The 230,686-nt window shown below is 49.3% G+C and carries 187 protein-coding genes, 4 tRNA genes, 3 pseudogenes and 2 riboswitches (2 of these 196 only partly in view); of the genes and pseudogenes, 117 read left to right on the forward strand and 77 right to left on the reverse strand.

Features of this window, described 5'->3' with window-relative positions:
• Positions 1–244, forward strand: the end of a protein-coding gene (locus tag H8K29_RS12645; RefSeq protein ID WP_186897879.1) for a TonB family protein. It extends 473 nt beyond the left edge of the window; 244 of the gene's 717 nt are visible here — the last part of the coding sequence; its start codon lies off the left edge, out of view; its stop codon occupies positions 242–244.
• 132 nt (positions 245–376) lie between these two features.
• Here H8K29_RS12645 and H8K29_RS12650 read toward each other — a convergent pair whose 3' ends face one another.
• Together H8K29_RS12650 and H8K29_RS12655 are read right to left on the reverse strand one after the other, a co-directional pair.
• Positions 377–1,942: a DNA/RNA non-specific endonuclease gene (locus H8K29_RS12650; RefSeq protein ID WP_186897880.1), complete on the reverse strand. Its 1,566-nt coding sequence runs from the start codon at positions 1,940–1,942 to the stop codon at positions 377–379.
• Positions 1,943–2,175: 233 nt separating this feature from the next.
• Positions 2,176–3,111 carry a phytanoyl-CoA dioxygenase family protein gene (locus H8K29_RS12655; RefSeq protein ID WP_186897881.1) on the reverse strand — a complete coding sequence of 312 codons (936 nt, stop codon included), beginning with the start codon at positions 3,109–3,111 and terminating at the stop codon, positions 2,176–2,178.
• 299 nt (positions 3,112–3,410) lie between these two features.
• On the opposite strand from H8K29_RS12655, the gene H8K29_RS12660 reads away from it, so the two are divergent.
• The 3 genes from H8K29_RS12660 to H8K29_RS12670 all read left to right on the forward strand — a co-directional run bounded on the left by H8K29_RS12660 (position 3,411) and on the right by H8K29_RS12670 (position 6,229).
• Positions 3,411–4,592, forward strand: a complete 1,182-nt coding sequence (locus H8K29_RS12660; RefSeq protein WP_186897882.1) for a GGDEF domain-containing protein — start codon at positions 3,411–3,413, stop codon at positions 4,590–4,592.
• 140 nt (positions 4,593–4,732) lie between these two features.
• Positions 4,733–5,374 carry a hypothetical protein gene (locus tag H8K29_RS12665; protein ID WP_186897883.1) on the forward strand — a complete coding sequence of 214 codons (642 nt, stop codon included), beginning with the start codon at positions 4,733–4,735 and terminating at the stop codon, positions 5,372–5,374.
• Positions 5,375–5,764: 390 nt separating this feature from the next.
• Positions 5,765–6,229 carry a cache domain-containing protein gene (locus H8K29_RS12670; RefSeq protein WP_255423369.1) on the forward strand — a complete coding sequence of 155 codons (465 nt, stop codon included), beginning with the start codon at positions 5,765–5,767 and terminating at the stop codon, positions 6,227–6,229.
• Positions 6,230–6,368: 139 nt separating this feature from the next.
• Here the strand turns inward: H8K29_RS12670 and H8K29_RS12675 are convergent, their stop codons facing one another.
• Positions 6,369–6,803: a hypothetical protein gene (locus H8K29_RS12675; protein WP_186897884.1), complete on the reverse strand. Its 435-nt coding sequence runs from the start codon at positions 6,801–6,803 to the stop codon at positions 6,369–6,371.
• 193 nt (positions 6,804–6,996) lie between these two features.
• Between H8K29_RS12675 and H8K29_RS12680 the strand changes: the two genes are divergently transcribed.
• Together H8K29_RS12680 and H8K29_RS12685 are read left to right on the forward strand one after the other, a co-directional pair.
• On the forward strand, positions 6,997–9,195 hold the full coding sequence (locus H8K29_RS12680; protein WP_186897885.1) for an OsmC domain/YcaO domain-containing protein: 2,199 nt from the start codon (positions 6,997–6,999) through the stop codon (positions 9,193–9,195).
• A gap of 18 nt (positions 9,196–9,213) precedes the next feature.
• Positions 9,214–9,513: pseudogene (locus H8K29_RS12685) on the forward strand (OsmC domain/YcaO domain-containing protein); the annotation flags it as partial.
• Positions 9,514–9,557: 44 nt separating this feature from the next.
• Here H8K29_RS12685 and H8K29_RS17995 read toward each other — a convergent pair.
• From H8K29_RS17995 to H8K29_RS18215, 3 genes are all read right to left on the reverse strand, one after another.
• Positions 9,558–12,218: a DUF4157 domain-containing protein gene (locus H8K29_RS17995; protein ID WP_186897886.1), complete on the reverse strand. Its 2,661-nt coding sequence runs from the start codon at positions 12,216–12,218 to the stop codon at positions 9,558–9,560.
• A 424-nt stretch (positions 12,219–12,642) separates the two neighbouring features.
• On the reverse strand, positions 12,643–14,256 hold the full coding sequence (locus H8K29_RS12695) for a hypothetical protein (protein WP_186897887.1): 1,614 nt from the start codon (positions 14,254–14,256) through the stop codon (positions 12,643–12,645).
• A gap of 258 nt (positions 14,257–14,514) precedes the next feature.
• On the reverse strand, positions 14,515–14,643 hold the full coding sequence (locus H8K29_RS18215) for a hypothetical protein (protein ID WP_370527187.1): 129 nt from the start codon (positions 14,641–14,643) through the stop codon (positions 14,515–14,517).
• On the opposite strand from H8K29_RS18215, the gene H8K29_RS17775 reads away from it, so the two are divergent.
• Positions 14,632–14,793, forward strand: a complete 162-nt coding sequence (locus H8K29_RS17775) for a hypothetical protein (protein ID WP_200180277.1) — start codon at positions 14,632–14,634, stop codon at positions 14,791–14,793. The genes H8K29_RS18215 and H8K29_RS17775 overlap by 12 nt on opposite strands.
• A gap of 94 nt (positions 14,794–14,887) precedes the next feature.
• Here H8K29_RS17775 and H8K29_RS18000 read toward each other — a convergent pair whose 3' ends face one another.
• The 8 genes from H8K29_RS18000 to H8K29_RS12740 all read right to left on the reverse strand — a co-directional run bounded on the left by H8K29_RS18000 (position 14,888) and on the right by H8K29_RS12740 (position 26,263).
• Positions 14,888–16,288: a DUF4157 domain-containing protein gene (locus H8K29_RS18000; RefSeq protein ID WP_255423370.1), complete on the reverse strand. Its 1,401-nt coding sequence runs from the start codon at positions 16,286–16,288 to the stop codon at positions 14,888–14,890.
• Positions 16,289–16,755: 467 nt separating this feature from the next.
• Positions 16,756–17,292 carry a hypothetical protein gene (locus H8K29_RS12710; RefSeq protein WP_186897888.1) on the reverse strand — a complete coding sequence of 179 codons (537 nt, stop codon included), beginning with the start codon at positions 17,290–17,292 and terminating at the stop codon, positions 16,756–16,758.
• A gap of 512 nt (positions 17,293–17,804) precedes the next feature.
• Positions 17,805–18,473, reverse strand: coding sequence for an MAE_28990/MAE_18760 family HEPN-like nuclease (locus H8K29_RS12715; protein WP_186897889.1), 669 nt, complete (start codon positions 18,471–18,473; stop codon positions 17,805–17,807).
• On the reverse strand, positions 18,470–19,588 hold the full coding sequence (locus tag H8K29_RS12720) for a DUF262 domain-containing protein (RefSeq protein WP_186897890.1): 1,119 nt from the start codon (positions 19,586–19,588) through the stop codon (positions 18,470–18,472). The genes H8K29_RS12715 and H8K29_RS12720 overlap by 4 nt, the downstream gene beginning before the upstream one ends.
• Before the next feature lie 196 nt (positions 19,589–19,784).
• On the reverse strand, positions 19,785–21,542 hold the full coding sequence (locus H8K29_RS12725; RefSeq protein ID WP_186897891.1) for a glutamine--tRNA ligase/YqeY domain fusion protein: 1,758 nt from the start codon (positions 21,540–21,542) through the stop codon (positions 19,785–19,787).
• Between the two features lie 366 nt (positions 21,543–21,908).
• Positions 21,909–23,234 (reverse strand): GGDEF domain-containing protein, encoded by a 1,326-nt coding sequence (locus tag H8K29_RS12730; RefSeq protein ID WP_186897892.1) that lies wholly within the window; start codon positions 23,232–23,234, stop codon positions 21,909–21,911.
• A complete protein-coding gene (locus tag H8K29_RS12735) occupies positions 23,231–24,139 on the reverse strand; it encodes an ABC transporter substrate-binding protein (RefSeq protein ID WP_186897893.1) in 909 nt (302 codons plus the stop codon). Before H8K29_RS12735 ends, H8K29_RS12730 begins: the two co-directional genes overlap by 4 nt.
• Positions 24,140–24,217: 78 nt before the next feature.
• Positions 24,218–26,263 carry a TonB-dependent siderophore receptor gene (locus H8K29_RS12740; protein WP_186897894.1) on the reverse strand — a complete coding sequence of 682 codons (2,046 nt, stop codon included), beginning with the start codon at positions 26,261–26,263 and terminating at the stop codon, positions 24,218–24,220.
• 266 nt (positions 26,264–26,529) lie between these two features.
• Here H8K29_RS12740 and dnaE point away from each other — a divergent pair, with 266 nt between their 5' ends.
• The 6 genes from dnaE (at position 26,530) to H8K29_RS12770 (ending at position 36,189) form a co-directional block, all read left to right on the forward strand.
• Positions 26,530–30,048: a DNA polymerase III subunit alpha gene (dnaE, locus tag H8K29_RS12745; protein WP_186897895.1), complete on the forward strand. Its 3,519-nt coding sequence runs from the start codon at positions 26,530–26,532 to the stop codon at positions 30,046–30,048.
• Positions 30,026–31,411 carry an O-antigen ligase gene (locus H8K29_RS12750; protein ID WP_186897896.1) on the forward strand — a complete coding sequence of 462 codons (1,386 nt, stop codon included), beginning with the start codon at positions 30,026–30,028 and terminating at the stop codon, positions 31,409–31,411. Before dnaE ends, H8K29_RS12750 begins: the two co-directional genes overlap by 23 nt.
• 169 nt (positions 31,412–31,580) lie before the next feature.
• Positions 31,581–33,326 carry a lipid A export permease/ATP-binding protein MsbA gene (gene msbA / locus H8K29_RS12755; RefSeq protein ID WP_186897897.1) on the forward strand — a complete coding sequence of 582 codons (1,746 nt, stop codon included), beginning with the start codon at positions 31,581–31,583 and terminating at the stop codon, positions 33,324–33,326.
• 158 nt (positions 33,327–33,484) lie between these two features.
• On the forward strand, positions 33,485–34,540 hold the full coding sequence (gene waaF, locus H8K29_RS12760; RefSeq protein WP_186897898.1) for a lipopolysaccharide heptosyltransferase II: 1,056 nt from the start codon (positions 33,485–33,487) through the stop codon (positions 34,538–34,540).
• A 25-nt stretch (positions 34,541–34,565) separates the two neighbouring features.
• The gene (locus tag H8K29_RS12765; RefSeq protein WP_186897899.1) at positions 34,566–35,126 is read left to right on the forward strand and encodes a Crp/Fnr family transcriptional regulator; all 561 of its coding nucleotides are present in this window, start codon (positions 34,566–34,568) and stop codon (positions 35,124–35,126) included.
• Between the two features lie 103 nt (positions 35,127–35,229).
• Positions 35,230–36,189, forward strand: coding sequence for a DUF808 domain-containing protein (locus H8K29_RS12770; RefSeq protein ID WP_186897900.1), 960 nt, complete (start codon positions 35,230–35,232; stop codon positions 36,187–36,189).
• Positions 36,190–36,298: 109 nt separating this feature from the next.
• On the opposite strand, the gene H8K29_RS12775 is transcribed toward H8K29_RS12770, so the two are convergent.
• Positions 36,299–38,164 (reverse strand): alpha/beta hydrolase, encoded by a 1,866-nt coding sequence (locus tag H8K29_RS12775; protein ID WP_186897901.1) that lies wholly within the window; start codon positions 38,162–38,164, stop codon positions 36,299–36,301.
• A gap of 187 nt (positions 38,165–38,351) precedes the next feature.
• Here H8K29_RS12775 and H8K29_RS12780 point away from each other — a divergent pair, with 187 nt between their 5' ends.
• From H8K29_RS12780 to H8K29_RS12815, 8 genes are all read left to right on the forward strand, one after another.
• The gene (locus H8K29_RS12780) at positions 38,352–39,683 is read left to right on the forward strand and encodes a TolC family protein (protein WP_186897902.1); all 1,332 of its coding nucleotides are present in this window, start codon (positions 38,352–38,354) and stop codon (positions 39,681–39,683) included.
• A 119-nt stretch (positions 39,684–39,802) separates the two neighbouring features.
• Positions 39,803–40,915 carry an HlyD family secretion protein gene (locus H8K29_RS12785; protein ID WP_186897903.1) on the forward strand — a complete coding sequence of 371 codons (1,113 nt, stop codon included), beginning with the start codon at positions 39,803–39,805 and terminating at the stop codon, positions 40,913–40,915.
• A 2-nt stretch (positions 40,916–40,917) separates the two neighbouring features.
• Positions 40,918–42,942 carry an ATP-binding cassette domain-containing protein gene (locus tag H8K29_RS12790; RefSeq protein ID WP_222611478.1) on the forward strand — a complete coding sequence of 675 codons (2,025 nt, stop codon included), beginning with the start codon at positions 40,918–40,920 and terminating at the stop codon, positions 42,940–42,942.
• Positions 42,939–44,093 carry an ABC transporter permease gene (locus H8K29_RS12795; RefSeq protein ID WP_186885074.1) on the forward strand — a complete coding sequence of 385 codons (1,155 nt, stop codon included), beginning with the start codon at positions 42,939–42,941 and terminating at the stop codon, positions 44,091–44,093. Before H8K29_RS12790 ends, H8K29_RS12795 begins: the two co-directional genes overlap by 4 nt.
• A 17-nt stretch (positions 44,094–44,110) precedes the next feature.
• Entirely contained in the window at positions 44,111–45,268 is a 1,158-nt protein-coding gene (locus tag H8K29_RS12800; RefSeq protein ID WP_186897904.1) for an ABC transporter permease, read from the forward strand.
• A gap of 81 nt (positions 45,269–45,349) precedes the next feature.
• Positions 45,350–46,129: an enoyl-ACP reductase FabI gene (gene fabI / locus H8K29_RS12805; RefSeq protein ID WP_186897905.1), complete on the forward strand. Its 780-nt coding sequence runs from the start codon at positions 45,350–45,352 to the stop codon at positions 46,127–46,129.
• Positions 46,130–46,191: 62 nt separating this feature from the next.
• A complete protein-coding gene (locus H8K29_RS12810; protein ID WP_255423372.1) occupies positions 46,192–47,616 on the forward strand; it encodes a bifunctional enoyl-CoA hydratase/phosphate acetyltransferase in 1,425 nt (474 codons plus the stop codon).
• Positions 47,613–48,821 carry an acetate/propionate family kinase gene (locus tag H8K29_RS12815; protein WP_222611479.1) on the forward strand — a complete coding sequence of 403 codons (1,209 nt, stop codon included), beginning with the start codon at positions 47,613–47,615 and terminating at the stop codon, positions 48,819–48,821. Before H8K29_RS12810 ends, H8K29_RS12815 begins: the two co-directional genes overlap by 4 nt.
• On the opposite strand, the gene H8K29_RS12820 is transcribed toward H8K29_RS12815, so the two are convergent.
• From H8K29_RS12820 to H8K29_RS12860, 9 genes are all read right to left on the reverse strand, one after another.
• Entirely contained in the window at positions 48,807–49,844 is a 1,038-nt protein-coding gene (locus H8K29_RS12820) for an acyltransferase family protein (RefSeq protein ID WP_186897906.1), read from the reverse strand. The genes H8K29_RS12815 and H8K29_RS12820 overlap by 15 nt on opposite strands.
• A gap of 21 nt (positions 49,845–49,865) precedes the next feature.
• Positions 49,866–51,332, reverse strand: a complete 1,467-nt coding sequence (gene rng / locus H8K29_RS12825) for a ribonuclease G (RefSeq protein ID WP_186885078.1) — start codon at positions 51,330–51,332, stop codon at positions 49,866–49,868.
• Between the two features lie 12 nt (positions 51,333–51,344).
• Entirely contained in the window at positions 51,345–51,962 is a 618-nt protein-coding gene (locus tag H8K29_RS12830; RefSeq protein ID WP_186897907.1) for a nucleoside triphosphate pyrophosphatase, read from the reverse strand.
• Positions 51,963–51,980: 18 nt separating this feature from the next.
• On the reverse strand, positions 51,981–52,451 hold the full coding sequence (gene rlmH / locus H8K29_RS12835; protein WP_186897908.1) for a 23S rRNA (pseudouridine(1915)-N(3))-methyltransferase RlmH: 471 nt from the start codon (positions 52,449–52,451) through the stop codon (positions 51,981–51,983).
• A 90-nt stretch (positions 52,452–52,541) separates the two neighbouring features.
• Positions 52,542–53,246, reverse strand: a complete 705-nt coding sequence (gene rsfS / locus H8K29_RS12840; protein WP_186897909.1) for a ribosome silencing factor — start codon at positions 53,244–53,246, stop codon at positions 52,542–52,544.
• Positions 53,236–53,922: a nicotinate-nucleotide adenylyltransferase gene (locus tag H8K29_RS12845; RefSeq protein ID WP_186897910.1), complete on the reverse strand. Its 687-nt coding sequence runs from the start codon at positions 53,920–53,922 to the stop codon at positions 53,236–53,238. Before H8K29_RS12845 ends, rsfS begins: the two co-directional genes overlap by 11 nt.
• Positions 53,913–54,812, reverse strand: a complete 900-nt coding sequence (hemF, locus tag H8K29_RS12850) for an oxygen-dependent coproporphyrinogen oxidase (RefSeq protein WP_186897911.1) — start codon at positions 54,810–54,812, stop codon at positions 53,913–53,915. Before hemF ends, H8K29_RS12845 begins: the two co-directional genes overlap by 10 nt.
• 107 nt (positions 54,813–54,919) lie before the next feature.
• Complete coding sequence (gene purD, locus H8K29_RS12855) at positions 54,920–56,194, reverse strand: phosphoribosylamine--glycine ligase (protein ID WP_186897912.1); 1,275 nt, start codon at positions 56,192–56,194, stop codon at positions 54,920–54,922.
• Position 56,195: 1 nt separating this feature from the next.
• On the reverse strand, positions 56,196–56,921 hold the full coding sequence (locus H8K29_RS12860; RefSeq protein WP_186897913.1) for a YebC/PmpR family DNA-binding transcriptional regulator: 726 nt from the start codon (positions 56,919–56,921) through the stop codon (positions 56,196–56,198).
• Between the two features lie 508 nt (positions 56,922–57,429).
• Here H8K29_RS12860 and H8K29_RS12865 point away from each other — a divergent pair.
• The 4 genes from H8K29_RS12865 to H8K29_RS12880 all read left to right on the forward strand — a co-directional run bounded on the left by H8K29_RS12865 (position 57,430) and on the right by H8K29_RS12880 (position 61,733).
• The gene (locus tag H8K29_RS12865; RefSeq protein WP_186897914.1) at positions 57,430–58,341 is read left to right on the forward strand and encodes a DMT family transporter; all 912 of its coding nucleotides are present in this window, start codon (positions 57,430–57,432) and stop codon (positions 58,339–58,341) included.
• A gap of 8 nt (positions 58,342–58,349) precedes the next feature.
• Complete coding sequence (locus H8K29_RS12870; protein ID WP_186885087.1) at positions 58,350–59,324, forward strand: quinone oxidoreductase; 975 nt, start codon at positions 58,350–58,352, stop codon at positions 59,322–59,324.
• Positions 59,325–59,335: 11 nt separating this feature from the next.
• Positions 59,336–59,473, forward strand: a complete 138-nt coding sequence (locus H8K29_RS12875; RefSeq protein WP_186897915.1) for a hypothetical protein — start codon at positions 59,336–59,338, stop codon at positions 59,471–59,473.
• 82 nt (positions 59,474–59,555) lie between these two features.
• A complete protein-coding gene (locus H8K29_RS12880; RefSeq protein ID WP_186885089.1) occupies positions 59,556–61,733 on the forward strand; it encodes a DUF1631 family protein in 2,178 nt (725 codons plus the stop codon).
• 10 nt (positions 61,734–61,743) lie between these two features.
• On the opposite strand, the gene H8K29_RS12885 is transcribed toward H8K29_RS12880, so the two are convergent.
• Positions 61,744–62,373: a DUF4136 domain-containing protein gene (locus H8K29_RS12885; protein ID WP_186897916.1), complete on the reverse strand. Its 630-nt coding sequence runs from the start codon at positions 62,371–62,373 to the stop codon at positions 61,744–61,746.
• Positions 62,374–62,671: 298 nt separating this feature from the next.
• Here H8K29_RS12885 and pepN point away from each other — a divergent pair, with 298 nt between their 5' ends.
• From pepN to H8K29_RS12935, 10 genes are all read left to right on the forward strand, one after another.
• Complete coding sequence (gene pepN / locus H8K29_RS12890; RefSeq protein ID WP_186897917.1) at positions 62,672–65,350, forward strand: aminopeptidase N; 2,679 nt, start codon at positions 62,672–62,674, stop codon at positions 65,348–65,350.
• A 124-nt stretch (positions 65,351–65,474) separates the two neighbouring features.
• On the forward strand, positions 65,475–66,476 hold the full coding sequence (locus tag H8K29_RS12895) for a class 1 fructose-bisphosphatase (RefSeq protein ID WP_186885092.1): 1,002 nt from the start codon (positions 65,475–65,477) through the stop codon (positions 66,474–66,476).
• Between the two features lie 231 nt (positions 66,477–66,707).
• Complete coding sequence (gene tolA, locus H8K29_RS12900) at positions 66,708–67,682, forward strand: cell envelope integrity protein TolA (protein WP_186897918.1); 975 nt, start codon at positions 66,708–66,710, stop codon at positions 67,680–67,682.
• 66 nt (positions 67,683–67,748) lie between these two features.
• Positions 67,749–68,975 (forward strand): Tol-Pal system beta propeller repeat protein TolB, encoded by a 1,227-nt coding sequence (gene tolB, locus H8K29_RS12905; protein WP_255423383.1) that lies wholly within the window; start codon positions 67,749–67,751, stop codon positions 68,973–68,975.
• A gap of 33 nt (positions 68,976–69,008) precedes the next feature.
• A complete protein-coding gene (gene pal, locus H8K29_RS12910) occupies positions 69,009–69,545 on the forward strand; it encodes a peptidoglycan-associated lipoprotein Pal (RefSeq protein WP_186885095.1) in 537 nt (178 codons plus the stop codon).
• Positions 69,546–69,648: 103 nt separating this feature from the next.
• Positions 69,649–70,422: a tol-pal system protein YbgF gene (gene ybgF, locus H8K29_RS12915; RefSeq protein WP_186885096.1), complete on the forward strand. Its 774-nt coding sequence runs from the start codon at positions 69,649–69,651 to the stop codon at positions 70,420–70,422.
• A 71-nt stretch (positions 70,423–70,493) separates the two neighbouring features.
• A tRNA-Lys gene (locus tag H8K29_RS12920) sits at positions 70,494–70,569 on the forward strand.
• Between the two features lie 54 nt (positions 70,570–70,623).
• Positions 70,624–70,699: transfer RNA gene (locus tag H8K29_RS12925), tRNA-Lys, on the forward strand.
• A 155-nt stretch (positions 70,700–70,854) separates the two neighbouring features.
• Positions 70,855–71,763: an SAM-dependent methyltransferase gene (locus tag H8K29_RS12930; RefSeq protein ID WP_186885097.1), complete on the forward strand. Its 909-nt coding sequence runs from the start codon at positions 70,855–70,857 to the stop codon at positions 71,761–71,763.
• Positions 71,764–71,863: 100 nt separating this feature from the next.
• Positions 71,864–73,321 (forward strand): Ppx/GppA phosphatase family protein, encoded by a 1,458-nt coding sequence (locus tag H8K29_RS12935; protein WP_186897919.1) that lies wholly within the window; start codon positions 71,864–71,866, stop codon positions 73,319–73,321.
• Positions 73,322–73,435: 114 nt separating this feature from the next.
• On the opposite strand, the gene H8K29_RS12940 is transcribed toward H8K29_RS12935, so the two are convergent.
• The 13 genes from H8K29_RS12940 to H8K29_RS13000 form a co-directional block, all read right to left on the reverse strand.
• Positions 73,436–75,181: a methyl-accepting chemotaxis protein gene (locus tag H8K29_RS12940; protein ID WP_186897920.1), complete on the reverse strand. Its 1,746-nt coding sequence runs from the start codon at positions 75,179–75,181 to the stop codon at positions 73,436–73,438.
• 633 nt (positions 75,182–75,814) lie between these two features.
• Complete coding sequence (locus tag H8K29_RS12945) at positions 75,815–77,950, reverse strand: TonB-dependent siderophore receptor (protein WP_186897921.1); 2,136 nt, start codon at positions 77,948–77,950, stop codon at positions 75,815–75,817.
• A 58-nt stretch (positions 77,951–78,008) separates the two neighbouring features.
• Positions 78,009–78,106: riboswitch (TPP riboswitch) on the reverse strand.
• Between the two features lie 127 nt (positions 78,107–78,233).
• Positions 78,234–79,118, reverse strand: coding sequence for an EamA family transporter RarD (gene rarD, locus H8K29_RS12950; RefSeq protein WP_186897922.1), 885 nt, complete (start codon positions 79,116–79,118; stop codon positions 78,234–78,236).
• A 149-nt stretch (positions 79,119–79,267) separates the two neighbouring features.
• Positions 79,268–80,155 carry a cobalamin-binding protein gene (locus H8K29_RS12955; protein WP_255423373.1) on the reverse strand — a complete coding sequence of 296 codons (888 nt, stop codon included), beginning with the start codon at positions 80,153–80,155 and terminating at the stop codon, positions 79,268–79,270.
• Positions 80,155–80,994, reverse strand: coding sequence for a pantoate--beta-alanine ligase (gene panC, locus H8K29_RS12960; protein WP_186897923.1), 840 nt, complete (start codon positions 80,992–80,994; stop codon positions 80,155–80,157). The genes H8K29_RS12955 and panC overlap by 1 nt, the downstream gene beginning before the upstream one ends.
• Before the next feature lie 34 nt (positions 80,995–81,028).
• Positions 81,029–81,805 carry a ScpA family protein gene (locus tag H8K29_RS12965; RefSeq protein ID WP_186885287.1) on the reverse strand — a complete coding sequence of 259 codons (777 nt, stop codon included), beginning with the start codon at positions 81,803–81,805 and terminating at the stop codon, positions 81,029–81,031.
• Between the two features lie 99 nt (positions 81,806–81,904).
• The gene (locus H8K29_RS12970; RefSeq protein WP_186897924.1) at positions 81,905–82,114 is read right to left on the reverse strand and encodes a DUF3460 family protein; all 210 of its coding nucleotides are present in this window, start codon (positions 82,112–82,114) and stop codon (positions 81,905–81,907) included.
• A gap of 147 nt (positions 82,115–82,261) precedes the next feature.
• Positions 82,262–82,843, reverse strand: coding sequence for a TIGR00730 family Rossman fold protein (locus tag H8K29_RS12975; RefSeq protein WP_186897925.1), 582 nt, complete (start codon positions 82,841–82,843; stop codon positions 82,262–82,264).
• The gene (locus H8K29_RS12980) at positions 82,840–83,511 is read right to left on the reverse strand and encodes a TetR/AcrR family transcriptional regulator (protein WP_186885105.1); all 672 of its coding nucleotides are present in this window, start codon (positions 83,509–83,511) and stop codon (positions 82,840–82,842) included. Before H8K29_RS12980 ends, H8K29_RS12975 begins: the two co-directional genes overlap by 4 nt.
• Positions 83,512–83,576: 65 nt before the next feature.
• Positions 83,577–84,089 carry an RDD family protein gene (locus H8K29_RS12985; protein WP_370527188.1) on the reverse strand — a complete coding sequence of 171 codons (513 nt, stop codon included), beginning with the start codon at positions 84,087–84,089 and terminating at the stop codon, positions 83,577–83,579.
• A gap of 3 nt (positions 84,090–84,092) precedes the next feature.
• A complete protein-coding gene (locus H8K29_RS12990) occupies positions 84,093–84,809 on the reverse strand; it encodes a DUF3106 domain-containing protein (RefSeq protein WP_186897926.1) in 717 nt (238 codons plus the stop codon).
• 2 nt (positions 84,810–84,811) lie between these two features.
• Positions 84,812–85,228, reverse strand: coding sequence for a DUF3619 family protein (locus tag H8K29_RS12995; protein WP_186897927.1), 417 nt, complete (start codon positions 85,226–85,228; stop codon positions 84,812–84,814).
• Positions 85,225–85,797, reverse strand: coding sequence for an RNA polymerase sigma factor (locus tag H8K29_RS13000; RefSeq protein WP_186885107.1), 573 nt, complete (start codon positions 85,795–85,797; stop codon positions 85,225–85,227). Before H8K29_RS13000 ends, H8K29_RS12995 begins: the two co-directional genes overlap by 4 nt.
• A 527-nt stretch (positions 85,798–86,324) precedes the next feature.
• Between H8K29_RS13000 and H8K29_RS13005 the strand changes: the two genes are divergently transcribed.
• From H8K29_RS13005 to H8K29_RS13140, 28 genes are all read left to right on the forward strand, one after another.
• A complete protein-coding gene (locus H8K29_RS13005) occupies positions 86,325–88,040 on the forward strand; it encodes an acetolactate synthase 3 catalytic subunit (protein WP_186897928.1) in 1,716 nt (571 codons plus the stop codon).
• Between the two features lies 1 nt (position 88,041).
• On the forward strand, positions 88,042–88,533 hold the full coding sequence (ilvN, locus tag H8K29_RS13010) for an acetolactate synthase small subunit (protein ID WP_186885109.1): 492 nt from the start codon (positions 88,042–88,044) through the stop codon (positions 88,531–88,533).
• 57 nt (positions 88,534–88,590) lie between these two features.
• A complete protein-coding gene (gene ilvC, locus H8K29_RS13015; protein ID WP_186897929.1) occupies positions 88,591–89,607 on the forward strand; it encodes a ketol-acid reductoisomerase in 1,017 nt (338 codons plus the stop codon).
• Between the two features lie 523 nt (positions 89,608–90,130).
• Entirely contained in the window at positions 90,131–90,859 is a 729-nt protein-coding gene (locus H8K29_RS13020) for an SIMPL domain-containing protein (RefSeq protein ID WP_186897930.1), read from the forward strand.
• A 113-nt stretch (positions 90,860–90,972) separates the two neighbouring features.
• Entirely contained in the window at positions 90,973–91,839 is an 867-nt protein-coding gene (gene pssA / locus H8K29_RS13025; protein WP_186897931.1) for a CDP-diacylglycerol--serine O-phosphatidyltransferase, read from the forward strand.
• A 356-nt stretch (positions 91,840–92,195) separates the two neighbouring features.
• Complete coding sequence (locus H8K29_RS13030; protein ID WP_186885113.1) at positions 92,196–93,734, forward strand: 2-isopropylmalate synthase; 1,539 nt, start codon at positions 92,196–92,198, stop codon at positions 93,732–93,734.
• Positions 93,735–93,852: 118 nt separating this feature from the next.
• Entirely contained in the window at positions 93,853–94,122 is a 270-nt protein-coding gene (gene rpsO / locus H8K29_RS13035) for a 30S ribosomal protein S15 (protein ID WP_186885114.1), read from the forward strand.
• A 218-nt stretch (positions 94,123–94,340) separates the two neighbouring features.
• On the forward strand, positions 94,341–96,485 hold the full coding sequence (gene pnp, locus H8K29_RS13040; RefSeq protein ID WP_186897932.1) for a polyribonucleotide nucleotidyltransferase: 2,145 nt from the start codon (positions 94,341–94,343) through the stop codon (positions 96,483–96,485).
• Positions 96,486–96,582: 97 nt separating this feature from the next.
• Positions 96,583–97,563 (forward strand): NAD(P)H-quinone oxidoreductase, encoded by a 981-nt coding sequence (locus tag H8K29_RS13045; protein ID WP_186897933.1) that lies wholly within the window; start codon positions 96,583–96,585, stop codon positions 97,561–97,563.
• Positions 97,564–97,754: 191 nt separating this feature from the next.
• On the forward strand, positions 97,755–98,504 hold the full coding sequence (gene tpiA / locus H8K29_RS13050; protein ID WP_186897934.1) for a triose-phosphate isomerase: 750 nt from the start codon (positions 97,755–97,757) through the stop codon (positions 98,502–98,504).
• Positions 98,505–98,548: 44 nt separating this feature from the next.
• On the forward strand, positions 98,549–98,914 hold the full coding sequence (secG, locus tag H8K29_RS13055; protein WP_186885118.1) for a preprotein translocase subunit SecG: 366 nt from the start codon (positions 98,549–98,551) through the stop codon (positions 98,912–98,914).
• Between the two features lie 85 nt (positions 98,915–98,999).
• A tRNA-Leu gene (locus tag H8K29_RS13060) sits at positions 99,000–99,084 on the forward strand.
• Between the two features lie 110 nt (positions 99,085–99,194).
• A complete protein-coding gene (locus H8K29_RS13065; RefSeq protein ID WP_186885119.1) occupies positions 99,195–99,554 on the forward strand; it encodes an NADH-quinone oxidoreductase subunit A in 360 nt (119 codons plus the stop codon).
• A 6-nt stretch (positions 99,555–99,560) separates the two neighbouring features.
• The gene (locus H8K29_RS13070; RefSeq protein ID WP_186885120.1) at positions 99,561–100,037 is read left to right on the forward strand and encodes an NADH-quinone oxidoreductase subunit B family protein; all 477 of its coding nucleotides are present in this window, start codon (positions 99,561–99,563) and stop codon (positions 100,035–100,037) included.
• A 29-nt stretch (positions 100,038–100,066) separates the two neighbouring features.
• Positions 100,067–100,663, forward strand: coding sequence for an NADH-quinone oxidoreductase subunit C (locus H8K29_RS13075; protein ID WP_186897935.1), 597 nt, complete (start codon positions 100,067–100,069; stop codon positions 100,661–100,663).
• Entirely contained in the window at positions 100,663–101,916 is a 1,254-nt protein-coding gene (locus tag H8K29_RS13080; RefSeq protein WP_186885122.1) for an NADH-quinone oxidoreductase subunit D, read from the forward strand. Before H8K29_RS13075 ends, H8K29_RS13080 begins: the two co-directional genes overlap by 1 nt.
• 34 nt (positions 101,917–101,950) lie before the next feature.
• Positions 101,951–102,439: an NADH-quinone oxidoreductase subunit NuoE gene (nuoE, locus tag H8K29_RS13085; RefSeq protein WP_186897936.1), complete on the forward strand. Its 489-nt coding sequence runs from the start codon at positions 101,951–101,953 to the stop codon at positions 102,437–102,439.
• Positions 102,439–103,734 carry an NADH-quinone oxidoreductase subunit NuoF gene (gene nuoF, locus H8K29_RS13090; RefSeq protein ID WP_186885124.1) on the forward strand — a complete coding sequence of 432 codons (1,296 nt, stop codon included), beginning with the start codon at positions 102,439–102,441 and terminating at the stop codon, positions 103,732–103,734. The genes nuoE and nuoF overlap by 1 nt, the downstream gene beginning before the upstream one ends.
• A gap of 32 nt (positions 103,735–103,766) precedes the next feature.
• A complete protein-coding gene (gene nuoG / locus H8K29_RS13095) occupies positions 103,767–106,073 on the forward strand; it encodes an NADH-quinone oxidoreductase subunit NuoG (RefSeq protein ID WP_186897937.1) in 2,307 nt (768 codons plus the stop codon).
• A complete protein-coding gene (gene nuoH / locus H8K29_RS13100; RefSeq protein WP_186897938.1) occupies positions 106,073–107,143 on the forward strand; it encodes an NADH-quinone oxidoreductase subunit NuoH in 1,071 nt (356 codons plus the stop codon). The genes nuoG and nuoH overlap by 1 nt, the downstream gene beginning before the upstream one ends.
• A 12-nt stretch (positions 107,144–107,155) precedes the next feature.
• Positions 107,156–107,644, forward strand: a complete 489-nt coding sequence (gene nuoI / locus H8K29_RS13105; protein ID WP_186885127.1) for an NADH-quinone oxidoreductase subunit NuoI — start codon at positions 107,156–107,158, stop codon at positions 107,642–107,644.
• 16 nt (positions 107,645–107,660) lie between these two features.
• Complete coding sequence (locus H8K29_RS13110; protein ID WP_186885128.1) at positions 107,661–108,293, forward strand: NADH-quinone oxidoreductase subunit J; 633 nt, start codon at positions 107,661–107,663, stop codon at positions 108,291–108,293.
• Position 108,294: 1 nt separating this feature from the next.
• Positions 108,295–108,603 carry an NADH-quinone oxidoreductase subunit NuoK gene (gene nuoK, locus H8K29_RS13115; RefSeq protein WP_186885129.1) on the forward strand — a complete coding sequence of 103 codons (309 nt, stop codon included), beginning with the start codon at positions 108,295–108,297 and terminating at the stop codon, positions 108,601–108,603.
• Between the two features lie 82 nt (positions 108,604–108,685).
• A complete protein-coding gene (nuoL, locus tag H8K29_RS13120) occupies positions 108,686–110,731 on the forward strand; it encodes an NADH-quinone oxidoreductase subunit L (RefSeq protein ID WP_186897939.1) in 2,046 nt (681 codons plus the stop codon).
• A gap of 26 nt (positions 110,732–110,757) precedes the next feature.
• Complete coding sequence (locus H8K29_RS13125) at positions 110,758–112,251, forward strand: NADH-quinone oxidoreductase subunit M (RefSeq protein WP_186897940.1); 1,494 nt, start codon at positions 110,758–110,760, stop codon at positions 112,249–112,251.
• Between the two features lie 86 nt (positions 112,252–112,337).
• Positions 112,338–113,813, forward strand: coding sequence for an NADH-quinone oxidoreductase subunit NuoN (nuoN, locus tag H8K29_RS13130; RefSeq protein WP_370527189.1), 1,476 nt, complete (start codon positions 112,338–112,340; stop codon positions 113,811–113,813).
• Between the two features lie 12 nt (positions 113,814–113,825).
• Complete coding sequence (locus tag H8K29_RS13135) at positions 113,826–114,137, forward strand: DUF2818 family protein (protein WP_186897941.1); 312 nt, start codon at positions 113,826–113,828, stop codon at positions 114,135–114,137.
• Positions 114,130–114,696 (forward strand): NUDIX hydrolase, encoded by a 567-nt coding sequence (locus H8K29_RS13140; protein WP_186897942.1) that lies wholly within the window; start codon positions 114,130–114,132, stop codon positions 114,694–114,696. Before H8K29_RS13135 ends, H8K29_RS13140 begins: the two co-directional genes overlap by 8 nt.
• A gap of 74 nt (positions 114,697–114,770) precedes the next feature.
• On the opposite strand, the gene H8K29_RS13145 is transcribed toward H8K29_RS13140, so the two are convergent.
• Complete coding sequence (locus H8K29_RS13145) at positions 114,771–115,412, reverse strand: CoA transferase subunit B (RefSeq protein ID WP_186897943.1); 642 nt, start codon at positions 115,410–115,412, stop codon at positions 114,771–114,773.
• Between the two features lie 18 nt (positions 115,413–115,430).
• Positions 115,431–116,132: a CoA transferase subunit A gene (locus H8K29_RS13150; protein ID WP_186885134.1), complete on the reverse strand. Its 702-nt coding sequence runs from the start codon at positions 116,130–116,132 to the stop codon at positions 115,431–115,433.
• A gap of 193 nt (positions 116,133–116,325) precedes the next feature.
• Here H8K29_RS13150 and H8K29_RS13155 point away from each other — a divergent pair, with 193 nt between their 5' ends.
• Positions 116,326–116,877, forward strand: coding sequence for a LuxR C-terminal-related transcriptional regulator (locus H8K29_RS13155; protein ID WP_370527190.1), 552 nt, complete (start codon positions 116,326–116,328; stop codon positions 116,875–116,877).
• Positions 116,878–116,989: 112 nt separating this feature from the next.
• On the opposite strand, the gene H8K29_RS13160 is transcribed toward H8K29_RS13155, so the two are convergent.
• Both H8K29_RS13160 and H8K29_RS13165 read right to left on the reverse strand, forming a co-directional pair.
• The gene (locus H8K29_RS13160; RefSeq protein WP_186897945.1) at positions 116,990–118,693 is read right to left on the reverse strand and encodes a hypothetical protein; all 1,704 of its coding nucleotides are present in this window, start codon (positions 118,691–118,693) and stop codon (positions 116,990–116,992) included.
• 506 nt (positions 118,694–119,199) lie between these two features.
• Complete coding sequence (locus H8K29_RS13165; RefSeq protein WP_186885136.1) at positions 119,200–119,976, reverse strand: SDR family oxidoreductase; 777 nt, start codon at positions 119,974–119,976, stop codon at positions 119,200–119,202.
• A 357-nt stretch (positions 119,977–120,333) separates the two neighbouring features.
• Between H8K29_RS13165 and H8K29_RS13170 the strand changes: the two genes are divergently transcribed.
• Positions 120,334–121,962, forward strand: coding sequence for an electron transfer flavoprotein-ubiquinone oxidoreductase (locus H8K29_RS13170; protein ID WP_186898074.1), 1,629 nt, complete (start codon positions 120,334–120,336; stop codon positions 121,960–121,962).
• 61 nt (positions 121,963–122,023) lie between these two features.
• On the opposite strand, the gene H8K29_RS13175 is transcribed toward H8K29_RS13170, so the two are convergent.
• On the reverse strand, positions 122,024–122,818 hold the full coding sequence (locus tag H8K29_RS13175) for a 3-hydroxybutyrate dehydrogenase (protein WP_186897946.1): 795 nt from the start codon (positions 122,816–122,818) through the stop codon (positions 122,024–122,026).
• A gap of 183 nt (positions 122,819–123,001) precedes the next feature.
• Here H8K29_RS13175 and H8K29_RS13180 point away from each other — a divergent pair, with 183 nt between their 5' ends.
• From H8K29_RS13180 to H8K29_RS13235, 12 genes are all read left to right on the forward strand, one after another.
• Positions 123,002–123,817, forward strand: coding sequence for an alpha/beta fold hydrolase (locus tag H8K29_RS13180; protein WP_186897947.1), 816 nt, complete (start codon positions 123,002–123,004; stop codon positions 123,815–123,817).
• An 8-nt stretch (positions 123,818–123,825) separates the two neighbouring features.
• Complete coding sequence (locus H8K29_RS13185) at positions 123,826–124,176, forward strand: RidA family protein (protein WP_186897948.1); 351 nt, start codon at positions 123,826–123,828, stop codon at positions 124,174–124,176.
• An 8-nt stretch (positions 124,177–124,184) separates the two neighbouring features.
• Positions 124,185–126,419 (forward strand): bifunctional (p)ppGpp synthetase/guanosine-3',5'-bis(diphosphate) 3'-pyrophosphohydrolase, encoded by a 2,235-nt coding sequence (locus H8K29_RS13190; RefSeq protein ID WP_186897949.1) that lies wholly within the window; start codon positions 124,185–124,187, stop codon positions 126,417–126,419.
• Positions 126,420–126,576: 157 nt separating this feature from the next.
• A tRNA-Val gene (locus H8K29_RS13195) sits at positions 126,577–126,653 on the forward strand.
• 215 nt (positions 126,654–126,868) lie between these two features.
• Positions 126,869–128,779 (forward strand): threonine--tRNA ligase, encoded by a 1,911-nt coding sequence (gene thrS / locus H8K29_RS13200; protein ID WP_186897950.1) that lies wholly within the window; start codon positions 126,869–126,871, stop codon positions 128,777–128,779.
• Between the two features lie 71 nt (positions 128,780–128,850).
• Positions 128,851–129,372: a translation initiation factor IF-3 gene (infC, locus tag H8K29_RS13205; RefSeq protein ID WP_186885293.1), complete on the forward strand. Its 522-nt coding sequence runs from the start codon at positions 128,851–128,853 to the stop codon at positions 129,370–129,372.
• 156 nt (positions 129,373–129,528) lie between these two features.
• A complete protein-coding gene (gene rpmI, locus H8K29_RS13210) occupies positions 129,529–129,726 on the forward strand; it encodes a 50S ribosomal protein L35 (protein ID WP_038493025.1) in 198 nt (65 codons plus the stop codon).
• A gap of 29 nt (positions 129,727–129,755) precedes the next feature.
• A complete protein-coding gene (rplT, locus tag H8K29_RS13215; RefSeq protein ID WP_186885142.1) occupies positions 129,756–130,115 on the forward strand; it encodes a 50S ribosomal protein L20 in 360 nt (119 codons plus the stop codon).
• A 126-nt stretch (positions 130,116–130,241) separates the two neighbouring features.
• Positions 130,242–131,258 (forward strand): phenylalanine--tRNA ligase subunit alpha, encoded by a 1,017-nt coding sequence (gene pheS / locus H8K29_RS13220; RefSeq protein WP_186897951.1) that lies wholly within the window; start codon positions 130,242–130,244, stop codon positions 131,256–131,258.
• 48 nt (positions 131,259–131,306) lie between these two features.
• On the forward strand, positions 131,307–133,733 hold the full coding sequence (pheT, locus tag H8K29_RS13225) for a phenylalanine--tRNA ligase subunit beta (RefSeq protein WP_186897952.1): 2,427 nt from the start codon (positions 131,307–131,309) through the stop codon (positions 133,731–133,733).
• A 41-nt stretch (positions 133,734–133,774) separates the two neighbouring features.
• Positions 133,775–134,188, forward strand: coding sequence for an integration host factor subunit alpha (locus H8K29_RS13230; protein WP_186885145.1), 414 nt, complete (start codon positions 133,775–133,777; stop codon positions 134,186–134,188).
• A 9-nt stretch (positions 134,189–134,197) separates the two neighbouring features.
• On the forward strand, positions 134,198–134,572 hold the full coding sequence (locus H8K29_RS13235; RefSeq protein ID WP_186897953.1) for a MerR family transcriptional regulator: 375 nt from the start codon (positions 134,198–134,200) through the stop codon (positions 134,570–134,572).
• A gap of 362 nt (positions 134,573–134,934) precedes the next feature.
• Here H8K29_RS13235 and H8K29_RS18220 read toward each other — a convergent pair.
• Together H8K29_RS18220 and H8K29_RS13245 are read right to left on the reverse strand one after the other, a co-directional pair.
• A pseudogene (locus H8K29_RS18220) lies at positions 134,935–135,285 on the reverse strand (methyl-accepting chemotaxis protein); the annotation flags it as partial.
• A gap of 1,633 nt (positions 135,286–136,918) precedes the next feature.
• On the reverse strand, positions 136,919–137,326 hold the full coding sequence (locus tag H8K29_RS13245) for a helix-turn-helix domain-containing protein (RefSeq protein WP_255422949.1): 408 nt from the start codon (positions 137,324–137,326) through the stop codon (positions 136,919–136,921).
• A gap of 87 nt (positions 137,327–137,413) precedes the next feature.
• On the opposite strand from H8K29_RS13245, the gene H8K29_RS13250 reads away from it, so the two are divergent.
• The gene (locus H8K29_RS13250) at positions 137,414–138,274 is read left to right on the forward strand and encodes an SDR family oxidoreductase (protein ID WP_186897955.1); all 861 of its coding nucleotides are present in this window, start codon (positions 137,414–137,416) and stop codon (positions 138,272–138,274) included.
• 72 nt (positions 138,275–138,346) lie between these two features.
• Here H8K29_RS13250 and H8K29_RS13255 read toward each other — a convergent pair whose 3' ends face one another.
• From H8K29_RS13255 to garD, 6 genes are all read right to left on the reverse strand, one after another.
• Positions 138,347–140,224, reverse strand: coding sequence for a potassium transporter Kup (locus H8K29_RS13255; RefSeq protein WP_186897956.1), 1,878 nt, complete (start codon positions 140,222–140,224; stop codon positions 138,347–138,349).
• Positions 140,225–141,238: 1,014 nt separating this feature from the next.
• Complete coding sequence (locus H8K29_RS13260; protein WP_186897957.1) at positions 141,239–143,065, reverse strand: NACHT domain-containing NTPase; 1,827 nt, start codon at positions 143,063–143,065, stop codon at positions 141,239–141,241.
• 564 nt (positions 143,066–143,629) lie between these two features.
• Positions 143,630–144,316, reverse strand: a complete 687-nt coding sequence (locus H8K29_RS13265) for a response regulator (protein ID WP_186897958.1) — start codon at positions 144,314–144,316, stop codon at positions 143,630–143,632.
• The gene (locus tag H8K29_RS13270) at positions 144,313–145,878 is read right to left on the reverse strand and encodes an ATP-binding protein (protein ID WP_186897959.1); all 1,566 of its coding nucleotides are present in this window, start codon (positions 145,876–145,878) and stop codon (positions 144,313–144,315) included. Before H8K29_RS13270 ends, H8K29_RS13265 begins: the two co-directional genes overlap by 4 nt.
• Positions 145,879–146,000: 122 nt before the next feature.
• Entirely contained in the window at positions 146,001–146,825 is an 825-nt protein-coding gene (locus tag H8K29_RS13275) for an NAD(P)-dependent oxidoreductase (RefSeq protein WP_186897960.1), read from the reverse strand.
• A 145-nt stretch (positions 146,826–146,970) separates the two neighbouring features.
• The gene (gene garD, locus H8K29_RS13280) at positions 146,971–148,524 is read right to left on the reverse strand and encodes a galactarate dehydratase (RefSeq protein ID WP_186897961.1); all 1,554 of its coding nucleotides are present in this window, start codon (positions 148,522–148,524) and stop codon (positions 146,971–146,973) included.
• Between the two features lie 378 nt (positions 148,525–148,902).
• On the opposite strand from garD, the gene H8K29_RS13285 reads away from it, so the two are divergent.
• The 6 genes from H8K29_RS13285 to H8K29_RS13310 all read left to right on the forward strand — a co-directional run bounded on the left by H8K29_RS13285 (position 148,903) and on the right by H8K29_RS13310 (position 159,978).
• The gene (locus H8K29_RS13285) at positions 148,903–149,607 is read left to right on the forward strand and encodes a FadR/GntR family transcriptional regulator (protein WP_186897962.1); all 705 of its coding nucleotides are present in this window, start codon (positions 148,903–148,905) and stop codon (positions 149,605–149,607) included.
• Positions 149,608–149,821: 214 nt separating this feature from the next.
• Positions 149,822–152,512: a TonB-dependent siderophore receptor gene (locus H8K29_RS13290; protein ID WP_186897963.1), complete on the forward strand. Its 2,691-nt coding sequence runs from the start codon at positions 149,822–149,824 to the stop codon at positions 152,510–152,512.
• Between the two features lie 55 nt (positions 152,513–152,567).
• The gene (locus tag H8K29_RS13295) at positions 152,568–154,439 is read left to right on the forward strand and encodes a glycoside hydrolase family 28 protein (protein WP_186897964.1); all 1,872 of its coding nucleotides are present in this window, start codon (positions 152,568–152,570) and stop codon (positions 154,437–154,439) included.
• A gap of 63 nt (positions 154,440–154,502) precedes the next feature.
• Positions 154,503–155,312, forward strand: a complete 810-nt coding sequence (locus H8K29_RS13300) for a rhamnogalacturonan acetylesterase (RefSeq protein WP_255423375.1) — start codon at positions 154,503–154,505, stop codon at positions 155,310–155,312.
• An 8-nt stretch (positions 155,313–155,320) separates the two neighbouring features.
• The gene (locus tag H8K29_RS13305; RefSeq protein WP_255423376.1) at positions 155,321–158,062 is read left to right on the forward strand and encodes a pectinesterase family protein; all 2,742 of its coding nucleotides are present in this window, start codon (positions 155,321–155,323) and stop codon (positions 158,060–158,062) included.
• A 26-nt stretch (positions 158,063–158,088) separates the two neighbouring features.
• A complete protein-coding gene (locus H8K29_RS13310; RefSeq protein WP_186897965.1) occupies positions 158,089–159,978 on the forward strand; it encodes a glycoside hydrolase family 28 protein in 1,890 nt (629 codons plus the stop codon).
• A gap of 83 nt (positions 159,979–160,061) precedes the next feature.
• On the opposite strand, the gene H8K29_RS13315 is transcribed toward H8K29_RS13310, so the two are convergent.
• From H8K29_RS13315 to H8K29_RS13350, 8 genes are all read right to left on the reverse strand, one after another.
• A complete protein-coding gene (locus H8K29_RS13315; RefSeq protein WP_186897966.1) occupies positions 160,062–161,669 on the reverse strand; it encodes a methyl-accepting chemotaxis protein in 1,608 nt (535 codons plus the stop codon).
• Between the two features lie 149 nt (positions 161,670–161,818).
• Positions 161,819–163,966, reverse strand: coding sequence for a glycoside hydrolase family 28 protein (locus H8K29_RS13320; RefSeq protein ID WP_186897967.1), 2,148 nt, complete (start codon positions 163,964–163,966; stop codon positions 161,819–161,821).
• Between the two features lie 24 nt (positions 163,967–163,990).
• Positions 163,991–165,244 carry a porin gene (locus tag H8K29_RS13325; RefSeq protein WP_186897968.1) on the reverse strand — a complete coding sequence of 418 codons (1,254 nt, stop codon included), beginning with the start codon at positions 165,242–165,244 and terminating at the stop codon, positions 163,991–163,993.
• A gap of 425 nt (positions 165,245–165,669) precedes the next feature.
• Positions 165,670–166,563 (reverse strand): SMP-30/gluconolactonase/LRE family protein, encoded by an 894-nt coding sequence (locus tag H8K29_RS13330; RefSeq protein ID WP_186897969.1) that lies wholly within the window; start codon positions 166,561–166,563, stop codon positions 165,670–165,672.
• 15 nt (positions 166,564–166,578) lie between these two features.
• Complete coding sequence (locus tag H8K29_RS13335; RefSeq protein WP_186897970.1) at positions 166,579–167,937, reverse strand: MFS transporter; 1,359 nt, start codon at positions 167,935–167,937, stop codon at positions 166,579–166,581.
• Between the two features lie 103 nt (positions 167,938–168,040).
• The gene (locus tag H8K29_RS13340; protein ID WP_186897971.1) at positions 168,041–169,615 is read right to left on the reverse strand and encodes an aldehyde dehydrogenase (NADP(+)); all 1,575 of its coding nucleotides are present in this window, start codon (positions 169,613–169,615) and stop codon (positions 168,041–168,043) included.
• Positions 169,616–169,702: 87 nt separating this feature from the next.
• Complete coding sequence (kdgD, locus tag H8K29_RS13345; protein ID WP_186885168.1) at positions 169,703–170,614, reverse strand: 5-dehydro-4-deoxyglucarate dehydratase; 912 nt, start codon at positions 170,612–170,614, stop codon at positions 169,703–169,705.
• Between the two features lie 362 nt (positions 170,615–170,976).
• Positions 170,977–171,726, reverse strand: coding sequence for a FadR/GntR family transcriptional regulator (locus H8K29_RS13350; protein WP_186897972.1), 750 nt, complete (start codon positions 171,724–171,726; stop codon positions 170,977–170,979).
• A gap of 129 nt (positions 171,727–171,855) precedes the next feature.
• On the opposite strand from H8K29_RS13350, the gene H8K29_RS13355 reads away from it, so the two are divergent.
• Complete coding sequence (locus H8K29_RS13355; protein ID WP_186897973.1) at positions 171,856–172,701, forward strand: D-hexose-6-phosphate mutarotase; 846 nt, start codon at positions 171,856–171,858, stop codon at positions 172,699–172,701.
• A 141-nt stretch (positions 172,702–172,842) separates the two neighbouring features.
• Here the strand turns inward: H8K29_RS13355 and H8K29_RS13360 are convergent, their stop codons facing one another.
• The 3 genes from H8K29_RS13360 to glyA all read right to left on the reverse strand — a co-directional run bounded on the left by H8K29_RS13360 (position 172,843) and on the right by glyA (position 175,420).
• Complete coding sequence (locus tag H8K29_RS13360) at positions 172,843–173,589, reverse strand: sulfite exporter TauE/SafE family protein (protein WP_222611480.1); 747 nt, start codon at positions 173,587–173,589, stop codon at positions 172,843–172,845.
• A 14-nt stretch (positions 173,590–173,603) separates the two neighbouring features.
• Complete coding sequence (gene nrdR, locus H8K29_RS13365) at positions 173,604–174,077, reverse strand: transcriptional regulator NrdR (protein ID WP_186885172.1); 474 nt, start codon at positions 174,075–174,077, stop codon at positions 173,604–173,606.
• 92 nt (positions 174,078–174,169) lie between these two features.
• A complete protein-coding gene (gene glyA / locus H8K29_RS13370; RefSeq protein WP_186885173.1) occupies positions 174,170–175,420 on the reverse strand; it encodes a serine hydroxymethyltransferase in 1,251 nt (416 codons plus the stop codon).
• A gap of 145 nt (positions 175,421–175,565) precedes the next feature.
• Positions 175,566–175,699: riboswitch (ZMP/ZTP riboswitch) on the reverse strand.
• A gap of 241 nt (positions 175,700–175,940) precedes the next feature.
• Here glyA and H8K29_RS13375 point away from each other — a divergent pair.
• The 14 genes and pseudogenes from H8K29_RS13375 (at position 175,941) to H8K29_RS13435 (ending at position 196,486) form a co-directional block, all read left to right on the forward strand.
• The gene (locus H8K29_RS13375; RefSeq protein WP_186897975.1) at positions 175,941–176,693 is read left to right on the forward strand and encodes an SDR family NAD(P)-dependent oxidoreductase; all 753 of its coding nucleotides are present in this window, start codon (positions 175,941–175,943) and stop codon (positions 176,691–176,693) included.
• A 139-nt stretch (positions 176,694–176,832) separates the two neighbouring features.
• Positions 176,833–177,231 carry a tol-pal system-associated acyl-CoA thioesterase gene (gene ybgC / locus H8K29_RS13380; protein WP_186897976.1) on the forward strand — a complete coding sequence of 133 codons (399 nt, stop codon included), beginning with the start codon at positions 176,833–176,835 and terminating at the stop codon, positions 177,229–177,231.
• Between the two features lie 85 nt (positions 177,232–177,316).
• Complete coding sequence (gene tolQ / locus H8K29_RS13385; protein ID WP_186885175.1) at positions 177,317–178,009, forward strand: protein TolQ; 693 nt, start codon at positions 177,317–177,319, stop codon at positions 178,007–178,009.
• A gap of 16 nt (positions 178,010–178,025) precedes the next feature.
• Positions 178,026–178,469, forward strand: a complete 444-nt coding sequence (locus tag H8K29_RS13390; RefSeq protein WP_186897977.1) for an ExbD/TolR family protein — start codon at positions 178,026–178,028, stop codon at positions 178,467–178,469.
• A gap of 6 nt (positions 178,470–178,475) precedes the next feature.
• On the forward strand, positions 178,476–180,371 hold the full coding sequence (locus tag H8K29_RS13395; protein ID WP_186897978.1) for an autotransporter assembly complex family protein: 1,896 nt from the start codon (positions 178,476–178,478) through the stop codon (positions 180,369–180,371).
• A 1-nt stretch (position 180,372) separates the two neighbouring features.
• Entirely contained in the window at positions 180,373–184,683 is a 4,311-nt protein-coding gene (locus H8K29_RS13400) for a translocation/assembly module TamB domain-containing protein (protein WP_186897979.1), read from the forward strand.
• 352 nt (positions 184,684–185,035) lie between these two features.
• Positions 185,036–186,625 (forward strand): PAS domain-containing methyl-accepting chemotaxis protein, encoded by a 1,590-nt coding sequence (locus H8K29_RS18135; protein WP_186897980.1) that lies wholly within the window; start codon positions 185,036–185,038, stop codon positions 186,623–186,625.
• Positions 186,626–186,758: 133 nt separating this feature from the next.
• Entirely contained in the window at positions 186,759–188,624 is a 1,866-nt protein-coding gene (gene ilvD / locus H8K29_RS13410; protein ID WP_186897981.1) for a dihydroxy-acid dehydratase, read from the forward strand.
• Between the two features lie 780 nt (positions 188,625–189,404).
• Positions 189,405–190,436 (forward strand): transporter, encoded by a 1,032-nt coding sequence (locus tag H8K29_RS13415; RefSeq protein ID WP_186885181.1) that lies wholly within the window; start codon positions 189,405–189,407, stop codon positions 190,434–190,436.
• A gap of 50 nt (positions 190,437–190,486) precedes the next feature.
• Complete coding sequence (locus tag H8K29_RS13420) at positions 190,487–191,110, forward strand: chalcone isomerase family protein (protein ID WP_186897982.1); 624 nt, start codon at positions 190,487–190,489, stop codon at positions 191,108–191,110.
• A gap of 380 nt (positions 191,111–191,490) precedes the next feature.
• A complete protein-coding gene (gene ribA / locus H8K29_RS13425) occupies positions 191,491–192,123 on the forward strand; it encodes a GTP cyclohydrolase II (RefSeq protein ID WP_186885183.1) in 633 nt (210 codons plus the stop codon).
• 907 nt (positions 192,124–193,030) lie between these two features.
• Positions 193,031–193,753: an ABC transporter substrate-binding protein gene (locus H8K29_RS13430; RefSeq protein ID WP_186897983.1), complete on the forward strand. Its 723-nt coding sequence runs from the start codon at positions 193,031–193,033 to the stop codon at positions 193,751–193,753.
• A 709-nt stretch (positions 193,754–194,462) separates the two neighbouring features.
• Positions 194,463–194,699 (forward strand): annotated as a pseudogene (locus tag H8K29_RS18020) (IS3 family transposase); the annotation flags it as partial.
• Between the two features lie 86 nt (positions 194,700–194,785).
• Positions 194,786–196,486, forward strand: coding sequence for a DUF262 domain-containing protein (locus tag H8K29_RS13435; protein ID WP_186897984.1), 1,701 nt, complete (start codon positions 194,786–194,788; stop codon positions 196,484–196,486).
• A 490-nt stretch (positions 196,487–196,976) separates the two neighbouring features.
• Here H8K29_RS13435 and H8K29_RS13440 read toward each other — a convergent pair whose 3' ends face one another.
• A complete protein-coding gene (locus H8K29_RS13440; protein WP_222611481.1) occupies positions 196,977–197,897 on the reverse strand; it encodes a LysR family transcriptional regulator in 921 nt (306 codons plus the stop codon).
• Positions 197,898–197,993: 96 nt separating this feature from the next.
• On the opposite strand from H8K29_RS13440, the gene H8K29_RS13445 reads away from it, so the two are divergent.
• Entirely contained in the window at positions 197,994–198,959 is a 966-nt protein-coding gene (locus H8K29_RS13445; protein ID WP_186897985.1) for an MBL fold metallo-hydrolase, read from the forward strand.
• A gap of 254 nt (positions 198,960–199,213) precedes the next feature.
• On the opposite strand, the gene H8K29_RS13450 is transcribed toward H8K29_RS13445, so the two are convergent.
• Positions 199,214–199,714 (reverse strand): HPP family protein, encoded by a 501-nt coding sequence (locus tag H8K29_RS13450; protein ID WP_186897986.1) that lies wholly within the window; start codon positions 199,712–199,714, stop codon positions 199,214–199,216.
• A gap of 87 nt (positions 199,715–199,801) precedes the next feature.
• Between H8K29_RS13450 and H8K29_RS13455 the strand changes: the two genes are divergently transcribed.
• A complete protein-coding gene (locus tag H8K29_RS13455; protein WP_186897987.1) occupies positions 199,802–200,380 on the forward strand; it encodes a TetR/AcrR family transcriptional regulator in 579 nt (192 codons plus the stop codon).
• 48 nt (positions 200,381–200,428) lie between these two features.
• Here H8K29_RS13455 and H8K29_RS13460 read toward each other — a convergent pair whose 3' ends face one another.
• The 3 genes from H8K29_RS13460 to H8K29_RS13470 all read right to left on the reverse strand — a co-directional run bounded on the left by H8K29_RS13460 (position 200,429) and on the right by H8K29_RS13470 (position 202,764).
• Positions 200,429–200,671, reverse strand: a complete 243-nt coding sequence (locus tag H8K29_RS13460) for a hypothetical protein (protein WP_186897988.1) — start codon at positions 200,669–200,671, stop codon at positions 200,429–200,431.
• 111 nt (positions 200,672–200,782) lie between these two features.
• On the reverse strand, positions 200,783–201,628 hold the full coding sequence (locus H8K29_RS13465) for a hypothetical protein (protein WP_186897989.1): 846 nt from the start codon (positions 201,626–201,628) through the stop codon (positions 200,783–200,785).
• Positions 201,629–201,921: 293 nt separating this feature from the next.
• The gene (locus H8K29_RS13470) at positions 201,922–202,764 is read right to left on the reverse strand and encodes an HDOD domain-containing protein (RefSeq protein WP_186897990.1); all 843 of its coding nucleotides are present in this window, start codon (positions 202,762–202,764) and stop codon (positions 201,922–201,924) included.
• A gap of 336 nt (positions 202,765–203,100) precedes the next feature.
• On the opposite strand from H8K29_RS13470, the gene H8K29_RS13475 reads away from it, so the two are divergent.
• Both H8K29_RS13475 and H8K29_RS13480 read left to right on the forward strand, forming a co-directional pair.
• Positions 203,101–205,284: a TonB-dependent siderophore receptor gene (locus H8K29_RS13475; protein WP_255423378.1), complete on the forward strand. Its 2,184-nt coding sequence runs from the start codon at positions 203,101–203,103 to the stop codon at positions 205,282–205,284.
• Positions 205,285–205,305: 21 nt separating this feature from the next.
• Positions 205,306–206,604: a PepSY domain-containing protein gene (locus tag H8K29_RS13480; protein ID WP_186898079.1), complete on the forward strand. Its 1,299-nt coding sequence runs from the start codon at positions 205,306–205,308 to the stop codon at positions 206,602–206,604.
• A 137-nt stretch (positions 206,605–206,741) separates the two neighbouring features.
• Here H8K29_RS13480 and H8K29_RS13485 read toward each other — a convergent pair whose 3' ends face one another.
• From H8K29_RS13485 to zwf, 3 genes are read right to left on the reverse strand one after another with little or no spacing between them, the layout of a single operon-like run.
• Positions 206,742–207,638, reverse strand: a complete 897-nt coding sequence (locus tag H8K29_RS13485; RefSeq protein WP_186897991.1) for an SIS domain-containing protein — start codon at positions 207,636–207,638, stop codon at positions 206,742–206,744.
• Positions 207,639–207,651: 13 nt separating this feature from the next.
• Positions 207,652–208,332, reverse strand: a complete 681-nt coding sequence (locus tag H8K29_RS13490) for a 6-phosphogluconolactonase (protein ID WP_186897992.1) — start codon at positions 208,330–208,332, stop codon at positions 207,652–207,654.
• Between the two features lie 4 nt (positions 208,333–208,336).
• Positions 208,337–209,797, reverse strand: a complete 1,461-nt coding sequence (gene zwf, locus H8K29_RS13495) for a glucose-6-phosphate dehydrogenase (protein ID WP_186897993.1) — start codon at positions 209,795–209,797, stop codon at positions 208,337–208,339.
• Positions 209,798–210,172: 375 nt separating this feature from the next.
• Here zwf and edd point away from each other — a divergent pair, with 375 nt between their 5' ends.
• From edd to ppc, 4 genes are all read left to right on the forward strand, one after another.
• Positions 210,173–212,023 carry a phosphogluconate dehydratase gene (gene edd / locus H8K29_RS13500; RefSeq protein WP_222611482.1) on the forward strand — a complete coding sequence of 617 codons (1,851 nt, stop codon included), beginning with the start codon at positions 210,173–210,175 and terminating at the stop codon, positions 212,021–212,023.
• A gap of 148 nt (positions 212,024–212,171) precedes the next feature.
• The gene (eda, locus tag H8K29_RS13505) at positions 212,172–212,831 is read left to right on the forward strand and encodes a bifunctional 4-hydroxy-2-oxoglutarate aldolase/2-dehydro-3-deoxy-phosphogluconate aldolase (RefSeq protein WP_186897994.1); all 660 of its coding nucleotides are present in this window, start codon (positions 212,172–212,174) and stop codon (positions 212,829–212,831) included.
• 209 nt (positions 212,832–213,040) lie between these two features.
• Positions 213,041–214,681, forward strand: a complete 1,641-nt coding sequence (gene pgi / locus H8K29_RS13510; protein ID WP_186897995.1) for a glucose-6-phosphate isomerase — start codon at positions 213,041–213,043, stop codon at positions 214,679–214,681.
• Positions 214,682–215,118: 437 nt separating this feature from the next.
• Positions 215,119–217,875 (forward strand): phosphoenolpyruvate carboxylase, encoded by a 2,757-nt coding sequence (gene ppc / locus H8K29_RS13515; protein WP_186897996.1) that lies wholly within the window; start codon positions 215,119–215,121, stop codon positions 217,873–217,875.
• A 92-nt stretch (positions 217,876–217,967) separates the two neighbouring features.
• Here ppc and H8K29_RS13520 read toward each other — a convergent pair whose 3' ends face one another.
• Positions 217,968–219,092, reverse strand: a complete 1,125-nt coding sequence (locus tag H8K29_RS13520) for an ABC transporter substrate-binding protein (protein WP_222611483.1) — start codon at positions 219,090–219,092, stop codon at positions 217,968–217,970.
• A 163-nt stretch (positions 219,093–219,255) separates the two neighbouring features.
• Between H8K29_RS13520 and mobB the strand changes: the two genes are divergently transcribed.
• The 3 genes from mobB (at position 219,256) to H8K29_RS13535 (ending at position 220,640) form a co-directional block, all read left to right on the forward strand.
• Positions 219,256–219,789, forward strand: a complete 534-nt coding sequence (mobB, locus tag H8K29_RS13525; RefSeq protein ID WP_222611484.1) for a molybdopterin-guanine dinucleotide biosynthesis protein B — start codon at positions 219,256–219,258, stop codon at positions 219,787–219,789.
• A gap of 58 nt (positions 219,790–219,847) precedes the next feature.
• Positions 219,848–220,048, forward strand: coding sequence for a YjfB family protein (locus tag H8K29_RS13530; protein WP_186885196.1), 201 nt, complete (start codon positions 219,848–219,850; stop codon positions 220,046–220,048).
• A gap of 154 nt (positions 220,049–220,202) precedes the next feature.
• Positions 220,203–220,640 (forward strand): hemerythrin domain-containing protein, encoded by a 438-nt coding sequence (locus H8K29_RS13535; protein ID WP_186885197.1) that lies wholly within the window; start codon positions 220,203–220,205, stop codon positions 220,638–220,640.
• A 6-nt stretch (positions 220,641–220,646) separates the two neighbouring features.
• On the opposite strand, the gene H8K29_RS13540 is transcribed toward H8K29_RS13535, so the two are convergent.
• Positions 220,647–220,865 (reverse strand): RNA-binding S4 domain-containing protein, encoded by a 219-nt coding sequence (locus H8K29_RS13540; RefSeq protein ID WP_186897998.1) that lies wholly within the window; start codon positions 220,863–220,865, stop codon positions 220,647–220,649.
• A gap of 316 nt (positions 220,866–221,181) precedes the next feature.
• Here H8K29_RS13540 and H8K29_RS13545 point away from each other — a divergent pair, with 316 nt between their 5' ends.
• The 5 genes from H8K29_RS13545 (at position 221,182) to H8K29_RS13565 (ending at position 225,594) form a co-directional block, all read left to right on the forward strand.
• Complete coding sequence (locus H8K29_RS13545) at positions 221,182–221,439, forward strand: DUF2282 domain-containing protein (protein ID WP_186897999.1); 258 nt, start codon at positions 221,182–221,184, stop codon at positions 221,437–221,439.
• 59 nt (positions 221,440–221,498) lie between these two features.
• Positions 221,499–222,356 carry a DUF692 domain-containing protein gene (locus H8K29_RS13550; RefSeq protein WP_186898000.1) on the forward strand — a complete coding sequence of 286 codons (858 nt, stop codon included), beginning with the start codon at positions 221,499–221,501 and terminating at the stop codon, positions 222,354–222,356.
• Complete coding sequence (locus tag H8K29_RS13555) at positions 222,353–223,141, forward strand: DNA-binding domain-containing protein (protein WP_370527193.1); 789 nt, start codon at positions 222,353–222,355, stop codon at positions 223,139–223,141. Before H8K29_RS13550 ends, H8K29_RS13555 begins: the two co-directional genes overlap by 4 nt.
• 240 nt (positions 223,142–223,381) lie before the next feature.
• Complete coding sequence (locus H8K29_RS13560; RefSeq protein WP_186898002.1) at positions 223,382–224,908, forward strand: S9 family peptidase; 1,527 nt, start codon at positions 223,382–223,384, stop codon at positions 224,906–224,908.
• 14 nt (positions 224,909–224,922) lie between these two features.
• Positions 224,923–225,594 carry an OmpW family protein gene (locus tag H8K29_RS13565; RefSeq protein WP_186898003.1) on the forward strand — a complete coding sequence of 224 codons (672 nt, stop codon included), beginning with the start codon at positions 224,923–224,925 and terminating at the stop codon, positions 225,592–225,594.
• A gap of 73 nt (positions 225,595–225,667) precedes the next feature.
• On the opposite strand, the gene H8K29_RS13570 is transcribed toward H8K29_RS13565, so the two are convergent.
• The 3 genes from H8K29_RS13570 to H8K29_RS13580 are packed head-to-tail and all read right to left on the reverse strand — an operon-like array spanning position 225,668 to position 227,860.
• Positions 225,668–226,639 carry a GGDEF domain-containing protein gene (locus H8K29_RS13570; protein ID WP_223827012.1) on the reverse strand — a complete coding sequence of 324 codons (972 nt, stop codon included), beginning with the start codon at positions 226,637–226,639 and terminating at the stop codon, positions 225,668–225,670.
• Between the two features lie 49 nt (positions 226,640–226,688).
• The gene (locus tag H8K29_RS13575) at positions 226,689–227,543 is read right to left on the reverse strand and encodes an HDOD domain-containing protein (RefSeq protein ID WP_186898004.1); all 855 of its coding nucleotides are present in this window, start codon (positions 227,541–227,543) and stop codon (positions 226,689–226,691) included.
• Positions 227,540–227,860, reverse strand: coding sequence for a hypothetical protein (locus tag H8K29_RS13580; RefSeq protein ID WP_186885204.1), 321 nt, complete (start codon positions 227,858–227,860; stop codon positions 227,540–227,542). The genes H8K29_RS13575 and H8K29_RS13580 overlap by 4 nt, the downstream gene beginning before the upstream one ends.
• A 222-nt stretch (positions 227,861–228,082) precedes the next feature.
• On the opposite strand from H8K29_RS13580, the gene H8K29_RS13585 reads away from it, so the two are divergent.
• Positions 228,083–228,730 (forward strand): DUF1345 domain-containing protein, encoded by a 648-nt coding sequence (locus H8K29_RS13585; RefSeq protein WP_186898005.1) that lies wholly within the window; start codon positions 228,083–228,085, stop codon positions 228,728–228,730.
• Positions 228,731–228,738: 8 nt separating this feature from the next.
• On the opposite strand, the gene H8K29_RS13590 is transcribed toward H8K29_RS13585, so the two are convergent.
• Positions 228,739–229,176, reverse strand: coding sequence for a hypothetical protein (locus H8K29_RS13590; protein ID WP_186898006.1), 438 nt, complete (start codon positions 229,174–229,176; stop codon positions 228,739–228,741).
• Positions 229,177–229,376: 200 nt separating this feature from the next.
• Between H8K29_RS13590 and H8K29_RS13595 the strand changes: the two genes are divergently transcribed.
• The gene (locus tag H8K29_RS13595; protein WP_186898007.1) at positions 229,377–230,615 is read left to right on the forward strand and encodes a nucleoside recognition domain-containing protein; all 1,239 of its coding nucleotides are present in this window, start codon (positions 229,377–229,379) and stop codon (positions 230,613–230,615) included.
• A gap of 44 nt (positions 230,616–230,659) precedes the next feature.
• Here H8K29_RS13595 and H8K29_RS13600 read toward each other — a convergent pair whose 3' ends face one another.
• Positions 230,660–230,686, reverse strand: the 3' portion of a protein-coding gene (locus H8K29_RS13600; RefSeq protein WP_186898008.1) for a M14 family metallopeptidase. Its footprint extends 1,737 nt past the window's final position; 27 of the gene's 1,764 nt are visible here — the last part of the coding sequence; its start codon lies off the right edge, out of view; the stop codon is at positions 230,660–230,662.

The following is a 230,686-nucleotide window of genomic DNA, read 5'->3' on the forward strand; positions in this document are numbered from 1 at the left end:
GTCCTCAGACAAATTACGCATCGCCGATGACAGAGATAATAAAAATAACGATGCGGGTATCGTCGTCGGTATTTATACGTCTGAGACAGGAAAAGTGCTGGATGCCAAAGTACAGTGGGGCAGTGACGATGAACAACTCGATCAGGAAAGTCTGCGCATCGCCCGATCTTGTGAATTCATGCCTGCCGAACGCAGCGGCAAGCGTATTCGTAACGCCGGTTCACTGCGCTTCGTTGCGAAGTAGTGCAATTCAGGTGACGCATTTTGAAGATGAGTACGTCCCGCAACCCTTAATGAAAATGCGGCTGCTGGCGCGAAAATGTGCCGGGAGCCGCAGATTTATTAGGGAGGATTATTGACGCGACTCTTTCGATTATCAAAACATCGAGTACCAGTTGAGGTTGACACCATGTTTATCGTCTAACCAACTATCCCATGTGTTGGGTAAAACTGAGTCTCCGCTATAGCCTAATTGAACCTTAAGAATAGGTGGAGAGCCAGTCTTAGCGATGACTGCTTTGACTTCCCTTTCATATTTTCTCCAATCACCCCAGCGATTTTCAATGTAGTCTTGTGGAACCATATTCCCCCAAGTACCAGGTCCGCCCAGGCTCGATGCAATTAAATGACCACCATCGTAGCCAGTTGTTTTGCCTTCTTCTAATCTACCAAGCCAACCAATAGTCGTTTGTATTGAGCTTCTCGGTGCCGCTGTAGACGAGATCGTACGCTCTGCCGAAATCACGCGACTCTGACTATCGGTGATTGCATTCACTCCACCATCAGTTTTATCAATACTCGCAAAATTTGCTCGCTTATTATCTAGCAAATTGTACGCAGCCTTGCCGTCACTGTTGAGATTTGCATAATTTACATATGCAAGTCCAGCACACGTACTCTTTTGCTGCACAACGTCTGTTTTGCGTCGTTGCACGGCTCCTCCTCCATCGATACCGTCAATTTTCCGTTTTATATCGATTAACTCTTTAACATTAAAGCCGAAACTTTTCGCCTCATTATCCAGATGTAGTGTTTTTTCCGAGGCCCCATGTGTAGATCCGTCTTCAGATTTTTTCTGTATTGATAAAGCCTTCGCCCCCATCACATCCGCTTCTGTCTCCAGCCCGATATCATCATTGACCGGTACGCCGCCTTTCATCTGCATCGTTGGTTTGACGCGCCCCTGCGCTTGCTGAACAACATGCCAGGCCTCATGCGGTAAGTGTTGTTCTTGTCCCGGCGCGACGTGAATATCGCTGCCTTGTGCGTAAGCGAGTGCGTTGAGTTGGGCTGGTTGGGATGAGTTGTAATGCACCTTCACATGATCCATGCTCATGCCGGAAAGAGATTCGATACCGGATTTGAGTTGATTCGGCAGACCTGTATTATTGGGCCTGGCGGTGACTTGTTCTTGTCTTTGTACAGTATCGAATTTTCCTTGCAGCAGCTCGTCTTCTTCCACGCGTTGCACAGGCGCGAATTTCCCCTGCAACAGTTCTTCGTCTTCGGTTCTTTGCGTGGTCATCAGCTTGTTTTGCAGGGGCTCGTCTTCTTCCACCCGTTGTGCGGTGCTGAACTTGCCTTGCAGAGGTTCTTCGTCCTCTACCCGCTGTATGGCGGAGAACTTCGCTTGCAACGCTTCTTCGTCTTCGACTCTTTGCAGTGCAGCGGCGCTCGCTGTTGCTTTCATTGCCTTGAGTTGGTTCGCGTGTTCACTTGCCGCCGCCATACGCTGCAAGGCTAGTAATTGAGTAGTTTGCGGACTATCGGCTGCTGTTTCTCGCAGGCGACGTTGTATAGCCGTTTGTGGTCGTGAGTCAGCAAAGCTATTTTGCTTTTCGCTGGCAGATCTCGCAGAGTTTTGCCTGAGTTGGCGAGGGGTATTCCTTGCTTCGGAGTGTGAATTGGCTGTCGCTTGTTGCAATGGCGCTGCTGAACTCATGATCGACCTCGCGTAGTGGAAAAGCTATGCGGAAAATAATCATATTAGCGAAAAAGTTGGCTTAATTGTAAATATTTTCGGCTATTAGCTAATTCGAGCTACATAACACTTCGAACGGATAGTGCATCAAACCATTGCGCCTGAATGTTCCGATTAGCGAGGGCGCATGCTGCAATCGCTCTCCGAAGAACTAAAGGAGTAAAGGAGGGGAAGAAATTAAAAATCACCCAACCTCAGATCCACACGCTGTGTTCCACATGATTCGTCGGAATATAAGTCAGATACTGCACCATGCGCGGGGTTTGACCGTGATTCGGAGTTGCGCAGTGGGGCAGTGCCTGATGCCAGATGATAAAGTCACCCGCATTGCCCGGTACGGCGCGCGTTGTCAGTGTTTCTGCCGCAATGTGCCGGATGTTGTCTTCGGGCTTGAATTGCTTGAGCCAGTCGGCGATCTGGCGATGGAAACCGGGGACGCAATGAAAGGTGCCATCGCTGTCGGCGCAGTCAGTTAAATACAATAATCCCTGGTAGCGTTCCGGTATCGGTTGCGCGATGCTGACATCCCAGTGCAGGGCACTGCCGCGAAAAGAAAAATGGGTCGTTTCCGGTGGGTTGAAACTGACGTGATCGATCGTCTTGTAAATTGCCTCACTACCGTAGAGCTGCGCGTAGGCAGCGCGAATACGTCTTGATGCACGGTTGCTGTTTAATTGCGGATGATTGTATAAGGGCAGCATCAGGCCGTGCTGTATGCATTGTGGCTGATACCAGCTTGACGGGTCTTGCAGCGTCGCTCCCGTATATTGCCAGATGGCGTCGCAACTGGCAGCACATGCCGCGGCGTCTATAACTTTGGGTAAAATCAGGTAACCGTTTTCCTGCCAGAACGCGATTTGTTCAGACGAAAGACGATAGTTGTCATCATCGGTCTCCGGCTCTTGCTCAGCTACCACATACTGTGCGCTGGTACTCGCGATCCAGTCTTGAAATTCTTCCAGAGTCGGGCGTTTTTGTAGCAAAAATCTGAGTGCTGCAGGGTGCGCAATTTGATTGGCATACAAGGCTTGTATCTGTTGTTCCCATTCTATCGATGCGCGTGCACTGGCTTGATAAGCCGGGTCGCAATGACGCTGCCATAGCGTTTTTAAAACAGGCCAGTCTTGCATGGATTTCCTCTATCGTAATTTTTGTGCTGTTTTAACGTAGCTTTCGTATGTCATGGACGGTGCAGAACGTAGTGTAAATCGCTATGGACGACTGTGCAAAAAATGCTGATGGATCAGCAGCTTATTTCAGAAGAGCTACGAAATGATCAATCTGTTGCTCCTGCATCTAAACTGAAGGTATCGGTGCGTAAGCACACCATCTTTCATTATCACGACAATTGCATTAAGGAAATTTCAGAGTGTAATCCACTATAATTGCACGCACGAAAACCCGAGCCTGTTTCCATTATAAAAGCACGATGAAGCCACTTGATATCTACACCTTAGTCTTCATGAATGCATTTATTTGTATCGGCATGAGCGTCATCATGTTTTCGGTGCATCGCACTTTTAAGTCAGAAGTGCAGGGTGTGGGGCATTGGGCATGGGCGCAGTTAATGACTTTGCTGGCGTTGCCCATACTCGCGACGCAAGGAATACTGAGTGAATACGTTGCGATTCCCGGATTTAATGGCGCGATGTTGTGGGGGCAGGGCATGACTCTGATCGGCACCCAATTGTTTTACGGGCAGAAGCCGAGCTGGCGTTTGTTTTTGTTTATCTGGGGTCTTACCATCGCTGGTTTGATGTGGTGGCTGGTAGTGAATCCTGATTTCAGCATGCGCGTGGCGATTTATTCACTGACCACTTTTGTGATGTATTGCGCGCTGATCCGCTTGGTCTGGCGTCATGGTGAGAAACATTTCAGCAGTTATTTTTTCATGGTGCTGTTATTAGTGCACGCTGGTCTGAATTTGTTGCGCGGCAGCGTTGCACTGACGTTGGATGAAACGAGTGTGAATCTGGCGAAGGGCAGCAATCTGGCGACAACCTATCTCGCAACATCGACAATACTGGTGCAGTTGTTAAGCGTCGTTTTCCTGGTGATGGCATCGCGTCGCTTAAAGGCTGTGCTTGAGCAGCGTGCGGTTGAGGATCCTCTGACTGGTGTGCTCAATCGCCGAGGTTGTGGCGCTTACTATGAACGACTGCAATTGCATGCCCGTCAGGCTGATTTTCCGCTGGCGCTGCTGGCGATAGATCTGGATCACTTTAAATGTGTCAATGATCTGCATGGTCATGCAGTAGGGGATCAGGTGCTTGTATTCGTAGTGGGAAAAATCCGTCAGTTGTTACGTGAATGTGATCAGATCGCACGTTTCGGCGGTGAAGAGTTTGTTGTGGTGTTGCCGGGAACAACGGTGGCTGAAGCGCGATTGGTCGCCGCCCGGATTCAGGCATCGCTGAAAAATGCGCATACAGATTTACCGCTCTGTACTCTCAGCGTAGGCATTGCCAGTAATGCCAGCGCAGATGATGATTTTGATCATTTGCTGCAGCGAGCCGATGCTGCTTTATATCGTGCAAAAAATAACGGGCGTGACAGTATCGAAACAGATCATGCAACACAGTCAGGCAGCGAGACACCTGTCGGGCAATAAACCCAGAATGTGCTGTCGCATCTGACGCTATCAGAGTGTGGCGACAAGGACGAAAACGCAAAGCAAAAGCTCAGGGAAGATATGTCTGAAATAGTCATCACTTTTTTGCGTCATACCGAACGAAAACAGAAAGGAAAAAAATGTTTTTACGTGGATTACTGATGTGTCTGGCGTTTTCCTCAAGCGCCAGTGCGCATGTTGTCATGGATGCGCTGAAAGTTGCGGATCAGAGTAAAGTCAGCGCATGGCATTATCGTGTGACATCCAATGAAAATGATAAGCTCAAAAGCGTAGGTGTGTTTGATCCGGCCAAAGAGAAAAAGCAGCAATGGTTGTTGGAGTCATTTGAAGGCAGAACGCCCACAGAAAAAGAAACCAGAAAATTTCTCGAAAAAATGGAAAGTGCCGAGCAGGAAATGCTGAGCGCACAGGTCGATGAGAAATCCTTACAGGCGATAGACGCGGGCAATCATCCCAGACGCTGGCGTTTTCACATGCGTAAAGACGCTGATTTACGAGGAGTGCCTCCTGACAAAATTGCAGGCATTATCACACTCAACGAAAAGGGCGATTTACAAAGAATGGAATACAGTAATACTGAAGCCTTCCGCATCAAGATCATCCTCAAAATGAACCGCATTGTTGCCGTCACTGAATATGAAAAACAGGTAAACGGGGATAATCTGGTGAAGTCCGAAATGGTAGAAACCGATGTCTCGGTGATGGGAAAAGAAATCAGTCTCAAATTACGCACCGATTATCAAATTCTCCGCCATCAATAAGCGTCATTAATAAGCGGCGTCAATAAGCGGTGTCAATAAGCGGCGTCAATAAATGCCATCTCCGGTGTATTACTTTGTTTCGCTGCGCTTACTCATGCGTGAGGTACCGCAAAACACAAACTTACAACCAGGCATTCCGATCTCAGCTTGTCGTTGCGATACCGTTGTTTATATACATCGTACTAAGACACATGTGCGGCAGCGTAGTGCAGGACACGGGTTGCTGCTTACCGCTGTGTATGATTTTACTCAAACCGATTCAACAATTTCTTGCAATAAGAATTTTTCACTGACCCTATACTGGGCAGCAATCCGGCCTGTCATGATCGTGCCCGTCACGACTCGACAGCAGCGGGAGCCAATATGTATACCAAAAATAGGGAGACTGACATGAAAAAAATCGGATTGATGATACTGGCATTTCTGATGACTGTTGCTGTATGCGGCGTGTCTTCAGCAGCAGAGGATCACGGCACTGCTGAACAGGCGACAGCAATGGTAAAAAAAGCGATTGCCCACTTTAAAGCCAATGGCAAAGACAAGGCGCTGGCAGATTTCAACGATCCTTCCAACAAACAATTCCATGACCGCGATCTGTATGTCATTGCATTCGATATGGAAGGAACCATGCTCGCATCGGCGAATACCAAACTGGTCGGAAAACCGCTGATGGATTTTAAAGATGGCGACGGAAAACTGGTGACCAAAGAAATGCTGCAGGTCGCAAAAACGAAGGGCTCAGGCTGGGTCGAATATCGCTGGCCTAATCCCATCACTAAATTGCTGGATCAAAAAACGACGTACATAGAAAAAGTCGACAACTACCTGCTTGGTGTTGGCATTTACAAAAAATAATAAATCGGTGCTTCCTTTCTTCTCCCCGCAATGAGGGGAAAGGAGCTGCATCTCAGATTGCTGTTCTTTTGCGGACCATTAAACCGGAGAGAATCCGGCAGAATGATGCTTGCTCCTGAGTTATCGGGTGATGGCAGCATCAGTAACGGTAGCAATGTGCTTGCTGACTATCACTGCGCATAAACGGCACTGTCTGTAGCTGCGAGGTTTCACGCTGACATTGCCTTATGACTTCGGTGTAAGCTTGGATCGTATTCTCAGCGACGCTTTTTTTGTGCGCATCCGCAATTGCTTTTGCGAGAGACGATTCTTTCATCTTTTTTTCTGGATTGAACCATCGATCATTTTCTCGTACAGCATCGACAATCAAGACATTTCTTAACTGACTCACCCGCGTAAGTAGCGGCGTCCTTGCCGTGATGCTTTCACTATCGTTCGACTGCGCCCGCATTGTTTCAACATCCGCCGCTAACGCTGGTGCTGTCAGGCAGTAACTGAGAAGCAGGCTAAGAATTAACTTCATATTGTGAACTACCTGAACATAGGTTTTAAAGGGATTAATAGCGGTACGCATGCCGAATAAGCTGACCTATTTTACTTGTGAATTTTTCAGCACTGGGAAACCTGTGTGTACATATCGTTTGCTTTCACGCATCAGAGGTGCAAAGCGATTGATACGTACACAGTGCGCACACACCTAAAAGAACGGATAATGGCGCCTGATTTACTTTTAACGCGCTTTTGGCCGCTTTTTTGGAACACTCCTCATGGAAATTAAAGTCAACTTTCTCGATAAGCTTCGCCTTGAAGCCAAGTTCGATGATTTCACGGTGATCGCTGATCAGCCTATTCGTTATAAAGGCGATGGCTCTGCTCCCGGGCCTTTTGATTACTTTCTGGCTTCATCGGCATTGTGCGCGGCGTACTTCGTGAAGTTGTATTGCAATACGCGCGATATTCCTACTGAGAATATCCGTCTGTCGCAAAACAATATTGTTGACCCGGAAAACCGTTACGCGCAAATTTTCAAAATTCAGGTTGAATTGCCCGCCGATATTTCTGAAAAAGACCGTCAGGGTATTCTGCGTTCGATTGAACGTTGCACGGTCAAAAAAGTCGTGCAGGAAGGGCCGCAGTTTGTGATCGAAGAAGTCGAAAGTCTCGATGCCGATGCGCAAGCCTTGCTGACCCTGAATCCAGATGCGGATGCAGCGACCTATATCCTCGGTAAAGACTTACCGTTAGAGCAAACCATCGCGAATATGTCAGGCTTACTCGCGGGTCTGGGCATCAAAATCGAAATCGCTTCGTGGCGCAACATCATTCCGAATGTGTGGTCGTTGCATATACGCGATGCGCATTCGCCGATGTGCTTTACCAATGGCAAAGGCGCGACCAAAGAAAGCGCTTTGGCGTCGGCGCTGGGCGAGTACATTGAGCGCCTGAGTAATAATCATTTTTACGCTGGTTCGTTCTGGGGCGAAGACATCGCCAATGCCGAGTTTGTGCATTACCCGAATGAAAAATGGTTCAAGCCGGGCAAAAAAGACGCGCTGCCAAAAGAGATACTGGATGCATACAGCCTGGCGATTTACAACCCTGATAAAGAACTGCGCGGCTCGCATCTGATCGATACCAATTCCGGCAATACAGAGCGTGGAATTTGTTCGTTGCCATTCGTTCGCCAATCGGATGGTGAGACGGTTTATTTCCCATCGAACCTGATCGAAAACCTGTTCGCCAGCAATGGCATGAGCGCCGGTAATACGCTGGTTGAAGCGCAGGTGCAATGTCTGTCCGAGATTTTTGAACGCGCAGTCAAACGCGAAATTCTCGAAGGTGAAATCGCCTTGCCTGATGTGCCGCAAGACGTGCTGGCAAAGTATCCCGGCATCCTTGCGGGCATACAAGGATTAGAAGAACAAGGCTTTCCGGTGCTGGTCAAAGATGCCTCGCTCGGCGGCCAATATCCTGTGATGTGCGTGACGCTGATGAACCCGCGCACCGGCGGCGTGTTTGCTTCGTTTGGTGCGCATCCAAGTTTAGAAGTCGCGTTGGAACGCAGCTTGACAGAATTACTGCAAGGTCGCAGTTTTGAAGGCCTGAATGATTTGCCGCAACCCACCTTCGTCAGTCAGGCTGTGACTGAGCCGAATAATTTCGTTGAACATTTCATCGATTCCAGCGGCGTTGTGTCATGGCGCTTTTTCAGTGCCAAAGGCGACTACGAATTTGTGGAATGGGATTTCTCTGGTCAAGGTGAAAACTCCAATGCCGACGAAGCTGCAACCTTGTTTGGCATCCTCGCAGACATGGGCAAAGAAGTTTACATGGCGGTGTACGACCAGTTAGGCGCGACGGCTTGCCGCATCCTGGTGCCGGGTTATTCAGAGGTGTATCCAGTCGAAGATCTGATCTGGGATAACACCAACAAAGCCTTATTGTTCCGCAGCGATATTCTGAATTTACATCAGCTCGATGACGATGCACTGGAAGACTTGCTCGATCGTTTAGATAACAACGAGCTCGATGATTACAGCGATATCGCCACCCTGATCGGCATTGAGTTTGATGAAAATACGGTCTGGGGGCAACTCACTGTGCTGGAATTAAAACTGCTGATTCATCTCGCCTTAGAGCAACTCGAAGACGCGCAGGATTTGACGCAAGCCTTCCTGCAATACAACGACAACAGCGTCGAACGCGGCTTGTTTTATCAGGCGCTGAATGTGGTGCTCGAAGTGAGTTTGGACGATGATTTGGAATTAGAAAGTTATGAAACTAATTTCCGCCGCATGTTTGGTAATGAGCGTATGGATGCTGTCATCGGATCGGTTAATGGCAGCGTACGTTTTTACGGCTTAACGCCGACGAGTATGAAACTGGAAGGCCTGGAGCGCCACCAGCGTTTGATTGACAGCTACAAGAAACTACACCACGCACGGACGAAATCTCAACAAGAATAGTATGTGGGACGCATCGGGGATGCCTTCCTGCAATACAACGACAACAGCGTCGAACGCGGCTTGTTTTATCAGGCGCTGAATGTGGTGCTCGAAGTGAGTTTGGACGATGATTTGGAATTAGAAAGTTATGAAACTAATTTCCGCCGCATGTTTGGTAATGAGCGTATGGATGCTGTCATCGGATCGGTTAATGGCAGCGTACGTTTTTACGGCTTAACGCCGACGAGTATGAAACTGGAAGGCCTGGAGCGCCACCAGCGTTTGATTGACAGCTACAAGAAACTACACCACGCACGGACGAAATCTCAACAAGAATAGTATGTGGGACGCATCGGGGATGCTAGCGCGCCTTGATAATGTTGTTATTTTTGACTTCGATTTTTATTGTCAAAATTTTCTTCATAATATTTTTGGAATGTTTTAGATGTTGATGCACCGGTTCTTGGATTGGAAACGGAGAAATATTCTTTTTCTTGAAATACCAAATAGCTTGGACCTAGAAAGAATAGTTTAAAGTTATCGCTCCACGATGTTGTCGCATACTCAACATGAGCCGCAAAATTTTGCCATTGCTTGTAAAGCTTATCTAAGGTGTTGATTGTTTCTATATTTGGCTCAGACTCAGACTCTGACAGTTTTTTTATTTCAAGTGTTACCGCAGCTTTGATAATTTCATAATCCTGAAGTCGATCTATAGCTTCGATATATTTTTTTAAATCATGCATTTCGATGTCGTTACGGTTCATGCTTTCTGTCATTGAAATGCATTTCAAATCTCCAATGTTTTGATTTCTTTTTTTGTCTAAGAATCGCTTCAACTGTTTTTTTAAATTTTCTTTCTCTTCCTCTTTATCGCTATGTACAGTTGGATCAACGAGAAGAGTTTCGTCGCGTTTTACTTTTTTAACTTTTGATTCTGATGATTCAGCTAGCTTGCGCTTCTTCGAATCATCAGAATCACTCTTTGTTTTTTGAGCGCTAGTATTCTTTTTCTTATAATTTGTTCCTGAAGAATTGGACGCGCCAGAATTTTCGGACTTAACGCTCTTGATTGCTCGCTCCCAAAACTCAGACCATTCGTTGTAAAGTTGATTGTTTTCCAGTCGATCAAGATTTATTTTGCACTTTTCGTATTTACTCTGAATATTGGCTAATTCTATTCCATTGAATTTCTCTTTTAGTTTTTCAAACTCTTTTTCGTAATCTATTTCGGTAGGTAATTTGCCTTTCGAACTCTCAGCGGTAGCATAGTTCGTAGCAGAACCGAATGTACCGCTCGTGAGTACCGTATCTGTATCTTCAAAAGTGGAAATATGCTCTTGTACCATGTGGTAGCTGACTTCTTGAATATCGGCGGCATTTAGCTCTTCAGCGTCCAACGATACATCCTTAGAATCCGAAATTTTAAAATTCAAATGAAAGTTTGCGTTCGAATATTCTTTGTCGTTGTTATTACTCTCTGACATCGATTTTTTAAATGGATCTTCATCAACATACTGCAAGTATGTTTTTCCTTCATCTTCGTTATTTCCAGGATTCTTTTTTTGGGTCGGCGCAGCAAATTTAGCTTTTCTATTAACTGACGCCTTGGCTTTCCAATGACTTGGAATTCTGGTTGGTATCTGAACAGCCGCAGGCATGGACGTTTTAAGCCCGGAGTTTCTTACAAATTTTCGGTCAATTAAGGTTTGTGTGTTGACTTGATAATTTTCCAGTTTATAAAAAAGCTCTACTTCATAATTAATGAACCCGCCGCTCTCGATATTAGCGCCGCGTACCATTTGCTCAATAGTGTGATTATATGAAGGGCTATTATTTTTTTCATCTTGCGGAGCAATATTCCATGCCTTATCAGCCACCCCCCCGCCGATAATCTGATTGCCGATTAGATGTCCCCCCACAAATTTAGCAACTGTAGTTTTTGCTCCCCGGATTTTCCATTCATCGCCACCGAGATGACCTATTTTTGTCTCTATTGGGTCATTTTTTCTTTCACTTCCCTTGCTATTAATTACAGCCTCTACTTTTTTGGGTCTGTCAAAATTCATTTCCTTAACTGACAACGAATTCTGAATGAAATTATCTTTGTATGCCTTTAATAAAACCTCCCTTGGCGTAGGTAAATTTGCCTCATAATCGACAGTAGTGAACTTATTTGTTCCATCGGTGCGATCACCATCTTTCAGCGACTTTGGCGGATAAGCCTCTGTAGTTTCAGTCCCGCCTTCGTATGAAAAGCCCCTTCTTTGAATGGTTAAAGGTACGACGGAATTTGATGGAAATTTAGATTTAACTTGCAGCAGATCAGTATTTTTGGGGAGTGAATGCATCGCTATCTCTCCCATCACATCTGCCTCAGCCTCCAACCCCACATCATCATTTACCGGCACCCCAGCCTTCATCTGCATCGTCGGTTGCACTCGCCCCTGCGCTTGCTGCACGACGTGCCAGGCTTCGTGTGGCAAATGCTGCTCCTGTCCCGGACCCACATGAATCTCGCTACCCTGCGCATAGGCATGGGCGTTCAATTGCGCTGGTTGTGAAGAGTTATAGTGCACTTTCACATGATCCATGCTCATGCCGGAAAGCGATTCAATGCCTGATTTAAGATGGTCGGGCAGCCCGGTGTTGTTTTGCTTAGGCGCGTCAGCTGCGTCTGCCGTGGCTTCACGCTGGAGGGGTTCTCCCGCCGATTTGACTTGCAGCGGCTCATCATCTTCTTCTTGCCGTTGCACGGCAGGCGCTTTCATCATTGCGCCCATGGTTTTGAGCTGCGTGGCACGCGTGCTGTTTTGTGCCATCTGCTGAAAGGCTTGGAGTTGGCGATTTTGTGGGCTGTTGTTGGCAGCGTTTTGCAGTTGGCGTTGTGTGGTGGCTTGCGGGCGCTGGTCTGTAAATTCACTTTGAATAGTAGTATCGCTTTGCTGACGTTGCGTTGCCAATTGACTGCTTGGTTGGTTACTGCGTTGCGCAGTTGGTGTTGCGTCAGTTTTCACGTGCTGCATCGGTGCTGCTGAACTCATGAATCGTCTCGTTTACAGGAAATGCCATCAGAAGAAGAGATCATTTTAATGGCAAAATCGACCGCTTTTCTTGATGACGTGAAAATTTAATAACGTCTGAAAATGCAAAGAAAGAAGACGATTGAAAGGTCCCGGCTAAGTGATGAGTGAACAGGGCAAGTGAGATCACAAATCGCAGCATCCGGAAAAGATATCCCCAATAAAAATGAGCCTCGTGGCACGAAAACACGCCACAAGCCACATAGGTATTGTCCATTCTGTTATCGCAAATGTGCTCATAACAAAAATGCACATGCACCAAATCCGTCAGTACGGAGCTGGCGATTCCGTCGAGCTTGTGTGTGGTGCAAGACACTGCAGTGAGGCAATTCTGATTTCGAATGCCGCCTGTACCACCCGAAGGCGGTAGGACGATTCTAAGGGATCAGAGGTCTTCATTCATCGGTAGCGGATTCAATCCCCCCATCGGCACAGCTTCCTTGGCGGCTTCTTGCTCGGGTGGTTGGGCGTTGTCGCCCTCGCTCTTGGCTGCATCGATAGGCGTCATCGCACGCAAGAAATTGTCCGGTATCGAGCCGGGGAAAGTGATTTCGTTTTCGTTTTTCCGGTAATTTGTGAAGTTAAGCGTGCCGTTGCGCAAACCATCCCACACATCAATCCCGCCAGCCTCCAACATGGCAGTCAGCGGTGCCACATACACCAGTACTCGTCCGACTATCCCGGCGGTATTCTTGACGTCATCCGTCGCCAATTTTCCCATACCGTATTTGACCGCTTCTTTTGCATTTTTAGATGTTGAAATAAACGGAATAGATTTAAACGAAATATTTTGATATCCGCCTTTTGACCCTTCACCCATTTCTTCCTCAAAAATTTTCTGGCTGTCGATATATCGCGACAATGCCGCATTGTATTGGTTGCCGTAAGTGTGCCCACCTTGGGTGAAAGACTTTTTCAACATCTCCAGTCCAGACGTCAAGGTGGTTTCCAAGGGCACATTGCCTTGGCCGTGAGCATGGGCGATTTGCCCCGGAAGGCCTTCGCGACTTTGCTTGGCTTTTTTGCCCGGCTTGGAGCTGTCGGTTCGCGTAAAGTCGGTGTTGGATTTCCAGCCTTCCATGGTTTCCATTACGGCTTTGTTTGCCGCTTCTAATAGTTCCGGGGTAATTTTCCCACCCTTCGCAGTCGTGGTCGCTAGTTCCCAAGATGCGCTGGAATAACTACCTTCGGCTTTGACATCTTTGAAAGAACGCGCATTTTCCTGATCTACGGTATGGCCGCGTTTGGCGTTCCAATCGGTAGTGAAATGCAGCCCTCTATATACTGCTACCGCACCCGGCGGCGCTTCGAACAATTCACCGAAAACGCGGAATAATTGACCCAAATCGGAGCTTAATTGATGTTGCGCCAGCCGAATTGCCCGTGCGCGCTCGTTCCCGTCCTCTATCGCCGAAGCATCCTGTAAGGCGTTATATTTATTCCAAGCCAAATCCAGCAGACGATCCATGCCGTTTTTTAAAGCCACGTCCTTCACTTTCTTTGCGGCGGACTGCCATTTACGCAAACGAGTTACGACCGGCATCGGGTTGCTGGCAATCATGATCAAACGCATCCCGCCGACTGACGCTACCCACAACGTATGCTGCTCACCGCGAGCTTCGAATTGCTCGCCTTGTCGCTTACCGATGCCATCGGCAATATTGTCATCTTTTTTTTCAGAAGTGCTGTTAAGCGGCTCGTCTTCTTCCACCCGTTGCACTGCCGGCGCATTCATCATCGTGCTCATGGCTTTGAGCTGTGTGGAACGCGCGCTGTTTTGTGCCATCTGTTGAAAGGTGTTGAGCTGATGGCTTTGAGTGCTGTTGTTGGCGGTGTCTTGTAGCTGGCGCTGTGCGGTGGCTTGCGGGCGAAGGTCAGACAATTCGCTTTGAGCAGCACTCGAATTTCTTTGCTGGTGTTGCGTTGCCAATTGGCTGCTGCGTTGCGCAGGTTGTGCTGCCTCGGTTTTCGCTTGCTGCATCGTTGCGGCTGAACTCATGACTCGCCTCGCGTGTGGGAAATGCCATCAGAGAAGAAGTAACTATACTAGCGATAAAACTTAAATAAATGCAAAGAATATTAAAAGGGTAAATATCGCATGATGCGATTGGCATAGAGCAGTTAGGAATTTGCGCGTTGAAACCGTAAAATCATCTGGCAAATAGCGCTGATTGATTTGCGTATGCTAGTGGAGTTTTTAGTAATTCGGAAGAAGTAAATCACTTTCTTTGTCGACCAAAATGGCTTTGTAGCGCCCTCAAAAAACACGTAAGACTCTGCTGTGCATGCGATTAAATTGTCGGATACATACGCCATTGAGTTGCCGCATTCCCGCCTGCAGATTCGCGTCCGGTGTTTTAATCAGAAGGTGATAATGATTGCCCATCAGGCAGTAAGCATGACAAAGCCAAAGAAATTCTTCTATGCAGCTTGTCAGAAAATTAAGAAACCACTACTTATCCTCATCATCAAGATAAATCGCACCCCGCGCATTACCGCCCAAGGTGAGGTGATAAATAGCTCCGGGGAAGCTTAAGCGTAATGGTTTGGAGTTGGGGAATGGTTTAGTTTAGAAATGTGTTATGTCAAGACTTGACCCTTTTTCCTTTTGTTTGTGTTTTTTTGGGAAATTAAGGGACTACGATTTTGGTGCCACCACCTAACTCCACTTGCTCATTATCCACTAGCGTTTCAGTACCTGCTATTACGGTGCATTTTATTATTGCGTCTTTATAAGGTAGCTCTTCTCCTGATTTATTTTTTGTAAGATCCATTGTTTGATCATAGGGAGTCCAGACATCTGCTTCATAGGACATGTTTTCAGGCGCTTTTCCACCGTTGTTCTTGAACAGATTGTGCACTTTGTTTTCAATTGATTTATGGTGGCCGTTTAAGCTAGGTGTCCCTGGTACCAAATTTCCATCCAGTGCATTTGCTGAACCACCCCAGTTTGCATTTACCACATGTAGACCTGTTGCATTGTTACCGTTACTTTGGTTCTTGAGCAGCCCCACCCAACCATGGTTATGCACAGTATGCGAACCTATCGAGTTTGGATCCATAATTTCGCCCTTCTTCCAAGAGACTTTAGCACCGGTGCTTTCGATCCATTTGTGGGTACCTTTTGGGTGTTTTAAAGTTATTTCTGCCGGAGTAGGGTCATAACTATATTTTTGTATTAGCACATTGCTTTCCCCCTTCGCTGGGTTAAGAGCTTTATTCTGTGCATTTACGTCTATTGAAGAACTATTTTTAGGCTCTTTTTGCTGGATGGGTTGCGATGGCGACGAGGTCAGTTCTGACATTTCAACATTCCCCTCCTTCCTCATCTGCACAGCCCCCAACCCCAAGGCCTTCGCCCCCATCACATCCGCCTCGGCCTCTAACCCCGCGTCATCGTTTACCGGCACTCCGACTTTCATCTGCATCGTCGGCTGCACGCGCCCCTGCGCCTGCTGCACCACATGCCAAGCCTCGTGCGGCAGATGCTGTTCCTGCCCCGGTGCTACATGAATCTCACTGCCTTGCGCGTAGGCATGGGCATTCAATTGGGCGGGTTGTGCGGAATTGTAGTGGACCTTGACGTGATCCATGCTCATGCCGGACATTGATTCAATACCGGATTTGAGATTGTCGGGTAGGCCGGTGTTATTTGGTTGAGGCGCTTCGGCAGCATCTGCTGCTTCACGCTGGGCTGTTTCTCCCGCCGATTTGGCTTGCAGCGGCTCATCGTCTTCTTCCACCCGTTGCACAGCAGGCGCATTCATCATTGTGCTCATGGCTTTGAGCTGTGTGGCGCGAGCGCTGTTTTGCGCCATCTGTTGAAAGGTGTTGAGCTGATGGCTTTGCGGGCTGTTGTTGGCGGTGTCTTGTAGCTGGCGCTGTGCGGTGGCTTGCGGGCGAAGGTCAGACAATTCGCTTTGAGCAGCACTCGAATTTCTTTGCTGGTGTTGCGTTGCCAATTGGCTGCTGCGTTGCGCAGGTTGTGCTGCCTCGGTTTTCGCTTGCTGCATCGTTGCGGATGAACTCATGACTCGCCTCGCGTAAGGGAAATGCCATCAGAAGGAGTGTCTATTCTAAAGGCAAAACCAATGGACTTATATCTGATTTAGTGAAAATTTAACAATGTCAAAAAATAAAATAAGAAACGTGCGCAGAGGAGGGTGGTTTTCCCCATGAATTAAAAGAGGACGACAACGCTAAGATTGAGATTGCTAACCTGCATCAAGAGATACCCGCAAAAAATAAGGCTTGCAGACTAAAAACACGCCACAAGCCGCATAGATATTGGGGGGCGTACCGGGCACGTCAAAATCGAAGAATGAATTAGTAAAAATTGAAGATGCCCGGCAAAGTGGTATCCGCAGCGCATCCTGCGAAGGTCGCTTATTAACCCTCGATTGGGAATGCAAGTGCCGGTCCAATGTGTGCGATTGGATGGAACGATAGCGCTTTGGTGACGATCAGCCCTGATATTTCAAGGCTCAGATAGCCGCACTCATTTTCGTTGCCGCATATTGAGCACGCACGCAATTCTCGGGCGGTTGTATCGTTGCAAAATCACAGGGTAGAGATTCAGTAAGATATTTAAACCAAACAGCCACATTGATTTCATCAAACCAAATCGCATCGCGACAACAATGTTAAAGGCCAGCACGATAAAGAAAATAATGAAGTGACCGAGTTCTGATTTCTTAGTCTGATGGTACAAGACCACTAGAGCCGAGGCGTTTTTTTCGACAGGCGTCGATTTTCTGATGACCTTTTCCCATCCAATTAACACCAGCATTTTTCTGAAAAAATTGATGTCAAGATATTCGTAAATTTTCCCTCTTCGTTCCCAGGTTTTTTCATCAAAGTAAGACGATTGAAGCGGGCTCTTCATTATCTCGATAAGAGCGGAAACCCAGATCATTAACAGAAAATTCAGAGCCCATGCAAATGCAAAACTATCCAGACGTATGAAATAAGCCAGCGCCAAAGTAGAGACGATTGCCGCGAGGCTGATAGAAATGAATGCCAAAAATTTTTTCATTGCATGTCGTCGCCGAAGTTTTAAAAATAGCTTTCCGCGCCTTACCGCTGGCGCAAGAAGTCATTTGTTGAACATGATGATGCATCTGCACAGCGAAAGATAATGCCGTATTTCAGTTTGAATATCCACCGGCAGATGAATGAAAACGCGCGGCTTGAAATTACCAAAACGCCGATGATGCATTGTGTATGGTGCCACCTGCGGCAGGTATACACGCTACGCTTGCTGTGATAACGATCCCCCAATAAAAATGCGGCTTGCAGGCCGAAAACACGCCACAAGCCGCATAAATATTAGGTGGTTTTTACGATGAACACCAATGGTGAAAAAAGAACGGCTTAAAAAATGACGATATCCGGTGAAACGGTGTGCATTGCGCATCCTACGGTGATACGCACGCTACGCTTGCTTGAAAGAAGATTTGAACGATAAATCGTTAAGGTAATTTACAGCGCGGGTTGCACCCGCCCTACATGGCTTATTTCCGCGTGGGCACAACAACCGTGCCCATCCTAAATGGCCTTGATCTTATACGCTTCGTCTCTAGCAGCTTGAAGTATTTGTTCGCAAATTTGATCCATCATCTCAATTATGAATTCGAATAAATCAGACACATCTTGAGGTTCTATGTCAATGTATTGTCCATGTGCGATGGCGTTGCGCTTATCTACTAATTTTGTATTAATGAGTTTAGCTTTTAGTTCGTATGGGTGCCAAGATAATCCAATTGATTCGAAAATTTCTTGAAAAACATAAAACCATAAATTATCTCTAGTATTGATTATGTTTTTGTAGGGTAGAAAACTACGTGTCGCCCCTTTTTCCAGCATGAATTTAATAAACTCCCTATCTGCTGCCGGGCCAGAAAGTGATTTTTCAATTGTGTGTTTTCTTGCTGCCATCGCTAAGAAAACAGGTAATAGTGAATTATGTGGCAATCCTTGGTAAGAAACAAATTGCAAGTAGAAGCTAGTCGTCTTTTTTACAAAGCCTTCCCAATGTGCATATATCATTGTTACGCAAGGTCTCAATAACGCAAGCGAATCCTCATTCACCCGTCCGCGAGATATGGGATTTGGAAGTAATTTTTTTTTGAGTGTACTGATTTCCCTAATTCTCCAAACTCGTTCCTCTGATAGCGCTTCTTGAAGATCAGTAACCGTTCTGAATTGCTTGCTCATTTCTTAAAATGAATCTTTCCGAGTGCGATCAATCTTGGTATGCGAATCTTAGCATTTGAACCCGATCCCATATTGTTCAAAAAATCCGGAAGTTCCCATAACGATTCAATTTTTTCTTTAATGAGTTCAATATCTTTTGAATTACTCAAGTCGTAGTCGGATAAGTTGCTACCTAATCCAATTGTGATCGGTTCAAATGCAGAATCCAAGAATCTTCCAGTATGTTTCTGTCCTTGAAATCGTCGGAAGCTTGACTCTCCCAAAGCGGCATTCAGTAAATCGAAAAGCTTTTTAAAATTTTCAAATTCGGTATTGTTAGCTATATTCGCAACATTAAAAAGATCTTGAACGCAATCGTTTAAGAAATCTGTAACGTCTCTTCCTTGAAGTTCATATCTCATTAGACCTAGATATTTGAGCGCTAATTCCATGTCATAGCGCTCATCTAATGCTCGATCAGTTAATGGGATACAGTTTTGAAATGATTCTAGCTTTGATAGACTTTCTAACCAAACTAACCACTCTTCTCTCAACATAACAAGTACACAATTCCTTACTTCTTGAGGAGAGAGAAATGTTCCACCAGTATTTAGCCTTTCGAACACTTCGAATTTCGCATTTACGTCAGATTCTTTCTGAATAATCTCGACTTTAATTTTTGAGCGTTTGAAATCTAGCTGCAACGATCGCGGAATCGCACTATCGACAGTCGGCTCGTCTTCCCATTCGACGTCTTGGAAACTAGGGAGCAGTTTGGTTGCCTTCAATTTGAGTTTCGGCATTATGATGGCTTTGCCATCGGAGGTAAGTTGATTTTCGTCTCTTAATTTTCCAACAAATTCAAGAATCGTTGATATTCTTTGAAGACCATCCACTAGCTCCCAAACACCATCTTCCCGTTGATAGACAAAAATTGCTGGGGTTGGGATTCCAAGAAATATTGATTCTATTAATCTGGATTTTTGAAAATCTGTCCATCTGAAGTAACGTTGGAATTTTGGATTAATGATAATTTCTCTATTTTCGTATAGATTTATAATTTCGCCGATGGACATAGGATATCCGTCAGTTTTAAATTCTTTTACGCGCTCTTTTAATTCGTCAATAAGTTTCATTATCTATCTCTTCAATTTCGGTTGCAACAGCACAAATTTAATGCTTCGGATTAGATTTTAGTTACATCAAAAAAAGCGATTTTCGTTTCTTGGGGCCTTATATTTACTCTGAATAATATTCAATTGATGACTACTAATAATATCTAATTTTGTGGAAAAAAATGAATCCGAAAGACCTATGGAATCAATTATTAAACTACTTCCCCCACGAATCCTTCAAAGTAGTCACCCGATTAAACACCGGTTTCCCCACGACAGAATCCACCCTATCCGCAACAAAATAGCCGTGACGTTCAAACTGCAAACGCGTATCGGGCGTCACGTCTTTCATGCCGGGTTCTACATAGGCTTTGACGATTTCTAATGCGTTGGGATTGAGCAGTGCCATGAAATCTTTGCCACCTGCATCTGGGTTGGCATCGGTGAAGAGGCGGTCGTACAGGCGCACTTCGGCTTCTAAGGCGTCGGCGGCGTTGACCCAGTGGATGTTGCCTTTGACTTTGTAATTCGCGCTGCCTTCGGTGCCGGATTTGCTGTCGGCGAAGTAGTTGCAATGTACGGCAATCACATTACCGTTGTCATCTTTATCGCAACCGGTGCATTCAACGACGTAGCCATAACGCAGGCGCACTTTGTTGCCGGGGAACAGGCGGAAGTAACCTTTGACGGGTTCTTCCATGAAGTCTTCCTGTTCTATCCACAGTTCTTTGCCGATGGTGAACTCGCGGTTGCCGCGTTCCGGGTGGTGCGGGTGAACGGGTGCTGTACAGGCGACGTTCTCGCTCATTTCTCCCACCATAGGGAAATTGTCGATGATCAGTTTCAACGGGCGCAGCACGGCGGTGGCGCGTGGTGCTTTCGGGTCGAGGTCTTCACGCAGACAGCCTTCGAGTGTGCTGTAATCGATCCAGCCATCAGAGCGGGTGACGCCTATGCGTTCGCAGAAAAGCTGGATGGATTCTGGTGTGTAGCCACGGCGACGGATGCCGACGATGGTGGGCATGCGCGGGTCGTCCCAACCGCTGACGATGTTTTGTTCTACCAGTTGACGCAGTTTGCGTTTGCTGGTGACGACGTAGGTTAAGTTCAGGCGCGCAAATTCGTATTGGCGTGGCACGGGTTGTTTGAAGAAACCGCCTTCGGCTGCGCGGGCGATGATCCAGTCGTAGAACGGGCGGTGATCCTGAAATTCCAAAGTACAAATCGAGTGCGTGATGTTTTCTATCGCGTCTTCGAGCGGATGGGCGTAGTCGTACATCGGGTAGATGCACCATTTGTCGCCGGTATTGTGATGATGTGCGTGACGAATGCGGTAGATCGCCGGGTCGCGCATATTCATGTTGGGTGACGCCATGTCGATTTTGGCGCGCAGGATGTGGGCGCCATCAGCAAATTCACCAGCTTTCATGCGGCGGAATAAATCCAACGATTCGCTGGCCGTGCGATCGCGGAAAGGCGAGTTCACGCCAGGCCGAGAGAAATCACCACGATTGGCCGCCATGTCTTCAGGGCTTTGGCTATCGACGTAGGCATGACCGGCATTGATCAGATATTCGGCAATCGCGTAGAAAGTGTCGAAATAATTGCTGGCGTAATACAGGTGATTGCCGCCGCCGTTTTGTGCTGAGGCTTGCCAGTCGAACCCCAACCATTTGACGCTGTCCATGATGGTGTCGACGTATTCCTGATCTTCTTTCTCAGGGTTGGTGTCGTCGAAGCGCAGATGGCATACGCCGTTGTAATCGCGGGCTAAGCCGAAGTTGAGGCAGATCGATTTGGCGTGGCCGATGTGCAGATAGCCATTCGGCTCTGGCGGGAAGCGGGTGATAACTGTTGGCATGCCATCACGCTTGTATGTGCCTGCGGCATTGTCGTTATCGATAATGGCGCGTAAAAAATTGGAAACGGGTGCGGCGGTTTCTGCTGCTGCCTTATTTTTGTTGTCGTTGCTCATAAATTAAACCGATAAAAAATAGATGTTTGAAACGAGACTGAGTCGCTGGTTCGTTATGCGGCAGGCAGATGGCAGGCAGGTCTCTGGCAAATTGCTTTGCGCAGGTGGTGTGCAAGGGACGCCCAACCTGATCTGTGCTCGTGAGCGAACGTGCGCTTCAGTGCTTCCATAATGGGATGACAAGCATTTTACCGTAGCGCAGCACAGAAAGCGCATTTGTTTGGCGGCTGTTTGTTGTGCGGATGCTGGCGCTTGGCGTGAGCGTCATTGTCTGGCGTACCACGCATAAAAGACTGATGCAGGATGGATGCTGAAACTGAGCAGAGCCGGGTGGCGTTGTACCCGCCCGGAGGCAACACTGACGCATCAGTCTTTTTTGTATTCGACGCGGTTTCTGCCATTGTGTTTGGCCATATACAGCGCGTTATCTGCGCGCCGTATCATTTCTGAGATATTGTCGGGATGATGGTGGGCGGCGACACCAAAACTGGCAGTGCGTTTGCCTATGGTTTCGAATTCGTAGGCTTCTATTGCGGCCCGCAGTTCTTCAGCAACAGCAATTGCGTCTTCGGCGGTAGTTTCGCGGAAGATGACGATGAATTCTTCGCCGCCCCAGCGGCCCACGGCATCACTACTGCGCACGTTTTTTTGCAGAATTTTACCGATGCTGATCAGCACCTGATCGCCGACCTGATGGCCGTAGGTATCGTTGACTGACTTGAATTTATCGACATCAATAATGGTCAGCGCAAAATCGCTGCCGTAACGCTGGCTGCGCAGATGTTCTTCATCAAGGATGGTTTCTAGCTTGAAGCGGTTGTATAAACCCGTCAGGCGGTCGGTATTGGATAGATATTCGAGATCCTGATTTTTCAGTTCAAGCTGGCGGGTACGTTCGCCGACCAGTTTTTCCAGATTGGTATTGACCTCGAGCATTTCATCGTGGCTGCGCTGAATTTCAGACGCCATTTTATTAAAGCCATCTTCGAGTTCCTGAATCTCCCCGCCGGAATTGGCGAGGATGCGGGTGCTGAATTCGCCTTGTGCCATGCGGTGCACGCCGTCGATCAGGCGTGACAGCGGGCGTGTCAGATCATTACTCATGCGCAGCGCCAGTACGGATGCAAAAGCGGTGCCTATGATGCCGATCAGCAGGCTGACAATCGCAAACAGGTTTTTACTGCGCTGGCTGGATGCGGTACTGAGTTCCAGATAAACGTAGCCCAGCAACTTGGCTTTTTCTGCCCTTTCTTTGGTTGTGCTGTCGAATAAATCAAATGCATCACCTTCGGTATTGCCCTGATAAATCGGGGCACCAAAAATCAGACTGCCTTTGCCTTTGGAGATGCGGCCTTCCATGGCGGCACGCTGGTGGTCGGCGGTGAGTACATCGGGTTTGCCGCTGATGGCAAGGATGTGTCTTTCAGTATCAGTAATAATCACCGCTTGCGAATCATCTTCTTTCATGATCGCTTGCGCCATCGATTGTAAGACTTCGCGATTGCCGGAGAACACGCCGTATTCGCAAGCAGGGGCGAGATGACGTGTGATCAGGGCGCCGCGTGCTTTGAGCGCACCATCAATTTCAGTAATACCGACCACAACGACCAACACCGTCAGTAAGATCATGATGGCCCATACCGGCACCAGGGCGATAAACAGTATGCGTTTTGATAGCTGCCAGTTTTTCATTGTGCCAGCTCCGACGTCAGCCTGAGATGGCGTTGGATTTCAATGTCGGAATCGATGCTGAGACCCAGCGAGCGAGCCACTTGCGGATTCGTATTTACTGAAAAATAGCGTGGATATTGTGGCGCAGGCAGGCTGCTGGCCGAGGATAGATTGCTGATGATTTCTGCAACCTGCTGGCTGATCTGGGCAGGAGTGCTATACACGGCGGCCAGTGCACCGGCCTTGACATAGGAGGCGGAAAAGCCGAATAAAGGTACTTGCTGCCGGTAGCTGGTCAATAAAATGCTGGAAATATTATTACGGTTATAGATCTGTGCATCTGGCACGGCCAGTATCACATTGCTGTTGCTTAATAGCCTGCGCAGTGCGTTCAGCAATTCTGCATCGTCGGTGACGGATTCGATATTCACTGCCAGATCGACTTCTTTTGCTGCACTTTGCAGGGCGGAAATGTAGTCGCTCGACTCTCTGCCCAGCAGAATGCCGACTTTGGATCGGGGCGGCATGGTAGCGCGTATCAGCCGTAATTGCCTGCTCCATGACTGATCCATATATACCGCTGAAAACCGGCGCTGATCCTGGCTGCGGTTGTATTGCTTTGCTGTTTTGATGAAGGTTGCCCGTGGTACCAGTACGTTCAGTACGGGATTGGTGGCAGGCTTTTGCGCCATCGCCACCATGGCGGGCGTGCCAACGGCGATCACCAGCTGGTTGGCGGTGGCACGGCTGAACTCATCATTTGCCATATTTTTCAGCGAGAGCAGCCTGACTGAGGTTTTATTTGATGCCTGCAAAAGGCTGTTGAGGTGATTTGCAAATTCTTCGTATGCGCTACCTTCATCACTCAGGACGATAGTGATGTTATCCAGCGTGTACGCCGACGCAGTGATGCCTGAGAACAGCATGAGTGCCCACCCGAGTAGGCAGGCGTAGCACTTGCGGCGCAAATCCCTGCTGATCAGTCGGCGTAAGCGTCCCATGATTTAAAAGTCGACCTTTAGTTTCATTCTGGTTAAGCGGCCAGGAAATTCGTTGTCGTGGCGATATTCAAAGTAATGTGCGTTCGCAATGTTCTGTACGATCAATGCAAGCTCGGCCTGATTGCCTGCCATTTTGAATTGGTAGGCCAGACGCCCATCAAAACGGCGATTGCCATCGACGTAATAACCACGATTCATGACGGGATTGAAATCGGTCGCATTGAATTTTGTTTTCGCTACCTGATAGGCGACCAGGCTGCCTTGCCATTGCTCATTAAATTTATGGCTGATTAACAGGCTGTGGCTGTATTTGGGTAATGAGTCGCTATAAATCACGCCGTTGACGTTGTCACTTTTGACGGTGCCTCCTGATAATCCATAAATAATACGGGTCGCGTCACCCAGCGGTGCTTTGACTTGCAATTCATAGCCACGCATTAATGCGCGACCGGCATTCAGGTCGCCGCTTATCGCAGATTTTTCTTTGCGGACATCGATCAGCTCATTGTAGTCGTCATAAAAAATGCGGAAATCGACATCGGCTTTGGCGATTTTTCCCATGTAGCCAATTTCGGTTGATTTGACGCGTTCCGTTTGCAGTGGTGGCAAGCTGGGGTACATATCGGCACCGCGCCAGTAGCCCTCATAGATCTTTTCATATACGGAAGGAGAGCGGGTGGCACGTGAATGACTGATTCTGAATGTGTGATCGGGAGAGACATGCCAGTTAAGTGCAATCCTTGGCGTGACGTCGCTGCCGGTGTAGGTATTGTGTTCTGCCATCGCCCCGGCATTCAACACCAGATCAGGACGGACTCGCCATTCCAGATTACCGAATAATCTTTGCAGATGGTAAGGAAAATCGCCGTAAAGGTACTGGTTATCACCGACTCCCAGATAATACGGTGCATAGGTATTGTCGTAGCGCACGCTGCCGCCCCAGACCAGACGGGTATTTTTAAACGGTGAAAAGGTGTGTTGCGCTTCCAGATCAAAACGGCTGAATCTCGCATCGCCATCACTGATGCCATCGGAATCGATCAACCTCGCATTGACTCTTTCCTGAGTATGAAACGCTTTCACCGAAAACTCGCCGCCTGATTCAAGCGCACGGCGCCAGTAGAGCATTTCAAAATGATTTTCAGCCCGGCGCGTGACTGCGGCGACGTTGTCATATTCGCCGACTTCGCGCGGGCCGCCATTGTAGCCAAACTGAAATTCCAGCGTGTCGCTGGCGTTGATCTGGTAATCTGTGCGCAGATTGAAAATCTGCATCGTCTTGTTATCGTATTTGTTCAGTGTCCAGAATTTATCCTGCGAGGTCGGATGCTGGATCAATGCATTTTCCCCATCATCTTTGCGTATGCTTGCCGTCATACGGTAGCTGAGATCACCACTTTTTGCACCATAACGGAATACGCCTTCTGAGCGGCTGTTGCCGTATGAAAATGAGACCGATGCACCGCGGGATTCTGCCGCATGCAGGGTGATGATATTGATGACGCCGAGATAAGAATTTGCGCCATAGCTGGCTGAATCCGGGCCGCGTATCACTTCTATGCGTTCAATATCTGCCAGTACTATCGGCAAATCGCTCCAGTTAACGCCACCAAACAAGCCTGAGTAGACCGAGCGGCCATCAATCAGTACTTGCATGCGATCAGATGTCGTCGTTGTCACCATGCCGTGATAGGCAACGGTACTGTCTGCAGAAAAATAAGGATCAGCATGGTATGCCACGTACATGCCGGGAACCAGCCGGAAGATTTCGGACAGATCCCAGGCACCGGAATCTTTGATCATTTGCTTATCAATGACGGTGACCGCCGCAGGTGCTTCGTTGATGGGTTGAGACAAGCGTGACGCGGACAAAACGACGGGAATATCATCCAGAAAAAGAGATTCGCCTCTTTCCGCCGATTCTTCTACAAATCCGGCTTGCGCGTTCAGGTAAGGAGCAAATAGCAATACTGCAAATAAACGTCTGTATTTGCGGCTTGATACGCGACGCGAAAATACAGCATCTGGCATGCTAAAAACGGTTGGCAAAATAGGCTCCGGAAGGCGTCAATACTTGATTTGAGCTTAACACAGCACTTACGTGCCGCTGTCGTACCAATGCAACTTTGCGGGTAATCTGCCGGTGTTTTTTCGTAAAACTCAGCGACGGTCTTTCTTGCGGGAAAAATTCTTTGCTTCTTCTACAAAAAAAATGTCTGATCGGATATGGTTTCGTCATAAACATATGCATTCTGATACTTATTTGTCGTGCGTAAAGTTGATGTGCAGAACTGGGCTCGCGGTAGAATAGCGGGATGACTACAGAATTAACACTTTCTCCAGAAGCGAACGCTCAAGCAACATCCGCTGCGCCGTCCGATCCAAAATTTGTCCATTTACGTATCCACTCTGAATATTCGATTGTGGATGGTTTGGTGCGTATTGATGACGTGATTAAGGCCGCAGCCAAAGACATGCAGCCAGCAATGGCGATTACCGATCTGGCAAACTTATTTGCCATGGTTAAATTTTATAAGGCGGCCCGGGGCAAAGGGATTAAACCGATTGCCGGCTGTGATGCCTGGATTACCAATGAAACCGACCGTGAAAAACCATCACGTTTGATGTTGCTGGTCAAAAATCGCAAGGGTTATTTGCAACTTTGTGAATTGTTAGCGCAAGCCTGGCTGACGAATCAATACAAAGGCAGAGCGGAGATACGCTTTGAGTGGTTGCAGAAATTGTATGAGCAGGGTGAAGGCGGTGGGCTGATCGCCTTATCCGGTGCGCATTTTGGCGATGTTGGCGTGGCGATTGATAATGGCAATCTGGCATTGGCAGAAGAGCATGCGCGCCGTTGGGAAAGTATTTTCCCTGACCATTTCTATATCGAAATTCAACGTGCAGGCCAAGCCAACATGGAAAATCATGTGCGGCACGCGGTGGCGCTGGCAAAGAAATTACGTCTGCCGGTCGTGGCGACGCATCCGGTGCAGTTCCTGAGCAAAGACGACTACATGGCGCACGAAGCGCGGGTCTGTATCTCGGAAGGTGACATGCTGGCCAACGGTAAGCGTGTGCGTCGCTTCAACGACCAGCAATGCTTTAAGACGCAAGCAGAAATGCAGGCGCTGTTTGCCGATATGCCGGCGGTTTTGCAAAATTCCGTAGAAATTGCCAAACGCTGCAATCTGACGCTGGAACTCGGTAAACCTAAGTTGCCAGATTTTCCTACCCCTGATGGTATGGATATCAATGAGTTTCTGGTCCATGAGGCGAAGCGCGGGCTGGAATTCCGTCTGCAGCATCTGTTTCCGAACGAAGAGAAACGAGAGAAAGAGCGCGCCCGATATGAAGCGCGTTTGAAGTTTGAAACCGACACCATTATCAAGATGGGTTTTCCGGGTTACTTCCTGATTGTTGCTGACTTTATTCAATGGGCAAAAAATAATGGTGTGCCTGTTGGGCCGGGTCGTGGTTCTGGTGCCGGGTCACTGGTGGCGTATTCACTGCTGATTACCGATCTCGATCCGCTGCAATATAACTTGCTGTTCGAACGTTTCTTAAATCCTGAGCGGGTATCGATGCCCGACTTTGATATTGACTTCTGTCAGGAAGGCCGTGACCGCGTTATTCAATACGTGAAAGATCGCTACGGCAAGGAAGCGGTATCGCAGATCGCCACCTTCGGAACGATGGCGGCCAAAGGCGCAATTCGCGACGTCGGTCGTGTGCTGGATTTCGGCTATATGTTTTGTGATGGCGTCTCGAAACTGATTCCATTCAAACCGGGTAAGCAGGTCACGATTGCTGAGGCGATCATCGAAGAACCTTTGCTGGCAGAGCGTCAGGAAAACGAAGAGGAAGTCAAAACTCTGCTTGATCTGGCGCAGCAAGTCGAAGGCATTACCCGCAATATTGGTATGCATGCCGGTGGCGTGTTGATTGCGCCGGGCAAGCTGACGGATTTCTGCCCGCTCTATACGCAGGGCGGTGATTCCGGCGTGGTCTCGCAATACGATAAAGATGACGTCGAAGCCGTCGGTCTGGTGAAGTTCGACTTTTTGGGTTTGACGACACTCACGATTCTTGATCGTGCCGTACGCTATATCAAAATGCTGGATCCTTCGATGGCAGATTTTGATCTGGCGAAATTGCCATTGGATGACCGGGCGTCGTATGAATTACTGACCAAAGCGAAAACCGTCGCGGTATTCCAGCTTGAAAGCCGCGGCATGCAAGGCATGCTGAAAGATGCGCGCCCCGATCGCTTTGAAGACATTATTGCGCTGGTGGCTTTGTATCGCCCGGGTCCTATGGATCTGATTCCTGACTTCTGTAAGCGTAAGCACGGTGAAAAGTTTGACTATCCCGATCCGCGTACTGAGGGCATTTTGTCGGAAACCTACGGCATCATGGTGTATCAGGAACAGGTGATGCAGATGGCGCAGGTGGTTGGTGGCTACTCGTTGGGCGGTGCGGATTTACTGCGTCGTGCGATGGGTAAAAAGAAAGCCGAAGAGATGGCAGAACATCGCCAGATTTTCCGCGACGGTGCAGCCAAAGACGGCTTACCACAAGAAAAAGCCGACGAGATTTTCGACTTGATGGAAAAATTCGCGGGCTATGGTTTTAATAAATCCCATGCTGCCGCCTATGCGCTGTTGTCGTATCACACCGCGTACCTGAAAGCCCATCACCCGGCCGCGTTTATGGCAGCCAATATGTCGCTCGCGATGGATGATACCGATAAGGTCAAAATCCTGGTCGAAGACGCGATGGATATCTGCAAGCTGAAAATGCTGCCACCGGATATCAATCAATCGGATTACCGTTTTATGCCAGTCGGTGAACCCGGCAAGAAAGCGACGCAAATACGTTACGGCATGGGCGCGGTCAAAGGCTCGGGGCAGAATGCGATAGAAAATATCATGGCGGTGCGCGCCGCCGATGGTCCTTTCAAAGATTTGTTTGATTTCTGTAAACGGGTCGATAAACGTCAGGTCAATCGCCGCACGATAGAGTCGCTGATCCGCGCTGGTGCGATGGATTGCTTGGGGAAAGATCGTGCCGTGTTGTTAGCGACGGTATCACTGGCGATAGAGGCCGCGGATCAGGCAGAGGCTGCGGCAAATCAGGTCAGCCTGTTCGGGGACGATGATGATCTGATTCCACCGCCAGATTACATTGATGTTCCGGTCTGGTCTGATAAGAAACGGCTGACTGAAGAAAAGCTGGCGCTGGGATTTTATTTGTCTGGCCATTTGTTCGATTCGTATGCGCCGGAAGTGCGTCAGTTCATCAAGACGACGTTAGCGAAAGTAGAGCCTTCGCGTGATTTACGCCTGATCTGCGGCATCATTACCGGTGTCCGCACGCAGATGACGCAGCGTGGCAAGTTGCTGATCGTGACGCTGGATGACAGTACGGCCGTGGTCGAAGTCACTGTCTACAGCGAGATCATGGAAGAGTTCAAATCCTTGTTTAAGGAAGATGAATTTCTGGCAGTGCTGGGCAAAGTCTCTGAAGACCGCTTCTCAGGTGGCTTGCGGATTTCGGCAGAAAAAGTCATGGATATCGGTCGGGCAAGGGTGCAGTTTTCTCAGGGCTTACGTCTGACTTTACAAGCCAGCACCGATACCAAAAAACTGCAGGAATTGTTGAAGCCGCATCTGAACGCGGATGGCTGCCCGGTATTGATCAGCTATCAGAATGCGGAGGCGAGTGCCGAATTGTATTTATCTGATCAGTGGCGCGTGAATCCTGACGATAATTTACGTCTGAGTCTGGGCGAATGGTTGTCTCCGAAAAATGTCACGATCGAATACGCCTGATTTCATGCCGACTGATAATCTCCTTACCGCTGCTGCCAGTGTCATTCCAGCAGCACATCTGAGCGTGCCGCTGGAACGACACTGGCGTCAGCGATTGCCTGAGCAGATACTGATGTGTCTGCCGCTGACTCTGTTTTTTCCGGTCGGTGTGATGTATGCCGGTATCTTTTTTTTCTATCTCGCGCTGATCCTGTCGGGACAAGCATCACGCAAACTGGATAACATCCGGCAGAGCCCACTGTTGATGCCGGTGCTGCTGCTGACGGTAGTCAGTGTCGTCATCGCACTGACGCAACAGCGGCCAGCCGAGATGGGAAAAGAGTTCTGGCCCGCGCTGATGCATTATCAGACTTATCTGTTGCTGCTGCCGTTTCTGGCGCTTGATGCGGGAGACTGGCAGCGCAAAGCGATATCGGTTTTTTTTGCCGGTGCCGTGATGGCTTCAACCTTATTCGTTGCGAATTTCTTTCATGTATTGCCGGATAACACGCTGTTCCACAGCTATGTTTTGTATCAGGGTAATAAAGCCATTTTGCTCGGCGTCTTGTTAGCGATCGCGGCGGGCTGGATGCTGCATGAACTGCGTTTGCGACAAAATCATTATCTGTTGCGCATTCTGGCGTTGCTGTACGTGGTGGCGGCCTTGGTGTTGCTGTCAAAGACGCGCACCGCGAGCCTGATGTTTTTCCTGATGGGCGGCCTGATCTTGTTGCGCAATCTACGATGGAATTTACGCAGCCTGTTGTTACCGTTGGTATTGTTACTCACCATCGCAGCGTGCTTGAAATATGTCGCAGACTTGCCGCGTCCGGCGAATTGCGTTGTGAGTCAGGTGCAACTGCCACCGTGGGAGATCGCCAAATTACGCGCCGTTTGCACAATACAACAAGCGAACGATTTTGCGCATGGAAAAAAATCATCAGATGATGACGGCATGCGTGCTGAGATTTACCGGATTACTGCGGGCATGATTGCGGAAAAACCGTGGAGTGGACACGGCATTGCATCGTGGATGCCGAATTACCGCGAGCGCTCACAAGGTTTGAGCAGCAACGGCATGACGACGCCGCATAATGACTACTTGCTGTATGCAACAGAGTTAGGCATGGCGGGCGTTGCGGCCTTGCTGTGGATCTGGTTCAGTCAGTTCAGAATCGCCAGAAGAATGGCGCTCAGTAAAGATAATTCAACGAAAGACAAAGCTATGCTGCTGAGCATGTTAACCTTGGCGATGATGACAGGGGCGATGTTCAATGCGATTTTGCGCGATGCGGTGTTCGGTCTGGCATTCATGATTTTGCTGGCGATTCCACTAGCCGGTTTGCGTCAGAATATGCTCAGAGATAAAGCGAATCAGGCCTGAAGCAAATGGTGGCGGTTGCGTTGTGGCGATAGGCTTGAATGCACAAGTTGTGCAGGAACAGTTTTTATGGGGAATATTTCAGAATGAAAAAGCGATCCCCTATATCTGCTGCGCCTGACAGGTCAAAAATGCCTGAAAACCCGCATAAAATATAAGATATTATAAAAATATGAGTTTGATTAATAAAGAAACGATCACAGTATTTCAGCGGCTATGGATATCGGTACAGGCATATCGCTCGCGGATTTTGCTGGCATTGCTGACGATGCTGGGCACCGCGGCGACCGAGGTCATGTTTCCGAAAGTGCTGGGTTATCTGCTCGATCACGGCTTTAAAGGTGAACAATCGCATCTGGCTTTATGGAAAATTCCGGTCGCGATTATCGGTATTTTTCTGGTGCGCGGCTTGTGTACCTTTACGACCAGCTATCTGATGAGCTGGATTTCCACCAAATTGCTGAACGAATTACGCGCCAAAATTTTTGATCGCATACTGAACGTGCCGGTCAGTTTTTATCAGGCAGAATCCAGTAGCCGCATCATCAACACTATCATGTTTGAAGCGCAGCAGATTGTGGAAATGCTGAAAGTCTCGATGACGACACTGTTCCGCGATTCACTGACGGTGCTGGTGCTGTTGCTGGCTTTATTGTGGCGCAACTGGCAACTGACTATCGTCGCGTTGGTGCTGATACCGGTTATGGCGGTGCTGGTACGCGGCGTCAGCAAGCGCTTGCGTAAGCTGAATCAGAATCAGCTGAGTGTGAATAATGAACTGACGCAAGTGATAGAAGAGGCGACCCGTGCGAATCAGGTGATCCGCATTTTTGGTGGTCAGCAATACGAGCAACAGCGTTTTGAAGATAAAAATGAAAAACTCCGTGGCTATGCGATGCGTACCACGGTGGCGGTGGCTTCCACCACGCCGCTGACGCAGTTAGCAGCTGCTTTTGCTGTCGCTGTGGTGATTATGATCGCGGTGTCGCAGGCAGCTGCAAATCAGACCACAGCCGGTAATTTTGCAGAATTTTTCACCCTGATGCTGCTGTTACTGACGCCACTCAAACGTCTGGCGGATTTGAATGGCCCCATGCAGCGCGGGCTTGCCGCATCTGAATCGGTGTTTGGTCTGATTGATACTCCGCCGGAAACCGACAGTGGTGAAAATCTGATGGCGCGCGCGCAAGGAAAACTGGAATTCGTGGCGACCAGTTTTGCTTATCCCGGACAAGAACAGCGCGCGTTGAACGATATCAACCTCAGCATACAACCAGGCGAAACCATTGCGTTGGTCGGCATGTCGGGCGGTGGCAAGACTTCGCTGGTGAATCTGGTGCCGCGTTTTTATACGCCTGTGAGTGGCGATATTTTGCTGGATGGACGTTCACTGAGCGCAATCTCGCTCACCAGCCTGCGCCAGCAAATAGCGATGGTGAGTCAGAATGTGGTGTTGTTTGATGATACTGTCGCTGCCAATATTGCGTATGGTGATCCGCAGCCCGATCCGGCGCGCATTGCTGCTGCGGTACAGGCGGCACATCTGAATGATGTCGTGCGTGATTTGCCGGATGGCTTGAACACCACTATCGGTGATAACGGCAATCGCTTATCCGGCGGTCAGCGTCAGCGTCTCGCAATTGCCCGGGCAATCTATAAAGATGCGCCTATCCTGATTCTTGATGAAGCGACTTCTGCACTCGACAGCGAATCTGAGCGTGCTGTGCAGGAAGCACTGGATGAACTGATGCAAGGGCGGACGACGCTGGTGATTGCACACCGGCTTTCCACAATTGAGCGCGCGAGCCGGATTGTGGTGCTGGTGGACGGACGGATTGCTGAGACCGGTACGCATACAGAACTGTTGACCAGAGACGGCGTGTATGCAAACCTGTATCGTTTGCAATTTGCAGATTAAACCAGATAACACGGTTGCTGCATCAGCATTCTGAGCGTCTGAAGGTATTTGCGTATTGCTGGCATCAGTTTTGCGTAAACCCGATCAGTACTGTGTACTATGCTGTAGAACTTTTTTAATCCGGATGATGAGCTCTTTTTCATGGAACAAGTAGCACGATGATGCAATCAGTTTCACCACCAACGCCGCGATTACTGGTAATCGCTCCGAACTGGATAGGTGATGCAGTAATGGCGCAGCCATTGTTGCAACTACTCCGGCAGCAATATCCTCAGCATGCAATCGATGTGTTGGCACCGACATGGGTGGCACCGGTTCTGCGGGCGATGACTGAGGTTGACACTATATTGGAAACGCCGTTTAAACATGGCGCATTGCAATTACGTGAGCGATGGCGTTTTGCCCGCTTACTGTGCAGGCGTGGCTATGATGCGGCCTATGTGTTACCAAATACCCTGAAGTTCGCACTGCTGCCCTGGATGGCAGGAATAAAAAAGCGTGTCGGCTATAAAGGAGAAAGTCGTTACGGTCTGATCAATGTGATGCACTTTGACGATAAAGCGCATCCCCGACCTATGGTGACGTTTTATGCAGCACTGGCTTTTTCTCCGTCACCGCAGGCGCCGTTGAACTTGCCAAGGCCAACACTGACAGTCAGTGCTGCTCAACGCGCCGCAGCGTTGCAAAAGGCCGGTTTATCCGATGAAAAGCCTGTGATCTGCTTCGCCCCCGGTGCAGAATTTGGTTCCGCAAAACGATGGCCAGCCAGCCATTTTGCTACGCTGGCGAAATTAGTGCTTGCCAGTTATCCGCAAACGCAAGTCGTGTTATTGGGATCGCCTAAAGATGCATTGGTCTGTGATGAGATCGTGGCAGCTTGTTCACAAGTTCATCACCTGGCAGGTAAAACCTGTCTGGATGATGCGGTGGCGTTGATGTCAACGGCGGTCGCGATGGTGGGCAACGATTCAGGACTTTTACATATCGCCTCGGCGCTGAATCGCCCGGCTCTGGCCATTTATGGGCCGACCGATCCCGATCATGCTCCGCCATTTTCAGATATTGCGCATTCGTTTTCTCTGCGTCTCAAATGCGCCCCCTGCAAGCAGCGCGAATGCCCGTTGGGACATCATGATTGCATGCAAAAATTAAGTCCTGATCTGGTCTGGCCGCATTTACAGTCGATTATGAAGGCGACCTCAGGTCGTGTTTAAGGACTCGGGCGAGATGCAGCAAATCATGGATTTACTCGAACGTGCCGCTGGCAAGCCTTTGCCGGACTGGGACGTGTTACGTTCGTCGTATCAGTTACGTCAGTTCAGCAAAGGTGAAAACATCTTTGGTGCCGGAGAGTGGCAACCGTATGTCTATGTTGTCCGTTCCGGCATTGTGAAACTGACTTATCTCAGCGAAGGCGGCCAGGAGTGGATAAAGTCGTTTATCGGCGAGGCGGACTTTTTTGCCTGCCCGAATGTGTTGCTGGCTGGTTTGCGTACGGATTACTTTGCGACTGCGGTTGAGCAATGCGAGATTGAGCAGGTCGATTATTCGGAAATCAATAAGCTGATCGCGCTGCATCCGGACTGGCAGCGGGCGGTACGTCAGTTACTGGAATGGCATATCGTGCGTAAAGAGCAGCGCGAGCGTGAACTTTTGACGATGGCACCGGAAGAGCGTTATCAGTCGTTTTTAAAAAACTATCCTGCGATTGCATCCCGCATACAGTTGCGCGATGTTGCCCATTATCTGGGGGTGACGCCGGAAGCATTGAGCCGCATCCGTAAGCGTATCCAAACCTGATCGGATGTTGCTGTATGTACGGATTGCCGGCAACAGCATTTATGTGGCACTGATTTCCCGCACTGCCGTGGTTGTTTGAATTAAATTTAAGAGGAAGGGCGTTATGGCCGGAGGAAGTTTACTCGCACTGTTTGATGATATCGCGACGGTGCTGGATGATGTGGCGGCGATGACCAAAATTGCCGCAAAAAAGACTACCGGTGTACTGGGAGACGATCTTGCCCTGAATGCTGAGCAGGTCGCAGGGGTGCGCGCGAATCGTGAATTGCCGGTGGTCTGGGCGGTCGCGCTTGGTTCTATGAAAAATAAAGTGATACTGGTGCCGCTGGCGCTATTGCTGAATGCGCTCGCCCCTTGGGCGGTGACACCTTTGTTAATGCTGGGTGGCGCGTATTTATGTTTTGAGGGATTTGAAAAGCTGGCGCATAAGTATCTGCACAGCGTAGAAGAAGTCAGCAGCGAGCACGAGCAGTTACTGGCGGCCGTCGCCCATGATGACGCAAGCATCATGGCGTTTGAAAAAGAAAAAATCAAAGGTGCTGTGCGCACGGATTTTGTCCTGAGTGCCGAAATCATCATCATTACTCTGGGAACCGTAGCGTCTGCTCCGTTTTCCTCGCAAGTGACCGTATTAGCCATGATTGCAGTGATCATGACGATCGGTGTTTATGGTTTAGTGGCCGCGATAGTGAAACTGGACGATGTTGGTTTATATCTGAAGCGCAGAAATGCAACTGGCATCGTGCGGAGTTTGTTGCAAGTGACTGGAAATGGCTTATTGGCATTTGCGCCACGTCTGATGAAATTTCTGACGGTGATCGGCACTATCGCCATGTTCATGGTTGGCGGCGGCATACTCACGCATGGCATTCATGCGATGCATGATCTGATACAGAATGTCGCGCAAGGCGGAGCCGATCTGCCGCTGGTGGGCGGTGTGATAGCAGCGGTAGCCCCTTCGGTTCTGGATATGCTGTTTGGTATTGTTGCCGGTGCGCTTGTTTTGCTGGTTGTGAATGCAGCGGAAAAGCTCAGGCATCTATTCAGACGTAATGCCGCATAAGCAAGGACGGCTGTACACGAATAATTGTGGGCGTTGATCGAAAAAAAAAGAGGCAGGTTTTACCTGCCTCTTTTTTATCGGAAGTTATCTGACGGCGACTCCGTCGTTTTCAGGTTTCAAAAATATATTGTCCCGGTGCTGCTCCCAGATCCGCATCATTGCGCGGCTGCAGGGCTTTGATTTGCGTTGCCGATGAATGTCTGGCCAGCCATTGCTGCCAGTAAGTCCACCACGAGCCTTGTTCTGTTTTAGCTTCCTTCAGCCAGACATCCGGATCTTCATAGCTGGCGCCATGTCCCTTGCTTGGCATAAACTGATAGCTGCGATGGGCATGACCCGGCTCTGAAACAATGCCCGCATTATGACCGCCCGAGGCAAGTACAAAGTCGATGCTGGTATCCGTCAGCACATGAATTTTGTAAACAGAGCGCCAAGGTGAAACATGGTCTTTCACTGTTCCCACGACAAACATCGGTATTTGTATGTCTTTCAGTGCGACAGCGTGTTGGTGTACTTCGTAATGGCCTTTCGCCAGATCATTATGCAGGAACAGGTGTTTTAAGTATTCGCTGTGCATACGGTAGGGCATACGGGTTGTATCAGCATTCCATGACATCAGATCATTCGGCTTATTGCGCAGCCCTAACTGATAGTCGCGCATAATTTTTGACCAGATCAGATCGCGGGAATTCAGTAACTGGAACGAACCAGCCATTTGTTTGCCATCGAGATAGCCTTGTTTCCACATCAGGGCGTCCAGCATGGCTAACTGGCTTTCATCGATAAATAATCCGAGTTCGCCTGGTTCGCTGAAATCGGTCTGTGCCGCGAGCAAAGTAATGCTGCTGACCATGCTGGCGAATGGTTTTTCGCCATGAATTTTTTGCCCGGCCATCGCGGCAGCCCCGATTGCCAGCAGGGTGCCACCGAGACAGTAACCGACAGCATGCAACGGCTTTTTGCAAATGCTGTGAACTTCTTTTAATGCCGCAAATAAGCCGCTGTCGAGATAATCATCCATGCCGAGATCGCGATCGTCACGACCGGGGTTACGCCAGGAAATCATGAAGACGGTATGACCCTGCTCAACCAGAAAGCGCACCATGGAATTATGTGGTGACAGATCCAGAATGTAATATTTCATGATCCAGGAGGGAACAATGAAAATGGGTTCTGCATAAACCTTTGGCGTTTGCGGAGAATACTGAATCAGTTCAATCAGGTGGTTGCGGAACACGACTTTGCCCGGTGTGACGGCGACGTCCCGTCCCGGTTTGAATGGAGCTTGCTCCTCATCGTCTTCTTTATCTTCATTGGTCGGCAGTCTGACGCCAACGTCTTCCAACCAGTGCGTGAACCCGGACAGGATATTTTTACCGCCGCTCTGCTGCGTTGCTTCCAGAACTTCCGGATTAACCCAGGGAATATTCGACGGCGAGCTCATATCCAATAGCTGTCTGGCCATGAAGTTGACCACATCTTCATGATGCGCCGTGACGCCACGTATACCGGTCGTCGCGGTATTCCAAAAATCCTGTGTTTGCAGAAACGCTTTCGACATTGCGTTAAATGGCCATTGCGTCCAGCCGGTATGGGAAAAGCGTGTGTCCGATGTACTGGCCGGGACGCTGTACTTTATCGCCTCCGCCGTGCTAGTTGCCGGTGCTGCAGCGTTAGGACTGAGCGTTGCTGCACGCATAAACGCGGGCCATTCGGCGGCTTGCTTTTGCAGTAGTCCGACCAGTTCCATTTGCTTGCCCGGCGTGGTCGCCAGATGCATAGCCCAGTCAGCCCACGCCAGATTGACACTGGCAGGCGAAATCCCGCCTGTCAGTTTCGCGATGTGATTTTGCAGCGCCATATCCATAGGATTGACGGGGGCTTCTTCTCCGGTCAGATAACAAATCTGGTCGTGATGTTCCTTATTTGCGGGCAGGGATGTTATCGTATCCTGAAGGGGCTTATTTGTACTCATCTGACTTTCCTTTAGCGGTAGTTCCGATTGTCACAAACTTCAAAAGGGGGTGAATTGATGCGAATCAATTCGATTGTGCAACATTATCAATACACTGCGATGACTAATGTCTGGTGCTAATATGAAAAACTTTGTTTTCAATCTTCATCGACTGCCATTATGCACTTGCCCGCTAAAACAAGGCGGCGTGAAAAAAAACAGTCACCCTCGAAAAATCCTATGGTTACCCGTCAGTTTGTTCTGCCTGCATTTGTTGACTCTGAGTGGCACGGCATATGCCGCAGAATCGCTGGAACAGGCATGGGATATCGCTCTCAAGCGTGATCATGTGCTGGCCTCTGCGCAATACAAAGAGCAGGCAGCGCAACATCAGCTCAGCTCCGCGCAGGCGAATTACTTGCCTAAGCTCGCTGTCGAAGCTGGTTATTTAAGAACAGAGTCGGAGCCTGCGGCCAAGATTAATATTCCTGCTTTGCCGATGCTGAAAGGCGCCAGTCTGCCATTTGCACAGGATTCTGCCTATTTTGGCGGCGTGACGGTGTCCGCACCGCTGTACACCAGCGGGAAAATTTCATCCGGGGTGGCTGCCGCACGGGCGCAGGCCGACGCCAGCGAAGCCCGCACCAAGCTGACCCGTAGCGAGTTAAAACTGGCGATAGCGCAGTCGTATATCGCCGTGCTGCGGGCGGAACACGCGAACGAGGTTGCGAAAAGCCATATCAGCGCGGTGAGTAAGCATGTCAGTGACGTGCAGGAATTGTTCCAGCAAGGTTACGTGGCTAAACATGATTTACTGGCTTCTCAGGTTGCCCTTGCAAATGCGCAGCAACTCGGCTTGCAGGCAGCGAATGCGCTGGAACTGTCGCGTGCCGCGTATAACCGCTGGATGGGGCGCCCATACGATCAGACGGTGGAGTTGGTCGACATTGGTCTGGCAGGCCAGACGCCTGCTGAAAGTGATCTGAATACCTTATTACAGACCGCCAATACCCAGCGTAAAGAATTGCAGGAACTGACGATGCAAAGTACGGCATTGCAAAATCAGGCTGCCAGTGTGCGTGCCGGGCATTTGCCTCAAATCGGCGTCAGTGCAGGCTATAGCAAACTGGAAAATCGCTATCTGGCCGAAGATAAAGCATGGTGGGTTGGCGTTGTGATGAAATGGGAGTTGTTTGATGGCGGGCTGATCCGGAATCAGGCATCACAACTTGCTGTCAATGCACAGGCTGTGCGCGAAGCTGAACTTGATGTCCGGGAAAAGATCGCCTTGCAGGTGCGCCAGTCCTGGTTGTCTCAGCAAGAGGCGAACGCCCGCATGCAGCTGGTTTCAAAAGCAGTCGAACAGGCCGATGAAACCTTACTGCTGGCGCGTGAACGTTATCGCTCCGGCCTTGCGCCGAACAGCGATGTGCTGGATGCAGAAACCCGCCGTTTGCAGGCTTACTCGAACCGGGATAATGCCTTGTACGACAGAGCCTTTGCGCGTCTGCAATTACAACATGCTGCCGGACAGCTTTGATATGGCTACACATCAGTCACCGTTCACTCAGCACCTGATCGCGAGCAGTCGCCGTGCACATCAAGCGTACGCAGGCTTGTTTCTGCCTCGCGTCCCCCTTTATCAATGTGAGAATACAGATGGAAAAAAATCGTAAGTTTATCGGCCCTGCATTGTTGGGCGTTGCCGCCATCGTGATTGGCGTTGGATTTTTTTATTATCTTGCCAGCAGCCGGAAACTACCTGAAGGGCTGATCGCTGCCAGCGGCCGCATTGAAGGTGATCGTATCGTCGCCGCCGCAAAATATCCGGGCCGCATCAGTAAAATATTCGCCAGAGAAGGTGACACCGTGGTGGCTGGTACGGTTGTCGCGCAACTGGAAGACACCAGTTTTCAGGCGAAAGCTGAGCAGGCCAGGCAGGCACTGAATGCGACCGATGCGCAATTGAAAGCAGCACAAGCGAATTTAGATATTGCACAACGGGAAGTGCCGATGGGCGTCAGTGTTGCTGATGCCGGTGTCAGCCAGGCACAGGCGACGCTCGCTAAGGCCAGCGCGGTTGAACAGCAGGCGCGGCGCGATGCACAAAGACACAAAGAATTGTTTGAGCGCGGTGTCATCGAACGTCACCGGTATGAGCAGGCTGATCTCGCATGGCAGGTTGCGCAATCGGATGTGAAAGCTGCACAGGAAGCAGTGAAACGCGCGCAACAAGGCTTATCTCAGGCAGGTCTGGGAAACGATAAAGTCAAAGCCAGACAACAGGAAGTTGAAGCCTTACGGGCGCAACGCGACAGAGCGGCTGCTGCAGTGGCCGAAGCCGATTCTGTGCTTGGCGATCTGGTGATCAAGTCGCCTGCAAGCGGCATCGTATTGACGCGTTTGCGGGAACCGGGCGAGGTGGTTTTGCCGGGTGGCGCAGTCGTTGAAATGGTGAATCTGGATCAGTTGCATTTAAAAGTCTATGTGCCAGAATCAAAAATCGGTCAGTTGCGTCTGGGCTTACCAGTGCGTATCTACACGGATGCACAACCGGATCAGTTTTATGAAGCAACTGTCAGTTATATTTCTTCGCGTGCTGAATTCACCCCGAAAGAAGTGCAGACCACGGATGAGCGCGTGAAACTGGTGTATGCCGTCAAACTGGCGATTGCCAAAAATCCTGATCATAAGCTGATGCCGGGAATTCCAGCCGATGCTGTTATACGCTGGAAAGAGAATATCACCTGGCAAAAGCCACGCTGGAAATGAACTTGTCTGCGGCAATGAAACCTGATCAACAGTCAGACGCGGATAGCGTTGCACCACCGTCTGCATCGTCCGCACCGGTGGTGGATGCGCGCGAGCTGACTAAACGGTATGGCGATACCGTTGCCATGGATGGTATCAGTCTGCAGGTACAGGCAGGCGAAATTTACGGTCTGATAGGGCCGGATGGTGCGGGTAAAAGCAGTTTACTCAAAGCCGTTGCCGGTGTGCTTGCACATGACGGCGGTGACTTACGGGTATTCGGCTGTCTGATCAATTCCGAAAAATCCAGCGAGCAGATCAAAGACCGCATTGGTCTGATGCCGCAAGGGCTGGGACAGAATTTATATGGCGATTTATCGGTAGAAGAAAATATCGATTACTTTGGCGGCTTGCGTCTGCTGAGCCGTGAAGAGCTGCGTACGCGCAAGGAAGCATTGTTACGCAGCACCCGGCTTGAGCGTTTCCGTGACCGTCCGATGAAGAATCTTTCCGGTGGCATGAAACAAAAGCTGGGTCTGGTTTGTACCCTGATACATGAGCCTAAACTGGTCATTCTGGATGAGCCGACGACGGGGGTTGATCCAGTATCCCGACGTGAATTCTGGAGCATACTCTCGCGCTTGCTGAAGGAAAAGGGAATCACCGCGCTGGTATCGACGGCATACATGGATGAGGCCAGCCGTTTTCATCGCGTTTCTTTGATGCATGCCGGAAAAATTCTGGCATCAGGTGAGCCAGAAAAGATCAGGATGCTTGCGCAAGGCTCCATCGTCAGCAGTGTCTGCGCTGATGCTTCGCAACAGGTGGCGGCGGTACATCGTCTGACGCAGACGTTCCCGCAGTTGGAAGTGCTCGGGCAAGACATGCGGATTTTTGTCGACCAGCCAGATCCTGCGTCAGCAAAAGCTGAAGTGGAGTCTTGCCTGCAAGGCATACCGCAGCAGCGGACCGAGGTGCTGGAACCTGAGTTGGAAGACGTTTTCATCGCTTTGCTGAGGAAAAAAGATCTGGCCGGGAAAGACGAAAAAAGCACTACTGCACAACCCGCAGCGCAACGACATCCAGACAATGGCCTGGCAATTGAAGCAGTGAATCTGAGTCGGACTTTTGGTGAATTTAAAGCCGTTGATCAGGTCAGTTTTCAGGTGCCGCAAGGCGAGATATTTGGTTTGCTGGGCGCGAATGGTGCCGGAAAAAGCACCGTCATTAAAATGCTGACGGGAATACTGAGTCAGACCGATGGCAAAGGACGGGTTGCCGGTGCAGACATGCGCACGGCAGGACGCCAGATACGCGAACGCATTGGCTATATGTCGCAGGCATTTTCGCTGTATCTGGATTTGTCGGTGCTGGAAAACATCCGCTTATACGCTGGTATCTATGGCCTGACCCGGCAACAAACAGCCGCGCGCATGGATTGGATACTCGACATGGCTGGTTTGCGCCCGTTTGGTAAAGCTCTGGCCGCCAGTTTGCCCATGGGCTTGCGGCAACGGCTGGCGCTGGGATGCGCACTGATACACCGGCCACAAGTCCTGTTTCTGGATGAACCAACCTCGGGCGTTGATCCTATGGGGCGGCGCGCATTCTGGGATGTGCTGTTCCGCCTCTCGCGGGAAGAGAACGTGACGATACTGGTGACCACGCATTACATGTCGGAAGCCGAACATTGCGATCACCTGGCGCTGATGTATGCCGGTCGTATCGTCGCCGATGCTTCCCCCGATCAGTTAAAAGCCGATGTAGAAAAAGAGGCTGGCAAACTCTATGAAATTCAGACCGGCGATGCGCAGGCGGCTTTGGATCGTTTGCAGGCCGCAGGTTATTCAAGTGCTGCGTTGTTTGGTTCGCGAGTCCATGTGCTGATGCCTGACGATGAACAGGCTTTGCGTCAGATGGCGGATGTGATTGCGGATACAGGAGTGCTGAAAGTGTCACCGAAACGTCTGGCGATGGAAGATGTGTTCGTGCATATCGTGACTCGCCTTGAAGCGGAAGATGCGAAAGCCAGAGGAGAAAAAATATGAATCTGCGCCGTATCCGGGTGGTCGCATTTAAAGAGTGGCGCGAAATCGTTCGTGACCGGCTGTTTTTTGCATTGGCTTTTTTTGTACCGTCTCTGCTGATGCTCTTGTTCGGTTATGGCTTGTCGCTAGATGTGGAAAATATTCCACTGGCGATAGTCGATTACGATCAGTCTGTCACTTCGCGTGACTATGCACATCGTTTTACAGATTCCCGCTATTTCTCATTTCAAGGTTATGCCAGACATGAGAAAGAGGTGGAAAAACTCGTCATCGATAATACCTTGCGGGCGGTGATCGTGATTCCGCCGCAGTTCGGACAAAATCTGAAAGCGGGGCGCTCTGCGGAAGTACAGACCTGGATAGACGGTACGTTTCCGTTCCGCGCTTTGACCACCAAAGGCTATGTGACGGCGATCAACGCGGCGATCAATGTGGAAAATTTATCCGCACATTTTTCTGCAATGACCGGTATCAGTCAGGAAAAAATACGCAGCAGTTTGCAACCGGTCAAACTGGAAACACGTTACCTCTACAATCAGGAAGTCAAAAGCATCTGGTCGGTTGCACCGAAATTAATCATGGTGATTCTGATGCTATCACCGCCATTTCTGACTGCGCTGGGGGTGGTCAGGGAAAAAGAGTCCGGAGCCATCTATAACGTCTATTCCTCGACCTTATCGCGGGGCGAATATCTGATCGGCAAATTGTTGCCGTATGTAGGTATTTCTATCGTCAATGCCTGTGCACTGAGCGGATTTGCGCTGCTGTTATTTGGCGCGCCATTTAAAGGTGATCCCTTGTTCTTCCTTATCTCCACGATACTGTATGTGATCTGCACGACGGGTATTGGTTTGCTGGTATCGGTGATGGTGAATACGCAGGTGGCGGCGATGGTGGGGACTGCTATCGTGACCGTGGTACCAGCGGTGCTGTATTCGGGAATGATTATTCCGATTCCATCGTTATCGGCCATTGCCGCGGTGATTGCACATCTTTTACCCGGTATGTATTACGCTGAAATTACGATAGGCAGTTTTCTGAAAGGCGTTGGTTTTGCCGCTTTGTGGATGGATTTGCTGATACTGACTCTCTATGCAGCAGCCTTATTTACCGCCGGATTTCTGGCGTTTCACAAACGTCCGGATAATTGAGCGATGAGGAAACTGACATGATATTTCTGTTTGACCGGATCTGGTGGAGTCGTTTGCAGGCGATGATCTGGAAAGAGTTATTGCAACTCTTACGTGATCCTGTATTGCTGGTGTTTGTGCTGTATGCATTCTCGGCGGATATTTATAACGCGGCGTCCGGCGTCTCGTTTCAGTTGAATAATGCGGCATTGGTGTTGTTTGATCTTGATCGCAGCGCTGCATCACGCGAACTCGCCGGACGCTTTATGCCCCCTGAGTTTCGCTGGGCAGGTGCGATCGATCATGCAAAGCAAGGGCAGCAGTTGCTTGATGATGGCAAAGCGATGGCTGTGCTGGATATTCCTCCGGGTTTTGGCGCAGCGCTGACGCGCGGCGATAACACTTCTGTGCAATTGCAGATTGATGCGTCGAATTCTGTGCTGGGTTTTTTAGCTGCCGTTGATGCGACCCAGATTGTGGCTCGCTATGGGCTGGAACAGGCGGCAGGCAATCTCGGTTTTAGTTCTGATTTATCTGCGCTGGATGCCCCGGTGATCAACAATAACAGCCGGGTCTGGTTTAATCCGAATCAGAACGACGCCTGGTTTATGGGTATTTCAGAATTACTCAACGTAGTGACCTTATTTTCTATGCTGCTGCCAGCAGCGGCGATGGTCAGGGAAAAAGAACGCGGTACGATAGAGCAATTGCTTGTCTCACCGTTGTCACCTTTGCAGATTATGATTCCTAAAATTGTGGCGATGGTGGCGGTGTTGCTGGGCGGAACAGCATTGGGTTTGTTTGGTATCTTAGTCCCTATCTTTTCTATTCCGGTCAGCGGTAGCCTGCTGTTATTTTTTGCGTTAACTACCTTGTACGTGAGTACACTGGCCGGCATCGGTATCTGGATTGCAACGTTGACGAACAATATGGCGCAGGCCGGTATGATGGTGATCCTGATACTGGCACCGATGATGTTTTTATCCGGCGCCTGGACGCCGCCCGAAGCGATGCCAACGCTGATGCGCTGGGGAATGTATGTGTCACCGCTGTATTACTACATCAATGCCAGTTATGGCATTTTGATGAAAGGTGCAGGCATCAGCATATTGTGGCCTTTGTTTTCGGGCATTCTTGTTATCGGTTGTATCGTCAGCGGCGCGACCATATTACGTTTCAAAAAACAGTTTGGTTAGAACTCATTTCATCAATCGGGGTGAGTTGAGTTCTGAATTGAATCGCAGATTGAAAACTTGTGAATAAGAACAGGAATTAAGATGATAAATACAGGCGGCAGTTTTTCACTGGCAGGAAAGCGGGGCTTGATCATTGGTCTCGCTAATGAGCACAGCATTGCTTATGGCTGCGCGGCGGTGTTAAAAAAAATGGGCGCCTCGCTGGTTGTTTCCTGTGTGAATGAGAAAGCGCAGACTTTTGTTGCGCCTCTGGCGGCAGAGCTTGAGGCGCCCCTGATTGTCTGTAATGTTGAGCAGGACGATGCGCTCGAATCTCTGGTGAATGCGAGCGTCAGCCATCTCGGACAGATCGATTTTCTTATTCATTCCATTGCATGGGCACCGAAAGAAGATTTGCAGGGCAGGGTGATAGATAGTTCTGCTGCCGGGTTTTTGCAGGCTATGAATATTTCCTGTCACTCCTTCGCCCGCTTGGCGCGTTTATGCGAACCGCATTTAAGCCAGAGTGCAAGCCTGATCACGATGAGCTATCTGGGCGCAGATGAAGCCGTCGCACACTACGGGTTGATGGGGCCGGTCAAAGCAGCACTGGAATCTTTGGTGCGATATCTGGCGATGGAAATGGGGCAGCATGGCCACCGTGTCCATGCGATGTCTCCTGGCCCGGTACCAACCCGTGCCGCATCAGGATTACAGGATTTTGACGCACTGATGTCCAAAGCCGTGGCACGTTCCCCGTTGCGGCGCTTGGTGAGTCTGGATGAAATCGGGCAGCTTGCCGCATTTCTCGTCAGTGACGCCTCTTCCGGAATGACGGGGCAGACTTTATATGTCGATGCTGGTTATCATATTGTGAATTAATCTTTTCTTGCATCCTTCTGTTTTTTCCGTTTCCACGTTTTATCTCTTTCTGGAATACCACTATGAATGACCGCATGAATAGCGATACCAATGTACCTGACATGATAGTCAATGTGATCTATGACGAATTACAGATCGGTCAGACTGCCAGTGATATCAAGACTTTGAGTAATGAAGACATACAGGCATTTGCAGCGATTTCGGGCGATGTAAATCCTGCGCATCTCGATCCGGAGTATGCCGGCAAAACTTTATTTCACGGAGTGATTGCACATGGTATGTGGGGCGGGGCGCTGATTTCCAGTGTGCTCGGCACGCAGTTGCCGGGACCCGGTACGATATATCTCGAGCAGGATCTGCATTTTGTAAAACCTGTGCGCATCGGCGATACGCTGACGACGACGGTGACGGTGGTCGCAAAAGATGATGAAAAAAAACGCGTTACGCTGAGTTGTGAAATCGTGAATCAGCATGGCGCGCGAGTGGTGTTCGGGAACGCGCTGGTGATTGCACCTGTTGAGCGGGTCAGTCGCCCGCGTGCGCATTTGCCTACTGTCACCATGTTCGATCTGGGTGCCCGTCAGCAAAAATTATTGGATAGTGTACGCAGTCTGGCCGCAGTGCGTTGTGCGGTGGTTCATCCATGTGATGCTGATTCTCTGGCTGGTGCACTGGATGCGGCGAAACAAGGACTGATCGTGCCTGTGCTGGTGGCACCGTTGGCCAAACTGAATGAAGTCGCCCAACTCGCGCAACTGGATATTTCTGGCATCGAAGTGATTGATGTGCCACATAGCCATGCGGCGGCAGAAAAGGCGGTTGCGATGGCAGCTGCGGGTGAGGTGGAAGCCTTAATGAAAGGCAGCCTGCATACCGATGAATTGATGGGTGCTGTCGTCCATTGCCCTGCATTGCGTACCAAGCGCCGACTTTCTCATGTTTTTCACCTTGATGTTCCCATGTATCACAAGGTGTTGTTACTAACCGATGCTGCCTTGAATATTGCACCTGATCTGCTGGAAAAGGCCGATATTTTACAAAACGTGATTCATCTCGCGCATGCACTGGGAACGGCTGAACCGAAAGTGGCGATCTTATCGGCAGTCGAAACAGTGAATCCGAAAATCGCTTCGACGCTCGACGCGGCAGCCTTGTGCAAAATGGTGGATCGTCGGCAGATTACCGGTGCGATTGTTGATGGGCCACTGGCATTTGATAATGCGATTTCTGCAGAGGCGGCACGGATCAAAGGTATTACGTCTGTGGTCGCTGGTCACGCAGATATTCTGATGGTTCCTGATCTTGAATCCGGGAACATGCTGGCGAAACAATTTGAATATCTTGCCGGAGCATCGACGTGTGGCGTGGTACTCGGTGCGCGGGTGCCAATTGCTCTGACCAGTCGTGCCGATGGACCCGCGGCGCGGGTTGCTTCCGCAGCGCTGGTCAAATTATTGGCGCATGAATACAGAAAAAATACGCCATGAAAATGAGTGCGATTTTATCGGTGAATTCTGGTTCATCAACCATTAAGTTTGCGCTTTACCCTCTGCATGATCGCCAGGTAGACGCCGCCAGTATGTCCGGCATCGTGGAAGGGCTGGAACCCGGTGGACAGCCTTGCATACGTCTGGATGCCGGTGACATCAGGCAGCAGTTTGTTCTGGAAGATCTGGAAGCCGATGCGGATGGAGACTCGTTTGCCGCCGTACTCAAAGCCTTGCGGAAATTAATCGGCCAGCATAGTGCAGGCATACGTATTGCCGGAGTCGCCCACAGGATAGTGCATGGTGGTGCGCGCTATGCCGAGTCAGTGTTGATCGATGATGACACCATGACTTATCTGCGGACGCTGAATACGCTGGCACCGCTGCATCAACCGCACAATCTGGATGGTGTGCTGGCTTTTCAGAAAGCCTATCCCGAAGTGCCGCAGATTGCCTGTTTTGATACTGGTTTTCATGCACAGATGCCTGTGACTGAACGTACGATAGCTTTGCCGCGGATTTTGCGTGACGAGGGCATTTGCCGTTACGGTTTTCACGGGCTGTCTTACCGTTATGTGGCTGGTCGTCTACGGCAGAATTCAGACAAAGCTGACCAACGTGTATTGATGGCGCATCTGGGTAATGGTGCCAGTGTTTGCGCGATGAAAGAGGGACGTAGCATCGCGACGACGATGGGCTTTTCTGCATTAGACGGACTGATGATGGGAACCCGTTGTGGCGCGCTTGATCCCGGTGTCATCCTGCATTTATTGCAGGCAGGATGGAATGCGAAACAACTGGAAAAAACCCTGTACAAGGAATCCGGGCTGTTAGGCGTTTCTGGTATTTCGGCAGATATGCGAATCTTGCGCAGCATCGGACAGGCGCAGGCGCAAGCTGCGATAGACTTATTTACGTATCGCGTCATCCGTGAAGCTGGCGCCTTAACCGCCTGCCTGAACGGCGTCGATGTATTTGCGTTTACTGGAGGTATCGGTGAGCACGATGCGATCTTACGACAACAGGTCGGTGCAGGGCTGGAATATCTTGGTGTCAGGATAGACCAGGATAAAAATATTGCTGCGCGAGGCGATGAAATCTGCGCAATTCATGCGAGTGACAGTCGGGTTGAAATCTGGGTTGTTCCTACGGATGAAGGGCGCATTGCCGCTATGGACGCTTTTGATTTGCTATTTCCGGGCTAAACGCACTTTCAAAGATAAGCCCGCTGGTGGCATGAATAAATAACGTAAGCCGTGCAATCCTGCATTTTTTGACAGCTGATACACGGCCACCGGTATCAGTAATCCTGCCAGGCTGCCGATAATTAAATGTGGGGCGGCGCTTTGTATGTGCAGTAATTTGCTCAACACTATCCTGACGCCGCTGCCGGTCAGGATATGCATCAGATAAATCGGCATTGAGCAGTATCCCAGCATCGCCAGCCATGTCATCCATTGTTGATTCCATTGCGCCAGCAACACCGCTGCGCTGCAGATCAATGCAATTCCTGCGATTGCCAACGCCAGATTCAGCACAGACTTATCTGTATAGACCAGATGCAGTTGGGCATGGAATAAATATTCTAGTCCGGTGAAAATTGCGGCAGCGCATAGTGTTGCTGTGAGTGCCTGCGTTTTCAGTACGTCTTTCCAGCGCAAGGCACTCATTCCCAATACAAAGAAAATCAGATAGCTGCCAATAAAATCCAGAGGAAACGGCAGTTGCACAAACATCTGTAAAAACCAGGCGGCGAGCGCTGTTAGGGGTAATACCCATTCGGGTAAAGATTGACGTTCGCGATACAGCATTGCCATCAAAACGAAAATGGCAAATAACACATACAGAAACCAGAACTGCGCCCGTGGCTGCCAGAACAGTGATAACACTTCGCCAGTCGTTGTTGAAGACGTGGTATATCCGGATAAAAAAACCTCAATAAAACCCTGTAGCAATGACCAGAGAATATAGGGGTACAGCACGCGGTCGACTTTGTCGGCGATTAATCCGGTGCGACCATATTTTTGCAAGGATGGTAAAAAAAACAGTCCTGACAAAAAGAAGAACAAAGGCATGTGAAAGCTGTAAATGACACTGTCAACCAGCTTGAACAGTTCCGCATCGACCTTGATGCCAGCATTGAATATACCGCGACTCACGTGACCGTACACCACTAACAGTATGCCCAGGCCTTTGGCGTAATCAACCCAGTGATCGCGGTTTTGCATGAAATAAAATAAGCAGAAAAATTACATCAGGATGATGTCGTATTGTTCCTGATGGAACACGTTTTCAACCTGCAGTGAAATCGGTTTTCCAATGAAGTCACCGAGCATGGCCAGATGTTGTGATTCTTCTTCAAGGAACATATCGACCACGACCTGCGACGCCATGATGCGGAATTCACGCGGATTAAATTGTTTCGCTTCACGTAATAATTCACGCAAAATTTCGTAGCAAATAGTGCGGGCAGTTTTTACCTGACCTTTACCATTGCAGGCAGGGCAGGTTTCGCACAATACATGCGCCAGTGATTCACGGGTGCGTTTGCGCGTGACTTCAACCAACCCCAGTGCGGAGAAACCAGACACAGACAGTTTGGTGCGGTCACGTGACAATGCCTTGTTTAACTCGGACAGCACGGCAGCTTTGTGTTCTTCATTCTCCATGTCAATGATATCGAGAATAATGATGCCCCCCAGATTACGCAATCTCAGTTGTCTGGCGATTGCGTGCGCTGCTTCCAGGTTAGTTTTGAAGATCGTGTCGTCAAAATTGCGACCAGCGACAAAGCTTCCGGTGTTCACATCAATCGTCGTCATCGCTTCAGTCTGATCGACAATCAGATAGCCGCCAGATTTCAGATCAACACGGCGGCCTAAGGCGCGTTCAATCTCTTCTTCCACGCCATACAAATCAAACAGCGGACGTTCGCCCGTATAGTGTTGCAGCTTGGGTAGTACGGAAGGCATATAATGCCTGCCGAATTCTTGCAGCATCAGATAATTCTCGCGCGAATCGACTTGAATATTTTCTGTTTCTTCATTGACGAAATCGCGTAAGACTCTTTGCGCCAGATTCAGATCCTGATACAGCAAGGTCGTTGGCGGCTTGGTTTTGCCAAGCTGGGTGATCGTAGACCAGGTGCGGCGCAGGTAATCGACGTCAGCTTTCAAATCTTCATCAGATGCATCTTCCGCCATCGTCCTGACAATGAATCCGCCTTTTTCATCTGCCTGTTGCAGACTCTGTACTTTGCTGCGCAATGCTTCGCGCTCTGCTTCATTTTCAATTTTCTGAGAGATGCCGATATGGGTGTCCTGCGGCAGAAACACCAGCATGCGTCCGGCAATCGAGATCTGGGTGGACAGGCGTGCACCTTTCGTTCCTATCGGGTCTTTAATGACCTGAACGATGATGGCCTGGCCGTCAAACAGCAGCTTTTCTATCGGCGTCAGTGGTGCATTCGAACTACCCTCCTGAGGGCGTGCATCCCAGATATCGGCAACGTGTAAAAAAGCCGCCCGCTCCAGACCTATATCAATGAAAGCCGACTGCATGCCAGGTAAGACGCGCACAACTTTGCCGAGATAAATATTGCCGACAAGGCCGCGGGATAGGGTTCTTTCTATGTGCAATTCTTGCACTGCTCCCTGAAAAATCAGAGCAACGCGGGTTTCTTGTGGCGTAATATTAATGAGGAGATTTTCGCTCATGAAGTTCAGAAATTAAGGGATAAAAATTCCAGACTGACGTAACACCTGACAAGTCTCAAATAACGGTAATCCCATGATGCCAGAATAACTGCCATTGATGTGGGAAATAAAACGTGCTGCAGCACCTTGTATACCATAGCCACCAGCTTTATCGTAGGGTTCTGGCGTGTCACAATAAGCCTGAATTTGCTGTGCAGTTAATGCCGCAAAGCTGACTTCCGATACTTGTGTTGCCGCGATAAGTCCATGTTCGTGTTGCACAGCGATACTGGTCAATACTTCGTGGGTGTTTCCTGCCAGCAGCGTGAGCATCGATACCGCTTCGTCGCGGTTGGCCGGTTTTCCAAGTATTTTCTGATTAATCACAACGGTGGTATCTGCTGCCAGCACGGGACGCACCGGCAGTTTGCGCATGTGCATAACCTTCCATGCCATTTCAGCTTTTTCTTTGGTCACACGGCTGACGTAGTCGTGAGGTAACTCTCCGGGGAATACAATTTCTGTCACGTCCGGACCACGCGGCGGTATATCTCGGAGCAGGAGTAATTCATATTCGATACCGACCTGCGTGAGTAACTCGCGGCGGCGCGGACTTTTTGATGCGAGATAGATTTTATTTTCGCGTTGCATTTTTATGATCTACTCAATTTATACGCGGTGATAAGGATGATTTTGCGTGATGGACCAGGCGCGATACAACTGCTCTGCCAACACGACTCTGACCATGCCGTGCGGTAACGTCAGACTTGAAATTCTGATCAGCGTGTCCGCTTTTGCTTTGAATTCTGCATCCAGACCATCTGCACCACCGATGACAAAAACCACGTCCCGCCCATCCTGTTGCCATAGGCTCAGATTCTGTGAAAGGGCGACGCTGGTCCAGTCTTTACCGCGTTCATCTAATGCGATGACGCGCGCATTTTTGGGAATGACGGCTTCGATTTTTGTGCGCTCTAACGCCATGACCGTTTCCGCCGTTTTGCTGCCAGAACGTTCTACGGGCTTGATTTCTTTCAAGTGTATCCGGCATTCAGGTGGCATTCGTTTAGCGTATTCCTGAAAAGCCGTTTCTATCCAGTCTGGCATTTTATGACCAACTGCGGCGATGATGAGTTGCATAATATTTTTTAAAAACTGAAATGAGCTAAAGGTCTGGCGCAAACAAATGGCTGCGCAAGGCAGCCATTTGTCGATTCATAACAGCGCAGATTACTCGACTGTTTTTTTACGTGCCGGACGTTTGGCCGCAGCTTCTTTTGCTGATGCCACTGCTGTTTTTGTTGCTGCGACTTTAATACGGCCACCAGTTGGAACTTTTGGTGCTTTCACTGTGCTGCCATCGGCTGCTTTGCGCGCAGCAGGTTTGCGTGCAGGCTTTGCTTCACCATCCACAGTTTTCGCCGTGCGTGGTTTGCGCGCTGGTTTTTTCTCATCGTCGATCGTGGTCTGAATCGCCATCATGTCGTGCGTTACTTCCAGAGGTGCTGCTTTACCTGCTGTTTTGCGTGTACGTTTTGGTTTTTCTGCATCGACAGTAGTGCTCGCCGATGCTACCGCTTTTGTTGTACGTTTTGCTGCGCCGAGTTTGACAGGTTTGTCGCCCCAGATTTCTTCCAGACGATAGTAAGCGCGGATCGCTGGTTGCATGATGTGCACAACCATGTCTCCCAGATCGACCAGTACCCATTCACCGGTGGTTTCACCTTCGACACTGATGACTGTGCCGCCATTTTCTTTGACTTTATCGCGGACGGATGCGGCCAATGCCTTGGTCTGACGATTCGATGTGCCTGAAGCGACCAGAACACGGTCAAACAGGCTGGTCAGGTGCGTAGTATCAAACAATTGTATGTCTTGTGCTTTCACATCTTCGAGAGCATCAATGACCAGTGTTTGTAATTTTTTAATATCCATTATTTTGATAAATTGAATGTTGTTGTATGTAGTCTAGCACCTTGTGAGTGACTAGCAATCTGATTGTCGGGTTATGCTGTTTTAATTCTTTACGCAGTTGGGTCGCGGATACATCAATGGCCAGACTAGAGTCCAGATAAGTTCCTCCGGCTGCACTGGCACGCATTTCTTCTGGGCTTATCATTCTTTCTTGCCACTCTTTTGTCACTTCAGGGCAGGCGAGGCTGATATCGAATCCGGGACGACTTGCAGCACATAAATGCGCGACGCCGAATAAGTCTTTCCACTGATGCCATGTGTGCAGATTCAACAATTGATCTGCTCCCATGGCAAAACAGATAGAGGCTTGCGCTCCCAGTTTTGTTCGCAGTTCGCGCAGCGTTTCTATGGTGTAACTGGCGACATGGGCTTCCGCGCGTCGTATTTCCTGCTCGTCAATGATCAGCTTGCAGTCTGACCATTCTTCAAAAGCCAGCTTCAGCATACTGACTCTTTGCTCTGATGTAGCCGTCAGAGCGGATTTTTGCCACGGTTGTCCGGCCGGGATAATGCGTAATTCATCCGGTTTAAGTACATCGCACAGATGCTTTGCCAGCGCGATATGACCAGTATGGACAGGATCAAAACTACCACCCAGAACCACGACGCAATAAGGATTTTTACTGCTTAAACCCATTCCCTGTGCACCAGAAAATAATTTGTTAATTGAGCCTCTGCACTGTCAGTTTCCGGAGCCCAGTTGTAGCGCCATTTTACGACAGGAGGCATAGACATCAGAATGGATTCTGTCCGCCCTCCTGATTGCAGACCAAAATGTGTGCCACGATCAAACACGAGATTAAACTCCACATAGCGCCCACGACGATATGCTTGGAAATCCCGCTCCCGCTCACTGTAGGAGAGTTCTTTGCGTTTTTCAAGAATTGGCAGGTAGGCAGGAATGAAAGCGTCACCGACTGCTCTGGTCATCGCAAAACTCTGCGCAAAATCTAATTCGTTGAAATCATCGTAAAAAATGCCGCCGACACCGCGCGCTTCCTTGCGGTGTTTTAAATAGAAATACTCATCACACCATTTTTTGAAGCGCGGATGCAAATCACTGCCAAACGGGCTCAGTGCGTCTTTGCAGGTTTGATGAAAATGGCGTGCATCCTCTTCGAAACCGTAATACGGTGTCAGATCCATACCGCCGCCAAACCACCAGACGGCATCTTTACCTTCAGCATGGGTGGTGAAAAAACGCACATTCATGTGTACTGTCGGTGCGTATGGATTGCGTGGATGTAATACGAGTGAGACACCCATTGCTTCCCATTTTCTGCCTGCCAGTTCTGGGCGGCTGGCTGCTGCTGACGGCGGTAAATTGTTGCCCATGACATGGGAAAAATTTACCCCGCCCCGTTCAAAAACATGACCTTCTTCGATCACGCGGGAAATGCCGCCGCCACCATCAGGGCGTTCCCAACTGTCACTGATAAACTGATGTCCATCGGCAGCCTCAAGCGAGGCAACGATATTCGCTTGCAATGACAGTAAATAATTTTTAACGGCTTGTGTATCGGTCATTATTATGGTGATCAGGGTGATCTTCAAAAAGCAAGACGGGTTGGACATAGTCCAACCCATTTATTTTTGCGCAGAGAATGCTCTCTCGGAAGCACCTATAGTGCTTGTCAGTGCTTGCGGTTTAGCGCGCGCCAGCCGATATCGCGACGGTATTGAGCACCGTCAAAATGAATTTTTTCAACAACATCGTAGGCATGTTTTTGCGCAAGTTTGACTGTGTCGCCAAGGCCGACCACGCACAAAACCCTGCCGCCATTGGTACTGAGTACCTTGTCGTTCAGCACGGTGCCAGCATGAAATGTAACACTGTCAGGCGTTTCTGTTGGAATACCCGTAATTTTGTCACCTTTACGTGGTGCATCGGGGTAACCGGCGGCGGCCATCACGACACCCATCGCTGTGCGTCTGTCCCACTCAAGTTCTACGGTGTCCAGCGTGCCGTTGACCGCATGTTCCATCACACTGACCAGATCGGTTTTCAAGCGCGCCATGATAGGCTGAGTTTCAGGGTCACCCATGCGGCAATTAAATTCCAGTGTCTTCGGTGTGCCGTGCTCATCAATCATCAACCCAGCGTACAGAAAGCCGGTGAATACGATGCCGTCTTTTGCCATGCCCTGTACTGTCGGCACAATGATCTCGCGCATCACGCGGGCATGTAACTGTGGAGTGACAATCGGTGCAGGAGAGTATGCACCCATACCGCCGGTATTCGGGCCTTCATCGTTATCCAGTAAGCGTTTATGATCCTGGCTGGTTGCCAACGGCAAAATATTTTTACCGTCCACCATGACGATGAAACTGGCTTCTTCACCGGCTAAAAATTCTTCAATGACCACGCGTGCGCCTGCGTCTCCGAGCTTGTTGTCGGACAGCATCATGTCAACGGCTGCATGTGCTTCATCCAGGCTCATCGCCACTACTACACCTTTGCCAGCAGCGAGACCATCCGCCTTAATGACGATAGGAGCGCCTTTGGCAGAGATGTAATCGTGCGCTGCCTGAACATCGGAGAAAGTCTGATATTCGGCGGTTGGAATCTGATGACGATGCATAAATGCTTTAGCAAAGTCTTTTGAGCTTTCCAGTTGCGCAGCTTCTTTCGATGGACCAAAAATCTTCAGACCACGGTCGCGGAAAATATTGACGATGCCTGCTGCCAGCGGAACTTCCGGGCCAACGACGGTCAGTTCAATCTGCTCTTGCTGAACAAAATCAGCAAGTGCGGAGGGATCAGTGATGTCGATATTTTTGAGACGAATGTCCGTTGCAGTTCCACCGTTACCAGGGGCAACGAAAATTGTCTGTACCCGCTCAGATTGAGCAAGTTTCCAGGCAAGAGCGTGTTCGCGGCCACCAGAGCCGACAACCAGAATTTTCATATTATTCTTCTACGATGGCGTTGGTATAAACTTCTTGTACGTCGTCCAGATTTTCAAGTGCATCCAGCAGTTTCTGCATTTTGGCCGCATCTTCACCGGTAAAAACTGTTTCTGTCGCAGGTTTCATCGTGACTTCGGCAACTTCCGGTTTGAAACCAGCAGCTTCGAGTGCTGCGCGTATATCTGACAGATCAAATGGCGCGCATAATACTTCGATACCACCTTCTTCATCGGTAACCACATCATCTGCACCTGCCTCAAGCGCGGCTTCCATCAACGCATCTTCATTTGTCCCCGGAGCAAATAACATCTGGCCGCAGTGTTTAAACATGAAAGCAACAGAACCTTCTGTGCCCATGTTACCGCCGTATTTATTGAACGCATGACGTACCTCGGCAACCGTGCGGACGCGGTTGTCGGTCATACAGTCAACGATCAGTGCTGCACCACCTATGCCGTAGCCTTCGTAGCGAACTTCTTCATAGTTGGCGCCTTCCAGAGTCCCTGCACCGCGTTGTATCGCGCGCGTGACATTTTCTTTCGGCATATTGGCATCTGCAGCTTTATCGACTGCAAGGCGCAGACGTGGGTTGGAATCGACGTCTTCTCCGCCCATACGCGCTGCCACGGTAATTTCTTTAATCAGACGCGTCCAGATTTTGCCGCGTTTTGCATCGGTAGCCGCTTTTTTATGCTTGATATTGGCCCATTTACTATGTCCTGCCATGGTCGCTCTTTCCTGAATTGGCAATTGCTGAGCCATCTGGTCAGCGGTTTTGCCTGGCTTAGTTTGATATTGAAGATGCGCATTTTATCATACTGGCATGGTGGAAAATGGCGAAATCAACAGTCCGATAGGCTTATAGACACACTAATCATCCGTCTGAATAATCCTTCAAAGCAGCCCCGTTATGGCAAGAAGTGGTGACGTTGAACCTTGTGTACGCAATGCCTGTTGGCCTGAGGTTTTTCGCCCGTTGTTGTATTGTCGCGGTTTCCGGATATGTCTTCCACATGCGATGCATGACCTCGCTTTTCCGCCATTTTGCTGACGCGTTTGCAAAAAAATGATGCCTACCGCGCATTGCGTTTTTGTCCGGATGTTGCAAGTTGCCTACAATAAACGTGTACTAATTATTTGCGATTGAGGCTATTTCAGTCTGATCTGCAGTAAATGAGGTGTTCTCATTTCTCAGTTTTCCTCTTATTTCGTCAGATGGCCTTACAATTCCGGTATGCATTCACAACAACCGAACTCTCATACGCGGCAGCATTATCTTGGTGGACTCGCCATAGCCATTGCCGGCGCCATTCTGTTTTCAACCAAAGCCATCGTTGCCAAGCTCATATACCGGTATCAGGTTGATGCAGTCACTCTGATTACTTTTCGCATGGCTTTCTCGTTGCCGATATTTGCGGCGATCGCCGTCTGGCAAATGAGGGATTCGTCACCGTTGTCTGTTTCAGACCGGTGGCGCTTGGTTGGGTTGGGATTGGTTGGCTATTACCTTTCCTCATTTTTAGATTTTCTGGGCTTGCAGTACATCACCGCCGGGCTGGAGCGATTGATACTGTTTCTCACCCCTTCATTTGTTCTGCTGATGTCGGCGGTATGGTATCGCCGGAAAGTCTCGATGCTGGAATGGGCGGCTTTGGTTGTCAGTTATTTTGGTATCGTCCTGGTGTTTTTACACGATCTTGAGTTTGGTGGAAAAGACGTCTTGCTGGGCTCGGCGATGGTACTGGGGGCAGCCGTTTCTTATGCTGTTTATCTGATTCAGTCCGGGCAAATGGTGCGTCAACTGGGTTCTTTGCGGCTGGTTTCTTATGCGATGTGCGTATCCAGTGTTGCCTGCATAGGCCAGTTCTTTGCGTTGCGTCCAGCTTCCATGTTACTGCAGCCAGCGCCGGTTTACTTTTTATCGGTCATTAATGCGATATTTTGTACGGTATTGCCCGTGTTTATGACCATGATTGCCGTGCAGCGCATAGGCGCGGCGACTGCCTCACAAGCAGGGATGATAGGTCCGGTCTCCACCTTGTTCCTGGGCGCTTTTTTTCTCGCTGAGCCGATTACCGGCTGGCAGATAGCTGGTACGGTGTTAGTGATGGGCGGGATGTATTTGTTAACCAGAAAAAAAATGTAGGAGCAAATATGGTCAAAGCAATCAGGATGCGCAGTGTAGGTGGTCCCGAAGTAATGGAATATGTGGATGTTGAATTGGGTAAGCCGGGGCCGGGCGAAGTGCTTATCCGGCATAAGGCATGTGGCCTCAACTATATCGATGTTTATTTTCGTACCGGTTTATATCCTCAAGCTCTTCCCGCAGGCTTAGGTATGGAAGCCGCTGGCGTCGTTGAAGCGGTCGGCGATGGTGTGCTTCATGTTGTTGTCGGCGACAGGGTTGCGTATGCAGGCCGGCCTTTAGGAGCATATTCAGAGGCGCGGGTCATGCCGGCTGCACAATTGGTTCGCCTGCCTGACAGTATTTCGTTTGAGACTGCAGCGGCAATGATGTTGCAGGGACTGACGGTGCAGTACCTGTTTCACCGTACCTATCCACTTAAGGGCGGGGAAACCATACTCTTTCATGCCGCCGCGGGGGGAGTGGGCTTGATTGCCTGTCAGTGGGCGCGCGCAATTGGTGTCAATATGATAGGAACCGTAGGGTCAGACGAAAAAGCGGCGCTGGCAAAAGCGCATGGATGCGCTCATGTTATTAATTACAATAAGGAGAACTTTGTCGAACGCGTAAGGGAAATTACGGAAGGCAAAGGTGTCTCTGTCGTTTATGATTCTATCGGCAAGGATACGTTCACCGGCTCTCTGGATTGTCTTGCTCCGCTTGGAATGATGGTCAGTTTTGGCAATGCTTCGGGCCCTGTCCCTGCGTTTTCGCTGAGTGAGCTTGCCTCACGTGGTTCTTTGTTCATTACCCGGCCGAGTTTGATGAATTACACTGCAAACAGAGTTGATCTGGAACAGATGGCGTCACATTTGTTTACGATGGTTGAAAGCGGAAAAGTTAAAATCGACATCCGTCAGCGTTATCCCTTGAGTGAAGTTGCCCGTGCACATCAGGATCTGGAGGCACGCAGAACAACAGGGTCGAGTTTATTGATTCCATAAGGCGATTAACTATGCTTCCGAAAGAAAAAGAAAGACCATCGGCAGATGACGGGCGTCCGAAGTTTGGACGTCTGCTGCTGGTTTTGTTTGCTGCCGTCATGTTGATCGTGCTGATTACGCTGGCGACTGAGGCTTACTACACTAATTAAGTGCACCGGAAAATCTCTTCATGATGAACCGCTTGCTTACCTGAATGACGTTTCGATCTTTTCATACACCGAGTCTCGAATTATGGATACTGTCCCTTTAAACACCGCCAAAGTCAGTGAGTTTTCGAGTTCGAGTCGTTTGCTGATGTTGCAAAGTCTGGTACCTGTTGCCACCAATCTTGTTTCGTCGCAACTAGAGGCATTTACATCGCGATTAACGGATGCCTTGTTTAAAATTTCTGACCAGACATTACAGCCGGAAGAGGCAGCAAACAGTTTTCAGGCTTGTCAGTTACTGAAGCGCAACCAGACCACTTTTTACCGTTTGTTGGCATCGCAGATTTCAACGATGCTGATGAAAGAAGTCGGCGCGATTAATACGCGCAAACGGCTCAAAGACAATCACGATATCAAGGATATTTCTCTCGTCACTTTCGAGGAAATGGAAAATAAAGTTCTGACCAATAATCTGACGAAATCGCTGGAGGTAAACAGCGCAGAAAAATTGGTGGAGCTGAATTGCCGTATCGGCCTGGTGATGAAGCGCACGCCAATTACTGTGTCGCAAAATCCTTTTCGCCCAGAGATCTTTGTCAATGCGGTGTTGCAGGCCTGGATGGAGCTGGAATCAACGACAGTGACGCCGCATCTGATTATACGGATCATGCAACCGGATTTATTTCTGAATTTAAGTTCTGTTTATCAGGGATTGAATGATGCGTTGGCTGAGCGCGGTATCGTCGTCGATACGGATGCCGTGAAGCGGGAAAACAAAAAACGGCATGCCCCGCTGAAGAGTGAGGATCTTGATTCACGCGATCCTTATCTGCAAAATAAATTAAGAAATATTTTCTATCCTCAGGCGTCTAAAGAGCGAAATCAGTCAGGCGGTGTTGGTGCGGTTGCGCAAGATGGTGCGGGTCAGTCAGGCCCCCTTCAGTCATGGTTGCCTGCGGGCGCTGGTGGGGCGGTGGATACGGTAACGATAGATCGTCAGTTCTTTGATTATCTGACTGGGATGCAAAAGCAGATTCAGCAAAACCAGTTGGCGCAGCCGGAAGACCGATCGCACCTGCGTCGTTTAACACAAGAAGCTTCTGCGGGCGAATTAACCCATATTGATCAGAATACGATAGAACTGCTGGCCAGAATCTTTGATTATGTGTTCAGTGACGACAGTATTCCGGAAGAAATTAAAAGCCTGATCGGACAGCTGCAGATACCGACTCTGAAGGTTGCTTTGCTCGATAAAGATTTCTTTTTTAAAGAAAATCACCCTGCGAGAGTATTGATTGATACCCTCGCAAAATCCAGCGTACTGCTGGGGAATGATGCAACCAGTGAAGATCCTTTGTATCAGATGATAGAAGGCATCGTTGATCGGGTTCAGCAGGATTTTGATCAGCAGATCGAGTTGTTTTCTGATGTGGTTGCTGATCTGGAGGCATTTCTTAAAAGTGAAGAGGCGCAGACCGAACAGGCAATTTCGGAGCCGGTAGAACAAGCGCTGAAGCAGGAAAAAATGCGTCTGGCGCGCGAGTTTGCCGAAAATGACGTCGCGATTCGTACCGACACTGGAGAAGTTGCCGGATTTGTTGAAGAATTTTTGCGTAAGCAGTGGATACGGATTCTGACCATTGCACACAATGTAAAAGAAGAAAAGCCAAACGCGCTCGAAAATGCGTTGCGGACGATGGATGATCTGATCTGGAGTCTGAAACCGAAAAATACATCCGAAGAACGCAAAGAGTTGGTCAGTAAGCTTCCTGCAATGCTGACTTTGCTGAACGCCTGGTTGAATGCGATCAAATGGGATGAGCCGGATCGGGTTTTATTTTTTTCCAAATTGGCCGAGCGCCATGCTGCTATTGCCCGGGCTCCTTTAGAGTTGTCACCACGCCGTCAACTGGAAATCGCCGTCAATATTGCGCAACGCGCGAGCGAAAAAAGACTGAATCGTCATTTCGTCGATCAGAATGAACAGGAAGTGGACGAGTGGGGGAAAATGGTCGAGGGATTGGAGCGTGGCGTCTGGTTTGATTTCACGACCACTGCAGGTGTGACTAATCGCTTCAAACTGGCATGGGTGAGTCCGAAACGGACCCGCTATATTTTTACAAACCGTCAGGGACACGATTCGTTTTCTATATCTCGCGAAGAATTGCTGGCGCAGTTGCGGAATGGTGATGCCACGATTGTTTCCGCTGAATCAATCGTGGATCGTGCACTGGTTGAGGCTTTGCGCGATCCACCGAATTAAACTGATACGCTTATTTTTTTAATGGCAGTTCTACAGTTCTTGTGCTGCCATTGATACCCGGAAAACCCTGCAAGGCACTTTCTATCAGATAAGGCATCTGTTCAGAGATTTGCTGATTCAATTGTTCCGTGCTGACTTTAATGTCCGCCAGTTTTTTTCCGCTTTGAAAGTCGCTGATGTTGATTTCCAGTTGATGCAGATAGTAACGCCGGACACTGAAATCAAGATTTCTGCTCATGTAGTACGGGCTGCCGAAATAATACGGCGAGTAAGGCGAAAAGCGATAGCCGCGACTGAAATGCATTTGCCAGAATGGGTCATACATTGCCGGAGCCCATGGCGCAGACACCTGAATTTCACCCAGGCTCGTTCCGTACTGCATGCCGATTTTTAATGCAGGCGTTACTCCCGCGGTGATTTCCTGAAAACCGTGCAAACCTAGTTGTTGTCTGAGTTCCTCTTCATACAATTTGTATTCTGGATTGTTTTCCTGAGACGGCGATCTTTCGACGATATACGATGTCGCTTGTTTATTTCCCGGCCATTCGTGAAACACACTGACCTGGCTGGTGAACGTGCTGGCACACCCTGTCAGCAATGTACTGATGAAGATGATGGTCCAGGATAAGAAACTTTTCATGGCTTTACTCCAAATCTTAAGATAGTTTCATGATAGCGATCATTCAGCATCGTTGCAGAAATTTTTGTATTGATTTGTATATGAAAACGCCGTGCTCAGGCCGTTGATAACGGCAATTCAGATCCGAGGTTTTCAATAAATCGATACGTTCACGACTGGCAATAAGCAGATGTCATTCTGTATTTATTGCACTATCTTTCTCTGGTTTAAGGTGTTGCGCTTTTTGTCTTGGTAAAATGGTGGTCTCACAAAGTTCATAAGACTTTGATTTATACTATTTTCGCGAGATTCCAAGGCCATGCGTAACGATACCGTCATCACTCCTCAAGCCATACTTCGTCAAGACTACGTCGCCCCGGGTTACTGGGTTGATACTGTAGAAATGGGTTTTGATCTGGACCTCAAATCTACCCTGGTCGCTAACCGTATGGTCATGCGCCGCAATCACGCGAGTATGGAAAAAGATCTGGTGCTGTCCGGCGAGTCCCTGAAATTGGTGCAGTTGCGTTTGAACGGCGTGAAGCTGAAGAAAGCTGATTATCAGATTGATGGTGAGACGTTGCGCATTCCAAATGCACCGGATGAGGTGACACTGGAAATCACAACGCAGATACAACCTTCGAAAAATACTTCCCTGTCTGGTTTGTACGCATCCAAAGGAAATCTCATTACACAGTGTGAGGCCGAAGGTTTTCGCAAAATTACCTGGTTCCCTGATCGTCCTGATGTCATGGCGAAATATACGGTCATGCTGCGCGCTGATAAAAAGAAATTCCCGGTATTACTGAGTAATGGCAATCTGATTGATGAAGGCGATCTTGATGACGGACGTCATTTTGCGAAGTGGGAAGATCCGTTTAAAAAACCTTCGTATCTGTTTGCTTTGGTTGCCGGAACTCTGGTTTGTCAGGAAGAAAAATTCAAGCTGAAATCGGGACGCAAAGCATTACTGCAAGTCTGGGTGGAAGAAGGTAACCTCGATAAAACCCAGCATGCCATGGACTCGTTGAAAAAGAGCATACGCTGGGACGAAGAACGTTTCGGGCTGGAACTTGATCTAGACCGCTTCATGATCGTCGCCACTGGTGATTTCAATATGGGCGCGATGGAAAACAAGGGCCTGAATATTTTTAATACAAAATATGTATTAGCGAATTCCAGCATCGCCACCGACATTGATTATGCGGGTATCGAATCCGTGGTGGGACATGAATATTTCCACAACTGGACCGGTAACCGGGTGACTTGCCGCGACTGGTTCCAGTTGTCTTTAAAAGAAGGTCTGACTGTGTTCCGTGATCAGGAATTCTCTGCCGATCTGGTCGGTACGACGACCGGGCGCGCTGTTAAACGTATCGAGGATGTACGTGTGCTGCGGCAGGTGCAGTTCTCCGAAGACGCTGGCCCTATGGCGCATCCGGTACGACCAGATTCCTTTGTTGAGATCAATAATTTTTATACGGTGACGATTTACGAAAAAGGTGCCGAAGTTGTTCGTATGTACTACACCTTGCTCGGGCATGATGGCTTCCGTAAAGGAATGGATCTGTACTTTGAACGCCACGATGGTCAGGCGGTTGAGTGCGATGATTTCCGTGCTGCGATGGCAGATTCCGGCGGGCGTGATCTGACTCAGTTCGAGCGTTGGTACAGTCAGGCCGGTACTCCACGTGTCAGTGTGGTGACTGCTTATGATGCCGAAGCACAGACTTACGATATCAAGCTGACGCAGTCTTGTCCGGCCACTCCGGGTCAGGAAAAAAAATTACCGTTTCATATTCCTGTTGCGATGGGTTTGCTTGACGCAGACGGAAAAGATATTCCCTTGTATTGCGATGACTACCCGGCCCAGGCGGGTGCTACGAATCTGGTCATCGAACTGACTGCGGCATCGCAAACCTTCCGGTTTAATAAAGTCGCCAGCGAGCCTGTGCCATCCTTGTTGCGTAACTTCTCGGCGCCAGTTGTGCTGGATATTGATTACACCGATGAAGAGCTGGGATTGTTGTTGGCGAATGACAGTGATCCATTCAACCGCTGGGAAGCAGGGCAGCGCCTTGCCACCCGCCGTCTGGTTAAATTGACGAAAGCGCTGCAGGCAGGTGAAGAACTCTCGCTCGATGACTGGTTCATCAATGCATTGCGCAACACACTGAATGACGAGTCTCTCGATCCGGCATTCCGTGAGCTCATGCTGACGTTGCCATCCGAAGCGATGATTGCAGAAGCATTTGATGTGGTCGATCCGCAAGCGATACATACCGCTCGTCAGTTTGTCCGTGCGACGATCACCCGCCATTTGAAAGCAGATTTATTGCATGCCTATGAAACCCATCAGACACCGGGTAAATACCGTCCTGATGCTGTATCGATGGCGAAACGTAGTCTTAAAAATTTGTCGCTCTCATATTTACTCGAATGGGCAGATGAAAGCACTTTCGATCTGGGGTATGTGCAATTCAAAGAAGCTGCAAACATGACGGATCGTCTGGCGGCATTGGCTGCGCTGACAAACTTCAATGGTACTGAAAAGCAGAAGAAAAAATCAGAGAAAGCGCTGCGACGCTTCTTCAAAGATTTCAAGAAAGAAGATCTGGTGATCGACAAGTGGTTCATGTTGCAGGCAACAGCACATACAACAGACGTGGAAAAAGTAAGAGAATTAATGCAGCATCCGGCTTTCACCTTAACGAATCCGAATCGCGCGCGCAGTCTGGTATTTAACTTCTGCAACGCAAACCCATCGCAGTTCCACGCAGCAGATGGCAGTGGCTATGCGTTGTGGGCTGAATTGGTGATTGCGCTGAATAAGATTAACCCGCAGGTGGCCGCCCGTCTTGCACGTAGCCTCGACAGATGGAAAAAATATCCGGTTGGTTTGCAAGCACATATGAAAGCAGCTTTGCAAAAAGTGTCGGCGACGAAGAAATTATCCAAGGATGTCGCTGAAGTCGTCAGCAAAGCACTGGCCGCATAAGTTTGTCTTTGGCGTTTGCCGCCACATAGGAAATCTGCGGGTCGCGGGCCAGAAAGCAGCCAGCACCCGCATGTTTGCTTAGCCATTTGATTATTGAATTTGAGTTTTTAACATAAGGAACATCATGAAACGTGTCAGTCTGACCCAGTATCTGGTTGAAGAGCAGCGTCTGAATAATTCTATTCCCGCAGAGTTACGCTTACTGATTGAAGTCGTCGCCCGCGCCTGTAAAACCATCAGTCATGCAGTTGGTAAAGGTGCGCTCGGTGAGGTTTTGGGCAGTGCTGGCAGCGAGAATATTCAGGGCGAAGTACAAAAGAAACTGGATATCCTGTCGAATGAAATTTTGCTCGAAGCAAATGAATGGGGCGGCCATCTGGCCGCAATGGCATCTGAAGAAATGGAAACCATACACCCGATTCCGAATCGTTATCCTATGGGCGAATACATGCTGTTGTTTGATCCGCTTGATGGCTCCAGCAATATCGATGTGAATGTTTCTATCGGGACGATTTTTTCAGTCCTGAAGGCACCGGAAGGAATGGCCGCACCAACCGAACAGGATTTTCTGCAACCGGGCAGCAAGCAGGTTGCGGCCGGATATGCGGTATATGGCCCGCAGACTGTGCTGGTGCTGACAACTGGCAATGGTGTTAATTGCTTCACGCTGGATCGTGAAATGGGTTCCTGGGTGCTGACACAAAGGAATATGCAGATTCCTGCGGATACCAAGGAATTCGCCATTAACACATCGAATTCGCGTCACTGGTACCCGCCAGTCACGCGCTATGTCGATGAAATGTTGGCAGGTGTGACTGGTCCGCGTGAAAAAGATTTCAATATGCGTTGGATTGCTTCTATGGTGACCGATGTGCATCGCATCTTGTGTCGCGGTGGCATTTTCATGTATCCGGCCGATAAACGCGATACCGAGAAGCCAGGTAAGTTGCGCCTGATGTACGAAGCGAATCCTATGTCATTTATCGTTGAACAAGCCGGTGGAGCCTCGACGGATGGTAAACAGCGGATGCTTGACGTTCAGCCGACAGCTTTGCATCAGCGTGTCGCTGTTTTCCTGGGTTCTAAAAACGAAGTTGAACGCGTGACCCGTTATCATCAGGAGTGATGGATTTTATCGGTGAAAATAAGAAAAGCGGAGCGAGATGCTTCGCTTTTTTTATAAGACAGCGTTAAAGAACGACTGTATTTCTTAGTAAATTCCTGAATTTTGCAAAAAATACGGCGAATTTCATTGAGGGGTTTATAATTTCACTATGTGCTGTATCAAATTAATCTTTCGCCACCAAAATTTCGGGCTCATCGGAACTAATCCGTTGCAGGCGAATCATAAAAGGTTATGAATCAAGTTTCTATTTCAGCTTATCCAGGCAACCTTCACCAATCTCAGGCAGGTAACTGGCGTCCGGTCGTTCTGGCGGCGCTCGTCCATGTTTTATTGTTAGGTTTTTTGTGGATCGGTGTGAGTTGGCAAAATAAAGAGTCAACAGCAGTTGAAGCTGAAGTCTGGGACATGACGACGCGCGAAGCCGCACCGGTTGCGGTTGAAATTCCTCCGGCACCACCGCCAGAGCCAGAACCTGTCAAATTAAAAGACATTCCCCCACCGCCTCCTGCTGTAAAGAACGACTTGCCAAAGGAAGATCCTGAGATCGCTTTGCAGCAAGAGAAAAAACGCCTGCTCGCAGAAAAGAAAAAAGCCGAAGAACATCAGCGCGCGTTGGCAGAGGAAAAGCGTCAGGCAGAGCAGGAGTTGCAGGCGAAAAAAGACAAAGAGCGTGAAAAATTACGCGAAAAAGAGCGCGAACAGGAAAAAGAGCGCCAGAAAGAAAAAGACAAAGAAAAAGAAAAAGAGCGCGATAAAGAAAAAGCAGAGAAACAAAAATTAGCGGATCAAAAAGCGCAACAGGCGAAAGACAAAGCCGCCAGCGACAAGCTGTTTAAAGAAAATATGCAACGTTTGTCAGCACAAGCGGGTGTGACCGGTAGCGGTGGAACAGGTACCGCTGCAAAATCAACCGGAAATAACCGGGGTGATCCAAGCTATATGGCAAAAATTGCCGCTAAAGTTCGCTCCAATACCATTTACAGTGGTGTTGATGCAGTTGCTGGTAATCCGACAGTTGAGTATAGAATTGAGCTGATTCCCGATGGCTCTCTGCGCGGCGCGATTAAAAAACTGAAGTCGTCCGGTAATCTGGCGTTTGACGATGCGGTAGCAAAAGGAATAGAAAAATCCGCTCCCTTTCCTAAAGATAAAAATGGTCAGGTGCCCGGAACCCTGGATTTTGCATACAAAATGAAGGAAGAGTGATAGTTAATGATGTCTTTTTTGAAAAAAATTATTGTTCGTGTCGTGCTCGCCTCCGCGACTGGCAGCATGTTGATTGCACCAGCCAGCGCGCAGTTGCGTATTGAAATTGCGGGTGTGGGATCAAGTCAGATTCCGGTGGCGATTGCCGCATTTGCGGATGAGGCTATGACGCCGCAGCAAATCACCAGCATCATTAAAGACGATCTGAATCGCAGCGGTTATTTCAAAATTATCGAGGCTGGCGCGGTCATCACTGAAACCAGTCCGGTTAATTTTGATGAGTGGAAAAAGCGCGGCGCCGAAGCGCTGGTGGTCGGCAGTGTGCAGCGTCTTGCAGATGGTCGTTTTGATGTCCGCTACAAGTTGCTCGATACGATGAAATCGGCTTCCTTATCCGGCTTCTCTGTTGCGGCAACACCTGAAAATACACGCAAAACAGCACATAAGATTGCGGACGATATTTATGAAAAACTGACGGGCGTGCGTGGTGCATTCTCGACACGTATTGCCTACGTGACCAGGGCCGGGCGCGAGTATCGACTTGAAGTTGCTGATGCTGACGGCGAAGGTGTCCGTGTGGCATTGCGTTCCAATGAACCGATTATTTCACCATCGTGGTCGGCGGATGGCACCAAGGTCGCCTACGTGTCGTTTGAAGCGAAAAAACCTGTGATCTGGGTGCAGAATCTGATGACCGGTGAACGTAAGGTGATTGCGAATTACAAAGGCAGCAATTCGGCACCTGCGTGGTCTCCGGATGGCTCAAAGTTAGCAATTGCACTGTCACGTGATGGTTTGACGCAGATTTATTCCGTCAATGCGGACGGGTCTGGTTTGCAACGTCTGACCAGTAGTAGTGGCATTGATACCGAGCCACAGTTTTCAGCCGATGGCCAGTCAATTTACTTCCTGAGTGACCGCAGCGGCGGCCCGCAGATTTATCGTATGAACAGTAACGGTGGAGAAGCCAAGCGCGTGACTTTCAGCGGGAGTTATAATATAACGCCGCGGATCTCACCGGATGGTCGCACTTTAGCTTATATCTCGCGCCGTGACGGTAAGTTTCAGTTGTATGCGCTTGATTTAGTCAGTGGTCAGGAACAAAGACTGTCAGACACAAGTAAAGACGAATCCCCAAGTTTTTCGCCAAATGGTCGCTACATCATGTACGCAACCGAATCTGGGCGACGTGGTGCTTTGGCAGTGGTTTCTGTCGATGGTAAAGTTAAGCAAAAATTGACGGTGCAAGCCGGAGATATTCGGGAGCCCACCTGGGGTCCTTTCATGAAATAAGTTGTAATCACTTTTTTTTAATCAGGAGAGAAAATGCGCTTCACATCCCAATCCAAAACTCTGGCTATGCTGGTTTCCAGCGTTGTTCTGATGACTGCCTGTGCTTCTAAAGTACCACTCGAAGACAAAGCAAAAATCGAAGAAAAACCAGTTGCAACAACTCAGACTCCGGCTGACCCAAATGCTGTTAAAACAGTTGATACTGGTTCTGTCGATCCTTTGAACGATCCAAAAGGTGTATTGGCGAAACGTAGCGTTTATTTCGACTTCGATAGCTATGTCGTTAAAGATGATTACAAATCTGTCGTTGAAGCGCACTCCAAATACCTGAGTACAAACAAAGGCCGTAAGATCCTGATCCAGGGTAATACCGATGAACGTGGCGGCAGCGAATACAATCTGGCTCTGGGCCAGAAACGTGCTGAAGCTGTTCGTAAATCCATGAGTCTGTTGGGTGTTTCTGAAGCGCAAATCGAGGCAGTGTCTTTGGGTAAAGAAAAACCAAAAGCTGAAGGCCACGATGAAGCAGCGTGGGCAGAAAACCGCCGTGCTGATATCGTTTATCAGTAATAGCAGCGTAGTTTAAAAGTGCCCTTGGCGGTCTTTTGAGCTTATTTGACGCCGGATTCCTCACTCAGGATATCCGGCGTCTTTCATTCTATTTTTGATTGCTATGAAATTGACCTCTATTCGTCGTTCTTTTGCCATGGCTGCTCTGTCAGCGGCTTTTTCCACTGCCCTGATCCCTTCGCTGGCATCGGCAGGAATTTTTGATGACGATGAAGCGCGTAAAGCGATTCTGGATTTACGCTCTAAAGTGGATGCAGTAAATCTTCGTCTGGATAATAAACTCGATACCAAAGCGGACAAAGGTACAGCGCTGGATCTGGCTAATGAAAATGAACAGCTGCGTGCTGAGATCGCTAAGTTGCGCGGACAGGTGGAAGTGTTGGCGAATGACATCGCCAATACCCAGCGTCGCCAGCAGGATTTTTATGTTGATCTGGATAATCGCCTGCGTAAAATTGAGCCTAAGCGCCTGACGGTTGACGGCAAAGAGGCAACGGTAGAGCCAAATGAACAGCGCGCTTACGACAATGCGCTCAGTTTATTTAAGGCGGGTGATTATAAAAATTCAGTGACATCGTTCAGCAGTTTTCTGGTGGCGTATCCGCAGTCAGCCTTTGCTGGTTCGGCTCAGTACTGGATGGGCAATTCATACTATGCACAGCGTGATTGTAAGAACACGATTGTGGCTATGCAACAACTGGTGAAAGTGTATCCGGATCACCCCAAGGCGCCTGATGCGTTGTTAAATATTGCTGGTTGCCAGACTGAGATGAAAGATAAAAACGCGGCTAAGAAGACGCTGGAAAGCCTGATTGCGCAATATCCGGAAAGCGAAGCGGCGCATGCAGCGAAGAACCGCATGACATCGGCGAAGTAAGTCTGACAAGGATTTAATCCTGTTCATGCCATTGACAGCGGCCTGAAAACACCATATAATTTCGGTCTTTCGGGTCGTTAGCTCAGCTGGTAGAGCAGCGGACTTTTAATCCGTTGGTCGCAGGTTCGAATCCCGCACGGCCTACCACGAATACAAAAAAGACTTATGTCATGTAAGTCTTTAATTTTTTTAGCAAGTTTTGGGTCGTTAGCTCAGCTGGTAGAGCAGCGGACTTTTAATCCGTTGGTCGCAGGTTCGAATCCCGCACGGCCTACCAAAACAAAAGGACTCAGGTGTATGCCTGAGTCCTTTTTTGTTTTTCCAATCATGACGAGAGAAGCCGTGACCGGCACAATGCAAACTTTTGTATTGTTCTCCCATCGCCTGTGAATTGGAATTATCATTCCTGATTAGCTTAGCGGACAGTCCATCATGAAAAAGCCTGTAGTCAAAAAAAACAAACAAAACAAGTCAGACGGGCAGAGCGGGCAGGATGCGGCAGATCACAATGAAAAGCATGAAATCCGCCCCGGTCAGTCGCTGGAGTTACTCAAAGAGCTGCATATCCTCACGCGCGATGGCAAACTGAATCAGGATAGCCGCCGCAAGCTCAAGCAGGTCTATCACTTATATCAATTCATCGAGCCTTTGCTGGAAACCCTGCAAAAAGACCATGCCGATATCAGCCTCGTCGATCATGGGGCAGGGAAGTCCTATCTCGGCTTTATTCTGTATGACCTCTTCTTTAAAGTCGGACAGTCGCAAAGCAAAGCGCATATCTATGGGATTGAAACCCGCGATGAACTGGTGCAGCGATCGACAGAGCTTGCCCGGCGTCTCGATTTTCCCGGTATGTCTTTCCTGACTTTATCCGTCGCAGAGTCGATTACCTCAGATCAGTTGCCAGACCAGATTGATATCGTCACCGCTTTGCATGCATGCGATACGGCGACGGATGACGCGATACAGTTTGCCTTGAAAAAGAAGGCTAAATTTATGGTGTTAGTACCTTGCTGCCAGGCTGAGGTTGCCGCTGAATTGCGCAAAAATAAAAGCGATGCGGTGCGCAATAATCCTTTATCTGAAATGTGGCGCCATCCCATACATACGCGCGAGTTTGGCAGTCAGATTACCAATGTGTTGCGTTGTCTGCAGTTAGAGGCGCATGGCTACCAGGTTCGCGTCACTGAGCTGGTAGGATGGGAGCATTCGATGAAAAACGAATTGATCATTGCTGAATACAAAGGTCTGCCTGCGAAACGTCCGGCAGAGCGGCTGGCGGAAGTGCTGAAGACGACGGGGCTGGAAACTATGCAGCGACGTTTTTTTGTCACACCGTAAATTTGTCGTCACTTGCAGGTCATAAAAAATGATTAATATCATTTTCACTCTGACGTGCTGTATCTCTCTCTCATGGTATTGATAGTAAAGGATAGAAAACATGCTGGCTGCCGTTGACCTTGGTTCCAACAGTTTTCGTTTGCACATCGCCCGTCATGAAGGTGATGCGATTCGTGTCGTTAAAAGTGCGCGTGAGCCTATCCGTCTGGCGGCCGGGCTCGATGCGGATGGTAATCTGACGCCGCAGGCGATACAAAATGCGGTTGATTGCCTGGCACGCTTCCGTGAAATTCTGAATGCCTATCCGATCGACAGCATCCGTGTTGTGGCGACGAATACGATACGTATCGCTAAAAATTCTGCCGCCATTCTGCCGCGAGCCGAAGCGGCGATTGGTCATCCGATTGACGTGATTTCCGGCGAAGAAGAGGGCCGCCTGATTTATATGGGCGTATCGAATGCGATTCCTGTGCCCGATGAGCGCCGTCTGGTGATGGATATCGGCGGTGGCTCGACGGAAGTGATACTCGGGCGTGGGCACGAGATCATCAAGGTGGAATCGTTCAGCATAGGCACCGTCAAGCATAGCGCCAGTTTTTTTCCGGATGGACGTCTGACGGAAGCGGCTTTTGAAGCGGCTATTCTTTCCGCAAGATCGATGTTTGAAGATGCTGCGCCACCATATCAGCCGCAGCACTGGCGCAAGGCTTATGGCTCATCTGGCACGATGCGGGCGATTGCCGATGCGATCGTCAACAATGGTCTGGGCGATGGCAAACTGACCTTAAAAAGTCTGAATGCACTGAAACAATACTGCATCCGCTGCGGACAACTCAGCGAACTTGAATTGAACGGCATCAAACCCGAGCGCGTCGCCATGGTGATTGGTGGGCTGGCGATTCTGATCGGGCTGATGCTGGAATTTAACATCGAAGTATTGTTGCCGGTTGAAGCTGGTCTGCGCATGGGCGTCATGTGGGACTTGTACTTACGTGCGACCAAACGCGACCGGCGCGAAGTCTCGGTGCAGAAAATTACCCAGCTTTTCCATATCGACATGTCACGTGCAAATCGCGTCGCAGACATGGTGAAATCGATTTATCAGCAACTCAAACCGGCATCTGATACCTATTTGCGCTTGTTGTACTGGAGTGCGATGTTGCATGAAGTAGGTATGGTCGTTTCTCACACTGGTTACCATAAGCATGGCGCCTACATGATAGAAAATGCCGACATGGCGGGATTCACCACCAGCGAGCAAAGGATCATGAGTAAGCTGATCCTCAGTCAGAAAGGTAATTTGCGCAAAATCAGTGAAGGTCTGACTGAAATGGATTTTGCCAAAGCGGTGCTGGCATTGCGTCTGGCCGTGATGCTGATGCATTCACGCGCAGAAATTGACTATGAAGATATTCGTCTCAAAATGAAAAAGAATATCGAACTCGACATGCGTCGCGACTGGGTTTCCCTGCATCCGACGGTGGCTTATTGGTTGCAAAAAGAAACCGAATGCTGGCGTGAGGTTGGCATGGATTTTCTGGTGCGGGCAAATGTCTGAAGTCAGAGAAAACAGATTGATAAAGAAAAGGCTCGCAACATGCGAGCCTTTTTTATGAGCTTTTTTTATCAACCTGCACCAGCTCCTTCGTCACAGCAGTTCGTGCTGATACGTTTAAAATTCTTCCCAGTCTGAGTTTTCTTTCGTTGTTGCTGGTTTTGTTGTGCTCGCACGTTTCGTTGTACTCGCAATTTTTTTCAACGGCTGCGCCTGACGCTGGCTGGCGATCCGTGGCGATGCTTTTACTGGTGTCGTATGTATCGCACGTGTGGTGTGCGACGACGACGCGCTGATCGTTGTTTGTGACGCATCCAGCTTGAACATGCTGACCACGTTCGCCAGATTTCTGGCCTGGTCTTGCATCGCGGCCGAAGCCGCAGCGGCTTGTTCTACCAATGCAGCATTTTGTTGCGTGACCTGATCCATCTGGATGATGGCCTGATTCACTTGTTCTATGCCAGATTGCTGTTCATGGCTGGCCGCTGTGATTTCGCTCATGACATCGGTGATGCGATTGACGCCGGTGACAATTTCCTGCAACGCGAGGCCCGCTTCACCTACTTGTTGTGAACCCAGTCCTACCTTTTCAACCGAATCATCAATCAGTGTTTTGATTTCTTTCGCGGCCGCAGCGGAACGCTGTGCCAGATTGCGGACTTCTGACGCGACGACCGCAAATCCGCGTCCCTGTTCACCGGCGCGCGCGGCTTCCACTGCCGCATTCAGAGCGAGAATATTGGTCTGAAAAGCGATGCCATCAATCACACTGATGATGTCGACAATTTTCTTCGAGGAGCTGTTAATGGCTTCCATCGTATTGACCACCGTTGTGCCCGCCACGGAACCCTTGGCAGCCACGTCGGCGGTGGACAATACCAACTGATTAGCCTGGCGAGCATTTTCCGCATTTTGTTTGACGGTCGATGTCAGCTCTTCCATGGAAGCCGCTGTTTCTTCGAGCGAGCCAGCCTGTTCTTCGGTACGCGCAGATAAATCCAGATTGCCTGAGGCAATTTCACTGGAGGCGGTTGCGATCATATCGGTGCTCTGACGTACCTCGCCAACCACTTTAGCGAGGCTCTGGCGCATGCTCTTCATCGCGAACAGCAGGCTGTCCTGATCGTTTTCACGGGTGTGGACATCAATCGTCAGATCGCCTGCGGCAATGCCTTTAGCGATGTCGGCCGCATATTCAGGTTCGCCACCGATGGCGCGCTCAATATTGCGTGCCACGATCACGATGATCGCACTCAATACGATGCCGATACCTGCCAGCAAAAAGATGGCACTCCACAGATCTTTGATGAAGGCATCCGTCAGGTCGTCAAGGTATAAGCCGGTGATGAAGGTCCAGTCCCACGGCTTGTATGTCAGAAGATAAGCGCCCTTGGGAAATACCTGCTTAGGATCTGCATTGCCCGGTTTGGTCCAGACATACTCGATCCAGCCTTCACCACTCTCTTTGGCGATAGTCGCGATATTCCGATACAGAAACTGGCCGTTGGGATCTTTGAAGTCACTGACATCTTTACCGACAAGTTCTGCTTTGATCGGATGCATCACCACAGTCGGGTGAGAATTGATCACCGTATAGTAGCCATCCTTGCCGTAGCGCATGGCTTTGAGGCGCGCCAGCGCTTGTTTCTGTGCTTCTTCCAGCGGCATCGCGCCAGAACTGACCAGCGCCGCGTACTCTTTCACTGTTGACATACCGACGTCCGTCGCAAATCGCAAGGCGATCTGTCGTTCTTCAAAACGCTGTGCTTTATTCTGCAAAATATTGACGGTGCTGATTCCTAGCAGGCAAAGCCAGCTGATGATGAGTGGTAAATAAAGTTTGCTGCGAAAGCTGAGTTTCATGTCTTTTCCTGCTGATGTTGGGGATGTTTTTCTAAAGGACGTGATGCAAATCCTGCATGTGTACTGTGATGTAAATAGAGCTAAATCAAGCGACTGAGAATGGTGTTCCCGGGATCACTGTTTGCTTCCGGCGGAGAGATCCGGCAACTGCATCCGGTTGGATGGGGACGTGCAGACAAAGATCAGTCAATGGCGATGCTAAAAAACGATGAATGCAAAGAAAACGATAAAATCAATATTATTGGTATGGTAGTATAAAAAAGTTTATCTACGTCAACACTGTGGCAATAAACAACGAACTTTGCTGAGTTCAGATGCGTCGTCTGAGGCTGTCGCGCAGTCGTCGGGGAGCCATCATGCAGAGGGCGGATAAGCTTGTTTTCTCCCCGAATTTTAGAAAAGAGGGGAGTATGTTCAATTTTCGCTTAAATCTCTTTGAATTTATTGGGGATTAGAAAATACTCCCCCCAGTATATTTTTCGTTAAATTGACCTGCTGTCATCAAATAGCAGTCTGACTGACTATCAAGCTGGTAAACAATCCAGCAATAAAAAAACGACGATCGCCGTGGCGTATCGTCGTTTTTTATTGAGATGACGGCGCCGTTTCAGCGCAGATCAGCTTGCCGTGACATCAGAAATCAAACTGTGCAGACAGTTTGTAAATCCTTGAGGCGCCCGGCAGCAAGTAGCCGCCGAGGGATTGCGTGACATCGCGCCAGTAGAATTTATCGAATGCATTGTCGATATTAAAGCGCAAGGTCGTCGCGGTGCCGGCGATGCTGGTCACATAACGTGCGCCCAGATTCACGACCTGATAGCCGGGCACAATCACCGCGTTATCTGGCGAATAGGCTTTATTGCCGGAATACTGCCAGCTCGCATTCAGATTCAGTCCTTTGACTTGCGCAACGGCGTAGTCGGCATAGATGCTGGATTTCAGCTTAGGTACGTTCAACACGCGTTTGCCATCCAGCGCGGCATTTCCCGTGTCTTGCTGTTTCGCTTCGAGTGCGGTGACGCTGGCGCCGAGGTACAGTTGCGGACTCAGCTTGCCCTGCGCTGACAGTTCCAGTCCGGTATGTTGCGCTTCGCCATTCTGTACATAAACGTTGGCGCTGTTGGTATATTCGAGTGGTTTCTGAATGCGGAAAACAGCCGCAGTGATGCTCAGATCGCGGCTCAGATCGCTCTTGATACCGAATTCCAGCTGCTTCGAGCGTGCCGGATTCAGCATGACATTCTGATTGATGGTGCCGAAAGGGGCGATGCCGCCATGTTCCAGCCCTTGCGCGAACGAGCCGTACAAAGACATGGATTGCACAGGTTGATAGACCAGTGCTGCATTCGACACCCAGGCATTGCGGTCATAGCCGGGATTATCGAGTTGGCTGCGCTCGATGTGCAGATGGCGCACGCCGGCGTGCAGTTTCCAGGTATCGCTGAGGCTGATGATGTCTTGCGCAAATACCGACCATTCTTTATCGGTGCGACGTAAGCTGGCTGCCCCCGGCTGATTTGGCGATGGTGCGACGGCAACCGGGTTATACAGATTGCTGGTACCAGCGTAATCGTAAATGTAATCGCCAAAATAATCTTTGCGGCGGGAAGTGGATAAACCTGCTGCAAACGTATGGGCAAATACGAAGGTGTTAAATTTACCGCTGAGCAGCGCCTGGGTGCCGGTCATCGATTTCGACTCATTCAGGCTGCGATAGTCATACACGTCGTAATCGCCATTTGCGCAATAGCCCGGGGCCAGATTGGCAGAACTGCAGCCATACGGAAACGCGGTGTAATCGTCGCGTTTGAATTCATGCTGATTCGCGGCAAAGCTGGCGTTCCAGTCGGCGTTGATTTTGTATTCAAAACGCACGCCCACATTGGTGTTGCGGGTATCGACCGGTTTCGCCCACGGCTGTTGATTCAGCATCATATCGGCGCTGATGTTGCGGGGCAGATCGGTGCCATTCGTGAGCTGGAAGCCCGGCACTGAGAGCTGCGATTTGTGCTGATAATCGAGATCAAGTTGCAGCAAAGCCTGCGACGACAAATGCCAGTCGAACGCGCCGGAAATAAACTGGCGCTCACCATTCGCCCCTTTGACATACGAGCGCAGGCGTTCGCCTGCGGCATTGATGCGATAACCGAACTGACGGTCGGCGCTCATGCCGCCCAGATCGGCACTGCCATACAGCGTGCCGCGTTCTGAAATTTCCGTGGTGATGCTGCGCAGTGCGGATGTCGTCGGGCGCTTGGTCACGTAATTAATGATGCCGCCCGGTGTCGCGAAACCAGACTGAAATCCGGAAATACCTTTGAGGATTTCAACGCGTTCTTTATTTTCCAGCGGAATCGAGGCATCGCCCGGAATCGCAAAACCATCTTTACGATAGCTGCTGGAATTATCCAGCGCAAAACCGCGAATCGAGAATTGCTCGGCATAGCCGATCGCGTTATAGGCGTCATTCACGCTGGCATCGAATTTCATCGCATCGGTGGTCTGGCGTATGCGCAAATCCTGCATTTGCAGCGTCGTCCATGCGGTGACCGAAAACGGTGTCTCGATCAGTGCGGTATCCAGAAAACCGGCGGCTTTGGTGCGTTCGGCTTTGGCATCGCTGAGCCGGTTGCCACTGACGATGACTTCAGGTAAATCTTTTTCAACGGATTGCGCGTGCGCCGCATTCCACGCAAATGCCTGTGCGACAGCAATCGCGATCAACGATAAACGGCGTGGATGAAGATGATGTGCAGATGGGTTTTTCATGTTGTACTCTCGGTTGCGGTGAAGTACAGCGCGGGAGTACACAAAAGGACGTGGCAGAGGCATGAACTTTGCGCTTCCCTTCGCTGGCATTATCCAGATCAGGTATAAGGGACTCTCTCACCCGGAAAAACATTTCCAGGACCCCTAGCGAAGGCACCACTTTAACATGAATCGTTTAGCTCAATAAAAAAAAGCACACCAGGTGTGCTTTTTTGCCTCAAATATACTGGGGGGAGTATCTTAAAACCCCCAGCAAATACGCTGAGATTTGGTGCAAACAGGCTCATACTCCCTGTTTTTTGGCTGCGAAGCTGATCCACATACCTTCCATGGAATACACCAGCAGCGCTGCCCAGATCGCAATGAAGCCGAGCAGTTTATGGTGATCAAACGCTTCGTGAAACACCCAGATGCCGAGTAAGAGTTGCACGCTGGGCGCGATGTATTGCAGTAAACCGAGTGTCGTCATCGGAATCCGGCGGGCACCGGCGGCAAACAGTAACAGCGGTATCGCCGTGATCGGGCCGCTGAGCGCGAGCAATATCTGCATGTGACTGTCTTGTACAAGAAACGCATTTTGCCCATGCACAGTCAGCCACGCCAGATAAGCGAACGCGAATGGAAACAGTAAAATTGTTTCCAGCGACAAGCCTTCCAGTGCGCCCAGTGACGACGTTTTACGTAACAGACCATAAGTGCCGAAGGTGATCGCCAGCGCTAAGGCCACCCATGGCAGATGACCGGTTTGCCAGGTCAGCCAGGCGACACCAAGCGCCGCAAATGCGACGGCCAGCCATTGACCCGGACGCAGCCTTTCCCGCAACACCGCCGAGCCGATCAGAATATTCACCAGCGGTGTAATGAAATAACCCAGACTCGCATCGACGACATGACCATCGTTGACGGCCCAGATATAGATGAACCAGTTGCTGGATAAGAGCAGGGCGCTGAGCGTAAAACCGGCAATCACTTTTGGCTGGCGACGGACAGCGCTCAGCCATGACCATTGCTGACGCCAGGCGAGTACGCCGGCTAAAAACAGCAGCGACCATAACATACGATGGATCAGTATTTCTAAGGAGGGAACGCTTTGCAGTGCTTTGAAATACAGTGGAAACAGACCCCAGACGATGTAAGCGGAGCCTGCCAGGAAGATGCCTTTACGCATGTATCATATCCAGAAAAAAGCCGCACAGCGGCTGAGGCATGAATTATCCTCGTAAAGACAGAATCATGCTTGAGGGGTAACTATTTGTTGCGTTGAATTGTGCGGATAGTGGGCGGATAGTGGTGATGACTTGGAGGCGTAAGCCCGTTTTACTTTTCTCTGGCCGCCGCAATTTGCTTGCAGAGTGCTTCGGTGCCATCGAGTATGCGTGGCCCGGCGCGGTTCAGCCAATCGCCATTCACCGCGTACAGATGATTTTTCTTTGCTGCAGTCAGCACAGAAAATTGCCGCCATTCATTCAGGCTATCGGTGTTGCTGCCACCGGTGATGATCGCATCCGGATTCGCCGCCAGCAAAGCTTCCACTGACACGGTGGGGCTGATTTCTTTCAGTGCACCAAAAACGTTTTTGCCGCCACATAAGCGTATCGCCGCCGAGACCATGTGCGTATCATTCAGCGTCATCAGCGGCTTGCGATTGACTTGATAAAAGACACTGATGGGTTTGTCACGTGCGCTCTGATATTGTTTCTGAAGGTTGGCGAGCCGCAAACGGAATTGCTCTGCGGCCGCTTTACCAGCGGCTGGCGTGTCAGCCAGTATCGCCAGTCGTTCCAGCGAGGTGGCCACCATCTCGTAATCGCGCGGTTCGCTTTCAAAAACGGTGATGTGATTGTCGCGTAATTTGTTAACCAGTGATTTGCCGCTACCTGTGCCCCACACCACTACGAGATCAGGTTTTAAGGACAGCAGTTTTTCCAGATCTAAGGCAAAGACATTACCTACCGAAGGTAAGGCCTTTGCTGCTGCGGGAAAATCGCTGTAATCACTGACGGCAACGATACTTTTTGCCGCGCCAGCTGCAAATAATAATTCGGTCGCATGCGGCGCCAGGCTGATAATTCTTTGTGCTGGCTTGTCGAGTGTAATCGTACGCTGCGCATCATCTTTGACACTGACCGCCGCCACACTGCTGGCGCTGACCAGTAGTGCAGGCAGTATGCAGACGCTGCCAATCAGCATGCGCAGCGATGTCATCAGATTTCCAGATTGTCGATCAGACGGGTATTGCCGAGCTTCGCGGCTGCCAACACCACCAGCGGCGCGCCCTGCGCGATATCGCCAGCAGACGGCGGTTGCAGGTCGGCACGTTTGCGGATCGCAATGTAATCCGGTTTCCAGTGACGATTTGCGAGGCTGGCCATGGCTTTGCGTTCGAGTTCAAACATATCCAGATGACCGCCACGGACTTCTTCTGCAACCTGATTCAATGCCTGATACAGCGCCGGTGCTTCGGCCCGTTCTTCGGCAGACAGATACATATTGCGCGACGATAAGGCAAGGCCGTCTTCGGCACGGAAAGTATCGGCTGCGATGATTTCGGTTGGCAAGGCAAATTGCTTGCTCATATTTCTGACGATCATCAGCTGTTGATAATCTTTCTTACCGAACACGGCAACGCGCGGTTGTACGCAAGAGAATAATTTCAACACCACCGTGGTCACGCCAGTGAAAAAGCCTGGGCGGAATTCACCTTCGAGAATATTGCCGAGATCGTCTGGCGGACGAACGCGGAATTCCTGCGGTTCTGGATACAGGTCTTTTTCTGTCGGCGCGAACAAAATATAGACGCCTTCTTTTTCAAGCTTTTCTACGTCAGCCTGGAAAGTACGCGGATATTTGTCGAAATCTTCGTTCGGTCCGAATTGCAGACGATTAACGAAAATCGAGGCGACCACCGGGTCGCCATGTTTTTTTGCGAGACGCATCAGCGACAGATGGCCTTCGTGCAGATTGCCCATGGTTGGCACAAATGCCGTGCGTAACTGACCGCTCAGATGGTCGCGTAATTCTTCAATGGATGAAATGATTTTCATAATGAATGTGTGATGTTTCGGTTATCAATGATACTCAGACTGGCGAATAGGCGAGTCTGACGTAGATGGGCGCGAAGGCTTCGGCCTGCGTGATTTCTATCAGCGTTTCTTTCGCCAGTTCGAGCAAGGCGACAAAATTCACGACCAGTACCGGCGCGCCACGGGAAGGATCGAATAGTTCGGAGAATTCGACAAATTTAGTCGATTGCAGCTTACGTAAAATACCGGACATGTGTTCGCGTACCGATAATTCTTCGCGGCTGATTTTGTGATGCGCCACCAGTGTTGCCCGCTTCATGATGTCGGCCCAGGCGGCTTGTATATCGGCGATTTCCACGTGCGGCCAGTGCAGTACCGTGTTTTGCTCGACGAACACCTGCGCATGCAAAAAATCACGGCCTAATTGCGGTATCGCATTTAAATCGTAAGCAGCCAGTTTCATTTGCTCATATTCGAGCAGGCGTCGTACTAATTCCGCACGCGGGTCTTCGGCCTCATCTTCGGCATTGCTTTTGGTGGATGGCAGCAACATGCGCGATTTAATCTCGATCAGCATGGCAGCCATCAGCAGATATTCTGCGGCAAGCTCCAGATTATGTTCGCGAATCTGATCGACATACTTCAGATATTGCAAGGTCACTTGCGCCATCGGAATGTCGAGAATATTGAAATTCTGTTTGCGGATCAGATACAGCAATAAATCCAGCGGCCCTTCGAATGCCTCCAGAAAAACTTCCAGCGCATCTGGCGGAATGTATAAATCATTCGGCAGCTTGAACAGTGGCTCGCCGTACAGTCGCGCAAACGCCATGCCGTCAACGACATCGGGCGTGCTATCAACGGCACCGACCAGAGGTAACTCTGACGAGGGAAGTTCAGAAGTAGTCACAAGCAGGGCGCTCTGACAGGATCAGCCTTTGTTTTGGTAAACGTAAGCTTGTTGTGGCACGCGGGATTCCAGATTGTTTTTTTGCGTTTCCAGATCAACTGGAGCTTTGTCCCATAACAGCGCGCGACCGTCACGCTGGCTTTGCTCCAGCTTAGGGTTCGCAGTTTTTAAACTTTTGAGAAAGCCAGTTGCTTCGGATTCGTACAGAGAAAATTGCTTGGAGAATTTCATAGTATTGAAATAAACACGTAAAGAACGGATGAAGCGGCATTTTACTCTGTATTTCCGGGAAAACCGCATTCGTCCAGATATGGATGGAAAAGTATTCGCAGGCACAGACGCTTCCCAGCGACGCGTCTGTGGCAGAGTAATGACAGATTACAAGTCAGGCTTATCTACCCATTTACGTATGTGTACGGGTTGATAGGTTGCGAAGTGCTGTAATAACTCTGCCGGATTGCTACTGGAATAGAGTAGTTCCAAATGCGCTGAGCGCAAGAAACCTTGTTGCTGGGTATTCTTTAAAAATTCCAGCAGACCGTCGTAGAAGCCTTCGACATTCAGTAAGCCTATCGGTTTGTCATGAAAACCCAGTTGTGCCCAGGTCATGACCTCGAATAATTCTTCGAGTGTGCCTATGCCGCCTGGCATAGCGATAAAACCATCGGATAATTCCGCCATCATAGCTTTGCGCTCATGCATATTTTTGACGATATGCAGCTCACTCAGGCCGCGATGACCGACTTCTTTATCCATCAGCGCTTGAGGAATAATGCCGGTGACTCGCCCGCCAAGTCGCATGACTTCATCGGCAATGATGCCCATCAGACCGACGTTGCCGCCGCCATAGACCAAGCCAAGCTGTCGCTTGACCAGATTCGCCGCCAGTTGTCTGGCACCTGCGGCATAGGCGGGCAGGATACCTGCTGCTGAACCGCAATATACGCAGATTGCTTTCATGAGTGATTCATTTTTTGCAGATAATTCTGCGACATTTTTTCAAAAACCTGTTTGGTTTCGCCGCGTAAATAGGGGCTGATCAGCACGATGACCTGATAGCAGCCGCGCGCCAGTGATTCCGACATGGTTTGCAGCTCTGAATATTTACGCGGATTGCGTACATATTCATACGACAGCCAGTAAGTGGCGACGACAACCATGTTGGTTGCGAGGGCATCTATATCCATATCGGTTGCTTCGAATTCACCGTCGGCACGCAAGTCGTGACAGAGATCGGTGGCGACTTTGATTTTATGCGACAGGATTTCTTTGAAGTTGAGTTCCAGCTTACGGTTGCGAGACAGTAAATCACTCAGATCGCGATAGAAAAAGCGATAGCGCCATACCAGTTCAAAAGTCAGATGCAGATAGGTCCAGATATCCTGAATATTTGCTTTTCTACCCTGTGGAAAGGCGAGCTTTTTATTAATTTCCGCCTCAAACTGGGTAAAAATGGAGTTGACGATATCGTCTTTATTGCGGAAATGGTAATACAGATTGCCGGGCGAAATATTCATTTCTTCGGCAATCACCGTTGTTGTGATGTTTGGCTCACCAAATTCATTAAACAAGCGGAGGGAAAGTTCGAGGATGCGTTCCCGGGTGCGGCGAGGAGCTTTGTGTTGCATGTGATTCTTCTCGAAAAATTATTTCATTAGAATAACATCGTTCTGTTCAACAGCAAAACCTCTCGCTACATTGTGGCAATTTTCTCGTTCTCAGAAGAAACGTGAAATAAGCGTGTTTTAGCGAGCTTATCGTGTAAAAATTGACCATGTTCGTCGAGACGTGATGTCATCGCCCAGCCTGCGATGCCGATACCGAGAACGATTACCATCGGCCACTCTTTAAGTCCGAGCTGATAATTGATGGCCATTGCTGGAATAAACCACATCCAGGCAAGGCAATAGCGGACGATCGCCTTCACCAGTGGAAGTTTTTTGCCGTCGGTATCTGCCACGCGGATGCGCCAGGTTTGCATCGCAAGCGTTTGTCCGCTGCGGGTCCAGCAAAACACAAAATAAATACCGATGACGATAAACAGCCAAACCTGCCTTACATGTCGCAAGGTCAGTGCGTGCTTGCTTTGCGTGATGACATCAAACAAAAAACCGGCAACAAAGACGATGCCGAATAAGAGCAAGGCCTCATAGACCATGCAAATTAAACGGCGACGTAAAGTGGGTGTGGCTAAAACGCTGTTCACAGATTATTTCGATACGGCTTGGGATGCAGAACCCGCTGCCGGAGCGATGACAGGTTCACTGACGGCAGGCAGACTGCCGGAAGCTGGCGCAGGTGCGGCCACTAATGCCGCTGCCGATGCTGGCGCCGGTGTTACTGGCGCGATCGGCGTTGCTAACGCTGGTTTTGCCGGTGGTTTAGGTCCCAGCTTAATCGGTGCCAGTATTTGCGGATTTTTCACCAGATCCGGCGATAAATTGGTCACGCTTTTTTTCTTTGCATGCTCCTGCGCGAGACGTTGTTTTTCTTCGGCGCTGAGTTGCTGATATTGCTGCCATTGCGCTGATTTTTGCTCAGGTTTCACCAGCGAGCTTTTCGCGAAATTTTCACGCGCTGCCATGCGTTGTTCCGGCGTGAGCTTAATCCATTCGCGCATTCTTTCTTGCACGCGAACTTGCTCTTCCGGCTTCATTTTTGCATAGCGTGTGACTATTTCCAGCCATTTTTTCTTGCGGCCTTCAGGGAACTTATCCCATTCTCCTGCCAGTGGCGCCAATGCCTGTTTTTGCATGACATTCAGTTCCGACCACAATGGCCTTACCAGTGTGGCAGGTGCTGCAATTGCAGGTGTGGCTGCCGGTTTGGAAGCCGGCACAGCATTAGTGCCGCCCGCCAGCGCAAATGGCAGGCCAGCACTGAAAAGCAGGAAAAATACGTAATGACGTAAATTGGAAAACGCCACGTTTACTCCTCCGCTTTATTCAGATAAGCGGTAAAGCCGGTATCGACATAAGCTGCGGGCGGTAATTCATCAACGAGGACAGCGGCATCAATATCAGCTAATTCGCTGATGTTTTGTTGCTGTTCGTACTCATAAATACCAAACAATCCGGCAACCAGCGCCAGCATAGGGAGCAACAAACTCACTTTGCCAAACCACGAGCCCATGCCTTGAGACGCAAAACCGTTTACCCCCGCGAAGACGTTTTTGATTGCCAGTACGCTGACAGGAGCTTCCTGCTTCTTGCGGGCAAGAGCAAGCTTGCGTGCTTGCGCCAGTCTCTCAAGTGCCGGAGATGGGATATTTTCTGCTGATTCGTTCAGAGCACGTTTTACCTTGTAGGCAAAATCAAGATCCCGCGATTCTTTTGAGTAGTTCATAACTGTATTCCTTTAGCCTTGAGGTTGGCGGCCAGTGCGTGGGTTGCACGAGAGCAATGCGTTTTGACGCTGCCTTCTGAGCAGCCCATTGCTGCGGCTGTCTCTGCGACATCCATGTCTTCCCAGTAACGCATGAGGAACGCTTCCCGTTGACGCGCAGGCAGCTTTTTTATTTCATCATCAATAATATTCAGAACCTGTTCGCGTTCTAACTTATCCGCAGTCGATTCTGCTGCTTCAGTTCCTTCTTCAGCAGCGTAACTTTCTAGCAAGTCAAAGTTATCATCTTCCTGATTATTGCCGGGCGTAATGCTGGAAAACAGGCTGACCCAGGTATTCCGCACTTTCTCACGCCGGAAAAAATCCAGAATGGTGTTTTGCAATATTCTCTGAAACAGCATGGGCAATTCATTTGCCGGCTTGTCGCCATACTTTTCAGAGAGTTTAATCATTGCTTCCTGGACAATGTCCAGCGCTGATTCCTCGTTCCTGACCGTATAGACAGCATGCTTGAAGGCACGCCTTTCCACATTTTCCAGGAAATTCGATAATTCTTTATCAGTAGCCATTGTTGGCGATATTCATATAGTGATGGTGCATTTACTTGTCAATAGTGGCGCTACCCGCTAAAAAGCTGCCTGCTTTTAAAATTGCGCATATCCTAGCAAAAATAGCCTTACGTGTCCCAAGTTTTGTCTTGCGGCGAATTTTCCCGGATCAAATAAGTCATTGATAAAAAGAGAAAAGAATAATTCTGCTTGACCAAAATGCTGCAACGCATTACCGTATGAGTCCACCTCAAAATCTCGGGGTATCAAATACTTGGCTGGAATAACCCACAATGTTATTGCCCGCAAGTGCGCTTTAATGAAGCTGTTTGTTCTGACCCATGCCACAAGCGTGAGAAATTTGTCGTTGTAAAGCCTTAACACTGATTGAACGAGTGCCTTAAGCATTTTCCGGTACCACGCCCAACGGGGGTGTAAAAGAAAATGTCGCGGTACAAAAAGGAATATCAGCTCACCGGATTTACATGTCGGTTTCGCCAGGAAAGAACATCCGATCAATTTCCTATGGACCTTGAAAGGACAACATAATGAGTTCAGAATTTACAGGCGCAGAGATACTGGTCAAGTGTCTTGCCGAAGAAGGTATTGAGCACGTGTTCGGATATCCGGGCGGCGCAGTACTTTATATCTACGATGCAATCTACAAACAAGATAAGTTTCAGCATATCCTCGTTCGTCACGAACAGGCTGCGATTCATGCTGCTGATGCTTACTCCCGTTCTTCCAACAAAGTAGGCGTGGCTCTGGTCACATCCGGGCCTGGCGTTACCAATGCGGTGACCGGTCTGGCAACTGCTTATATGGATTCGATTCCTATGGTGATCATCTCGGGTCAGGTGTCCAGTGCCGTTATCGGCCAGGATGCTTTCCAGGAGTGTGACACGGTAGGTATTACCCGTCCTTGCGTGAAACATAATTTCCTGGTCAAAGATGTCCGGGATCTGGCAGAGACGATCAAAAAAGCATTTTTCATCGCAACAACCGGACGCCCTGGTCCTGTGCTGGTTGATATTCCTAAAGATATCAGCATGCACAAAACCACTTACAGCTATCCGCGTGAAGTTGAGATGCGTTCTTATAAGCCTGTCGATAAAGGACATGCTGGTCAGATTCGTAAAGCGGTTCAGTTGTTGCTGCAGGCAGAGCGCCCGATGATCTACACCGGTGGCGGCGTTATTCTGGCGCACGCTTCTGCTGAATTGAACAAGCTGGTGGATGAGCTGGGATTCCCTTGCACAAACACGCTGATGGGTCTTGGCGCTTATCGTGCCAGTGACGAAAAATTCGTCGGTATGCCCGGTATGCATGGGACGTACGAAGCCAACATGGCGATGCAACACTGCGATGTGCTGATTGCGATCGGTGCGCGTTTCGATGACCGCGTGATTGGCAATCCTAAACATTTTGCGTCGAATTCGCGCAAGATTATTCATATAGACATTGACCCTTCCTCAATATCCAAGCGCGTGAAAGTGGACATTCCTATTGTTGGTAATGTTAAAGACGTATTGCAAGAGATGTTGTCGCAGTTAAGCGCAGTTGAAACCCGTCCTGATCCGAAACCGCTGGCCGCATGGTGGAAACAGATCAACGAGTGGCGCGGCAAGGAATGCCTGAAGTATGCCACTTCGTCTGAACTCATCAAGCCGCAATCGGTGGTTGAAAAAGTGTGGGAAGTAACCAATGGCGATGCCTTTGTGACTTCCGACGTAGGACAACATCAGATGTGGGCGGCGCAATACTACCGTTTCGATAAACCGCGTCGCTGGATTAATTCCGGTGGTCTGGGCACGATGGGCGTTGGCCTGCCATACGCGATGGGCGTGCAGATGGCGAATCCTGATGCGACCGTTGCCTGCATTACCGGCGAAGCCTCGATACAAATGTGTATTCAGGAATTGGCGACTTGCAAGCAATATCACCTGACACCCAAGATCATTCTGCTGAACAACCGCTTCCTCGGCATGGTCAGACAGTGGCAGCAAATTGATTATGGCTCACGCTATTCCGAATCCTACATGGATTCACTGCCGGACTTCACCAAACTGGTGGAAGCTTATGGTCACGTCGGCATGAAAATTGAAAATCCCGCAGACGTTGATGGTGCAGTACGTGAGGCCTTTGCAATGAAAGACAGACTGGTATTCATGAACTTCATTACCGATCAGACCGAAAATGTCTGGCCTATGGTGAAGGCGGGTCAGGGCTTGACTGAAATGCTGCTTGGCTCGGAGGATCTGTGATATGAGACACATTATCTCCATCCTTCTGGAAAATGAAGCCGGTGCATTGTCCCGCGTGGTCGGATTGTTTTCTGCCCGTGGCTACAATATTGAAACGCTGACGGTTGCGCCGACCGAAGACCCGACCTTGTCCCGCATGACCATCGTCACCAGCGGTTCTGACGACATCATCGAACAGATCACGAAACACCTGAATCGTCTGATTGAAGTGGTGAAGGTGGTTGATCTGACCGAAGGCGCGCACATCGAACGCGAGTTGATGCTGATCAAGGTCAGAGCGGTAGGTAAAGAGCGCGAAGAAATGAAGCGTACAGCGGATATTTTCCGCGGCCGCATCATTGACGTGACCGAAAAAACCTACACCATAGAATTGACGGGCAACAAAGGTAAATTGGATGCATTCATTGATTCCATCGACCGTGCGTCAATTCTGGAGACAGTCAGAACGGGTGGCTCAGGTATAGGACGCGGCGAACGCATCCTCAAAGTATAAGCAAGTATTCATCTGCCTCTGGCATATAAAAATCATTCAAATTAAATAGGATAAAAAATGAAAGTTTTCTACGATAAAGATTGTGATCTGTCCCTGATCAAAGGTAAAAACGTTGCCATCATCGGTTATGGTTCACAAGGTCATGCACACGCGCAAAATCTGAACGACTCCGGTTGTAACGTGACGGTCGCTTTGCGTAAAGGCGGCGCATCATGGTCTAAAGCAGAAGGCGCTGGCCTGAAAGTGGCAGAAGTGAATGAAGCGGTGAAAGCTGCTGACGTTATCATGATTTTGCTGCCGGATGAAAATATCGCTCAGGTGTACAACGAAAACGTTGCACCTTATGCTAAGCAAGGCGCGGTACTCGCGTTTGCGCACGGCTTCAATGTGCACTACGGACAAGTGGTGCCACGTGCTGATCTGGACGTCATCATGATCGCCCCGAAAGCACCAGGCCACACAGTACGCGGCACTTATTCGCAAGGTGGCGGCGTGCCACACCTGATCGCTGTCTATCAGGATAAATCCGGTTCTGCCCGTGATATCGCTTTGTCGTATGCAATGGCGAATGGCGGCGGCCGTGCCGGTATCATCGAAACGAACTTCCGCGAAGAAACAGAAACAGATTTGTTCGGTGAACAGGCTGTGTTGTGCGGCGGTGCTGTTGAGCTGATCAAAGCGGGTTTCGAAACTCTGGTCGAAGCTGGTTATGCACCGGAAATGGCGTACTTCGAATGTCTGCATGAATTGAAACTGATCGTTGATCTGATCTATGAAGGCGGTATCGCTAACATGAACTACTCGATCTCTAACAATGCAGAGTACGGTGAATACGTGACAGGCCCACGCGTTGTGACGGAAGACACCAAAAATGCGATGCGCCAATGCCTGAAAGATATTCAGACTGGTGAATACGCGAAGAGCTTCATCCTGGAAAACAAAGCAGGTGCGCCTACCTTGATTTCCCGTCGTCGTCTGACTGCAGAACATCAGATCGAAGAAGTCGGCGCAAAATTGCGTGCGATGATGCCTTGGATCGCTAAAAACAAACTGGTTGATCAATCGAAGAACTAATTCTTCAGATCGCCGGGCATCATCCAGCGTGCGCTGGCAGGCGCATGCAGCTCGAAGTCTAAAAGTCGTCCATTGGGACGACTTTTTTTACGCCTTCAAGTGCACTTGGATTGCGAAAAACAAACTAGTTGATCAATCGAAGAACTAATTCTTCAGATCGTCGGGCGTCATCCTGCGTGCGCTGGAAGGCGCGCGCAGCCCGAAAGCTGAAAGTCGTCCAAACGGGCGATTTTTTTGCCTTCAAATATCCCTTGTTTTACCCGTAAAATTTGAAAAAAAAGGGGAGTATGTTTCATTTTCGCGTATATGTCTTAATGAAATATAGGGGTTTTAAATATACTGGGGGGAGTATATTTAAGGCTTGAAACGGGTTAATTCACAGGCTTAACTCTGAAATTCGATTCCCAGTGAAGTCATTAATTGAATCGTAGATGGGTGTGATCATTGAAAAAGAGGTATCTTTGCAACTTGAATCAAGAAGACTTGTCTGAATCAACAATACCAACATTTCTGGAGAATGATCATGAAAAAACTACTTGGCTTGACTGCTGCTTGTTTGCTGGCATTGCCGGTTGTCGCGCAGACGCTTACCGGCACCGTCATTACGGTCTCAGGATCGGCGGACGTGAAGGCGGACAATGATCAGGCGGTGCTCAATTTTTATATCGAAGAGCAGGACAAAGACAAGACCGCGGCAGCGTCGCGGGTGAATCAGAAAATGAAATCCGGTACTGATCTGATCAGGAAAGAAGACCCGCAGGCAGAGCTGCGGACGCGGTCTTATTATTCTTACCCCATCTATGCTGAAACCCCAGTCAATGCGGCAGGCCAGCCTGTCAAGCGCCAGATCATCGGGTGGCGTTCAGGTCAGTATCTGGAGGTGAAAACCACAAACATTGCGCAGTTGTCGTCCACGGCAGCAGCAGGGCAGAAAGTGTTGGCGCTGAACGGTGTCAATTTTGGTTTATCTGATGCAGCGATTAAAAAATTCGAGGCCGCGCGGGTCGAGGCTGGTTACCACCAGTTTTCTGACAAAGTAAAAATGATTGCATCGACGCTGGGTAAGAAGCCGGATGATATTGTGATCGAGTCTCTTGATTTCGATAACGCCGGCAGTGAATTGCGTCAGTTTGAAGCGGCACCGATGATGCTCAAAGCGGCCAGAGCCGACGCAGCCGCAACGGAACCCAGCTTCGAGCCGGGATTTACTTCATTGAATATAAAAATCACTGGAAAACTGCGACTGAAATAGACCATACACTAGTGCTTGCGGGTTTGCCTGACCGATAAACAGGGTTATACTGCCAGCGCAAAGTGCCAGGTTCCGCCCGACATGTTCGGGCTATTTTATTTCTTTAGATTCACATGCCATCTTTTAATCGACGCAAACCCAAAGGTAACTTCAAACTTTTCCCCAAAGGCGTACGTAAAACGCAGCAAAGAACGGATGCTGACGGTATTGCCTTACCGGTAAAAGCGACGGCGCGCGGACGTGGCATTTATTTGTTGCCGAATGCATTTACGACGGCGGCGCTGTTCTGCGGTTTTTACGCGATCGTCATGGCGATGGATCAGCGTTTTTATCAGGCGGCACTCGCGATTTTTGTTGCGATGGTGCTGGATAGTCTGGATGGTCGGGTGGCCCGTATGACGAATACCCAAAGCGAATTCGGCGCACAGTACGACAGCCTGTCAGACATGATTTCTTTTGGCGCGGCTCCTGCGCTGGTTGTGTATGAATGGTCGCTGCGCGGTATGGATAAACTAGGCTGGCTTGCCGCTTTTGTTTACTGTGCCGGCGCAGCATTACGACTGGCACGCTTTAATACGAATATCAGCATCGTTGATAAACGTTATTTTCAGGGCTTACCTAGCCCGGCGGCGGCGGCGCTGGTCGCTGGTTTCGTGCTGCTGATGGACGATTTACATTTTGTCGGTGGTGATCTGCGCTGGATTGCGTGGAGTATTACCTTGTTTGCCGGATTGACGATGGTGACGAATGTGCCGTTTTACAGCTTCAAAGATGTGAACCTGAAAAAAAGCGTTCCTTTTATTGCGCCTTTGTTAGTGTTACTGGTGTATGTGGTGGTGGTCAGTGATCCGCCTAAAGTGTTATTCGGTTTGTTTGTGTTGTATGGTTTATCTGGTTACGTCGTCTTGTTATGGCGTTGGCGCAAAGGTCGTCCTATCAGCATTATTCAGACTAGCGTGGAAACCCACGACGATAAATAAAATTTTGTTTTAACGCAGAATCGCCACAATGTACAAAATGCATTGTGGCTTTTTTTCTTTTCGGATTAATTAAATTAGAAATAGGCTGCTATAAATTCTTGCACTTTTCTGTGTTCACGCTTATAGTCGAATGCATGAACTTTTCAGTCACATCCCTCACATTAAAAACTTTAGCAGACGCCTCCCGTCTGCTATCGCTATTTGCATTTCTACTAGTGCGGTAACGCGCTAAATCCCCTATACCCACAATTTGTGTAATCTCTTACCCCTGTGTGCGTTGCAAGGGTGGGGCAGAGAATATTCAGCATTTTTATCGATTCATTTTCAATCTCAAACATTCTTTTCAGGAGAAAATCATGGCAGACAAACTCATCATATTTGACACCACTTTGCGCGATGGCGAGCAATCACCGGGCGCGTCGATGACAAAGGATGAAAAGCTGCGTATTGCAAAACAACTGGAACGATTGAAAGTTGATGTCATTGAAGCGGGTTTTGCGGCCGCGTCTCCTGGCGATTTTGAATCGATCAAGGCGATTTCCGCGACGATTAAAGATTCCATCATTTGTTCTTTGTCGCGCGCCAATGATCGCGATATTTCCCGTGCCGCGGAAGCCTTGGCTGCTGCTCAGCGCAAGCGTATTCATACCTTTATTGCGACCTCTCCTTTGCACATGGAGAAGAAATTGCGTATGAGTCCGGATCAGGTGTTGGAGCAAGCGATTCAGGCTGTGCGTTTTGCGCGTAATTTTACGGACGACGTTGAATTTAGCCCGGAAGATGGCAGCCGCTCCGAAATGGATTTCCTGTGTCGCGTAATTGAGGCCGTGATTAAAGAGGGGGCAACCACAATTAATTTTGCCGACACGGTCGGTTATGGTGTGCCTGAGTTGTACGGCAATATGTTGAAGACTTTGCGTGAACGCATTCCGAATTCCGACAAAGCAATCTGGTCGGTGCATTGTCATAACGATCTGGGAATGGCAGTGGCGAATTCACTGGCCGGTGTCATGATCGGTGGCGCGCGTCAGGTGGAATGTACGATTAACGGACTTGGTGAGCGCGCCGGCAATACTGCACTTGAAGAGATCGTGATGGCAGTGCGTACGCGTAAAGATTACTTTAATCTCGATCTGGGTATTGATACGACCCAGATTGTTCCGGCATCTAAACTGGTGTCGCAAATTACTGGCTTTGCAGTGCAGCCAAATAAAGCCGTGGTTGGTGCGAACGCGTTTGCGCATGCCTCCGGCATCCATCAGGACGGTATTCTGAAAGCCCGCGATACCTATGAGATTATGCGCGCCGAAGACGTGGGCTGGAGTGCAAATAAAATTGTTCTCGGTAAGCTCTCTGGCCGGAATGCATTTAAGCAGCGCCTCGAAGAGCTGGGCATTACGCTGGAATCTGAAGCGGAAGTGAATGCGGCGTTTGCCCGTTTCAAAGAGTTAGCAGATCGCAAATCTGAGATTTTTGATGAAGATATTTTGGCGTTGGTTTCAGATGAAGAGCAGGCCAATGACAAAGAGGCGTACCACTTTGTTTCGCTGGCCCAGCATTCTGAAACTGGCGAATCACCAAAAGCAAAAGTGGTGTTTGCTTTTGCCGGTAAAGAAGTGACTTGTGAAGCAAAAGGAAACGGCCCTGTGGACGCGATTGTGAACGCGATTGAATCTGAAGTGAACAGTGGTGCTGAATTGCTGCTGTTTTCAGTCAATGCAATTACGACTGGCACCCAGTCTCAGGGCGAAGTGACGATGCGCTTGCAAAAAGCTGGGCGTATCGTCAATGGTGTCGGTGCTGATCCTGATATCGTCGTGGCGTCTGCGAAGGCTTACTTGTCAGCGCTGAATAAACTCGAGTCAAAGTCAGAAAAGCTGAATCCACAAGTTTGATTCATTGATTATTTGTGTGCTATAGTCTCGGCTCCCGTCATTTTGGCGGGAGTTTATTTCACGATAACGACGGTTTTGTCATCAAACGACTCTTGTTATCGCATGTAAAGGAAAAATTATGTCTATCGAAAAAAGTGCAAAAGCCGCTATCGTAGCGGATAACGCCCGTGGTCAAAACGACACAGGTTCTCCAGAAGTTCAGGTTGCTTTGCTGACAGCCCGTATCAATGATTTGAACGGTCACTTCAAAGCCCACGGTAAAGATCACCATTCCCGTCGCGGTCTGATTATGATGGTTAACCGTCGTAAAAGCCTGTTGTCTTACCTGAAAGGTAAAGACTTGAATCGCTATCGCGCTCTGATCGAAAAACTCGGCTTGCGTAAGTAATTCTTGCTGAATTTAGCAAAAAATTTATAGCAAAAAGCCTGCGTCAGTTGACTGTCGCAGGCTTTTTGTTTATCTGGTGTTTTGGTTTTGTGCAAAATTTTTAGCAAAATTTGTTAGAAATAAGCAAAAAACTGGCAAAAGGCAGTCCTGACGGATTGCACGTGGTGAGGTGAACGACAGCGCCTGAAAATCTGTCGGCAAAATAGAAAGGACACATTGTGTTTAACAAAATTACGAAAACTTTCCAATACGGTCAACATCAGGTGACATTGGAGACCGGTGAAATCGCACGTCAGGCCTCTGGCGCAGTGATGGTCTCGATCGAAGACACTGTTGTGCTGGCAACTGTGGTTGCAAAAAAAGATGCTAAACCTGGTCAGGATTTCTTTCCTCTGACCGTGGATTACATGGAAAAAACTTACGCTGCAGGCCGCATTCCTGGCGGTTTCTTCAAGCGTGAAGGTCGTCCATCAGAAAAAGAAACATTAACTTCACGTTTGATTGATCGCCCGATTCGCCCTTTGTTCCCAGAGGGTTATCTGAATGAAGTTCAGGTGATTGTGCATGTATTGTCCGTCAATCCTGAGATTGATCCGGATATCGCTGCGATGATTGGTGCTTCTGCTGCGATTTCTGTTGCAGGCATTCCTTTCAGTGGCCCTGTTGGTGCCGCGCGCGTTGGTTATATCGACGGTCAGTATGTATTGAATCCAACTGCGACGCAGTTGAAATCCTCCAAACTGGATCTGGTTGTTGCAGGTACTGAACAAGCTGTATTGATGGTGGAATCTGAAGCGCAGCAATTGTCTGAAGAAGTCATGCTGGGTGCGGTTGTGTTTGGTCACGAGCAAATGAAAGCTGTTATTGACGCGATCCACGAATTGGTGCGCGATGGTGGCAAACCTGAAGTGCAATGGGTACCTGCAGCAAAGAATGAGCCGCTGATCGCTGCGGTCACTGCTGTTGCAGAACCTCTGTTGCGTGCTGCATATCAAACCAAAGAAAAGCAAGCCCGTACTGAGCAATTGAAGGCCGCAACGTCTGCAGTTGCTGCTGCGCTGGCTGAACAAGCTGCCGCCAAAGGTGAAGTAGCTCCTGATTCAGCAGACGTCGGCAATATTCTGTTTGATTTGGAAGCGAAAATCGTTCGTTCCCAAATTCTCGAAGGTGAGCCGCGCATTGATGGTCGGGACACTCGCACTGTACGTCCTATCACTATCCGCACTGGTATTTTGCCACGTACGCATGGTACCGCTTTGTTCACCCGTGGTGAAACACAGGCTTTGGTGATTGCAACTTTGGGTACTGCACGTGACGAACAAAAAATCGATGCGTTGATGGGCGAATACTCTGACCGCTTCATGTTGCATTACAACATGCCACCATTTGCTACTGGTGAAACTGGTCGCGTTGGTACACCTAAGCGCCGTGAAATCGGTCATGGTCGTTTAGCTAAGCGTGCATTGCAGGCTGCATTGCCTGATCCGGAAGATTTCAGCTACTCCGTACGTCTGGTTTCTGAAATTACTGAATCCAATGGTTCTTCTTCGATGGCGTCTGTTTGCGGTGGCTGTCTGGCTCTGATGGATGCAGGTGTGCCGATGAAAGCGCATGTTGCAGGTATCGCCATGGGTCTGATCAAAGAAGGTAACAAGTTCGCTGTTCTGACAGATATTCTGGGTGATGAAGATCACCTCGGCGATATGGACTTTAAAGTTGCGGGCACTGCGGAAGGTATCACTGCATTGCAAATGGATATCAAAATCCAGGGCATTACTAAAGAAATTATGCAAGTCGCTTTGGCGCAAGCTAAAGAAGGTCGCGTCCATATTCTAGGCAAAATGCAAGAGGCAGTACCGGTTGGTAATACCGAATTGTCCGATTTTGCGCCACGCCTGATCACGATCAAGATCAATCCTGAGAAAATCCGTGATGTGATCGGTAAAGGTGGTGCGGTGATTCGCGCGCTGACTGAAGAAACAGGTACGCAGATCGATATCAGCGACGAAGGCGTTGTTACTATTGCTTCTGTTGATGCGGCGGCTGGTCAAGAAGCCAAGCGTCGTATTGAAGAGCTGACCGCGGAAGTTGAAGTCGGCAAAATCTACGAAGGTACTGTGTTGAAGTTGCTGGACTTTGGTGCGATTGTGCAAATCATGCCAGGTAAAGATGGTTTGCTGCACATCAGTCAGATCGCCAACGAACGCGTCAATGCAGTTGCTGACTATCTCAAAGAAGGTCAGCAAGTACGCGTCAAAGTGTTGGAAACCGATGACCGTGGTCGCTTCAAGTTGTCCATGAAAGCAGCTGCTGTTGAAGGTGATGCCCAGGCTCCGTCACAAGAGCCGCAGGCAGCCCAGTAATTGTGCTGATTGTCATGAGTTGTTGAAAAAAACGCCCGTTTAAACGGGCGTTTTTTTATTGGCTTACAATGATTTTTTTATTTATTCGGTGAGTTTTATGCGTGCAATTGAAATTACGAAATATGGAGCGCCCGAGGTTTTGCAATTGTGTGAGCGCGAGATTCCGCAAGCGCAGACTGGTGAGGTTTTGATTAAGGTGCATGCTGCAGGCGTGAATCGCCCGGACGTGCTGCAGCGGCTTGGCTACTACCCTGTTCCTCAGGGGGCTTCAGATTTGCCAGGGTTGGAGGTTGCCGGAGAAATTGTTGGTGGAGACTTATTGACGACTGATTTTCAGGAGGGTGATTTCGTCTGCGCGCTGGTGCAGGGTGGTGGATACGCTGAATATTGTGTTGCGCCTGCTGCGCAGTGTCTTCCCGTCCCCAAGGGTTTAAGCATGGTAGAGGCAGCCTCGTTGCCAGAAACTTATTTCACCGTCTGGAGTAATGTCTTTGATCGCGCCAGATTGAGTGCTGGTGAGACTTTACTGGTACAGGGTGGCACATCAGGAATTGGTGTTGCTGCGATTCAGATCGCAAGCGCTCTCGGGCACCGGGTTTTTGCTACGGCGGGAACAGATGAAAAATGCCGTGCTGCTGAGGGATTGGGAGCAGAGCGTGCTATTAACTATAAAACTGAAAAATTTCCCGAGGTTGTCAAATCACTGACTGCTGGTAAGGGGGTGGATGTGATTCTTGATATGGTCGCAGGAAGTTATATTCCAATGGAGATCGATAGTCTCGCAGATGATGGCCGGATTGCGATCATTGCCTTGTTAGGCGGTAATCGCGGAGATGTCGATTTTGGGCAAGTCTTACGTCGGCGACTGACGATAACCGGGTCAACCTTGCGTCCACGTTCTGTTGAGTTTAAGAGGCAGATTTCTTCACAGTTGCAGCAACATGTCTGGCCGTTACTTGAGGCAGGAAAAATCAGGCCGGTTATTCATCAGGTATTCCCTTTGACTCAGGCGGATCAAGCGCACGCTTTGATGGAGGATGGTCGTCACATAGGCAAAATTATGCTGCAGTTGGTGTAATTCTGTCGGGGTTCTTATTTTTCGAGATATCGAAGGCGCAGATCGCAGTGTGTTGAGAAATGGATGGTCCAGATGTGCAGGGCAGGCATGTGTCGGCTTGGGCTGTAGGTCGTGTTTGTTTTGTGCTGCCTTTGTTTGACCGGGTATTGTCAGCGGGATACAATAGACGGTTATTTATATTCTGATCTCTTATGCGACGTACACTAATTGCGGGTAACTGGAAAATGAACGGCAGCTTCGCGGCCAATCGTTCGTTGTTATCTGAAATCGTAGCTGGATTGCCCGTATCTTCGGATTGTGATGTTTTGGTATGTGCGCCAGCGCCGTACCTGACTCAATGTGCTGAGTTGCTGACAGCGAGCCTTGTGAAATGGGGTGCGCAAGATGTTTCTGAGCATGCACAAGGTGCATTTACCGGTGAGGTTGCCGCATCGATGCTGGTTGATTGCGGTTGTCGATATGTGATCGTCGGGCATTCTGAGCGGCGCGCGTATCATGCTGAATCGAATGCGGTTGTCGCAAGAAAAACTTTGCGTGCGTTGTCCGAGAATTTGATTCCTATTGTATGCGTGGGGGAAACCTTGGAGCAGCGTGAAAGCGGTCAGACAGAAGAAGTTGTTGCTGCGCAATTGCAGGCGGTGTTGGATGTTGTTGACGTTGCGCAAATTACTCAGCTTGTTGTCGCTTATGAGCCAGTGTGGGCAATTGGTACCGGTAAAACGGCGACGCCACAAATGGCGCAGGATGTACATGCCTTTTTGCGTCAGCAAATTGCTTTGAAAGATGTTGCCGCAGCTGCTTCGGTGCAAATACTTTATGGTGGTAGTATGAAGCCCGAAAATGCAAAGGACTTACTGGCAATGGCAGATATTGATGGTGGTTTGATCGGTGGTGCTGCGTTGAAGTCCGCTGATTTTCTTGCTATTGCTGCTGCGGCTTGATTGTATTGCTGAAGATTGAAGATTAATTTTTTTAGGTGTTTTGAATGCAAACTTTTTTTACATTGGTAGTGGTCGTTCAGGTTATCTCTGCATTGGCAATTATTGCGCTCGTTTTGCTGCAGCATGGTAAAGGTGCGGATATGGGGGCTTCCTTTGGTTCGGGTGCTTCCGGTAGTCTGTTTGGTGCAACAGGTTCCTCCAATTTCTTGTCGCGCTCCACAGGCATTGCGGCTGCAATATTTTTTGCTGCAACATTGGCCTTGGGTGTTTTTGGTGGTGAGCGTAAGCCAGCTGGCGGTGTGATGGATAATCTGCCAGTGACAAAAGTAGCGCCTGCAGTTGTGCAAACACCCGCACCAGCTTCTGCTGCTGCGGCTTCGTCTGCGCAGCCGAATCAGATTCCAAAATAAATTTATATTTCCCGGCAAAAAAACTTGAATTTCCTCGATTGTGCGTTGAACAATGAGGTCATTCAGGGTAGAATGCTGGGCTTATGCCGACGTGGTGAAATTGGTAGACACGCTATCTTGAGGGGGTAGTGGCGAAAGCTGTACGAGTTCGAGTCTCGTCGTCGGCACCAAAAAACAAATCAGTTTTCTTTTCTGATTTTGTCGAGGAAGTGGCTATTTTTGATGAGGTTCTTCAAAAATAGCTTGCTTCAATATGGCGTTCAAATACAGGTAGCCTAACGTGAACCTCGAAAATTATTTCCCAGTTCTTCTCTTTATTCTGGTTGGTATCGGAGTCGGTGTATTGCCTCAGGTTTTGGGGCGTGTTCTCGGTCCGTATAAGCCGGATTCTCAAAAAACATCAGCATACGAGTGTGGCTTCGAGGCGTTTGAAGATGCGCGTATGAAATTTGATGTGCGATATTATTTGATCGCGATTCTCTTCATTCTCTTTGATCTTGAAACTGCATTTTTCTTCCCGTGGGGCGTTGCTATGCGCGATCTAGGATGGGCTGGTTTCTTGATTATGCTTGGCTTTGTGCTCGAATTTGCTGTCGGGTTTTGGTACATCTGGAAAAAAGGCGCTCTGGATTGGGAGTGATGGAAAATGGCTATTGAAGGTGTGTTGAACGAAGGCTTTGTTACGACAACAGCCGATAAGCTGATTAACTGGACACGTACGGGTTCTATGTGGCCGATGACGTTCGGTCTGGCTTGTTGTGCGGTTGAAATGATGCATGCTGGTGCGTCCCGTTATGATCTGGATCGTTTTGGTGTTGTGTTTCGCCCATCTCCACGTCATTCGGATGTGATGATCGTCGCGGGTACCTTGTGTAATAAGATGGCGCCTGCGTTGCGAAAAGTCTACGATCAGATGGCGGAGCCTCGCTGGGTTATTTCCATGGGTTCTTGCGCTAACGGTGGTGGTTATTATCATTACTCGTACTCCGTTGTGCGCGGCTGTGATCGCATTGTTCCAGTTGATATTTATGTGCCTGGTTGTCCGCCGACGGCAGAAGCATTGCTGTACGGTGTCATTCAGCTGCAAAACAAGATTAAACGTACAAACACTATCGCGCGCTGATCGCGCGATTGCTGAGGCAGCCTTTAACTATGACGATCAAATTAGAAAAACTCGAGCAGGCATTAAAAACAGTCTTGGGTGGGCGTATTCTTGAGCTGAAAAATGCTCTCGGTGAGTTGACGATTGTTGTGTCGGCAGCTGAATATTTGCAGGTGATGCGTGATTTGCGTGATCACTCAGGTACGTGTTTTGAAGAATTGATTGACCTTTGTGGTGTTGATTATTCTACTTACGCTGATGGTGCCTGGGATGGTTCCCGGTATGCAGTCGTAACGCACTTGTTGTCGATCAAAAATAACTGGCGTCTTCGGGTTCGTGTTTTTGCGCCGGATGATGAAATGCCGCTTGTATCTTCTTTGACTGATGTCTGGAATGCTGCTAATTGGTACGAGCGCGAAGCCTTTGATTTGTATGGCATATTGTTTGACGGTCATAACGACTTGCGTCGTATTTTGACTGATTATGGTTTTATTGGTCACCCATTCCGCAAAGATTTCCCTGTGTCTGGTTATGTGGAGATGCGTTACGATGCGGATCAAAAACGCGTTGTCTATCAACCTGTGACTATTGAGCCGCGCGAAAATACCCCGCGTATTATTCGCGAAGAAAATTACGGGATGAAATAATGGCTGAGATTAAGAATTACACACTCAACTTTGGTCCTCAGCATCCTGCTGCGCATGGTGTATTGCGCTTGGTGCTGGAATTGGATGGTGAAGTTATTCAGCGTGCCGATCCTCATATCGGCTTGTTGCATCGTGCAACTGAAAAATTGGCAGAACAAAAAACATTTTTGCAATCTGTTCCGTACATGGATAGGCTCGATTACGTCTCGATGATGGCGAATGAGCATGCCTACGTTATGGCGATTGAGAAGATGCTCGGTTTGGAAGTGCCCCTGCGTGCGCAATACATACGCGTGATGTTCGATGAAATTACTCGTTTGTTGAACCACTTGCTGTGGATAGGCGCACATGCGCTTGACGTCGGTGCAATGGCGGTGATGTTATACGCGTTCCGTGAGCGGGAAGATTTGATGGATTGCTATGAGGCGGTTTCCGGTGCGCGTATGCATGCGGCTTACTATCGTCCTGGTGGTGTCTATCGTGATTTGCCTGACGAAATGCCTAAGCATAAAGCATCTTTGCTGAAGAACGAAAAGTCGATGCGTTTTCTTAATGAAAACCGCCAAGGTTCTTTGCTTGATTTTATCGAGGATTTTACAAATCGCTTCCCGAAATATGTCGATGAGTATGAAACCTTGTTGACGGATAATCGTATCTGGAAGCAGCGTTTGGTCGGTGTCGGTGTTGTATCGCCTGAGCGTGCGAAAGCGATGGGCTTTACCGGTGCGATGTTGCGTGGATCTGGTGTTGAATGGGATCTGCGTAAAAAACAACCATACGAAGTTTATGATTTGCTCGACTTTGATATTGCTGTTGGTGTCAATGGTGATTGTTATGATCGCTATCTTGTTCGCGTAGAAGAGATGCGTCAATCTAACCGCATTATTAAACAATGCGTAGAGTGGCTCAGAAATAATCAGGGGCCTGTGATTTCAGATAATCACAAGGTTACGCCACCACATCGTGTCGACATGAAGTCAAATATGGAAGATTTGATTCATCATTTCAAGTTGTTCACAGAAGGCTTCCATGTTCCTGCTGGCGAGGCTTATGCTGCAGTTGAGCATCCAAAGGGTGAATTTGGTATTTACTTGATGTCCGATGGTGCTAATAAACCGTACCGCTTGAAAATTCGCGCTCCAGGCTTCCCGCACCTGCAAGGTCTGGATGAAATGGCGAAGGGACATATGATTGCCGATGCTGTAACTATTATTGGTACTCAGGACATTGTTTTTGGTGAGATTGACAGATAAAAACGTCATCTGACGTTTATTTGAGGCATTAGCTATGGTGTTATCAGAGCAGGCATTTAAAAAAATTGATCGTGAACTGGCAAAGTTCCCGGCTGACCAGCGCCAGTCCGCTGTGATGGCCGCTTTGGCTATTGCGCAGGATGAAACTGGTTGGATCTCTCCTGAAGTAATGCAGACTTTGGCTGACTATATTGGTATGCCTGCCGTTGCTGTACAGGAAGTGGCTACTTTCTATAATATGTACAACACGAAACCAGTCGGTAAATTCAAAATTACCGTTTGTACTAATTTGCCTTGTGCTTTATCAGGTGGGGAGCGCGCGGCGCACCATCTGAAGCAGAAGCTGGGTATTGATTACAAAGAAACCACTGCCGATGGACAATTCACCTTGGTTGAAGGTGAATGCATGGGGGCATGTGGTGATGCACCTGTCATGTTGGTCAACAATAAACGCATGTGCAGCTTTATGTCGAACGAAAAAATCGACGGACTTGTGAATGAACTGAAAGAGGCGGGTAAATAATGACGAGTCTGCACAATCGCCATATTAAGCCCCTCATTCTCGCGGGTCTGGATGGTAAAAACTGGCACTTACAAGATTACGTGGCTCGTGGTGGCTATGCATCCTTGAAACGTATTCTTTCAGAAAAAATTCCACCTGAGCAGGTTATTGCTGAGCTCAAAGCGTCGTCTTTGCGCGGTCGTGGCGGAGCTGGTTTCCCGACTGGCCTGAAATGGAGTTTCATGCCACGTCAGTTTCCTGGGCAGAAATATCTGGTCTGTAATACCGATGAGGGCGAGCCTGGTACATTTAAAGATCGCGATATCATTCGTTATAACCCGCACGCGCTGATCGAAGGTATGGCCATCGGTGCGTATGCCATGGGTATTACTGTCGGTTATAACTACATCCACGGCGAAATTTTTGCGGACTATGATCGTTTCGAAGAAGCGATTGAAGAGGCGCGCGCAGCCGGGATGCTTGGTAATAATATCGCGGGCTCCGAATTTAGTTTTCAATTGCATGCGTTCCACGGTTACGGTGCCTATATTTGCGGTGAAGAAACGGCATTGTTGGAGTCGCTGGAAGGTAAAAAAGGCCAGCCGCGCTTCAAACCTCCGTTCCCTGCCAGCTTTGGTCTGTACGGAAAGCCGACAACCATCAACAACACTGAAACATTTGCAGCAGTGCCGTTCATTTTTGCCATGGGTGGCGAAAATTATGCCGCTCTTGGTAAGCCAAATAACGGCGGTACAAAGATATTCTCTATTTCAGGTGACGTTGAACGACCTGGTAATTACGAAATTCCATTAGGTACTCCATTTGCTACTTTACTTGAGTTGGCCGGTGGTATGCGTGGTGGAAAAAAAATCAAAGCAGTGATTCCTGGCGGCTCTTCCGCACCGGTGATTGTTGGTGATGTGATGATGAATACGGATCTTGATTACGATTCGATTTCCAAGGCGGGTTCCATGCTTGGATCCGGAGCCGTCATCGTCATGGATGAAACCCGTTGCATGGTCAAATCGTTGGAACGTCTGTCGTATTTTTATTTTGAAGAGTCGTGCGGGCAGTGTACGCCTTGCCGCGAAGGTACAGGCTGGTTGTATCGCCTTGTTCATCGGATTGAAAATGGATTAGGTCGCCCTGAAGATCTGGATATGCTGAATTCCATCGCAGACAATATTCAGGGTAAAACGATTTGTGCGTTAGGTGATGCAGCAGCGATGCCGGTTCGCGCATTCGTAAAAAATTTCCGCACAGAGTTTGAATATCATATCGAGCATAAGCATTGCTTGGTTCCCACTTACCTGTAAGCCAGCTTCGGTTAGCACACTTAGAGTAGACCATGGTTGAAATCGAAATAGACGGCAAAAAAGTCGAAGTCCAAGAAGGCAGTATGGTGATGGACGCTGCCAATAAACTTGGCACGTATATCCCGCATTTTTGTTACCACAAAAAATTATCTATTGCGGCAAATTGCCGCATGTGTCTGGTAGAGGTTGAAAAAGCGCCTAAGCCGCTGCCTGCCTGCGCGACTCCCGTCACGCCTGGCATGATTGTGCGTTCTCACAGTGATAAGGCTGTGAAAGCACAAAAAGCAGTAATGGAATTTCTGTTGATTAACCACCCTCTGGATTGCCCGATTTGTGATCAGGGTGGCGAATGTCAGCTGCAGGATCTGGCGGTTGGTTATGGCGGTACTACTTCTCGCTACGAAGAAGAAAAGCGCGTTGTTTTCCACAAAGATGTCGGTCCGCTGGTGTCGATGGAAGAGATGAGCCGTTGTATTCATTGCACACGCTGTGTTCGCTTTGGTCAGGAAATTGCAGGTGTGATGGAATTGGGTATGCTCAATCGTGGCGAGCATTCCGAAATTACCTCTTTCGTTGGTAAAACTGTCGACTCTGAATTGTCCGGTAACATGATTGATCTGTGCCCTGTGGGCGCATTGACCTCCAAGCCGTTCCGCTATTCTGCACGTACATGGGAATTGTCCCGTCGTAAATCTGTCAGCGCACATGATGGTTTAGGTTCGAATCTGATTGTTCAGGTTAAAAATAACAAAGTAATGCGAGTTGTTCCTTTCGAAAACGAAGAGATCAATGAATGCTGGATTTCAGACAAAGACCGTTTCTCTTACGAAGGCGTGAACAGTGCTGAGCGCCTGACTAAGCCGATGATCAAGCAAGGTGGTCAATGGCAAGAGACAGATTGGCAGACAGCATTAGAATACGTAGCGCATGCTATGCGTAACATTCGTCACGAACACGGCGCTGATTCTGTCGCTGCTGTTGCTGCACCTAATTCGACTCTCGAAGAATTATTCTTGCTTCAGCGGATAATCCGCGGCATCGGTTCAGATAATGTTGATTTCCGCTTGCGCCAGTCTGATTTTTCTCTGAATGGAAGTGTCAAACCTTGGCTGGGTACATCCATTACCAAGTTCGCGCAACTGAAGAACGTTTTTGTCATCGGTTCATTCTTGCGGAAAGACCATCCTTTGTTGGCTGCACGCCTGCGTCAGTCCGTCAAATCTGGTACAAAGCTCAGTGTGCTCAATGCAACTGATGATGATCTGCTGATTAAATTGGCGAATAAGGCAGTCCTCGCACCTTCGTTATGGGCGCAGTTCCTGGCCGAGGTAGCGGTTGCCGTTGCAGTTAAAAAAGAAATTGCTAAACCGGCTGGTCTGGAATCAGTTGACGCTGGGTTGTTGGCTCAAAACATCGCCGCAACACTGTTATCCGGCGACGCAGGCGTATTTTTAGGCAACACCGCGTCATATCATCCTGAAGCGTCTCGTTTGCATGCACTTGCACAATGGATTGCAGAACAAACAAGTGCAGATTTCGGTTATCTGACTGAGGCTGCAAACACGGTTGGTGGTTATCTTGCGAATGCAATTCCTGCCAATAATGCTAAGCCTGTGTTTGCTGAAGGTAAGAAAGCGTATGTTGTGCTTCATGCCGAGCCTGCATTAGATACTGCAAATCCAGCCCGGGCGGAAAAAGCCTTAGCGGAAGCTGACATGGTTGTTGTTATGTCTCCGTTTAAGCACGGCGCTGAATATGCAGACGTTTTATTACCTGTTTCGCCATTTACGGAAACTGCCGGTACATTTGTCAGTTGCGAAGGACGTGTTCAGAGTTTCCATGGCGTTGTTAAACCGCTTGGCGATACACGTCCTGCATGGAAGGTATTGCGTGTTCTGGGGAATTTGTTAGGTCTGGATAATTTCAATTACGAAACATCCGAAGCCATTCGCGATGAAGTTTTAGGTGGTAATGATGTTATCGCGAAACTGAATAACATCGCTGCTTTAAAACCTGCTCTCGAATCTGTATCCGAGGCAGGCTTGGAACGCGTTGCAGATGTTGCTATTTACAGCACAGATGCGATCGTCAGAAGAGCTGAATCTTTACAAAAAACTACAGACGCACGTGCCCCTCAGGCTTGGATCAGTGCTGGATACGCAGAAAAAATCGGTGTCTCCGCGGGAGATATGGTCAAAGTAACTAAAGGCGGATCAATCCTGTTGAATGTCGGTATCGACGGATCTTTGCCTGAAAATGTGGTTCGGGTTGCTACCGGTTCGGTCTTGACTAGTAAACTGGACGGCATGTTCGGTGCTATTAATGTGGAGCGTGCATAATGAATTGGCTGCACACTGTTCAAACTTTTGGTCAGGGCGTATTTGGCTATTTCTGGCCTCTGGTCTGGAATCTGATCAAAATTGTCTGCGTTGTTGCTCCTATCATGGGTTTGGTCGCTTATCTTACTTTGTGGGAACGTAAGATGATAGGCTGGATGCATATTCGCCTTGGCCCTAACCGTGTCGGACCAGCAGGTCTTTTGCAGCCTATCGCTGATGCTGTGAAGTTATTGCTGAAGGAAATTGTTGTTCCTGCAAAAGCAAATAAAGTTCTTTTCATACTCGCACCGATTATGACGATTATGCCTGCGCTGGCGGCATGGTCTGTTATTCCATTCGGTCCTGAAGTTGTGCTCGCGAACGTCAATGCAGGTTTATTGCTGATTATGGCAATCACTTCGGTTGAGGTCTACGGCATTATCATCGCAGGCTGGGCATCTAATTCTAAGTATGCGTTTTTAGGTGCCATGCGTGCTTCTGCGCAGATGATCTCCTATGAAATTGCAATGGGTTTCGTATTAGTCATTGTACTGATGGTTTCAGGAAGCCTGAATTTATCGGATATCGTTAATGCACAAACAAAAGGTTATTTTGCATCGATGGGATTAAATTTCCTGTCATGGAACTGGTTGCCGTTGCTGCCGATGTTCGTTGTTTATGTTATTTCTGGGATTGCAGAAACAAACCGTCATCCATTCGACGTGGTTGAGGGCGAATCTGAGATCGTCGCTGGTCATATGGTCGAATACTCGGGTATGTCTTTCGCTATGTTTTATTTGGCGGAGTACGCGAATATGATCCTGATCTCGACAATGGCATCATTGATGTTCCTGGGTGGTTGGGATGCTCCTTTGAATTCCATCGTATTTAACTGGGTACCGGGTTGGATTTGGCTGGGTCTGAAAACATTTGTTGTGGTTTCCATGTTTATCTGGGCTCGTGCGTCTTTCCCTAGATACCGTTACGATCAGATCATGCGTTTGGGTTGGAAAGTATTTATCCCTTTAACTCTGGTGTATCTGGTGTTTGTCGCTGCATGGATACAAACGTCATGGAATATTTGGAAGTAAGAGGCTGAAAAGATGGAAGCAATCAAAGATTTTTTTGGCAGCCTGATGCTGCGCGAACTGATAAAGGGACTGGCATTGACTGGTCGCTATATGTTCGCCCGCAAAATTACTGTCCAATTCCCGGAAGAGAAAACGCCGCAATCACCACGTTTCCGTGGTTTGCATGCACTGCGTCGTTATCCTAATGGTGAGGAGCGTTGTATCGCCTGTAAATTGTGTGAGGCAGTTTGCCCTGCGATGGCGATTACGATTGAATCGGATCAGCGTGAAGATGGTAGCCGCCGTACGACGCGTTACGACATCGATCTGACCAAATGCATTTTCTGCGGCTTTTGCGAAGAATCCTGTCCCGTTGATTCCATCGTTGAAACGCATGTATTTGAATACCACGGTGAGAAGCGCGGCGATCTTTATTTTACTAAAGAGATGTTATTGGCAGTCGGTGATCGCTACGAACCACAAATTGCAGCTGCACGTGCTGCTGACGCTGCATATCGCTAATTAGAACGGTTTCATTATGGAATTTACTACCGCATTATTTTATGTTTTCGCTGCGATACTTGTGCTTGCTGCGACGCAGGTGATTACCGCTCGTAATCCGGTGCATGCCGCGTTGTTCTTAGTGCTGTCGTTTTTCTCTGCAGCCGCGATTTGGTTATTGTTGAAGGCGGAGTTTCTGGCCATTGTTTTAGTGTTGGTATATGTCGGCGCGGTCATGGTCCTGTTTTTGTTCGTTGTGATGATGCTGGATATCGACATCGATAAATTGCGAGCAGGATTCTGGGGACATCTGCCATTGGCTGCGACTGTTGGTGTCGTGATTGTTCTTGAGATGTCTGCAGTGCTATGGCGCGGGTTCTTACGTCCGGATAATCATGTTCCAGCTGCCGCTGATACGATAGGTAATACAAAAAATCTTGGTATAGAAATTTTTACTCGCTACACATTGGCGTTTGAAATTGCTGCGGCGATTTTATTACTCGCTATTGTTGCAGCCGTTGCGTTGACTTTACGTCGTCGCAAAGACAGTAAATATTTTGATCCGGCAAAAGCTGTCAAAGTGAAGAGTACTGATCGTGTTCGCATCGTTAAAATGAAAGCGGAATCCGAACGTACTTTAACTTCATCGACAGAAAAGCAAGAGGGCTGATATGGCTTTGACACTGACACACTATCTGATACTTGGCGCGATTCTGTTTGCAATTTCTATCGTTGGTATTTTTCTGAATCGGAAAAATATTATTGTTTTGCTCATGGCAATTGAATTGAATTTGCTTGCGGTGAATATGAATTTCATTGCGTTCTCTCATTATCTGGGTGATGCGGCAGGGCAGATTTTTGTATTTTTCATTCTGACAGTTGCTGCTGCAGAATCTGCGATTGGTCTGGCCATTCTCGTTGTCCTGTTCCGTAATCTGGACACGATTAATGTCGAAGATCTGGACGCACTCAAAGGATAATGTTTCATGGGGCGAATCCAGTGTGCTTCTCCCCATCATTCGCTGGCGATTTAAAAAAGTAATAAGCTAAAAAAGGGTCATCATGGCGGGGCAACTTAACCCACAACTACTATTGGCAGTACCTCTGGCTCCATTGGCAGGATCTGCCATCGCCGGTTTACTGGGCACCAAATTTTTTGGTAACGTCGTAGGGCGTAAAGTTTCACACACCGCGACCATACTCGGTGTGCTGGTTGCATTCATTATCTCTTGCATGACGCTTAATGCTTTGATGAATGGCGCACCCGTCTATAACGCTACGTTGTATCAATGGATGCAGGTAGCTGGTTTAAAACTGGAAGTTGGTTTTCTGGTAGATAACCTGACCGCAATGATGATGTGTGTAGTGACCTTTGTATCACTGATGGTGCATATTTACACTGTTGGCTACATGGCTGAAGATGAAGGTTATAACCGCTTTTTCTCATATATCTCGCTGTTCACGTTCTCCATGCTGATGCTCGTAATGAGCAATAACTTCCTGCAATTGTTTTTCGGTTGGGAAGCTGTGGGTCTGGTGTCTTATTTGCTGATTGGTTTCTGGTACACCAAACCGACTGCTATTTACGCCAACATGAAAGCTTTTCTGGTTAACCGTGTGGGTGACTTTGGCTTCATACTTGGTATCGGTTTGTTGCTCGCTTACGCGGGTTCGATGAACTACATGGAAGTCTTCGCGAAAAAAGAAGAGCTGGCCAAACTGATTTTCCCGGGAACTGACTGGATGCTGATTACGGTCGCCTGTATCTGCCTGTTTATCGGGGCTATGGGTAAATCTGCACAGTTTCCGTTGCATGTCTGGTTGCCGGATTCGATGGAAGGTCCAACTCCGATTTCTGCGCTGATTCATGCGGCGACGATGGTTACGGCTGGTATCTTCATGGTATCGCGTATGTCGCCGTTGTTTGAGTTGTCTGATACCGCCTTGTCCTTTATTCTCGTTATTGGTTCGATTACCGCTTTGTTTATGGGTTTCCTTGGGATCATCCAGAACGATATCAAACGCGTTGTTGCTTACTCCACGCTGTCGCAGCTGGGTTATATGACTGTCGCCTTGGGTGCTTCTGCGTACTCGGTTGCCGTGTTTCATCTGATGACACACGCGTTTTTTAAGGCGCTGTTGTTCCTTGCAGCGGGTTCTGTGATCATCGGTATGCACCATGATCAGGACATCCGGAACATGGGTGGACTTCGTAAATACATGCCTATCACCTGGCTCACTTCATTGTTAGGTTCTTTAGCATTAATTGGTACGCCATTCTTCTCTGGTTTTTACTCCAAAGACAGTATTATCGAGGCTGTACAGGCGTCTCACATTGCTGGCTCTGGCTTTGCTCAGTTTGCTGTCTTAGCCGGTGTATTTGTCACAGCGTTTTATTCTTTCCGTATGTACTTCCTGGTGTTCCACGGTAAGGAAAATTTTGGGCATGCCCATGATCACCATGACGCGCACCATGCAGCGGATGATCATGATGAACATCATCACGGATTGGCGCCAGGCCAAAAACCGCATGAGTCTCCGTTCGTCGTCTGGTTTCCGCTGGTGATGTTGGCGATTCCGTCTGTATTGATCGGTTTCATTGCGATTGAACCTATGCTGTTCGGTAGCTTCTTTAAGGACGTTATTTTTGTCAATGAAGCGCATCATGCAATGGAAGAGTTAAAGCATGAATTCCATAGCCCTATCGCCATGGCAAAGCATGCACTGACAACGGCACCGTTCTGGTTAGCATTAGCAGGTGTGGCAACTTCCTATTTCTTCTATATGGTTAAGCCGGCAATACCAGCGGCAATCAAGAAAAATGCAAGTGCCGTCTATACTTTGCTTGATAACAAATACTACATGGACAGATTTAATGAAATCGTTTTTGCAGGTGGCGCACGTTTGCTTGGTCAGGGACTGTGGAATGTTGGCGATAAAGGTTTGATTGATGGACTGGTCGTTAATGGTAGTGCAAAGCTGGTGGGATGGTTCTCAAAGCTTGTTCGCTTATTCCAGAGCGGGTACATCTATCACTATGCTTTTGTAATGATTTTGGGCGTGTTGGCATTCCTCGTGTATTTCATGCCATTCCCTTTTGCTAAATAAGTGACCTCGGCTAAAAAAATATAATCATGATGCAGTCAACTTCCTCCTTACTCAGCCTGGCGATCTGGTGCCCAATCGCATTTGGTATTTTTGTTCTGGCTTTTGGCCGTGATAGCAACCGTGGTTTAGTTCGCGGCGTGTCTCTGCTTGGTTCTTTAACGAGTTTTCTCGTAACCTTGCCATTGATTACAAATTTTGATAATTCAGCGCATGGGATGCAATTTGTTGAGAAATTCTCCTGGATAGAAAAATTCAACATTTTTTACTCACTTGGTATTGACGGTATTTCTCTTTGGCTGGTGCCGCTGACCGCATTTATTACAGTGATTGTCGTTATCGCTGCTTGGGAAGTGGTTGAGAAGCAGGTAGCTCAGTACATGGGCGCTTTCCTGATTCTGTCCGGTCTGATGATTGGTGTTTTCTGCGCTTTGGATGGCATGTTGTTTTATGTGTTCTTTGAAGCGACTTTGATACCGATGTATATCATCGTTGGTATCTGGGGCGGCCCAAACAGGGTTTATGCGGCATTCAAATTTTTCCTGTACACCTTGCTCGGCTCTTTGCTGACTTTAGTTGCCATCATTTATCTTTATATTCAGGCTGGTCATTCGTTTGACATTTTAGTCTGGCACAAACTGCCGCTTCCGATGTCAACACAGATCGCTATTTTCTGCGCATTCCTGATGGCGTTCGCTGTGAAGGTGCCGATGTGGCCAGTGCATACATGGCTGCCTGACGCTCACGTTGAAGCTCCTACCGGTGGTTCTGTTGTTTTGGCCGCGATCATGCTGAAGCTTGGTGCTTACGGGTTCTTGCGCTTCTCTTTACCTATCGCTCCAGACGCTAGTCACTATATGGCTGGTTTCATGATCACTTTGTCTCTGGTTGCTGTGATTTATATTGGTCTGGTCGCGCTTGTGCAGGCTGATATGAAGAAGCTGGTCGCATACTCATCTATTGCGCATATGGGTTTTGTTACACTCGGTTTTTTCATGTTTAACGACATGTCTGTGCAGGGTGCGATTGTGCAAATGATTTCTCATGGTTTTATCTCTGGCGCGATGTTCCTGTGTATCGGCGTTTTGTATGACCGCGTGCATTCACGTCAGATCGTAGACTACGGTGGTGTAGTGAATAAGATGCCTAAATTTGCAGCATTGTTTGTATTGTTCTCGATGGCTAACTGCGGTTTGCCAGCCACTTCGGGCTTTGTCGGTGAGTTCATGGTGATTCTCGGTGCAGTACAGTTTAACTTCTGGATTGGCATGCTCGCGGCAACAGCGTTGATTTTCGGCGCGGCGTATTCTTTGTGGATGGTCAAGCGGGTTGTTTTCGGCAAAATTACGAATGAGCATGTTGCTCATCTGAGTGACATCAATGCACGTGAATTTTTTATGTTGGGCGTTTTGGCGATCGCTGTGATTGTAATGGGATTGTATCCAGCACCTTTTACCGACGCGATGCAAGTTTCCGTGACTGATCTTTTGAAGCATGTGGCAACGTCAAAGTTACCGCTCTGATTGAAGATATAGACAAGTAAGCCCGTTGACAATTTTCGTTGCGCTAATTGTGTGACAGCAGATTAATGCTAGTAGAACTGAATAATATGAACTTCACACCACTTTATCCTGAAATATTTTTGCTGCTGGCAATCTGTACTATTTTGCTGGTTGACATGTTTTTGCCTGATAGCAAACGTAATCTGACTTATGTCATGAGCATACTTGCTTTGTTTGTTTGTGGTGCGCTAACTATCGCGACTTCGAATAGTGACGGGTCAACTTATGTCAGCAATAACATGTTTGTCTCGGATCCGATGTCGACCCTGCTCAAACTGTGTTCTTACCTTGCGGTGGGTATGACTTTCATCTATTCACGTCAATACGTGACAGATCGCGGTATGACGAATGGCAAGTCGGGTGGTGAGTTTTATGTTTTAGCGTTGTTTTCTCTGTTAGGTCAGATGATCATGATTTCAGGGAATAATTTCCTGATTATCTATCTTGGTCTGGAATTGATGTCTTTGTCTTTGTATGCACTGGTTGCTTTGCGCCGTGAACACACTCAGTCAACCGAAGCGTCAATGAAATACTTTATTCTCGGTGCACTGGCATCCGGTTTCATGCTCTACGGTATTTCTATGTTGTACGGCGCCACTGGCTCTTTGGAGTTAGCGGAAGTTGCCAAGGTGGCGAGTTCTCCAACTGCAAATAAAACTATTCTGGTGTTTGGTATTGTATTTCTGGTGGCGGGGCTTGCGTTCAAGTTAGGTGTTGTTCCGTTCCACATGTGGGTACCCGATGTATATCAGGGCGCCCCTACAGCCGTGACATTGCTACTGGGTGGTGCACCGAAATTAGCCGCCTTTGCTATGACATTTAGGTTGCTAGTTGAAGGCCTGTTCTCTCAGGCGGTAGATTGGCAACAAATGTTGGTCGTGCTGGCTGTGCTGTCGATGGCAATCGGTAATCTTACAGCTATCGCCCAGACCAATCTGAAACGTATGCTTGCATACTCGACTATTTCTCATATGGGCTTTTTGCTGTTGGGTCTGTTGTCTGGCGTTGCTCACGGTAATACTGCTCTTGCCGCAGATGCGTACAGTGCCGCGATGTTTTATAGCATCACGTATGTGTTAACCACTTTAGGCACTTTCGGCGTAATTATGTTGTTGGCACGTTCCGGTTTTGAAGCTGAAAATCTGGACGATCTGAAAGGTCTGAACAAACGCTCGCCTTGGTTTGCATTGGTCATGTTGCTGTTGATGTTCTCTCTGGCAGGCATCCCACCGTTGATGGGCTTTTATGCCAAGTTGTCAGTGTTACAGTCGGTAATGGCAACCGGACAAGTATGGTTATCATTAGTGGCCGTGCTGTTCTCCTTGATTGGCGCGTTTTATTATCTTCGCGTTGTTAAATTGATGTACTTTGATGACGCTTCAGACAACGCTTTGATTACTCCTAGTGTTGACGTTCGCGTGGTCTTGAGCCTGAATGGATTGGCCGTTTTAATTCTTGGCGTGGTCCCTGGTGGTTTGATGACTGCATGTTTGAACGCGGTTGTAAAAACTTTAGCGTCGTAAGGTTCATCTCTTTTGACTAGTTTGACTTCCGTCTGGCTGATCGTCGTGTTGGCAGTTATTGCTGCCAACTTGCCATTTTTTAATGAACGCTGTTTCGCAGTTTTTGCGCTACGGCGTTTTTCTTTTATCAAACCATTTTGGTTGCGTTTGCTTGAACTGATCATCTTGTATTTTGTGATTGGTGCTACAGGTGTTTTCCTTGAGAGTTCAAGCGGCAATCGTTTTCCGCAAGGATGGGAATTTTTTGCTATCACCGCTTTTTTATTTCTGGTTTTAGCTTTTCCCGGATTTGTCTTTCGTTACCTGAGGCGGCGTCGTGACTGATCGTTTTTCTGGCGACGCGCACTTGCGTGAAGAAAAAATCAGTAGCGACCTGGTCTACGAGGGTGATTTTCTGCAGGTTCAAAAGGATAGCGTTTCTTTGCCAAATGGCCATGTCGCCACCAGAGAATTCATACGCCATCCGGGGGCTGTCGTCATTATTCCGATATTTGACGATGACAAAGTTCTGCTTGAACATCAATTTCGCTATCCGCTGAATCGTGTTTTTATTGAATTTCCAGCAGGGAAAATTGACGCTGGTGAAGATCCATTGATTTGTGCTCAAAGAGAGTTACGCGAAGAGACCGGTTATACGGCAACAGATTGGCGACATCTCTGCACGATTCATAATGCCATCGCTTATTCCGACGAAAGGTTGGAGATTTACGTTGCCCGTGGTTTAACAGCCGGTCCGGCTTCTTTAGATGACGAAGAGTTTTTAGAGACATTCACCGCCACTTCAACGGAGATGTCAGATTGGGTAAGAGAAGGCAAGATTACTGATGTAAAAACCGTGATAGGTTCATTCTGGCTAGAAAAAATATTTACAGAGAAATGGTAAGTTGAGAACCAGAAGGTAAAATAAAAAAAGGCCGACGTATAAATTACGTCGGCCTTTTCAATTAACTGCGTTGTTTATGCAAATGCGCCGGTATCAATCTTTGCTTCTGTTTTTGCGACAACCTCTTCCACGCTGATGCCATGAGCGAGTTCAATTAACTTAAAGCCGTCTGGAGTGACATCAATCACACCCAGGTCGGTAATGATGCGGTTGACAACGCCAACCCCGGTTAACGGTAGATTGCAGGATTTAAGAAGTTTGTGCGCATTATCTTTCGCAACATGCTCCATCAGCACGACGACACGTCCAACCCCCGCGACCAGATCCATTGCGCCACCCATACCCTTGACCATCTTGCCCGGAATCATCCAGTTAGCGAGATCGCCATTTTCACTGACCTGCATTGCCCCTAAAATGGCAAGATTGATTTTTCCACCACGTATCATTGCGAAAGAATCGGCCGAGCTGAAAATTGAGGAGCCGGGCAGGGTAGTCACCGTCTGTTTTCCTGCATTAATTAAATCCGGGTCAACTTCATCTTCGGTTGGAAAGGGGCCAATCCCCAGCAGCCCATTTTCTGATTGTAGCCAGACTTCCATGCCGGCAGGCACATGGTTCGCCACCAGTGTTGGCAGACCTATTCCGAGATTAACGTAAAATCCGTCTTGCAATTCTAATGCTGCGCGTGCAGCCATTTCATCGCGATTCCATGCCATATTATTTCTCCTGGTATCTTATTTAGTCGGACGCACAGTGCGTTGCTCAATACGTTTTTCGGGTTGCGTATTGACGACGATGCGATGCACGAAAATACCGGGGGTATGAATTTCATCCGGATCGAGATCACCTGTTTCTACCAGCACTTCAACTTCTGCAATAGTGACTTTACCTGCCATAGCCACATTGGGATTGAAATTACGTGCCGTTTTCCGATAGACCAAATTTCCCGCCTTATCTGCTTTCCACGCTTTTACCAGCGAGACATCGGCGACCAGGGCTTTTTCCATGACATATTTTTGGCCATCAAATTCGCGAATTTCCTTACCTTCTGCGACGATAGTACCTACACCTGTTTTCGTGAAAAATGCTGGAATGCCAGCACCACCGGCGCGAAGTTTTTCTGCCAGTGTTCCTTGTGGCGTGAATTCCAATTCCAATTCGCCAGCCAGATACTGACGTTCGAATTCTTTATTTTCACCGACATAGGAAGAAACCATTTTTTTGATCTGACGTGTCGTCAATAATTGGCCCAGCCCAAAACCATCTACGCCGGCATTATTAGAAATGGCAGTCAATTCTTTGACACCAGAGTCACGCAACGCGGCAATCAAAGCTTCAGGTATTCCACATAAACCAAAACCACCGACCGCTATTGTCTGCCCATCTTTGACTACATTAGCCAACGCGGCCTTTGCGTCCGGGTATTCCTTATTCATCGTCGTCTCCTCATAGATATTCAGGAAAATACTTGTTTGTTTTTTTCGCAGCAACACGAATATCGGTTGATAGCGCATTACTTTTTTCAGAATAGGGCTCAGCATAAGATGCTGAGCTATACTCCGCAATACCGTAAAACTACCTGAATAAATTTACCTTATCCATCTGCACAAGAACAGCCATATGATAGAGATGCACACTATTGATTTTGAAGTTATTTTCCAACAAGCACCGATAGGAATGTGTGTCTCTCAAAACCGTATTATTTATGCCTGTAATGACGATCTGGCGCAGATGTTTAACTATAAAAAAAGCGAACTGATCGGACAATCTTTCCAGATACTGTATCCCAGTCCAGATGAGTTTGAGCGAACCGGTGCACGCATTACACCTATCATGAATGCGAAGGGTTCCTATTCTGATGAGCGCATCATGAAGAGGGCGAATCAGGAGTTATTCTGGTGCCATGTAACGGGACGAGGGTTGCGGAAAAATGAGCCGCACGCGGCCGGTATATGGACATTTGAAGACCTGAGTGCAAAGCGCCCAGTGAGTGCCGAACTTACGCCGAGAGAAAGGGAGATCGCTGCCCTGCTTGTCGAGGGTAAGACCAGTAAATTGATCGCCAGACAGATTTCATTAAGTCCAAGAACCGTTGAAATGCACAGAGCGAAGCTGATGAAGAAGTTTTCTGCCGCAACATCGAGCGAACTCGTGCATAAGTTGCTGAGAATTATGCAGTGACTGATGGGCAGATTGCCGTTTACGCATTGCGAATTATTGTAGTTTCGCCTCATTTGTATTGATCAGCGGTTCTGACACCGATTTAACGATTGTACTTCTTAGACGCGCACGGTTACTTTAGGAGTAATGATAACTTTTCTGGATCAACAGCAAACATATTTGCAGGCAAATTGATTGACAGACTGCATGTGATTGTCAACCGGCTTCCATCCTTCAGCCCCAGTTCAGTATCACCTCTCGAATGACACGCTTGAACAGAGGCTTTAACCGCATCGGAATTTACAAATAATGGTAAGCCTTCCGCTTTTACTACCATCATGCCCTCGCGTAGCACTTTGCAGACCGGGCCAGGCGCTATACGGGCAGCCTCTTTATCTCGGTACATACTGATACTGCCGCCACAATCAGCTTGCATCAACTGACCAACGTGGCGATAAGCAATCAATTCAGCAATCGGCGAGTTCCACGTCGACACTGCTTTTAGAATCGAATCGGGTTGTGAGGCATACTCCGTCAGCACATCACTAATTGGTCGGTTTTCTGATATTTTGTTGAGCCATCGAGAACTACACCCGCTGATGTCACCGCATTCAATTGCGGTAGCAAAATCTGTTCGTTCTCCGAGAATGCCCTTTTTGTAGTAGTTTTGAAGCCGGGTTAGTGGTCGCGATTGACTGGCATTCATAGAAAGGCCCATGGCGTAAAAAGTCAGTCCACATTGATAAGGCGTACGCCCAAAGCCATGGTTCTCCATTGACTTCCAACTTCTTCCTTCTGCGGCAATTACGCACGAGTTAATTGATTGCTCTAGTTCTGAGTTGACCATTGAGGCAGTGATCCAACCTCGTTTAAGTAAAGCAACTAAACGCAAAAATTCAGCCCCACCTTCACTAAGAGTAGCTTGCTCATTTTTCCAAACGTCATTATCAAAGCGAGGTTGTGTCATATGCGCCATTTCATGTGTAATGAACCCCTGCAGATATTTTTTTTGCTCAGTACTTACATCGGGCGGAAGCGACAATCGCATCACCGTTTTGTTAGCAACGTCACCCCAAGGAAATGTTGATGGTGATGGAGTTGCTAAGATGTAGGGAAAAGTGAAGGGCAGCTCTGGGAATAGGCCACGAAACAAACGGTCAATATCGGACGTGGTATCCACCAGAAATTGATTGGTTTGCAAGGAGAGGTGGGTATCTACGTGTAAGCGCTTTTGTACATCTGGATTGAACGTTTCTTGAAGAAAAATAACCGGAAATGCAACTCCATTTGTACGGGGTACACTTTCATCGTTACCCGATTGTGGTATACCATCAACAATAACAGTCCCGTCTGCTACCTTAAATTTCCACCGAATCGCGCCACAGGTATCATTAACTGCGTAAGCACTCGTATGAACATAGAACCCTTTTTCAAATGGATATGCCCAAGGATAAACTCTGTCTAAACGACGAGTAGTTGCAGGAATTCGCAACTGCAGATTTGTACACAGATCGTTTTTACGGCGTATGCCGTTATCACTAATCTCTGTGCAGTCATTCCCCGCCGACCAGTCTTTTCGTAAGCTTGCAATCGTAGATGTTTGAAAATCCTTATTCAGAAATGAGAGGGAGCCGCAGGATGCAGGAATGTGGTAACTCGCCTCAAGAAAACCAGGTTCATTCATCGCGAGCGTTACTACAACAGGCTGACGATCTTTTGTATCAGCCGAGGGTGAATGTAAGTTGGGGCGTTCTCGGTCGGTTTGAGCTTCCCCCGCAAGAACAACGTTTGCAATAAGCAATAACAATGTCGCAATCGTCATATATCTTCGTTTCATGGGTACTCACATCCTTCAATTTAATAGGATGATTATCCATGGAAAATGATAGTTAATTCAATAATAAAACTAGCGATAAGTTTGCTTCCTCTATTTCCAGAGTAGTTGGGCTAGCGGGATTTTTAGACTTTGTTCGTTGATATCAACGTGAATTGTGTTTTAACTTTTATTGCTAAACAGTACATGCTTCTGATTCGCAGCCTTCCCTTACAACGGAGCAATACATAGTTAGGGGAGGGAGGCAAACTTCTATTTCGAAAACCAGTAAGGTGTAAGATTCAATTGATAGAAATTAGAGAAGGTTCGTCAAAGACGTTTGTGGCTTTAGAAAATATTTATATTAAATAACAACATTTAATTTATTTTATTTTTACTTTTTTGCAGTGCATAAAGGTAAATTGCATGCCCCGCATGGGTGCGCTGTTGCTGCTACCTACGCGGGGAAGGGTAATTCCGATGCTCGTGTTCAGGATATGAAAGGCATGGTCCGAGAGTAGGTGTAACTACTACTGAACACTCATTCCATCATCTGCCGTTACGATTGCGCCGTTCAGGAAGCGGGATTCTTCTGCTGCCAACAATAACAACAGACCATCAAGGTCTTCTGGTGTGCCGACACGCTTGCGGGGCAGCATTTCTATCAGTTTCTGTCCTTGCTCGGTGTCGAAATATTCCTGATTGATTTCTGTCGAAATATATCCGGGGCAAATGGCGTTGACGTTGATGCCGTATTTACCCCATTCGACTGCCATTGCTTTCGTCATGTGTATGACTGCGGCTTTGCTCATGCAATAGATACCAATTTGTGGCAACACGCGCAGACCCGCGACTGAGGCGATGTTGATAATGCGGTGTTGTTTTCTTTGGTCGCCTTTATATCTGGCGATCATGCGTTTTGCTGTTTCCTGCGCAACAAAGAATGAACCTCGTTGATTGGTGTCCATTACATAGTTGTAATCATCGGGGGTAACGTCGACCAGACGTTGCGTCGTTGATACACCTGAGTTATTGATCAGAATATCGATAGGGCCAGCTTCCGTTTCAGCATGGGCTATCGCTGATTTGATGCTCGCATAGTCTGTCACATCCAGCGCAACGACATGGGCCGCACCACCATCGGCTTCAATTTCTGCGCGTAATTCTTTCAGTCTGTCAACGCGTCGGGAGGCAAGTACCACCTGTGCGCCAGCTTTTGCCAGCACTTTCGCAAAACGAGCACCTAAACCGCTTGATGCACCGGTAATCAGTGCAACTTTTCCTTCAAAATTAATTTCTATTCCCATCAGTATCTCCTGCAAAAATTTGGATAAACTCAGTATTCTGTTTAATGCACTATCATGACATACAGCGTCTTTCTGTGTTACCCAAAATTTAGCACTCCCCGTCTTTTCATTGATAGTTCGGAGAGATTCATCGCTTTAATTGATGCATGCTAAACACTGCTCTGCGATAATTATCTTTCGCCAACACTCAGTACCAGCTTTCCGCAATGGATGTCTTCATCTAATCGGCTGCTTGCGCAATGGCAGATCAACAGCTAACATGCGTTGATTAATTTAGCACGTTCGTTCGAAAAATATTTTAAAGCGATTACAGTCATGACCCAAAACATTCTTGAACAGTACGGTCCCCGCGATGCGATGGAGTACGATGTCGTTATTGTCGGCGGCGGTCCTGCAGGCTTGTCTGCTGCGATCAAACTCAAGCAACTCGCAGTGGAAAAAGGAAATGAAGTTTCCGTATGCGTGCTGGAAAAAGGCGGCGAGCTTGGTGCGCATATTCTTTCCGGGGCGGTAATGGATCCAGAGGCGCTGAGTGAGCTTTTTCCTGACTGGAAAGAGCTTGGCGCCCCTCTGAACACAGAAGTGACTGAAGACCGTTTTTTATTTTTATCTGAAACCAAGGCTTATAAAACACCAAACTGGATGTTGCCTGCCTGTTTCCAAAATCATGGAAACTATGTGATTTCGCTGGCCAACGTCGTGCGTTGGCTTGGGCAGCAGGCTGAAGCATTGGGTGTTGAGATTTTCCCGGGCTTTCCTGCTGCAGAAATCCTGTATAACGACGATGGCTCGGTAAAAGGAGTTGCGACCGGCAATATGGGCGTAAATCGTGAAGGTGAACCAGGTCCGGCATTCCAGCTTGGTATGGAGTTGCATGCAAAATATACTTTGTTTGCTGAAGGTGCGCGTGGACATCTTGGTAAACAACTGATCGCAAAATATGCGCTGGATGCAGGTAAAGACCCTCAGACTTATGGCATCGGTATTAAAGAATTGTGGGAAATTGACCCGGCTAAGCATAAGCCGGGTCTGGTAATTCACACGGCTGGATGGCCGCTGGATAACGCGACTTATGGCGGCTCTTTCCTGTATCACCTGGAAAATAATCAGGTCGCAGTCGGTTATGTGGTCGGGCTTGGATATGAAAATCCATATCTCTCGCCGTACGAAGAATTTCAGCGTTATAAAACGCATCCGGAAATCCGTCAGTTCTTTGAAGGGGGGAAGCGGATTGCGTACGGTGCGCGTGCGATTACAGCGGGTGGCTTACAGTCATTGCCTAAGCTGACTTTCCCAGGCGGTGCATTAATCGGTTGTGATGCCGGTTTCCTGAACGCCAGCCGCATCAAAGGTAGTCACGCTGCGATCAAGACAGGGATGTTAGCTGCAAATGCGGTGTTTGATGCTTTAGGTGAAAATCGCCAATACGATGAAGTGACTGCATACAGCGCAGCTTTTGAAGCATCGTGGTTGCATGAGGAATTGCATAAAGCACGTAATTTCAAACCATCCATGAGTAAAGGCTTGGTACTCGGCACATTAATGGTTGGGATTGATCAGGTCGTTTTTGGTGGCAAAGCACCTTGGACCTTGAGACATACGCATGCCGATCACGAGTGTTTGCGTCCAGCTTCTGAGTTTCAGCCAATCAATTATCCGAAGCCGGATGGCAAGCTGACGTTTGATCGCTTATCTTCTGTATTTATCTCCAACACGAATCATGCAGAAGATCAACCTATCCATCTGACTTTGAAAAATAGTAACGTTCCGGTTGACGTGAATCTGGCGAAATATGCAGGGCCAGAAGCGCGTTACTGCCCAGCAGGAGTCTACGAATTTATGAAGACAGATGATGGTAAGGATCGCTTGCAGATCAATTCACAAAACTGTGTTCATTGTAAGACTTGTGATATTAAAGATCCGACGCAAAACATCGTGTGGGTTACCCCAGAAGGCGGTGGTGGACCTAACTACCCGAATATGTAAAACTGAAAAAGTCGCTGTTAGAAAACAGCGGCTTTTTTTATAAAGAACACTAGCGATAAAGTTATTGTGCTGCCCAGCCGCCATCCATATTCCAGGCGACACCTCTGATCTGACTTCCTGCATCGCTGCAGAAAAACACTGCCAGAGCCCCTAGTTGTTCCGGAGTCACGAACTCTCCTGAAGGCTGCTTTTCCGCGAGCAGCGCTTTTTTTGCCGCTTCATTGCTGATGTTGTCTCGCTCGGCGCGGGCATCAACCTGTTTTTGTACTAATGGCGTCAGTACCCATCCCGGGCAAATCGCGTTACACGTAATTCCCGTTTGCGCGTTTTCGAGCGCCGTTGTTTTTGTCAGCCCGATCAAGCCATGTTTAGCGGCAACATACGCAGACTTCTGTGCTGACGCGACCAACCCGTGCACCGACGCCAGGTTAATGATGCGCCCCCAGTTTTTTTCCTTCATATACGGCAGTGCGAGCCTTGTCGTATGGAAGCAGGAGGTCAGATTAATCGCAATAATGGCATCCCATTTTTCGACCGGAAAATCCTCAATATTGGCAACATATTGAATGCCTGCATTATTCACCAGTATGTCGACACCACCAAATGTTGTGCTGGCAAATGCCATCAAGGCGGTAATCTCGCTGGCTTTACTCATATCGGCATTGTGATAAGCCGTTTTGACGCTGAATTTTTCTTCAGTGGCTTTCTGAATTGCCTGAATCTCATTTGGATCACCAAAGCCGTTAAATACAATGTTTGCGCCCGCGGCAGCTAGCGAATGCGCAATACCCAAGCCGATTCCTGAAGTTGAGCCTGTTACCAGCGCTGTTTTCCCGCGTAAAAAAGATGCTTGCATGTTGACTCCTGACATTAGTTATATAAAAAAGCATGCGTAACAAAGCGAATGTGAATGATTTTAAGCGTAACGATCGGTAAAATGTGAGTTACTAGCAGTAGTAAAAATACTATCTCAGAGGAATGCCTCATGCAGCCAAGGCGCAATACCGTTCAATGCTTGTCTCCATCGGGACTGCATACCATGTCTTACAAAGAGTGGGGGGATCCTGCTAATACCGATGTACTGATCTGCGTGCATGGTGTGACGCGGGTTGCCGACGATTTTGATGCTGTCGCGCTATCCTTGTCTTCGCATTACCGGGTTGTCTGTCCAGATGTTGTCGGTCGCGGCTATTCTGGCCGACTGCGCAATCCCTTGCACTATCAGTTGCCGCAATACGTCAGTGACATGGTGACCTTGCTGGCTCGTTTGCAAGCAACAACTGTCGATTGGCTCGGTACCTCGATGGGCGGGCTGATAGGAATGGGAATTGCTTCGTTGGAAGGTAACCCGATACGTAAGCTGATCTTGAATGATGTGGGGCCTGCGCTGAATCCTGAGGCTTTGTTACGAATCGGCACTTACATTGGTGAGGATTTACAGTTCCGCACTTTCGACGAGGCTGCCGCGTACATTAAGACGATTTCGCTTTCATTTGGTGAGCATACTGAGGCTCAGTGGAGTAAATTGGCACATGATGTCTTGCGCCAGACTTCCGATGGTCATTGGCGCAAGCATTATGATCTGTCATTGGCGGAAGTGTTTAAGGCGACGACGCCTGAAATGATCGCCGCAGGACAGGCGATGCTCTGGGCTGCTTACGATGCGATTCGTTGTGAAACTTTGCTGGTGCGCGGTGCTGAATCTGATTTGCTGACAGCAGATACTGCGCTTGCAATGACGAAGCGCGGCCCATGTGCGCAGTTGATAGAGGTGCCCCACGTCGGGCATGCCCCAACTTTTGTCAGTGAAGAGCAAATTAAACTGGTGCGTAATTTTTTGTTAAATGAAAAATAGAGTGAGTGATGGAAATAAAGAGATTGCACGTTGGTCAGCGCTTATCTGAAGTGGCGATATGTAATGGCATTGTTTATCTGGCGGGGCAGATCCCGGAAGATGTGAGTCAGGGCATTGCTGGCCAGACTAAAGAGGTACTCGGTCATGTCGATCGCCTGTTGTCGGAGGCAGGGAGTGATAAATCTCGGATACTCTCTTGTCAGATTTTTTTGACTGACATCAGTCAAATTGGCGAGATGAATACTGTCTGGGATGCGTGGGTTGCAGAAAATAATTCACCGCCACGCGCGACCGTAGAAGCCCGGCTGGCCAATCCTGATTGGTTGATAGAAATCGTTGTAACAGCAGCGCAAAAATAAAGAATTGTATGGTATCGACATCAGTTGCCGCATCAGAATCACAGTTATTGGAAGGTCTTTCAGAAGCAGAGAAAGATAGACTCATTTCTGCACTCGAATTTGTTACGCCGTTTTATGCGGAAAAAGACGTAATTACCGGACAGAATGCGTTGCAGTTTGTGCGTGGAGTGGCTTCCACACTGGCGATGTTGCGCACTGATATAGACTCACGTATTGCTGCTTTATTGTTCGAATTGCCTGAATTAAGCCCGATCGCGGCCGAGCAAATCGAAGCCCGTTACGGACAAGAGATTGCAGATCTGGTCAGCGGCATCCGGCGCCTGATGAAACTCCGGGAGACCGCGTTAACCCATCATGATGTCGGTCATGGCAAGGATGCGGCCGAGAAAGCTGCAGCGCAGATGGAAACGTTGCGCAAAATGATGCTGGCAATGGCAACCGATATGCGGGTGGTGTTGATCAGGTTGGCGTCACGGGTGACTACTTTGCGCTATTTTGCCGAGTGCAAGCGCGAAGACAGCGCTACACAGCAATATGCCAGCGAGACGATGAACCTGTATGCGCCGTTGGCAAACAGGCTGGGCGTCTGGCAACTGAAGTGGGAGCTTGAGGATTTATCTTTCCGCTTTCTCGAGCCTGCACAATACAAGCGCATAGCCAAAATGCTGGAAGAAAAGCGTGTGGAGCGCGAGAGTTTCGTTGCAACGGCATTGGCACGTTTAACCTCTGAATTGAAAAACGCAGGTATCAAAGGCGAGGTGTCTGGCCGTCCTAAGCACATTTACAGTATCTGGAAAAAGATGAAGGGTAAGTCAGTTAATTTTGACGAACTCTATGATGTGCGCGCGTTCCGGGTCGTTGTTGATGATATTAAGGATTGTTATACTGTACTTGGACTTGTGCACAACGTCTGGGCACCGATTCCTAAAGAATTTGACGATTACATTTCCCGCCCAAAATCGAACGGTTATAAATCTCTGCATACAGTCGTTGTTGTTGAGGATGGCCGGCCACTTGAGGTACAGATCCGGACGAAAGAAATGCACCAGTTCGCGGAATATGGAGTCGCTGCACATTGGCGTTATAAAGAGAGTGGCGGCTCTAACTTCACGGCACAAGAATATGACGAAAAAATTGCCTGGCTGCGACAGTTACTTGCCTGGAAAAGTGAGGTTGCTGACGCGGTTGTTGAGCACGAAGACATACAAAGAGAGTGGGTGGAAAAGCTGAAGTCTGCAAGTCTGGATGAGCGGATTTATGTTCTGACGCCGCAGGCAAGAGTGATCGAATTGCCGCGAGAGGCGACACCGGTTGACTTTGCTTATCAGTTGCATACAGACGTTGGTCATCGTTGTCGCGGTGCCCGAGTCGATGGCGTGATGGTGCCGTTAAACACGCGTCTGCGGAATGGGCAGACCGTTGAAATCATTACGCTGAAGGCAGGATCTGCGCAGTCTGGTCCATCGAGAGACTGGCTGCATTCCGAGTATTCGGTCAGTACCCGTACCCGTAGCAAAATTCGTGCGTGGTTTAATGTTATTGATCAGCAGGAAACCCTGGCATCGGGGCGGGCACTGGTCGAAAAAACGTTGCAGCGTGAAGGTAAGACTGCCGTTAATCTCGAGGAGTTGGCGCGGAAGCTGGGCTTTGCCGCATTGGATGATTTGTTGCTGTCTGTCGGTAAAGAGGAATTCAGTCTCAGACAGATAGAAACAGTGCTCAGGGATAGCCCGGTCGAAATACCTGATGATCTGAATATCACCAATAAGAGTCGCGCATCAAGTGTTACGCAAGGTGCGAAATCTGGCGTACTGGTTGTCGGAACTGATGGATTGATGACGCAGTTGGCCCGTTGTTGTAAGCCCGCACCGCCGGACGATATCGTTGGGTTTGTCACCCGAGGTAAGGGCGTTTCCATTCACCGGCTGACCTGCAAAAACTTCGCAGAAATGCGTAATAAAGCACCCGAACGGGTGATACAGACGACTTGGGGCGAGCACGGTAAGGATACGGTTTATCCTGTCGATATTTTTGTATTGGCACAGGACAGGCAGGGTTTGTTGCGCGATATTTCTGAGGTTTTTTCTAAGGAAAAAATTAATGTGGTTGGCGTAAATACGCAGAGTGCAAAATCACAGGCCCGGATGTCGTTTACTGCTGAAATCGGCGGCACTTCGCAATTACAAAAAGCATTGACGACAATACGTGAAGTGAGTGGAGTGCTTGAGGTTCGGAGGCAATAATGCAAGTGGGGTGGGGCGAATGCGGTTGGCCTCAAAGTGTTGCTGCTGGCGCTGGAATACATACGGGGAAAAATACAAGTACTTGTCCGGTTCTTAGAAAAAGTTCGGTTCAGGGCTAGTAATTGTTCGCGGGTCTCTGCTATACTTCGGTTTCTTTAGACGCGTAGCTCAGCTGGTTAGAGCACTACCTTGACATGGTAGGGGTCGTTGGTTCGAGTCCAATCGTGTCTACCAATGAATTTAAGAAATATAAGTATTTTAGATAAGAGCGAGAAAGGCATCCTGGTTATGACACCGCGAACTACCACGCAAATGGTTTGGGAGCGACTCTAGTCGAGGATCTTTTTCGTCTGTATCAAATTTGAAAAAGCACGGCTAGCCGTGCTTTTTTTTCGTCTTTATTTTCTAATCGCAAATTTCGGCAAACTTCTGCCACTATGGAGAGTGACATGGTCTCAGTAAAACTTCCTGATGGTTCGCAACGTCAATTTGATGCGCCTGTAACCGTGGCGCAAGTTGCTGCCAGTATTGGTGCTGGCCTGGCAAAGGCGGCGCTCGCTGGCAGAGTTGATGGCGTATTGGTGGATACCTCATTCCTGATTGAGCGAGATGCTGAGTTGGCAATTGTGACCGACAAAGATGCGGATGGATTGGATGTGATTCGTCATTCGACAGCGCATTTGCTGGCTTATGCGGTAAAAGAATTATTTCCCGATGCGCAGGTGACAATTGGGCCTGTGATCGAAAACGGGTTTTATTACGACTTTTCTTATAAGCGTCCATTTACTCCTGACGATTTGCTTGCGATAGAAAAGAAAATGACTGAGCTCGCTAAAAAAGATGAGCAAGTTGTCCGCAAGGTGTTGCCGCGAGATGAGGCTGTTGCTTACTTTAAATCGATCGGTGAAGCGTATAAGGCAGAAATCATTGAGTCGATTCCTGTTGATCAGGATGTCTCTCTTTACACCGAGGGTACTTTTACTGATTTGTGTCGCGGTCCGCACGTGCCATCCACTGGCAAGCTAAAAGTCTTTAAATTGATGAAGCTTGCGGGTGCTTACTGGCGTGGTGATTCTAAGAATGAAATGTTGCAGCGTATTTACGGTACTGCGTTTGCTAAAAAAGAAGATCAGGAGCAATACCTGCACATGCTGGAAGAAGCTGAAAAGCGTGATCACCGCAAGCTGGGTAAGTCGCTGGATTTATTCCATTTTCAGGATGAGGCTCCGGGCCTGGTATTTTGGCACGCGAAAGGCTGGACTATCTGGCAGCAAGTAGAGCAATACATGCGCAAGGTTTATCAGGATTGTGGTTACCAGGAAGTGAAAGGTCCGCAGATTCTCGACAGTAGTCTGTGGGGTAAAACCGGGCACTGGGATAACTATAAAGACAATATGTTTATCACAGAGTCGGAAAATCGCTCTTATGCGCTGAAGCCGATGAATTGCCCTGGACATGTGCAGATTTTCAATTCTGGAATGAAGAGTTATCGCGATCTGCCATTGCGGTTCGGTGAATTCGGTCAGTGTCATCGCAACGAGCCGTCCGGTGCTTTACATGGAATTATGCGTGTGCGCGGCTTTACTCAGGATGATGGACATATTTTCTGTACAGAGGCACAAATTCAGGATGAGGTAATTGCTTTTCACCCTCAGGCAATGAAGGTTTATGACGACTTTGGCTTTAAAAATATTGCAATCAAACTCGCCTTGCGGCCAGAAAATCGCATTGGCAGTGACGAAGTCTGGGATACCGCTGAAGAAACGCTGCGCGCTGGCTTGCGCGCTTGTGGCGTGACTGAATGGGAAGAATTGCCGGGTGAGGGCGCATTTTACGGTCCGAAAATCGAATACCACCTGAAAGATAGCTTGGGTCGTCCTTGGCAAGTCGGTACTATGCAGGTCGACTTTTTTATGCCGGGTCGCCTGGGTGCTGAATATGTGGCTGATGATAACAGTCGCAAAGTGCCGGTAATGCTGCATCGCGCTATTGTTGGCTCTATGGAGCGCTTCATCGGAATTTTGATTGAAAACCATGCCGGCGCTTTGCCTTTGTGGTTATCTCCAGTGCAAGTTTCCGTGTTAAATATCTCGGAGTCGCAAGCAGAATACGCAAAATCTGTTGCTGAAATCCTGAAGAAACAAGGGTTTAGAGTTAACACGGATTTGCGTAATGAGAAAATTACCTATAAAATACGCGAGCACTCTATTCAAAAAATGCCTTACATAGTAGTAATAGGTGATAAAGAACGAGATGCAAACACAGTCGCTGTGCGTACGCGTGGCAATCTGGATCTGGGGGTAATGCCTCTTGATGCCTTCATAGCTCGTTTAAAAAACGAAGCAGACACTAAGGTTTAACAGATCAGTCCGCAATCTTGCTGTAAGCGAGATTGGCACGGTAAAGATTTAATTTTTTAAAGGAAACTGCAATAGCTACCGAAAGAACACATCGTATCAACGGGGAAGTTACCGCGCTTGAAGTGCGCTTGTCCGGCGTTGATAATGAACCTCTGGGTATCGTTAAACTGAGTGAGGCATTCCGTTTGGCCGAAGAGGCTAATGTGGATTTGGTGGAAATTGCACCCACTGCCCAGCCTCCTGTTTGTCGTTTGATGGATTACGGCAAGTTTAAATACCAGGAACAGAAAAAAGCTCACGAAGCCAAACTGAAACAAAAAGTCATTTTGGTGAAAGAAGTGAAGTTCCGTCCTGGTACAGATGATGGTGATTACAACATCAAGCTGCGTAATCTGGTCAAGTTTCTGGATGACGGCGATAAAACAAAGATTACTTTGCGTTTTCGTGGTCGTGAAATGGCGCATCAGGAAATCGGTATGCGTGTGCTTGAGCGCCTGAAGCTTGATTTGGAGCCTTACGGCCAGGTAGAGCAGTTTCCAAAAATGGAAGGGCGCCAGATGGTCATGATTCTGGCACCTAAGAAAAAGAAATAAGTATTTTGTAGTACTTGTTTGGTACGGGTATTACGATAGATCTGTTTCGTCAGGAACAGATCACAATAAGTGAGAAGTAGGCATCCAAGAGTAGCGTTTATTGCTGCCACCTACCATCATATAAAACCGGAGCTGTCGTCAACGACAGATAGTGTTATGCCAAAAATGAAAACAAAGAGCTCTGCTAAGAAGCGCTTTCGTGTACGTCCAGGTGGAACAGTAAAGAGTGGTCACGCTTTCAAGCGCCATATCTTGACTAAAAAGACCACAAAGAACAAACGTCAATTACGTGGTACACGTAACATCAATGCGTCCGACGTGACATCAGTCATGCGCATGATGCCTACCGCTTAACCTCATACTCACTATTTTAAGGAGTTATTATGCCTAGAGTAAAACGTGGGGTTACCGCTCGTGCCCGTCATAAGAAAGTTCTGAACCTTGCTAAAGGTTACCGTGGTCGTCGTAGTAAAGTATTCCGTATTGCTAAGCAAGCAGTTATGCGTGCAGGTCAATACGCATACCGCGATCGCCGCAATAAAAAACGCGTATTCCGCGCATTGTGGATCACCCGTATTAACGCAGCAACCCGTCAACACGGTATGACATACAGTGTGTTCATGAACGGCTTGAAAAAAGCCTCTATTGAACTCGACCGTAAAGTACTGGCTGACATGGCTGTGATGGACAAACCAGCGTTTGCTGCGATTGTTAATCAAGTTAAAGCCAACCTGGCTGCGTAATCAAAGTAATTTGTAGTCGTTGCGATGTGTTAAACATCGCTATATCAAGCGGGGCAGAGGTTGAATCCTATGCCCCGTTTTGTTTTCAGCTCATTATTTCAGCTTCACAGTAAGCGGGAACAACGCATGAACCCTTTAGATCAAATCGTCAGCCAGGCATGTGCTGATTTTCTCGCGGCACCGGATGCCGCCGCACTTGAAAATGCTAAGGCATTGTACCTGGGCAAAAGTGGCCAGATTACCGAACAGATGAAGAGTCTGGGGAAATTGTCTCCGGATGAGCGCAAAGTGCAGGGCGCGGTGATTAATGCTGCTAAAGTCAAAATCGAAAATGCTTTAACTGAGCGTCGCGATGCTTTGGCAGACGTGCAATTGCAGACGCGTTTAAATGCCGAAGCGATTGACGTGACACTGCCCGGGCGTGGCCGAGGTATCGGTGGCATTCATCCTGTGATGCGCACCTGGAAGCGCGTTGAAGAAATTTTCCGTTCAATTGGTTTTGACGTCGCTGACGGCCCTGAGATCGAAACCGACTGGACCAATTTTACTGCTTTGAATAGTCCTGAAAATCATCCTGCCCGCTCTATGCAGGACACTTTCTATATTGATGGTAAGGATAGTCAGGGTAAGCAATTGCTGCTGCGTACGCATACCAGCCCTATGCAGGTGCGATATGCGCGCATGAGCAAACCACCAATCAAAATTATTGCACCTGGCCGCACTTATCGTGTTGACAGCGATGCGACACACTCCCCGATGTTCCATCAGGTTGAGGGCTTATGGATTGCCGAAGATATCAGCTTCGCGGATCTGAAAGGTGTCTATCTGAATTTTGTAAAAGCGTTTTTTGAAACAGACGATTTGCAGGTGCGCTTCCGTCCTTCCTATTTCCCATTCACCGAGCCATCAGCTGAAATTGATATCGCTTTCGGTAGCGGGCCTTTAAAAGGTCGCTGGCTGGAAGTATCGGGTTCTGGTCAGGTGCATCCTGCTGTGATCCGGAACATGGGACTCGATCCTGAAAAATACATAGGCTTTGCGTTTGGTTCCGGCCTGGAACGCCTGACTATGCTGCGTTACGGCGTCAACGATCTGCGCTTGTTCTATGAAGGCGATTTGCGCTTCCTGAAGCAATTCAACTAATTTTTTGAGCAATCTGAGCTCAAGCATCTAACAATAGACGGCTGAATTATGCAATTTTCTGAAAACTGGCTCCGCACCATGGTCAATCCGAAGATGACTTCGGATGAGTTGTCTCATCTGTTGACTATGTCAGGTTTGGAAGTCGAAGAAGTGGAGCCTGTTGCTCCTCCTTTCAACAATGTCGTGGTTGCGGAGATTCGTGAAATCGTCAAGCATCCCGATGCTGATCGTTTAAATGTGTGCCAGGTTGATGTCGGCACTGGCACATTGTTGAATATCGTTTGCGGAGCGCCGAACGTCCGCGTTGGCATGCGTGTACCTTGTGCAACGGCTGGCGCGGTTTTGCCTCCGGGGGCTGACGGTAAGCCGTTCGTGATTAAGGTAGGCAAGTTGCGCGGCGTTGAATCGCAAGGCATGTTGTGTTCTGCACGCGAATTGAAATTGTCTGAAGACCATGGCGGCTTGATGGAATTGCCGTCAGACGCGCCAGTGGGCCAGAATTTCCGTGATTACTATGAGTTGAATGATCTGAAGTTTACGATCAAGCTCACACCGAACAAGGCTGACTGCTTATCCGTCTTAGGTGTTGCAAGAGAAGTGTCTGCCCTGACCGGAACGCCTTTGCAGATGCCTGTGACGGATGTCATTGCGCCATCCTTGCAGGAAGTATTGCCGGTGAAAGTTTCCGCGTCTGATCTGTGTGGCCGTTTCTGCGGTCGCGTGATTCGTGGCGTCAATGCGAAAGCACCGACCCCTGACTGGATGAAACAACGCCTTGAGCGCAGCGGACAGCGTCCTATCTCTGCGCTTGTTGATATTTCCAATTATGTGATGCTTGAACTCGGGCGTCCATCCCACGTATTCGATCTCGATAAAATCCATGGCGGACTCAATGTGCGCTGGGGTAAAGCAGGTGAATCACTGAAGCTGCTGAATGGCAATACAGTTGAGGTTGATGAATGGGTTGGCGTGATCGCCGATGAAAAAGAAATCGAGTCTCTTGCCGGCATCATGGGTGGCGATTCAACCGCTGTTTCTCTGGATACGCAAAACATTTATCTCGAAGCTGCTTTCTGGTGGCCGCAGGCAATTCAGGGCAGGGGCCGTCGTTTTAATTTCTCTACCGATGCCGGACATCGCTTTGAGCGTGGCGTCGATTTTGAAAATATCGTCGAACATATCGAACGTATCAGTGCTTTGATCGTTGAGATTTGTGGCGGCCGCGAACAGGTAAAACTGGGTCCGGTTGACGATCAGATTATCAATTTGCCGCAACGTTTTCCGGTGAAATTACGTACCGCACGGGCACAAAAAGTCATCGGCGTGCCGTTGACTGATGAGGTCATCGCCGATATTTTCAAACGTCTGGGATTGCAATTTACGCAGCAGACCGGTGAATTCCTGGTGACGCCACCGTCCTATCGTTTCGATATCGAAATCGAAGAGGATCTGATTGAGGAAGTCGCCCGCGTTTACGGTTTTGAGAATATTCCGGCTTTACCTCCGGTTGCCGCGAATGCCATGCTGATCGCACCGGAAAACCAACGCTCGCTGTTTGATTTGCGTGCGCTGGCCGCTGATATGGATTATCAGGAAGTGGTTAATTACAGCTTCGTAGAGGAAGCTTGGGAAAAAGACTTTGCCGGTAACGATCAGCCTGTGAAGTTATTGAATCCTATCGCCAGTCAGATGAGTGTGATGCGTACCAATCTGATCGGTAGCCTGGTAGCGAATGCCCGCTATAACCTGAATCGTAAAGTCAGCCGTATCCGTGTTTTTGAAATCGGCGCTGTTTATCTGCGTGATTCTTCCGTACAGGACGGTCCGCTGGAAGTCGCGGGTTATCGCCAGCCTAAGCATCTGACTGGACTCGCTTATGGTCCTGTCGTTGAAGAACAATGGGGTGTGGCAACGCGTAACGTTGATTTCTTTGATGTAAAAGCCGATGTCGAGGCTTTGTTTGCACCAAAAGTCTTGCGTTTCATCAAAAATGAACACGTTGCCTTGCATCCGGGTCGCAGTGCCAGTATTGAATGTGATGGCAAGATGGTTGGCTTTATCGGTGAACTGCATCCACGCTTGCAACAAAAATACGATTTACCGCTGGCGCCGGTTGTATTTGAAATCGATACCGCAGCTTTGCAATCGGTCAATGTCCCGGTTTATCAGGAAATATCGAAGTTTCAAGCTGTGAAGCGTGATCTTGCTCTGGTTGTTAAACAGTCAGTTTCCGTACAGGATATGCTCGACGTGTTTAACGCTGAAATAGGCCGGAACGAAGCCTGTAAAATTGTGCAAGCTATTGTTTTGTTTGATGAATATCGTGGTAAGGGCTTGGAAGCAGATGAGAAAAGTCTTGCTTTCCGCTTTAGCTTACAAGATACTCAAGCTACATTGCAAGATGACAAGGTTGAAGCCGCAATGACCGCATTGACTCAGGCCGCAGGCTTGAAGTTTGCTGCCAAGCTGCGCTAAGATGATTGGCTTACGCCCGTATAGACTAGATGAGTTTGATAATGAATGACGTAAATTCCGCTGAATTTCAATCGGTGCTGGATGCCGATTTAAATCGTGCGATGCTGGAGGCCAGGGCGCGTTCTCAAGCGGAAAAAGAGTTACCCACTTTAACTAAAGCTGAGTTAGCCGAGCTGTTGTTTGAGCAGGTCGGCCTCAACAAGCGCGAAGCTAAAGATATGGTGGAAACCTTTTTCGATGAAATTCGTGATGCACTGGAACGCGGCGAAGCGGTGAAGTTGTCTGGCTTCGGTAATTTTCAGTTGAGAGACAAACCACAGCGTCCCGGGCGCAATCCTAAGACAGGCGAAGAAATTGCGATTACTGCCCGTCGTGTTGTCACCTTCCATGCCAGCCAGAAATTGAAGGGTATGGTGGATGACATCAGCGGTCAACCATTGGCTCATGCTGCTTAAAAGATTCTCATGACTGAAATTAAAATCGAAACAGTGACCTTGCCACCGATTCCGGCCAAGCGTTATTTCACGATTGGAGAAGTAAGCGAATTGTGTGGCGTTAAGCCACACGTTTTGCGTTATTGGGAGCAGGAATTTTCGCAACTGAAGCCGGTAAAACGGCGGGGCAACCGTCGTTATTACCAGCATCATGAAGTGCTTCTGATACGTCGTATCCGCGAACTTTTATATGAGCAGGGCTTCACGATCAACGGTGCCCGCAATAAACTCGGCAGTGCCGCTGGGCGTATCCAGGAAACTGACGAAGTGGTGGAAACTCCGGTGGATCTGCACTACATTCGTGATGAGCTACGCTCCATACTGAATCTGCTCACCCCGCAATAAACATCAAGGGCAGAGTGAATGCCCTTGGATGTTTTACTTCCTGATGTTTTACTTCCTTATTATTACCTCTTGATTGTACGCAATCGTACTACGGCAGATTCAGTTTGAGTTTCTGCCGTTTTCAATTCAATTTTCCTTTTCTGTTGTTTCAATCTCAGCAATTGACCTTGTTCTTCATGTTCCATATGAATATCGCTTTGGTAGATTTTAAATACACTGACTGCATCAATCAGCGCTGAGGCCTGATCCTCTAGGCTGGCGGTTGATTTCGCTCCCTCATCTGCGAGGCTGACATTGTGTTGCGTGATTTCATCAATAGCAGCGATTGCTTCATTGACGCTGGAAATACCCATGCTTTGCTCCCGGCTGACATCTGCCACATGCCGGATCAGATCGGTCACTTGAGCGATATTTTCGGCGATTTCCTGCATCGTTTTTCCCGCCGAATCTATCATGTTGTTACCGTGTTGTACTGCTTCGCTTGATGTGTTGATTAAGGACTTGATTTCCTTGGCGGCATTCGCGCTGCGCTGCGCGAGATTTCTGACTTCGCTGGCGACTACTGCAAAGCCACGCCCTTCCTGTCCGGCTCTGGCTGCTTCAACTGCCGCGTTGAGCGCAAGGATATTGGTCTGGAATGCAATGCCATCCATCACACCGATAATTTCCGCAATTTTGCGCGTACCGGATGTGACTGATTGCATCGATACGATGGCCTTATCCATAACCTGCAAGCCTTGTTGCACGTGCTCTGCGGATGTGTTGGCGAGGCTGCTTGCCTGCGCCAGATTGCCCGCATTCTCTTTCACTGTGCTGGTCAGTTCCTCGACGGAGGTTGCTGTTTGTTGCAGAGAGCCAGCCTGCGTTTCAGTACGGTTGGCAAGCTCTGCATTTTCATTATGGATATGATGGGCAATGTTGTTGACGTTTTCAGCGCCAGTACGGATATTTTGCACAAGGTGACTCAAGCCCTGATTCATTTTTGTGACCGCGTTAATCAATTGCGCCAGCTCATCTTGCCCGCTGCGTTCAGGCATCTGAATTAAATCTCCCGATGCCGTTTTTTCGATATTTTCAGTCAGTGTTTTGATGTCTCTCGACAGTGCAAAATAGATTCCGAGCAAAAAATAACTGGCGATCAGTACCAACAACATGAGTGCTGAAAACATTTTGGCTATTTTCTGATTCAGTTGTTGCGCGTGACGCGTCAGGCGCTGATCAATCAGCGTGGATACGGTTTTACTCGCAGCGTTCAGATTTGCCAGCGTTTCATCGCCGGCTTTTAAAAATGCGTTCCCTGAGCTTTGATTGACTGAAGACAGAACTTCATCTTTGGCTCTTTCCAGATATTGTTCCGAGACGCCGATCGCTGCTTTAAGCGAGCGGAATTCAGTTTGATAATCGGGATTGCTTTTTTCCAGCGAATCCACTCTTTGTCGCAACTGCACTAACTCGTATTTCGCCATCAGTTGCAACGAATTGAGCATCACATCTTCGCCACCTTCAAATAAGCCAGTATCGATATATGCTGCGCCACGGGCGGACATCACCGCGATTTTCTCTGCGATGGAAGGAATACCGGTCAGATAGATATTCGCCAGTTCATGAGTGACGAAATCGCTGTCGAGAGCGAGCTTGGAAGCATAAGCACGCTCCTGAATTTGCTGATTCAAGCGCTCTGATAATTTGGTGTATTCGGTAAAACTGACGGCAGACTTTAAGCTCGCTTGTTGACCAATCAGATCTTGCCAGCGTTTTTTTATGTCGTCGTTAACGTCCGGCTTTTTCAGACTCTCATTAATTTGCTTTTGATTTGAGCTGATCGCATCGGCAACTTGTTTATTGCCATTGAGCTGCAGATGCTGCAATGCCCTTTGTTTCCGTATCAGTGTTTCCAGATCCTGATATCCGTGTATCTGCTGTATGGCGAATTGCTTTTCTTTGCTAATCCCGACCTCAGCCCGCATTTCGATGAAGAGCAGCGTCAGAACAATGAAGAGAGGAATAGAAAATGCCGCGGCGATGAACGCGACCTTATGCCCGATGCGAAAACCTTGCGTCAGACGAATGGCGGGAGAGAGGAGTTTGAGCACGATTTTCTTAAAGGAAAAATGCATGGAGGAAACATATTTAACGTGAGAATAGTTCTTAAATATGACTTCGTTATGACCTTAGGGAAGCGTGTTCAGACGCGCCTTGAATTACCCGGCGGACTCACTGCGGAGTGTGAATCGGCACCAGATCAGCGGACAGACGCCGCGCAAATCAAGCGGGGCGGGCACTCAGGCCAGACCCGTTTTGAGTGAAGTGAAAAATGTGATCGGAATGAGCAGCTTGCAGGCTTGCCTATTGCTCACTTTTCTGATTTTGTGCAGCGATAATTTCCGGCAGGTTCAACTCTATCCAATCTGCCAGCGCTTCTACTTTTTTTGCGATTTCGGTGCCGGATTGCGTCAGCGTGTATTCCACATGCGGCGGCACCACAGGATAAGAAATCCGCTCAACGAAGCCATCCGCTTCCAGCCACTGCAAGGTTTGCGCCAGCATTTTTTCACTGATGCCATTGACCTTGCGCCGTAAATCGCTGAAGCGTTGCGTTCCGCTTAACAGCGCCACCAGAAGCAATACGCCCCAACGACTGGTGACGTGTTTAAGAATCTCTCTGGATGGACATTTCTCGGTGAACAGATCGCCGCGCTGCATTCTGTCTGCCAGGCTCGGTGCAAAAGGTATTTCGACCGCTTTCATTTTCATTCTTACTTACCTTTTTGTGCGTACTTACTTTTAGTTAGCTAAGGCGCTATTATGCCTGTTCCTACTCAATTTACAAAGGGATTTACCATGATAGTCGTCACAGGTGCTTCCGGCCAGCTTGGTCGTTTAGTGATAGAAGCCTTATTAAAAAAAATTCCAGCCAGTGAGATCGTCGCGGCGGTACGTAAGCCAGACAGCGTGAATGATTTGGCCGAGCGCGGTGTACAGGTGCGGCAGATCGATTACAGTCGCCCGGAAACGCTTGCTGGCGCTTTCAAAAAGGGTGAAAAATTACTGCTCATCTCCAGCAGTGAAATCGGGCAGCGCGTATCTCAGCATAAAGCCGTGATCGATGCGGCGAAAAACGCCGGTGTTGAACTGATTGCCTATACCAGTATTTTGCATGCAGATTCTTCTCCATTGCCGCTGGCTGCCGAGCACAAAGAAACCGAGCAACTGCTGCAGGCTTCTGGTTTGCCAGTCGTTCTGTTAAGAAATGGCTGGTATACCGAGAACTATCTCGCCAGCGTGCCAGCTGCTTTACAGTACGGTGTCTTGCTGGGAAGTGCCGGAGACGGTCGCATTTCATCTGCTGCCCGCGCCGATTATGCCGAGGCTGCGGCAGTCGTGCTGACCAGTGAAAATCAGGCCGGGCGGATGTATGAGCTGGCAGGTGATGATTCGTATTCTCTGCAAGAGCTGGCGCAAGAAATCGCGCGGCAATCAGCTAAAGCAGTGGCTTATCAGAATTTGCCGGAAAGCGCTTATAAAGATGCCTTGCTGAGTGCGGGTCTGCCTGAAGCTGTGGCAGTGTTGCTGTCCGAATCTGATGTTGGTGCATCGCAAGGCGGGTTGTTTGATGATAGCCATCAATTGAGCAAACTGATCGCACGCCCAACCACGGCATTGCCAGTATTGCTTAAAGCTGCGCTCGCGTCGGCATCCTGAAAATAGGAATGCAGCCAGTCATCATCATGCTCATCGACGGCTGGCTGCATTCTGCTGAAAATACTTTTTGACTTAAATCTGCACCCGGGTACCCAGTTCGATCACGCAATTATTCGGCAGATGGAAATAATCGACGACGCTGAGCGAGTTACGCGACATCAGTGCAAATAAAATTTCCCGCCAGTGCGCCATCCCCGTGCCTTTGGTTGGCACAACGATTTCGCGGCTCAGGAAATACGAAATCTCAAACATATTCAAGGTCAGGCCATGTGCCTTGCATAACTCCAGCGCTTTCGGAATATCCGGCGTATTTTTAAAGCCATAGTTCAGTTTCACTTTCCAGAACCCAGGAGCCAAGGCTTCGACTTGTACCCGTTCTTCAAACGGCACCCACGGCACATCATGAAACTTCACCGTCAAGATGATATTGCGTTCATGCAGCACCTGATTGTGCTTCAGATTATGTAATAAGGCTTGTGGCACCGTATCTGGGTTCGCGACTGCATACACCGCAGTCCGCGATGCGCGCGGCGTGTTGTCACCGGATAAGGCGGTCACGAACGGCAATAACTCAGGGTCACCTTTGCGTATGCTGTCGATCAATAATTCACGACCACGCCGCCAGGTCGCCATCACCAGAAAAATCGCAACGCCCATCGCCAGCGGAAACCATCCACCCTGCAAAAATTTCAGCGAACACGCGACCACCAGCAAAATATCCAGCGTTAAAAATACGCCGGTCGCAGTGACTGCCAACGAGAAAGGCATTTTCCAGCCGTGATGAATCACGAAAAAAGTTAAGATGGTCGTAATCATCATCGTCACCGTCACTGCAATACCGTAGGCAGCCGCCATCGCGGAAGAGCTGCCAAAGCCGACAACGGCGAACAATACGCCAGCGAGCAGCAACCAGTTAACGCCGGGCATATAAATTTGCCCCATCTCTTTGGCTGAGGTGAAATTCACCTGCATGCGCGGCAGCAGCCCCAACTGCACCGCTTGCTTAGTCATCGAATACGCACCGGAAATAACCGCTTGCGAAGCGATGACGGTGGCGATCGTTGCCAGCACCACAGCGGGTATCAGCAGATGCTCAGGGAATAAGCGGAAAAACGGGTTTTCAATCGCCGATGGATCGCGCATCAGCAAGGCACCCTGACCCATATAGTTGATTGCCAGCGCAGGTAACACCATGCCTGTCCAGGCTAATTGGATAGGGCGTTTTCCAAAGTGCCCCATGTCTGCATACAGCGCTTCGGCACCCGTAAACGCGAGCACAATCGCACCGATCACGATAAAAATATGCCAGCCTTGTGAGCTTAAAAAACGAATCGCGTTCAGCGGATTGAGTGCAGCAAGAATCGCTGGCTGCAACATGATTTCACTGATCCCCGCGACGGCTAACACAGCAAACCAGATCACAATCACAGGGCCAAACAATTTGCCGACCACCGCTGTGCCGTAGCGCTGTACGGCGAATAAAGCAATCAGCACGGCAATCGAGATCGGCAAGACATAGGGCTTGAATCCCATTGAGACCACCTCTAATCCCTCGACCGCGCTCAGTACAGAAATCGCCGGAGTGATAATACTGTCGCCATAAAATAAAGACGCACCGAAAACACCGGTCAGCAACAGGATTAAACGTCGCTGCCCCGTATTACCAGCCGCTTTCGCGGCTAATGCGGTGAGCGCCATAATGCCGCCTTCGCCGCGGTTGTCTGCGCGTAAGATCAGCAGAACATACTTCAGCGTCACCACCATCATCAGCCCCCAGAAGATGACCGATACCGCGCCGATCAGATGCGTCGCATCCAAAGGCACGCCCGTCGCGGGACTGAATACCTCTTTCATGGTGTACAAAGGGCTGGTGCCGATATCGCCATAGACCACGCCCAACGCACCGAGCGTTAAGGCAGCCATGCTTTCGCGGCCAGAATGTTGACTCATACAATTCCCGAAATTCAATGAACAGAAATGCACTATGCGGTGGCTGGCATCAGGAAAGCATAAGGAAATAATCAGGAATGAATCAATAACTGCGTCAGGCGTGCGCTTTTCCAACACAACACAACGCAGTGCTAACTTCGCACCGGTACAGCTCTTGGCGAACGCGCGGCGAACGCACACTGCGCGTGATGAAAATGGAGCGCTTATAGCGGAAGAACGCATCCTTCAATAGCGCTTAAATCGTCCCCTTAACGGCAGACGAACAGCCTGAATTCTGCATACTCCCCCCTGTTTTTAATAAAACACCCTTAATCCCTGCAGAAACATTGGGCTTGTAAACATACTCGGGGGAGTATATTTTTAGGGTTTTGAGAGTGTTTGGAGGTGGTTGTTTGGGTACCAGGCACACGGTAGTGAATACTGATATCGGTTAATGTGATTGCTATGAGTAGAAGCTTGTTTTTTTAAGGAGACATATACCGCAGGTCAGAAAGCTGATTTAGCACCCGCAGCCCCCAGATACGGAAAGCGTGACCTGACTGCCGGCTGAGCTTACTTTGGCAGTGCAGGAATAGCCAATGTACTCACAGCCTGGCGTTCCCCAACAGGTCTGAGATACCTTACAACTCAGAAGCGTTCCGCTGGCAGGTGCCGAGAATCTGTATTCAGTTTTATCGCCGACCTGGGGCTCAGAGTTTGTGCCTCCCTTACGGCGGCTCTTCACTCCTACAAGTACCTGGCGCTCGGTTTTTCCGTTTATCTGCATTGCGGCTTCTGTCGGTTCTTGCACCCCATAGATCCAGGCCATAACCGTCGAAGATTGACCGTGGCTGCTGCTAAAGTTGCAGCTGCAGCCCTCGAACTCCTTCTCAACAACTTCGGGCATTCGTTCCACTCTGACCTTACCGTTACGCGACTGCGCCAAGGGTTCGCTCGCGATACATCGGACAGTAATGCAGATGCTGAGGGCGGACAAGACTATGAACTTCATGTGGTTGCGGAACTGGAGCAAGGCTAGCTCTTTCGCTTTCTGTCAAAGATCATGGGTCGGCTATTCAGCTTGTTGGCGTGAACTTCCGCTTCCTTTAGCTTTTCCTTCAGCTTATAGATATGATCTGCCAGACTCCTCTGGCATTTATCGATTCCCCATCGATCCAGAAACTTCGGGAATGCGAATTCTATTTCGTTGTTCAGATGAGCTGAGATTTGCATTTCTTCGGCACGAAGTTCCGATACCTCGGATTCAGTTAGAATTTCTGGTCCGGTGAGGAACGCGGCTGTTGACAGCACGTCGCTAAGTTCTCGTGCATAGAAGTTGTCTGCTTCTTGCCAACTCCCAAATGAGGACCGCTTAAACGTTCCAGCCTTATCCGGCGACGCACGATAAGCGACGTACGTTTTGCTCATCCATGAGGGCATCATGGTCTGTAGTTGTATTCCACTTTTGCACGCGGCAAGTTCTTCAAACAATGAAATCGCTAAACGTAGATTGTTGATCGCGAAATATTTGGAGAATCTGTAGGGATCAATGCTCTGTAGAAAGCCAAGGCATTCCTGCCAGTGAACCCACGACACGGTGGCTTCTTCGTAGAACCGTTTAGCGAATGCATCATCAGAACTTTTTACGAATGCAGCGGCGTGATATTCAGCGATGCTCTTATGAAGGAACGTCGCGTCTCCGACACCTTCCTCTAGCATCAGGCATGCAACCTTGGTTATGTCCTTTCTGAACGCAGATTCCTTGCATGCTGATCCTTCAAGGTAGTCTTGTGCAAGCTCAAAGGCTTCATTGAACTGTGCTGGACTCAGAGTCCGGCTGGTTCCGAGTTGAAGGCTCATGAAACAGAATGCCTCAAAGAGGGCTTGGAGTTTCCTTTCTGAGAGTCCTGAGTGGTGCTCTCTTTCAAAGGCGGCCTTAAGCTTATCGTGGCGAGTAAAGACTGTGTAAAAAAGTCTATCAAAGAACTCGGGGAGGTCGGCTGGAATCTGCTTTTCGGATTGGTAGACAAATACTACCAAGGTTAACATCAGGGGGGTGACAATCAACCCCGCTACTTGACTCGGACTCGACTGAATTGCGTGCACGATATCGACAATTTTGACGGGTTCAAGACCTAGTGCCTGCAGAAATGGAGGGTAGTCTGCTGCATGCAACGGACCGACTTCCAGTACTCGAAAGGAGTTGAGTTTTTGAACCTCGTTGTTTGGTCTTGAAGTTACAATTATCTGAAGTTCCGGGAATTTTTGCGCAAGGTGTTCGAGGTCAAGAGTCGCTTGTCTAACCAGTGGCGTTTCCAATTCATCGAAGCCATCGAGGAGTACTACAATCTTTCCTGATGCAGCCAGATATTCGAACAATGCATCGTCTACATTAACATCATAAGCCGACAATGCTTTGTGAATAGATGCGATTAATGGAGTCGATTTTGTGACTTTTCTCAGCTCAAGAAAGATCGGTAGGCGTCGGTTGTCCTTACGGAGAATTTCTTGGAGTGCCAGATAGCGAAGTAGAATCGATTTTCCTTGGCCAACGATGCCTTGAATGACTATGCAGCCTTCACCAAGATCGGTAATTGACTCTAGGACCGTTGATCTTTCTTCAGCAGAACGAAGCCTACTCGGATAGTAGAAACTTCTGAGTGAAACATTCTTTTCTGGGCTCCATATCGTTCGCACAGAGTCGATGTCGGAAAGTTGTCTAGCAATCTTCTTTGAGAATCCTGTCGCGGTCCAGCGGTCAAGCGACCTTTGGACTGTTCCCTTTGCGCCGTCGTAAATGTCTTTTATTATCGGAGACGCTGCCTTTGCTATCGCTGATAATCCGATTATGGTCGCGCTCATTTTTTCCTTAATTAACAGTAGCTGGGTTGCATCAGCTGCGGAAGTCGTGAAACCTAACTTGGGAGTTAAGGCCGCACCGAAGGCATCGGCTTTGGATGACGTATTAGGCCTCTAAGGTTACAGCCGAGATTTAAGTTTGCAAGATTGCATCTTAACTCAGCGTTAAAAAATTAACCATACGCTTGCTATGCCTTTTTCTATTTATCTAGTCTGGCTATGTTTGGGTATACCGGTTAAAGATAGCGCATATCCAAGCAAAAAAAAGGATCACATCAACGGCATCGCCAAAGCTCGTTTATTCGAATAGCTGCGGGAACGGAAGTGTTACCTGTATTCACGTTTCGCAACTGAAAAAACATGCCTACTGGATACGCATTTGCCTACGCTGGCAACAGACAAAAATCATCCTCAAAACTGCAGGTAAACAGCCTGAATTTTGCATACTCCCCCCTGTTTTTAATAAAACACCCTTAATCCCTTCAGAAACATTGGGCTTGTAGAGATACCCCGGGGAGTATATTTTGAGCATTTTGACGGGGCTAGTGGCAGATGACGATGCTGGCGCTAGATGGCGGCCAGGCGATAGCCGACGCCGGTTTCTGTCAGCAGGTAGCGGGGTTCTGTCGGGTTGTCTTCGATTTTTGCGCGCAGTTGTGCCATGTAGAGTCGCAGGTAATGCGTGTGGTCGATGAATTCTTCGCCCCAGACATCGACCAGCAGCTGGCGGTGTGTGACGACTTTGCCGCTGCTGCGCACCAGGCGTGCAAGTAAGCTGAATTCGGTTTTGGTCAGATGCAGAACCTGGCCGTGGCGTTCGACCAGGCGGGTGCTGAGGTCGATGTGTAAGCCATCCAGCGTGTATTCGGTTGTGGCGGCGGGCACGTTGGTGCCCCGGTGGCGCAAGGCGACCCGGATGCGCGCCAGCATTTCACCGACGCTGAATGGCTTCGTCAGATAATCGTCTGCGCCTGCATCCAGCAGGGCAATTTTTTCGGCTTCCTGGTGTCTGGCTGAAACAATCAGAATCGGCAGATTGCTTTGCTTGCGCACCTGGCGCACCAGGTCGGCTCCGTTACCATCGGGCAGGCCCAGATCGAGCACCATCACATCCGGCAACGCATGTTTTAAGATGGCGCTGGCTTCGCTGATGGAGACGGCGGTTTGCACGGTAAACCCTTCGACAGACAACGATGCCTGTATCAGTGAGCGTATCTCTTTGTCGTCTTCCACCACTAACACGCGGATGCTCATGACAACTCTCCTGCAAGTGCGGGTGGTTGCGCATCCAGCGGTAACTGCAAGCTGAATTCGCTGCCGCCTTCCTGTGGCTGGTTCAGCACCAGATTGCCGCCATGCACAGTTGCGATGGCCTTGCAAACGGCGAGCCCGAGTCCTGAGCCGCGCTGGCTGCTGCGATCGGTGTGATCGCCACGCACATAGGGTTCAAAAATACTGAGTTGTTCGTGTTCCGGTATGCCTTTACCGCTGTCTTTCACCGAGATCCGCATCCACTGCTGATGCTGATCGGCGTTGTGTTCATCAGAACCTTGTGCGCCCTGTATGCTGACGTGCAGTTGTATGTCGCCATCGGTATATTTCAGGGCGTTTTCCAGCAAATTCGCCAGCAGTTGCGAAATCAAAACCGGATCGACTCTGACCAATGGCAGGCCTTTCGGAAGCTGAAGCTGAATGCGTTTGTCTGTGTCATGTTGGCGCACCCGCGCCAGCACGCTGCCGATGATTTCTTCTATGGATTCCCAATCCCGCACCAGCGATTGCGGTGTGTTTTCCAGACGCACAAGTTGCAGGGTGTTTTCTGTCAGCGCCGATAAATATCCGGCTTCTTTGATGATGCTGTCGAGCAGGTGTTCTTGTTCGGCTGTGCTGAGTTTGGCATGCTGAAGTTGCAGCGCGGATGCTGCACCGACCACGACGGCTAATGGTGTACGTAAATCATGCGAGACCGCCGCTAAAAATATGCCCTGTAATTGCTGACGCTCTGTTTCGCGTTGCGCAGCCAGAATGCTGGCGTTCAGGCTTAATCTCAAGAGCGCCTGCGCCAGTATCGTACAAAGCGCTTCGGCATGCTGGCGGCCGCTGCTGTCATTTGCAGCAACGGATTGTATGCATACAGCGCCCAGCATTTGTCCATGCGGATGACTATCTGCTATGGGTAAATACCATGCGTCGAGATCAGACCAGCGATTGGTGCCCGCGCCGATGACGCTGCCTTCTTTCATGCAGCACGCCATGCCATCGCGTATGGTTGCGGGCAGCTCATTGCGGCAATGTAATTTTCCGTTGACGTCGTTCAGACCAAGCAGGTTGACGCCGGAAAAAGAATCGTCGAACGCTTGTTGTCCTAAGCCGTAAATATTGTCAGCGGTATTGCATGCGGCGAGTCGTACCGCCAGATGTTGCAATTGTCGTGCGCGTTGCTCATTCAGATGCGCGATCTCGGTTTCGCGGCGTAGGCCGGATGTCAGGCGATGAATCACCAAGGCCAGTACCAGCATCGTGATCAGTGCAATGAAATGTTCCGATTGATCTATTCTGAACGTCCAACGGGGCGGGACAAAAAAGAAATTCAGCGCGGCCACCGCGGCGAGGGCGCAGGTGACAGAGTAAATCCAGCTTAGACTGTATGCAGCGATAACTACCGCCAGCACATAGATCATAGACTGACTGGTGAGCGAGACATAAGGGTCAATCAGCGCATTGACACCGCTGGCTAATGCCAGCAGTAAAAAGATAGAAAAGCTATCTCTTAACGGGGAGTGCGGTCGCTGCAGGAGCTCAGTGATTTTGTTCATCTGAGCAGCGTACCATAGACGATATTAAGAACGCATCAGGATTTTCTGACTGATTCAATCGCGGAAATGTCAGCGCCAGTTGATCACATCACTGGCGCTGTTATTGCAACTTATGGTTTGTATTATGGTTTGTACTGTGGGCCGCTCAGAATGAAGCCGCCACCCTGATACGTGCTGCCGACATCATCAGCATCCGGATAGCGACCGGTATCCGGGAATAAATGCGCAAATTTGTCTGAGCTGTCTTTTGGTTCATAGCCCAGATGTGATGCCGCGTGATTACTCCACCATTTTTCACGATTGTCGGAGACACCGAATACGATGGTGTAGCCGACGCGTGGAGTGAAGGCTGCGCAACGCAGTAATTCAACTAAATCGTCGTAACTCAGGTAGGTCGTCAGCATGCGGCGATTGGCCGGCGCAGGGAAGGCCGAGCCTATGCGTACGCACACGGTTTCGATGCCAACACGGTCATAGTAATAACGTGACAGACTTTCACCAAAACATTTACTGACGCCGTAAATACCATCTGGACGTGGTGGCATCGTCGCATCAATGAAATCAGTGGTTTTGTAAAAACCGATAGTGTGGTTAGAGCTGGCGAAAATCACGCGGCGTACTTTATGGTGATGCGCCGCTTCGTAAATGTTGTAGGTGCCTTGAATATTGGCACGCATGATGTCTTCAAAACTGGCTTCAACGGAGATGCCGCCGAAATGCAGAATCAGTTCTACATCTTTCACCAGATCCATTACCGCTGCTTTGTCGGCAAGGTCGCATTGCACGACTTCTTCGCCTTCTTGTGCTGCACCAAGATCAGCCAGATCGCTGACACGTAAAATATCCGTCCAGTCTTTCAGTTTTTCACGCAGGATTTTTCCCAGACCGCCAGCGGCGCCGGTCAATAAGATGCGGTGAAAGGGTTTTGCTACAACTTGCTTGTCCATAGTTTCCTCTTTTTTATTTTGTGTAATGAATAGTGTCAGTCAATGATGCGTTTGTGATGCGTTTAATTGACCTGAGCCGCCGCTGTAATTTCTGCTGACAGCGCATTGAAATCGGTCTGTCAGCAGCATAGATTGCGATCAACAATCAGGTGATCGGCGCCGGATTGAACAAGACCAGTGCGTTATGGAGTTTCCAATGTTCAGCCCAGGTTTTTTTACCGCTGGCGACATCGAGCATCATGTGGAAAAGTTCCCAGCCTATGTCTTCTATGGTGGCGTTGCCAGTCGCAATCTTACCGGCATTAATATCCATCAGATCATGCCAGCGTCGCGCCAGATCATCGCGTGTCGCCACTTTAATCACTGGTACCGGTGCCAGACCATAAGGTGTGCCGCGGCCAGTGGTGAAGATATGCAGATTCATTCCGGCTGCGACTTGTAAAGTGCCGCAAATAAAATCGCTGGCAGGCGTTGCTGCGTAAATCAGGCCGCGTTGCTGAAGTTTTTCACCGGGCGATAACACGCCTGAAATTGGCGATGAGCCCGATTTGACGATGGACCCCATGGCTTTTTCAACGATGTTGGAGAGCCCGCCTTTTTTATTTCCCGGCGTCGTGTTGGCGCTGCGGTCTGCACCGCCACGTTTCAGATAATCGTCATACCATTGCATTTCCCTGATCATGGCATTGGCGACTTCCGGGCTCGTGGCGCGTGAAGTGAGTTGATCGATGCCGTCGCGCACTTCTGTCACTTCGGAAAACATCACGCTGGCACCAGCACGGACTAATAAGTCGGTGGCAAAACCGACCGCAGGGTTTGCGGTAACGCCGGAAAAAGCATCGCTGCCACCGCATTGCACGCCAACGACCAGATCAGAAGCAGGGCATACCACGCGCTGACGTTGATTCAGTATCGTCAACTGCGCTTTGGCCTGTTCCATGATGGATTGAATCATCGATTGAAAGCCAATGTGCGCAGCGTCTTGAAGGCAGACAACGGGAGGCTGTGCCTCATTCTTAATCGGGAAACTACCGGCAGGGAAGAGTTTGGCTGGTTGTAGTTTTTCACAACCAAGGCTGACGACCATTGCCTGCCCGCCGAAATTCGGGTTGCGTGCGATATTTCTGATGGTACGAATCGGGATTTCTGCACCCGGCGCATCAATCGCAACACCGCAGCCATAGGTGTGTTCAATCCCAATAACGTCATCGACGTTTGGAAAGTCCGGCAGTAATTCTGCTTTGATGCGTTTGACTGCATGTTCGACCACGCCTGACACGCATTGCACAGTCGTGGTGATGGCGAGGATATTACGCGTTCCTACGCTGCCATCGTCATTCCGGTAGCCCATAAACGTATGGCCTTCAAGCGGCGGCAACGGTGTTGGCGATACGGTCGCAATCGGCAGATTGTCGAGTACGCGGGCATCCGGCATGCGTATCAATGTTTCATTGAGCCACTGACCACGTTTTACATCAGTGTTGGTATAGCCAATCGTCACGTTATAACGCCGGATGGTGCTGCCTTCGGGTAAGTCTGTTAACGCAACTTTATGTCCCTGAGGAACATGATCAACAAGTTCCAGAGCGCAGGGGAACACGGTATGTGCCGGCAGCCCGCCATCATTGACGACGATGGCGACGTTGTCATCGTCGTGCATCTTGATATACAAGGGTTTTTGCTCGGAAGTAAGCTGCATGAAATATCCTTTGCCTGGTTTTGCGTTGGTGTTATTTTTTGACTAGCGCAAAATTTTAAAAAATTGGTCAGGCCAGATGATAACTGGATAGACCGAAATGCGCCGATGTCACAAAATATTTTTATTGGATCAGGTATGCGTAATTTTGTAGATTAGTTGAATTTTTAGAGTTAATTTCATTTAAATTCAATGGTTTATCGCATTTTATCTGGGAGTGCTGCGGCCATTTCGCTATAATCTTTGGTGCCGAATTTGTGGTGAGTATGCCACTATGATAAATTTTTGGCTAGTCCAGATTGATGTTTTGGTCAGACCAAATTAGAATGGCCTGACCGAACAAAAAATGACTGGCTGTTATGTTGATAAGGTCGTCAAAAAATGAATAAAAAAAATAATGTGGGACAAAGCGAGGCAATTTCTCATGAGCCGCGCCTGTATCGCGTCGTGGCAGACAAGATTAAGGGATTGATTGCTGAAGAAGAAATCAAACCTGGTGAGCGTCTTCCATCGGAGCGAGATCTGGCAACAAAGCTCAGCGTATCACGCGCGTCCTTACGTGAAGCACTGATTGCACTTGAACTGAGCGGTACGGTTGAAGTGCGTGGCGGTTCTGGTGTGTATGTCAGTCAGGTTATTGAATCAGAGGCGCATTTGCCTGAAGTCGGTGCCGGGCCATTTGAAGTGTTATCGGCACGGCGCTTGATTGAATCAGAAGTCGCAGCAATTGCGGCACGTGTGGCGACTGATTCGGCGATTGACGACATTTTAAAAGCAGTACTGGAAATGGAAGCGCATCACGCGAATTACGCCAGCAATGAAAGTGCGGACAGGAATTTTCATCTGTCCATCGCCAGAGCAACAGGTAATAGCGCGTTAGTCGGTGCTGTCGAATATTTATGGAATCAACGTGGCCGCTTATGGCACAAATTGAAGGAGCATTTTCAGACAGAAGAATTACGTCATGAAACATTGACGGACCATAGAAATATTCTGGAGGCGATTGCCTCACATGATCCGGCGGCTGCCCGCAAAGCGATGCGGGCGCATCTGGAACGTGTAACCAGAACTTTTTCTCGCGGCTGAAACACTGATAAGGCAAAGACACATTTGCCAGTTTTAGCGGTAGAGACTACCGATTTTTCGACCGGCTGAGACCCCGGTGAGACACTGATATTTTTTGTGTACTCATCTTCGTCGCAGCGGCACGGAGTACGCGAGGTGCTCCAGACAAGTCACTCACCACCAAAACCGGGAGTGACATCGTTGATGAAAAATAGGAGTTTGAGGAGACATTAGAATGAAAAAGAAAGTAACGAGCCGTTCCGCATTTATGCTGAGCAGCGTCAGTATTGCTGTTCTGACGCTGGTCAATCAGGTGCAGGCAGAAGAAATACAAAAGGTAGAAGTCACGGGGTCTTCTATCCGTCGTCTGGCTACCGAGGCATCGTTGCCTGTCACGATGGTGACTGGTGAAGAGCTGGAAAAACGTGGTATGACCACACTTGCCGATCTGATGATGGCATTGCCGGAATCAGCATCGCTGGCACCTTCAAATGCAGGCTCAGGTACAAACATCAATCTGCGCGGTTTGGGTGTTAACCGCACGCTGGTGTTGTTGAATGGACGTCGTCTGGCGAACGAAGCGATTGCCGACGGCTATGCCAATCTGGATGTGATTCCTATGAGTGCGATTGCACGCGTAGAGATATTGCGTGATGGTGCTTCCTCGATTTATGGTTCGGATGCGATCGGTGGCGTAGTTAACTTCATCACCAAACGCACATTTGAAGGTAAAACGATATCTGCGCAATTGGTACAGCCACAAAAAAATGGCGGTGCAGATGAGCAGCGTATCAGCGGAACTGTCGGTTTCGGCAACCTGGCACAAGATGGCTGGAACTGGTATGCCACTGTTGACGCACATCGTCGCAGTCGTCTGGCGGCATCAGATCGCGCCGAATTAAGTACAAATGATATTCTGACGAGTATTGGTCGTGCACCCGCATTGGGTAGTGGCGGTTATTCGATGCCTGCCAACTTCACGACCGCAACAAATAAAAACGCACAAAATCCTTACTACGCTTCAGGTTGCCAATCACCATATTCGATGCAAGGTGCAAAAAATACTTGTATTTTGAACGATGCTGCGTACGGGAGTGCTTTGTACGGCAATGAGCAGGTGACGTTCTACACCAAATTCACAAAACGCTTCAATGAAGATCACACCTTGACGGTGGATTACATGCGCGGACAGGAATACATCCTGGGTACTAAAAATCCAACAACAAGTCTGGCTGCGAATGGTGTGACGGCGCAATTACCGTCAAGCAGTAAATGGTATCCGGGCGGTAGCGGTGGTGTACCTGCAGTTGCTGGTCTGAAGGGCGAGCCTCTGACTGTCACCTGGAGTGTTGCTGATCTGGGGCTGGCAACAACCAAAGATAAACAAGTGAACCAGCGTATCGCCGTGAACGACGAAGGGCGTATCGCCTCATGGGACTACAAACTTGGTTTTGTTTATGGTCACAGTCTGCGTGAAAACTACTATGACTCTGGTTATGTAAGCGGGGCTGATTTACTGAAAGGTATCAGCAACGGCACCCTGAATCCATTCGGTTTACAAGATTCTGCCGGGCTGGCATATCTGAAAAGTATCTCGGTCGATGGTGCCTTGAACCGGCATTCTGTCAGTACATTTACCGGCGTCGATCTGACGGTGTCGCGTGAGTTGTCAAATCTGGCCGGCGGCCCGATGATGCTGGCGCTGGGTACGGACTATCACCGTGATACGACTGAAGATCAAAAGACGGACATCACTAATATTGCAACGTATGCAGGCGCTTCGCCATCGTTTGCGAAATCCAGCCGGAATGTCGCTGCGGCTTACGCTGAGTTAGAAGTACCATTGACCAAAGAACTGAATCTGAACTTTGCTGTACGTGACGACCATTTCAGCGATTTCGGTAATACGATCAACCCTAAAGCCAGCTTCCGTTATCAGCCAACCAAAGAACTGATGTTCCGTGGTTCTGCTAACACGGGTTTCCGTGCACCGACTTTGTTCGACCGCTACGGTTACCGTTTGCCAGGTGCAACGACAAAAACAGCAGCGAAATGGGATGATCCTGTGCAATGTCCGGGCGGCACGCCAGGCGTCGCTGGCACGGGTAAAGCCTTACCTGGTCTGGTTGCTTCCACGGTCTGTAATACGACCTTGCCTAAGCAAACCGGTAGCAACGCTGATTTGCAGCCAGAAAAATCCAAAGGTTATACCTTCGGTCTCGTGGTTGAACCGTTGAAAAATCTGACAGTATCGGCTGATTACTGGCATATAGAAATGACCGACATGCTGGCGAACTTACCAGAACAGGTTTATTTCACGAATCCGCAAAAATACGCTGATCTGTTTGTGCGTAATGCCGATGGTTCACTGGCATTCATCAAAAATGTCACGATGAATCTGGGTGGTCAAAAAGCTTCCGGTATCGACGTTTCACTGGCCTATGCTTTCCCGAAAACATCCGCAGGCAATTTTAAGGTGAAACTTGACGGTACTTATCTGACGCAGTTTGATAATCAGCTGGAAAAAGATAGCCCGTATGTGTCGAATATCGGTCGTTTTGGTGCAGCAAGCAATGGCACCACTTCCAGCATGCCTATCATCACTTTCCGTTGGAAGCACACACTGAGTTTATCCTGGGATCGTGGCGACTGGGCATCACAGTTGACGCAAAACTTCAACACTGGTTATCACGATCAGAACCTGGTGGCACCAGAGTATTTCCGTGATATCGAGTCGTATTCCATCTGGAACTGGACAGTGAATTACCGTGGCTTTAAAAACATGGCAATTTCCGCAGGCATTTCGAATCTTCTGAATGCCCGTCCTCCTGTCACTAATCATAACGCTTACACCTACGGTTATCTGAGCAGCGCCGCGAGCCCTGTTGGCCGTGCTTTAAATGTTCGCTTGTCTTACGACTTCTGATAGTGCTTAGTCCCTGGCCTTGCAGGTCAGGGACATTTTAAAAGATGGAAAAATTATGAGTGTTGTGATTAACGAAAAACGCAGAAGCCTGTTGCAAGCCGCATCCAGTGTCGGACTGTTGATGGGCAGTGGTCTGGCCAGCGAAGCCATCGCTGCGACAACGAAACAAGATCCATGGAAACAGGCGCAGGCGATTATTGATCGCTTTGCCAAGCCTATCCATTTTCGCAAAGAAGATTTTCTGGTCACCAGTTATGGTGCCAAAACCTGTGAAGTAAAACCGGTAGAAGCATGGGTTTCTTTCGTCGAACGCAAAACCTTGCAGACGCCTGTTGCTGAAGCGACCGATTGTTATCCAGCTATTGCCGCTGCGATTGCTGCCTGCCATGCGGCTGGGGGCGGGCGTGTGGTGATTCCGACGGGGAATTGGTACTGTGCCGGACCTATCGTTTTGCTCTCCAATGTGAATGTGCATCTGAATGCTGGTGCACATGTTTATTTCAGTAATAATCCGGCGGATTACGCCAAATACGGTAAGTATGACTGCGGCAAAAACGGCAAGCTCTCCATGACACGCTGGGAAGGCAATGATTGTCTGAATTTCTCGTCTATGGTGTATGCGTACGGTCAGCGAAATATCGCGTTGACGGGTGATGACTGGACGTCGATTCTGGATGGACAGGCCGGTGTTAATTTCACCGACAGTCCGTATTGCTGGTGGTCCTGGAAGGGGCGTGAAAAGCCAAGTTCGGTCGGTGATATTGCCCCTGGCAGTGGCGACTGGATCAAGCATCAGAAAGGCGAGACAGAAGTATCTCTGAATCCGCAGAATCCTGTATCGCTGGCGGAAGTTGCGCCGCATCTGACGGAAGAAAAACGCCTGTTCATTCAGGGCGAGGGTGATAAATGGCGTCGTGACTCGAATTATCTGCGGGCGCTGGCGGAAGCCGGAGTCGCCGCTGATAAACGTGTTTTCGGTTTAGGCCATTTCCTTCGCCCACACATGGTGCAGTTCATTAATTGCAGCAATGTTTTGTTTCAGGGGTATCAGGTAACGAATACGCCATTCTGGCAACATAACCCGGTCGGATGTCGCAATGTTCATGTGAAAAACATTTACGCCAACAGCGTAGGCCCGAACAGCGATGGCTTCGATCCTGAATCCTGTAACTACGTCCTGATCGAAGATTCGACGTTTGATACTGGCGATGATTGCATCGCTGTTGATGCTGGAAAAGGGCCGGATGTGCAATATGGTCCGTCACAAAATATCGTCGTGCAAAACTGCAAGATGCACAGCGGGCATGGCGCGATGACATTTGGCAGCATTATGTCGGCAGGCATTCAGAACGTGTTTGCGCAGAATCTGGTATTTGAAAACAGTCATTGGAAAACTGATCCATTGAATATTGCGATTCGTTTTAAATGCAATATGAGTCGCGGTGGTTTCCTGAAAAATCTGCACATCAGGAATATCAGTATTCCGAATGGTATCCGTACGACACCGGCGTTTTACTCAACCTTGCCCGGCTCAGTAATCCCGACGAAATCGGTGGCAACTTCTGCCGGTGCGGTTATTACCATCGACTGCGGTTACGATCCGATCAACGACAATGTCCGTACACGTCCACCTGTGGTTTCCGATATTCACATTTCTAACGTTAATGTAGGTAACGTTGACACTGGTGCAGGGCAATTCTCCAGCTATCAGGCTATCGTTATTCTGGGGCCTGTACCCAGCGATTACAACGGGCCCGCATCACCTGCACCCAAAATTGTTCCGGTAAAGAATGTCACTATTTCTGACTGTGATCTTGGTAATCCGGTGAATAAAGAGAATCCTATGTATCTCTTTAATGTCAAAGACCTGGTACTGAAAAATGTCCGTGTCGGCGGCACAGTCTACAACAAAACATTGTCTGTCTGACCACTTCCCTGTAGTCAGTTTGGAGCCTCCTCGTGAGGCTCTTTTTTTAAATTGGATGACATCATGAAGACATTACTTCGTGTCGTTTTGCTCGCTTGTTCTGCTCCGCTATGGATGGCCTGTCAGGGGCCGGTGCCAGTCATGAAAGATACCCGCCCACTCGAAATTATTCTTGTCGGCGACTCGACCATGGCACCGAACAGCGGCTATGGCAATGCATTGTGCGAACGTTTTTTGAAAGAAGTAACGTGCCTGAATCTTGCGAAGGGTGGCCGCAGTTCTGGTAGTTACAGGGCAGAAGGTTCCTGGGAGATAGTGATGCAACAATTGCGACGCGACACAGATAAACGCCGCGTGGTGTTGATGCAGTTCGGGCATAACGATCAGCCTGGTAAGCCCGGACGCTCTACCGATCTGGCGACAGAATTTCCGGTTAACCTCGCGCGCTATGTCGACGAGGTCAGAACTGCTGGTGCTGAAATTATTTTGCTGACACCTCTCACGCGCAGAACCTTCAAAGATGGCGTACTGCCAAACGATTTGCGTCCGTGGGCGGAAGCCAGTTTGCGTGTCGCCAGCGAAAAGCAGGTGCCAGCGATAGACCTGAATCAGCAAAGCCACGCGCTGGTTGCCGCGATGGGGCAAAGCGAAGCTGATACGCTGGCAATGGTGTCGCCGCCACCTGAAATCGTCGCGCCGACCAGTGGCAGCACATTGGCAACAGTAGAGCGTCAGGGCACCGCGAAAAGTGCGTTTGACCGTACCCATGTCGGTAAAAAAGGCGCAGCGATTTTTTCTGCGATGGTCGTACAGGCTCTCGTGGCTGTAGATCCTGAAATCGGTAATGGCATGATCAGAGGAAGTTCAAAATGAGATACAACATGAAACAGCGGCAGCCACTATTCAGCATGGTTTCCCGCTACGCCAGTGTGTTGCTGATGATGTCCAGCCTGTTTGCTGCGGATGTCTGCGCGCAGGATAGCAGGCCGGTGAAAGAACCGCTTGCGCCGTCCATCTGTCAATTGTTACCAGCGCAACTGAACATGAACGAGGTTGATGCGCAGACATTGGCAGCACCTGACACGCAGCGCCTGCAGCAAGCGATCAATCAATGCCCATCCGGCAAAGCAGTACGTCTGGTCAGACATAGCGATAAAAATTATTTTCTTACCGGTGCATTGCAGATGAAAGCGGGCGTCTCTCTGGTGATTGATGCTGGTGTGGTGCTGGCTGGATCACGCTTGCCTGCTGATTATGATAAAGGTGAGAAAAGTTGTGGCACAGTCGATCAAAAGGGACGTGGTTGCCGCCCGCTGATCAGCATTACTCAGTCACAGAATGCCGGGCTATTTGGCGATGGCGTGATTGATGGTCAGGGCGGAAAGAAAATTCTTGGCAGTTCCGAGAGTTGGTGGGAAATAGCACGTCGTGCCCAGCGTGAAGACTTGCATCAGAACGTGCCGCGCATGTTGGAAATAACGCAGTCGCGCGAGATGGCATTGCACAGAATATGGTTGAAAAACTCGGCTAATTTTCATGTCACTCTGAATCAGGTGGATGGCTTTACCGCTTGGGGGATACATATTGATACTCCAGCCACTGCCAGAAACACCGATGGTATTGACCCCATTTCTTCCCGCAATATCACGATCACCAAAAGTTACATTCGTACCGGTGACGATAACGTCGCGATTAAGGCGGGCAATCAGGGGGCGACCGAGAACATTACCATCAGTGATAATCACTTTTACTCTGGGCACGGTATGTCCATCGGTAGTGAAACCAACGGCAATATCCGACACGTGCTGGTCGAAAATCTGAGTATTGATGGTGCTACTTCGGGTTTGCGCATTAAGAGTGACGTGTCGCGTGGGGGGCTGGTGCAGGACGTGACTTATAGGGATATCTGCATACAGAACAGTAAAGCACCGCTGGATTTTGACACGCATTACGGTAAGCGTGCATCGGGTGATCTGATACCGGAATATCGTGATATTCATCTCGAACGTGTGCAAGTGCTGACGCCGGGAAAACTGATATTTCATGGCTACGACGCAACAAGACCGCTCAGAATGAGCGCCAATGATTTAATCGTTCCTGAACAAAGTACGATCGTCAGAGAAAACGCACTGTGGTCATCGGCTGTTGTGCAATCGACGCTGAACCAGAATTTTGCGTGGCAGCCGCTGCAATCAGCGACAAAAGACACTGCCTGCGCCTATGCATTTGTGGCTTATCCTTCGCCATCGCCGACAGATAAACGCCCGCAGTTAAATGAAGCACAGGCTGCTCATTTTTCTTATGACGAAGTTCTTGGTTATGCAGGTTTGCCAGGAAAAGAGCAACGTGATGTATGGGACCCTTTGTCTTCGCCGGTTGTTCATGCGCAGCAGATAACACCCGACTATATTGTCAATGCCAGCGAGCCAGCTGACGGTATGCACCGTTTTCAGCGCTTGCAGGATGTGATCAATCAGATCGTGACAGCCGATCTGGCGCATCGCTTACCGGCATCCCGCCGCATCACTGTTCTGGTGGAGCCCGGAGTCTATGATGGACTGGTATATATCCCTGAAACATCCGTCCCCATCAGCGTGATTGGCAGAGACGCTGCCACGACACGTATCCGTGCCAATCTGGATGCCGCAATCAGCGGAGCACAATATCAGGAGCGTTTCGGGGCGCAGTTTGCGCAGGCTCCGGCAGCGATTACTGACATGTTTAACAGCATTCGTATCCGTCCGATTATCGGGACATTTGGTACGGCCGTGCTGTGGGTGAAAAGTCAGGCATTCCAGATGCGTGATATCACCATTGAAAACAGTTATAACAAAACTGGCGCACCGGCACCACAGGCGTGTGAAGGAGCTGATTGCCCCGGAAATGGCGTGTATGGGAAAAGCCTGATGGTGCATCATCAGGCCTTAGCGATGATGACTGATGGTGTCGACAAAGCTCAGTTTGAACAAGTGCGTCTGCTGGGATTGCAGGATACCTTGTATATGCGCGCCGGCAAATCAGGGCAGACCGCTCGTCACTTCTTCTATCATTCTTATATCGAAGGTGACGTTGATTACATTTTTGGTGATGCGACCGCGTATTTTCTTGAGACGGAGATACGCTCATTAGGTCCTCGTACCAGTTCTTACGTCGCGGCACCAAGTACGAATCTGAATTCACGTTACGGATTTGTATTTAACCGCTGCCGCTTTACCCATGATCAGAGCAGCAATGCGATGGCCGGGAAATTTTATCTGGTCCGTCAATGGTTTCATAATCAGCGTTGCACGCCGTACGGCAAAGTACCTATCGACGGCTATCGTTGCGAGGCCGGAACGACAGATCAGTTTGTCAGTCCATCTGGCACGATTACCCGTCAGACGATAGAAACGGTAGGGAAAATGATTGTGCTCAATTCTGTGATCGGTGCTCATATACATCCGCTTACGCCTTGGTCCGACTGGAATAAAAATGGCACCTTGCCGTATCGTCCTGCGCAATTTAACAGCGACGACTTCTGGCGAAATTTATCTGTGAGCACAATCAGCCCTACGGCTTTTGGCTATCAGGCTGCACCTGCACCCATGCAATTTCTGGGCGAATTCAATAATCAATACGAATAATTTGAGACAAAAGAAGGAAGTACGACATGACCTTGAACACATCATCGGAATCCCTTGCTGACCAGAAGTATCAGGGGCGACGCCGCTTACTGAAGCAACTCGCGGCAATCGGTATCGGTAGCAGTATGCCTTGGGCGGCGGCCAGTGCGGCACAGCGACAAACACCAGCCGATCCATGGAAAAGAGCCTCAGAAATTATTACGAAGCTGAGTGTTCCATTCCATTTTCGCGAAGCGGATTATCCCATTACACGATACGGTGCAAAAACATGTGAGCTGCAAAAAGTACAGGCATGGAGTTCGTTTGAGGATCAGGGGGTGTTACAGACTCCAGCGGCATCGTCTTTTGACTGTTATTCAGCAATTCGTAATGCGATAGAAACTTGTCACCGCGAAGGCGGCGGCCGCGTGTTAATTCCTGCTGGTGACTGGTTTTGTGCCGGGCCTATCGTCTTGTTATCGAATGTTAAGGTTCACTTGCAGGCCGGAGCACACGTCTATTTCAGTCATCAGCCCGACGACTATGCGAAATACGGCGACGTTGATTGCGGAAAAAACGGCAAGTTAAGTATTTCCCGCTGGCAGAGCAATGACTGTCTGAACTATTCGCCCATGATCTATGCGATAGGACAAGAAAATATTGCATTGACGGGTGAAGACTGGACTGCGGTATTAGACGGGCAGGGTGGCGTGCCATTTAATGAATTCGGCGATTGCTGGTGGACCTGGAAAGGCAAGCTGAAAACGCTGAATGCAGTTGCACAGAGTTCCGTGCCGAATTATCGCCCCGGTAAGCCATCCGAAAATGCGGTGAATCCACTCAATGCTAAAACTTTAAAAGAAGTAGCGCCGCAGATCAGCCCGGAACTGCAGGCGCTGATACAAGGCAACGACGATAAATGGCGTGCTGACGCCAGCTACCTGCCTGCATTGTCAGAGGCTGGTGTTCCTTTACCTCAGCGCGTATTTGGTAAAGGACATTTTCTGCGTCCGCCAATGATACAGTTTATCGGTTGTCGTAAAGTATTGATGGAGGGGTATGAGGTCAGGAACACGCCATTCTGGCAGCATCATCCGGTGAATTGTCAGCATGTCGTGATTCGCCGCGTTCATGCGAAAAGCCACGGACCTAACAGCGATGGTTTTGATCCGGAGGCATGCGACCATGTTCTGGTGGATGGCTGTACTTTTGATTCCGGTGACGACTGTATTGCGATTAAGGCGGGGAAAAATCTGGATACACAATATGGACCATCGCGCCATATCGTGATTCAGAATTGTACGATGCAGAGTGGCCATGGCGCCGTCACGCTTGGCAGTGAAATGGCGGGCGGCATCGAGCATGTTTATGCGCAGAATTTATTGTTTGAAAACGTACACTGGCAAACCAATCCCTTAAATACAGCGATTCGTCTGAAAACGAATCTGAATAGGGGCGGATATCTGAAGCACTTCTATGTGCGTAATGTCAAGATTCCAAATGGCGTGCAGACTTCGCCATCATTTTATACATCCTTACCGGGCTCACCTATCGCATCGAAGACGGTTGCCACGGCCGCCGGTGCGATAGTCACTTTTGACTGCGATTACACACCCGTCAGCGATAACGTGAGGATACGCCCACCTGTGGTTGAGGATGTGCATATTTCCAATGTCCGGGTGGGGAACGTGAAGACGGCAAAAGGTGAGTATTCCAGTTACCAGTCGATCGTTATTCTGGGGCCGGTTGCCTCCGACTATAACGGTAGTGCACCGATGCCAGAAGTGTTTCCTGTTCGTGATGTGACGATTACTGATTGTGATTTTGGTACGCCAGCAGCGGGCACGCAGGCAATGTATCTGTATAACGTCAAAGGATTGAAGTTGCGTAATGTGAAGATTGGTAAAGAAGTGATCACGCGCGAGTATTCTGCGTAAAAAAAGCACATCTGGTTATTTCCCGGATGCGCTTTTAAGAATGGTAGCGGCATTTGTTTTGCCGCTATTTTTTTGTTGTTGGCTTAACGGCGTATGGCTTTCAAGTTCATCGCTTCCTTTGCCGGGTGTATCGTCTTGATTTTTGAAATCTCAGTGACTTCGTCATCCTTGAGTTTAAACACTCTGACCAGTCCTGCCATATCCGCCGCCTGCAATTGCATACTGTCGGCTGCCGCGGCAGCTTGTTCCACCAGTGCTGCATTTTGTTGTGTCACACTGTCCATCTGACGAATCGCTTCCGTAATTTGTATGATGCCGGTGTGCTGTTCTTCACTGGCCATCGTGATATCGCGCATGATAGAGGCGACTTTTTCGATACCGCCGACAATTTGCGTCATCGAGTTCCCGGCCTCTTGTGCCAGTTGGTTGCCGCTAAGCATATGAGATTGTGAGGCGTCAATCAAACTCTTGATTTCTTTTGCGGCTGAAGCCGAGCGTTGCGCGAGATTTCGTACTTCCGCAGCCACCACGGCAAAGCCACGCCCTTGTTCACCGGCGCGTGCTGCTTCAACCGCTGCATTCAACGCCAGAATATTCGTCTGAAATGAAATGCCGTCAATCAGACTGACAATATCGACGACCGCTTTTGATGATTGATTGATCGCATCCATGGTCGTCAGCATGTCCTTCATGACCGCACCGCCACGATTCGCCAGCATCGTCGCATCGATTGTCAGCTGATTCGCATTTCTGGCATTTTCGGTATTTTTTCTGACCGTGCTTTCCAGCTCATGTATCGTCGCCGATGTTTCTTCCAGTGCGCTGGCCTGTTCTTCCGTGCGGGACGATAAATCGAGATTGCCTGCAGCAATTTCAGAAGATGCGGTGGCAATGTTTTCGGAGCTTTGACGTATGCTGCGTACGGTTGTCGCTAACTGCTCCTGCATGGCGACGATGGCACCAAGCAGGCTGCCAGATTGATTTTTTTCCAGAGCGACGTCGACAGACAGATCATTATTTGCGATCTGACGTGTGATATTGGCAGCATAAGCTGGCTCACCACCAAGGATGGCGCTGATGGAACGGATGATGCGCCAGCCTGAGCCGATCAGAATAATCAGCGCGATCACAAAAATGATCGTTTGTGTGGTCGCTGATTGCCAATAGGTTTGGTTAATATCATCGCTGAAAAAACCGGTTCCTATCCACCAGTTCCATGGCGTGAATTCAACCAGTCCATTTAATTTCGGAGCCAGGCTGCCATCTGGTCGTTGCGATTTCATGCTGACCAGCGCGATATGGGATTTCGCCAGCTCCTCGCGATAAGCGCTTGCATCGGGGCGACCATCCATGGTCTGCCCTTGGGAAATCGTGCCGACTTTCTTAGTGTCAGGATGTACCAGATTCAAGCCATCCGGTTGCCTGACCCAATAATAACTGCTGCCGTAGCGGAGTTGCGTCAGCGCGGCTTTTGCTTGCTTTTGTGCTTCATCTTGCGTCAGTGTGCCATTCAGTTGCAAGCCATGGTAATGCTTGACGAGGTTTTCACCCATTGCCAGCATGGTCTCGATTTGCATTTCTCTGTCATGCATCAGGGCAGAATATAGCGTGCTGAGACTGCTGGCACCGATGGCGGCGATAGCGACAATGGCGGCACCCACCAACATTAATAAACGCGTGGAGATTTTCATATGGGATATCCCTCAAAAAAGTTGGATAGACTGCAAGAATGGCAATGCTGAAAAACGACAAAGGCTGACGCATGCATCGTGTGATGCCGGCGTCAGCCTGATTTATGGCTGCACCGCTTGCCTGCGGGCTGCCTGTTGTTCAATCGGATTTATTTGTCCCATCCCGAACCAAAAATGTTCGACTGGCCGATGGCCGGGAAGTCGACAAAAGCCTTGCTGCAATCGAGCACCAGATCACCGTCAACCGCCCATGTCGCAACACCATTGACTGTGACGCGATTGTCGGTTGATGCCACGATAGGCAGATTCACACCTTTGATCGTGAGTTGCGCATCAGACATCGTCATACGCATTGCAGATGGTGTATCTGCAACGACGTTGTTCATGCTCATCACTAATGGGAAAGCTGGCAGATTAAAGCCACCGGTGTTCGCCTGGAAACCCTGCAGTTTAATTGCGGAGTCACCCAGAATGCGTACATTTTCAAGACGGATGTCATGGAAATTCGGCACCTTAGGACCCGTTGCTGGAAGGCCTTTTGTACTGTAGTAAGTGGTGAACAACAGTGCGTTGTCGGCGTCTTTAATACAGATGTTTTTGTAATTAATATTGCTGACTTCACCGCCGCGCGCGTAATCGGATTTGATGCGCAGACCTTCTTCAGAATGCTGGAAGGAATTGTCGTACACCTCGACATTTTTTACGCCTGCATTGGTTTCACTGCCAATGGAAATACCATGACCCCAGTAAATGTGGTTATGTGCAATGACCGCACCGGATTTACGGTCGCTACGGACATCACGGATACCATCAACCGCTGCCAGATTGCTGCCGGCTGGGCTTGGGTTAGATGATCCTTTGATTGCCACGTCGTCATCACCTGTACTGACATAGTTGTAGACGAAGACGAAGTTTTTCAGATAACCATCAAATGCATGTTTTGCACTGGATGTCGTTGATTTTCCTGTTGTCAATGCGACGATAGTCGGACTGGTTGCTGCACCCGGATCAAAGGCATCTGTATTTTTAACATTGTCTTTGGTATAGGTGTCGCCCGTGTACAAAGGATTGCCGTTACCTGCCGGATTGGCAAATGCTGCCAGTGATGGTGTCTGTACTTTCACGCCCCATACAGTAAAGCCGTCAACGCCACTTGGTACAACGTGGAAGTTCGCGCTGTTATTGAGTGTGATGCGATACAGGGTCAGATTCTTCGCATAGTTGAACACCATCATGCGGAAGTTCGATTGCGAACCTGTACCAGTTGTGCCGTTTTGCACCATATTGCCGAGATACGCCAGATCCCACCATGTCATATTACGGGCTGTGGTTTTCGAATTGACCGTCGTGCCACCGTTGTCACACGCTGTGCCATCCGCCGCTTGTGTACCTTTTGCATAGTTCGCATAGGTATTGGAGCAGCTCATATCGACCTTCATGATCGGATACAGTTTGTCCGTTGTGACGATTTCGGCATAAGCACGGCTATCAATTGAGCCATCACCGACGACGGCAGAGTTGATCAGATTATTACCATTGATCAACGCAAGACAATTGCTGGAGCTACCGGCTTTGCTTGAGCTGACCGCCGTATTGCCGCAGTAAGGGCCTGCCACATTTGGTGCGTAAGCTTTGACGTCGCGTGTTGCATACAGCGTGGCTCCTTTATCGATCCACAATGTCACGCCAGACGGCAATGTCAATGGGCCTGAAATGAAGCCGTTACCCGGGCCTTTACTGTTGACGACCAGTCGTACTGCAAATTTACTGCCGCGATATTGTGGTTTAGCCAGTTCCTCTCCGCTGATACCAGCGATGTTTTTATTGGGAACAGCAGCCGCCGTTTGTTGTGCTACCGCGGCGGCATCAGCCGCAGCAATCGCCGCACCGACTTCTTTGTCCACGGCAGCGCCGCAGGCGTCGAGTGCACTCTGAATCCGCGCCTGGTCGGGATTAGCAACTGCAGGATCAACCGCAACACCAACACCGGTTTTGGATGGATCTGCTTCTGGCGGCAAGGAACCATCAGGACGGCGCACCAGATTATTGCTCGCTTCCAGAGTCGCACAAACCTGGGCATCCGTTGGCAATTGTGGTTCTGCCGGTAAGTCTGGATCAAAGGTCGTCGTGCCTACTTTAAAGACCGCGCCCGGTGTGTAGCTGACTGCGGTTGCTGTGTTATCGCTGCCACCGCCACCACCGCATGCTGTCAGAAGGAGAGCTGAAGTGAGTGCCGATAACAGTGCCGTCGTTTTAAAGATGCGGCCAGATGTTGTTTCTTGATTTAATTTTTTCATTATTTGGTCTCCGGAAGTGATTTATCAGAAGCGCGCTAACAAACCAACACCGATTGCACGTGGGCTGTTGCCTGGTGCAAAGAAGGCAGTACTGGTTCCCAGATTGTTACTGCGCAGTGAAGACTGACCTAAATTAGTGCTGGCTTGAGCGTTATTGTTGATACGCGTCAGATAGATGTATGGCGTCAGGAATTTATTGAGCTTGTAGGTCGCTGCTAAAGACAGTTGTTTGGATTGGAAATCATCCTCAGCAAAACTGTTGATGCCTTTGAGGCCGTTTAATTTTCCGTATCCGAACAGGAACGATGCGTCACCGTAATCTTGCGCCAGCGTCAGAATGACTGCATCTTGCTTCAGCGTTTTGTCGCGGTTGCCAGTGTAGATTGAGCCGACCGATGGATTGATAAATTGAGAGTTGCCAAGGCTGCTGCGTTCATAGCCAAAGCCAACCGTCGTTTTTGTTGGCAGCGTGTAGCTGATGACGGCTTTTGCATAAGATGTGCTGAGTCCTTCCTGTGCATTCAGAATCACACCGTAGCCGCGTTGCAGCATCGTGGAATCGATACCAGTATTGTTCTGACGATCATAAGCAACGCCGATCGCCAGCCCTTCATATTGGTATTTCAGCGCTAAGGAATAACGGCTGCGATCACTGCGGCTGGCGCGTGCTTCATCGAAGCCATACGACGCACCCGCCTGAAAGCCAAACAATTCCGGGGATAAATAATGCGCAGAATTTTTCATACGTGATTCACCACGGCTGAAAATGCTGTCCTGATTACCGGTCAGTTGGGCAGATGTGTTGTTGAACACGTCCACACCATGTACGGTCATACCCATGTTACCGCCCAGTGCGCTGCCGGAGCCAACCAGACTGCGATAAACAGAGTCACTGTTACCGATCACAAAACGACCGAATTTTTCACTTTGTAAGCCAACGAAGGTATTGCGCGATTCGAGTGTGGCGGTTTGTCCGTTATCGTTGGTTCCTGCTTGTTCAAAGTTGTTCAGGCCGCCTTCAATTTGCCAGATACCTTTGATGTCGCTGTTGACTTCAACGTTGCCTGTGAAACCGATGCGCGAGTTGCCATCAGAAATACGACCACGACGCTCGTACGGTGTGGCACCACCTTTGGCTTCAACCGACTCAATTTGTCCGTTGATAAAACCATAAATACTGACGAAGTTATTGATTTCCGTTGCAAATGCAGTAGGCGCGGTGCAGGCAATTGCCAGCGCTGCCGCCAGAGTGTTTCGTGTTAGTACAGCTTTTTGCATCTTGTTCTCCAGGTGATTACGCAAAGTAGGTAAAGTGAATTGATTCGGGTTCGTCAGAACAGATTTGCTGTCTTATTGCGGAAGTGCAGGCGCAGTTGCGCAGCTGATCAGCGGAGGGAAGCCAAGCGTGTTTGAAAATACAACGGACTTTACGGGGGCAATACAGAGATGGATCGAATCTGTATTTCCCGGAAAAAGGAGGGGTGTTGAATTCAGAGTTACGACATCGGACAACTATTTGCAATAAAGATAACTAAATCTGGTGTTCTTGGCTAAACTTTCAAATTTCTAATTAAATGTAGTAAAAAAATAATGTTTTTATGTGAAATAATGTGAGATTCGTTGTATGTTATCGTATCTCATGCTTTTTGGAAACTTTAGTTTTGTATCCGAGGAGCTGAAATATCTGTCAGGTTTGGCGGTAGTTAAAACTGAAAACCTGTTTCAGCAATTCCTTGCGCTCCCGGTTTTAGCAGAATAGTTTTTCCCGCCCACTCATCGTTTTGACCCGGCGTCGGATTGATCGAAGTCACCAGCATCCATTCATAATGCGGACCGCCAAAGCTGCACATCGCCGGTTTTTTCATCGGTAATGCAATCTGTCGATCGACTATGCCTTGCGGTGTGAAACGCAAAATAGCGCCGCCATCGTTGGCGCAAATCCAGTAGCAACCATCGGTGTCGACTGCGGCTCCATCGGGGCGCCCCGGTAACTCTTTCATGTCTGCAAAGAGACGCTGGCGTGAAGGTGTTCCGCTATCCGTATCGTAGTCAAATGCCCAGATGAGCTGACTTTGCGGGTGAGAATCTGACAAATACATTGTTCTGCCATCAGGCGACCATGCCAGGCCATTTTGCGTCAGCAATCCAGCTATGACGGGCGCAGACAAGCCGTCGTCGCTGGTGTAGCGATACAGATTGCCGATATTTCTGGCGGCAGCCATGTCCATCCACATGGTGCCGCTCCAGTAACGTCCCTGACGATCACATCTGCCATCGTTGAAGCGTAATCCCGGTTGCGCTTCCGGCAGCGCGACCAGCCGCGTTTCCACCGCATGTATTTCAGCATTCAGTGATAAACGGAATAACCCGGTTTCCATGCCAGCGATCAGATCACCTTGCGCTGAGAACGCAATATTGGCCACCATTTCTGATGTGTTCCAGTAACGGCTCTGCTGCTTGCTTGTGTCGTATTTCCAGACACGTTTCTGGGGGATATCAACCCAGAACCAGGACTGCTGGCTTTCGCACCAGAGCGGGCTTTCGCCTACCACGCAGGATTCGTTGCCGATAACTTCAAGGTTTGCAAATGCTTGCATGTCAATACTCCGGCGTTACAGGTCAGTGATGTCTTTGTGTGCAGGGACTAAGGCTTTCATCACAGCCCACGCCAGCAGATAGGCGACCGCACAGAATGAAAACATGATGGTGTATCCAGTCTGTATGTGTCCGGCTGCTTTGTAGTAATCAAATAGCCAGCCACCTGATTTTGAAATCAACACACCGCCCAGACCGCCAGCCATGCCGCCGATACCGACCACTGATGCCACGGCTTTTTTCGGGAACATATCAGAAACAGTGGTGAAGATATTTGCTGACCATGCCTGATGCGCAGAAGCACCTATCCCTATCAGTAATACCGGCACCCAGGAGCTGATATAGCCGAATGGTTGCGCCAGCAATACGACCAGCGGAAATACTGCGATCAGCAACATCGCTCGCATCCGGCCTGTGTACGGAGCCATGCCTTGCTTCATGAAATAGCTTGGTAACCAGCCGCCACCGATACTGCCTACCATCGTCATGCTATACAGTACTGCAAGAGGAATGACGATTTCTGTCTTCTGCATTTTGTACTGGACTTCCAGATATTTGGGCAGCCAGAACAGGAAAAACCACCACACGCCATCCGTCATGAATTTACCGAAGACGAATGCCCATGTCTGGCGATAGCTTAACAACTTCAGCCAGGAAGTTTTTTCAGTCGTGACCGCATCACTGACCGGCGCATCATGTTGCTGGATGTAGTCCAGTTCTGCTTTACTGAGTCGCTTTTGTTTCTCAGGTTTGTCATACAGAATCTCCCAGGCAACCATCCATGCAAAGCCGATTGCGCCGATGACGATGAAGGCTGTTTGCCAGCCGAATTTTGCCGCAATCCAGGGTACGGTCAGCGGCGCCAGAATCGCACCGATATTCGCGCCGGAATTAAAAATCCCGGTTGCGAATGAGCGTTCATGTTTGGGGAAATATTCAGCGGTCGCTTTGATTGCAGCGGGAAAATTACCTGCTTCACCGAAGGCGAGAACTGCACGTGACAACATGAAGCCAGCAACCGACACTGGCACGACTGCTAAGCCAAGCGTTGCCAGTAAGTTTGATGTAGCTTCACCGGCGGGAATGGCGTAAGCATGCAATATCGCGCCAATTGACCAGATCGCGATTGCCAGTGTGTAGGCTGCTTTTGTGCCGATTTTATCAATCAGGCGGCCCGCAAAAAGCATGGAAATCGCATAGACGAACTGAAATACAGCGGTGATATTGGCGTAGTCAGTATTTGACCAGCCGAACTCTTTTGATAAATCCGGTGCCAGCAGGCTGAGCACCTGACGATCCAGATAATTCACTGTTGTCGCAAAAAACAGCAGTGCGCAAATAGTCCATCGGTATTTGCCGATTTGATTAGAACTCATCTGAGTGTCTCCTTGTTACTGTATGTCTACGCACATCTGTTTCGTGTGCTTGGTATACCGCAAACTCCCCTTGGCAGCGTTGCAGCCAAGGGGAGCGATCATATTAATTTTTCAGGCTGCCGTCGACCATTCTTGTGAGCTTCCAAGGATTTTCATCACTTAATGCCGGAGGCAAGAGATCAGATGGAATCGCCTGATAGCAGACGGGGCGCAGGAAGCGATCAATTGCCGTGGCACCGACAGACGTACTGCGACTGTTCGATGTTGAAGGGAATGGGCCGCCATGCACCATGGCGTGCGCGACTTCGACACCGGTTGGGAAACCATTAAACAGGATACGGCCGGCTTTCTTTTCCAGACTCGTTAATAATGCACGGGCTGCGACATGATCGTCTGGTGCCGTATGTACGGTTGCAGTTAACTGGCCTTCGAGCTCTTTTGTGACGGCCAGCATTTGCGGTAAATCGTCACACAGCATGATCACAGAAGACGGGCCAAATACTTCTTCCTGCAATGCCGGGGTCTGCAGAAAATCGCTGGCTTCGCACACCGATAACATCGCTTGCGCGGCATTTGGAGTGGCTGCTGGCTGACCTTTGGCTGCGATCTGCACGTTTTTTAATTCAGTAATTTTCGCGCAGCCGCTCTGATATGCACCGTGAATACCGGGTGTCAGCATGGTTGTCGCTGGTTTCCCTTCGAGTGCCAGTTTTGCCGCTGCGATAAATTGTTCTGCTGCCGCTGATTTTTGCATCAGCACCAGCCCAGGGTTAGTGCAGAATTGGCCTGCGCCCATCACCAGTGAATCGACAAACTGACTCGCCAGTGCGCTGGCTTTTTCTTCCAATACAGCAGGTAACAGATACACAGGATTGATGCTGCTCATCTCTGCGTAGACCGGAATAGGTTCTTTGCGTTCGTTGGCTGTTTTCACTAATGCGAGGCCGCCACTACGCGAGCCGGTAAAACCGACCGCCTGAATGACAGGATGTGCAACCAGTTTTTGCCCGACTGCCGCACCCGCGCCAATCAGCATGGAGAACACGCCTTCCGGCATTTGTGAGCTGATCGCTGCTTGCTGGATTGCTGAGCCTACGAGTTCTGATGTGCCCAGATGTGCATTGTGTGCTTTAACGATGACCGGGCAACCGGCAGCCAGTGCTGACGCTGTGTCGCCACCGGCAACGGAGAAGGCTAAAGGAAAATTGCTGGCGCCAAAGACTGCAACCGGACCCAATGCGATTTTCTGCATACGCAGGTCTGGGCGTGGCGGTGTCCGTTCTGGTAATGCCGAGTCCAGCGTTGCTTGCAGGTAGTGACCATCACGCAAAACTTTTGCAAACAGCTTCAACTGATTCACGGTGCGACCACGTTCGCCTTCGAGGCGTGCGACTGGCAGACCAGTTTCGGCATGCGCTCTTTCAATCAGCGTTGAACCCAACGCCAGAATGCCATCGGCGATTGCCTCCAGAAATGCAGCGCGTTGTTCCAGCGATGTCAGGCGATAGGCGTCAAATGCTTGTTCAGCCAATTCGCATGCCCGGTTGACCTCAGCTTCTGAGGCGTAACCGAACAATGGTTCCAATTGTTCGTTGGTAGCTGGGTTGATTGCACGGGTGCCGCCAGATTGGCCCATGATGCGCTGACTTCCTATCAGCATTTGTCCTGAAATTTCCATCTTTATTTCTCCGGTGCAGGTGGTCGTTTACCGCAAACCACCTGAAAACGTTACGTTGACAATACGGGTGATCTTAACGATCGCCGTTTATTGCGCGCCTTGCTTGAGTATCAGTTCGCGCAACATTTCATCTTCGGCGGCCGTCAAGTCAGTCAGTGGTGCGCGGACTGGGCCTGCGCTATGGCCGACCAGACGCGCACCTGCTTTAACGATACTGACTGCATAACCTGATTTACGGTTACGGATATCCAGATAAGGCAGGAAGAATTCGTCGATCAGACGATTGGTTGTCGCGTGATCATCTTTGGCGACAGCATGGTAGAAGTCCATCGCCAGTTTCGGTACAAAGTTAAAGACGGCAGAAGAATACACCGGCACGCCCAATGCTTTATAGGCGGCTGCGTAAACTTCGGCTGTTGGCAAACCGCCCAGATAGGTCAGGCGATCACCAAGACGGCGCCAGATAGAAACCATCAGTTCGATATCGCCGATACCGTCTTTGAAACCAATCAGGTTAGGGCAGCGTGCCGCCAGAATTTCAAGCGAGTTCGCCGTCAAGCGGCAGATGCCACGGTTGTACACCACGACACCGAAGCTGACCGATTTACAAACTTCTTCAATATGCGCAATCAGGCCATCCTGACTGGCTTCAGTCAGGTAATGTGGCAACAACAAAATGCCATCCGCACCCAGACGTTCTGCTTCTTGTGCGTAAGCGATAGCAACGCGGGTAGGGCCGCCGGCACCTGCCAGAATAGGTACTTTGCCACGGCATGTGTCAACCGCGACCTTAATGATGCTGCTGTATTCGGATGAAGTCAGTGAGAAAAATTCGCCAGTACCACCAGCGGCAAATAAAGCACTCGCACCATAAGGGGCCAGCCAGTCCAGACGATCCGCATAGGTTTTTGCGTTGAAGTCGCCATTGGCGTCAAAGTCTGTCAGCGGAAAAGACAGAAGGCCGGAAGAGAGGATTTTTTTCAGTTCTTGTGGGTGCATGATGTCTCCAAAAGTAAGCGTCTGGTGATCGGTTTCACCAGAATCATTAAGGTAAATAAAAGTCTGGAAATTTAAATTCAAAAATACATGTACGACATCGTACAACTGATTTTATGTTGATGCAACACTGAATATTCATAAATTCAATTCAGCTGTTGGTCAGGTGGTTTGTCCGGTGGTTTGTCAGGTGGTTTTTTTGAGGGGGCAGGTGCAGCGCTACGTCAGAGCGCAGAATATCGGAGTTTTATCGTCAGCGTCACTGATTGGACGTGCGCAAAGATACGACCAGCGTAGGTCGGTCACTTTGACCGGCCTTTATTGTTGGTGCATGGCAGACCGGCGGTTTTTGTATGGCGAAGGATTTACTGCTGATCAGTCTCGAACTTCTGTTGCGCGAGGCGCAAACGTTCGCGGCTATTGCTGAGATGAGTGCGCATAGCGGCGCGGGCAGCTTCCGAGTCTTTGCGTAAGATCGCATCGTGTATATCTTCATGCTCGCGATTGACCCGTTCCAGATAGCTGTTGCTGGCTTCATCGCTCAGCGCTGCGGAATCCAGGCGCGCACGGGGAATCAGTGTGCTGCCGAGGTCAGAAAGAATATCGACGAAATAGCGGTTGCCGGTTGCTTGCGCAATCAACTGGTGAAAACGCATATCTGCGTTCACGGATTCTGTATCCCGTTGTACATGTCCCAGAATATCTTTTAATGCCAGACTGAGTTCTGCCATTTGCACGTCGGTACGCCGTAATGCTGCCAGCCATGCCGCTTCGGTTTCAAGGCTGATACGCAACTCCAGAATGTCGAGAACGTCACGCACCGTAACGATGGCTTCTTTATGCAGGCTCAGCGGATTACTTGGCGGTTCCTGAATGAAGGTGCCGATACCATGACGTGTCTGTACTAAGCCTCCGGCCTGTAAGTGGGAAATTGCTTCCCGGACCACAGTGCGGCTGACCTCGTATAATTCCATGATGGCGGATTCGGTCGGTAATTTATCCCCAGGTTTCAAGGCGCCGCTACGAATTTTTTCGGTGATATTTTCTGCCAGACTTTGCGAGAGGCTCTTATGTTTTCTTCTGGTGTTATTGGGAAATAAGGCTGATTTTTCCATCGCAGTATCTATTCGCCGTAGAGATGATTTTGGCGCGATTGTATAGGAAAACGCCTGTTAAATGTTATACGATGTCGTATAAATGGCGACGTTGTAAGTGAATTAATCAAAATTAATCAAAATTAATCGATGATGAACAACAATAAAAAAACAAATGCAGACTGGATAGCGTTGCATACCAAAAATCATGCGCGATGCAATATCCGTGTTCAAGGCGCACATATCGCCTCCTGGTCACCGGCCGGTCGCGATGAACAGTTATTTATGAGTCGTCTTTCTTCCCCAGATCAGAGTCAGCCTTTGCGTGGCGGCATTCCTCTCATCTTTCCTCAGTTTGCTGACTTGGGGCCATTACCCAAGCATGGATTTGCCCGCACGGCAATTTGGCGGCTTGAGGATGTGCAGCAGAACGACGATACGGCAAGCGCGATACTGGTGCTGACGGATACCCCTGAAAGTATGCAGTTTTGGCCGCATTCATTTACTGCGACGATACGCATCACCTTAACCGACCAGGCCTTACAGGTCGATTGGCAAGTGCGGAATGAGGGCGTACAAACAATGTCGTTTCAGGCTGCGTTGCATACCTATTTCCGCGTCGCAGAAGGGCAATTTGCGACGATACTGGGGCTGGCAAATAGCCCCAGTTACAACAAACTTACACAGGAAAAGGCAGCGGCAAACGGAGCGAATCAACTGATTGTGAAAAATGCGATTGACAGTATTTATGCGCAAACACCAGACCATCTGATTTTGCAGACCGGTCTTGGCGAGCTGCAAATTGACAAGCATGGTTTTCCCGATACGGTCGTATGGACTCCCTGGGATGAGGGCGCGCGGCAAATTGCGGATCTCGCAGATGATGAAGGGCGTGCGTTCATCTGTGTGGAGGCAGCTTGTGTAAATGTTCCCATTATTTTATCGCCGCAACAAAACTGGAACGCTAGTATGAAGTTGGAATGCTCAGAAGAATAAGCCTGCGGTGCGGAACCGCATTACTTAGATGACCCGTACCCGAATTGGGACACAGTACACAGCAAAACAATGGTGCAAAGAGATGTCAGACACAGAATGTGGAGCATGCCATTGCTCTCGCGACCTAAACACGGCATAAACTTACGCCATCAATCCATCCCACAATAGTTTGACGCCGGAAAGCCCGAGCGCTGCGGTTGCGAACAGATAAAACGGACGTTCCGGGATGCGCTGTAAAAGACGCATGCCTATCCACACGCCCGCTGGTACCAGCGGCAGCAGTAAGGCGGACATTGTCAGTGTGTCGACGCTGAACAGGCCCAGCGCGATGTAAAACGGCAGTTTCGCCAGGTTGATGACGGAAAAGAAAAAGACCGTGGTCGCGACGAAGGTTTCGCGCGGCTGCCGCCATGACAGCAGATAGATCATCACCGGTGGCCCGCCGGCATGCGCCAGTGTGCTGGTAAAGCCAGCACCAACGCCGCTGAGCCAGCCAAAAATACGTGGTGGACGCTGTTCTGTCGTTGCCTGGCCGCGATGACGTAGTAGCCGGTCGAGGGTGAAACCGACGGCGATCAGTCCTATCAGTCCTTTCACCAGTTGGTCGGACATGACGCCAAAGGCCAGCGTTCCCAGCACGATGCCAACGATGGCGCCCGGTATCAGTACTTTCAGATCACGCCAGTCGGCTTTGCCGCTCCAGGCGCGGATGCCGACCATATCCATCGCGATCAGGATAGGCAGCATCACTGCTGCTGCGTTACGCGGTGAAATCCACAGCGAAAGAAAGGGAACGGCCAGCCCGCCCAATGCACCACCCAGCCCTGATTTAGAAATCCCGGTAATCAGAACCGCAAAGGCGGCAACCAGCCAGCCGGCGGTGTTCATGTGCTCCATGTTGCTTATTTATTTTTTGAAGTTTTGTTGTCGACATTCACTTCTTGTATCGCCTCGGCGAATTCAGAAATGTCTTTAAAGCTTTTGTACACCGAAGCAAAACGGATGTAGGCGATTTTATCGAGACGTTTTAATTCGTGCATGACCAGTTCGCCCAGATGGACGGACATGATTTCCCTTTCGCCGCTGGAGAGCAATTTTTCTTCTATGCGTTGAATGGCGCTGTCGATGGCTTCGGCAGACACGGGGCGTTTGCGCAGCGCGAGCATGAAGCTGGCGCGCAGTTTATTCGATTCATATTCAGTGCGGCTGCCATTTTTCTTGACGATGACAGGCATCACCAGTTCCACCCGCTCATATGTGGTGAAGCGCTTATCGCAATCTGCGCAGCGACGACGACGACGGATAACATTGCCTTCTTCGGAAACACGCGTATCGATGACCTGAGTATCAATATGATGGCAGTAAGGACATTTCATGAATAGAGCCGTAGTGGGTGAGTTTGTCTGTCAGACAGCGACAATTAAAAAAACGCCACTCGGCTGAGTGGCGTTTTGATGACGACCAGAAATTACTTCGCGTACACAGGGAAAGCGCTGGTCAGTTTTTTCACTTCTGCTTTGACGCGTTCTATGGTTGCCGCATCGTTAGGATTATCCAGCACGTCAGCAATCAGATGACCGACTTTAATTGCTTCCGCTTCTTTGAAACCGCGGGTGGTAAATGCCGGGCTGCCCAGACGGATACCGGAAGTGACCATCGGTTTTTGCGGATCGTTAGGGATACCGTTTTTGTTGCAAGTCATGTGTGCGGAACCGAGGATTGCTTCGGCTTCTTTGCCTGTCAGACCTTTAGGACGCAGATCCACCAGCATCACATGAGATTCAGTGTGGCCGGAAACGATGCGCAGACCGCGTTCTGTCAGTGTTTGCGCCAGAGCCGCTGCATTTTTGATGACTTGTTGCTGATATTCTTTGAATTCAGGAGACAGCGCTTCTTTGAATGCGACTGCTTTACCAGCGATCACATGCATCAGCGGGCCGCCCTGAATACCAGGGAAAATCGATGAGTTAATTTTCTTAGCGATCGCTTCGTCATTGCTCAGTATGATACCGCCGCGTGGGCCGCGCAGGCTCTTGTGCGTGGTAGAAGTGACGACGTCAGCAAACGGCACTGGATTCGGATACACGCCCGCAGCGATCAGGCCGGCATAATGCGCCATATCGACCATAAAATACGCGCCGACTTCTTTGGCGATTTTGCCGAAACGTTCAAAATCAATACGCAGTGCAAATGCAGATGCACCAGCGATGATCAGTTTTGGTTTGGTTTCGCGCGCCAGTTTTTCCATCGCATCGTAATCGATGTCTTCCTGTGCGTTCAGGCCGTAAGACACGACATTGAACCATTTGCCTGACATGTTCAGTGGCATACCGTGCGTCAGATGACCACCTTCAGCGAGGCTCATGCCCATGATAGTGTCGCCCGGATTCAACAGCGCAAAAAACACGCCCTGATTCGCTTGCGAGCCTGAGTTTGGCTGTACGTTCGCAAAGTTAGCGCCGAACAATTGTTTCAGACGATCAATCGCCAGTTGTTCGACGACATCGACGTGTTCGCAGCCGCCGTAGTAACGTTTGCCTGGATAGCCTTCGGCATATTTGTTGGTCAGCTGTGAGCCTTGTGCTTCCATTACGGCTGGCGAAGTGTAGTTTTCAGACGCGATCAGCTCAATGTGATCTTCCTGACGCTGGTTTTCTAATTGTATCGTCGCGAACAATTCGGGATCGATATTGGCGAGAGTATGGTTTTTTGCAAACATGGTTTTCCTGACTATCGTGAGAGTGAGTTAAATAAGTGAATTCAACAAGCGCATTAAACTGTTTAAGTAAACGAGATTGGTGATTGACTTCAATGAGGTGTCAGTCTGACGCGGACGAAGAGAGGCAGCCTCACTACTTTTACCATCAGGCTACCCAGGCGCACGGCTGGGATCACGGAACACAGTAACCCCGACATCTCACGCTTCCCGATGGATCTCCATCTTTTGCAGCCGCCCTGATCGGGATCAGCCACAATTTCGCCAGTCACGTGAGACAAAATGGTGCTGAGATTTTACGTGATGCGCTTTGAATGGGCAAGCCACTCATCGGCACATGATAGATATGGTTATTTTGCTAAAAAATAACTGCTTTCGTTTTAGTCGCAGTCTGTCTGTTCTGACCTGCATCGCAAAAGCCCTTAGAATAGATATCTGACAGATATTTGTTTCCGGCTACGACAAACGCGGCAAACACGGCAAACAAGCGCATTTTTCATTCAATGGCATAAAGGATTTCAGCATGATCGTATTAATTACAGGTGCAAGCTCAGGTTTTGGCGAAGAAATGGCGCGTAAATTTGTACGCGAAGGTCATCAGGTCATCGCTGCCGCCCGTCGGCTCGAACGTTTGTCTGCTTTGCACGCAGAGCTGGGAGACAAATTATTGCCGGTCACGATGGATGTGACGCAAAAGTCTTCGATTCTGCAAGCGCTGGCAGATTTGCCTGCTGCCTGGAAGAAAATCGATGTGTTGATCAATAATGCCGGTCTGGCATTAGGAACCGAACCCGCCCATCTGGCTTCGCAGGATGAGTGGGAAACCATGATTGATACCAACACAAAAGGTTTGGTGACCGTGACGCGGGCAGTTTTGCCGGACATGGTGGCGCGTAACAGCGGCATGATTATCAATATCGGCTCGATTGCTGGCTCAACCGCTTATCCGGGAGGCAATGTGTATGGCGCGACCAAAGCCTTTGTCGATCAGTTCACCAAAAATCTGCGGGCGGATATGGCGGGCACCGGCGTGCGCACGACGAATATTGCACCGGGCTTATGTGGCGGTACCGAATTTTCAAATGTGCGTTTCCGTGGCAATGACGATGCTGCCGCGAAAGTCTATGAAGGCACGGTGCCGTTGACTTCGGTCGATATCGCTGAAACCGCCTACTGGATTGCGACTTTGCCCGCGCATGTCAACATCAACTATATCGAGATGATGCCAACCTGCCAGGGCTTCGGGTCGCTGAACATCAAACGCAACGTCGTTTGAGCAGATTTTTGCTGAAATAATACTGGGGGGAGTATATTTAAAAGCCCTTTGTTTATGCTGACATTAAGGCGAAACAGGCAGATACTCCCCCTGTTTATGAAAAACACCTAGTTAAAAAAGCGAAAATCGGCTGCTCATCATGAATAATTTCAACTGGAATGTGCGTGTGTATTACGAAGACACGGACGCAGGCGGCATCGTCTTTTATGCGAATTACCTGAAGTTTTTTGAACGCGCCCGCACTGAATGGTTGCGCGCCACCGGCATCCATCAGCAGGAAATGACGCAGGCGCATCAGGTAATGTTTGTCGTCAAAGCAAGCACAGTCGAGTATCATGCACCCGCCAGACTCGACGATGAACTCCGTATCACCGCCGTGGTCGAAAAGCTCGGACGGGCGTCGATCGTGTTTGCCCAGGAAGCCTGGTACGGCGAGCGCTTGCTGGCCAGCGGCAAGATTAAAGTCGGCTGCGTCGGCACGGAAAGCTTGCGCCCGGCAGTCATCCCGGATGTGGTCGCGGAAAAAATTTCTGCCTGATCTGCCTGATGTTGCTGGCGCTTGCCAGGCGATCAGAATGTACTTTTTACCCTTTGTTATTTGTTGTTCTCAACTCTGATTCAATATGAACGTTACTCAAGACCTTTCTTTTTTAAGCCTGATCAGCAATGCCTCAGTACTGGTGAAACTGGTCATGTTGATTCTGCTGGGCGTGTCTCTGACCAGCTGGACCTATATCTTCAGCAAAATGTTTGCGATCAAAAAGGCACGTGCGCAGACCGAAATCTTTGAACGGAATTTCTGGTCCGGCGGCAATCTGGTCGAGCTGTATCAGGATGCCACCAGCAACCGTCGCGGTCGCGATAAAACCGGTTCGATGGAACGTATTTTTGAAGCCGGTATGAGCGAATACCATAAAGTCAAAAACGCGAATAAAGCCTCGCTCGATGCCAGCGCGATGCTCGATGGTGCCCGCCGTGCGATGCGCGCCGCGTATCAGCGCGAGATGGATATGCTGGAAGCGCATTTATCGTTTCTGGCCTCGGTCGGCTCGGTGTCGCCGTACATCGGTTTGTTCGGTACCGTCTGGGGGATTATGAATTCTTTCCGTGGTCTGGCGAATGTGCAGCAAGCGACGCTGGCTGCGGTGGCGCCGGGTATTGCCGAGGCGCTGATTGCAACGGCGATCGGTTTGTTTGCCGCGATTCCGGCGGTGCTGGCGTACAACCATTATTCGCATGACATTGATCGTCTGGCGATTCGTTTTGAAACTTTTATTGAAGAGTTCTCCAACATTCTTCAGCGTCAGTCACGTTAATGCAAAGTGAGTCAGCATGAGTTACCTGCGTGGCGAACGTAAACGCAAATTCAAAGCCGAGATTAACGTTGTTCCCTACATCGACGTGATGCTGGTATTGCTGGTGATTTTCATGGTGTGCGCACCGATGACTAATCCCAGCGTGATCAATTTGCCGACGGCTGGTCAATCGACACAGCCGCCGTCAGAATATATTGAAGTCACTTTGCGACCGAATGAGCTCGCAACTATCAGCGTCAACAGCAAAAACGGCAGCAATGGAAATAATCGTCAGGAAAGCAAAGAAGAGGCGAAAAATCGCCAGCAACTGCTGCTGAAATTGCGCGAATATCACGAAGCAAAACCCGATCTGTCGGTACTGGTTTCTGCGGATAAAGGCATTATTTATGACGACGTGGTGCAGGTGATTTCTGAAGCCAAAAAACTGGGTATCAACCGCGTCGGGCTGGCGACAAAATAAATCAGCATGATGCCTATTCGCAAATGCCTGGGTTTTTCTGGCTGGCTGTTATACGCAGCGGCAATACCTGTTTTTGCGCAGGAAAAACCAGTGTTGCCGCCAGCTGTGCCGCTGGCGCAGACACAGGCAACGCCAGAATCGGAGAGTGCTACCGAAGGTGATGCGGACGTTGTCGTTCGCCGCACCAGCGGACGTTTTCGTTTACAGGCAGCGAACACTGACTGGGCTAATTTGCTGCGCGAGCATATCGCTGAATTTTCCGGCAGCAGCGAAGCTCAGAACGTCACGCCGGGCTTGATCCGTCGCTTACGTCAGGACATCAGCGGTATTCTCGCCACAGAAGGTTATTTCTCCCCGCAGATAGAATTTCGTAATCTCGATGACGTCGGTACTACGGCCAATTCAAATTCGGCCAATGCGAATGTCGCTGAAAAAGTGATTGAGGTTGTGGTCGATGCCGGACAGCGTACCGGCATAGAAAATGTCACACTGACTTTTCAGGGAGCGTTTGCCGATGCACTTGCGGCGGACGATGCGATCGCAAAACAGCGGCGTATTGGTCTGATCGAAGACTGGGGGCTCGGTGTCGGGCAATTTTTCCGTGAGTCTGACTGGCGCGACGCCAAAACACAGCTGACCGAAACACTGCGTTCCGATGTGTATGCCGCTGCGCGTATTACGGACAGTGCAGCGAACGTCGACGCCGATAATTATCGCGCCGATTTACAGGTCGAAGTCGATAGCGGGCCACCATTTTTTCTGGGCGAATTACGGGTCACCGGTTTGCAGCGCTATCCGCAATGGCTGCTCGATCGCTATCAGCCACCGGTGCGTGGCGAAGCCTATTCACGCAGTCGCTTACTCGAATTTCAGCGCAATTTACAAAATTCGCCTTATTTTGGAACAGTGGCGGTATCGATAGATCCCGATCCTGAAAAAGCCAGCGCAGTACCGGTTGAGGTGAACCTGATCGAGCGCAAAGCGCGTGATCTCAGTTTCGGTGTCGGTTACAGCAGCAATACCGGTTTTCGCGGCGAGATCGCTTATCGCGACCGCGATATCCTTACAAAAGCATGGGATCTGCGCAGCGCGATACGGATAGAACAAAAGCGTCAGTTGGGCTATGCCGATATCTATCTGCCACCGCACGACAATAAACTCGATTCGTTCGGCGTGATCATGGACAGGCAGGACGTTTCCGGTGTGAAGTCCTTACGCAATGCAGTCGGGATCAAACGCACGAATACCCACGGCCATATCGAACAAAGGTTGGCACTGAAACTGATACGCGAACGAAAAGAGGTTGAGGGCGAAGAGGATTCCGTCAGCAAGGCGCTGGTTGCCAGCGTAGGCTGGACCTGGCGTGATGTGGATAATGCGTTTGCGCCGCGTCGCGGTGAGATTTACCAGCTGGATCTGGATGTATCCGAAAAAGCTTTGTTGTCTGATCAGCGTTTCATCCGTAGTTACGGTAAATATCAGCGCTGGATACCGGTCGGGCGCACCGATAGCGTTATTCTGCGAGCCGAAGCCGGTCAGGTTTTTTCTCCGAAAAATGAAGGCATTCCTGAAGATTATTTATTCCGTACCGGCGGCAGTTCAACGGTGCGTGGTTATGCTTACCAAAGTCTGGGTGTTCAGCATCCGAGCGCCGTTACTGGCGGGCGTGTGATGGGCGTTGCCAGCGCAGAATATGTACACTGGCTCAACAGTACCTGGGGTGTCGCCAGTTTTGTTGATGCCGGTGATGCCGCCGACAGTTGGAAGAAATTCAGTTTACATAAATCGCTGGGTGTCGGTGGCCGTTATCACACGCCGGCGGGGCCGATTGCGCTTGATCTTGCTTATGGTTTGCAAACCAGAAAAGCGCGCCTGGATTTTTCTATCGCGATTGCCTTCTGATATGACCGACATCGAAAAAACAGAGACACCGGCCAACCCTGAGCAGACGACTGCAAGTATTCCGCCTGCACGTCAGCGGCGCTCCTGGATATTTCATTTTGCGTGTGTACTGGTTTTGCTGTTGCTGTGCTGCGGACTGCTGCTGACCTGGGTTGTGAAAACCGAGAGTGGCAGCCGGAGTTTATTTGCCCTGATTGATTACGTGAGTATGGGTAGTCTCAAAGCGAATGGCATTCAGGGCAGTATCGGTGATGACATTCAAATTGAAGAGTTGTTATTGAAGACACCGACGCTGGAGATCAAAGCCAGCGGCGTGCAGTTAAGCTGGCATCCTGCTGCTTTGTGGCGTAAGCAAGTGCTGGTTGATCGCCTGCAGGCCAGTTCTTTGCTGGTGGCGACCGCATCCAGCAACACGCCTGCAAGTTTGCCCGCCGATCTGGGGTTACCGTTTGCATTGCAGGCGCGTGAGTTGGCGCTGGGGCGGCTGGTGGTGGCCGATATTCTCGCCGGTGGTAAACAAAAAGAAGTCGTAACGCTGACTGCGCTGAAGGGCTCATTAGAATTCGTCGCACAGCAGTATCGAGCGCAATTGGCACTGAGTTCGCCGTGGGGAAATGCCAGCGTGACATCGGCAACGATGGCGAGTCAGCGCCCATTTGCAATCAAGGGCAATGCGCTGTTGCAGGGGCAAGTCAGGGCCGATGTGCCGCCAGTCGCGGCACAACTTCAGGTTGCTGGCAGCCTGCAGGAACTGCAACTCGCTTTACAGGCGCAACTGCAGGAAAAATTAATCACACCGGCGGTTTCTGCTGAGGTAGAAAAAAAGCCGGTCGCAGATAAAAAAACAGCACACCTGAATGGCACGGCCAGCGCCTTGATTGCACCATTCGACGCGCAGATCTTCAAAAGCGCCCATGTCGATATTCAACATTTCAATCCGGCTGCCTGGGCCAGAGCCGCACCGGAAGCCGATCTGCGGCTGCTGGCAGATTTGCGACCAAAATCAGGGGAAAAAGCACAGCAAAAATCTGAGCAAAAAACAGCACAAAAAGTACAGCAAAAAGCGCCTCAGAATATCGAAAAAAATATTACAAAAAGTACTGCGAAAAATATCATTCAGCCAGCCTCAGCCAACTATGTTGAAGGTGAGATTTCTGTCACGAATGCTGCATCCGGCCCACTCAACAGAAATGCGATACCGCTTCGTTCAGTCAGTGCGAGCCTGAACTGGCAAGCGACGCATCTGGATTTCAGTAATCTGGTAGTGCAAGTTGAAAGTACAGGGCAGATCCGTGGTGATGCCAGCATTGATCTGCAAGGTGCTGCGACCCGTGCCCATGCGCAGCTGAGCCTGACGAATATTGATCTGAAGCAGATCGATCAGCGCTTGCACAGCACACACATTAATGGCAGTGCCAAAGTGCAGACGGCGGCAAATCAGACCATCCTGACTCAGGCACAACTGAGTGACGGTAAAGCCCGTCTCAATACCGAACTCAGCTACGATCTGAATAAAGTATTGCTGAGCTTAAGCAAGTTTGAATTGCAGGCGGAAGACTCCCGGTTGGAGGCGAAGGGCGAGATAGCTTTCAGTGGCAACCAGGTATTTCATTTCAAAGGCAATCTCAGTAATTTTGATCCGGCTCGATGGATGGCGACACCAGGCGGACGTTTGCAGGCGGAATTCAGTACCGATGGACAATTACAGCCACGTTTGCAATTGCAGGTGAAGCTGCCTGCGTTGCAGGGTCAATATGCGGGGCAGCCGGTGCAAGGGAATGTCGATCTGCAATGGCGTCAGGATCAGCAATTGACATTGCGGCAGATGGATCTGCGCTGGGGTAAAAATGTGCTGAAAGGGAAGGGGGCATGGGGAGCTGTGGGCGACGTGCTGACGCTGAATCTCGATGCGCCGGAATTATCCGAATTAAATACCTTGTTCGGCAGCGGCTCACTGGCCTTCGGCGGCAAGTTGAAAGCCGATGTGCAGTTGCAGGGGCGCTTTAATGACATGGCGGGTAGCCTGACGACGGAGGCGGAACAATTCAGTTTCTCGCAAAATAATAAAACCTACACCATTGCAAAATTATCCGGCAAGCTCAGCCTGAGTAAAGGTCTGGATGGTCAGATTGATGGCGACATCAGTGCGCAGCAACTGGGTGGCGATTTTCCTGTCTTGAATGATGCCGATCTGTCTGGCGTCGTACAGAAAGAAAAAATACGGCAACTGCATGTGCAGCTCAAAGGTAAAAAAGCGGCGCATACCTTGCAGGCTGAGGTCGCATTCAGCGGCAAACAGCAATTGAATCTTGCCGCGAATGGCGCGCTTAATGCCGGTGCTAAAAATGATCTGAGTCATTGGGAATGGAAAGGACAATTGCAGTCACTGACGCTGACGGGGAAGCCTGACTTGCGTTTAGTGAGTCCTGCCAGTTTGCAGATAACACCAGATTCATTGCGCCTTGGCAGTCTGCAATTGCAAAGTGAACTGGCGAAGCTGACCTTGGATCAGTTTGAATGGTTGCCGGGAACGCTGACAACCAAGGGCAGTATGAGCGACGTGCGTCTGTTGGATGTGGTCAACCTGTTCCGGCCACAATACACGGTCACCGGAAATCTGAAACTCAATGCCAAATGGGATCTGCAACTGAAAGACAGTGTGCGCGGCGATATCCGTATCGAGCGGCAAAGCGGAGATCTGCGCTTCAACGATCCTGACGGTACCGGCACCCCAGTGCCCCTTGGCATACGTAATGTGCTGATGCAATTACGCATGGGCGGTCTGGTTGCTGGTACCGATGGCGAACGTATGCAACTGACGGCAACAGCCGATGGCTCTCGTCTGGGGCAGTGGCAGGTGAATGCCGATTCTGTTCTGAGCAAACAAGACGGTCGATGGACGATCTTGTCCGGTGCCGGATTAAACGGACGCATCAAGGCATTGATTCCTGATCTTGAATGGCTGGGCCCATTGATTAATCCCGGCGTTGTACTGAAGGGAAAATTAAATGTGGATGGTATGCTGATGGGAACGATAGGTAAGCCACGTTATCGCGCAGATGTCAGCGGCCGTGATCTGGAACTTGCGTTTGCGTCTGAGGGCTTGTTATTGCCAAACGGCTTATTGGAAGCGCATATCGAAGACAATCATCTGACGCTCACTCAATTGCAGTTTTCCAACACAGTGACAATGTTGCCACCGCATGCGCAGTTTAAAGGTGTGGACATGCTGGGTAAGCGCGGGGAATTCAATGCCAGCGGCGAGATTGATATTGGTAAAGAAACCGGATCGATACAGGCGCAATGGCAGCAATTTCCTATGCTGCAAAGAAAAGATCGCTGGCTGGTGGTATCAGGGCAGGCCAGTATCAATGAATCGAAAAACATCTGGAGTCTGACCGGAAAAGTGATGGCGGATGGCGCGTATTTCAAATTGCCTAAAATGCCGCCACCAAGTTTATCCAGCGACGTTCATGTCACGCGAAAAACGGACAAACGTGACGCCAGAACGGCAGATGCAGCACCAGCGAAGAAGGGCCTGAAGACGCGTGTTGATGTCAGTTTTGACATGGGGCCCCGTTTTGTTTTTGTCGGACGCGGACTCGATACCGGGCTAGCGGGCAGTTTGCGCATGCGCTCGATTGATGGCAGTCCGTTACAGGCAACTGGCACGATCAATACTGTCAGAGGTGTGTACGAAGGTTACGGGCAACAGCTCGCGATAGAGCGCGGCATCCTGAATTTTCAGGGGCCACCGGCGAACCCCGGACTGAATATCCGCGCCTTGCGTCAGGGCCTGGCGGTGGAGGCTGGGGTTGAAGTGGTGGGCAGTGTCGCCGCACCGCAAGTTCGCCTGGTTTCGGAGCCAGCGGTGCCTGATGCCGAGAAATTATCCTGGCTGGTATTGGGGCGGGGTTCTGATCAGTTAGCCGGTGGCGATGCTTCTTTACTGATGTCGGCTGCGACCGCGATCTTCGGCGGCGATGGCAGCCGGAATATTCCGCGCGATATTGTGCAAGGGCTGGGCTTTGATGAATTCTCAATTGGTGCTGCCGGGCAGAATTCGTCGTCACATGTTCCGGTACAGACGGTGGCTGGCGCCACTGGCACCAGCAGTTCGTCCGGCAGTGATAAGGTCGTTAGCGTTGGAAAACGACTGATGCCGGGGCTTGTGCTTTCTGTGGAGCGTGGTCTTGGCGACGCCAGCGGTGCGATTCGTCTGAGCTGGCAATTAACCCGCCGCATCACGGTGATCGGGCGCGCAGGCAATGAGTCGGCAGTGGATGTAACTTACACTTTTTCTTTTAATTAAGACTGATGCAAAACGGCTCCAGCGGCGTTGCGGCTGCTGGTCGTCACAATTTCGCATCAGTCCTGAATCTCTCAGGCTGATTGGCGACGCAGTCTTCATACTACTGAACATCTTCGCCTCCAACTCGCCTCCAAAATGTCGCCTATCTCAGATCCGTTTTTTTTACCAGTGCAGATCTTGATCCAGATCCAGTAATCAACAGATGACATTCGACCGTTGTTGTAAATTGTTCTGAGCAAACAGCGTTGCAGCATAAGCTTGCGAATGATCAATGGTGACCAATTTACGCAATGCCATGATGGCGGGCTATTTTTTTCGTCTTCCAGTTTTTATTGCGTTTAAAGGTTTGCTTATGTCTGACAATGTTGCGGCTATTGGTAAAGAGTATGTTTTGCAAGATCATGAAACCATCGTTTCCAAAACAGACATCAAAGGCCGGATTACCTATGTGAGTGATGATTTTGTCCGCATCAGCGGATTTTCTGCCGAAGAATTAATCGGTGCTCCGCATAATATTGTTCGCCATCCCGATATGCCTCCTGCCGCTTTTGCCGATTTATGGGCGACGGTTAAAAGTGGGCGCGCCTGGTCCGGGCTGGTCAAAAATCGTTGTAAAAACGGTGATTATTACTGGGTTGAGGCGACGGCTGCGCCGCTGATGCACAACGGTCAGATCGTCGGTTTTACCTCAATACGTGTGAAGCCGGATCGCGAGCAGGTTCGCGCGGCAGAATCTGCCTATCTGGCGATAAAGACTGGCGACAAATCTGTGCGCATCAGTGATGGTGCGGTGGTTCCAGTTCCTTTGTTTAAAGGGGCGGCCTATTTTTCCGGCCTCAGTGTGTGTGCCTTGCTGAATTTGTATACGATCGCGATGCTGGTCTTGCTGAGTGTGATTACCGTTCTGAGTCTGGGGCCGGATTTTACCGGTACGGATTATGTGATCGCTGGTTTAAGTTTGTCGGCAGCCGCGGCGACTTTGCTGGTATTGCAGCGTCTGCGGCGGCAAGTGGTACAGCCTTTGCTGATGCTGGATGACTGCATACAAACGATGACGTCCGGCGATTTATCCGTCACGATCCGCGCCGGCGGCGCAAATGAAGTCGGACGCGTGACGCAGTCATTACGCGTATTACAAACGAATATCAAATTGCTCATCGGGCAGATCAAGCAAACCACCGAGCATGTCCGCAACGGTGCCAGCCAGGTGGCGGCCGGTAACGCCGATTTGTCTTCCCGCACCGAAACACAGGCGAGTTCGCTCGAAGAAACCGCATCGTCCATGGAAGAGCTGACTTCCACCGTCAGACAAAACGCCGACAATTCAAAACAAGCCAGTCACATAGTGATGTCTGCCGCGCAAGTGGCGGAAAAGGGCGGTGTCGCAGTGGCGAATGTGGTTAACACGATGGGTGCGATTAAACAGAGCTCGGGCAAAATTGCGGACATCATTACTGTGATTGACGGCATCGCATTTCAGACAAATATTCTGGCATTGAATGCTGCCGTCGAAGCTGCCCGTGCCGGGGAGCAAGGGCGTGGTTTTGCCGTGGTTGCCAATGAAGTGCGGCAGCTCGCACATCGTAGCGCTGACGCTGCGAAAGAAATCAAAGACCTGATACAAGAGTCCGTCACGCAAATAGAACAAGGCGCACGTTTGGTGGATGAAGCCGGGCATACGATGGAGGAAATCGTCAGTAGCGTGAAGCGTGCCGCCGACATCATGCATGAAATTACCAGCGCCAGTCAGGAACAGAGTGCCGGGATTCATCAGATTAATGATGCGGTGACACAAATGGATGATATGACGCAAAAAAATGCGGCCTTAGTCGAGCAGGCGGCGGCATCTGCCGATGGTTTAAAAGGGCAGTCGCTGACCTTAATTTCGCTGGTGAATTCATTTAAACTGGTCAAGACAGTCCAGCGCCGGGGTGCTGCGTGAATCAACTGACTTTTCAGTTTTGTCTGTCAATTCATATATTTAAAGTATGAATGTGAATTAAATTTGATATTTGACATATATAACGTTGAAGTGCACTCTCGCTGTTCCACATCTGATTCTGCAGGAGAAAGCTATGCCGCAATACCGTTCACGCACCACCACACATGGCCGCAACATGGCGGGCGCCCGCGCACTCTGGCGTGCGACTGGCATGAAAGACGGCGATTTCGATAAACCTATCATCGCTGTCGTCAATTCATTTACACAGTTCGTGCCAGGGCATGTGCATCTGAAAGATCTGGGGCAACTGGTTGCGCGTGAAATTGAAGCGGCTGGCGGTGTCGCCAAAGAATTCAATACGATCGCCGTGGATGACGGTATTGCGATGGGCCACGGCGGTATGCTGTATTCATTGCCGTCGCGCGATCTGATTGCCGATTCGGTCGAATATATGGTGAACGCGCATTGTGCCGATGCGATGGTTTGCATTTCCAATTGCGACAAAATCACGCCAGGGATGTTGATGGCAGCGATGCGCATCAATATTCCTGTTGTGTTTATTTCCGGCGGCCCGATGGAAGCCGGCAAGGTGCTGAAGGTGGTGGATGGCGCGAAAAAAGTGATCAAGCTCGATCTGATCGATGCCATGATCAAAGCCGGTGACAGCTCTGTCAGCGACGCTGACGTGGCAGAGATCGAACGCTCTGCCTGCCCGACTTGCGGCTCTTGTTCCGGTATGTTTACCGCGAATTCGATGAACTGCCTGACCGAAGCGCTGGGGCTGGCATTGCCGGGCAATGGCACCATCGTTGCAACTCATTCTGATCGTAAAGAATTGTTTTTACAGGCAGGTCGTCTGATCGTTGATCTGGCAAAACGCTATTACGAGCAAGACGATGCGTCAGTCTTGCCACGCAATATCGCCTCGAAAGCCGCGTTTGAAAATGCGATGGCACTCGACGTGTCTATGGGCGGCTCCACCAATACAGTCTTGCATTTGCTGGCGGCAGCGAATGAGGCGGGTGTCGAATTCACCATGGCAGACATCGACCGCATTTCACGCAAAGTGCCTTGCCTGTGCAAAGTGGCGCCGATGACGGATAAATTCCACATCGAAGACGTGCATCGTGCCGGTGGCATCGTCAGTATTCTGGGTGAATTGGCGCGTGCCGGTTTGCTCGATACGTCGCTGCCAACGATACATAGCAAAACCATGGGCGAAGCGATTGCGAAATACGATATCGCTGTGAGCAACGATGCCGCCGTTCAGCAATTGTTCCGCGCTGCGCCGGGCGGCGTGCCGACGCAGGTCGCATTTTCGCAATCGGAACGTTTCGAACAGAACGATACCGACCGGAGTGCGGGTTGTATCCGCGATAAAGCGCATGCGTATTCGCAAGATGGCGGCCTCGCGGTGTTGTACGGCAATCTGGCTGAAAAAGGGTGCATCGTCAAAACGGCGGGTGTCGATGAAAGTATTCTGAAATTCACCGGTAAAGCGCGCGTCTTTGAAAGTCAGGATGCGGCGGTCGAAGCGATCCTCGGCGATACCGTGCATGAAGGCGATGTGGTCGTTATTCGTTACGAAGGGCCGAAAGGCGGCCCCGGTATGCAGGAAATGCTGTATCCAACCTCGTATATCAAATCCAAAGGTCTGGGCAAGGCCTGTGCCTTGTTTACCGATGGCCGCTTCTCTGGTGGCTCGTCTGGCTTGGTGATCGGTCATGCATCGCCGGAAGCGGCAGAAGGCGGCGCGATAGGCCTGGTGGAAGAGGGCGATATCATCGAGATCAATATTCCTGAACGCACCATTCATCTGCGTGTCAGCGATGCGGATCTCGCCGCCCGTCGCAGCGCGATGGAAGCGCGTGGTGATGCAGCATGGTTGCCAGTTAATCGTGATCGTTATGTTTCGCAAGCATTGCAGGCATACGCGGCATTGGCAACGTCAGCGGATCGCGGTGCCGTGCGTGATTTGTCGCAGTTAAAGCGCAAATAAACTGAAACGGACATTCGCCAGACATCTGTCGGCGGATGCGGATTTGGCCTGATATGAGCCGGAATGCCAACAGGGTGATAGCGTCAGCTGCACCCTGTTTTTTTATTTCCGGATAAGGCTTTTATTCGTTGATGATGACGGAACAAAAAAAGGCCATCATCGTGTGTCTGTTTTTCTCTCTGTTTATTCCGGGTTCGGATATGCATCGCTGATTGCGCACCATCGTTGTAAATTTTCCTCAGATGGCTTCAGGCATAGGCGATTAGAAGAATCGCCCCAAATGTTTTAAAAAATGTTAATCGATAACAAGCTGGAAACAGAGTCAATTCTCTCTGCTCTATGAAGCAGCAGATAAACCGCAGGTTTCTTTGTCTGATCGACATTATGCAGAAGATAACGCAATGTCTACATCTGATATTTCTTTGATAAATCAAGTTGCTACGGCAGTTTGCGCGTTCACGTTATCATTCGCTCCAGGCAGCACGCCTGTTTGTCTGAACTATTTTTTACATCATTTGCATCTGCTTTTCTTTTGTGGAAAAGCACGAACGAATAATCGCGATTTCCCGCGATTGCACCAACTTCTGCAATTGAGCCGATCCGCATCGGCGACCTGATCTGCGCTTGCATTGTTATGACATCAGGTTCAGTTCACCGAAATAGTTTTTCTGCATGTCGTGTTTGGTATTCCCATAATAAATTCCGATCGATCGTGATGGCTGACTTCAGACCACTCTGAGGCAGCGCATTGGTGATCGGTCGTCATCATCAGGAGAAAAAATGAAATTTCCTCAATCCACTATGCGCCGTGTTGTGCTCAGCACCGTCTTGTTTGGCGCATCCGGTTTTGCTTCGTTTGCGCAGGCGGCAGAAAATAATGAAGTGGCCGTGCCTATGGGGTTCTGGAATCTGGACTCGGCAATTCTGCCTTTATCCGGCACTTACGGACAAGTGTTGTTGGCGAATTATCGCGCTGACAGTGTGAAAGGCAGCGACGGCAATGACATCGCTTTCCACAAAAATATCAGCGGCATTCCGGTTACCGTGAATGGCACAGTCAATGCAAAAATCAAAGTTGACGGCATTATTCCCAAGCTCAATTACATCAGCGAAGAAGCAATACTTGGCGGCCGTTATGGTGGCTACATCGCGATTCCTTTACTGAAAAAATCGCGCGACGTGGTGGTGTCGGTCACAACGCCGTTGCCTGCTGCGCTTCAGCAAAAAATCGGTGCGCAGGCATCCGCCGCGGCCAGCGGCAGCACCAGCGGTCTGGGTGATATCGAGCTCGCTGGCTTCATCGGCTGGAAATATGAAAGCCTGTCGATTGTGGCGGCGATGAATGTCGATTTGCCGACCGGTTCATTTGACAGAAACAGCCAGGTGAATCTGGGCATGAATTCGTATTCATTCCGTCCGTTGGTATCGGCTGCATGGTCAACTGAATCCGGCTTTGATTTTGCGGCATCGCTGGCCTACAACATCAGCACCGCGAATCGCGATACTGACTATAAATCCGGGCAGTATCTGCATCTTGAATATGTTGGCAGCTACCAGTTTTCAAATAACGTCAAAGCAGGTTTGCACGGTTATTACCTGAAGCAGACGACCTACGATAAAGATCCGAACGGCACCAGTGCACTGCCACTGATTAACGGTAATAAAGCACGTGCGGCGTCGCTGGGACCGGTGATCAGCTATCAGACTGATGATCTGAAAACACAGGTGGAATTCAAATATCTGAAAGAGTTTTCAGCACGTTCACGTCCGCAGGGCGATTTGTTTCTGCTGACGCTGAGCCGTATGTTCTGATCGCAGGACATTGCAGCTGATAACAAATAAAAAAATCTGAGGAGATACGCATGAAAGCAGTAAAGCACGCAAGGCAGATGATGGACATAATGCAGATGGTGCGCATGATGTTGATCGTTGTTGGTCTGGCTGGCAGTTTATCGCCAGCACAGGCGGCAAATGAAGCGGTGTCGCAAGTATTGGAAGAGTCAGTACAGGTTGAGGGACAGCGTTTAAACCTGAATGGCAGCGGCACGCACATCATCAAGCGCGTTAAAATTTTCAATATCGGTCTGTACACCACCAAGCCGAGAAATAACACGCCTGATCTGCTGGCGTCGCCGGGGCCGGTGCGTCTGAAACTGGTGATGGTGAAAGAGGTCGATAGTGAATTGATGAGCCGGCGTTTTCTCGCCGATATCCGTTCCAGCACCACCAAGGAAGAACGCAATCAACTGGTTTATCAACTGATGGCACTTGGCGAAGGCTTCGCCAGAATGGGTGATTGGAAAGTCGGCGATGTGATGACGATAGACTGGAGCCAGGGCAAGGGCACCGTCTTTCGCTCGAACAACCGGCAAATCGGCGAAACGCTGAAAGACGATCTGACCATGCACGCGATTCTGAAAATCTGGTTAGGCGATAACGTCGCCGATAACAAACTGAAACGCTTATTGCTGGGCGATAAAGAGTAATAAAAACTAGAAAAGGCGGCGGTCTGGGCATCTCGTCCAGATTGCCACTATCAGGAATGCATGACGATGATCTTATCGTTGCGCATTCCTGATTTTTTTTTGCCATGTGCTGACAGTTTTTCACAACTTGTATTTTTCCACATCATCCCTATTTATTTGAGCAAGCAAAGAGCGTCGCCGCAGAGCCTCAGATCCACATAGCAGGCATAGCGGACGTATCCGCCTCAGGTCGTTTATACTCTTGGTCTTCGCTGTATCAGCTGTATTCAATTTCTCAACTGATCGGCAGACGCATTTACCGCAACAGGATAAGCGCAATAGACGGCTATTGCGTTGCCCCGCAAGACGGGAATCCACTCAACAGAATTCGCGAGCACTGTATGTCAAGCAACAATCCGCCTGTAGAACAAGAAAAGCTGGCGCTGGAATACGTCGATTCCTGCAACTTACCGACGACCTGGGCAAACTTCCGCATGCATGCGTTTGTCGAACCTGCGACAGGCAAAGAACACATTGCGCTGACGCTGGGCGATGTCGCCGATGGTAAACCAGTGCTGGCGCGTATTCATTCCGAATGCCTGACCGGCGACGCCTTGTTCAGCCTGCGCTGTGATTGCGGCCCGCAACTCGAAATGGCACTCAAAAAAATCGCCGACGAAGGCCGTGGTGCTTTGTTGTATCTGCGTCAGGAAGGGCGTGGCATAGGCTTGCTGAATAAAGTCCGCGCTTATCATCTGCAAGACGATGGCGCCGATACCGTCGAAGCCAACCAGCGCCTGGGTTTTGCCGCCGATCTGCGCAATTACAGTCTGGTCGAACCGATGCTGCAACATCTCGGCATCCATTCCCTGCGCCTGATGACGAACAACCCACGCAAACTGTCAGCGATGGAAGGATTAAAAGTCACGATCGCCGAACACGTGCCGCTGATCATCGAACGCAACCCCTACAACGACCGCTACCTGAACACCAAGGTCAGCAAACTCGGCCACATGCTGTCACCGGAACTCTGATCAGCTGGATAAAAAATACAGCGGATAAATAGCGGTGGATAAAAGCAGCGGCTAAAAAGTAGCTAAAAAGCAGCAACTAATCCGCGCTGATTTGACGCTTGCCGACATTGTATTTCTACGAGCGGAACCGCAACAGGTTCCGCTTTTTTTATGCCTGCAACGCCAGTAGTGCGCAAAGAATGGCTTCTGGAGCCAAAAATATACTCCCGGGGGTATATTTTAAAGCCCTTTGTTTCTAAGGAGATGAACTCGTTTTTTCCACATACTCCCCTGAAAGTGCTTGTTTCAGAGAGGAATCATAGCAAGCGTAGGGTGCGTCATACGCACCAATTCAGGCGATGATGATTTGGTGGACTCGCAGAATCCAGCCCCGCATAAGGCGCGCAATCATCATGTGCGTCGTGGCCAGCTCAGGCTGAGAGGCGAATAAACAGGTGAGTGCTGTTTGATTGATGAGGGTGGTGCGTAGTGCGTATGACGCACCCTACGGAATACGCACGCTACGCTTGCTTATATTGAAACGCTTAGGGAAATTCAGACTTGCAAGCTGAATTCTATGTCTGATGAAATAGTGAAGCCTGATAACAAACTCCTCATACCGCGGACGCACAGAAAAACTACACATGTCGTTAATAAATGTGAAAAGTAGTGCTCACGGAATTTTGTACCGATAGACTTGATTCAGCGGAATAGCGAACAGCGCAAATGTGTGTTGAACGATATCTACAAAAAAACATTGCTTCTGTTTTTTGTTACGGCCTGCCTGTGTTTATTCTAGTTTGTCTGCACTTGTTATTACGCTTTAAATGGATGTGAAGGCTGTTGTTTTTCGAAGTGGAGAGGCGGTTTCAGAACGTACTTTTATAAATTTTCTATGGAGAGAACACGCAAGTGTTCTGTAAATATCATGAATTTTTCATTTCGCTCTGTAATTTTGTTTGGCACTTTGGTTTCTGGTTTCGCCCATGCAAATGACAATATCACGGTCAGTTTTAATGAGCGTCCTCCGTATTTAACACAAGGTACAGATGGTGCGGCATCGGGCTTAATCGGTACTGCCGCCAGCGAGGCATTCAAGGCCGCCGGGCTTGACGTCACATGGAGTAAAGTCCCTCCTAATCGTCAATTGATCGTGGTGAAAGAAGGCGGCAACAATTGCGCGATAGGCTGGTTTAAGACGCCAGAGCGTACGCAATTTGCAAAATTCACCAATCCTATTTATCGCGACAAACCGACCATCATTCTGGCCAACCCGAAGTTTGAGGCCAAGGATGGCAGCAAGCTGTCTGATTTGCTCACCGCAAAAGGCGCGCGCGTTTTAGTCAAAGAAAATTTTTCTTATGGTGGTTTCATAGACGGCAAGCTGGAGTCAGTCAAACCCACCTTAGTTAAATCCAATGGCACGCCCAGCCAAATGCTGCAGTTAATCCATGCGCATACTGCAGATTTCATGTTTGCGTCGGAAGAAGAATCAAAATATCTGATAGAACAATCAGGCGTTGCCAGCAACAGTTTGAAGCAATTGAAAGCCGCTGATATGCCAAACGGCGAATTTCGCTACATTATGTGTAGCAATCAGGTGCCGGATAGCGTGATTAGCCGTCTCAACAAGGTGATCAAGTTTAAATAAGCATGCATAGACAGTGATCAGCCAGCCGGATTTTGCACAGTTCGTGCCAGCGTCTTTGTAAACCTCAGGGTGTACGCCAGCAAATGGAGTGTCGTGCTGCTCACCCTGATGGCCACTGAGGTCTTGTCCATATTTGCTGATCACACTGTGTGTGCCAAGCTGCGCCATCGCAAGCGTAGGGTGCGTCTCACGCACCAGTCCGGCGATATTGATGTTCGTCCGCAGGTGGTAGCGTCGTATTGCGGAAAACGCTACGCCTGCTGTGCCCGGCGAAGCAGCTACACAATGCTTGCTAATTCGCACTGATCAGACGCTTGCTGACATCGTATTTCCACAAGCGGAACCGCAACAGGTTCCGCTTTTTTATACCTGCAACGCTAGTCATACGCAAAAAATGGCTTCCGGAGCCAAAAATATACTCCCGGGAGTATATTTTAAAGCTCTTTGTTTCTAAGGAGATGAAGGCATTTTTGGCGCATACTCCTCTGAAAATGCCAATTTAAGAGAAAATTACAGCATGTGTAGGGTGAGCCACACGCACTGAATCAGGATGTAGATGTTCGTCGGCTGGCAGTAACTCGCCCTGCATAAGATGCGCAATCATCATGGGTGTCTTGGTCAGATTTTAGACTGAGAGGCGAATGAATAGGTGGGCGCAGTTTGATTGATGAGAGCGGTGCGTATGACGATCCCAAAGGGATCTGCTCACTACGACAACGCGGTGGTTGAATTATTCTTTAGTAATTTGAAAAAAGAACGAGTCAATCGGAGAATTTACGAAACATGGTAAGGCGCACAATATGATATTTTTGATTACGTCTAAGTGTTCTACAATCGCAAGCAGCGATATTGTCATTTAAATCAGGTGGATCCTCTCGCTTTCGAGCGACAACATTTTGGAATGTTAAACGTTGTCTGCGAGATTTCGGGCGGTTCAAAAGAATGATGGAAATAGCGTTCTTGTTTCTTTTTGGAAATGGGACTTTTCGATGTTTAAAATTTAGTAAATAAATTTATTTTCGGGTAAACAGTATGTCTAAAAAAATTAGTGGCGCAGAGTATCCGCTAGCAAAAATTTTCAGCTCAGATTTCGATTACGCCATTCCGTCATATCAACGCCCATACGCATGGACTGAAGTTCAGGCGGGCGATTTGTTCGCTGACTTGTATGATTTTTTCATCAAGGAACAAGAAGATACATACTTCCTTGGAAGCATTGTCCTGATTAAGGAAGAAGGGAAACCATATGCAGAGGTTATAGACGGACAGCAACGGTTGACCACGCTCACAATCTTGCTTGCTGCATTGACTCAGCTTTCGAGTGGGAGTATCAGGGAGGCATTCCATAGATATCTTTGTGAACCAGGCAACGTGTTAGAAAGTCTGCCGCAAAAACCACGCCTTACGCTACGTGAGCGTGACCGGGCGTTCTTTGAGAAATTTGTGCAGGGTATTCAACTTACGGAGTTGATTAAGCAAGACGCTGCTCAACTTGACAATGAATCTCAACGAAATATTATGCAAAACGCCAAGCTGTTTCTTGACAAGCTAGCTGAAAAATTCGATAAAAACCAAGATATGCTGACTAAATTCGGCGGGTTTCTTGTGCAGCGTTGTTTCTTGGTCGCGGTGTCGACCCCTAGCCAACAATCTGCTTTTAGGGTGTTCTCAGTTCTCAATAGTCGAGGTTTGGATTTACTTCCAACCGATATTATCAAGTCTGACATTATTGGAAATATCAAGAGCCAGGATAAGCAAAACGAAGTAACTGAACGTTGGGAAGAGCTCGAGGTACAAACTGGTCGAGATGGTTTTGCAGAACTATTCACGCATATTCGAATGATTTTTGCGAAAGAAAAAGCGAGACGGTCTCTATTAGAGGAGTTTAGAGAACAAGTTATCAAGAAATTTCCTTCTGCAGAAAACTTAATGGCAACAGTTATCGAACCCTTCGCGGAAGCATATTTGATTGCGAAGAAGTGCCAGTACCTGTCCACCACAAATGCAGCTGACATAAATGGATTGTTAAAATGGTTGAATCGTATCGAGAACTCTGATTGGCTACCATCAGCAATCCGTTTTTTAGCAGATCAAGGTAAAGATGCTGAATATGTTCTCTGGTTCTTTAAAAAATTGGAGCGACTAGCGTCTTTCATGCACATATGTGGCTATGATGTTAATAAGCGTATGGAACGATATGCTTTAGTTTTGTCAGAGCTTGAAAGTACTCATGATGGGAATAATCCAATCTCAAGTGTTGAGTTAACTGACCTTGAGAAAGCAGAAATGCTTCAGGTGCTTGATGGGGACATTTATCTCATGACTGCCCGTCGGCGCAATCATTTACTCTTGCGGCTTGATGCTTTTTTAGGTGATGGTGCAGCTTCCTATGACATAGGGTTACTAACGGTTGAGCACGTTCTTCCTCAGACAGTAAGCGCGGAGTCTGAATGGCAACAGAACTGGCCTGACGAATCACTTCGGAAACAATGGGTGCACCGTCTTGCAAACTTGCTACCCTTGAACCAAAAACGTAATTCTCAGGCTCAGAATTACGATTTTGATAGAAAGAAATCTGCGTATTTTGGTGGTAAGAGCGGCATATCGTCGTATGTGATGACAACGCAAGTTCTTAGTATTCCCGAATGGACTCCCGAAATTGTGAAGCAAAGGCAATTTGATTTAATTCAACTCTTAACTGCAAAATGGGAGCTGATGCCATCGAGTCTGTGAAAGTCAGTTATTGCTTGTTCGAATCAACTCTGACGTTTGCGAAACCAACTTACGGTTTTGCGTTTACAGAACAATGGGGGGAGATGCTAATTGACATTGCACGCCTCCTTTGTAAATCGATTCTTCCCAATTTGGTCCGAAGCAAATGCAGGTCATGCCAACAGAGTTGTTCTTGTCTAAAAAAGCTGAATCCCGATGGGCTTCAGCTTTTTATTACTTTACGGCTGCTGTTTTACCATCACACCTGTTTTGAGGGCTTTTAAGTTTTAAAATATACTCCCAAGAGTATATTTTAAAACCCTTTTTTTATAAGGAGATAAAGGCGTTTTTGGCGCATACTCCCCTTAAAATGGCTGATTAGATGACTTTTCGTATTGCTTCACCGCGTACCGCTTCGCGCGCAGGCGATGCGTTTGCGTGCAAAAAAATCAAAAACAGCCAGCGACATGAGCTGCCCCGATAACGTGAAGATCAACTTATCGGTGGCAGTTCATTGCTGTACAGAGAATTCCCCGATGTTGACGCCTATCTGATCGCGTAACCATCGATGAGCGGGATCGTTATCACTGCGCGGATGCCAGGCAATTGACAGGTCGAATTTGCCTGCTTCAATCGGCAGATCAATCATATCCAGGCGATCGGCATGTGCCGTAAGAAAGTCTTCTGGCATAGTGCAGACGAAATCCGTGTTGGCAATGATCGTTGGCACCAGACTGTACTGCGGTACTGATGCTACGACTTCGCGCTGTAGGCCATGCGTTTTCAGCAGCTCGTCCATAAAACCGTGAAAGCCCCCTTCGTTGGACACAATGACATGACGCATGGCGCAGTATTGCTCCAGCGTGAGTTCGCCAATACCCCGGGGATGTCCTTTACGTTGTCCCAGCTTGTGAGCGCCACTCGTCATCTGTCTGGTCCGTAGGGATTCCGGCACAAAACGACTGGCGCAGGCCAGCAAGTCAATTTCTCCGCGCTCCATCTGGGTAACAATGCGATTAAGGTCATGCGGCACGACAGCCAGCCTCAAGCCTCGGCCACCATGACGGTCAAGCTGTCTGATCACTGCCATCATCACGGTGGTCGTGCAATTATCGTTGCCAGCAATGCGAAAAGTGTGTTTGCTGTTCTTCGGGTCAAACGAGGGGACTGTACTGATCGCCTGTCCAAGTGCCTCGAGCGCGCTGCGTAACGGTTGTTGCAGATCTAATGCTCTGGGTGTGGGAACCATGCCGCGCCCATTTTCTGCGGTCATCAGTAGCGGGTCGCCAAACAGATCTCGCAAGCGCGCGAGTTGGGCTGACATGGCCGGTTGACTCAGGTGTAACCGGCTGGCCGCACGCGTCACGTTTTTCTCTTCCAGCAGCATGTCTAACGATACCAGCAGCGGTAAATCAGGGCCTCTTATATCCATGGAGTTTATACCTTGTATATCAATGATTGATTTTATGTATGTATTGTAAATTGGTTTAATGCGTGTCTGTTTAACTTCACAGATGAAAGATACCCCATGAAATTATTACCCTTTATTGCGGCCTTATCCGCAGCGCTTTCTTTGCAAGCACCGTTTGCGTATGCAGAAGCGCCTATGTCCACAACGGCTGCCTCTGGCGTTTATCGCATGCAACTCGGCGAGTTCGAGCTTTCAACGTTGTCGGACGGTACTGTAACTATTCCCATCGATAAACTGCTCACCAATATCAAGCCAGCCGTTCTCGCAGAGTCGCTCAAACAAGCAGATCTGGCACCGATGATGGAAACGTCGATCAATACGTTTTTGATCAATACCGGCAGCAAGCTGATTCTGGTTGACACCGGTGCCGGTGACTCGTTCAAGGCGCCCATAGTGGCAAAAGCAGGGCGACTTCAGCAGAGCCTGAAAAACGCTGGCTATAAGGCCGAGCAGGTCGACATAGTCTTGCTGACACACATACATGGTGATCATTCGGGAGGTTTGTCGCTCGATGGTCAACGTCTGTTTCCTAATGCAGACATCTATGTCGATGAACACGATGCCAAGTTCTGGCTGGACCGATCTAACGAGGCAAACGCAGCGCCCGGTCAGCGGCACGGTTTCGCAGAGGCAGAAGCGATGCTCAGCCCCTATGTGAAGGCGGGGCGTCTGAAAACATTTAATGGTGCTGCGCAAATCACAACTGGTGTCCGTTCACGCCCGGCGTATGGGCATACTCCGGGGCACAGTTATTATGAAGTCGAAAGCGGTGGTCAAAAACTGCTGCTCATCGGAGATATGATCCATGCCACTGCGACCCAAATGGCTCATCCGGAAACGACCATTGTGTTCGACGTGGACGCCATGAAAGCAAGGGAACAGCGCGCCTCTTTTCTGTCTGAGGTGGTGAAACAAGGGTATTGGATAGGCGCAGCACACATTTCTTTTCCTGGCCTGGGACATATCCATCATGCCGGCAAGGGCGCTTACCGCTGGCAGCCAGCCAACTACAGCGCATGGTGAAGATCAGAAGGAACGCAATGAATAACTGATTAAAGCGATTTCCTCTGGAAGTAATTCAGATAAACGTGTGAAACGGCGATGTATCTGAATTACTTCTGGTCGCCATAGAGTTGGTTTGCGGGGCACACAAAGCGAAAGCAATGCTGAATAAAATGATAGGGTGACTCTGCTATGCGCTTACTAACTTTAAATGGACATCACTATCCAGATTTCTATCAGACGTCAGCATGCACCGTGCCATTCAGCTAGCCCGCTCAGACCCAGTACTTCGGGTAACTGCGGGGGCTGCGCAGGTTATTGACAATCCAGGCCATCAGCACGATCACGAGCGTGCCGACCAAGACTGGTGAAAACAGATAGCTGACAGGGGCATGTGCGACGATGACGATAAGCGGGTCAGCTCCGGCTGGTGCGTGAACCGTGCGAGTGATCTGCATCGCAGCCAATGCAAGGCCAACACCGATTGCACAAGCGAGCCAGCCGTCCCCAAACACCGCCAAAACAAATAGCCCAACGGCTGTGGCGACCAAGTGCCCACCCACGATGGCTCGTGGCTGTGCCAAAGGAGAATCAGGTAAGCCAAATGCCAATACACAGCTTGCCCCGAAAGGCGCCATCTGCCAAGGGATGCCTGACAGTACGCTCAGCCAGCCTGTGATGGCAATCGCCGTCATGGCTCCAAACGAAGACAGCAGGACAAATTTCATTGGGGGAGCCGGAGGTGCGCCGGAACTCAATAGCCGATGGATAAGCATAGACAATCCTTTCAAAGTGACAGTGAAGACAAGATTGGTGTAGTATACCGATCAGTATCTCAATGTCAACCGATCGGTATACAATTTATGACCACATCTCAGGATATCGTTGCTTTCTCTCTCAAACTGTTCTATCGCCAGGGCTTCCATGCAACCGGGGTTGATCTGCTCAGTCGTGAGGCAGGTGTCACCAAAAAAACGCTCTACCGCCACTATCCAAGCAAGGATGCACTGATTGATGCCGCCCTGGCTTTGCGCCACACACAATTCATGACCAAAATGCACGCGTTCGTAGACTCGGTTGCAACCGGGCTACGTCCTCTTGCCTACATCGACTTCATCGCCAGTTGGGTGCAAGAAGATGATTTTTACGGGTGTGCATTTATCAACGCCGTAGCTGAATTTGCGTGTCCGGATGCACCTCCACATCAACAGGCAGCGAAGCACAAACAGGAGATACAGGCTTACTTGAAAGAGCTCTGCGTTGCATGCGGAATCTCGCAACCAGAACTCATCTCTGAGCAACTATTTGTGCTCGGTGAAGGGATGATCGTTGCAAGCCAGGTACAAGGCTATGACGCATCCCGGGTGAGTGCCGCGCGGATGATGGCTCGTAATGCCTGGCTTTCTGCTACAGGCGGCTCAACTTCCACCTTAAATCTGTAGCAAGCGTAGGGGGCGTCAGACGCGCCGAAGCTGTCACCAGAACTCTGATCAGCGAGATAAAAACAGCGGATAAAAAAACACCGGATATAACAGCAGCGGCCAAAAAAACAGCGGTTGATCTGCGCTGATCAGATGTTTGCCGACATCGTATGCCATAAGCGGAACCGCAACAGGTTCCACTTTTTTTATACCTGCAACGCGCAAAAATGGCTTCTGGAACCAAAAATATACTCCCGGGGGTATATTTAAAGGCCCTTTGTTTCTAAGGAGATAAGGGCGTTTTTGGCGCATACTCCCCTGAAAATGTCTGTTTCAGAGAAAAATCTCAATCAGCGTGGGTTCGTCACTCGTACAAAATCAGGCGGTGTTTCTCTCTGTTGAGATTAACCAGCCTGCATCAGCCTACTTCATACGCTGACACCAATTCGAGGATGGCTTCGTTAAGTGTGGGGGATTGATGATGTAACTAACGGCGACAGAAAAGCCCAGAAAGGCAATGATAAGAGCCATAAACGTTTCAGAGAATTTTTCACTTAAGATGGTTTTGATAAGAGTTGCAACAAATTGAACAACGGAGTTCCAGATAGGTATTTCTATATCTGCCATCCCTTTGGCTGCTACATTATTTAAATGTGGATACGAGTTTCGTTTTGTAGCAGTCGAATTCTCAAAAAAAGAACGTATTTCTTCCTCAGTATCAATAGTATTACCCTTTGCGTCGTATCGAGCGGACGTATCAATCTCAATATCAAAGTTGTACCTAGATTGGTATTTAAAGTACGTTTTTTTTATGGTAACCGGGGGTTGAGTTTGTGAAAGATTTAATATTTTAATGGCAGACGTTATTTTTTTTTGATGGGCTATCGGGATCGCTTCATTATTGTTGAATGTATCTATTTTTTGAATTATCGCAGCCCGACATAATCGCGATCTTTTTTTGCTCATTGCCCTGATAACCGAGTTTTTAAACTCTTGCTCGTTTTGCTCATTATATTTTTGCTTAAATTCTCTGATGGAACTACTAACGTTCTCCCTAGTAGTTTTTAGCGTCCAAAAACGATAACAGATATACATCCATACAAATAATACCGCCCACCAGATCCGCTCTTTCTCTCCTATCACCGACAAGGTATCGCCCAGGATAGGCAGATTTGACCCCGAAAAATTCACTCCTAAAAATTTTGAAATGATGAGTGCTGCGCTTACGACTACTAAGTTTCTGCGTACTTTGTCCGGGCTGTCATCCATCTTTATCTCTCTGTTTAATCTCACTTATTGTTGCATCAGCAAGCGCAGGTTGCGTCTTGCTCACTGAACTGCTTTATCGCTGCTGTTTCACCACTATGCCCGTTTTGAGCGTTTTTTAGCCTTAAATATACCCCCGGGAGTATATTTAAAAGCCCTTTGTTTCTAAGGAGATGAAGGCATTTTTGGCGCATACTCCCCTGAAAATGCCTTTTTCAGGGGAATATCGCGGTGATCTGACGGCGATATTGTGAGTCGCTGTCTTGTGGCTGTTTCGCGCGCTGATGCTGGTGCTTTCAAACATCAATCTGCTGTTTCAGCTTGTTAAATTCGTCACCAGCTTCTTGCAGCACCTGATCCAGCGCTTCCTGATCGAGCCCGAGGCTGTGCCACGATAGCGCGGTGATTTCGGGGGTGGTGTGATCGGCGCTTTCGGTGACGTTCAGGACGTGGGCGATCCCGTTGGCGACGTGGACGATGGTTGCCAGAAAACCCAGCCCCGGTTTGTCCGGTTGGTGATGGCCGGCAATCGCGTTTTTCATCTGATCAGAAAAATTCCAGTAAATCGCCAGCTCTTCACCAACGGCGGCGTGATCAATGCCGAGAACTTCTCTTTCGGCGTCAAACTGTGTGCATTGATGTTCGGTTTGCCAGGCGATGACGTGTTCGTATTCGGCGCTGTGATAAGTGACCAGCACCAGTGTGCCGATGTCATGCAGCAGGCCAGCGGTGAAGGCGACGTCCAGGCTCAGGTTCAGGCGTCGTGCGAGAATTTTTGCAACGATGGCGACGGCATTCGAATGACGCCAGAAATCTTTGTGACTAAAACCCTGACAATTGTTTTCCGGGAAGCAGCCCGTCAGCGCAGCGGTCACGATGATTTGCTTGACCGTGGTCAGCCCGAGCAGGGCAATCGCCTGCTGTATGGTCGTGACTTTGAATTGCGTGGCGTAATACGCTGAATTGGCCAGCCTCAGGGTTTTTGCGGTCAGGGCGATATCGCGTGTGACTTTGTCGGCCAGTTCGTGGGTATCGACATCTTCTTTATCGATGTTATTCAAAATCTCCATAACGACCGCAGGCAGCGTCGGCAAGTCTTTGACTTCTTCCACAATCTGATGAATAGCTATTCGGTTCATGTCTCACTCCTTTGTTTCTAGTATTACTCAAAAAGACAAGAGGCGGGGCGGCCGTTGCAAAATTCTATGCGGCTTGATTTGGCTTGCGTCAAGTTTGTATGTGGCTTGTGTCTGGAACTGAGTATTGCGTATGTCGATGACGAACCCTTGATTCCAATGGCTGAGGATCACGCGCCAAAAAAACATAGCAATGAATTTGATGTAAAACGCAAATGAGAATGATTTGCGTTAACTTGTTTGCGTGAGTACAATGTTGCCATTCATCTTCCATGCCTATTCTGCTGTCGGGCATGGCCTGCAGGCATTTTTCTACTCAGATCAATTTCAAGGCTATCTATGATTCAGCGCATTTCACATTCTGTCCGGCAAGACTCTGATTCGACTCCCGAAAACGCGTTCCGCCTGCGGCCAATGGCGTGGGCATTATCGATTGCGTTGCTGTCGCCAGCCGCCGTGTTGGCAGATAACGCTGCGACAGCAGGCGAGGACAAAGTCGCGTTGCCGGAAGTGGTGGTGAAGGGCGCTGCGGTGAATGAGCCTACGACAGAAAAAAGTGGCGCTTATTCGACGCGCAAGAGCGCTTCGGCAACGGGGCTGGACATGTCTTTGCGGGAAACACCGCAATCGGTGTCGGTGGTGACCCGCGCCAAAATGGATGACTTCAGACAACTCAGTGCCAACGACGTGCTGGCCAATACGACCGGTGTGTCAGTAGAAAAGGTGGAAACAGATCGCACGTATTACATGGCGCGTGGTTTTGACATCATCAATTTTCAGTACGACGGTATCGGTTTGCCGTTCACCTCTGGCCTGTTGTATGGCGATATTGATACGGCGATTTACGACCGGGTGGATATCGTGCGTGGTGCGAATGGCCTGATGTCATCGACTGGCAACCCGTCAGCCACGGTTAATTTTATTCGTAAGCGTCCGGTCTATCAGTTTCAGGCGTCCTCCGGGCTGACGCTGGGCTCGTGGAATACGCGCAGGCTGGACGCCGATGTGTCGGGTGCGCTCAATGAAGCTGGGACGGTCGCCGGGCGTCTGGTGGTGGCAAAGCAGGCCGGGGATTCTTACCTCGATCGGTATTCTCCGGGAAAAACCGTGGTCTATGGTGTGATCGAAGCCAATCTGGGCGACGCCACCTTGCTGACGCTTGGGCATTCCCATCAAAAGGATGATGTCACTGGTGGCATGTGGGGCGCGCTGCCTTTGTATTACACCGATGGTAGTCCGACCAATTACAAAACATCTGCCAGCACGGCCGCTGACTGGTCAAATGCGCAGACGCGGAATGAACGTAGTTTCATTGAATTGAGTCATCAACTCAATGAAGACTGGCAAATGAAATCAACCGTCAGCCGCAACCGGTCAGCATGGGACTCTAAACTGTTTTATGTCTATGGCACGCCAGACCGCGCGACGGGGCTGGGCTTATACAGTTATCCCTCGCTGTACAACAGCGTCAACACACAGACGATGTTTGATCTGTCTGCGAGCGGCAAATTCACACTGGCCGGACGCAAGCATGATCTGAGTGTCGGTGCGAACTGGTCGAAATCGAATATGAATGATATTTCCCATTATGGCGTGGGCATCGGTACCGCGTTACCGGATATCAGCAACTGGACGGGCAATTATCCTGAGCCAGCATTTAACGCTTCGATTGATGGCAGCGACTATGAAGACAAACGCACGACGATCTTTATCGCGTCCCGTTTTAACCTTGCTGATGAGTTCAAATTGATTGCCGGTGCCAATCGCACGAAGGCCGAAACCAAGGGTAATTCGTATGGCGTCAGCAGTGCAAAGAATGCCAGCAAAACCACGCCTTATCTGGGCCTGGTGTATGACCTGACACCGTATGTTTCAACGTATGCCAGCCATACCGAAATATTTAATCCGCAAAGTGAAATCGATGCCAGCGGCAAGACGCTCGACCCGGTGAAAGGAAAAGGGGATGAGCTGGGCGTGAAAGCGGAACTGTTTGAACGCAAGCTGAATCTGTCGGCTGCTGTCTTTAAGATCAGGCAAGAGAATGCAGCAGAGCAGGCGGGTTATATCGGTGCCAAGGCTTATTACCGGGGGATAGATGCGACGTCGCAAGGCTTTGAATTCGATGCCAGTGGCGAGCTTGCCAAGGGCTGGAATCTGAGCGCCGGGTACACACAGTTGAGTCTCAAGGGCAGCAATGATAAAGACGTGAAAACCTATGTGCCAAGAAAACTGTTCCGCCTTTCGACGACATATCAGTTACCGTTTTTGCCGCAGGCAAAAGTGGGCGGCAGTCTGAACTGGCAGTCGGATATTTTCCGTGATGAAGGTTCCGGTAACATTATTCGTCAGGGCAGTTATGCCGTTCTGAATCTGATGGCACGCTATGACGTAAATCCTAAGCTCAGCATTGCGTTGAATCTGAATAATGTCAGTGACCAGAAATATCTGACCAGTTTGTACTGGAGTCAGGCTTACTATGCCGCGCCACGCAATGGCAGCGTGACGGTCAACTGGAAATATTAAGCGGCGGCGTGATATATGCAGATGCGACCTGTTTTCGTGTTGCTGCACCGCTGGTTCGGGTTGGCGGTGGCAGTTTTCCTGTTTGTTTCCGGCCTGACCGGTGCGGTCATCTCGTGGGATCATGAACTTGATGCCTGGCTGAATCCGCAACTGTTTCATGCCCGTAGTGCAATGGATGCGGACGAGGCAAAGGCAGACCAGCGTCATGTCTGGACTGGTCTGGAGCTGGCAAAAAAGGTCGAGACAAACGATCCCCGCGTTCGCGTGACGTATGTTCTGAACGAGGAGGAGCCCGGTCACACCATACAGATGTCGGTAGAGGGAAAGATCGATCCTGCCACGGCGAAGCCTTATGCGCTGGGTTTCAATCAGATCGCGGTTGATCCGGTGACGGCAGAAATACAGGGGAAACGGCAATGGGGGGAAATCTCGCTGAGCCGTGAAAATCTGCTGCCGTTTTTGTACAAGCTGCATTACACAATGCACCTTCCCGAAGTGTCCGGCGTCGAGCTGGGTATCTGGTTGATGGGGTTGATTGCCGTGGTGTGGGTGCTCGATTGTTTTATTGCGTTGTGGATTTCCTTTCCCAACTGGCGCAGCTGGCGCAAATCGTTTGCATTTCGCTGGGCACAGGGCGGGCACAAACTGAATTTCGATCTGCATCGATCCAGCGCCGTGTGGCTATGGCTGTTCATGCTGTTATTGGCTGTCACCTCGGTGTCGATGAATCTGAATACACAAATAGTGCGTCCTGTGGTCGCATGGTTTTCACCTTTAAGTGAGGATGTGTTTGCCAGCCGTGTGCCGCGAGCGCTGGAGCAACCCATCATTCCGGCGATCAGTCGTGAGAACATCGTTAGTCTGGCCAAGCAGGAAGCGCAGCAACGGGGCTGGAGTCTGCCTGCTGGCGGCATCTTTTATTCGTCTGCGTTTGGTGTGTACGGGGTGGGCTTTTTTGAAGCCGGTAATGATCATGGCGATGTCGGTCTTGGCAATGCCTGGCTGTATTTTGATGGCAAAGACGGCCGAGCTCTGGGTGGAAAAATTCCCGGTACTGGCAGTGCCGGAGATATTTTTCTGCAAGCGCAGTTCCCGCTGCATTCAGGACGCATACTCGGCTTAACCGGGCGCATACTGATTTCATTGATGGGGCTGGTGGTGGCGATGCTGAGCGTGACCGGCGTCATCATCTGGGTCAGAAAGCGACGGGCAAAAATGGTAGCGAAAATGGCGGCGGAAATTAAGATAAATAATGTTCCGAAAGTCATGCCAAACGCCACGTCAAAGCCGATCACAAAAGACGCGGCAAGTGTGAGCTGATTGGGTTGATTATGCTGATTGAGCTGATGCAGGCATTTCTGTTTTCAACAGTTTCTGCTATCAGCGTTGTCAGGACTCATTTCTTTACAGGAATGAGCCCATTTTTCTGACTTACTAAACTATTCTGCCCGCTATATTCAGCCTGCTTTGGGTACCAGACGTTTTTCACTGATGCTGGCCTTTGCCCGTTCCAACATATCGATCGCAGCGGGGCCGCGCAGTAAAGTGACAGCTACCGCCAGAGCATCGATATAGGTCAGATGAGCGAGGCGGGACGTCATCGGCGTGTAAATGTCAGGGTCTTCTTCCACGTCCACGCTGATGTGCACATCGGCCAGCTCTGCCAGCGGACCACCACTTGCGCACAAGACCAAAATCTTTGCCCCCGCCTGTTTGGCGAGTTGCACGCTATTGATCAGATCGCGTGTGCGGCCTGTGCGCGAAAATGCAACGACGACGCAATCGCTATTCAATAAGGTTGCTGATTGCGCCTGCAGATGGGCATCGCAAAAAACCGTGGTGGGAATACCGAAACGGAAAAACTTCAGTTGCGCATCAATTGCCAGCGCACCCGAATAACCGAGTCCGTAACATTCTATCCGGCGGGCTCTGGCAAGTAATTGTACGGCTGCTTCAAAGTTGGTGACGTTCGCATTATTTCTGGCTTCCATCAATGCAGCGATGGTGCGGTCAAAGACTTTTGGCAACACATCACGCACATGATCAGCCTGATTCACATCCAGATGCAGATACGGAATGCCGGTGGCCAGGCTTTTCGCAAACGCGAGTTTGAATGATTTGAAACCGTCGAAACCCAGACTTTGCGAGAAGCGGGCGACTGTCGGTTCGCTGACATCGCAGGCTTGTGCCAGCACGCGTATCGACATCTCCAGCGCATCATGCGGCTTTTGCAGTAAGAATTCGGCAACCTGACGCTCGGCGCGGCTCAGCGCGGTGCTGGCGACGCGGATGCGGGCCAGCAAACCTTTTTCCGTTGGTGTTATCGAGGAAGGAGTGGAATGCGAATTTGCCATAGTTTCTTATTTTTCAGGGACACCAGAAAACATCAATCGGGCAGCCCGCATCGCGTAATAATGCGCTGATCGGTAACTGTTGTTGCTCGGCGTCTTCCAATACGCGACGTTTTTCTGCGCCAGTCATCAGCAGCCAGATACGCTCGGTAAGCAGCAGGCGGGGCAGCGACAAGGACATACGACTTTGCTGGGTTTGCGGATGCAGGGCAGCAAGACAGGTGCGCTGATCCTGCTGTACTGGCGCGCCGGGAAACAGCGAGGCGATGTGACCATCGGCACCCATTCCCAGCAATACTGCACTGAAAGCCTGTGGCAATTGTTCACGCAGGCGGGCATCAATCGCGGCAGTTGCTGCAGCCGGAGTCGGCGCTGTATTTTTCAGTGACAGCAGTTGCCAGTGCTGCTTTGCTGCAGATAAAGGCAGACAGCGCCGGAACAAGCCTTCATTGCTTTGCACATCGTCGTCGTCCACCCAGCGCTCATCGGTGGCGACCAGCGTGACGGGCTGATGCGGTGTTGTGCTTGCGTTCAGCAAAGCATCAAGTCGCCGATACACCGGTGCCGGCGTGGTGCCGCCGGCCAGCGCAAAACTGAGCGGTGTTGTCGCACGATGAATGATGTCCAGCCACTGCTGGCTCAGATCGGCACTTAGCGTGTCGATGTCGTCGAAATCGTGGTAACGAATGGTGCTCATGGCATCAGCTTTCAACGTATTCTTCGCCCCACGCAGCGCCGTGCTGCGCCAGCAGATAACTCGCTGCTGCCGGGCCCCAGCTACCGGCGATATACGATTTCAAGCCTTCGCTATCGTTTTGCCAGGCGTTCATAATCGGGTCTATCCATGACCATGCGGCATTGAGTTCATCATCGCGGACAAACAGCGTCAGGTCGCCATGCATGGCATCAAGCAGCAAACGTTCATACGATTCGACGCGGCGTAAATTCGATGCTTCGGCAAAATCCAGATTCAGTGCCACATCAGATAAGCGTATGCCTTCGCCGGGTTCTTTGGCCTTCATGAACAACTGCACGCTTTCTTCCGGCTGCAAGGTAATTACCAGACGATTCGAGCGCATAGGCCCTTGCGACTGACCAAAAATCGAATACGGTATCGGTTTGAAATTGATCGTGATTTCAGCACTGCGGCTTGCCATGCGCTTACCGGTGCGCAGATAAAACGGCACGCCAGCCCAACGCCAGTTATCAATTTCAGCGCGGATCGCGACAAAAGTTTCTGTGCGTGATGCAGGCGGTACGCCGGGTTCGGCCTGATAGCCTATGACAGGTTTGCCATCGACCGCACCGGCGCGATATTGCCCGCGTACGGTTTTTTTGCTGACTTCTTCCGTTGTGAATTTACGCAGCGCGCGCAAGACTTTAACTTTTTCATCGCGGATCGCATCCGGGTTCGCATTCACCGGCGGCTCCATCGCGACGATAGACACCAGTTGCAGTAAATGGTTTTGCACCATGTCGCGCAGCGCGCCGGTATGGTCGTAAAAATCACCACGCGATTCCACGCCGACTTGCTCTGAAATCGAAATCTGTACGTCCTGTATCCACTTGCGGTTCCACAAAGGTTCGAGGAAAGAATTGGCAAAACGCAGTGCGAGCAGGTTTTGCACCATCTCTTTGCCGAGATAATGGTCGATACGGTAAATCTGATGTTCATCCAGATAATTACGCAGCGACTGGTTAATTTCTTTGGCTGATTGCGCATCGCGCCCCAGCGGTTTCTCGACCACGACGCGGGCGTTGCCCTTGACCAGACCGTGTTTCGATAATTGCTCAACCACCGGGATGAAAATGTCCGGGCCGGTTGCCAGATAGAACAGCGTGGCATTACTTGCCGAGGTGTGCAAACTACTTTTCAGGATGGCAAAATCTTCAGGCACCCGCGCATCGATTTTGGCGTAATCCGTGCAAGCGAGGAACGCGGCGAGTTTTTCGGCGCTGCCACCGATCACTTTTCCGGCGTACTGGCTGACGCTGTCACTGACACGCTGGCGGAATTCCTCATGTGTTAATGCTTCACGCGCCGCACCGATAAATTTGAATTCGCTGTCGAGTCGGCCATTCACAAAAGCGCTGTACAGCGCTGGAATGATTTTGCGTTTGGCGAGATCGCCGGTGCCGCCAAATAAGACAAAAGTGGTCATGCTGACTCCGTGAGGTGTTCTGATTAGTTGCCTGAATTAATTGCCCGAAATGTGTTGACGCATACTTCGCTGTTCTCATTGTTACCGGTGATGCTGATAAGTTGATGAATGCAGTATGGACAGCCTGATTATGCCAGAAAAGCTACAAAAATGTAGTTTCATTACGTTAATAAAGAACATTTTTCACTGAAAAGTGCGTTAAAAATGAAATTATGAAAGTTTGTTACAGAAATTTCTGATTTATGGTATCTTTCTGCTCATTGTATTCAGGCGGATTTCTGATCGTCCGGTAAGCGTATCTGAGGCTGGTGCGCGTGATGAACTGCCTGTTGCCACCGCTTTACTATTACGCCCTCAGGGCATCAGGTGAGTTAAATGACGACATCCTCTTCATCAACATCGATTGCGTTGCACCCGGTTATCGCTCAGGTGACACAACGTATTATTGAACGCAGCAAACCTCTGCGCACTGCCTATCTTGAACAATTGGAAAAAATGCGTGGCCGTGGTCCGCGCCGCGCCAGTTTGTCGTGTGCGAATCAGGCACATGCGAATGCAGCGATGGGTAATGGCACCAAGATCTGGCTGAATCAGGCGCAAAAGCCGAACATCGGTATCGTGACGGCCTACAACGACATGCTGTCGGCGCATCAGCCGTATGAAACTTACCCGCAGCAAATTCGTGAAGCCGCGTTGCGTTATGGTGGCACGGCGCAGGTGGCCGGTGCGGTGCCTGCGATGTGCGATGGTGTGACGCAGGGGCGTCCGGGTATGGAATTGTCCTTGTTTTCGCGTGATGTGATCGCGCAAGCGACAGCGGTGGCCTTGTCGCACGATGCGTTTGATGCGACCTTGTGTCTCGGTATCTGCGACAAAATTGTGCCGGGGCTGCTGATCGGTGCGCTGGCCTTTGGTCACTTGCCGACGATTTTTGTGCCAGCCGGGCCTATGGGTTCTGGCTTATCGAATAAAGAAAAAGCCGCTGTGCGCGAACGGTATGCACAAGGAAAAGCAACGAAAGAAGAATTGCTGGCCGCCGAAAGCGCCGCGTATCACAGTGCCGGCACCTGCACATTTTATGGCACCGCGAACAGCAATCAGATGCTGCTCGAAGCGATGGGCTTGCATTTGCCGGGGGCGGCTTTTGTTCATCCGTCCGACCCTTTGCGCAGCGCGCTGACCGAAGCGGCGGTGGAGCGTGTACTGCAACTGACTGAACAAAGCGGCAACTACAAACCTATCGGTCAACTGGTCAATGAAAAAACCATCGTCAATGCCATCATCGCTTTGCTGGCGACTGGTGGTTCGACGAATCACACCATACACTGGGTTGCGGTGGCGCGTGCCGCTGGCATCCTGATCGACTGGCAGGATTTTGATGAGTTGTCTTCCGTCATTCCTTTGTTGACACGGGTCTATCCGAATGGCACGGCAGATGTGAACGCATTTGAAGATGCCGGTGGCCCGACGTTTGTGATCCGCGAATTATTATCGGCGGGTCTGATGCATGGCGACGTGATGACAGTCTATGGCGATGAGGGTTTGCATTCGCATACCGTGCGCCCGGTGCTGAACGATGCGGGGCAACTTGCATGGCAGGCGCAGCCTGCATTATCAACCGATACATCGGTGGTCAGAAATGTCACCGAGCCGTTCGCCACAACCGGCGGCCTGCGCCTGCTGCAAGGCAATCTGGGGCGGGCAATTGTGAAAGCATCCGCAGTGCCGGAAGAAGCCTGGATGACCACAGCACCGGCCAAAGTATTTGAATCGCAAGAGGCGCTGGTCAGCGCGTATAAGGCGGGCGAGTTGAATATGGATTTTGTGGCCGTCGTGATTTTTCAGGGGCCGCAGGCCAATGGTATGCCTGAGCTGCATCATTTCACACCGGTGCTGGGCAGCTTGATGTCGGCCGGTTATAAGGTGGCGCTGGTGACCGATGGCCGCATGTCCGGCGCGTCCGGCAAAGTACCGGCTGCTCTGCATGTGAGCCCGGAAGTGGCGCAGGGCGGGCCACTGGGTAAGGTGCGCGATGGTGATCTGATCGAGCTGAATGTGCATACCGGCGAATTGCGTGCACTGGTGAGCGAAGACGAGTGGGCGCGACGTTCCGCACGTGGTTTGAGCAAAGAAAATATGGCGGGCTATGGTCGCGATCTGTTTGCCGTACAACGTCGCGTGGTGACGGCACCAGAACACGGCGCATCGACCTTATTCATCGACTGATATTGGTAGAACTCAGTACGCCACGTATGACCAGTAATACATAGTGGTGTGCATCGCGGTGTGTATAGCGATATGCATTGCACACCATCCGGACAACATCAACACAGCAGCGCTGCATCAGCGCAAACGACATTCAGCAGAGGACAACATGAGTTTGACCAGACAAAACATCATTGACCAACTCGCCCAGGTACGCGTTTTACCGATACTGGTTGCTGATGATGTGGAACAGGCGATCCGTTGCGTGACAACGCTGGCAGAAAACGGTTTGCCCGCCGTTGAAATTACCTTGCGCACACCGAATGCGCTGAACGTGCTGCGCGGAGTCGTGAGCGCCTGCCCCGGCGTCACGGTCGGCGCCGGCACGATACTAACTGCTGCACAACTCGATGCAGTGAAAGAAGCAGGTGCCGCCTTTGGCATCAGCCCCGGCATTACCCCGGCATTGGCCAAAGCCGCAGCCGAATCCGGTTTGCCGTATTTCCCCGGTACCGGTGGTGCCAGTGATGTGATGCTGTCGCTGGAACACGGTTTTGATGTCGTTAAACTGTTTCCGTCAGATGTCGTCGGCAGCACCAAAATGGCGAAAGCACTTGGCGGCCCGTTTCCCGATGTCCGCTTCTGCCTGACTGGTGGCGTCACGCTGGAAAGCACGCCGGTACTGTTACAGCAGCCGAATGTTTTATGCGTCGGTGGTTCCTGGATGTGTCCGGCGAATCTGATTCAGGCTGGCGACTGGGCGGCGATTGCGCAGCTTGCTGCCGCTGCGGCGAAAGCTGCCGGGGCTGGAAAGTCTGGCAACCAGTGATTTTCCCGTCACATTCTGCCACGTCGCTGTGCCGCAGAAGGTGAGACCAGATGTGGCTGTAGCGCTGAATTTTGGCTGCATTTGGTCAAAATATACTGGGGGGAGTATTTTTTAAGCGCCTTTGTTTTCAAGGAGATGAAGGCGAAAATGAGGCATACCCCCTCATTTCTTTGTTTTTTCGGTATCCGGTAAGGTAAAAAAGCACGCTCATGGCCACTTCTGTTTCCCGCACGCCGATCTGGTGTCTGTTGCAGCAACGCGCAACGAATCTGCCCAGCCTGAAAGAATTGTTCCGCGCTGATCCGCAACGCTTCAGCCATTTTTCCGCTTCCGCCTGCGGCATTCTGCTCGACTATTCCAAACAGCGCATCGACACCACGGCGAAGCTGAATCTGCTGGCACTGGCGCGGCAGCAGGATGTCGAAGCGCGGCGCGATGCCATGCTGCGCGGCGAGGCGATCAATCTGACCGAAAACCGCGCCGTGCTGCACACGGTCTTGCGTCTGCCTAAGGGGGAAAGTTTTTATCTGCATGGCGACAATATTGCTGCCGACGTGCATAAAGTGCTGGCGCAGATGCGCAGTTTCAGCGATGCCGTGCGCGAAGGGCGCTGGCTGGGCTATAGCGGCAAGGCGATCCGCACGATTGTGAATATCGGCATAGGCGGTTCTGATCTGGGGCCACAGATGGCGTGTATCGCACTGGCGCCGTGGTCGCAGAAAAATCTGTCGCTGCATTTTGTCTCGAATGTTGATGGCCGCCATGTTGCTGATGCGCTGGCGAATGCCGATCCTGAGACAACACTGTTCGTGGTCGCCTCAAAAACTTTCTCAACCATGGAAACCCTGACCAATGCCGGCACCGCGCGCGAGTGGATGCTGGCGCATGGTTGTCCGGCAGAGCAGATTCGTCAGCATTTCGTTGCCTTGAGTACGAATGTGAAAGCGGCAGCCGATTTCGGGATAGCCGAACAAAACGTCTTTCCGTTCTGGAACTGGGCAGGTGGGCGTTATTCGATGTGGAGCGCGATCGGCTTGTCGATTGCCTTGTATGTCGGCATGGACAGGTTTGAAGAAATGCTGGCTGGCGCGCATGAAATGGATCTGCATTTTGCGCAGGCACCGCTGGAGCAGAATCTGCCGGTGCTGATGGCGCTGATCGGCGTCTGGAATATTAATTTCCTCGGTTTGCATGCCTTGTCGATTGCGCCTTATCACCAGCGCATGACACGCGTGCCGGCCTATCTGCAACAGTTGGAAATGGAAAGTAATGGCAAATCGGTCACGCGTGAAGGTCAGCGTGTCGATTACACGACCTCGCCGATTCTGTTTGGCGAAGCGGGTACCAACGGGCAGCATGCGTATTTTCAATTGCTGCATCAGGGCGCGACGATTATCCCAACGGACTTCATTGTTGTCGCAGACGACGATGCCGGTTTGCCCGGACATAATCAGGCCTTGCTGGCAAATTGTTTCGCACAGTCGAAAGCGATGGCAATCGGGAAAAGCAAGGAAGAAGTACGTGCAGAACTCGGTGATTTGCCGGAAAAAATGTTGGCGCCGCGCGTGTTTGAAGGCAATCGCCCGACATCGACGTTGCTGCTGGATAGCCTCACGCCGCGTTCGCTGGGCGCGCTGATTGCGTTGTATGAACACAAAGTATTCGTGCAATCGGTGATCTGGGATATCAATGCATTCGACCAATGGGGTGTAGAGCTGGGCAAGTCGCTCGCGCAGCAATTGATCAGCCTCGATCCGGCGGCAGTCAAGGAAGATTACGACAGTTCGACCAAAGGCTTGTTACACGCAGTGAAACGCAGTCAGAAGCTAAAAAAAAGCTGCCTGAATTAGGGCCTGTTAACATTTAAATTACGAGATGCGTTCAAGCCAAAACGTGGGCTGGCAATGCGTGTGTCTTGTCAGGGCTGGTGCCCCTGACAAGACACGCAACGCAGTCCAGCGCGCGTTTTGGCTTGAATCCGGAGGGAAAGGCGGGTGCGATGCAGCCGTGTTTTTCGCCCGTGTGAGCGCCGGCAGACATAGCTAGGCTGTAAGTCTGCCGTCAACCTTGCTGGGTATGCTCGGTTTAACTGATCATTTTCTGAGGTGGGTTGAAATTTTCTGAATGTCGCCGGAATCCGGCGGAAACTTCAGAAAAAATGACTGCATTGACTATCGGACGCTGCGCATGACTTCGCACAAAGCTTGCAAGATTTTTCATCAATCGGCTGACCCGGCTAACGTACAATTTTCCCAGCATGTATTTTCACTTCCATTACTAACTCAACATGACCGATAAAGACGATGATAAAGACCAGAGCCTGCGTGAAGATATTCGCCGGCTGGGGCGCCTGTTAGGCGATACGGTAAGAAATCAGCATGGAGACGACGCTTTCGACCTGATAGAACGGGTGCGTCAGAACTCGATACGCTTTCGTCGTGACGCCGATCAGGCCGCACGCGTCGAGCTGGAATCCACCCTGAATACGCTGACCAACGACCAAACCACGCAAGTGATACGGGCGTTCAGCTATTTTTCACATCTGGTGAATCTGGCCGAGGATCAGCATCATATCCGCCGTTCGCGTGCGCATCAGATCGCGGGCTCGGCGCCGCGTCAGGGCAGTCTTGCTTTTACGATCGACGCTTTGTACAACACCGGTCACAGCACGCAGCAGTTACTGGATTTTTTTGAGCATGCGCAGGTGGCACCGGTGCTGACCGCGCATCCGACTGAGGTGCAACGCAAGAGCATACTGAATTGCCAGATGGTGATTACCCGTTTGCTGGATGAACGTGATCGCATGCAACTGACGCCGGAAGAATCGAGCGCCAATGAGGAAGCGCTGGCGCGCGCCGTGCTCACGCTGTGGCAGACGCGCATGTTGCGTATGTCGAAGCTGTCGGTGCTCGACGAAGTGGAAAACGGCCTGAGTTTTTACGACTACACTTTCCTGCGCGAGTTGCCGCATCTGTATGCGGGGTTGGAAGATTTGCTGGCATCCAAAGATTCGTTATTGCAGCAAATGGAATTGCCGAGTTTTATGAAAATGGGCAGCTGGATCGGTGGCGATCGCGATGGCAATCCTTTTGTGACCGCCCCCATTCTGGAAAAAACACTGGCAATGCAGGCGACGCGTGCATTCAAGTTTTATCTTGAGGAAATTCACACGCTGGGTTCGCAGTTGTCGATGGCAACTCTGCTGGTGAAAGTCTCAGACGATTTGCTGGCGCTGGCCCAGCGCTCACCCGATCATTCGCCGCACCGTGCCGATGAACCGTATCGCCTCGCGATCAGCGGTATTTATGCGCGTCTGGCCGCGACTTATACACAATTGCTCAGTCTGTTGCCGACGATACCTCCCAGTGGTGATGCGACGCCGTATGCTTATGCCGAAGAGCTGGCAGCCGATCTCGATATCATTCACCAATCCCTGATCAGCAATGGCTCTGCGGCGATCACCAGAGGCCGTCTGCGCCATCTGCGTCGTGCGGTGCGGGTGTTTGGCTTTTATCTGGCACCGCTGGATTTGCGCCAGAATTCCGACGTGCATGAACGCGTGGTTGCCGAGTTGTTGCAAGCCGCGAATCCGGAAATCGATTACCTGTCTTTGAATGAAGATCAGCGGATTGATGTGCTGGTCAAAGAGATCAGTTCGGCGCGACCTTTGGCATCGCCGTATCTGATTTATTCCGAAGAAACGCAATCGGAACTCGCCATCTACCGCGCTGCTGCGACGGCGAAACAACGCTATGGCGATGGCGCGGTGCCGAATTGCATCATCTCAAAAACGGATGGCGTTTCCGATATGCTGGAACTGGCTTTGCTGCTGAAAGAAGCGGGTTTGCTGCATCCGGCAGAAGGGCGTCTCGATGTGAATATCATTCCGTTGTTTGAAACCATAGAGGATTTGCAGAACAGTGCGCCGGTGATGGATAGATTGTTCAGCATTCCTGCTTATGCGCGTTTGCTCGGCAGTCGGCAACAAGCACAGGAAGTGATGCTCGGCTATTCGGATAGTAATAAAGATGGCGGCTTCCTGACTTCCGGCTGGGAATTGTATAAAGCTGAACTTGATCTGATTCAGGTGTTCGCGCGACATCAGGTGCGTTTGCGTTTGTTTCATGGCCGTGGTGGTTCTGTCGGTCGTGGCGGTGGCCCCAGCTATCAGGCAATACTGGCGCAGCCTGCCGGTGCAGTGCAGGGACAGATTCGTCTGACGGAACAAGGCGAGGTGATCACTGCCAAATACGGTAATCCGGAAGTCGGTCGCCGCAATCTGGAGGTGCTGGCCGCCGCGACGATGGAAGCGAGTTTGCTGGCACATCAAGAAGCGCCGCCGCGTCCGGAGTTTTTATCGGCAATGGAAGAGTTGTCTGCGCATGCCTTTAAAGCCTACCGTCATCTGGTCTACGAGACCGAAGGTTTTGAGCAGTATTTTTGGGAATCGACGGTGATTTCTGAAATTGCCGGTCTGAACATCGGCAGTCGCCCGGCATCACGCAAAAAATCGACAGCGATTGAAGATTTACGCGCGATTCCATGGGTCTTCAGTTGGGCGCAATGCCGTCTGATGCTGCCAGGCTGGTTCGGTTTTGGCGCTGCTGTGCAGGCCTATTTGCAGGCGCATCCTGACCATGGTTTGCAGAACTTGCAAGCGATGTTCCGCGACTGGTCTTTCTTCAGTACCGTGCTGTCGAATATGGAAATGGTGCTGGCAAAAAGTGATATCGGCATTGCCAGCCGCTATGCGGAACTAGTCAAGGATGACAGCTTGCGCGCACGGATTTTCCCGCGCATACAGGCTGAACATGCATTAACGATAGAGGTATTGAAATCCATTTCCGGGCAGGACGAATTGCTGGCCGCGAATCCGTTGCTGGCGCGTTCGATACGAAATCGTTTCCCCTATCTGTCGCCATTGAATCACGTACAGGTCGAGTTGCTCGAACGTTTCCGTCAGGGCGATACGGATGAGCGGGTGCGCCGTGGCATACATTTATCGATTAACGGTATTGCTGCCGGTTTGAGAAACAGCGGCTGATCCGTTGATCGATGCGGAAATAATAGATGCAAAAAAAGCCTCTCGATTTGAGAGGCTTTTTTTATGTGAACCAGCGGCAGAGCGTCAGAGTATCAGAACATAAGGCCGCCGCCTTTGCGGAATAAGGCGATGTCAACGTAACTCGACATCCGGTAGCTGCCTTCGTGCGGGGTCAGCAGTATGCCTCCCAGATCCATCGTCGATTTCTGGTTGGCGATGGATTGCAAACCGTCTTTACCTGATTTCGATAACTGAATCGCTTTTGCGAGGGTCTTGGCGACGACGAAACCCTCAAATGTCAGTGAGGATAAATCTTCGTCACGGAATTTTCTCATCATATTGCTGTGCTCGATCTGCACGATGGATTTCTTGCCTTGAGGATTTGGTATGACCTGTGAAAACACTGTCCATTCCAGTGATTTGGCACCGGCGACTTCTGCCAGCGTATCGAGGTTGGTCAGTGACATCCCGGCAACAAATGTTCTTGGCGCATATTTGCGGAATTCTTTTAAGAACAAACCCGTACTCAAGGTATCTGCGACGACGATGACGATATTCGGATTTGCTTTCGACAATGCGGCTGATTCACGCTCAATATCGGCAGGAGAACTATTGATGTGCACAATGCCGCTCATCTGCATTTTGCGTTTTTTCACTTCGTTACTCACGTATTGAAACATGTCCTGATTGACGCTGTTTTCCTGCACAGCGATGCCGACGCTTTTGATGCCGAGTTTGTCAAAGTAAGAGAAAATATATTGCATTTCCTGCTCAGGGCTGGGGCGCCAGAATAAGACACGATTGCCATAGCTTTTGACAGAGCCTATCAATGGTGCAAACAAGGTTTGTCCACTTTGCACAAATTTAGGCGAGCTGACAACGGCGTCGGTCACTGGTGCACCGATACCGCCCAGCATGTATTCTGCTTTATCTTTTTCCAGCAGTTCGGCGACTGCTTTGACCGATTGTGCCGGGATGCCCTGATCATCTCTGGCGAGATACTTTACTTTCCGGCCGTTGATGCCACCACTGGTATTGATGCTATCGAAATAGGTGGTGATACCCGCCACATAGTCGCGGCCGATACTGCCATTCGGGCCAGATAAATCAATGGCCTGTCCGATAATAATCTGGTTGTCCTGAGCATAAACCACAGAACTGAGCAGATTGCTGATGAAAACGAGAATGATGGCAAGCTTGCTTGAGAGGACTCTCATATTGAATTTGTGTCGATTGTTGCGGTGCACAGAAGTTTGCCATTGAATTGTTACTACATGACTACATTGCAATTTCACAATCAAACAGGGAGGGCGCTGACTCTGCTTTTGTTTGCGACAGATATGTTTATACTGGCGCTACTATTATTTTAGGATGCCGCAGATGGCTCAGAACATACTTGGTGTGGTTGGATGGTCGGGCAGCGGAAAAACGACGCTGCTGGAATTTCTGGTGAAGGAGTTGTGTACTCTTGGTCATAGTGTCAATGTGGTAAAGCATAGTCACCATGACATCATTATTGAGCCACCCCAAAAAGATAGTGCGCGCTTTCGCACCGCCGGCGCGGCAGAGGTTTTATTGGTTTCGCCTTATCGTTATGTTATGACACGCGAACTGCGTGGAGAGAGTGAGCCAGCGCTGATGGATATTTTGCCAAGATTGTCGGCATCTGATCTGATTTTTGTTGAAGGATATAAATGGGAAACCATTCCCAAAATCGAAGTGTATCGCCCGGCGCTTGGCAAACCTGCCATTTTTCCTGATGATCCGCATATTGTTGCAGTTGCTTCGGATGTGGCCGCCCCAGAGAATCTTCGCCCTGGCCTGGCCTGGCTGGATTTAAACAAGACGACAGATGTGCTGAAATGGATACTTGCTGAATTGCACGAGAAAAATTTTTCGACATCTTTAAAATAAAATTAAAGTAAACCTTATCTTCAGCCGTTAATAGAAACGTTTGATAAGGAGAATTGTCATGGATGTTACAGGTATAGCAAATGTTGCAACGACGCTCGCAGATGTTGGTACCAGCCAGGCAGTGAGCATTGCTGTGTTAAAAAAAGCAATGGATCTCCAGACTGAAAACGCTACCGCATTAATTCAGGCGATTCCGAATGCGAATCAGGTGCAAAATCTTCCGCCGCATCTTGGACAGAATATCAATACCACAGCTTAACTGGTCGTATTACCGCTCAGCAGCGAAGTAGTTAATACATTTCTCAAAACAGCGCACTTTTAAGTGCGCTGTTTTTATTTGTCAGATGATCTTTCGCAAGCAATCTTTGAACTGATCAGCCATAATCTCGCTACTTCATTGCACAGGAAAAAACATGACACAAAATACCTGGGGTTGGTCAGACCGGCTGAATTTAAGTTACGCACCGATGGACGATATTCATCATGAATTCGTCGAATTATGCGCGGCATTGTCTGAAAATAATCCTGATACATTTATTCAGCGTCTGGATGCACTGATCGCGCACTCGATTGAACATTTTGAACAGGAAAATCGCTGGATGGAAGAAACGGCATTTCCACCTGCGGGTTGTCACCGACAAGAACACGAAGCTGTGCTGGAAGTGATGCGCGAGGTGCGTCGCCGTGTTGAAGAAGAGGGCGATAATGAATTGGCGGCGCGTCTTGCTGAAGAGTTGCCGCACTGGTTTGAACATCACGTTGATACGATGGACAATATGCTTGCCCGTTTTATGGCGAATCTGACGGCAGATTCTATCTCTGGTGATGTGCAGGAAAAAGCGTCTGCCTGATTAATATCAGTCAGCGAGGACGCGTATTTCTACATCACCAAGGCGGACAACCTGACCTGCACGGATTTTGGCTGTTTTACGCAATTCCTGTTGCCCGTCAACGCTGACATCGCCGCTGGCAACGATGGCTTTGCCAGCGCCGCCGCTTTCGCAGATGCCGACTAATTTCAGTAACTGGTTTAATTCCACAAATTCGCCATTCAGGCTAAAACTCAGTTTTTGCATAGGATCTCCGTTCAGGCATTCAAAAAAGGGCGCAGCATACACCAATTCAAGCTGAGTCGGGAATTTGCCTGATCTGACTGCGCGTTTCATACACAACTGATATTTTGCCAGCATACAGACGATAAAATTCATCGCTGAGTAAAACATTGTCGCCACCCCGATTTGATTTTACTATTACTCGATATGGCGAGCCGGGCTGACTTTTTATTTGCACCCGATGATGTCCTTTGTTATTTTTGTTGTGGTCAGATGTCGTTATCAGAGATTGTAGTGCGCCATCTTTACATCAGACTATTTTACTTTTCAGGATATACAAATGAAGAATAAAGCAATAATTACCGCCGCACTTGCAGGCTTGATCGGCTCATCCCATGCGTCTGCGGCTGAGCCTGTGAAGAAAGAGAAGTGTTACGGTATCGCTAAAGCGGGGCAGAACGATTGTTCGTCGAAATCAGGCTCGCATTCCTGCGCGGGTCAGGCCAAGAAAGACAATGATCCTGATGAATGGAAAAAAGTACCGGCAGGCACGTGCGAAAAAATGGGTGGAAAAACTGATGCGCCTAAGAGCTCTTAATTACTCGTTACATCTATTCAGTTGATCCTGCAGATATGCACGGAAAATTTTCCGAGTCCATGTATCCTCATCCTGTCGGTGCCGGTGTAGGCCTGCGTACGCAGCACTATCAGGATTTTCTGACTGCGCCGGTGAATATTCAATGGCTGGAGGTGCATGCGGAAAATTACTTTGGCGACGGCGGGTACGATCTGCATGTTTTACAGCAGTTACGTAAAAACTATCCTGTCAGCTTGCATGGCGTTGGCCTTGGGCTGGGCTCAGCACATGGATTTCAACAAGAACACATTGCAAAGCTGAAACGACTGATCGGATATATCCAGCCTTGTCTGGTTTCCGAACATCTGTGCTGGGGCGCGGTAGCAGGACGAAGCTTGAACGACTTATTACCCATGCCTTTGACCCGGGAATCATTACACTTGTTTTGCGATCGGGTTGATCATTTACAAAATCAGTTGCAGCAGCGTGTGTTGATTGAAAACGTTTCTACTTATGTTCGTTTTCAGCATGATGAGATGAGTGAGACTGAGTTCTTATGCCAACTGGTGCAATCCACGGGATGCGGCATTTTGCTTGATATTAATAATTTATACGTGAATCAGGTAAATCACCACGAGAGCGCGCTCTTGGCTCTTGACCGCATTACTTCACTACCTGCAGGTTCTGTGGGAGAAATACATTTAGCCGGTCATTTACAGGCGGATGACTGTCTGATTGATAATCATGGTTGTTGTATTGCGGAACCAGTGTGGCAGTTATACGCGCAGGTATGCGAAAGCTTAGGCCCTGATGTCCCGGTGCTGATCGAATGGGATACAGATATTCCTGCGCTATCTGTTTTGCTCGGTGAAGCTGAAAAAGCAATGCAAATTCAGACCGGGTCAGTCAGGCCATTTCAGGTTAAAGGACTCGTATGACGTCGCGTGACCTTGCAAGCGTACAGGCGCAATTTGCGGAGGCACTGTTGCAACGACAAAGCACGGTCAACGAGGATTTGCCGTTAACCGAATTGTCACTAAGCAGGTTTTCATATTGCCGCAATAATTTGGCGGCCATCTGGTATGCCACGTTAAAAAATGCTTATCCGGTTTTACATCAACTTGTCGGGAATGTTTTTTTTTTGCAAATGGCAAGTGAGTATGGATATGCCTATCCTTCGAAGTCTGGTGATTTGAATGAGTTTGGTGCGGAGTTACCTTTGTACCTGGCACTGTCGGAAAGCAATACTGATTATCCGTATTTTGCAGACGTCGCAAGATTAGAGTGGCAACTGCATCGTTCGTATTACGCGGCGAATTCTCCGGCTTTAAGCTTACCGGTGTTTATCGCAACAACGGCGTCGCGTGGCCTGAATTTATCCTCTGCAATTTTACAGAGTCATCCAGCGGTGAGTTTGTATGCATCGTCCCTGCGCGGGCTTGATATCTGGCTTGCGCACCAACAATCCGATGCTATTGCTTTTCCATTGCTGACAGAGCTAGTAAACTATGGATTGATCGTAAGACAGAACTGGAAACCACAAGTCCTTCGATTGGAAAAGACGGAGTGGGCAGTGTTACGTAAATTGTTTCAGGGAGAGAGTCTTGAAAGTGCACTGGACTACGCCCTGCATCAAGACTGTGAATTTCCGATTCAGGCCAGTCTGAACCGTTGGTTTCATCTGGAAATATTTTCAGATGTGGTTCGCTTTTGCGAAGATTAACGGCCAAGCCCCTTTGCCGAAAACAATTGTGAATTTATACTGTCAATTCATCTACATCTATTATTCCATTTAGGGTGTAAACATTTTAAGAATGTTTCCTCTAGATTTATCAATGTAGCTATTAATACATCTGCGCAGGTGACATACTACGCGGTAAGTTTTTAGAACGCTCGTTCCTTTATCTTTTAAGTCAGCGTTTTTAGTAACTTACATACAAATTCTTATAGGAGAGAGACACTCATGCGTCATTATCAAATTGCGCTCAGCCTGTTGTCCGCAGCCGTTTTATCGGCTTGTGGTGGCAGTGGCAGCGAAGGCCCGGCTATTAATACTTCTGTTGCCCGCGGAACCTTATATGCAAACCCACCTAATCTTGTGCCAATTCCACAAGCAAGTGGTCCAGCGCTCACAAAATTAGATCCAGTCGTCTTTAAAGCAATGCTGGAAGCCAAAAAACCAGGTTTGACGCAGGTAACTGGCACTCCTAAGTGTGAAATTTCCACTTACTACATGAAATACGCAACTGTTGGCGGTGCAAACGAAGCAACTGATGCAACAGGCGCGATTATGGTTCCTTCTGGCAGTGACCCGGCATGTACTGGTCCACGTCCAGTATTGTTATATGCTCACGGCACAACAGTTGAGAAGTCTTTCAACATGGCTAATTTGAGAGATAACTCGGAAGCCTCCCTGGTTGCTGCAATGTATGCAGCGCAAGGCTTTATCGTTGTTGCTTCGAATTTTGCCGGTTACGACGTATCTTCACTGACGTATCATCCTTATCTGAACGCGGATCAACAAGCTGACGATATGGTGGATTCATTACGTGCTGCCCGTGCTGCATTTCCAAGAATTAATGCGCAGGACTCAGGTAAGTTAGTCATCGCTGGTTATTCACAGGGCGGTCACGTGGCGATGGCAACGCAACGTGCGATGCAGCAAAAATATGCATCCGAGTTTAAAGTCACAGCTTTAGCCGGTATGTCTGGTCCGTATGCGATGGCTTTATTGGGTGATGCGGTTTTTGCGGGTAGTCCGAATGCAGGTGGCACCGTATTTTTGCCAATGATAACAACAGCATGGCAGAAATCTTATGGCAACATCTACGCGTCGGCGAATGAGATTTATGAAGATAAATACGCCACAGGAATTGAAACCCTGATTCCAGGTGGATTGACAATGACCGATTTGTTCACCACAGGTAAATTGCCTTCTTTAGCGATGTTTGCTAAAGACTCTTTGCCGGGTCCTTCAACACCGGCATTCAGTGGATTTTTTGGTGATGGTAACCTGATTAAAACGAGCTATCGCAATGCCTACCTTGCAGATGCTCAGAAAAATCCATGTGGTACAAATCCGGCGGATCCGTTGAATTGTTCACCAGCTAACGCTTTCCGTAAAGCCGGAGTCAAAAACGACTTGCGTAATTACGTTCCAAACGTCCCTGTCATGTTATGCGGTGGTGGCAGCGATCCTACAGTGTTTTTTGCCAGCACACAGGCTACAGCAGGATTTTTCCTCGCCAAGGGTTTCCCAAGCGCATATCTGACAACGCTCGACGTGGATACAAATCCAACCAGCGCAGCGGATCCTTTTGCTGCCGCAAAAGTTGGTTTTGCTCAATCTAAAGCAGGTGTTATTGCTGCTGCGGTTGCAGCAAAACAAGATCCTGCTACTGCTGTTGCCAGCGTGTATCACGGCACTTTGGTTCCACCGTTCTGTAATGCTGCAGCACGTGGTTTCTTCCAACAAGTTCTGGCTAAATAATCGGGAGAATGACCATGAAAAAAACTAAAATGATTGCAGCATTGGCGTTAGCTTTGTCAGCTTCTTCCGCTTTTGCTTACGACAACACAGTGAAAGCTGGCGTCATCGGACTTTGGATTCATTCCGACTCGCCGGATTTTACAAGTAATGGCCCGGCCTATCTGACGCCACAGCCTGCGGGCTTGACCGTTGGCGATGGCAAGACCTTGATGTTTGGTTTTACACGTAAATTGAACGATCACTTCGATCTCGATTTTACTGCTGGCTTACCTCCTGAGCATAAAGTGTATGGTCGCGGCACGATGGGGCCGTACGGAGTCATTGCGAAAGTTAAGCAACGGGCGCCGACGCTGTTCGTGAACTACAACTTTGGTGCGCCATCTGAAAAGATACGTCCATTTGTTGGTCTCGGTCTTAACTACACACAGTTTTTTGACGCAACTACAACACCATCGAATGATATCGCTACCGGTGGTCCGACAAAGTTGAGTTTGAAAGAGTCGTTTGGTCTTGCTGGTCAAGTCGGTATCAAATATCAATTTGATGATCGCTGGTCTGTCACCGGTGCTATTGTTGCAGCGAAAGTGAAGACCGATCTGACGGCGATTACTGGCAGTATTGAGCGCAAAACGACAATTGATTTCAGACCTGTAGTTGTGACGCTCGGTGTCGGTTACAGCTTCTGATAAAAACAGTGGTTTGAAATAAAAAAGGGTTCGAATATCGAACCCTTTTTTTCATCCTGCGTCTGCGAAAAGATCATGCCGCCACTTGATTTCTGCCTGCATCTTTCGCGCGATACAGCGCTGCATCGGCGACTGAAATCAATTGCAAAAAGTCTTGTTCTGCTTGAAGTGTCGCAACGCCGAAAGAACCTGTGATATGTGGCAGCGGCTTTTTTGCATCAGGGAATACTTTGGTCTTGCTCAAGCGGGTACACAAACGCTGAGCTACCCCTATCGCCGCTTTTTGAGTGGTTCCCGGCAAAATGACGATCATTTCTTCACCACCGTAGCGAGCGGCAAAATCGGTTGGCCTTAATCCCGCATTCAATACTTTAGCCGCTGTTTGTAATGCGTCATCGCCCAGCAAGTGGCCGTATTCGTCATTGAAGCGTTTAAAATGATCCAGATCGACCAGAATAATACTGAGCGGATTGCCGCTCACATGTGCGTGTTCTATCATCGGTGGTAGCTGTGCATTCAACCAGGCGCGGTTATGCAGTCCGGTCAAGCCGTCAACCATGGATAACTGGCGATAGAATTCGCCGACTTTTTGTCTGCTGCGGATTTGCGCGTTTGCAGTACGGATTCTGAACGATAAAAGTTGCAACAGGTTACGTGCCACACCGTTAGATTGATCGATCAGCTGCCATAAGGTTTCAGCTTCAATGACAAGCAGGTCACTATCGGATAATGCAGAAATTGTTGCTGAATGAATTTCCTCATCCAGCACGGATATTTCACCGACACATTCCCCCGGCAGATACTGTGTGATGGAATTTTCTATGTGATTATTGTCTTCATTGAGCTTGGTGATGCCGAGAGCGCCATTCAGTACGATGAACAGACGGGAGCCTGAGCTGTTTGCATCCAGTACGATTTGTCCGGCTCTTGCTTTTACGATCGGACAGTCTTTGATGATATTCCGGATGAGCTGAAGATTTTCATCAGTTATATCGCGAAATAAATGAATATCGTCGATCCGGTATTTCGCATCTTTAAAATACATCAATTGTTCCAAAATCGTTTTATCCAGATACATGAGTCAATAATCGTGTTCAAATTAAAATCTGATTTAGTGCCTCAACCCGCATTTCAGTTTCACGGAATATGCCAAGGTACTCTGTTTCGCTAAGGGCTAGCGTATCCCAAGCATGTGCTGACAGCAAGGGGACAACATCATTTTTTTCATCAGCGAGATCGAGCGCATGCACCACAGCATCTGCAACGTGAACAACAGATGCCAGTGGATGTATACCGGCTATGTCTGGGCAATGGTGGCCTCTGATCGCATCCTGAATTGCTTCTGCAAAAAACCATTGCTGCGCTAGTGCCAGCCCCGCATCGACATGGTCTATGCCCATGATTTCACGTTCCGCATCAAGCAAATAACAATCCTTGAGTTGCCGATGCTTAATGACTTCTGCATATTTTTCAGGATAATAGGTCACCAGAACCAAGCGACCAATGTCATGCAAAAGTCCTGCCGTAAACGCAAAATCATGTTTCATGTGAAGTGCCCGGGAAATTAATTCAGCACAAATGGCGGTTGCCACGCTGTGTCGCCAGAAAGCCTGAAAATTAAATCCCTCGCAGTAAGATGCAGAGCTACGGTTGGCAAGTATCGTCAGACGAACCAGATTCTTGATCTTTTCAACGCCGAGCAAGGCAGTTGCCTGCTGAATCGTTACTACCCTTGAATTAACACCAAAATGTGATGAGTTGACCAGACGCAGTACCTTGGCAGTGATGGCATGGTCCATCGCAATCTTTTCGTTGATTAAATCCAGGCTGCTGTTTTCATCTTCCAGAACGGAGACCAGCTCACGCGCAACGGCTGGCAGCATTGGCAGATCTTTCATATGCTTGATCATGTCCTGCAGAAGCGCATTTTTTTCAACATCTGTTTTCATGTTGAGTCTCCTTCGCGGTAATGCTGTATGTATTTTTGTAGCAGATTCAGAGGTCTTTCGGCAGGATACTTCCGAAACAACAATGGAATACGTTCAATTTTATGTTGACGCTCTTCCAGCTCGTCCGGGCTGGGGGTATTGTCTTTCTCTATGCATAGCTGACTGATTCCATGCGTCGCCAGGGAATGCAGCATGTTTTCGCTTAAAGTTGTTCCGGCAGGAAGCAGAATATGACCGACCTTATCAAGCAAATCATCTGCCAGTATCATCCCGGCAGTAACCTTGTTCAGCGATAAGTAATGACTATGTTTGTTCATTTTGCAGGCTCCCGATTCAGGTGCTTATCTCATCACACATATTGCCGGATATTTGGAAATGCGAAATGTTCTTCATTTAAAAAAATCTACATTTTGCAACAGAGTGATCATGCTTTCTTTGCATACATCCAGGCGAACTGCTTATCTCAGTGGCTATACTACACCTCATCTTGAAAGTTTCTATTGATACATGTTCACAAATATATATAAAGGTCGGAAACAGTGAGTAATCTTTTATTGCACAGGCCACGTCTGGTGGCTACTTTTTTGATCGCGACAATAGTGGCAGTATTTTTACCCGAGACCTGGGCATTTTCAACGCGTGCGTTATTTTGCTGGAATATCGGCGTGTGGTCGTATCTCGCTTTGATGGCATGGTTGATGGTTCGTGCAAAAAATTACCATGTCCGCGAGATGGCGATGCAAGAAGATAACAGTGCGGTTGCTGTCCTCGCCTTATTATCAATTTCAGCAACGATCAGTCTTGTGGCGATTGTGATAGAACTGACCGGTACCCGCGCGTTAGCACCAGACCTGCGGGCGCTTAAATATATATTTGCAGGAGTCACCGTCTTGGGTTCCTGGGCTTTACTTGGTGTGGTGTTTTGCTTCCATTACACGCTGTTGTTTTACAATTCTCCGGAACAGCAGCGAGCATTACGTTTTCCAGATAACGAACAGATGCCAGATTATTGGGACTTTCTTTATTTCTCGTTCACGATTGCGGTTGCTGCACAGACTTCCGATGTTTCTGTCGCTTCTCATAGCGCGCGTAAAACGGTATTGGCACAATCTGTGTTGAGTTTTTTCTTCAATGTTGCCGTACTGGGGTTTTCTATTAATATTGCGGCCGGACTCGTCGGCAACTAAATCAAGCATTAGTCTTCTCTGTGATGATGTCTGCGTCGCTCTCTCCACTCATGCTCTTCATACCGATCTGCCCGCCAGACCTCACGCTCGCGCCAGGGTCGGCCATAGTTTTGTTCGACGTACTGATGATACACATACGGTTGAGGTGAACTCAGTACGACAGGAATGCCACCGAAACGCGCATCGATATTAATGAAATAAGGGAGTCGGCTATTTGCTTCCCATCTGCGTCCATCTGACCAATACCATGTTTGTGATTGTGGCGAGAAGTACACCTGACGTGACGGGTAATAAATATAATTGTAGTTCCGGACTGGCTCTGCTTCATACCTGTCGTGATGCCAATGGCGCCAGCCGTGATCATGAGCTTCCGCAATCTGCCAGACGCCGGCAGTGAGCACGCAGGCAACGATGGCGGTGACTGTTTTAAATCTGAAATTAGACATGTCATTTTCCTGAAATGGGGTGATCAGATAACGTCTTGTGACTCGCCCTCGCTGACAAAAGAAAATAAATACTCAGGAAAATACTGCAACAAACTGTTACTGCTATACCTCGTACTTATACCTGAATCCGAAAAAATCATTCGGCGGTACTTTGTTTTCATGTTAAAAAGATTCCACTTGCAATCTTATATTCTGGCGCTATGGCACTTAATTATATTTGGATAGGTTTTTTTCTTATCAGCTTTATCGCGGCTTTAGGGCAGTGGATTTTTCTCGGCGATGTTGAGGTATTCAAACGGATTATCGATGGTACTTTTGACTCTGCGAAAATAGGTGTGATGGAAATTGCTTTGCCTTTGGCTGGTGTCATGACCTTGTGGTTAGGGATCATGAATATTGGTGAGAAAGCGGGTGCCATCAATTTATTAGCGAAAATTATTGGGCCTTTTTTTGCCAGAATTTTTCCGGGCGTTCCGCAGAGTCATCCGGCGAACGGGCATATGGTGATGAATTTTTCGGCGAATTTGCTCGGTCTCGATAATGCTGCGACGCCGTTTGGTCTGAAAGCGATGGAAAGTCTGCAAACGCTCAATCCAAAAAAAGACGAGGCAAGTGACGCGCAAATCATGTTTTTGGTTTTGCATACCTCGGGTCTGACGCTGATTCCTCTGGCGATCATGGCGCAGCGCGCGGTTCTTGGGGCGAAAGACCCATCCGATATTTTTATTCCATGTCTGATCGCGACGTACGTCGCAACTGTCGTCGGTCTGATCGCCGTGGCTATTTGTCAGCGAATTAATTTATTTAACCGGGTAGTGATGTCCTGGCTCGGTGGCATCAGTGCTTTTATTATTGGCATGGTCTGGTATCTTAGTCAGCACATGAGCCGCGCAGAAATTGAGATTTTCTCTAAGGTCAGCAGTAATTTGCTGTTGTTCTCGATTATTGTTGCGTTCATTCTTGGCGCCATGCGTAAAAAGGTGAATGTCTATGAGGCATTTATCGAAGGCGCAAAAGGGGGGATGCAAACCTCGTTGACGATTATCCCTTATCTGGTCGGGATGTTAGTGGCGATCGGTGTGTTGCGAAATTCTGGCGTGTTGGGATTTGTTGTCGCCGGTTTTAACTGGTTTTTTACACAGATAGGAGTCAATACGGATTTCACTTCAGCATTACCCACCGCATTAATGAAGCCTTTGAGCGGCAGCGGCTCACGGGCGATGATGGTGGATGCGATGAAAACCTATGGTGTCGATTCTTTTGTGGGGCGCCTAGCTTGTATTTTTCAGGGATCGGCGGATACCACTTTTTATATCGTCGCACTGTATTTTGGCTCTGTCGGTATCCGTAAAACCAGATATGCGATTTCAGTGGGATTGATCGCTGATTTTGCCGGTGTTATTGCTGCGATTTTTGTTGCTTACTTATTTTTCCATTAATTTGATTTACTTCAATGAATGAGGAGGTTTGCTCCTCATTCATTTTATTTGGGAAAAATATTTGTTCTGAA

This window comes from Undibacterium sp. CY21W (assembly GCF_014284265.1).
Lineage (GTDB): Bacteria > Pseudomonadota > Gammaproteobacteria > Burkholderiales > Burkholderiaceae_D > Undibacterium > Undibacterium aquatile.

What these genes read in the sequence shown, in the direction of transcription:
- H8K29_RS12650 (WP_186897880.1), bottom strand. Translation starts at nt 1,942, where the DNA reads ATGAGTTCAGCAGCGCCATTGCAACAAGCGACAGCCAATTCACACTCC.
- H8K29_RS12655 (WP_186897881.1), bottom strand. Translation starts at nt 3,111, where the DNA reads ATGCAAGACTGGCCTGTTTTAAAAACGCTATGGCAGCGTCATTGCGAC.
- H8K29_RS12660 (WP_186897882.1), top strand. Translation starts at nt 3,411, where the DNA reads ATGAAGCCACTTGATATCTACACCTTAGTCTTCATGAATGCATTTATT.
- H8K29_RS12665 (WP_186897883.1), top strand. Translation starts at nt 4,733, where the DNA reads ATGTTTTTACGTGGATTACTGATGTGTCTGGCGTTTTCCTCAAGCGCC.
- H8K29_RS12670 (WP_255423369.1), top strand. Translation starts at nt 5,765, where the DNA reads ATGAAAAAAATCGGATTGATGATACTGGCATTTCTGATGACTGTTGCT.
- H8K29_RS12675 (WP_186897884.1), bottom strand. Translation starts at nt 6,803, where the DNA reads ATGCGTACCGCTATTAATCCCTTTAAAACCTATGTTCAGGTAGTTCAC.
- H8K29_RS12680 (WP_186897885.1), top strand. Translation starts at nt 6,997, where the DNA reads ATGGAAATTAAAGTCAACTTTCTCGATAAGCTTCGCCTTGAAGCCAAG.
- H8K29_RS17995 (WP_186897886.1), bottom strand. Translation starts at nt 12,218, where the DNA reads ATGAGTTCAGCAGCACCGATGCAGCACGTGAAAACTGACGCAACACCA.
- H8K29_RS12695 (WP_186897887.1), bottom strand. Translation starts at nt 14,256, where the DNA reads ATGAGTTCAGCCGCAACGATGCAGCAAGCGAAAACCGAGGCAGCACAA.
- H8K29_RS17775 (WP_200180277.1), top strand. Translation starts at nt 14,632, where the DNA reads ATGATTGCCCATCAGGCAGTAAGCATGACAAAGCCAAAGAAATTCTTC.
- H8K29_RS18215 (WP_370527187.1), bottom strand. Translation starts at nt 14,643, where the DNA reads ATGGGCAATCATTATCACCTTCTGATTAAAACACCGGACGCGAATCTG.
- H8K29_RS18000 (WP_255423370.1), bottom strand. Translation starts at nt 16,288, where the DNA reads ATGAGTTCATCCGCAACGATGCAGCAAGCGAAAACCGAGGCAGCACAA.
- H8K29_RS12710 (WP_186897888.1), bottom strand. Translation starts at nt 17,292, where the DNA reads ATGAAAAAATTTTTGGCATTCATTTCTATCAGCCTCGCGGCAATCGTC.
- H8K29_RS12715 (WP_186897889.1), bottom strand. Translation starts at nt 18,473, where the DNA reads ATGAGCAAGCAATTCAGAACGGTTACTGATCTTCAAGAAGCGCTATCA.
- H8K29_RS12720 (WP_186897890.1), bottom strand. Translation starts at nt 19,588, where the DNA reads ATGAAACTTATTGACGAATTAAAAGAGCGCGTAAAAGAATTTAAAACT.
- H8K29_RS12725 (WP_186897891.1), bottom strand. Translation starts at nt 21,542, where the DNA reads ATGAGCAACGACAACAAAAATAAGGCAGCAGCAGAAACCGCCGCACCC.
- H8K29_RS12730 (WP_186897892.1), bottom strand. Translation starts at nt 23,234, where the DNA reads ATGAAAAACTGGCAGCTATCAAAACGCATACTGTTTATCGCCCTGGTG.
- H8K29_RS12735 (WP_186897893.1), bottom strand. Translation starts at nt 24,139, where the DNA reads ATGCTGTTCTCAGGCATCACTGCGTCGGCGTACACGCTGGATAACATC.
- dnaE (WP_186897895.1), top strand. Translation starts at nt 26,530, where the DNA reads ATGACTACAGAATTAACACTTTCTCCAGAAGCGAACGCTCAAGCAACA.
- H8K29_RS12750 (WP_186897896.1), top strand. Translation starts at nt 30,026, where the DNA reads ATGTCACGATCGAATACGCCTGATTTCATGCCGACTGATAATCTCCTT.
- msbA (WP_186897897.1), top strand. Translation starts at nt 31,581, where the DNA reads ATGAGTTTGATTAATAAAGAAACGATCACAGTATTTCAGCGGCTATGG.
- waaF (WP_186897898.1), top strand. Translation starts at nt 33,485, where the DNA reads ATGATGCAATCAGTTTCACCACCAACGCCGCGATTACTGGTAATCGCT.
- H8K29_RS12765 (WP_186897899.1), top strand. Translation starts at nt 34,566, where the DNA reads ATGGATTTACTCGAACGTGCCGCTGGCAAGCCTTTGCCGGACTGGGAC.
- H8K29_RS12770 (WP_186897900.1), top strand. Translation starts at nt 35,230, where the DNA reads ATGGCCGGAGGAAGTTTACTCGCACTGTTTGATGATATCGCGACGGTG.
- H8K29_RS12775 (WP_186897901.1), bottom strand. Translation starts at nt 38,164, where the DNA reads ATGAGTACAAATAAGCCCCTTCAGGATACGATAACATCCCTGCCCGCA.
- H8K29_RS12785 (WP_186897903.1), top strand. Translation starts at nt 39,803, where the DNA reads ATGGAAAAAAATCGTAAGTTTATCGGCCCTGCATTGTTGGGCGTTGCC.
- H8K29_RS12795 (WP_186885074.1), top strand. Translation starts at nt 42,939, where the DNA reads ATGAATCTGCGCCGTATCCGGGTGGTCGCATTTAAAGAGTGGCGCGAA.
- H8K29_RS12800 (WP_186897904.1), top strand. Translation starts at nt 44,111, where the DNA reads ATGATATTTCTGTTTGACCGGATCTGGTGGAGTCGTTTGCAGGCGATG.
- fabI (WP_186897905.1), top strand. Translation starts at nt 45,350, where the DNA reads ATGATAAATACAGGCGGCAGTTTTTCACTGGCAGGAAAGCGGGGCTTG.
- H8K29_RS12810 (WP_255423372.1), top strand. Translation starts at nt 46,192, where the DNA reads ATGAATGACCGCATGAATAGCGATACCAATGTACCTGACATGATAGTC.
- H8K29_RS12815 (WP_222611479.1), top strand. Translation starts at nt 47,613, where the DNA reads ATGAAAATGAGTGCGATTTTATCGGTGAATTCTGGTTCATCAACCATT.
- H8K29_RS12820 (WP_186897906.1), bottom strand. Translation starts at nt 49,844, where the DNA reads ATGCAAAACCGCGATCACTGGGTTGATTACGCCAAAGGCCTGGGCATA.
- rng (WP_186885078.1), bottom strand. Translation starts at nt 51,332, where the DNA reads ATGAGCGAAAATCTCCTCATTAATATTACGCCACAAGAAACCCGCGTT.
- H8K29_RS12830 (WP_186897907.1), bottom strand. Translation starts at nt 51,962, where the DNA reads ATGCAACGCGAAAATAAAATCTATCTCGCATCAAAAAGTCCGCGCCGC.
- rlmH (WP_186897908.1), bottom strand. Translation starts at nt 52,451, where the DNA reads ATGCAACTCATCATCGCCGCAGTTGGTCATAAAATGCCAGACTGGATA.
- rsfS (WP_186897909.1), bottom strand. Translation starts at nt 53,246, where the DNA reads ATGGATATTAAAAAATTACAAACACTGGTCATTGATGCTCTCGAAGAT.
- H8K29_RS12845 (WP_186897910.1), bottom strand. Translation starts at nt 53,922, where the DNA reads ATGGGTTTAAGCAGTAAAAATCCTTATTGCGTCGTGGTTCTGGGTGGT.
- hemF (WP_186897911.1), bottom strand. Translation starts at nt 54,812, where the DNA reads ATGACCGATACACAAGCCGTTAAAAATTATTTACTGTCATTGCAAGCG.
- purD (WP_186897912.1), bottom strand. Translation starts at nt 56,194, where the DNA reads ATGAAAATTCTGGTTGTCGGCTCTGGTGGCCGCGAACACGCTCTTGCC.
- H8K29_RS12860 (WP_186897913.1), bottom strand. Translation starts at nt 56,921, where the DNA reads ATGGCAGGACATAGTAAATGGGCCAATATCAAGCATAAAAAAGCGGCT.
- H8K29_RS12865 (WP_186897914.1), top strand. Translation starts at nt 57,430, where the DNA reads ATGCATTCACAACAACCGAACTCTCATACGCGGCAGCATTATCTTGGT.
- H8K29_RS12870 (WP_186885087.1), top strand. Translation starts at nt 58,350, where the DNA reads ATGGTCAAAGCAATCAGGATGCGCAGTGTAGGTGGTCCCGAAGTAATG.
- H8K29_RS12875 (WP_186897915.1), top strand. Translation starts at nt 59,336, where the DNA reads ATGCTTCCGAAAGAAAAAGAAAGACCATCGGCAGATGACGGGCGTCCG.
- H8K29_RS12880 (WP_186885089.1), top strand. Translation starts at nt 59,556, where the DNA reads ATGGATACTGTCCCTTTAAACACCGCCAAAGTCAGTGAGTTTTCGAGT.
- H8K29_RS12885 (WP_186897916.1), bottom strand. Translation starts at nt 62,373, where the DNA reads ATGAAAAGTTTCTTATCCTGGACCATCATCTTCATCAGTACATTGCTG.
- pepN (WP_186897917.1), top strand. Translation starts at nt 62,672, where the DNA reads ATGCGTAACGATACCGTCATCACTCCTCAAGCCATACTTCGTCAAGAC.
- H8K29_RS12895 (WP_186885092.1), top strand. Translation starts at nt 65,475, where the DNA reads ATGAAACGTGTCAGTCTGACCCAGTATCTGGTTGAAGAGCAGCGTCTG.
- tolA (WP_186897918.1), top strand. Translation starts at nt 66,708, where the DNA reads ATGAATCAAGTTTCTATTTCAGCTTATCCAGGCAACCTTCACCAATCT.
- tolB (WP_255423383.1), top strand. Translation starts at nt 67,749, where the DNA reads ATGTTGATTGCACCAGCCAGCGCGCAGTTGCGTATTGAAATTGCGGGT.
- pal (WP_186885095.1), top strand. Translation starts at nt 69,009, where the DNA reads ATGCGCTTCACATCCCAATCCAAAACTCTGGCTATGCTGGTTTCCAGC.
- ybgF (WP_186885096.1), top strand. Translation starts at nt 69,649, where the DNA reads ATGAAATTGACCTCTATTCGTCGTTCTTTTGCCATGGCTGCTCTGTCA.
- H8K29_RS12930 (WP_186885097.1), top strand. Translation starts at nt 70,855, where the DNA reads ATGAAAAAGCCTGTAGTCAAAAAAAACAAACAAAACAAGTCAGACGGG.
- H8K29_RS12935 (WP_186897919.1), top strand. Translation starts at nt 71,864, where the DNA reads ATGCTGGCTGCCGTTGACCTTGGTTCCAACAGTTTTCGTTTGCACATC.
- H8K29_RS12940 (WP_186897920.1), bottom strand. Translation starts at nt 75,181, where the DNA reads ATGAAACTCAGCTTTCGCAGCAAACTTTATTTACCACTCATCATCAGC.
- H8K29_RS12945 (WP_186897921.1), bottom strand. Translation starts at nt 77,950, where the DNA reads ATGAAAAACCCATCTGCACATCATCTTCATCCACGCCGTTTATCGTTG.
- rarD (WP_186897922.1), bottom strand. Translation starts at nt 79,118, where the DNA reads ATGCGTAAAGGCATCTTCCTGGCAGGCTCCGCTTACATCGTCTGGGGT.
- H8K29_RS12955 (WP_255423373.1), bottom strand. Translation starts at nt 80,155, where the DNA reads ATGACATCGCTGCGCATGCTGATTGGCAGCGTCTGCATACTGCCTGCA.
- panC (WP_186897923.1), bottom strand. Translation starts at nt 80,994, where the DNA reads ATGAAAATCATTTCATCCATTGAAGAATTACGCGACCATCTGAGCGGT.
- H8K29_RS12965 (WP_186885287.1), bottom strand. Translation starts at nt 81,805, where the DNA reads ATGGCGTTTGCGCGACTGTACGGCGAGCCACTGTTCAAGCTGCCGAAT.
- H8K29_RS12970 (WP_186897924.1), bottom strand. Translation starts at nt 82,114, where the DNA reads ATGAAATTCTCCAAGCAATTTTCTCTGTACGAATCCGAAGCAACTGGC.
- H8K29_RS12975 (WP_186897925.1), bottom strand. Translation starts at nt 82,843, where the DNA reads ATGAAAGCAATCTGCGTATATTGCGGTTCAGCAGCAGGTATCCTGCCC.
- H8K29_RS12980 (WP_186885105.1), bottom strand. Translation starts at nt 83,511, where the DNA reads ATGCAACACAAAGCTCCTCGCCGCACCCGGGAACGCATCCTCGAACTT.
- H8K29_RS12995 (WP_186897927.1), bottom strand. Translation starts at nt 85,228, where the DNA reads ATGAACTACTCAAAAGAATCGCGGGATCTTGATTTTGCCTACAAGGTA.
- H8K29_RS13000 (WP_186885107.1), bottom strand. Translation starts at nt 85,797, where the DNA reads ATGGCTACTGATAAAGAATTATCGAATTTCCTGGAAAATGTGGAAAGG.
- H8K29_RS13005 (WP_186897928.1), top strand. Translation starts at nt 86,325, where the DNA reads ATGAGTTCAGAATTTACAGGCGCAGAGATACTGGTCAAGTGTCTTGCC.
- ilvN (WP_186885109.1), top strand. Translation starts at nt 88,042, where the DNA reads ATGAGACACATTATCTCCATCCTTCTGGAAAATGAAGCCGGTGCATTG.
- ilvC (WP_186897929.1), top strand. Translation starts at nt 88,591, where the DNA reads ATGAAAGTTTTCTACGATAAAGATTGTGATCTGTCCCTGATCAAAGGT.
- H8K29_RS13020 (WP_186897930.1), top strand. Translation starts at nt 90,131, where the DNA reads ATGAAAAAACTACTTGGCTTGACTGCTGCTTGTTTGCTGGCATTGCCG.
- pssA (WP_186897931.1), top strand. Translation starts at nt 90,973, where the DNA reads ATGCCATCTTTTAATCGACGCAAACCCAAAGGTAACTTCAAACTTTTC.
- H8K29_RS13030 (WP_186885113.1), top strand. Translation starts at nt 92,196, where the DNA reads ATGGCAGACAAACTCATCATATTTGACACCACTTTGCGCGATGGCGAG.
- rpsO (WP_186885114.1), top strand. Translation starts at nt 93,853, where the DNA reads ATGTCTATCGAAAAAAGTGCAAAAGCCGCTATCGTAGCGGATAACGCC.
- H8K29_RS13045 (WP_186897933.1), top strand. Translation starts at nt 96,583, where the DNA reads ATGCGTGCAATTGAAATTACGAAATATGGAGCGCCCGAGGTTTTGCAA.
- tpiA (WP_186897934.1), top strand. Translation starts at nt 97,755, where the DNA reads ATGCGACGTACACTAATTGCGGGTAACTGGAAAATGAACGGCAGCTTC.
- secG (WP_186885118.1), top strand. Translation starts at nt 98,549, where the DNA reads ATGCAAACTTTTTTTACATTGGTAGTGGTCGTTCAGGTTATCTCTGCA.
- H8K29_RS13070 (WP_186885120.1), top strand. Translation starts at nt 99,561, where the DNA reads ATGGCTATTGAAGGTGTGTTGAACGAAGGCTTTGTTACGACAACAGCC.
- H8K29_RS13075 (WP_186897935.1), top strand. Translation starts at nt 100,067, where the DNA reads ATGACGATCAAATTAGAAAAACTCGAGCAGGCATTAAAAACAGTCTTG.
- H8K29_RS13080 (WP_186885122.1), top strand. Translation starts at nt 100,663, where the DNA reads ATGGCTGAGATTAAGAATTACACACTCAACTTTGGTCCTCAGCATCCT.
- nuoE (WP_186897936.1), top strand. Translation starts at nt 101,951, where the DNA reads ATGGTGTTATCAGAGCAGGCATTTAAAAAAATTGATCGTGAACTGGCA.
- nuoF (WP_186885124.1), top strand. Translation starts at nt 102,439, where the DNA reads ATGACGAGTCTGCACAATCGCCATATTAAGCCCCTCATTCTCGCGGGT.
- nuoG (WP_186897937.1), top strand. Translation starts at nt 103,767, where the DNA reads ATGGTTGAAATCGAAATAGACGGCAAAAAAGTCGAAGTCCAAGAAGGC.
- nuoH (WP_186897938.1), top strand. Translation starts at nt 106,073, where the DNA reads ATGAATTGGCTGCACACTGTTCAAACTTTTGGTCAGGGCGTATTTGGC.
- nuoI (WP_186885127.1), top strand. Translation starts at nt 107,156, where the DNA reads ATGGAAGCAATCAAAGATTTTTTTGGCAGCCTGATGCTGCGCGAACTG.
- H8K29_RS13110 (WP_186885128.1), top strand. Translation starts at nt 107,661, where the DNA reads ATGGAATTTACTACCGCATTATTTTATGTTTTCGCTGCGATACTTGTG.
- nuoK (WP_186885129.1), top strand. Translation starts at nt 108,295, where the DNA reads ATGGCTTTGACACTGACACACTATCTGATACTTGGCGCGATTCTGTTT.
- nuoL (WP_186897939.1), top strand. Translation starts at nt 108,686, where the DNA reads ATGGCGGGGCAACTTAACCCACAACTACTATTGGCAGTACCTCTGGCT.
- H8K29_RS13125 (WP_186897940.1), top strand. Translation starts at nt 110,758, where the DNA reads ATGATGCAGTCAACTTCCTCCTTACTCAGCCTGGCGATCTGGTGCCCA.
- nuoN (WP_370527189.1), top strand. Translation starts at nt 112,338, where the DNA reads ATGAACTTCACACCACTTTATCCTGAAATATTTTTGCTGCTGGCAATC.
- H8K29_RS13145 (WP_186897943.1), bottom strand. Translation starts at nt 115,412, where the DNA reads ATGGCATGGAATCGCGATGAAATGGCTGCACGCGCAGCATTAGAATTG.
- H8K29_RS13150 (WP_186885134.1), bottom strand. Translation starts at nt 116,132, where the DNA reads ATGAATAAGGAATACCCGGACGCAAAGGCCGCGTTGGCTAATGTAGTC.
- H8K29_RS13155 (WP_370527190.1), top strand. Translation starts at nt 116,326, where the DNA reads ATGCACACTATTGATTTTGAAGTTATTTTCCAACAAGCACCGATAGGA.
- H8K29_RS13160 (WP_186897945.1), bottom strand. Translation starts at nt 118,693, where the DNA reads ATGAAACGAAGATATATGACGATTGCGACATTGTTATTGCTTATTGCA.
- H8K29_RS13165 (WP_186885136.1), bottom strand. Translation starts at nt 119,976, where the DNA reads ATGGGAATAGAAATTAATTTTGAAGGAAAAGTTGCACTGATTACCGGT.
- H8K29_RS13170 (WP_186898074.1), top strand. Translation starts at nt 120,334, where the DNA reads ATGGAGTACGATGTCGTTATTGTCGGCGGCGGTCCTGCAGGCTTGTCT.
- H8K29_RS13175 (WP_186897946.1), bottom strand. Translation starts at nt 122,818, where the DNA reads ATGCAAGCATCTTTTTTACGCGGGAAAACAGCGCTGGTAACAGGCTCA.
- H8K29_RS13180 (WP_186897947.1), top strand. Translation starts at nt 123,002, where the DNA reads ATGTCTTACAAAGAGTGGGGGGATCCTGCTAATACCGATGTACTGATC.
- H8K29_RS13185 (WP_186897948.1), top strand. Translation starts at nt 123,826, where the DNA reads ATGGAAATAAAGAGATTGCACGTTGGTCAGCGCTTATCTGAAGTGGCG.
- H8K29_RS13190 (WP_186897949.1), top strand. Translation starts at nt 124,185, where the DNA reads ATGGTATCGACATCAGTTGCCGCATCAGAATCACAGTTATTGGAAGGT.
- thrS (WP_186897950.1), top strand. Translation starts at nt 126,869, where the DNA reads ATGGTCTCAGTAAAACTTCCTGATGGTTCGCAACGTCAATTTGATGCG.
- rpmI (WP_038493025.1), top strand. Translation starts at nt 129,529, where the DNA reads ATGCCAAAAATGAAAACAAAGAGCTCTGCTAAGAAGCGCTTTCGTGTA.
- rplT (WP_186885142.1), top strand. Translation starts at nt 129,756, where the DNA reads ATGCCTAGAGTAAAACGTGGGGTTACCGCTCGTGCCCGTCATAAGAAA.
- pheS (WP_186897951.1), top strand. Translation starts at nt 130,242, where the DNA reads ATGAACCCTTTAGATCAAATCGTCAGCCAGGCATGTGCTGATTTTCTC.
- pheT (WP_186897952.1), top strand. Translation starts at nt 131,307, where the DNA reads ATGCAATTTTCTGAAAACTGGCTCCGCACCATGGTCAATCCGAAGATG.
- H8K29_RS13230 (WP_186885145.1), top strand. Translation starts at nt 133,775, where the DNA reads ATGAATGACGTAAATTCCGCTGAATTTCAATCGGTGCTGGATGCCGAT.
- H8K29_RS13235 (WP_186897953.1), top strand. Translation starts at nt 134,198, where the DNA reads ATGACTGAAATTAAAATCGAAACAGTGACCTTGCCACCGATTCCGGCC.
- H8K29_RS13245 (WP_255422949.1), bottom strand. Translation starts at nt 137,326, where the DNA reads ATGAAAATGAAAGCGGTCGAAATACCTTTTGCACCGAGCCTGGCAGAC.
- H8K29_RS13250 (WP_186897955.1), top strand. Translation starts at nt 137,414, where the DNA reads ATGATAGTCGTCACAGGTGCTTCCGGCCAGCTTGGTCGTTTAGTGATA.
- H8K29_RS13255 (WP_186897956.1), bottom strand. Translation starts at nt 140,224, where the DNA reads ATGAGTCAACATTCTGGCCGCGAAAGCATGGCTGCCTTAACGCTCGGT.
- H8K29_RS13260 (WP_186897957.1), bottom strand. Translation starts at nt 143,065, where the DNA reads ATGAGCGCGACCATAATCGGATTATCAGCGATAGCAAAGGCAGCGTCT.
- H8K29_RS13265 (WP_186897958.1), bottom strand. Translation starts at nt 144,316, where the DNA reads ATGAGCATCCGCGTGTTAGTGGTGGAAGACGACAAAGAGATACGCTCA.
- H8K29_RS13270 (WP_186897959.1), bottom strand. Translation starts at nt 145,878, where the DNA reads ATGAACAAAATCACTGAGCTCCTGCAGCGACCGCACTCCCCGTTAAGA.
- H8K29_RS13275 (WP_186897960.1), bottom strand. Translation starts at nt 146,825, where the DNA reads ATGGACAAGCAAGTTGTAGCAAAACCCTTTCACCGCATCTTATTGACC.
- garD (WP_186897961.1), bottom strand. Translation starts at nt 148,524, where the DNA reads ATGCAGCTTACTTCCGAGCAAAAACCCTTGTATATCAAGATGCACGAC.
- H8K29_RS13285 (WP_186897962.1), top strand. Translation starts at nt 148,903, where the DNA reads ATGAATAAAAAAAATAATGTGGGACAAAGCGAGGCAATTTCTCATGAG.
- H8K29_RS13290 (WP_186897963.1), top strand. Translation starts at nt 149,822, where the DNA reads ATGAAAAAGAAAGTAACGAGCCGTTCCGCATTTATGCTGAGCAGCGTC.
- H8K29_RS13295 (WP_186897964.1), top strand. Translation starts at nt 152,568, where the DNA reads ATGAGTGTTGTGATTAACGAAAAACGCAGAAGCCTGTTGCAAGCCGCA.
- H8K29_RS13300 (WP_255423375.1), top strand. Translation starts at nt 154,503, where the DNA reads ATGAAGACATTACTTCGTGTCGTTTTGCTCGCTTGTTCTGCTCCGCTA.
- H8K29_RS13305 (WP_255423376.1), top strand. Translation starts at nt 155,321, where the DNA reads ATGAAACAGCGGCAGCCACTATTCAGCATGGTTTCCCGCTACGCCAGT.
- H8K29_RS13310 (WP_186897965.1), top strand. Translation starts at nt 158,089, where the DNA reads ATGACCTTGAACACATCATCGGAATCCCTTGCTGACCAGAAGTATCAG.
- H8K29_RS13315 (WP_186897966.1), bottom strand. Translation starts at nt 161,669, where the DNA reads ATGAAAATCTCCACGCGTTTATTAATGTTGGTGGGTGCCGCCATTGTC.
- H8K29_RS13320 (WP_186897967.1), bottom strand. Translation starts at nt 163,966, where the DNA reads ATGAAAAAATTAAATCAAGAAACAACATCTGGCCGCATCTTTAAAACG.
- H8K29_RS13325 (WP_186897968.1), bottom strand. Translation starts at nt 165,244, where the DNA reads ATGCAAAAAGCTGTACTAACACGAAACACTCTGGCGGCAGCGCTGGCA.
- H8K29_RS13330 (WP_186897969.1), bottom strand. Translation starts at nt 166,563, where the DNA reads ATGCAAGCATTTGCAAACCTTGAAGTTATCGGCAACGAATCCTGCGTG.
- H8K29_RS13335 (WP_186897970.1), bottom strand. Translation starts at nt 167,937, where the DNA reads ATGAGTTCTAATCAAATCGGCAAATACCGATGGACTATTTGCGCACTG.
- H8K29_RS13340 (WP_186897971.1), bottom strand. Translation starts at nt 169,615, where the DNA reads ATGGAAATTTCAGGACAAATGCTGATAGGAAGTCAGCGCATCATGGGC.
- kdgD (WP_186885168.1), bottom strand. Translation starts at nt 170,614, where the DNA reads ATGCACCCACAAGAACTGAAAAAAATCCTCTCTTCCGGCCTTCTGTCT.
- H8K29_RS13350 (WP_186897972.1), bottom strand. Translation starts at nt 171,726, where the DNA reads ATGGAAAAATCAGCCTTATTTCCCAATAACACCAGAAGAAAACATAAG.
- H8K29_RS13355 (WP_186897973.1), top strand. Translation starts at nt 171,856, where the DNA reads ATGATGAACAACAATAAAAAAACAAATGCAGACTGGATAGCGTTGCAT.
- H8K29_RS13360 (WP_222611480.1), bottom strand. Translation starts at nt 173,589, where the DNA reads ATGAACACCGCCGGCTGGCTGGTTGCCGCCTTTGCGGTTCTGATTACC.
- nrdR (WP_186885172.1), bottom strand. Translation starts at nt 174,077, where the DNA reads ATGAAATGTCCTTACTGCCATCATATTGATACTCAGGTCATCGATACG.
- glyA (WP_186885173.1), bottom strand. Translation starts at nt 175,420, where the DNA reads ATGTTTGCAAAAAACCATACTCTCGCCAATATCGATCCCGAATTGTTC.
- H8K29_RS13375 (WP_186897975.1), top strand. Translation starts at nt 175,941, where the DNA reads ATGATCGTATTAATTACAGGTGCAAGCTCAGGTTTTGGCGAAGAAATG.
- ybgC (WP_186897976.1), top strand. Translation starts at nt 176,833, where the DNA reads ATGAATAATTTCAACTGGAATGTGCGTGTGTATTACGAAGACACGGAC.
- tolQ (WP_186885175.1), top strand. Translation starts at nt 177,317, where the DNA reads ATGAACGTTACTCAAGACCTTTCTTTTTTAAGCCTGATCAGCAATGCC.
- H8K29_RS13390 (WP_186897977.1), top strand. Translation starts at nt 178,026, where the DNA reads ATGAGTTACCTGCGTGGCGAACGTAAACGCAAATTCAAAGCCGAGATT.
- H8K29_RS13395 (WP_186897978.1), top strand. Translation starts at nt 178,476, where the DNA reads ATGATGCCTATTCGCAAATGCCTGGGTTTTTCTGGCTGGCTGTTATAC.
- H8K29_RS13400 (WP_186897979.1), top strand. Translation starts at nt 180,373, where the DNA reads ATGACCGACATCGAAAAAACAGAGACACCGGCCAACCCTGAGCAGACG.
- H8K29_RS18135 (WP_186897980.1), top strand. Translation starts at nt 185,036, where the DNA reads ATGTCTGACAATGTTGCGGCTATTGGTAAAGAGTATGTTTTGCAAGAT.
- ilvD (WP_186897981.1), top strand. Translation starts at nt 186,759, where the DNA reads ATGCCGCAATACCGTTCACGCACCACCACACATGGCCGCAACATGGCG.
- H8K29_RS13415 (WP_186885181.1), top strand. Translation starts at nt 189,405, where the DNA reads ATGAAATTTCCTCAATCCACTATGCGCCGTGTTGTGCTCAGCACCGTC.
- H8K29_RS13420 (WP_186897982.1), top strand. Translation starts at nt 190,487, where the DNA reads ATGAAAGCAGTAAAGCACGCAAGGCAGATGATGGACATAATGCAGATG.
- ribA (WP_186885183.1), top strand. Translation starts at nt 191,491, where the DNA reads ATGTCAAGCAACAATCCGCCTGTAGAACAAGAAAAGCTGGCGCTGGAA.
- H8K29_RS13430 (WP_186897983.1), top strand. Translation starts at nt 193,031, where the DNA reads ATGAATTTTTCATTTCGCTCTGTAATTTTGTTTGGCACTTTGGTTTCT.
- H8K29_RS13435 (WP_186897984.1), top strand. Translation starts at nt 194,786, where the DNA reads ATGTCTAAAAAAATTAGTGGCGCAGAGTATCCGCTAGCAAAAATTTTC.
- H8K29_RS13440 (WP_222611481.1), bottom strand. Translation starts at nt 197,897, where the DNA reads ATGGATATAAGAGGCCCTGATTTACCGCTGCTGGTATCGTTAGACATG.
- H8K29_RS13445 (WP_186897985.1), top strand. Translation starts at nt 197,994, where the DNA reads ATGAAATTATTACCCTTTATTGCGGCCTTATCCGCAGCGCTTTCTTTG.
- H8K29_RS13450 (WP_186897986.1), bottom strand. Translation starts at nt 199,714, where the DNA reads ATGCTTATCCATCGGCTATTGAGTTCCGGCGCACCTCCGGCTCCCCCA.
- H8K29_RS13455 (WP_186897987.1), top strand. Translation starts at nt 199,802, where the DNA reads ATGACCACATCTCAGGATATCGTTGCTTTCTCTCTCAAACTGTTCTAT.
- H8K29_RS13460 (WP_186897988.1), bottom strand. Translation starts at nt 200,671, where the DNA reads ATGCGCCAAAAACGCCCTTATCTCCTTAGAAACAAAGGGCCTTTAAAT.
- H8K29_RS13465 (WP_186897989.1), bottom strand. Translation starts at nt 201,628, where the DNA reads ATGGATGACAGCCCGGACAAAGTACGCAGAAACTTAGTAGTCGTAAGC.
- H8K29_RS13470 (WP_186897990.1), bottom strand. Translation starts at nt 202,764, where the DNA reads ATGAACCGAATAGCTATTCATCAGATTGTGGAAGAAGTCAAAGACTTG.
- H8K29_RS13475 (WP_255423378.1), top strand. Translation starts at nt 203,101, where the DNA reads ATGATTCAGCGCATTTCACATTCTGTCCGGCAAGACTCTGATTCGACT.
- H8K29_RS13480 (WP_186898079.1), top strand. Translation starts at nt 205,306, where the DNA reads ATGCGACCTGTTTTCGTGTTGCTGCACCGCTGGTTCGGGTTGGCGGTG.
- H8K29_RS13485 (WP_186897991.1), bottom strand. Translation starts at nt 207,638, where the DNA reads ATGGCAAATTCGCATTCCACTCCTTCCTCGATAACACCAACGGAAAAA.
- H8K29_RS13490 (WP_186897992.1), bottom strand. Translation starts at nt 208,332, where the DNA reads ATGAGCACCATTCGTTACCACGATTTCGACGACATCGACACGCTAAGT.
- zwf (WP_186897993.1), bottom strand. Translation starts at nt 209,797, where the DNA reads ATGACCACTTTTGTCTTATTTGGCGGCACCGGCGATCTCGCCAAACGC.
- edd (WP_222611482.1), top strand. Translation starts at nt 210,173, where the DNA reads ATGACGACATCCTCTTCATCAACATCGATTGCGTTGCACCCGGTTATC.
- eda (WP_186897994.1), top strand. Translation starts at nt 212,172, where the DNA reads ATGAGTTTGACCAGACAAAACATCATTGACCAACTCGCCCAGGTACGC.
- pgi (WP_186897995.1), top strand. Translation starts at nt 213,041, where the DNA reads ATGGCCACTTCTGTTTCCCGCACGCCGATCTGGTGTCTGTTGCAGCAA.
- ppc (WP_186897996.1), top strand. Translation starts at nt 215,119, where the DNA reads ATGACCGATAAAGACGATGATAAAGACCAGAGCCTGCGTGAAGATATT.
- H8K29_RS13520 (WP_222611483.1), bottom strand. Translation starts at nt 219,092, where the DNA reads ATGAGAGTCCTCTCAAGCAAGCTTGCCATCATTCTCGTTTTCATCAGC.
- mobB (WP_222611484.1), top strand. Translation starts at nt 219,256, where the DNA reads ATGGCTCAGAACATACTTGGTGTGGTTGGATGGTCGGGCAGCGGAAAA.
- H8K29_RS13530 (WP_186885196.1), top strand. Translation starts at nt 219,848, where the DNA reads ATGGATGTTACAGGTATAGCAAATGTTGCAACGACGCTCGCAGATGTT.
- H8K29_RS13535 (WP_186885197.1), top strand. Translation starts at nt 220,203, where the DNA reads ATGACACAAAATACCTGGGGTTGGTCAGACCGGCTGAATTTAAGTTAC.
- H8K29_RS13540 (WP_186897998.1), bottom strand. Translation starts at nt 220,865, where the DNA reads ATGCAAAAACTGAGTTTTAGCCTGAATGGCGAATTTGTGGAATTAAAC.
- H8K29_RS13545 (WP_186897999.1), top strand. Translation starts at nt 221,182, where the DNA reads ATGAAGAATAAAGCAATAATTACCGCCGCACTTGCAGGCTTGATCGGC.
- H8K29_RS13550 (WP_186898000.1), top strand. Translation starts at nt 221,499, where the DNA reads ATGTATCCTCATCCTGTCGGTGCCGGTGTAGGCCTGCGTACGCAGCAC.
- H8K29_RS13555 (WP_370527193.1), top strand. Translation starts at nt 222,353, where the DNA reads ATGACGTCGCGTGACCTTGCAAGCGTACAGGCGCAATTTGCGGAGGCA.
- H8K29_RS13560 (WP_186898002.1), top strand. Translation starts at nt 223,382, where the DNA reads ATGCGTCATTATCAAATTGCGCTCAGCCTGTTGTCCGCAGCCGTTTTA.
- H8K29_RS13565 (WP_186898003.1), top strand. Translation starts at nt 224,923, where the DNA reads ATGAAAAAAACTAAAATGATTGCAGCATTGGCGTTAGCTTTGTCAGCT.
- H8K29_RS13570 (WP_223827012.1), bottom strand. Translation starts at nt 226,639, where the DNA reads ATGTATTTTAAAGATGCGAAATACCGGATCGACGATATTCATTTATTT.
- H8K29_RS13575 (WP_186898004.1), bottom strand. Translation starts at nt 227,543, where the DNA reads ATGAAAACAGATGTTGAAAAAAATGCGCTTCTGCAGGACATGATCAAG.
- H8K29_RS13580 (WP_186885204.1), bottom strand. Translation starts at nt 227,860, where the DNA reads ATGAACAAACATAGTCATTACTTATCGCTGAACAAGGTTACTGCCGGG.
- H8K29_RS13590 (WP_186898006.1), bottom strand. Translation starts at nt 229,176, where the DNA reads ATGTCTAATTTCAGATTTAAAACAGTCACCGCCATCGTTGCCTGCGTG.
- H8K29_RS13595 (WP_186898007.1), top strand. Translation starts at nt 229,377, where the DNA reads ATGGCACTTAATTATATTTGGATAGGTTTTTTTCTTATCAGCTTTATC.